Annotated in this window: 163 protein-coding genes and 2 riboswitches (1 of these 165 cut by a window edge); of the genes, 122 read left to right on the top strand and 41 right to left on the bottom strand. The window is 52.9% G+C overall.

Annotated features, from left to right (window positions below; translation table 11 throughout):
• Nucleotides 1-1,248 (bottom strand): S-layer homology domain-containing protein (locus tag AC0YOA_RS25225; protein ID WP_475788979.1); only part of this gene is annotated, 1,248 nt, incomplete at its 3' end.
• Nucleotides 1,249-1,627: 379 nt separating this feature from the next.
• Here AC0YOA_RS25225 and AC0YOA_RS25220 point away from each other — a divergent pair.
• The 7 genes from AC0YOA_RS25220 (at nt 1,628) to AC0YOA_RS25190 (ending at nt 11,704) form a co-directional block, all read left to right on the top strand.
• On the top strand, nt 1,628-2,578 hold the full coding sequence (locus AC0YOA_RS25220; RefSeq protein WP_475788978.1) for an iron-hydroxamate ABC transporter substrate-binding protein: 951 nt from the start codon (nt 1,628-1,630) through the stop codon (nt 2,576-2,578).
• 333 nt (nt 2,579-2,911) lie between these two features.
• Nucleotides 2,912-5,260: a helix-turn-helix domain-containing protein gene (locus AC0YOA_RS25215; RefSeq protein WP_475788977.1), complete on the top strand. Its 2,349-nt coding sequence runs from the start codon at nt 2,912-2,914 to the stop codon at nt 5,258-5,260.
• A 163-nt stretch (nt 5,261-5,423) separates the two neighbouring features.
• Nucleotides 5,424-7,097 (top strand): extracellular solute-binding protein, encoded by a 1,674-nt coding sequence (locus tag AC0YOA_RS25210; protein WP_475788976.1) that lies wholly within the window; start codon nt 5,424-5,426, stop codon nt 7,095-7,097.
• Nucleotides 7,098-7,167: 70 nt separating this feature from the next.
• A complete protein-coding gene (locus tag AC0YOA_RS25205; RefSeq protein WP_475788975.1) occupies nt 7,168-8,085 on the top strand; it encodes an ABC transporter permease in 918 nt (305 codons plus the stop codon).
• A 12-nt stretch (nt 8,086-8,097) separates the two neighbouring features.
• Nucleotides 8,098-8,979: a carbohydrate ABC transporter permease gene (locus AC0YOA_RS25200; protein WP_475788974.1), complete on the top strand. Its 882-nt coding sequence runs from the start codon at nt 8,098-8,100 to the stop codon at nt 8,977-8,979.
• 38 nt (nt 8,980-9,017) lie between these two features.
• Nucleotides 9,018-10,712: a glycoside hydrolase family 2 protein gene (locus AC0YOA_RS25195; RefSeq protein WP_475788973.1), complete on the top strand. Its 1,695-nt coding sequence runs from the start codon at nt 9,018-9,020 to the stop codon at nt 10,710-10,712.
• Nucleotides 10,709-11,704, top strand: a complete 996-nt coding sequence (locus AC0YOA_RS25190; RefSeq protein WP_475788972.1) for a Gfo/Idh/MocA family protein — start codon at nt 10,709-10,711, stop codon at nt 11,702-11,704. Before AC0YOA_RS25195 ends, AC0YOA_RS25190 begins: the two co-directional genes overlap by 4 nt.
• A gap of 71 nt (nt 11,705-11,775) precedes the next feature.
• Here the strand turns inward: AC0YOA_RS25190 and AC0YOA_RS25185 are convergent, their stop codons facing one another.
• Nucleotides 11,776-12,399, bottom strand: coding sequence for a TetR/AcrR family transcriptional regulator (locus tag AC0YOA_RS25185; RefSeq protein WP_475788971.1), 624 nt, complete (start codon nt 12,397-12,399; stop codon nt 11,776-11,778).
• Between the two features lie 230 nt (nt 12,400-12,629).
• On the opposite strand from AC0YOA_RS25185, the gene AC0YOA_RS25180 reads away from it, so the two are divergent.
• From AC0YOA_RS25180 to AC0YOA_RS25095, 18 genes are all read left to right on the top strand, one after another.
• On the top strand, nt 12,630-14,120 hold the full coding sequence (locus AC0YOA_RS25180; RefSeq protein WP_475788970.1) for a DHA2 family efflux MFS transporter permease subunit: 1,491 nt from the start codon (nt 12,630-12,632) through the stop codon (nt 14,118-14,120).
• 426 nt (nt 14,121-14,546) lie between these two features.
• The gene (locus AC0YOA_RS25175) at nt 14,547-16,574 is read left to right on the top strand and encodes an alpha-amylase family protein (protein ID WP_475788969.1); all 2,028 of its coding nucleotides are present in this window, start codon (nt 14,547-14,549) and stop codon (nt 16,572-16,574) included.
• A gap of 212 nt (nt 16,575-16,786) precedes the next feature.
• Nucleotides 16,787-18,055 carry an alpha-L-fucosidase gene (locus AC0YOA_RS25170; protein ID WP_475788968.1) on the top strand — a complete coding sequence of 423 codons (1,269 nt, stop codon included), beginning with the start codon at nt 16,787-16,789 and terminating at the stop codon, nt 18,053-18,055.
• A 518-nt stretch (nt 18,056-18,573) separates the two neighbouring features.
• Nucleotides 18,574-19,629, top strand: coding sequence for an ABC transporter substrate-binding protein (locus AC0YOA_RS25165; RefSeq protein ID WP_475788967.1), 1,056 nt, complete (start codon nt 18,574-18,576; stop codon nt 19,627-19,629).
• 64 nt (nt 19,630-19,693) lie between these two features.
• On the top strand, nt 19,694-20,614 hold the full coding sequence (locus tag AC0YOA_RS25160) for an ABC transporter permease (RefSeq protein WP_475788966.1): 921 nt from the start codon (nt 19,694-19,696) through the stop codon (nt 20,612-20,614).
• On the top strand, nt 20,614-21,408 hold the full coding sequence (locus tag AC0YOA_RS25155) for an ABC transporter ATP-binding protein (RefSeq protein ID WP_475788965.1): 795 nt from the start codon (nt 20,614-20,616) through the stop codon (nt 21,406-21,408). The genes AC0YOA_RS25160 and AC0YOA_RS25155 overlap by 1 nt, the downstream gene beginning before the upstream one ends.
• Nucleotides 21,409-21,443: 35 nt before the next feature.
• Nucleotides 21,444-23,399 carry a GTP-binding protein gene (locus tag AC0YOA_RS25150; RefSeq protein ID WP_475788964.1) on the top strand — a complete coding sequence of 652 codons (1,956 nt, stop codon included), beginning with the start codon at nt 21,444-21,446 and terminating at the stop codon, nt 23,397-23,399.
• A gap of 232 nt (nt 23,400-23,631) precedes the next feature.
• Complete coding sequence (locus AC0YOA_RS25145; RefSeq protein ID WP_475788963.1) at nt 23,632-24,846, top strand: cytochrome P450; 1,215 nt, start codon at nt 23,632-23,634, stop codon at nt 24,844-24,846.
• Nucleotides 24,847-25,007: 161 nt separating this feature from the next.
• A complete protein-coding gene (locus tag AC0YOA_RS25140) occupies nt 25,008-25,286 on the top strand; it encodes a DUF2277 domain-containing protein (RefSeq protein WP_475788962.1) in 279 nt (92 codons plus the stop codon).
• Nucleotides 25,287-25,404: 118 nt separating this feature from the next.
• Complete coding sequence (locus tag AC0YOA_RS25135) at nt 25,405-25,596, top strand: MarR family winged helix-turn-helix transcriptional regulator (RefSeq protein ID WP_475788961.1); 192 nt, start codon at nt 25,405-25,407, stop codon at nt 25,594-25,596.
• A 242-nt stretch (nt 25,597-25,838) separates the two neighbouring features.
• Nucleotides 25,839-26,558 carry a TetR/AcrR family transcriptional regulator C-terminal domain-containing protein gene (locus tag AC0YOA_RS25130; RefSeq protein WP_475788960.1) on the top strand — a complete coding sequence of 240 codons (720 nt, stop codon included), beginning with the start codon at nt 25,839-25,841 and terminating at the stop codon, nt 26,556-26,558.
• A gap of 420 nt (nt 26,559-26,978) precedes the next feature.
• Entirely contained in the window at nt 26,979-27,458 is a 480-nt protein-coding gene (gene greA / locus AC0YOA_RS25125) for a transcription elongation factor GreA (RefSeq protein WP_475788959.1), read from the top strand.
• A 159-nt stretch (nt 27,459-27,617) separates the two neighbouring features.
• Nucleotides 27,618-29,063, top strand: coding sequence for a DEAD/DEAH box helicase (locus tag AC0YOA_RS25120; RefSeq protein WP_475788958.1), 1,446 nt, complete (start codon nt 27,618-27,620; stop codon nt 29,061-29,063).
• 156 nt (nt 29,064-29,219) lie between these two features.
• On the top strand, nt 29,220-30,311 hold the full coding sequence (rlmN, locus tag AC0YOA_RS25115; RefSeq protein ID WP_475788957.1) for a dual-specificity RNA methyltransferase RlmN: 1,092 nt from the start codon (nt 29,220-29,222) through the stop codon (nt 30,309-30,311).
• A gap of 171 nt (nt 30,312-30,482) precedes the next feature.
• Nucleotides 30,483-31,301 (top strand): GDSL-type esterase/lipase family protein, encoded by an 819-nt coding sequence (locus AC0YOA_RS25110; protein WP_475788956.1) that lies wholly within the window; start codon nt 30,483-30,485, stop codon nt 31,299-31,301.
• Entirely contained in the window at nt 31,298-32,209 is a 912-nt protein-coding gene (locus AC0YOA_RS25105; protein WP_475788955.1) for an ABC transporter ATP-binding protein, read from the top strand. Before AC0YOA_RS25110 ends, AC0YOA_RS25105 begins: the two co-directional genes overlap by 4 nt.
• Nucleotides 32,202-33,182 carry an ABC transporter permease gene (locus AC0YOA_RS25100; protein ID WP_475769432.1) on the top strand — a complete coding sequence of 327 codons (981 nt, stop codon included), beginning with the start codon at nt 32,202-32,204 and terminating at the stop codon, nt 33,180-33,182. Before AC0YOA_RS25105 ends, AC0YOA_RS25100 begins: the two co-directional genes overlap by 8 nt.
• Nucleotides 33,183-33,358: 176 nt before the next feature.
• Entirely contained in the window at nt 33,359-36,463 is a 3,105-nt protein-coding gene (locus AC0YOA_RS25095; protein ID WP_475788954.1) for an S-layer homology domain-containing protein, read from the top strand.
• Nucleotides 36,464-36,702: 239 nt separating this feature from the next.
• Here AC0YOA_RS25095 and AC0YOA_RS25090 read toward each other — a convergent pair whose 3' ends face one another.
• A complete protein-coding gene (locus AC0YOA_RS25090; protein WP_475788953.1) occupies nt 36,703-37,689 on the bottom strand; it encodes a formylglycine-generating enzyme family protein in 987 nt (328 codons plus the stop codon).
• Between the two features lie 32 nt (nt 37,690-37,721).
• On the bottom strand, nt 37,722-38,696 hold the full coding sequence (locus AC0YOA_RS25085; protein WP_475788952.1) for a helix-turn-helix domain-containing protein: 975 nt from the start codon (nt 38,694-38,696) through the stop codon (nt 37,722-37,724).
• Between the two features lie 214 nt (nt 38,697-38,910).
• Between AC0YOA_RS25085 and AC0YOA_RS25080 the strand changes: the two genes are divergently transcribed.
• From AC0YOA_RS25080 to AC0YOA_RS25060, 5 genes are all read left to right on the top strand, one after another.
• Entirely contained in the window at nt 38,911-40,218 is a 1,308-nt protein-coding gene (locus AC0YOA_RS25080; RefSeq protein ID WP_475788951.1) for an extracellular solute-binding protein, read from the top strand.
• A gap of 80 nt (nt 40,219-40,298) precedes the next feature.
• Entirely contained in the window at nt 40,299-41,171 is an 873-nt protein-coding gene (locus AC0YOA_RS25075; RefSeq protein ID WP_475788950.1) for a carbohydrate ABC transporter permease, read from the top strand.
• 9 nt (nt 41,172-41,180) lie between these two features.
• A complete protein-coding gene (locus AC0YOA_RS25070; protein WP_475788949.1) occupies nt 41,181-42,047 on the top strand; it encodes a carbohydrate ABC transporter permease in 867 nt (288 codons plus the stop codon).
• Nucleotides 42,048-42,054: 7 nt separating this feature from the next.
• The gene (locus AC0YOA_RS25065; RefSeq protein WP_475788948.1) at nt 42,055-43,533 is read left to right on the top strand and encodes a sulfatase; all 1,479 of its coding nucleotides are present in this window, start codon (nt 42,055-42,057) and stop codon (nt 43,531-43,533) included.
• Between the two features lie 331 nt (nt 43,534-43,864).
• Nucleotides 43,865-44,350, top strand: coding sequence for a glutathione peroxidase (locus tag AC0YOA_RS25060; protein WP_210039230.1), 486 nt, complete (start codon nt 43,865-43,867; stop codon nt 44,348-44,350).
• Between the two features lie 208 nt (nt 44,351-44,558).
• Here AC0YOA_RS25060 and AC0YOA_RS25055 read toward each other — a convergent pair whose 3' ends face one another.
• On the bottom strand, nt 44,559-45,755 hold the full coding sequence (locus tag AC0YOA_RS25055; protein WP_475788947.1) for a helix-turn-helix domain-containing protein: 1,197 nt from the start codon (nt 45,753-45,755) through the stop codon (nt 44,559-44,561).
• 278 nt (nt 45,756-46,033) lie between these two features.
• Between AC0YOA_RS25055 and AC0YOA_RS25050 the strand changes: the two genes are divergently transcribed.
• Genes AC0YOA_RS25050 through AC0YOA_RS25035 form a run of 4 tightly spaced genes read left to right on the top strand, consistent with a single transcriptional unit; the run spans nt 46,034 to nt 49,808 of the window.
• On the top strand, nt 46,034-47,038 hold the full coding sequence (locus AC0YOA_RS25050; protein ID WP_475788946.1) for a sulfonate ABC transporter substrate-binding protein: 1,005 nt from the start codon (nt 46,034-46,036) through the stop codon (nt 47,036-47,038).
• Nucleotides 47,039-47,082: 44 nt separating this feature from the next.
• Nucleotides 47,083-48,225 (top strand): FMNH2-dependent alkanesulfonate monooxygenase, encoded by a 1,143-nt coding sequence (gene ssuD / locus AC0YOA_RS25045; protein WP_475788945.1) that lies wholly within the window; start codon nt 47,083-47,085, stop codon nt 48,223-48,225.
• Between the two features lie 24 nt (nt 48,226-48,249).
• Nucleotides 48,250-49,023, top strand: coding sequence for an aliphatic sulfonate ABC transporter permease SsuC (gene ssuC, locus AC0YOA_RS25040; RefSeq protein WP_475788944.1), 774 nt, complete (start codon nt 48,250-48,252; stop codon nt 49,021-49,023).
• A 17-nt stretch (nt 49,024-49,040) separates the two neighbouring features.
• Nucleotides 49,041-49,808, top strand: a complete 768-nt coding sequence (locus AC0YOA_RS25035) for an ATP-binding cassette domain-containing protein (protein WP_475788943.1) — start codon at nt 49,041-49,043, stop codon at nt 49,806-49,808.
• A 254-nt stretch (nt 49,809-50,062) separates the two neighbouring features.
• Here the strand turns inward: AC0YOA_RS25035 and AC0YOA_RS25030 are convergent, their stop codons facing one another.
• The gene (locus AC0YOA_RS25030) at nt 50,063-51,073 is read right to left on the bottom strand and encodes an LLM class flavin-dependent oxidoreductase (protein WP_475788942.1); all 1,011 of its coding nucleotides are present in this window, start codon (nt 51,071-51,073) and stop codon (nt 50,063-50,065) included.
• Between the two features lie 288 nt (nt 51,074-51,361).
• On the opposite strand from AC0YOA_RS25030, the gene AC0YOA_RS25025 reads away from it, so the two are divergent.
• The 12 genes from AC0YOA_RS25025 to AC0YOA_RS24970 all read left to right on the top strand — a co-directional run bounded on the left by AC0YOA_RS25025 (nt 51,362) and on the right by AC0YOA_RS24970 (nt 63,048).
• Nucleotides 51,362-52,027: a response regulator transcription factor gene (locus tag AC0YOA_RS25025; RefSeq protein WP_475788941.1), complete on the top strand. Its 666-nt coding sequence runs from the start codon at nt 51,362-51,364 to the stop codon at nt 52,025-52,027.
• Nucleotides 52,017-53,573, top strand: a complete 1,557-nt coding sequence (locus AC0YOA_RS25020) for a sensor histidine kinase (protein ID WP_475788940.1) — start codon at nt 52,017-52,019, stop codon at nt 53,571-53,573. The genes AC0YOA_RS25025 and AC0YOA_RS25020 overlap by 11 nt, the downstream gene beginning before the upstream one ends.
• Before the next feature lie 15 nt (nt 53,574-53,588).
• On the top strand, nt 53,589-54,200 hold the full coding sequence (locus AC0YOA_RS25015) for a hypothetical protein (RefSeq protein ID WP_475788939.1): 612 nt from the start codon (nt 53,589-53,591) through the stop codon (nt 54,198-54,200).
• 371 nt (nt 54,201-54,571) lie between these two features.
• Entirely contained in the window at nt 54,572-55,768 is a 1,197-nt protein-coding gene (locus AC0YOA_RS25010; protein ID WP_475788938.1) for a ParM/StbA family protein, read from the top strand.
• 55 nt (nt 55,769-55,823) lie between these two features.
• Nucleotides 55,824-56,198 (top strand): hypothetical protein, encoded by a 375-nt coding sequence (locus AC0YOA_RS25005; protein WP_475788937.1) that lies wholly within the window; start codon nt 55,824-55,826, stop codon nt 56,196-56,198.
• 599 nt (nt 56,199-56,797) lie between these two features.
• Entirely contained in the window at nt 56,798-57,526 is a 729-nt protein-coding gene (locus AC0YOA_RS25000; RefSeq protein ID WP_475788936.1) for an amino acid ABC transporter ATP-binding protein, read from the top strand.
• Between the two features lie 29 nt (nt 57,527-57,555).
• On the top strand, nt 57,556-58,461 hold the full coding sequence (locus AC0YOA_RS24995) for a transporter substrate-binding domain-containing protein (protein ID WP_475788935.1): 906 nt from the start codon (nt 57,556-57,558) through the stop codon (nt 58,459-58,461).
• Between the two features lie 80 nt (nt 58,462-58,541).
• Nucleotides 58,542-59,195, top strand: a complete 654-nt coding sequence (locus AC0YOA_RS24990) for an amino acid ABC transporter permease (RefSeq protein ID WP_475769451.1) — start codon at nt 58,542-58,544, stop codon at nt 59,193-59,195.
• 15 nt (nt 59,196-59,210) lie between these two features.
• Entirely contained in the window at nt 59,211-59,861 is a 651-nt protein-coding gene (locus tag AC0YOA_RS24985; RefSeq protein ID WP_210039215.1) for an amino acid ABC transporter permease, read from the top strand.
• A gap of 22 nt (nt 59,862-59,883) precedes the next feature.
• Nucleotides 59,884-61,176, top strand: a complete 1,293-nt coding sequence (locus tag AC0YOA_RS24980) for an ATP-binding protein (RefSeq protein ID WP_475788934.1) — start codon at nt 59,884-59,886, stop codon at nt 61,174-61,176.
• Nucleotides 61,177-61,185: 9 nt separating this feature from the next.
• Nucleotides 61,186-62,097 carry a response regulator gene (locus AC0YOA_RS24975; RefSeq protein WP_210039214.1) on the top strand — a complete coding sequence of 304 codons (912 nt, stop codon included), beginning with the start codon at nt 61,186-61,188 and terminating at the stop codon, nt 62,095-62,097.
• A gap of 132 nt (nt 62,098-62,229) precedes the next feature.
• Nucleotides 62,230-63,048, top strand: coding sequence for an S-layer homology domain-containing protein (locus tag AC0YOA_RS24970; protein WP_475788933.1), 819 nt, complete (start codon nt 62,230-62,232; stop codon nt 63,046-63,048).
• 167 nt (nt 63,049-63,215) lie between these two features.
• On the opposite strand, the gene AC0YOA_RS24965 is transcribed toward AC0YOA_RS24970, so the two are convergent.
• Entirely contained in the window at nt 63,216-64,379 is a 1,164-nt protein-coding gene (locus AC0YOA_RS24965) for an epoxide hydrolase family protein (protein ID WP_475788932.1), read from the bottom strand.
• 263 nt (nt 64,380-64,642) lie between these two features.
• On the opposite strand from AC0YOA_RS24965, the gene AC0YOA_RS24960 reads away from it, so the two are divergent.
• The 6 genes from AC0YOA_RS24960 (at nt 64,643) to queF (ending at nt 71,081) form a co-directional block, all read left to right on the top strand.
• Nucleotides 64,643-65,242 (top strand): TetR/AcrR family transcriptional regulator, encoded by a 600-nt coding sequence (locus AC0YOA_RS24960; RefSeq protein WP_475788931.1) that lies wholly within the window; start codon nt 64,643-64,645, stop codon nt 65,240-65,242.
• 67 nt (nt 65,243-65,309) lie between these two features.
• Nucleotides 65,310-68,435, top strand: a complete 3,126-nt coding sequence (locus AC0YOA_RS24955) for an MMPL family transporter (protein WP_475788930.1) — start codon at nt 65,310-65,312, stop codon at nt 68,433-68,435.
• Nucleotides 68,436-68,511: 76 nt separating this feature from the next.
• A riboswitch (PreQ1 riboswitch) is annotated at nt 68,512-68,556 on the top strand.
• Between the two features lie 167 nt (nt 68,557-68,723).
• Complete coding sequence (gene queC / locus AC0YOA_RS24950; RefSeq protein WP_475788929.1) at nt 68,724-69,395, top strand: 7-cyano-7-deazaguanine synthase QueC; 672 nt, start codon at nt 68,724-68,726, stop codon at nt 69,393-69,395.
• Nucleotides 69,392-69,838 (top strand): 6-pyruvoyl trahydropterin synthase family protein, encoded by a 447-nt coding sequence (locus tag AC0YOA_RS24945; RefSeq protein WP_475788928.1) that lies wholly within the window; start codon nt 69,392-69,394, stop codon nt 69,836-69,838. Before queC ends, AC0YOA_RS24945 begins: the two co-directional genes overlap by 4 nt.
• Nucleotides 69,828-70,556 (top strand): 7-carboxy-7-deazaguanine synthase QueE, encoded by a 729-nt coding sequence (gene queE / locus AC0YOA_RS24940; protein WP_475788927.1) that lies wholly within the window; start codon nt 69,828-69,830, stop codon nt 70,554-70,556. The genes AC0YOA_RS24945 and queE overlap by 11 nt, the downstream gene beginning before the upstream one ends.
• Nucleotides 70,557-70,580: 24 nt before the next feature.
• Entirely contained in the window at nt 70,581-71,081 is a 501-nt protein-coding gene (gene queF, locus AC0YOA_RS24935) for a preQ(1) synthase (protein ID WP_210039206.1), read from the top strand.
• Nucleotides 71,082-71,424: 343 nt separating this feature from the next.
• On the opposite strand, the gene AC0YOA_RS24930 is transcribed toward queF, so the two are convergent.
• The 3 genes from AC0YOA_RS24930 to AC0YOA_RS24920 are packed head-to-tail and all read right to left on the bottom strand — an operon-like array spanning nt 71,425 to nt 74,781.
• Nucleotides 71,425-72,504 (bottom strand): mannose-1-phosphate guanylyltransferase, encoded by a 1,080-nt coding sequence (locus tag AC0YOA_RS24930; protein ID WP_210039205.1) that lies wholly within the window; start codon nt 72,502-72,504, stop codon nt 71,425-71,427.
• Nucleotides 72,497-73,600, bottom strand: a complete 1,104-nt coding sequence (locus tag AC0YOA_RS24925; RefSeq protein WP_475769461.1) for a glycosyltransferase — start codon at nt 73,598-73,600, stop codon at nt 72,497-72,499. Before AC0YOA_RS24925 ends, AC0YOA_RS24930 begins: the two co-directional genes overlap by 8 nt.
• Nucleotides 73,600-74,781, bottom strand: a complete 1,182-nt coding sequence (locus AC0YOA_RS24920) for a glycosyltransferase family 4 protein (RefSeq protein ID WP_475788926.1) — start codon at nt 74,779-74,781, stop codon at nt 73,600-73,602. Before AC0YOA_RS24920 ends, AC0YOA_RS24925 begins: the two co-directional genes overlap by 1 nt.
• Before the next feature lie 436 nt (nt 74,782-75,217).
• Here AC0YOA_RS24920 and AC0YOA_RS24915 point away from each other — a divergent pair, with 436 nt between their 5' ends.
• The 3 genes from AC0YOA_RS24915 to AC0YOA_RS24905 all read left to right on the top strand — a co-directional run bounded on the left by AC0YOA_RS24915 (nt 75,218) and on the right by AC0YOA_RS24905 (nt 77,128).
• Nucleotides 75,218-75,493, top strand: a complete 276-nt coding sequence (locus AC0YOA_RS24915) for a helix-turn-helix domain-containing protein (RefSeq protein WP_475788925.1) — start codon at nt 75,218-75,220, stop codon at nt 75,491-75,493.
• A gap of 31 nt (nt 75,494-75,524) precedes the next feature.
• The gene (locus AC0YOA_RS24910) at nt 75,525-76,469 is read left to right on the top strand and encodes a DUF1861 family protein (protein WP_475788924.1); all 945 of its coding nucleotides are present in this window, start codon (nt 75,525-75,527) and stop codon (nt 76,467-76,469) included.
• Nucleotides 76,470-76,690: 221 nt separating this feature from the next.
• Complete coding sequence (locus AC0YOA_RS24905; RefSeq protein WP_475788923.1) at nt 76,691-77,128, top strand: DUF6526 family protein; 438 nt, start codon at nt 76,691-76,693, stop codon at nt 77,126-77,128.
• A 459-nt stretch (nt 77,129-77,587) separates the two neighbouring features.
• On the opposite strand, the gene AC0YOA_RS24900 is transcribed toward AC0YOA_RS24905, so the two are convergent.
• Nucleotides 77,588-78,952 (bottom strand): aminotransferase-like domain-containing protein, encoded by a 1,365-nt coding sequence (locus AC0YOA_RS24900; RefSeq protein WP_475788922.1) that lies wholly within the window; start codon nt 78,950-78,952, stop codon nt 77,588-77,590.
• Nucleotides 78,953-79,081: 129 nt separating this feature from the next.
• On the opposite strand from AC0YOA_RS24900, the gene AC0YOA_RS24895 reads away from it, so the two are divergent.
• A complete protein-coding gene (locus AC0YOA_RS24895; RefSeq protein WP_475788921.1) occupies nt 79,082-79,498 on the top strand; it encodes a GNAT family N-acetyltransferase in 417 nt (138 codons plus the stop codon).
• Nucleotides 79,499-79,778: 280 nt separating this feature from the next.
• Here the strand turns inward: AC0YOA_RS24895 and AC0YOA_RS24890 are convergent, their stop codons facing one another.
• Entirely contained in the window at nt 79,779-80,609 is an 831-nt protein-coding gene (locus AC0YOA_RS24890; protein ID WP_475788920.1) for a carbohydrate ABC transporter permease, read from the bottom strand.
• Nucleotides 80,610-81,509 (bottom strand): carbohydrate ABC transporter permease, encoded by a 900-nt coding sequence (locus tag AC0YOA_RS24885; protein WP_379114410.1) that lies wholly within the window; start codon nt 81,507-81,509, stop codon nt 80,610-80,612. It abuts the gene before it with no gap.
• Nucleotides 81,510-81,690: 181 nt separating this feature from the next.
• Here AC0YOA_RS24885 and AC0YOA_RS24880 point away from each other — a divergent pair, with 181 nt between their 5' ends.
• The 6 genes from AC0YOA_RS24880 to AC0YOA_RS24855 all read left to right on the top strand — a co-directional run bounded on the left by AC0YOA_RS24880 (nt 81,691) and on the right by AC0YOA_RS24855 (nt 92,972).
• A complete protein-coding gene (locus tag AC0YOA_RS24880) occupies nt 81,691-83,538 on the top strand; it encodes a sensor histidine kinase (protein ID WP_475788919.1) in 1,848 nt (615 codons plus the stop codon).
• Nucleotides 83,516-85,159 carry a response regulator transcription factor gene (locus AC0YOA_RS24875; RefSeq protein ID WP_475788918.1) on the top strand — a complete coding sequence of 548 codons (1,644 nt, stop codon included), beginning with the start codon at nt 83,516-83,518 and terminating at the stop codon, nt 85,157-85,159. Before AC0YOA_RS24880 ends, AC0YOA_RS24875 begins: the two co-directional genes overlap by 23 nt.
• Nucleotides 85,160-85,280: 121 nt before the next feature.
• Entirely contained in the window at nt 85,281-86,609 is a 1,329-nt protein-coding gene (locus tag AC0YOA_RS24870; RefSeq protein ID WP_475788917.1) for an ABC transporter substrate-binding protein, read from the top strand.
• 134 nt (nt 86,610-86,743) lie between these two features.
• Nucleotides 86,744-88,846, top strand: a complete 2,103-nt coding sequence (locus AC0YOA_RS24865; protein WP_475788916.1) for a glycoside hydrolase family 36 protein — start codon at nt 86,744-86,746, stop codon at nt 88,844-88,846.
• 518 nt (nt 88,847-89,364) lie between these two features.
• Complete coding sequence (locus AC0YOA_RS24860) at nt 89,365-91,107, top strand: ABC transporter ATP-binding protein (RefSeq protein ID WP_475788915.1); 1,743 nt, start codon at nt 89,365-89,367, stop codon at nt 91,105-91,107.
• A 122-nt stretch (nt 91,108-91,229) separates the two neighbouring features.
• Nucleotides 91,230-92,972, top strand: a complete 1,743-nt coding sequence (locus AC0YOA_RS24855) for an ABC transporter ATP-binding protein (RefSeq protein ID WP_475788914.1) — start codon at nt 91,230-91,232, stop codon at nt 92,970-92,972.
• A gap of 46 nt (nt 92,973-93,018) precedes the next feature.
• On the opposite strand, the gene dnaN is transcribed toward AC0YOA_RS24855, so the two are convergent.
• Together dnaN and AC0YOA_RS24845 are read right to left on the bottom strand one after the other, a co-directional pair.
• Nucleotides 93,019-94,137, bottom strand: coding sequence for a DNA polymerase III subunit beta (gene dnaN, locus AC0YOA_RS24850; RefSeq protein WP_475788987.1), 1,119 nt, complete (start codon nt 94,135-94,137; stop codon nt 93,019-93,021).
• Nucleotides 94,138-94,155: 18 nt separating this feature from the next.
• Nucleotides 94,156-94,407, bottom strand: coding sequence for a hypothetical protein (locus tag AC0YOA_RS24845; protein WP_475788913.1), 252 nt, complete (start codon nt 94,405-94,407; stop codon nt 94,156-94,158).
• A 143-nt stretch (nt 94,408-94,550) separates the two neighbouring features.
• On the opposite strand from AC0YOA_RS24845, the gene AC0YOA_RS24840 reads away from it, so the two are divergent.
• The 9 genes from AC0YOA_RS24840 (at nt 94,551) to AC0YOA_RS24800 (ending at nt 103,236) form a co-directional block, all read left to right on the top strand.
• Complete coding sequence (locus AC0YOA_RS24840; protein ID WP_475788912.1) at nt 94,551-94,892, top strand: MGMT family protein; 342 nt, start codon at nt 94,551-94,553, stop codon at nt 94,890-94,892.
• 156 nt (nt 94,893-95,048) lie between these two features.
• Nucleotides 95,049-95,414: a winged helix-turn-helix transcriptional regulator gene (locus AC0YOA_RS24835; RefSeq protein ID WP_475788911.1), complete on the top strand. Its 366-nt coding sequence runs from the start codon at nt 95,049-95,051 to the stop codon at nt 95,412-95,414.
• A 353-nt stretch (nt 95,415-95,767) separates the two neighbouring features.
• Nucleotides 95,768-97,306 carry a GNAT family N-acetyltransferase gene (locus tag AC0YOA_RS24830; protein WP_210039186.1) on the top strand — a complete coding sequence of 513 codons (1,539 nt, stop codon included), beginning with the start codon at nt 95,768-95,770 and terminating at the stop codon, nt 97,304-97,306.
• A gap of 16 nt (nt 97,307-97,322) precedes the next feature.
• A complete protein-coding gene (locus tag AC0YOA_RS24825; RefSeq protein WP_210039185.1) occupies nt 97,323-98,225 on the top strand; it encodes a carbon-nitrogen hydrolase family protein in 903 nt (300 codons plus the stop codon).
• Between the two features lie 202 nt (nt 98,226-98,427).
• Nucleotides 98,428-99,306, top strand: a complete 879-nt coding sequence (locus tag AC0YOA_RS24820; protein WP_210039184.1) for an aldo/keto reductase — start codon at nt 98,428-98,430, stop codon at nt 99,304-99,306.
• A gap of 46 nt (nt 99,307-99,352) precedes the next feature.
• Nucleotides 99,353-100,171, top strand: coding sequence for an ATP-dependent sacrificial sulfur transferase LarE (gene larE, locus AC0YOA_RS24815; RefSeq protein ID WP_210039183.1), 819 nt, complete (start codon nt 99,353-99,355; stop codon nt 100,169-100,171).
• 61 nt (nt 100,172-100,232) lie between these two features.
• Nucleotides 100,233-100,922, top strand: a complete 690-nt coding sequence (larB, locus tag AC0YOA_RS24810; RefSeq protein WP_475788910.1) for a nickel pincer cofactor biosynthesis protein LarB — start codon at nt 100,233-100,235, stop codon at nt 100,920-100,922.
• Entirely contained in the window at nt 100,919-102,547 is a 1,629-nt protein-coding gene (larC, locus tag AC0YOA_RS24805) for a nickel pincer cofactor biosynthesis protein LarC (RefSeq protein ID WP_475788909.1), read from the top strand. The genes larB and larC overlap by 4 nt, the downstream gene beginning before the upstream one ends.
• Before the next feature lie 149 nt (nt 102,548-102,696).
• Nucleotides 102,697-103,236, top strand: coding sequence for an RDD family protein (locus AC0YOA_RS24800; RefSeq protein WP_475788908.1), 540 nt, complete (start codon nt 102,697-102,699; stop codon nt 103,234-103,236).
• 50 nt (nt 103,237-103,286) lie between these two features.
• On the opposite strand, the gene AC0YOA_RS24795 is transcribed toward AC0YOA_RS24800, so the two are convergent.
• Both AC0YOA_RS24795 and AC0YOA_RS24790 read right to left on the bottom strand, forming a co-directional pair.
• Nucleotides 103,287-104,240, bottom strand: coding sequence for a TRM11 family SAM-dependent methyltransferase (locus AC0YOA_RS24795; protein ID WP_475788907.1), 954 nt, complete (start codon nt 104,238-104,240; stop codon nt 103,287-103,289).
• Between the two features lie 50 nt (nt 104,241-104,290).
• The gene (locus tag AC0YOA_RS24790) at nt 104,291-105,307 is read right to left on the bottom strand and encodes a GTPase (protein ID WP_210039179.1); all 1,017 of its coding nucleotides are present in this window, start codon (nt 105,305-105,307) and stop codon (nt 104,291-104,293) included.
• Nucleotides 105,308-105,540: 233 nt separating this feature from the next.
• Here AC0YOA_RS24790 and AC0YOA_RS24785 point away from each other — a divergent pair, with 233 nt between their 5' ends.
• The 12 genes from AC0YOA_RS24785 to AC0YOA_RS24730 all read left to right on the top strand — a co-directional run bounded on the left by AC0YOA_RS24785 (nt 105,541) and on the right by AC0YOA_RS24730 (nt 116,296).
• Nucleotides 105,541-106,440, top strand: coding sequence for a diacylglycerol/lipid kinase family protein (locus tag AC0YOA_RS24785; protein WP_475788906.1), 900 nt, complete (start codon nt 105,541-105,543; stop codon nt 106,438-106,440).
• 55 nt (nt 106,441-106,495) lie between these two features.
• Nucleotides 106,496-106,774: a hypothetical protein gene (locus AC0YOA_RS24780; protein WP_475788905.1), complete on the top strand. Its 279-nt coding sequence runs from the start codon at nt 106,496-106,498 to the stop codon at nt 106,772-106,774.
• A gap of 6 nt (nt 106,775-106,780) precedes the next feature.
• Nucleotides 106,781-107,890, top strand: coding sequence for an MBL fold metallo-hydrolase (locus AC0YOA_RS24775; protein ID WP_475788904.1), 1,110 nt, complete (start codon nt 106,781-106,783; stop codon nt 107,888-107,890).
• 125 nt (nt 107,891-108,015) lie between these two features.
• Complete coding sequence (locus tag AC0YOA_RS24770; protein WP_475788903.1) at nt 108,016-108,768, top strand: hypothetical protein; 753 nt, start codon at nt 108,016-108,018, stop codon at nt 108,766-108,768.
• A gap of 336 nt (nt 108,769-109,104) precedes the next feature.
• A complete protein-coding gene (locus tag AC0YOA_RS24765; protein ID WP_475788902.1) occupies nt 109,105-109,572 on the top strand; it encodes a hypothetical protein in 468 nt (155 codons plus the stop codon).
• A complete protein-coding gene (locus tag AC0YOA_RS24760; RefSeq protein WP_475788901.1) occupies nt 109,569-110,579 on the top strand; it encodes a CehA/McbA family metallohydrolase in 1,011 nt (336 codons plus the stop codon). Before AC0YOA_RS24765 ends, AC0YOA_RS24760 begins: the two co-directional genes overlap by 4 nt.
• On the top strand, nt 110,576-111,322 hold the full coding sequence (locus tag AC0YOA_RS24755; protein ID WP_475788900.1) for a glycerophosphodiester phosphodiesterase: 747 nt from the start codon (nt 110,576-110,578) through the stop codon (nt 111,320-111,322). Before AC0YOA_RS24760 ends, AC0YOA_RS24755 begins: the two co-directional genes overlap by 4 nt.
• On the top strand, nt 111,312-112,316 hold the full coding sequence (locus AC0YOA_RS24750) for a LacI family DNA-binding transcriptional regulator (RefSeq protein WP_475788899.1): 1,005 nt from the start codon (nt 111,312-111,314) through the stop codon (nt 112,314-112,316). Before AC0YOA_RS24755 ends, AC0YOA_RS24750 begins: the two co-directional genes overlap by 11 nt.
• Before the next feature lie 15 nt (nt 112,317-112,331).
• Nucleotides 112,332-113,156 carry an ABC transporter permease gene (locus tag AC0YOA_RS24745; protein WP_210039170.1) on the top strand — a complete coding sequence of 275 codons (825 nt, stop codon included), beginning with the start codon at nt 112,332-112,334 and terminating at the stop codon, nt 113,154-113,156.
• Nucleotides 113,157-113,201: 45 nt separating this feature from the next.
• Nucleotides 113,202-114,242 (top strand): ABC transporter ATP-binding protein, encoded by a 1,041-nt coding sequence (locus tag AC0YOA_RS24740; protein ID WP_475788898.1) that lies wholly within the window; start codon nt 113,202-113,204, stop codon nt 114,240-114,242.
• Nucleotides 114,243-114,266: 24 nt separating this feature from the next.
• On the top strand, nt 114,267-115,460 hold the full coding sequence (locus tag AC0YOA_RS24735) for an extracellular solute-binding protein (protein ID WP_475788897.1): 1,194 nt from the start codon (nt 114,267-114,269) through the stop codon (nt 115,458-115,460).
• Entirely contained in the window at nt 115,457-116,296 is an 840-nt protein-coding gene (locus AC0YOA_RS24730) for an ABC transporter permease (RefSeq protein WP_475769494.1), read from the top strand. The genes AC0YOA_RS24735 and AC0YOA_RS24730 overlap by 4 nt, the downstream gene beginning before the upstream one ends.
• A 187-nt stretch (nt 116,297-116,483) precedes the next feature.
• On the opposite strand, the gene AC0YOA_RS24725 is transcribed toward AC0YOA_RS24730, so the two are convergent.
• From AC0YOA_RS24725 to AC0YOA_RS24715, 3 genes are all read right to left on the bottom strand, one after another.
• Nucleotides 116,484-117,608 carry a stalk domain-containing protein gene (locus tag AC0YOA_RS24725; protein WP_475788896.1) on the bottom strand — a complete coding sequence of 375 codons (1,125 nt, stop codon included), beginning with the start codon at nt 117,606-117,608 and terminating at the stop codon, nt 116,484-116,486.
• A gap of 104 nt (nt 117,609-117,712) precedes the next feature.
• Entirely contained in the window at nt 117,713-118,282 is a 570-nt protein-coding gene (locus AC0YOA_RS24720; protein WP_475788895.1) for a beta-class carbonic anhydrase, read from the bottom strand.
• A gap of 347 nt (nt 118,283-118,629) precedes the next feature.
• Nucleotides 118,630-118,848: a DUF1540 domain-containing protein gene (locus tag AC0YOA_RS24715; protein ID WP_475788894.1), complete on the bottom strand. Its 219-nt coding sequence runs from the start codon at nt 118,846-118,848 to the stop codon at nt 118,630-118,632.
• Between the two features lie 131 nt (nt 118,849-118,979).
• On the opposite strand from AC0YOA_RS24715, the gene AC0YOA_RS24710 reads away from it, so the two are divergent.
• The 5 genes from AC0YOA_RS24710 (at nt 118,980) to AC0YOA_RS24690 (ending at nt 122,665) form a co-directional block, all read left to right on the top strand.
• Complete coding sequence (locus AC0YOA_RS24710) at nt 118,980-119,387, top strand: VOC family protein (RefSeq protein WP_475788893.1); 408 nt, start codon at nt 118,980-118,982, stop codon at nt 119,385-119,387.
• A gap of 379 nt (nt 119,388-119,766) precedes the next feature.
• The gene (locus tag AC0YOA_RS24705) at nt 119,767-120,765 is read left to right on the top strand and encodes a LacI family DNA-binding transcriptional regulator (protein ID WP_475788892.1); all 999 of its coding nucleotides are present in this window, start codon (nt 119,767-119,769) and stop codon (nt 120,763-120,765) included.
• Between the two features lie 385 nt (nt 120,766-121,150).
• Nucleotides 121,151-121,405: a GlsB/YeaQ/YmgE family stress response membrane protein gene (locus tag AC0YOA_RS24700; RefSeq protein WP_210039161.1), complete on the top strand. Its 255-nt coding sequence runs from the start codon at nt 121,151-121,153 to the stop codon at nt 121,403-121,405.
• A gap of 216 nt (nt 121,406-121,621) precedes the next feature.
• On the top strand, nt 121,622-122,320 hold the full coding sequence (locus AC0YOA_RS24695) for a pirin family protein (protein WP_210039160.1): 699 nt from the start codon (nt 121,622-121,624) through the stop codon (nt 122,318-122,320).
• A gap of 15 nt (nt 122,321-122,335) precedes the next feature.
• On the top strand, nt 122,336-122,665 hold the full coding sequence (locus AC0YOA_RS24690; RefSeq protein ID WP_210039159.1) for a hypothetical protein: 330 nt from the start codon (nt 122,336-122,338) through the stop codon (nt 122,663-122,665).
• 263 nt (nt 122,666-122,928) lie between these two features.
• Here the strand turns inward: AC0YOA_RS24690 and AC0YOA_RS24685 are convergent, their stop codons facing one another.
• The 3 genes from AC0YOA_RS24685 to AC0YOA_RS24675 all read right to left on the bottom strand — a co-directional run bounded on the left by AC0YOA_RS24685 (nt 122,929) and on the right by AC0YOA_RS24675 (nt 125,105).
• Nucleotides 122,929-123,918: a Gfo/Idh/MocA family protein gene (locus AC0YOA_RS24685; RefSeq protein ID WP_475769502.1), complete on the bottom strand. Its 990-nt coding sequence runs from the start codon at nt 123,916-123,918 to the stop codon at nt 122,929-122,931.
• Between the two features lie 106 nt (nt 123,919-124,024).
• Entirely contained in the window at nt 124,025-124,534 is a 510-nt protein-coding gene (locus tag AC0YOA_RS24680; RefSeq protein WP_475788891.1) for a cupin domain-containing protein, read from the bottom strand.
• A gap of 58 nt (nt 124,535-124,592) precedes the next feature.
• Nucleotides 124,593-125,105: an acyl-CoA thioesterase gene (locus AC0YOA_RS24675; RefSeq protein WP_475788890.1), complete on the bottom strand. Its 513-nt coding sequence runs from the start codon at nt 125,103-125,105 to the stop codon at nt 124,593-124,595.
• 483 nt (nt 125,106-125,588) lie between these two features.
• Here AC0YOA_RS24675 and fdhA point away from each other — a divergent pair, with 483 nt between their 5' ends.
• From fdhA to AC0YOA_RS24650, 5 genes are all read left to right on the top strand, one after another.
• The gene (fdhA, locus tag AC0YOA_RS24670) at nt 125,589-126,806 is read left to right on the top strand and encodes a formaldehyde dehydrogenase, glutathione-independent (protein ID WP_475769505.1); all 1,218 of its coding nucleotides are present in this window, start codon (nt 125,589-125,591) and stop codon (nt 126,804-126,806) included.
• 163 nt (nt 126,807-126,969) lie between these two features.
• Nucleotides 126,970-127,332: a Na-translocating system protein MpsC family protein gene (locus tag AC0YOA_RS24665; RefSeq protein WP_210039154.1), complete on the top strand. Its 363-nt coding sequence runs from the start codon at nt 126,970-126,972 to the stop codon at nt 127,330-127,332.
• A gap of 403 nt (nt 127,333-127,735) precedes the next feature.
• Nucleotides 127,736-130,090, top strand: coding sequence for an FdhF/YdeP family oxidoreductase (locus tag AC0YOA_RS24660; RefSeq protein WP_475788889.1), 2,355 nt, complete (start codon nt 127,736-127,738; stop codon nt 130,088-130,090).
• Nucleotides 130,091-130,264: 174 nt separating this feature from the next.
• Complete coding sequence (fdhD, locus tag AC0YOA_RS24655; RefSeq protein WP_475788888.1) at nt 130,265-131,053, top strand: formate dehydrogenase accessory sulfurtransferase FdhD; 789 nt, start codon at nt 130,265-130,267, stop codon at nt 131,051-131,053.
• Nucleotides 131,054-131,232: 179 nt separating this feature from the next.
• Entirely contained in the window at nt 131,233-132,195 is a 963-nt protein-coding gene (locus AC0YOA_RS24650) for a phosphotransferase family protein (RefSeq protein WP_475788887.1), read from the top strand.
• Nucleotides 132,196-132,347: 152 nt separating this feature from the next.
• Here the strand turns inward: AC0YOA_RS24650 and AC0YOA_RS24645 are convergent, their stop codons facing one another.
• Both AC0YOA_RS24645 and AC0YOA_RS24640 read right to left on the bottom strand, forming a co-directional pair.
• Nucleotides 132,348-134,588 carry a hypothetical protein gene (locus tag AC0YOA_RS24645; protein WP_475788886.1) on the bottom strand — a complete coding sequence of 747 codons (2,241 nt, stop codon included), beginning with the start codon at nt 134,586-134,588 and terminating at the stop codon, nt 132,348-132,350.
• Nucleotides 134,585-138,790, bottom strand: a complete 4,206-nt coding sequence (locus AC0YOA_RS24640) for a hypothetical protein (protein WP_475788885.1) — start codon at nt 138,788-138,790, stop codon at nt 134,585-134,587. Before AC0YOA_RS24640 ends, AC0YOA_RS24645 begins: the two co-directional genes overlap by 4 nt.
• A 410-nt stretch (nt 138,791-139,200) precedes the next feature.
• On the opposite strand from AC0YOA_RS24640, the gene AC0YOA_RS24635 reads away from it, so the two are divergent.
• A complete protein-coding gene (locus AC0YOA_RS24635; RefSeq protein ID WP_475788884.1) occupies nt 139,201-139,983 on the top strand; it encodes a YheC/YheD family protein in 783 nt (260 codons plus the stop codon).
• A 152-nt stretch (nt 139,984-140,135) separates the two neighbouring features.
• Here AC0YOA_RS24635 and AC0YOA_RS24630 read toward each other — a convergent pair whose 3' ends face one another.
• The gene (locus AC0YOA_RS24630; RefSeq protein WP_475788883.1) at nt 140,136-141,035 is read right to left on the bottom strand and encodes a LysR family transcriptional regulator; all 900 of its coding nucleotides are present in this window, start codon (nt 141,033-141,035) and stop codon (nt 140,136-140,138) included.
• Nucleotides 141,036-141,175: 140 nt separating this feature from the next.
• On the opposite strand from AC0YOA_RS24630, the gene AC0YOA_RS24625 reads away from it, so the two are divergent.
• The 3 genes from AC0YOA_RS24625 to AC0YOA_RS24615 all read left to right on the top strand — a co-directional run bounded on the left by AC0YOA_RS24625 (nt 141,176) and on the right by AC0YOA_RS24615 (nt 144,829).
• Nucleotides 141,176-141,916 carry an SDR family NAD(P)-dependent oxidoreductase gene (locus AC0YOA_RS24625; RefSeq protein WP_475788882.1) on the top strand — a complete coding sequence of 247 codons (741 nt, stop codon included), beginning with the start codon at nt 141,176-141,178 and terminating at the stop codon, nt 141,914-141,916.
• 285 nt (nt 141,917-142,201) lie between these two features.
• Nucleotides 142,202-142,309, top strand: a riboswitch (guanidine-I (ykkC/yxkD leader).
• Nucleotides 142,310-142,389: 80 nt separating this feature from the next.
• Entirely contained in the window at nt 142,390-143,730 is a 1,341-nt protein-coding gene (locus tag AC0YOA_RS24620) for an APC family permease (RefSeq protein WP_475788881.1), read from the top strand.
• Between the two features lie 178 nt (nt 143,731-143,908).
• Entirely contained in the window at nt 143,909-144,829 is a 921-nt protein-coding gene (locus tag AC0YOA_RS24615) for a helix-turn-helix transcriptional regulator (protein WP_475788880.1), read from the top strand.
• Between the two features lie 10 nt (nt 144,830-144,839).
• On the opposite strand, the gene AC0YOA_RS24610 is transcribed toward AC0YOA_RS24615, so the two are convergent.
• A complete protein-coding gene (locus AC0YOA_RS24610) occupies nt 144,840-145,400 on the bottom strand; it encodes an N-acetyltransferase family protein (RefSeq protein ID WP_475788879.1) in 561 nt (186 codons plus the stop codon).
• A gap of 155 nt (nt 145,401-145,555) precedes the next feature.
• Here AC0YOA_RS24610 and AC0YOA_RS24605 point away from each other — a divergent pair, with 155 nt between their 5' ends.
• The 5 genes from AC0YOA_RS24605 (at nt 145,556) to AC0YOA_RS24585 (ending at nt 148,682) form a co-directional block, all read left to right on the top strand.
• Nucleotides 145,556-146,155, top strand: a complete 600-nt coding sequence (locus AC0YOA_RS24605; protein ID WP_475788878.1) for a beta-xylosidase family glycoside hydrolase — start codon at nt 145,556-145,558, stop codon at nt 146,153-146,155.
• 97 nt (nt 146,156-146,252) lie between these two features.
• The gene (locus AC0YOA_RS24600; protein WP_475788877.1) at nt 146,253-146,552 is read left to right on the top strand and encodes a hypothetical protein; all 300 of its coding nucleotides are present in this window, start codon (nt 146,253-146,255) and stop codon (nt 146,550-146,552) included.
• Between the two features lie 208 nt (nt 146,553-146,760).
• Nucleotides 146,761-147,540 (top strand): hypothetical protein, encoded by a 780-nt coding sequence (locus AC0YOA_RS24595; protein WP_475788876.1) that lies wholly within the window; start codon nt 146,761-146,763, stop codon nt 147,538-147,540.
• Between the two features lie 23 nt (nt 147,541-147,563).
• On the top strand, nt 147,564-148,037 hold the full coding sequence (locus tag AC0YOA_RS24590; protein ID WP_210039140.1) for a hypothetical protein: 474 nt from the start codon (nt 147,564-147,566) through the stop codon (nt 148,035-148,037).
• 72 nt (nt 148,038-148,109) lie between these two features.
• Nucleotides 148,110-148,682, top strand: coding sequence for a CBO0543 family protein (locus AC0YOA_RS24585; RefSeq protein ID WP_475788875.1), 573 nt, complete (start codon nt 148,110-148,112; stop codon nt 148,680-148,682).
• Here the strand turns inward: AC0YOA_RS24585 and AC0YOA_RS24580 are convergent.
• Together AC0YOA_RS24580 and AC0YOA_RS24575 are read right to left on the bottom strand one after the other, a co-directional pair.
• Entirely contained in the window at nt 148,679-149,461 is a 783-nt protein-coding gene (locus AC0YOA_RS24580) for an ABC transporter ATP-binding protein (RefSeq protein WP_475788874.1), read from the bottom strand. The two genes, AC0YOA_RS24585 and AC0YOA_RS24580, sit on opposite strands and share 4 nt — an antisense overlap.
• A gap of 33 nt (nt 149,462-149,494) precedes the next feature.
• Nucleotides 149,495-150,718: an MFS transporter gene (locus AC0YOA_RS24575; RefSeq protein WP_475788873.1), complete on the bottom strand. Its 1,224-nt coding sequence runs from the start codon at nt 150,716-150,718 to the stop codon at nt 149,495-149,497.
• Nucleotides 150,719-150,835: 117 nt separating this feature from the next.
• On the opposite strand from AC0YOA_RS24575, the gene AC0YOA_RS24570 reads away from it, so the two are divergent.
• From AC0YOA_RS24570 to AC0YOA_RS24545, 6 genes are all read left to right on the top strand, one after another.
• On the top strand, nt 150,836-151,660 hold the full coding sequence (locus AC0YOA_RS24570; RefSeq protein ID WP_210039137.1) for a helix-turn-helix domain-containing protein: 825 nt from the start codon (nt 150,836-150,838) through the stop codon (nt 151,658-151,660).
• Nucleotides 151,661-151,791: 131 nt separating this feature from the next.
• The gene (locus tag AC0YOA_RS24565) at nt 151,792-152,259 is read left to right on the top strand and encodes a MarR family winged helix-turn-helix transcriptional regulator (protein WP_475788872.1); all 468 of its coding nucleotides are present in this window, start codon (nt 151,792-151,794) and stop codon (nt 152,257-152,259) included.
• Between the two features lie 70 nt (nt 152,260-152,329).
• Nucleotides 152,330-152,779 (top strand): peroxiredoxin, encoded by a 450-nt coding sequence (locus AC0YOA_RS24560; RefSeq protein WP_475788871.1) that lies wholly within the window; start codon nt 152,330-152,332, stop codon nt 152,777-152,779.
• Between the two features lie 332 nt (nt 152,780-153,111).
• Complete coding sequence (locus AC0YOA_RS24555) at nt 153,112-153,312, top strand: cold-shock protein (RefSeq protein ID WP_040951936.1); 201 nt, start codon at nt 153,112-153,114, stop codon at nt 153,310-153,312.
• A 78-nt stretch (nt 153,313-153,390) separates the two neighbouring features.
• The gene (locus tag AC0YOA_RS24550) at nt 153,391-153,618 is read left to right on the top strand and encodes a cold-shock protein (RefSeq protein WP_210039135.1); all 228 of its coding nucleotides are present in this window, start codon (nt 153,391-153,393) and stop codon (nt 153,616-153,618) included.
• Between the two features lie 138 nt (nt 153,619-153,756).
• Nucleotides 153,757-156,132, top strand: coding sequence for an ATP-dependent DNA helicase (locus AC0YOA_RS24545; protein WP_475788870.1), 2,376 nt, complete (start codon nt 153,757-153,759; stop codon nt 156,130-156,132).
• A 66-nt stretch (nt 156,133-156,198) separates the two neighbouring features.
• On the opposite strand, the gene AC0YOA_RS24540 is transcribed toward AC0YOA_RS24545, so the two are convergent.
• The 5 genes from AC0YOA_RS24540 to AC0YOA_RS24520 all read right to left on the bottom strand — a co-directional run bounded on the left by AC0YOA_RS24540 (nt 156,199) and on the right by AC0YOA_RS24520 (nt 161,270).
• Nucleotides 156,199-156,948, bottom strand: a complete 750-nt coding sequence (locus AC0YOA_RS24540) for an anti-sigma factor (protein ID WP_475788869.1) — start codon at nt 156,946-156,948, stop codon at nt 156,199-156,201.
• On the bottom strand, nt 156,945-157,517 hold the full coding sequence (locus AC0YOA_RS24535) for an RNA polymerase sigma factor (RefSeq protein WP_475788868.1): 573 nt from the start codon (nt 157,515-157,517) through the stop codon (nt 156,945-156,947). The genes AC0YOA_RS24540 and AC0YOA_RS24535 overlap by 4 nt, the downstream gene beginning before the upstream one ends.
• Before the next feature lie 140 nt (nt 157,518-157,657).
• The gene (locus AC0YOA_RS24530; protein ID WP_475788867.1) at nt 157,658-158,614 is read right to left on the bottom strand and encodes a cupredoxin domain-containing protein; all 957 of its coding nucleotides are present in this window, start codon (nt 158,612-158,614) and stop codon (nt 157,658-157,660) included.
• Nucleotides 158,615-158,625: 11 nt separating this feature from the next.
• On the bottom strand, nt 158,626-160,221 hold the full coding sequence (locus AC0YOA_RS24525; protein ID WP_475788866.1) for a plastocyanin/azurin family copper-binding protein: 1,596 nt from the start codon (nt 160,219-160,221) through the stop codon (nt 158,626-158,628).
• 185 nt (nt 160,222-160,406) lie between these two features.
• Nucleotides 160,407-161,270: a LysR family transcriptional regulator gene (locus AC0YOA_RS24520; protein ID WP_475788865.1), complete on the bottom strand. Its 864-nt coding sequence runs from the start codon at nt 161,268-161,270 to the stop codon at nt 160,407-160,409.
• Nucleotides 161,271-161,424: 154 nt separating this feature from the next.
• Between AC0YOA_RS24520 and AC0YOA_RS24515 the strand changes: the two genes are divergently transcribed.
• The 11 genes from AC0YOA_RS24515 to AC0YOA_RS24465 all read left to right on the top strand — a co-directional run bounded on the left by AC0YOA_RS24515 (nt 161,425) and on the right by AC0YOA_RS24465 (nt 177,623).
• Nucleotides 161,425-162,315, top strand: coding sequence for a DMT family transporter (locus AC0YOA_RS24515; protein WP_475788864.1), 891 nt, complete (start codon nt 161,425-161,427; stop codon nt 162,313-162,315).
• A 157-nt stretch (nt 162,316-162,472) separates the two neighbouring features.
• Complete coding sequence (locus AC0YOA_RS24510; protein ID WP_475788863.1) at nt 162,473-164,470, top strand: GTP-binding protein; 1,998 nt, start codon at nt 162,473-162,475, stop codon at nt 164,468-164,470.
• 35 nt (nt 164,471-164,505) lie between these two features.
• Nucleotides 164,506-165,615, top strand: a complete 1,110-nt coding sequence (locus AC0YOA_RS24505; RefSeq protein ID WP_475788862.1) for a nitric oxide synthase oxygenase — start codon at nt 164,506-164,508, stop codon at nt 165,613-165,615.
• 176 nt (nt 165,616-165,791) lie between these two features.
• A complete protein-coding gene (locus AC0YOA_RS24500) occupies nt 165,792-168,011 on the top strand; it encodes a methyl-accepting chemotaxis protein (RefSeq protein WP_475788861.1) in 2,220 nt (739 codons plus the stop codon).
• A 195-nt stretch (nt 168,012-168,206) separates the two neighbouring features.
• On the top strand, nt 168,207-169,751 hold the full coding sequence (locus tag AC0YOA_RS24495) for a spore germination protein (protein ID WP_475788860.1): 1,545 nt from the start codon (nt 168,207-168,209) through the stop codon (nt 169,749-169,751).
• A gap of 7 nt (nt 169,752-169,758) precedes the next feature.
• Entirely contained in the window at nt 169,759-170,976 is a 1,218-nt protein-coding gene (locus AC0YOA_RS24490) for a Ger(x)C family spore germination protein (protein ID WP_475788859.1), read from the top strand.
• Between the two features lies 1 nt (nt 170,977).
• Complete coding sequence (locus tag AC0YOA_RS24485) at nt 170,978-171,205, top strand: hypothetical protein (RefSeq protein ID WP_475788858.1); 228 nt, start codon at nt 170,978-170,980, stop codon at nt 171,203-171,205.
• A 13-nt stretch (nt 171,206-171,218) separates the two neighbouring features.
• Nucleotides 171,219-172,301 (top strand): GerAB/ArcD/ProY family transporter, encoded by a 1,083-nt coding sequence (locus tag AC0YOA_RS24480; protein WP_475788857.1) that lies wholly within the window; start codon nt 171,219-171,221, stop codon nt 172,299-172,301.
• A 132-nt stretch (nt 172,302-172,433) separates the two neighbouring features.
• The gene (locus AC0YOA_RS24475) at nt 172,434-174,500 is read left to right on the top strand and encodes a DEAD/DEAH box helicase (RefSeq protein WP_475788856.1); all 2,067 of its coding nucleotides are present in this window, start codon (nt 172,434-172,436) and stop codon (nt 174,498-174,500) included.
• Between the two features lie 185 nt (nt 174,501-174,685).
• Nucleotides 174,686-176,083 (top strand): MBOAT family O-acyltransferase, encoded by a 1,398-nt coding sequence (locus tag AC0YOA_RS24470; RefSeq protein WP_475788855.1) that lies wholly within the window; start codon nt 174,686-174,688, stop codon nt 176,081-176,083.
• A 112-nt stretch (nt 176,084-176,195) separates the two neighbouring features.
• Nucleotides 176,196-177,623, top strand: a complete 1,428-nt coding sequence (locus AC0YOA_RS24465; protein ID WP_475788854.1) for a copper amine oxidase N-terminal domain-containing protein — start codon at nt 176,196-176,198, stop codon at nt 177,621-177,623.
• A gap of 30 nt (nt 177,624-177,653) precedes the next feature.
• Here the strand turns inward: AC0YOA_RS24465 and AC0YOA_RS24460 are convergent, their stop codons facing one another.
• Nucleotides 177,654-178,223, bottom strand: a complete 570-nt coding sequence (locus AC0YOA_RS24460) for a nucleotidyltransferase family protein (RefSeq protein ID WP_475788986.1) — start codon at nt 178,221-178,223, stop codon at nt 177,654-177,656.
• 47 nt (nt 178,224-178,270) lie between these two features.
• Nucleotides 178,271-179,245: a helix-turn-helix transcriptional regulator gene (locus AC0YOA_RS24455; protein ID WP_475788853.1), complete on the bottom strand. Its 975-nt coding sequence runs from the start codon at nt 179,243-179,245 to the stop codon at nt 178,271-178,273.
• 178 nt (nt 179,246-179,423) lie between these two features.
• Between AC0YOA_RS24455 and AC0YOA_RS24450 the strand changes: the two genes are divergently transcribed.
• Nucleotides 179,424-180,560: a GIY-YIG nuclease family protein gene (locus AC0YOA_RS24450; RefSeq protein ID WP_475788852.1), complete on the top strand. Its 1,137-nt coding sequence runs from the start codon at nt 179,424-179,426 to the stop codon at nt 180,558-180,560.
• A 24-nt stretch (nt 180,561-180,584) separates the two neighbouring features.
• On the opposite strand, the gene AC0YOA_RS24445 is transcribed toward AC0YOA_RS24450, so the two are convergent.
• From AC0YOA_RS24445 to AC0YOA_RS24430, 4 genes are all read right to left on the bottom strand, one after another.
• Complete coding sequence (locus AC0YOA_RS24445; protein WP_475788851.1) at nt 180,585-182,246, bottom strand: response regulator; 1,662 nt, start codon at nt 182,244-182,246, stop codon at nt 180,585-180,587.
• Nucleotides 182,247-182,319: 73 nt separating this feature from the next.
• Nucleotides 182,320-183,165, bottom strand: coding sequence for a CheR family methyltransferase (locus AC0YOA_RS24440; RefSeq protein WP_379114485.1), 846 nt, complete (start codon nt 183,163-183,165; stop codon nt 182,320-182,322).
• Nucleotides 183,158-186,883, bottom strand: a complete 3,726-nt coding sequence (locus tag AC0YOA_RS24435; RefSeq protein ID WP_475788850.1) for a response regulator — start codon at nt 186,881-186,883, stop codon at nt 183,158-183,160. Before AC0YOA_RS24435 ends, AC0YOA_RS24440 begins: the two co-directional genes overlap by 8 nt.
• Before the next feature lie 146 nt (nt 186,884-187,029).
• Nucleotides 187,030-187,365, bottom strand: a complete 336-nt coding sequence (locus tag AC0YOA_RS24430) for a YflT domain-containing protein (protein ID WP_210039117.1) — start codon at nt 187,363-187,365, stop codon at nt 187,030-187,032.
• 178 nt (nt 187,366-187,543) lie between these two features.
• On the opposite strand from AC0YOA_RS24430, the gene AC0YOA_RS24425 reads away from it, so the two are divergent.
• Both AC0YOA_RS24425 and AC0YOA_RS24420 read left to right on the top strand, forming a co-directional pair.
• The gene (locus AC0YOA_RS24425; protein ID WP_475788849.1) at nt 187,544-189,310 is read left to right on the top strand and encodes an alpha-glycosidase; all 1,767 of its coding nucleotides are present in this window, start codon (nt 187,544-187,546) and stop codon (nt 189,308-189,310) included.
• A gap of 283 nt (nt 189,311-189,593) precedes the next feature.
• Complete coding sequence (locus AC0YOA_RS24420; protein ID WP_475788848.1) at nt 189,594-190,859, top strand: glucose-1-phosphate adenylyltransferase; 1,266 nt, start codon at nt 189,594-189,596, stop codon at nt 190,857-190,859.
• Nucleotides 190,860-190,930: 71 nt separating this feature from the next.
• Here the strand turns inward: AC0YOA_RS24420 and AC0YOA_RS24415 are convergent, their stop codons facing one another.
• Nucleotides 190,931-191,380, bottom strand: partial view of a ferritin gene (locus AC0YOA_RS24415; protein ID WP_475788985.1) — the 3' portion only. The gene runs 54 nt beyond the window's last position; the window shows 450 of its 504 coding nt (coding positions 55-504); the start codon falls outside the window, past its right edge; it ends in the stop codon at nt 190,931-190,933.

Genomic DNA, 191,380 nt, shown 5'->3' with positions numbered 1-191,380 from the left:
GATGTCCATCTGAGCCTCATCCTTGATCTCCACCGGCTTCAGGTTGAGCATCGGCAGCTGGCCGCTTGTTTGGAGCGTATGAACCAGCAGGTATGTGAACGACTCGCGGGTCACGCTGGCGTTCGGATCGATCTTGATCTGCAGGTCCGCATCGGGACCGGCGGCTTCCTTGATCAATTGAACGGCCTGTTCCGCCGTGAGGGTCGTGCTCTCGTCGCCAGGTGCCGGGTGAGCTTTCAAGTATTCCACGGCTTTGTTGACGATTCCGGTGGCATCGGTACGGGTAATGTTGGCCTTCGGATTAAAGTTGCCGGCCTGATCCAATTTAACGAAGCCAAGGGCAATCGCCGTTTGGATGGCGCCTGAATTCAAGATGTCCATCTGAGCCTCATCCTTGATCTCCACCGGCTTCAGGTTGAGCATCGGCAGCTGGCCGCTTGTTTGGAGCGTATGAACCAGCAGGTATGTGAACGACTCGCGGGTGATGCTGGCGTTCGGATCGATCTTGATCTGCAGGTCCGCATCGGGACCGGCGGCTTCCTTGATCAATTGAACGGCCTGTTCCGCCGTGAGCGTCTCGCTATTGGCGGGCGGCGCCGGGTGAGCCTTCAGGTAAGCCAGCGCGTTGCTAATCTCTATGGCTGCCTCGGCCCGGGTAATTTCTTTCTTGGGGTTAAGCTTGCCGTGCGCATCCAGCTTCACAACACCGTAGTTCAGGGCGCGTTGAATCGAAGCGGAATAATTCAATTTGACTTGATTCTGGTCTTTAAATTCCACAACAACGGGCTTCACCATAGGCAGTTTGCCGCTGGCTTCAATCGCATGTATGAGTTGGTGCGTGAATTCTTCGCGCGTCATCTTGTGGTTCGGCTTCAAATCCGCTGGAAGGTCCAGTCCGTTGACTGCAGCGATAATGAGCGCTTTCGCATACCAGGCGGAATCGTTGGCGTTTGCGAAATAGTCCGAAGCCTTGGGCTCTTTTACGAATCGAACCAGGTCCAGATTCAGTCCCAGCGCGTTGACGATCATCTGAACGCCTTCAACCTCCGAGATAGTATTGTGAGGAGCAAACAGGTAGGCGCTGATTCCCTTGATCAGGCCGCTTTGCTGCAGGGCAATAATCTTTTCTTTGCCTTGAACGTTATTGATATCCTTGAAGGATGCGGCGGAAGCCATTTCTTGTCCGGCAAAGCTGAGAAGCAGGGCAGCGGCGGTGGACAGTGTAATTAACTTGAATGGTTTCTTCATTTCATTCACCTCGTGTAGTAGTGTGTTGTTTGTTGTGTCATCATAGACGTGCCTTCTGCAAAAAAGGTTGCTTCATTGCCCAAAATGAAAATTTTATCATGAAATAGAAAGGCCGGAATCCTCCCGCGAAGGGGATTTCGGCTTTTCTATTAGAAGATAAACCTGCGGAATCACACGCCGGAATCGGTTATAGAAAGGAGATCACTTCTGTCATTTTCATTATCAATATACCTCATAGGACGGGGCACATGGACATATGAAATGATTGAAAATAATCGTTTGACAACCATTGGATGAGAATATATAGTATAGAAGGATGTGATAATGATAATCATTATCGTTATAATATTTCTGTAATCCAACACAAGGAGAATTGAACATGAAAAACAAGCTGTTAATCCCGATGATCCTGCTGTTGCTGGTCATATCCAGCGCATGCGGCAGTCAAGCAAGCAATAATGAGAGCGCACCTTCACAGAATGCCGCTCCCGCACCAGCCGCTGACTCCAACGAGTCTGGAAAGATAACCTATCAATCCGAACGGGGTCCTGTGGAGGTTCCGGCGGAGCCGAAGCGGATTGTAGCCTTGACGAATGCGCCGAATGTGCTCGCGCTCGGCGGATCGCTGGTCGGGGTGGATCAATGGACGAACGCGAATCCTCTATTCACGGAGAAGCTGGAGGGCGTTGAGGTCGTATCGGAAGCGGACTTGGAGAAAATTGCGGCGCAGGACCCGGATCTGATCATCGTGGGCACCGAAATGAAAAATATTGACGAGTTGAGTAAAATTGCGCCTACCGTTGCTTTTACATGGGGCAAGCTGGATTATTTGGCCCAGCAGCTGGAAATCGGAAAGCTGCTTAACAAAGAAAAGGAAGCGCAAGCGTGGGTCGACGATTTCAAGCAGCGTGCGGAAGCGGCAGGCAAGGAAATCAAAGCCAAGGTCGGCGAGAACGTCACCGTGTCGGTATTTGAGACCGATACGAAAAACTTTTATGTATTTGGGGACAAGTGGGCGCGCGGCACAGAGATCCTGTATCAAGCGATGGGGTTACATATGCCTGACAGTGTCAAGAAAGATGCGCTCGGACCCGGCTACTATACGCTTTCTCAAGAGGTTCTGCCGGAATATGCTGGCGATTATATCGTTCTTAGCAGAGATCTGGATAGCGAAAAATCGTTCATGGATTCAGAAGTATGGAAGAGTATCCCGGCCGTCAAGAACAATCATGTCATTGAGATCGATACTAAGGCTTCTTCCTACAGCGATCCGATAACACTTGAGTATTTGCTGGGTATTTTCAAGAAAGGCTTCCTAGGTGAAGAGTAGGCCAATGAAGTACTTCAAATTGTAGTATGCATAAAAACAACAAATGACATTGAATCATTAAAAATGAGCCATTATAGATCTCTCGAGCGGAAGCTCGGGAGATTTTTTTATTGTCTGTAGAGACCAGCTTCATGTTTACGTAATTGGAGACTATTTGAGATGCCGGGTATGCCGGTTGCCTACTGATTGGCCTGGAAATACTGCTTTTTTAGTACAATAAGGCCTGCTTATTGAAAGAGAACAACCAACCTTTAGAAAGGACAATTAGAACTTTTTTGACCTATGTTATAATTTTTCATGATCTGTCGTGTGTTGGAAAGGACGATAACCTCAATGAATGAATCCAGAGTATCATCCGGCAAGTTTATACGGGATAGAAGCGTGTTTGTGACACTGCTTGTCTCATTTCTTTTTGTCTTTATGATTCCCGTTCTGATTGGCAGCATTGTTTATGTCAAGATTGAACAAATCATGATTAATAATGCCTATCGCTCCAATTCCGCCATGTTGGAGCAGGCGAAGCATGTGGCTAATGGTAAAACACAGGAAATCGATTATTTGATGAGACAAATCGCTTACCATCCCAAACAGCAGTTGTTGATGCAAAAAGGAGCGGAGCTGTCATCCCCCAGGGATCAGTATTTATTTATCGACTTTATGAAGGAATTAGTGAGATATAAATCAGACAACACGCTTTTTGATGATGTTTACCTCTATTTCGGCAGTTCAGATACGATTTTGACGCCAACATTAAAGACGGATTCCTCTATGTTCTTTAACCAGATCTACCGGTATAACGATATGAGCTACGACGATTACCGAAAGAACATTCTGCTTGGCAATCACTTCAAATCCTATATGCGCACAAAAATGACAGTCAGCAGCGTTAAAGAAGAGTCCATGATTACATACGTCCAGTCGCTTCCTTTTGGGGAGACCAAACAAATCAGCGGCAGCCTTGTTGTCCTGATCAATGAGTCGCAATTTCGTGATTTGCTCTACGAGGTCGAGGGCCTTCACGATGGCACTCTTTATATCTTGAACAAAGAAAAAGAAATCCTGGTTGGACCGGATAAGGACAACGGATTTGTAACGGATATCAAGCAGCAGCTCACCGGCAAGTCAGGCAAATTTCTGCGCGAGCTAAATGGTGAAGAAATGTTCGTCTCCTATACGACTTCTTCCGAGAACGGCTGGACATTCTTGTCAGTCTTCCCCAAGAAGGTGGTACTGATGCAGGTGAACTATGTGAAGAAATGGAGTTTGGTGACGGTTCTTGCCTGTCTTATTCTGGGTACGGTCTTATGTGTATATTTGACCCGCCGGCATTATACGCCAATCAGGGAATTGGTTCGTATGATTGTTCCCATCCGAATTGGAAACGAGAGTGGTGCAGGCGAACAGAATGAGATGAAACTGATAAGCGATACGATGCGTTCCTTGTTCGGCAAGGAGATTGAGCTTCAAAAGAAGCTTTCCCAGCAGATGCCGATCATCCGCTCCGATTTCCTCTCCAGGCTTGTGCGTGGACAGGTTGATGGGAATGCGGTTACAGAGATGGATTTGCGTTTCCTCGATATCCATTTCGTACATGACTGGTTTACTGTTGTCCTTATTGACATCGATGACAGTACGGGATTTATGAAGGAGGATACGGAACGGGAATGGGTGCTGCTGCGCTTTATTTTGATTAATGTCAGCAATGAAATGCTGGAGGGAAACGGGTATGTTTTTGAACTGGAAAAGAATCGGATTGTTATTCTGATGAATGTGGCAAATGGTTCGGAGCATGCTGCCATGGACATTCATGCTTTTGTTACCCGATTGATGGATGTTATGACGAACCGGTTCAAGACCTCGATTACCGCAGGCGTCAGCGGCAAACACGAGGGGATGGATAAAATTACAGAATGCTTCGACGAGGCGATGATTGCTCTGAGCTATAAGATGATTCAAGGATCGCGCTCTATCCTTCATTATGATGAAGTCAGACACACAGAGAGCGATTCGTTCCGTTTTCCTATGGATCTTGAAGTGCAGCTTGTGAATTATGCGAGGAATGGCGATGCGGTCAATATGGAAAGGCTGCTCGACAGCATGTATCAGATCAATTTCAACCAGAATCGATTGTCTCCTGATATGGGGCGGTGGTTCTTTCTGGATCTGCAAAGCACACTGCTTAAACTGATGGAAACCCTTCGCATGGACTATAAGCAGTTTATGGCGGGAGACCGCGACCCTTTGAAGTTTCTGACAGAGTCGGATACTGCCGATCAGATGTTTAAACGGGTCAAAGCGATGTATATGAAAGTATGCTTGTTAATGAAGGAAGAGCGGACTGATCACAACGATTTGCTGCTTCAAAAGACGATTCGCTTCATTGATGAGCATTATGACAACAACAACCTGGGTCTGACGACAATCTCGGACCATCTCAACCTCAATCCTGTTTATGTGTCAGCCTTTTTCAAAAAACACAGCGGCGAAAATATCACCGATTATATCACGAGGCTTCGCATCCATCATGCCAAAAAATTGCTTGTAGAGGAATATACGGTGCAGGAGATAGCCACCAGAATCGGCTACGCCAATAACATTGTATTAACCAAGGTATTCAAGAAGGTCGAGGGCGTGACCCCGGGGAAATATAGGGAATTGTTGAAGAGATCTGAAGATGGATGAATCTATCTTCAAAATGGTTAACCCATAACCTGAAGGAAAGTGAACGAATCTTGAATACCGGATGTTTCCCCTCCGGTGAATGTCGCGTAGATTTGCCTTAAGGGAATCGTGACACAGGGATTGCATGGTTTCTGAACATCACATATGGAGGAGGGTTAATACATTGAAAAAGCCAAGATGGAAGAAAGGAACACTTGGAGTACTGGCAATGGTACTCCTTGTAAGCCTCGCAGCCGGGTGCTCGGGAGCAGGCTCCAATAATAAAGAAAATGAAGCAGATGCGGCGGATGCTTCAAATAAGCCTGCCGGGCAGACAGCAGACAAAGGAGGAACTGGCGATACCGGCTATCCGCCGTCTTTCTCGTATTGGGTGGAGCTGGATGGAGATTCGTCCGTATCCATAACGAACTTCAATGATAATGCAGCCTACAAGGAATTGCAGAAGTTGACGGGAACCAAGGTGGAGTTCAAGCATCCAAGCGGTGCCGGCACACAAATTCAGGAGCAGTTCAACCTGATGATTGCCTCAAGGAATCTTCCGGATGTCATACAGACCAACTGGCTGACCGTTCCTAAGGGTCCGCAAAATGCGATTGATGACGGAACCATTTTACGGTTAAATGATTTGATCGATCAATATGCGCCCAATTTCAAAGCATATCTGGAAATGCATCCGGATATAGCCGGCATGATCAAATCGGATAAAGGGGATATTTATGCTTTTCCATTCATCCGGGACGATGACAGATTGAAGGTTTTTTATGGTCCGGTTATTCGCAAGGACTGGCTGGACAAGGTAGGCATGCAGCCGCCAACAACGATTGATGAATGGGAGCAGGTACTGACTGCATTCCGCGACAAGGATCCGAACGGGAACGCTAAGAAGGATGAGGTTCCGTTTCTACTGGAAGTCCCGGCGGTCCGCAACGAATTATTGAACTCCTTGATCGGCGCGTGGGGAATCCTGGATAAATTCTACCAAAAGGACGGCAAGGTGTATTACGGGGAGATGCAGCCGGAATTCGAGCAATTCCTCAAGACGATGAGCCGTTGGTATGAAGAAGGCTTGATCGACAAGGATTTTGCAGCGGTGGACGGTAAACTAAAGGATGCCAAAACCTCCGGGAACCAATTGGGTTTATTGTATGGCTACTCCAGCGGAACGATTGGCAAGTTCACGGATCTGATGAAGGACAGCGTACCCGGCTTTAAAATGATCGCGCTTCCGCATCCTGCATTAAAGAAGGGCGATTTCTCGGCAGCAGGGATGATAAGTCCCGCCTATCCGGGCGAACATTCCGCCGCGATTACATCCGCGGCCAAGAACCCGGAGCAAATCGTGAAGTGGCTTGATTTGGCTTACAGTGAACAAGGACATATGCTTTTCAATTTTGGAATTGAAGGTCAAAGCTATAATATGGTGGATGGCAAACCCGTCTACACGGAGATGATCACCAACAATCCCGAGAAACTGACGTTCAAGCAAGCACAGGCGCAATTCATGAGAACACATTACGGAGGGCCTTTTGAACAGGATGTGGAGTCATTCCTGCAGCAGATGAAGTATCCGGAGCAGCTTGAATCGCTGGATATATGGTCAAAAGCGGGGAACAAGCTGCAGCTGCCGCTAATGACGCTAACCTCTGATGAGAGCAGTCAGTTAGCCTCAATCATGAATGACGTCAATACTTACTCTGATGAAATGATTGTCAAGTTTATCATGGGCGTAGAACCGCTCGCCAATTTCCCGCAATATGTGGATAATCTAAAAAACTTCGGGATCGAGCAAGCCATTCAAATCGAACAAGCTGCGCTTGACCGATACGTAAAGCGTTAAATATTGAATGGGGGCCGGATCAAGGTGTCCGGCTCCCATCTTTTGAATGACAAAGGTTAGGAGGATCGTCATGGCTTCTTCTTTTTTATCCAGGCTGTTCAGGGATCTGACAACGAACCGCACGGTTTATTTGATGCTTCTCCCTGTTGTTGTCTATTATCTGATCTTTCATTATGGACCGATGTACGGTCTGCAAATCGCCTTTAAAGATTTCCGGCCTGCCAAAGGCTTTCTAGGCAGCCCGTGGGTGGGATTTGAGCACTTCGAATCTTTTTTTGGAAATGTATATTTCTGGAGAATCCTGCGCAACACACTGCTGTTGAGCTTATACAGTCTCCTCTTTTTCTTCCCGGCAGGCATTCTTTTTGCGCTCCTGCTGAACGAATTACGTAGCGGCAAAATACGAAAAACAGTACAGACTATTTCCTACATGCCGCATTTTATTTCACTTGTCGTTATCGTCGGGATGCTGTTTGACTTTCTGGCGAGGGATGGACTTGTCAATAGTATCACCGCCTATCTGGGCATCGATGCCATAGCGTTCATGCGATCACCCGGTTGGTTCAGAACGATTTACATTTCTTCGGATATATGGCAGAACATCGGCTGGAGCTCGATCGTTTATTTGGCGGCAATCAGCAGCGTGAACCCCACTTTATACGAGGCAGCGAGAATAGACGGGGCTGGCCGTTTGAAGCAAATGTGGCATGTCACGCTGCCCGGTATTATGCCGACAGTAACGATCATGCTCATTCTGTTTATCGGTAAATTTATGACGGTCGGTTTCGAAAAAATCATTCTAATGTATAACCCTGTGATATATGAAACGTCTGATGTTATTCAAACCTATGTTTACCGAAAAGGTATTCTTGAGGCCGACTTCAGTTACAGCGCTGCCGTGGGACTGTTCAATGCAGTCATCAGCTTCATCCTTCTCATAGCGGCCAATATGGCAGCCAAGCGGATGGGAGAAACGAAGTTATGGTAAGGAGGGGCAGCTATGCTTATCAAACGATCCTTTGGTGAGAAACTATTTGATGGGAGCAACACGGTGCTTATGATCGTGATGTCCCTTATTACCTTATATCCTATTGTATACGTGCTATTCTCTTCACTTAGCGATCCGCAGTTTGTCGTGCAGAACCGGGGATTGCTGCTGTATCCTCATGGTTTGCATTTTGAAGCTTATGAGATGGTTTTCAAAAACCCTAATATGCTGACAGCACTCGGCAATACGCTGTTTTATGTTGTGGGAGGAACGCTGCTGAACATCGCGATGACCTCGCTTGGCGCTTATGCGCTGTCGAGAAGGAAGCTGATGCTCAAAAACCCCGTGATGTTCATGATTGTGTTTACGATGTTTTTTGAGGGAGGACTGGTTCCTCTCTACTTGCTGATGCAAAACCTGCATCTTCTCGATACACGGCTCGCTATTATTGTGCCGTCTGCTGTAAGCGCGTTTAACTTGATTATTATGAGAACCGCATTCCAGACCGTACCGGAAAGCTTGGAGGAATCCGCAAGAATGGATGGAGCGGGGGATTGGACAATCCTCCTGCGGGTTGTACTTCCATTATCGATGCCGGTTGTGGCTGTGATGATATTGTTCTATGGCGTGTCCCATTGGAACTCCTGGTTCTACGCCACCATTTTTCTGCAAAGCAGGGAGTTATACCCGCTGCAGGTTATTTTGCGGGAAATACTGATTAGCAATGATACGAACTCGATGTCGGTGGGTGTGGGCACGTCCGACCAGATGGCTGTCGGCGAAACGATCAAATACGCTACAATCATTATTGCGACCGTACCTATTTTGTTCTTATACCCTTTCCTGCAGAAGTACTTTGTCAAAGGGGTTATGGTTGGAGCCATCAAGGAGTAGATAGTCGCTGCATATTCACATAACTGGAGGGGTAGTACATGATGAGATTATTTGAGACCAACCGGATCAGGAAAACCAAGTCGCTGGCGGGTACATGGGCTTTCACCGTCCTGTTGGAAGACGGGACAGAGGACGTAAGCCGCAAGTACCGGCTGCCTGTTCCCGGCTGCTGGGAAACGAATCCGGAACTGGTCAATTATCGCGGAAAGGGCGTATACACCAGAACCGTCCGAACAACGGAGAGAACGACACTTCGCTTTATATTCAAGGGGGTCAGCCACACAGCCGATGTTTTTTTTGACGGTGTGCAGATCGCTCATCACTATAATGCTTATACAGCCTTCACCGCTATTGTGAAGGATGTTGAGCCCGGTGAGCATGAGCTGAAGGTGGAAGTTGATAATGGCTTTCATGAAGGCTCGTCCCTTCACGTGCATAATGATTATTATACCTATGGAGGTCTGATCCGACCGGTGGGCGTAGAGGAAATCGGAGAGGTATATATCGAACGAATTGCCTTTACTCCAGCTAAAGTTGACCGTGTATGGCAGGCTGAAATCAGCGTTTATGTAAGGAATCTTTCCGACAAGGAGCAGGCGGTTGCTCTTACCGGGAATGCAGCCGGAACAGCAATATCTCTCGGTACTGCAGTGATTCCGCCTGAGTCAGAGCAGAGAATATCGGGAACCTTTATGTTTCCGGCTGCGCAGCACTGGAGTCATGAGCAGCCGGCTCTGTATGAGCTTGAGGTTCAGCTTGCCAATGACTGCGGAGAGATCATTCTTGATGATTTGATTGAAAGAGTCGGCTTTCGGACGGTGACCACCCTGAACGGGAAGATACAGGTGAACGGGGAAGATGTAGTTCTGAAGGGCTTTAATCGTCATGAAGACCACGGGAATGTCGGCGCTTCGTTCCCCCTTTCGCTGATGTCGCATGATCTGGACCTGATGGCCGACATGGGCTGCAACAGCGTTCGTACAAGCCATTACCCGAACGACGAATTGTTTCTGGATTTATGCGATGAGCGTGGTTTCTATGTTTGGGAGGAGAACCATGCTCGCGGATTGAACCTGGAGCAAATGCGCAACCCTAATTTCATTCAGCAATGTGAAGATGTGAACAGAGAAATGGTAGAGCAGCATGTGAATCATCCATCCATTATTATCTGGGCGATTCTCAATGAGTGTGCGAGCAATTCCGAAGAGGGAAGGGTGCACTACAAGCGGCAGCTGGAACAGCTGCGCCATATGGATAGCAGCCGTCCGCTTACTTTTGCGTCCCACCACCGGGAACGGGAGTTGTGCTTCGATTTGGCGGATATCGTATCGTTCAATCTGTATCCAGGCTGGTATGGACCAGAGGATGCCGGAGAATTGTGCGACAAGGCAAGAGGCTGGGCTGATCGCGCTGGAGGATTGGGGAAACCGATGATTATGAGTGAATTTGGCGGCGATGCGATGTACGGGTATCGCATGGCTTCCCGTGTCAAGGGAACCGAAGAGCGGCAAGCCGATATTATCAGCGAAAATTTGCAGGCCTATCTGCAAAGAGAATTTATTTCCGGCATGTTTATCTGGCAGTTCTGTGATTGCCGCGTGACGGAGGAGAAAAACGGACCGCTGTGGCGGGTCATGACGCAGAATCTTAAAGGGGTGGTTGATGTATACAGGCGCCCCAAGCTTGCCTATGAAATTGTGAAGCAGCATTTTGAGGGTACGCTAAAGCGATGATTCACCGTATTGTCCTTATCGGCCATGGCGGCATCAGTGAATCTTATATCAAGGTTATTGCAGCTATTCCTAATGCCATTATTTGCGGCGTAATCGGGCGCAGCATTGACAATGTATCACGGTTTGCAAACAAGCACGGGATTGCCGTTTATGGAACTGTGCTTGAGGAAGTCGCCAGACGTGCGGAGGCCACTGCGGCCATTATTTGCACGCCTAATTCCCTTCATGATGAAGGGGTCACGGATGCAGCTGCAATAGGACTGCATTGTCTGTGCGAGAAACCCTTGCATATCTCTCCGGAAATCCAGCAAGCCATGATTGGCAAATGCAAGGAGAATGGAGTGAAGCTAGCGGTCTCCTATATGCGGAGATTCTCTACGCACTTCCAAGCGGTCAAGCAGCTTATGAATTCCGGTGTTCTTGGCCGTATCACGGTGGTTGATGTGATGATCCGGCATTATCGGACAAAGGCATATTATGATGGGTGGCATGGGACAAAGGAAATGGACGGCGGGGGCCCGTTTATGCAGCAGGGCAGCCATATTATCGATCTGGCTCTTTGGCTGTGCGGCGGTTTCCGGGAAGTGCTGCAGGCGAAGCGGTTCCAGGTCCTTCATGAGATTGAAACGGAAGACCACGGGTATGCGGTCATCGCCTATACGAATGGTGCTGTCGGTCTCATTGAAGCTTCCACGGCCTGTGTGGAGGTAAGTGAAGAGAGGATCGTGATCGCGGGGACGAAAGGAACCATTACCGCAAATTATGAGGGAATTATACAATTCAAACTCGAAGAGGGCCAGTCAGACGTACCAATACCATCCCATGACACCGCGAATAACGAGACATTAATGAGCCGACTGGTCTCTGATTTCCTGTTGTCGATCGAGGAGGATCGGCTTCCTTTCGTGGATGGAGAATCAGGAGCTCTTGCAAGCAGGCTGGTGGAGGAGATTTACCGCCAGGCAGGCGAGCCGATTAAAACCTTTATTTAGCTAAGTATTTACCCGGCGACCACATACGAGAGGCGCATGCACAAGCATGCGCCTCTCTTTTCTTTATGCAATCATTCCAGATTGATGGGCTGGTCTGTATTTTGCAGGATGCGAATGAGAGAAAACTGCTTGGCGAGAAACAGCGGCGTATAGGGCATATCATTGCGGAGCCAGAAGACAATTGTACCGATCAAGGCGGAGGAGCCGTACCAGATTGCGATATCCTTCGGAACGCTTACTGCTGAATCCGATAAGGAAGCGTGCCGCTTCTCAAGATTGTTGGTGATCACATCGACAATCAGGTCCAAAAGTCGTTCGGTTAACACCGGTATACGTTTGGAAGCAAGCAGCACCTTGTAGAATTTTGAATTTTCTGCGATATGCTCAAGCATTTTGACCAGGATAGGATGCCCTTGCTTGGGCCAATCCATGCCTCTGGAATCGTTCGGATGCGAAATATCCTTCAAGATAAAATGAAGTTTATTAATCATGTCATCCGCCATTCTCTCCAGCATATCCGGAATATCCCGGTAATGAAGATAGAAGGTGACACGATTAATGGTAGCGCGTTCCGCAATACGATTCACGGTTATTTTCTCCAGCTCCATCTCCTGAAGCAAATCAATAAAGGCATCTTGAATCAATTGGCGTGTGCGAAGAACACGCGGATCCGTACGCGGTGTTTTTGTTGACATGCGCTCTCAAGTTCCTTTCCCATAAGTGCTCTGAGCGACAATTGCAGCACACTTTGTAAATTATTTTTCGCCTGGACGACAGATCCCGTTCGAATGTAAACTAATATACATTTTTCGAAAATGTGTTGCTTGTGAAATGTAAGATAGATGATTATAATTTTCTACATTACGTTTATTATACAACATTGTGTTTATTAGTTTCATGATGATTTTTGAAGGGATTGAGCAGGATGAGTAAAAGTTTAGCCTTTGACAGTTCTTCCATTAAGAAAGGCCCCCTGTTGTTTGTCATGATTCTGGGGGCGTTCATCGCCGTTTTGAATCAAACCATTATGAGCGTCGCGCTGCCGGAGCTGATGGTCGACTTTGACATTGCTGCGTCTACGGCTCAATGGCTGACAACCGGCTATATGCTGGTTAACGGGGTGCTTATTCCGATTACGGCATTTCTCATGCAGCGGTTTACGACCCGTGAGCTGTTCCAGTCAGCCATGATTATTTTTCTTGGAGGAACGATTGTTTCGGCCGTTGCCCCCAATTTCGACGTTTTGCTCGCTGGACGTTTGATTCAGGCAGCTGGCGCCGGCATTATCATGCCGCTGCTGATGACGGTCATCCTGACCGTTTTCCCGGCTGACAAGCGGGGAGCCGCCATGGGAATGGTCGGGTTCGCCATTATTTTTGCCCCTGCTATCGGGCCTACTATTGCCGGGTATATCATGGAGAATTATTCCTGGCGCACGATGTTTTATGGAATGACTCCGTTTGCCGTTATTGTTATTATTGTCGCCTTTATTTATCTGAAAAATGTTGCTGAACGAAGCTATCCCAAACTCGACATTGGCGGTGTCATCCTCTCGACAATCGGGTTTGGCGCACTTCTATATGGCTTCAGCAGTGCTGGAAGCAAGGGTTGGTCAAGCGCAGAGGTGATCGTATCTCTGGCTGTCGGTGTTGTTTCCTTGATTGTGTTCACCTGGCGGCAGCTGGTATCCAAGAGCCCGCTTCTTGATCTCAGGGCGTTCAAGCACAGCATGTTCTCCCTGACGACTATCATTAATATTGCGGTTACGATGGTCATGTATGCGGATATGATGCTGCTCCCCTTGTATTTGCAGAATGCGCGTGGATATACAGCTCTGGAGTCCGGGCTGCTGATGCTCCCCGGCGCACTTCTGATGGGCGTTATGATGCCGGTAACAGGCAGGCTGTTCGACCGGTTCGGAGCGAAGTGGCTGTCTATTATCGGAATGGCAATTACTATTGTGACGACAATCGGCTTCGTTAATCTAACCGATTCCACCAGTTATACGTATTTGGTGCTCATGTCCACAGGACGGCGCTTCGGGATGGCCATGTTCCTGATGCCGATTACAACTGCTGGCCTCAACCAGCTGCCTAAAAGACTGTATGCGCATGGTACGGCCATTTCCAACACCATCAAGCAGGTGGCGGGCGGGATAGGTACTTCTCTGCTTGTCACGATTATGACGACCAGAACCAAGACTCATCTTCAGGATATGGCCGCTGCAGGCGGCGCAGGCACACAGGAGCATATGGTGATGGAAGCCTCTATCCAGGGTATTAATGATGCATACCTTGTTATTATTGGAATCGGAATAGTCGGTCTCCTGCTTTCCTTCTTCATTAAACGTGTAGGACAGGCCGATGAAGAAGAAACCGGAGTCACACTGAAACAAACACGGGCAGTTGAATCATAGGAAGAGGATAGGATGAGACACAATGGACCCGGCGCATACGGATGATCAGGTTCTTGAATGTTAGAAAAATGTTACTAAAGAAGAGCTTCTCCGCTTTGTAAAGCTGGAGAAGCTCTTTTGTATGTTGGGGGGAGTTCTACACCGCCGAAGAGTGAATGGAACAGGAAAAAGCTGAAGCGTTCTTCAAACAGTGGTAAAGCGGCGACTTAAATTTAACGGCTCCGTTTGTTGTTGTCCCTTATGTATAAAGTGGACATAAAATATCCCCGTCGTGGTCATTTGACCGCTGACTCGTCTCCGCATCGCCCAACTATGCGGTTTTCGCTCCCATTTTCCCCTTTTCTCAGGAGATGTCTCCTACCCTGCGGGGGGTGAGGCTGGTATATAATCGAATCAGTCTAAATTCATGAAATGGGAGAGAAAGCGATGACCCAACTATGGTGGAAGCAGCCGACTCGCGTCATTCAGACGAATTTGCAGGTTCGCGATACGGCGATGATCGAACCGCGGAGGCTTGCCAGGCAGATGAAGGAGCTGGGAGCGACCGCGCTTGTCTTTAACGTTGGCGGCATTTACGCATGGTATCGTACGCAGGTGCCTTTTCATTATCAGAACGAATTTTTGCCCCCGGATCGCGATTTGCTGGCGGAAGTCATCGAAGCCTGCCACGACGAGGACATCCGCTTCATTGCGCGCTTCGACTTCAGCAAGGCGGACGACGGCATTTATCAGCGCAGACCCCAGTGGTTTGTGAGAAACCGCAACGGTGAGCCTCATATCTCGGGCAGCCTGCGGCCGGGACCGTGGTCCCTGCTCATGTCCACCTGCATCAATACGCCTTATCGAAATGAAAGCGTCGCCATTCCGGTGCTGGACGAGGTGCTTTCCAACTACGAGATCGACGGCATTTTCTTCAACGCGCCGCAGTATCTGGAATGTTACTGCGATTTCTGCCGCCGCAAGTACCGGGAACGCTATGGCCGCGACCTGCCCGGGTCCTCGGAGCAGTTCGAACCCGACTGGGCTTCCGCAAGCCTGAAGGACAACATGAGCCTCATTTACAGCTTCGTCAAAGAGAAAGCCCCCGATCTGCCGATGATTCTGTACTATTTCTACAAGGATGATCTGCATGCGCGCGCCGCGACAAGCGATATCATGTGCACGGAGGCGCAAAACATCCTGTCTCGTGGCCATAAGGAAGCTCCCGAGTTCTGGGTTCCGGCGGCCAACGTCAAGATTGGCCGGACACTTACCGACAAGCCCGCGGCATTCGGGATCGTGCACTCCAGTCCGGGTATGGATTGGCGGCATACGGGACTGCCGGCCGCGGAGTATTTGTTCTGGATGAGCCAGGTTCCCGCGCACGGCGGCCAAATCTGGCACTCGTTAACCGGGATTCCGGATACCATCACGGACAAACGGATTTTGTCTGCCGTTGCGCAGATGAACGCCATGGTCGCGAAAGTCGAAGCTTATTTGCACGAGGCTGTGCTGCATTCCCAAGTGGCGCTGATGTGGGAATCGGAGAGCGCCAGCGAGGACTGGGCGGACGGACTGCTGAACACGCAAATTCCGTTCGATCTGCTGCTGGAGGAACAAGCGACGGCGGACCGGCTGAGGCCCTATTCGGTGCTCCTTATACCGGACGGCTTCTCGCTGACGCCGCGATTGGTCCGGGAGCTGCTTGCTTACGTCGACAACGGAGGCAGGCTCGTCTTCGAGGGTGCGATCGACGAAGCTTATCCGGAGCTGTCCGATTTGCTCGGGATCGAGCGGGACTCAGCCGCTTCGGGCGAATCGCTGGCCGCCTCGTATCTCCGGTTCGAGGGTGCGGATAATCCGCTGCAGCGGCAGCTGGAGGAGACGGAGCTTATCCCGCACCGCGGACGGGTCGTCTACTGTACGCCATTGCCGGATACGCAGGTGCTGGCGACGCTGGTGCCGCCGTTCTCGCCGATGGAGAGCGTAGGCTCGCCACCGGAGCGGGCGTCGATGGCGGTCGGCCGCACCGATCTGCCGCTGGTCTGCGTCTCCGCTTATGGACAGGGCAAGGCGGTCTATCTGCCTTTCTCACTGAGCGGGTTAATCAGCCAATATAAGCTGCCCGATCATTATATTCTTCTGGCTAATCTGATGGACATGCTGCTTGGCGGGGACAGATGGATTCGCGTCAGCTCCTATCCGGGGCTGCAGGTTGCGGCGTTCCGCAAAGAGGGGCAGTACCTCGTCAATCTGGTCAACGGAACGGGGCGCAGGCCCTTGGCGGTAAATGTGCCGCTGCGCGGCGTACAGCTCGTCATGCATCTGCAGGCGGCCGAGGCCGAACGGCTGCAAGGCGTACGGCTGCTCATTTCGGAGAAGCCGGCGCCATACACGCTGGAGGACGGCAAATTGACCGTTGTACTGGACGAGTTGACCATCTGGGAAAGCGTGCTCGTGGAACTGGGGAGCTGACAACGCAAGAAGAGGCGGCTCCGCCGTCCTCTGGTATGCGCAGCAAGTTTTCAAGCCCGGCGATTATCCGGCGGAGGCAACAGCGATCGCGACAAGTGACAAGCGGCGGTAGACATGCTTGCAGCGCTTGCGAGTATGTATCGGAAGACGTTTGCGCATGCGTGGCCAGATTTTCTCACCGGATTTTTTAGATGGAGAGGGAGGACTAAGATATGAAGCGGTTTGGCGATGACAGGGATGTGTTTTTTGAGCGGCGGTTCGGGATGTTTATTCATTGGGGGTTGTACGCGATTCCCGCGTGGCACGAACAGATTTTATGGCGCGGCAAAGGGATGATGACGCGCAAGGAATACGAGCAGCTCATTCATCAGTTTAATCCGGCGGAGTTTGATCCGGATGCCTGGATCGATATAGCTCAGGCGGCCGGCATGCAGTATATGTGCATCACGACGAAGCATCATGACGGCTTCTGTTTGTGGGATACGAAATTTACGGACTACAATATAATGAACAGCCCGTACGGCAAAGATATATTGGAAATGCTGGCCGAAGCGTGCGCGCGGCGGAATTTTCCGCTTAGTCTCTATTACTCTTGCCCTGACTGGCACCATCCGAATTACCCCAACCTGGGCCGTCATCATGAGATGTTCGGAGCCCGCGCGGGGGACGACCACGACATCCACAAGTATTATGATTTCGTCCGCAAGCAGGTCGAGGAGCTGTGCACGAGGTACGGGAAAATCTATCAATTCTTCTGGGATGTCAACGTGGCTGAGCACTACGATCCGAGCCTGAACGAGATGATCCGCGAGCTGCAGCCGGGCATCCTGATCAATGAACGCGGACCGGGACCGGGCGATTACAACACGCCGGAGCGGGTCGTTCCTGAAGGCAACGAGTTCGACAAGCCGGCGGAGGCGGTTCAGTCGCTTGGACGGGAAAGCTGGGGCTACCGGGAGAATGAGGACTACTACCGCTACAAATATGTCATGCAGAGCGTGGATAAAGTGCTCGCTATGGGCGGCAACTATATGCTGAACGTCGGGCCGAAGGCCGATGGCACATTTCCGGCGGAAAGCGTCGCGGCGCTGAAGGAAATCGGCGGCTGGTACAACCGGATCAAGGAAGCGTTCGACGGGACTTTTCCGGCGTCCTCGCTGGTGTACAAGGATGAGATCGTCACCTCGGCCGGCCACCGGATCGAACGGGATCATGTGCTGGCAACGAAGAGGGGCCACACGCTGTATATTCATTTGTACCGCGACATGCAGACGACGGCGGTTGTGCTCAAGCCGTGGGATTTCGTGCCGAAGCGGGCGGTTCTGCTGAACGACGGCCGCGAGCTTGAGACCAGCGTCGATTTCACGCCGTGGTACTGGAGGGAAAAGCCGTATTTGCGGATTCGGAACGTTCCTGTCAATGAGTTGTCCGATGAGGTGTTGGTGATCCGGCTCGAGTTCGATGAAGCGTTAAGCGAGTAAAGGTTGAGCAGCGTCCGCGCGGTTGCGGAATATTCCTGCATATATAGCAGCCCGGTTGGCTCCTGTAGAGGAGATTGGCCGGGTTTTTGGTTTGTTCGCCGGTTGCGGTCCGATAAGACGGATCGAATGCAGAGAAGCAAGCTTGAGCTGAGGCGGTTAGACGGATCGGGACGCTCCTGGGCGATTTTGAAGAATGGATTCGGAGAGAATCCTCCACAAACAGTGTAAAAGTGGACAGTTTTTCGAACCGGATAGAGGATTTGCTTTCATAATAATGAAATAGTATACAAGAGCAAAGCCTCTTAGCTGGAAGACAACTATATTGAAATCATAGTGATACAATGAATCATAAAACCAATGGCGTGTTCGCGCATACGGAAGCGGGCTTGACACTCTGGATTGGAGGGGAGGAGGCAGAAGCTTTCAATTTCATATGAATTGACGATCGGAGAGGCGGCTATTAAACTAGGATTAATTATTTGTAAACTAAAATAGGACAAAGAAAGAGGGTATTGATAATGAAAAGGAAAATATTGGCGACTCTCGCGCTATCTACTGCCTTATTGCTTACTGCAGCCGGCTGTGGAGCCAAAGAGGAAAACGCCGGTTCATCCAACTCCAATTCATCGAGCACTTCAACATCAGAGAGCCCTGCGGCAACAAACTATTCGATCGGTATCTCCCAATACGCGCCGCATCCTTCCCTGGATGCAACCAAAGAAGGTTTTCTGGCAGCGCTTAAAGATGCGGGCATTGTTGAAGGCGAGAACCTGAAAATCGATGATAACAACGCTCAGGGAGAGTCAAGCAACAACCTGTCAATCGCCCAGAAATTCGGTTCGGAGAAGTTCGATCTGGTTCTGGGAATTGCCACTCCTTCCGCACTGGCTCTTGCTGATAATGTCAAGGATAAGCCTGTCTTATTTGCGGCAGTTACCGATCCGCTTGATGCCCAGATTGTGAGCGATCTGGATAAACCAGGCGGAAACATCACCGGAGCTTCCGACTCGAATCCGGCGGCCATTACGCAATTAATGGATTTCATTGCGGAGAATTTTTCAACTGTTAAATCGGTTGGCGTTGTCATCAACGAAGGGGAATCCAACTCCGTGATTATGGCGAAGCAAGCAGAAACAGCCTTGGCCGCCCATGATATCAAGTTAGTTAAAGCGCCGGTTACCAACACCTCCGAAGTCCAGCAGGCGGCGCAATCCCTGGTTGGCCGGGCGGACGCCATTTACATCACGCTGGATAATACAGTCGTGAGCGCCGTGGATGCCATTATTAAGGTAGCTGCCGATAACAAGCTTCCATTCTTCTCCAGTGACCGGGATACCGTAGAAGCAGGAGCTTTTGCAACGGTGGGATTCAAATACTACGATCACGGATACCAGGTGGGCCAAATGGCTGTCGACATTCTGAAGAACGGCAAAAATCCGGGGGATATGAAGATCACCATACCGGACAAGCTGGATCTGATTCTTAATCTTAAAGCAGCGGAAGCATTCGGAATCACTGTGACGGATGCAATGAAGGAAAAGGTACAGGATAAGGAAAATAATATTATTCAATAATTGCAATCGGGGTGGACGGCTCCTGTCGTTCACCCCTTTTCTCTTTTATTAAGGAGGGCATAACATGATTCTGGCCATACAAGGGGCAAGTGAGCTTGGTCTTTTGTACGCTGTAATGGCACTTGGGGTTTATATTACATACCGCATTCTGGACTTTCCCGATTTGACCGTCGATGGCAGCTTTACGACGGGCGGCGCTATAGCGGCGATTATGATTACACATGGCTACAATTCCTGGATCGCCACCATAGCGGCATTCGCTGCTGGACTGGCCGCCGGAGCGTGTACGGGTCTCCTCCACACGAAAGGGAAAATCAACGGACTCTTATCCGGAATTCTCATGATGATCGCCTTATATTCCATTAATCTGCGGATATTGGGCAAACCTAATATTGGCTTCTCCAGAATCGACACGATGTTCACAACGATTTCGGAGGATAAATACATTTATATGACCGTTCTGATCCTGGCTGCCTTGATTATCAAGCTGCTGCTGGACGCTTTTCTTCATACGGACATCGGACTTGCGCTTAGAGCGACTGGCGACAACGCCAGAATGATCCGCAGCCTGGGTGCGAATACGGATAATACGACGATTGTCGGCGTGAGCCTGTCGAACGGATTGGTTGCTGTTTCCGGAGCGCTGATTGCACAACAATCAAGCTTTGCGGATATCAATATGGGGGTCGGGATGATTGTCCTTGGACTGGCTTCGGTTATCATCGGCGAGGCGATTTTCGGCAATAAAACGGTATTTCGGGCGACGCTTGCCGTTGTTCTCGGAGCCATTCTGTACCGAATCATATACGCCTTGGCCTTGCGTATCGAGTGGTTGGAAACTTCAGATATGAAGCTGATTACGGCTCTTATCGTCATAATCGCGCTCTTGCTGCCTACCATCCAACGTGCGTTGAAGCAAAGAGGTCTTGCCCGCAAACGGGCATCTGAATTGTTGACAGCCTCCAGCAAGGGAGGGAGCGCATAATGCTGCAGCTAACGGATATTACCAAGCTGTTTAACCCTGGCACCTCAGATGAAAAAATCGCGTTAATGAATATCAGCCTGCAATTCAAGCCTGGCGATTTCGTTACAGTCATCGGTAGCAACGGAGCGGGCAAGTCCACTTTGATGAACGTGATATCCGGTGTTATGAAGCCCGATCTCGGCGAGGTGCGAATCGAAGGCAATGCCATTCAGCAGCTTCCGGAATACCGGAGAAGCCGTTGGATTGGAAGGGTATTTCAAGATCCGATGGCGGGTACAGCTCCCCGGATGACGATCGAAGAGAATCTCGCTATGGCTTTCTCGCGGGGAAAGAAACGGGGGCTCGGCCGGGGCGTTACTTTCACGAAGCGCGGGATCTTCCGTGAACAGCTGCAGCGCCTTGGCATCGGTCTGGAGAATCGCCTGAACGCCAAAGTCGGGCTCTTGTCGGGAGGAGAGCGCCAGGCGCTGAGCCTGTTGATGGCTACATTCACGAAGCCGCAAATCCTTCTCCTGGATGAACATACGGCGGCTCTGGATCCCGCAAGGGCCGAGCTGATCACCAGCCTGACGGAGAGCATTGTCCGCGAGATGAAGCTGACAACCTTAATGGTTACCCATAATATGGAGCAGGCAATCAGGCTTGGGAACAGGCTGATCATGATGGACAAAGGACGCGTCATACTGGATGTTCCCCAGGAGCGGAAAAGCAGCCTGACCGTCTCGCAGCTGCTTGGCGAATTCGAACGGATCAGCGGACATCAATTGTCGGATGACCGGATCGTGCTTGGCTAGATGAAACCAGACTATAGTGAAATCAAGGGGATACGATGAATCATAAAACGATTGGCATGTTCGCCCATGTGGATGCGGGCAAGACCACCTTTGCCGAACAGCTGCTTTACCATACAAACAGCATTCGGGAGCGGGGCAGGGTCGATCACAAGGACGCTTACCTCGACAGCCACGACATCGAGCGGGCAAGGGGCATCACCGTATTTGCAGACCAGGCCGTCATGTCGTATAAGGGATCAACCTATTATTTGATCGATACGCCCGGGCATGTCGATTTCTCGCCGGAGATGGAACGGGCTGTCCAGGTCATGGATTATGCAATCCTTATCATCAGTGCGGTGGAGGGTGTCCAGGGTCATACCGAAACGGTCTGGCAGCTGCTTCACAAGCATCGCATTCCGACGTTCTTCTTCATCAACAAAACAGACCGGGTAGGCGCGGATGCAGACAGAGTCGTCGAGGAAATCCGCATGCATCTGACAGAGGATGTGTGCAGGCTGACCGGGAATTTCGCGGATGGCGAGATCGGGGAGGCCCTGCTGGAAAGCATGGCGGAGCGGGATGAACAGTTATTGGAGACGTTTATCGCAGGAACGGGCGACCAGGCATTCTGGCTGAGGATGCTGCAGGTTAAGATCCGCGGCCATCAGCTCTTTCCATGCGCAAGCGGCTCTGCTTTGCAGGATATTGGCGTTGTCGAATTTCTGGATCAGCTGCATCTGCTGACGACAGTGGATTATGACAGGCAGGCTCCGTTCGGGGGACGCGTCTATAAAATCCGCCATGACCACAATGGTGTGCGGCTGACCTTCATCAAGGCGTTAAGCGGGACGCTGAAGGTTCGCGATGAGCTGTGCTATAAGGGCGGAGATGTGCAAATTTGCGAGAAGGTGACACGGCTTCTCATTTTCAACGGAAGCAAGTCGCATACGGTCGACCAGGTCTCGGCGGGCGATCTGTTCGCGGTAACCGGACTCTCAAGTGCCGAAGCCGGACAAGGCCTCGGCATCTATTCGGACAAGCTGGCCTATGAGCTGGTGCCGACGCTCACGTCGAAGGTGATTTTCGCCGATTTCCTGAACGCGAAGGATGTGCTGAAAGCCTTCCGGATCCTGGATGCGGAGGACCCGTCCCTGAATGTCATCTGGGAGGAAAGCCTGCAGGAAATCCACATCCACGTTATGGGTCTTATTCAGCTTGAAGTGCTGGAGCAGCTTGTGGCGGAACGATTCGGAATCGGCGTCTCCTTCGGCAGCCCGGAAATTCTGTATAAGGAAACAATTGGGTCGACCGTGAACGGATACGGCCACTTCGAGCCGCTCAAGCATTATGCGGAGGTGCATCTGCGGCTGGAGCCGGGGGAGCGGGGCAGCGGCATTACTTTCGTGAACGCGTGTCATGTGAGCGATTTGAGCGTGGGCAATCAAAATCTGGTCCGAACCCATCTCTATGAGCGGGAGCACCATGGTTTATTAACGGGTATGCCGCTTACCGATATCCGGATTACGCTGTTGAAGGGCGGCGCGCACAATGAGCATACGCATGGCGGCGATTTTCGCGAAGCGGCCTTCCGCGCGCTAAGACAAGGCCTGGAGAAGGCGGAGAACCTGCTGCTGGAGCCTTACTATGATTTTAAGATTAAAGTGGAAGCGGACGATATGGGCAGGGTCTTATCCGATATTCAGCGGGCCTCCGGACAGTTTGATCCTCCGCAAACCACGACCACCCATGCCGTCATTACGGGCAGAGTCCCTGTTGCCACCTTTATGAATTACAGTACGGAGCTCGCTTCTTTTACGCATGGCAGAGGGAGCGTACATTTCGTCTTCGGGGGCTACGATCGCTGTCATAACGAACAAGAGGTCATCGAGCGAAAAGGCTACCGGAAGGACGCGGATCCGCTGTACAGCTCCTCTTCGATTTTTTGCGCCAAGGGACATGGTTACACGGTGGCTTGGGATGAGGCGGAGGCGAAGATGCATCTGTTGTGACGTACAAGCACCGCGGCACATGGGAATCACTGTGTGCCGCAAATGATAGCGGCAGCCGGATGCAGAGGCATGGTTTCTATCGCGTTTGCCTGAATTTTGTCATTTTGCTGCATTTGACAGAGATATACTTGTATCCATAGAGCTGCCGTCAACAGGATTGTTTCAGGAACAGGTGAATGGTTTATTATTCTTGGGGAAATTTACTATAAAATGAGATGAGGAGACCAGGCCGATGGAATCAAAGAAAACGGAACGATATGCGAATATGATCGCCATGGATGAGCTGGACACAGCGGAGAAGAGACTGAATCCGTTCCCTGTATACAACATGCTGCGTCAAACCACCCCTATTCGTTATGATGAAAGCCGTAATTGCTGGGATATGTTTCGCTACGAGGATGTTCATCGCATCCTCAAGGACCCGTCTGCTTTTTCTTCGAATCGGGGAATATCGGGCAAAGGATCCGAAACTATATTAACGATGGATCCTCCGAGGCATACGCAGCTGCGGGCACTGGTGAACAAAACCTTTACTCCAAGGGTTATAGCTGATTTGGCGCCTCACATCGAATCGATTACCAACGAGCTGATGGATGCCGTTATTGCGAACAATGAAATGGATATCGTACACGATCTTGCTGCCCCGCTGCCCATTATCGTCATAGCCGAGCTTCTTGGTGTTCCTAAGGAGGATCGGAATTTGTTTAAAGAATGGTCCGATATTCTCGTCAAAGGGACAGATGTCAATACAGACGAAGCATTCGGGCAGCTCATGAAAGAGAGAGAACAGGCCGTACAGGAGTTGATTTCTTACTTCTCACAGATTACGGCTCAGCGCCAGGCCCAGCCTGAAAATGATCTGATCTCATTATTATTATCCGCCGAAATTGAAGGCCAGAAGCTGAGTCAACAGGAAATACTCGGATTTTCCATCCTGCTCCTGGCAGCCGGGAATGAAACCACAACCAATCTGATCACGAACGCGGTCCGCATCCTTACCGAAGAGACGGCTATCCAGCAGCAGCTGCGTGAGAAGCCTGATTCCATACCCGGTTTTATTGAGGAGGTGCTTCGGTATTACCCGCCCATACAGGCTATTGGACGGGTTGCAGCCGAAGATATTGAAATCGCCGGCAATCAGATCAAAAAAGGGGATCAGGTGGTTTCATGGATCGCATCGGCCAATCGTGACGAATCAAAATTTGCCGAGCCTGATGTTTTTTTGGCCGATCGGCGGCCCAATGCCCATCTTTCATTTGGCTTTGGCATTCATTTCTGTCTGGGTGCTCCGCTTGCGAGGCTTGAAGGCCAGATTGCTTTACGTGCGATCTCGGAGCGTTTAAATGAGATTCGTTATAAAACGGGTGCTCCGCTTTCCTATATTCAAAGTACGTTTGTATTTGGCGTCAAGCAATATCCGGTTACTTTTCAGAGGGCAACGACATAAGCACACAGATTAGTATACTTTGCCAAGCAGCAGTCGGAGACATTATCGATTCCCGAACTGCCGCTTGTGCTGTAATCTCTATCAAATTACTGCTCAATTTTGCCGGAACCGGCCGTGTATAGTAAGATAAATAAAAAAACCACGTGCAAAGGAGAAAGCCTATGTGCCGGAATATTAAGCCGCTTTTCAACTTTGACCCGCCTGCTACCGAAGATGAGATTCAAGCCGCTGCGCTTCAATTTGTAAGGAAAATCTCGGGCTTCACCAAGCCCTCCAAGGCAAACGAGGAAGCGTTCAATCAGGCCATTATGGAAGTGACGCTGGTAGCCGGCAAACTGTTGGATTCACTGGTGACGAATGCTGAGCCGCGCAACCGCGAAGTTGTAATCCAGCGTGCCCGCGCAGGATATGCGAAAAGGTTCGGGACTGAAAGTTATTGATGGATTTGGGTTATTTCATTTCTGAACGTTCCTTCACCATTAAAGAACCTTACGCAAACCGTATAATCGGTTTGCGTAAGGTTCTTTTTCGATTAAGCTTGTTCAGATGGATGTGAATGTGACTTCGCAGGTACTGGGAACACTTGAGAAAAAAGGCTATATCAAACGAAGTCCCCATTCGATCGACACCCGGGCGAAGGTCATTACGATGACTGCATCCGGCAATGATCTCGCCACCAGGGCTGTACAAGTCGTCGAAGCGGCGGATCGTGCATTTTTCGAGAGCATCGGCGACGATAAGGGCAGCTGATTGACCTCTTGCTGCAGCTGGTGAAGAGGCAGAATTCCTGAGCAAAGATTCTTCTCAAATGAAAGAGGATTTCCCGTCCAGGCGCCCGCACCGCGCGCAGCTCCCGGCGCGCGGTGCGGCGCTGCATGACGGTTGTCCGACCACATACAGACGGACATCTAGATGTAATCCCCATTGCTGCAGGCCAGGTGATCTTTGGGAGCGCTATGCTATACTTCTCATATAAAAGGGGGAGATCCTTTATGGCGAGAAGACGAATTTATCCTCAGAATTTAGCCTCCGGCTCAGAGGGGCAGGAGATAACCCATATCCCGCTGGACCAGGCCCGGATTACGCAGACGGCTCTGCTTTTATTGAATGAGATCGGCCTGAAGGAATTAAGCATGCGCAAAATAGCGGATAAATTGCAGGTCAAAACCGCCTCCCTGTATTACCATGTCAAAGATAAAGACCAGCTGCTTCAGCTGCTGGCTGACAAAATAAGCGAACAAATGGCATGGCCGGATGCCTCCCTGCCCTGGACCGACCAGCTTCTGCAGTGGGGGGAGCAGTTCAGGCGGGCGCTCCATGCCTACCGGGACGCGGTCGATATTTTCAATACCACGATTGCTATGGGGTATCACCGTTTGCTGCAAATCGAGAAGCTGTATAAGCTCCTTGCCACGGCGGGGTTCCCAGATCATCAAATTCCCTGGGCGGCTTCCATGCTGAAAAACCATGTACTTGGGTTTGTCGCGGAAGAGGCCCGCTTGAGGGGATTTGCCGGAGAAGAGGGGGATACGCAGGAGAAGATGAGCGGGAAGTACAATCAATTTTATTCGCAATTACCGGAGGATCAGTTCCCCTATATGATCCGTCTGGCCTCCTATACGACAAATTCCAACTGGGACGAGGAGTTTCAATTCGGTTTGGGTGTTTTCATCGCCGGATTTTCCCTGAAGCTTCCCTCTGCTGAGTCGTAAACCGCTTCCCCCCGGAAACGAAGCCGATGGGCGCTGCCGAAGTACGGCAATGGTTGGCTGGGAGCGGGCGGGATCGGCAGCGGTCCAGGCATTTTCATTGGACAAGCTGCAGCGAATTTTGCCCAAGCCTTCTTGGATGCGATAGCGGCTCGCCGCCACTGGGACAGGCAGCCCGTATAAGGGATAGATCCGGATCAAGGAAACGAAGCCGGGACCGGGCTAGCAAAGAGCCGTGCATCATGTACGGCTCTTTGCTCTCCTACTGCCGAAGCGCCGCTGGCAGCACAAATAGCAATTGTGATTCTTTCGCATGAGGGAAAAAGAGGGCATCCTTTATAACCATCGCTATATTCCTGCATATCGGTTAGAATTAAGCAGAGTATAACAAATAGAGCTTTTAATCGATTGGGAGCTGTGGGAATGTCGAAGGAAGAAGAAATTATATTAACCAAAGAAGGTCTGGCCAAGCTGGAGTTCGAGCTGGATGATCTCAAGACGGTCAAACGCAAGGAGCTTGCCAGCCGTATTAAACTCGCGATCAGCTACGGCGATTTGAAGGAGAACAGTGAGTATCATTCCGCCAAAAACGACCAATCCTTCATGGAAACGAGAATCATGATTCTGGAAAAAATGCTGAATAAAGCCCGTGTCGCGGATGACAGCATGGATATCTCCACTGTTCAGATCGGCCTTATTGCGGTCCTAAATGATGTTGAATTTTCCGAAAAATTAGAATACATGCTTGTCGGCTCCAGCGAGGCCGATGCTTCCGATAATAAAATCTCCTACGAGAGCCCGCTCGGCAAAGCGCTGATGGGAAAATCCGTGGGCAGCATTATCAGCGTGAATGCCCCGATGGGCGTTATCCAATACGAACTGCTTGAAATCAAAGCCATGTAAGAAGAGATACCCGGCGTCAACATTCTTATATTCAATCTGTGCGGCGTTGTGGACTTCTCTCTAATATTCGAACCTGGCGCCGCTTCTTTCATGACGAGAGAGGCGGCGCCGTTTTATATGAACGACCGGCAGTGAAACTATAACGGAAGAGGCAGGCCTATGAGTAAGCAGTCATTCAAAGACTATGCGATAAGTGAAGAGATCATCAGAGCATTGGACAGCCTCGGGTACGAAACGCCGACCAGCGTGCAGCAGGAAGTCCTGCCCGCGGCGCTTGCAAGGCAGGATCTGGTGGTGAAATCGCAAACCGGAAGCGGAAAAACCGCGGCGTTCGGGATTCCGGTCTGTGAGCTGGCGGACTGGAATGAGAACAAGCCGCAGGCGCTGGTTCTGACTCCCACACGGGAGCTTGCGGTCCAGGTGAAAGAGGATTTGACCCATATCGGGCGGTTCAAACGAATTAAGGTCGCGGCTCTTTACGGCAAGCAGCCCTTTGCCATTCAAACCGCTGAATTAAAGCAGAAAACCCATGTGATCGTCGGGACTCCCGGGCGTGTACTGGACCATATTCAGCGAGGCACGCTTGTGCTGGACCGTCTGGCCTGCCTGGTGATTGATGAAGCCGACGAGATGCTGAATATGGGCTTTATCGAGCAGGTCGAGGCGATCATTCAGGAGCTGCCGGGAAGCAGGTTGACGATGCTGTTCTCGGCGACCCTGCCGCAGGATGTGGAGAGCCTGTGCTTGAAATATATGAACAATCCCGTTCATATCGAGATTCAGGCAGCCGGGATCACGACGGACCAGATTCAGCATTCTCTGATCGAGGTGAAGGATGCCGACAAATGGCCCTTGCTTCGGGCGGTCACCATCGTCGAGAATCCGGACAGCTGCATGATTTTCTGCCGGACGAAGGAACAGGTGGACCAGCTGTTCATACGAATGGCCGCGCTGGATTATTCATGCGACAAGATCCATGGAGGTCTGGAGCAGGAGGTCCGGTTCGAGGTCATGAATGCGTTCAGGCGCGGACAGTTCCGCTATCTGATCGCCACCGATGTCGCCGCCAGAGGCATTGATATCGATAATATTTCGCTGGTCATTAATTACGATCTCCCCATGGAGAAGGAAAGCTATGTCCATCGTACGGGAAGAACCGGCCGCGCGGGCAAGCAGGGGAAGGCCATAACGTTCGCAACCCCTCACGAGGGCAAGTTTCTGGCGGACATCGAACGGTATATCGGGTTTGCCCTTCCGGTTATGAAGGCTCCTTCAAGAGAGCAGGTTGCCTTGAGAGAACCCGCCTTCGAAGCGAAGTCGCATGCCCGGACCACGCTCAAGAAAGACAAGAATGAGCAGATTAATGCGGGAATTATGAAGCTGAATTTCAACGGCGGCAAGAAAAAGAAGCTCAGAGCCGTTGATTTTGTCGGCACGATTGCCAGAATTGAAGGGGTAACCGCAGAGGATATCGGTATTATTACGATCCAGGATAATGTGTCCTATGTGGATATTTTGAATGGCAAAGGGCCGCTGGTGCTTGAAGTCATGCAGACGACGAACATCAAGGGCAAGCTGCTGAAGGTCCGCAAGGCTTTGAAATAAAACGGGTCCATGGCGGGGATTCGTCTTATCTTTCATGGATCTCCCCTTGTGTTAGCAAAAAAAATTTGGGACAATAATAAATAGATGGGCGAACTTGTCGCTTCTCTGTCCTAAGAAAAGGCCTACATTTCGAAGTTTTTGAAAAGAGGATATCCAATGAATAAAGCATCTATATATGGAATGACCCTGGATCAGCTGACGGCCTGGCTGTCCGAGCGTGGACATCGGAAGTTCCGCGCCGCGCAGGTATGGGATTGGCTGTACAGGAAGCGGGTAACGGCTTTCACGGACATGACCGACGTCCATCCGGAATGCATCGCCGTACTGGAGGAGCATTTTGTCATCCAGACTCTGACCGAGCATGTGAAGCAGGAATCCGCTGACGGCACGATCAAGTTTCTGTTCAAGCTGGTGGACGGCAATCTGATCGAAACGGTGCTCATGAAGCATAAATTCGGATTGTCGGTGTGCGTGACTACCCAGGTGGGCTGCAACATCGGCTGCAGCTTCTGCGCAAGCGGACTGCTGCCCAAGAGCCGGGATCTGACAAGCGGCGAAATCGTGGAACAGATCATGAACGTTCAGCTTCATCTTGATCATGCCGGCCATGAGGGCAAAGTCAGCCATGTAGTCGTGATGGGTATCGGCGAGCCATTCGATAATTTTGCGAATCTGTCCGATTTCCTGCGGGTGATCAAGGATCACAAGGGGCTTGCTATCGGAGCAAGGCATATTACGGTTTCGACCAGCGGCCTCGCGGAAAAAATCATCGAATTCACCGATTCCGATATGCAGGTGAATCTGGCGGTGTCCCTGCATGCGCCCAATAATGAGCTTCGCACGCGGATTATGAAAATCAACCGTGCGATTCCCATCGAGAAGCTGATGGAGGCGATCCAATATTACTGGGAGAAAACCAACCGCCGGATCACGCTGGAATACATTTTACTGAAGGATGTCAATGATCACAGGGAGCAGGCTCTTGAGCTGGCTGAGCTGATCGGGGACAACAAGCATCTGGCCAATGTGAATCTCATTCCCTATAATCCCGTGGATGAGCACAGTCAATATCAGAGAAGCGAGCAGGAGTCGATACGGGCTTTCTATGATACGCTCAAGAAGCAGGGCGTCAGCTGCAGCGTCCGCCTGGAGCACGGCACCGATATCGATGCCGCGTGCGGACAGCTTAGAAGCAAGCAAATCAAGGAATCCAAACCAGCCGGCCCGGGCAGGATTGCTGCGGGATAAAGGAAGAAAGGCAAGAGTGGAGCGGCTCCCTGTTCTTGCTCATGATTCACATCAAAAACTTCGTCATGAACCTGTTCCAGCGCTTTTTTGGGGCAGGTTTTTTAAGTATGGTTTCAGCTTATTATGTTATATATGTCTGAAGCAGCGCCCAACAGGGGAGGCGAGAGGAAGATGATGAGGGAAAAAGCCATCAATTGGCTGATTGGCATTTCGGCATTATCCTGTCTGATATGGGCGGGGGGCCTAGCCTGGACACTGCAGGATACCTTCAGCGGAGCGCCGGCAGCGGCTCCGCCTATAGAAGGGACCGCTCCCGGCACAGAGGAAGAAGCGCCTGAGCCTGTTGCGGACGACGGTTCGTTCCGGCTGCTGGCGCTTGGGGATTCGTTAACGAAGGGAACCGGCGATACCGAGGGCAAGGGGTATGTCGGTTATTTGCTGGAGGATCTGAAGGAGAAGTCCGGCCAGGATATCGTGCTGGGCAATTATGGCGTAAACGGACAAGTATCCAGCCAGCTGGCCGAGCAGCTTGGGCAGAGCAGGATTAAGGACGAAGTGGTGGCCGCTGATGTCATTGTGGTCAGTACAGGCGGGAACGATTTGTTCCAGGGGGGACAGACTCTGGGCAATCTGGAGCCTGCCCACATACAGAAGATTGAGGATGCTTATCTGCTTCAATTGAAATCCATTCTGAAGCAGCTTCGGGAGAATAACGCCGATGCCCGTATTTTTCTCATTGGCCTCTACAATCCGTTTGGCGCCCTGGAGAATGCGGAAGCGACGACAAAGATTGTCCGGGACTGGAACTACAAAGCTGCCGAGGTTGCGGCAGACTATCCGCAGACTGTGCTTGTTCCAACCTTTGATCTGTTTCAATTGAAGGTTCAGGATTATTTGGCCCGTGACTTATTCCATCCCAACGCAGCCGGATACCGTCTGATCGGGGACCGGGTAGCGTCGCTGATTACATGGCAGGGGGTGAAGGGTTGAGCGAGATCACATTGGCTGTCCAGGGTCTCAGGAAGATTATCGGGAAGCGGGAAATTATCCATAATCTCGATTTTGAGCTGCGGCGAGGAGAGGTATTCGGTTTCCTTGGACCCAACGGAGCGGGAAAAACGACAACGATCCGCATGCTGGTCGGACTGATCAAGCCGACATCAGGCTCTATTCACATCTGCGGCTACGATCTTCATAAGCAGTATTCCGAAGCGATGAGCAATATGGGCTGCATTGTCGAGAATCCGGAGCTGTATACGTATTTGAGCGGCTGGCGGAACCTGGAGTATTTTGCCCGGATGATGGACGGGATCGATGAGGCGAGGATGAATGAAGTCATCCGGCTGGTCGGGCTGGACGCGAGAATTCACGACAAGGTGAAAACCTATTCGCTGGGCATGCGCCAGCGGCTGGGCATCGCCCAGGCGCTGCTGGGAAGGCCGAAGGTGCTCATTCTGGATGAGCCGACCAATGGCCTCGATCCCTCCGGCATTCGGGAGATGCGGGAATTCATCCGCTATCTGGCGGAGGAGGAAGGTCTGAGCGTGCTGGTCTCCAGCCACCTGCTGAGCGAAATTCAGCTGATGTGTGACCGGGTTGCCATTATATCCAAGGGCCGGGTCGTCCGCGTGGATACCGTCCATAACCTGCTGGCCCATCAGGAGCGGGTGCATTGGAAGCTTTCCCCCATGCCGCAGGGCATTCAGGTGCTGCAGCGTCTCACGGATCCGGTGGAGACGGAAGGGGATACCGTGAAGACATCCTATCCGGGGCTGGAGATCGGGCGATGGAATCAGGCACTGGTGGAGGCGGGCGTAACGGTAACGGAGATGAGCCGCAGGCTTCCCTCGCTGGAGGATTTGTTCCTCGAATTGACGGGCGGTGAAGGCATTGAATAATCTGGTCTACAATGAGATGGTGAAGCTGACGGGAAAAAGGAGATTGCTGGTTGTCGCCTTCATTATCGCCATCCTGATTTCCCTGTTCACCTACGCTCAGCTTCGCCAGGCCGAGGAGAACCGCAAGCGGTTCGGAGATGTGGATTGGCGCCTCGCCCTGGAGCAGCAGCTTGCAGGCTGGGAGAACCGGCTGTCCAGCGGGCGGGCGTCCGAGGATGACGGAGAGAATCTGAAGGTACGGATTGAGCAGCAGCGGTACTACCTCGACCATAATATTAACCCCTCGGAGCCGGGCGCGCCGACCTTTGTGCGGGGCTTCGTGGAGAACGGGATCAATTTGCTGCTGCCGCTCATGATGATGATCGTTGCTGCTGATATTGTGTCCTCGGAGTACAGTGCCGGAACGATCAAGGTTCTGCTGACGCGCAAAGTGAAGCGATGGCGGATTTTGCTGAGCAAATATTTGGCGCTTACCCTCTCGGTGTCGCTGATTATCACCCTGTTCGGTTTGCTGTCCACGCTTATATCCGGGGTGGTGTTCGGCTTTCAGGGCTGGACGGCGCCGGTTCTGACCGGCTTCTCCGTGAGCAATGGGCTGCTTGACGCCTCGGGTGTCCATACACTGCCGCAGTGGCAGTTTATTATTATGGAGCTGGGACTGGCCTGGTTCGTATCCCTCATCGTGGCAACCATTACGTTCATGCTCTCGGTTCTGTTCCGCAGCACAGCGGCGGTTATGGGAGTTATGCTCGCCTGCCTCATAGCCGGGACGATCCTGAGCGCGATGGTGGAATCATGGGAATCGGCCAAATATCTGTTCATGGTCAATCTTCAGCTCATTGGATATCTGGAGGAGGCGGCCCCGCCGGTCGAAGGCATGTCCCTGGGCTTCTCGCTGCTCGTGCTGCTCGTCTGGGGCGCTTCGGCGCTGGCGGTAGCTTTTATTACATTTACAAAACGGGATGTTTATTAAAATCGCGATAGAAACAAGCAGCCGCAGGCTTTACCTGCGGCTGTTTGTTTCGTTCCAATATAGTATAAAAATTTCATGATAAGAGTCCGGCAATTAACTAAAGTAAATTATATCGGGCGCAAGTCCCGTGCTATTCTTCCTCTGAGACAGCTACTTCAGGGAAAAGGATGATGGATGTGAGGAAGAAGAATAGAGGCTGGAGAGCGGCTGCAGCCGCGCTGATCTTCTCATTGTTATGGTCGGGGGCCGCTTGGACTGCTGCAGCCGAATCTGGCGATATTCAGAGTCATTGGGCTGCACAAACGCTGCAGAGGTGGGCTGGGAACGGGCTGCTGTCCGGTTATGCCGACGGGTCGTATCATCCTGATCAGCCTGTTACGAGGGCGGAGTTTCTTACGCTTGCGAATCGTGCCTACAAGCTGACCGGAACGTCGGGGAATGCCTATTCCGATGTCGAGGCTGGCAAATGGTATGCTCCGGAAATCGGCAAAGCCGTGGCAGCGGCATATATTTCCGGTTATGAGGACGGGACGATGCGGCCGATGAAGAACGTCACCCGCCAGGAAGCGGCGCTTATGCTCTCCAGGCTGGCGAAGCTGGACGATGCTCAGGCAGACACCGCGGCACTCAGCTTCACGGATGTCTCCCGGATCGGGAGCTGGAGCCGGAATGCGGTGGCTGCGGTGTCAGAGAGGAACTGGCTGTCCGGTTATCCGGACGGCAGCTTCCGGCCTGAACGGGATCTGACCCGTGCAGAAGCCGTTGTTGCGCTGGACCGGTCCAGCGAAGCGCCGGCTCCCGCAGAGCCTGTGGCGGATACGGTGTACAAGGAAGCCGGAACTTATGGCCCTTCCAGCGGAACAGAGGAAGTGACGGGCGATGTCGTCATCGCGGCAGCGGGCGTCACGCTGCAGAATGCGGTAATCCATGGTGATCTGACGCTGGAAAAAGGAATTGGAGAAGGCGATGTGCATCTTAATAAGGTTACCGTGCTGGGAACGACAACCGTACACGGCGGCGGCGCCAACAGCGTTCATCTCGTCGATTCGGTGTTCCATCTGATAATTGTGGACAAGCCGGAGGGTAAGGTGCGCCTGGTTCTGGAGGGAGCAACCACCGTGGAGGCCATGCAGGCTCTGACTCAAATGATCCTTTTTATTGCCGAAACGGGCTCAATTGAGAAGCTGGAGGCGCATGCTTTCCTTACGATGACCGGCCAAGGCGCTATAGTTGAGGCTGTGCTGTTTGTAACAGGTTCCACCTTTGAGCGCGCTCCGCAAAAGGTTGATGGCCGGTACAAGCCAGAGCCCAATCCTGGCTCGGGTTCAAACATTCCCTTCCCGGGAGGAGGAGCCGGCGATCCGGCTCCGGTCATTACCGGGGTGCAGGACGGGCAGACGTATCTTGCCTACGTGACTCCGGCAAGTACCAGTTCCATATCCTCTGCCGTTTTGGAGAAGAATGGCGCAGCAGATGCCTCTTATAAACTTGGAGACATGATCAGGGAAAGCGGCGATTATGTCCTGACTCTAACCGGTGCAGGCGGCAAGAGCGCGGTGAGCTTCAGTCTCCGGGCCGATGCCAGTCTGACAGCGCGGGAGGAGGGAGTCAGCTATAAGGATCACCTGCTGACCATCCCGCTGCAGCTTCGCAACTCGGGAGCGGACCTTGCCAATGTTGTAAACACCCTGAAGCTGAGCGTGAGTGGACTGGCAGATGATGTGCAGTCGCTGCCTGCGTCGGCCAGCTCCCCGGATCATGAAATGGACTTTGAATTGAAGCGCGATGGGGACAGCGATGATTTCATTGCCATGCTTCCACCCTCCCCATATACACTGACGCAAGGCTGGGATCAGGCTGTAACATACACGGTGGATCTGGGGCTTTCGCTGCACGACCGGCCATTAAGCATCGATGCCTGGGTTGGTAGGGCGGCAGAATCCTCACAGCAGGCTGTTGCCCGGCTGCAGACGATCAACATCACGGCCGAAGCCGATCCTGCCGCTCCTATTGCCGATTTGGCGGTCACTGCCAAGGCGGAGACAACCGTGGATGTAAGCTTTACGCAGCCGTTATGGGCTGAGAATGTATCCCTCGAGCAATCCGGGGATGATGGAGAAAGCTGGACAACCGCTGCGACGAGCGAGGGCTTGGGCGCTCAATCGGCTGCGGCTCAGGTCATTGATCTGAGTCCGGGCACCGATTATCTCCTGCGCCTGATCGTTACGGGCGGACTGCATGCTGGCGAATCGAATACAGTCGCCGTCACGACGAATTCGGCGGAGCAGCCGGGCGGAGGCGGGGATGAGCCGGACCCGGACCCTGTGATCGTCGGTGTTCTCGATGGGCAGACCTATGCCTCCTATGTGACGCCTGAACGTGCGGAAGGCAGGACGATCGTCTCCGCGGCTCTGGTGAAGGATGGCGAAGAGGATGGGTTTTACGAGCTGGGTGATGAAATCCGGGAGAGCGGTTCCTACGAGCTGACCATAACAGACGACAGCCAGAGCCGTACAACGATCCAGTTTACGCTTGTGCCGGATGCGCAGTTGACCGTGATCAACGATGAACAGTATCAGGTTGCTTATAATACCAGGGATCATATGCTGTCCATTCCCGTACATGTTGTCAATGCTGGAGCTGACTATGCAGGCGCGGTGAACGGCGTGAAGCTGAACGCCCCGGGCTTGGCCGGGGATGTGGATATGCTGACGGTAGAATACGGGAATTCAGGCTCTGAGCCTTATGCCTATTTCTATCTTTACCGGGAGCCGGGCACCGATCATTTCTCAGGCACGTTCCCTCCTTATCCCTACACGCTGACAGGCGGCTGGGACGAGAACGTGACGTATTCGGTGCAGCTGCTGCCTTCACTGACGGACCGGACGATTCGTGTCGACGCATGGGTGGCTTCCGAGCAGGATTCATCGCAGGAGCATGCCATTGCGAGCATCCAGACCGTTAACCTCATAGCGGAAGCGGATCCGCTGGCGCCGATTAGTGATCTGGAAGTGCTGTATACAACCGATACGACAACCTACGCCAGTTACACGATGCCATTGCTGGCAACCGAAGTGAACCTGGAGATATCGGAGAACGACGGGGAAACCTGGCAGAACGCCCAGACGGATTCGCCTGTAACGCCTGATGCAAGTTTTGTGCAGGTGCTCGGATTGAATCCCGGCACTGCGTACCGCTTGCGGCTGTCTGTAGCGGACGGGGTGAATGCCGGACAATCCAATGAGGTGATTTTTACAACAGAGCCGGAAGATCACACCTAATGAATATCAAAGTTAAACAAGGATATATCCGCCAGCCAATGCCTTTTTAACGGCTGCAGATCCACAGGATCCGGATAATCCACATTCCGTTGAGCTGGAGACGCTCTGTGCAATTCGGCTGCCAGCCTTGCTGTAGGCATGCGCGAGTGCAATCACGAAGATGGAAGCAAGAAGAGCCCCCATGGGAAAAGAACTTTTCCCCGGGGGCTCTTCTTGGTTGGATAAAGGCAGTCTGCTGGCTAGGCGTCTCTCGCACAGCGGAACCCCATATTGCCGGCGGAGCTATCCGGCGTGTTGGAGCTTCGGGCGGCGACCCTGTATCGGTTGCAGTATGAGCGGTGGCACAGATAGGAGCCGCCTCTCATTACTTTGCTTTGGCCTTTGGACGGACCCTTGGGGTTCACACGGCCGGCCTTCAGATGATGATCGGGGCTGAACCAGTCCGAGCAGAATTCCCAGACGTTCCCCGACACATTGTAGAGGCCGTACGCATTGGGCTGATAGGCATTCACGGGAGCCGTCCCGACATATCCGTCGCTTGCATGGTTGACCAGCGGGAATTTGCCCTGCCATATATTGCAGCGGTGCTCCCCGCCGGGCTTCAGCTCGTCCCCCCAGGGATAGCGCTTCTGCTTGAGCCCGCCGCGGGCGGCGTACTCCCATTCCGCTTCCGTAGGAAGCCGCTTGCCTGCCCATTTGCTGTACGCCAGGGCATCATTGTAGGTGACTTGGACGACAGGATGATCCATCCGGTCCACCACGCTTGAATCCGGCCCTTCCGGATGGGCCCAATCCGCGCCGCCCACCACCCACCACCAGGGCGAGCGTTCGACCGAGCGGGTCACGGTGCGGGCGGTGGCTTCGGACACGAGCAGATGGAACACATAGGACCAGCCGAATTTCTCGGATTCGGTGATGTAGCCGGTGGCTTCCACGAATCGGGCGAACTCGGCATTGCTGACAGTGCAGGGGTCGATATAGAAGGGGGCCAGCGTAATTTCGCGGACCGGCCCTTCTCCGTCGGCGGGAAATCCTTCATTATCGTTGGTGCCCATCAGGAATGAACCGCCGGGCAAATGAATCATCTCCTGCTCCTTCCAGGAGGTTGGGGCTTTGGGCTTCTGGCTGTCCTTGCCGGAGATATCCGGCTTCAATGATGCAGGCCCTTCACTTCTCCCTGCGGCACAGCAGGAGCTGGCTGGTTGATTTTCCGTACGATCACTCATTCATATCACGCTTACCCTTCCGTTCCATTTAGTTATGCTGAGGTGAAATATCCGGTTTGTCTGGAGCTGCTTCCCTTCTGTCTGCGGCGGTATTCCATCGGCGACATGCCTTCAATCTGATGAAATGCCCGGGAAAAATGATGCTGGTTCTCAAAACCGACCATCCCGGCGATCTCTTTCATCGGATAGTTGGACAGCAGCAGCAAATCCCGGGCCCGCTGCAGGCGGATTTGCCGGACATATTTCATAGGCGATATCCCCAGTGTCGATTGAAACAATGTGCGGAGCTGCTCCTTGCTGAGGGAGACATACTGCGCCAGTTCATCCAGAGTCGGCGGCTCCTTCAGATGCTTCTCGACATAAGTGCAAACCTCGAATACGCGGTTATCATAAGCGATGGGCCGATCAGGCAGATGCTCCTGCAGAGCCTCGAACAGCTTGAGCGTCCATAGCGTACCGCCGGCCCGAATCCTCAGATGCTGGATGGTCTGGCTGGTATCCAGCATGAAGACGGGATAATCCCCGTCGCCGCCTCTTCCATCCTCATACCTGCGTTCCGTAGCTTTCAAGTCCTTTTTGTCGAATGGCTTCAAAAATTCTGCGTAATCCGCGGCGAGCTCCCGCCAAAGAGTGACCAAGCGGTCAAAATCCTCCTGGCGGATATCCGAGACCACACGGGGAAAGCGGTACAGCCTGATAAAATCAAAATAACCCACTTTGCCCTCGCAGGCAAGCGATAGATAATGGAACGGCTCCTCACCCTCAAGAGATATCCACGATTGATAGGTCTGTGGCGGAATGCTGACGATATCCCCTTGCCTGAGCGTATAACGGACCTGATCCAGCTCGATGACCGCAGCTCCGGAGAGGACGATCCATATCGCGGTATAAGGGAAAATAAACAAGTAAGTATGAGGCGTGGTTACGGTCCATTCCTTCATCCACCTCACATTGATGTTCAACTGATCCAATGAGCTCTGATTGCTGAATTCCATCAAATTGGTCATGTATACCACCCTTGTCTATACAGAAATCTGCATTTTTGAAACATTATTGACCATTTAGGATAAATACGGCGGAGAGGCTCCGTGCTATAATCTTAAACATTGGCAGGCGCAAATACAAGTAATTTAATAGGAATAGTAGACCTGTATTTCAGACCGGATAACCGAATGATGTGCTGCATAACATGAGACCAATAGAATCAGGGGGAAACCGAAGATGAAAAAAGCTTCACTGTTATCGCTCGCTCTACTGCTTATGCTCACCATGCTCGCGACGGCGTGCTCGAGCGGCTCCTCTAATGAACCCAATAATCAGGCAGACGCCGGTTCGGCCAATGAGCCACAAGAGGAGAAGGTTACGCTGAAATTCTGGTATCCGGGGACAGAGGATATCCTTACGACAGCTGTTAAGGACATTATTCAGAAGTTTGAAGACCAGAATCCCAATATTACGGTCGAGCTTACGTCCATTCCATGGGCCGATTATTTCCAGAAGCTGACCGTCTCCTATGCAGGCGGCCTGCAGCCGGATGTGCAGGGACTGGGCTTCGGTCAATTGATCTCTACCGTGAATCAAGGCAAATATCTGGATTTGAGCCCCTATATAGAAGCGGATAACTGGGAGGGAAAGGCGGACTTCTTCCCGGATATTCTGAAGGCGGGCCAATATGAGAACGGACAATACGGGCTGCTGATGCCGGAGATCCGTCCGCTGGCATACCGCAAGGACTTCTTCACCGAGGCGGGGCTTGATCCGAACAATCCGCCCAAGACCTTGGATGAAATCTTCGGGTATGCCGAAAAGCTGAAAAAGGTGGAGAACGGCAAAACGGTGCGCGGCGGAATTGATATCCAGACCAGCAACGGGGAGCAATCGTATCTCTCGCTGCTGCTGCTGCTGAGCGAGGACTTCTATGACGAGAAGGGCAATCCGACCTTCGACTCGCAGACTTCCATCGATCTGGTGCAGAGAATGGTCGATCTGTACAAGTCGGGCGCCATTATCCAGGCAAATCAGCAGCAGGTAACCGGAACGCCCTTCCAGAACAGCCAGGCAGCGCTTGCATTCATCTCCACTTCCGGCGCGGCAGCGCTCAAGCAATCGGTGGGCGCTGACAAAATCGGTTGGGTGCTCCCTCCGGCAGGCAAAGACGGCAAACAGACGGCTCTGATGCTGGGGACCTTTCTGACCGCGTCCCAGAAGTCCAAGCATCCCGAAGAAGCCTGGAAATTCATTAAATTCTGGTTCGACAAGTCGAATATCCTTGATTTCACCACCAAGACAGGTTATATTCCTCCGCTGCAGTCGATTAAGGAGGATTTTGTGAAGCTGGCTCCAGAGAATGAAATCTCCTTCGAAGCGCTTAATGATGCGCGTGGTTACGGAGCATCCGGCAGCTGGGCCATCAATGTGAAATATTTGCGGCTTGCGCTTGAGGAGTCCTACGCAGGAGTCAGACCGGTGGCGGAAGCATTGAAGGACAATGCGGCCAAGGCCAGAGAAGAGCTTGCAAGCGCCCAGTAGAGTGCAGCTCAAGCAAAATGGGGCTTCTCCCGCGGATCGCTCTTGCGGGAGAAGCCTTGATGTTCAAGGAGGAACCAAGGATGCAAAAGGGCTGGAACCGGATCGTTCCTTATTTTCTGATTTTGCCGAATGTGCTCATCTTTACTGTTTTCATCCTGGTGCCGGTCATTTGGGTATTGTATTTGAGCCTGACCGACTATACGATGCTGCAGGCTCCTGATTGGGTCGGGCTGAAGAATTACAGCCGTCTTCTGCATGACTCGATTTTTCACCGTGCGCTGATCAATACGGCCTGGTACTGGGTGGGCACAGTCGTTCCGGGTATGGCGATCGGTATGGTGCTGGCCAGTCTCCTGACGATGAAGCTCCGGGGACTTGCCGTGTTCCGGGCGCTTATTTATCTGCCTGGCGTCATATCTTCCGTCGCTGTCGCCATGACCTGGCTGTGGCTGCTGGATCCCCTTCAGGGACCGGTGAACCGGCTGCTGGATGTTGTCGGTATCGGCGGCCAGAATTGGCTGCAGGACCCGCATACATCACTCGGGTCTGTTATCGTGATCGGCATATGGACAGGGATGGGTTATGCGATGATCGTTTTTCTGGCCGGCATTCAAGGCATTCCCGAGACGCTGTATGAGGCGGCGGGTCTGGACGGCGCTTCGGGAATCAAGAAATTCTGGTTCATCACGCTGCCCTTATTGAAGCCGATGACGCTGTTTCTGTTCATTACGGCTACGATTCGTTCCTTCCAGGTGTTCGATCTCGTTTACATTTTGACCGGCGGGGGTCCGGCCAATTCAAGCACCACCATCGTGACCCAAATCGTCGGAGCCAGCTTCCAGGAATACCGTATGGGATACGCATCGGCCATGGCCGTTTTCCTGCTGGCGGCGACGCTTGCGATCACATTGATTCAATATGGGATCGGCAGCCGGAATCAGGCGGCGGAATAGGAGCGGATCATGAAACATACACGAATCGAACAAAGTCTGGCCTATCTGGTGCTTGTGATCTTCTGCGCCATGACCATACTGCCGCTGCTGATTACATTCTTCACCTCCATGAAGGGAGATGAGGAGTTCTCGCTTGGGGCCATGAAGCTGCTGCCTGCGGCCTGGCATCCGGGCAACTATATCCGCGCCATGCATATGGGAGACTGGATGACCTATTTCAAGAATACGGCGATTGTGACGGCCGTCACCGTAATCGGCAGTCTGATCTTCAATCTGCTGGCGGGCTTCACTTTCGCGCGGATAACATTCAAAGGAAACCAGCTGATCTTCCTGACGCTGCTGGTCGGAATGATGGTGCCTGCACAGGTGACGGTCATCCCCCAGTTCCTGATTATGAAATCGATCCCGTTCTTCGGCGGGAACGATTGGCTCGGCAGCGGCGGCAACGGCTGGCTGGACAGCTACTATGCGCTGATAGTGCCCGAGCTTGCCGGTGCCTTCGGTATTTTCATGGCCCGTCAATATTATCTGCAATTCCCAAGAGCGCTGGACGACGCGGCTTATATGGACGGATCCGGTTATCTGCGGCTGTTCTTCTCCATCTATCTGCCGCAGAGCGGGCCGCTGCTGGCATCGCTGGGGATTTTCAAGTTTGTGGCGGTGTGGAATGATTTCTTCCATCCGCTTATCTATACCAACAGCGAGTCCATGCGGACGATTCAGCTGGGATTGCAGGTGTTCCGCGGTGAGCATCAGGTGCATTATAATTTGCTGATGGCCGCATCACTGCTCGTTTCGCTGCCGATTATCGTCATGTTTTTCATCTTTCAGAAGCAATTTATCCGCAGTATGGTGGCATCAAGCGTGAAAGGATGATAATGAAATGAAAGCCATTATGGTCATGTTCGATACATTGAACCGGCATATGCTCTCTCCATACGGGGGCCCGGAATGGATTCAAACGCCGAATTTCAAGCGGCTGGCCGGGCGCACGGCCGTGTTCGACAACAGCTACGTCGGGAGCATGCCCTGCATGCCTGCGAGAAGGGAGCTGCACACCGGGCGGTATAATTTCCTGCACCGCAGCTGGGGACCGCTGGAGCCATTCGACGACTCTGCTATTGAGAGGCTTGGGGAGGCGGGCGTGTATACGCATTTGGTTACCGACCACCAGCATTATTGGGAGGACGGAGGCGGAACGTACCATTCAAGGTATGAATCCTTCGAGCTGATCCGCGGGCAGGAGGGCGACCCCTGGAAAGGCGAAGTGAAAGCTCCGGAAGGGCTGAACCTGGACAAGCTCCCTCCGCATGCCCGCAAAATGGTCCGGCATGACCGGATCAACCGCACATATATCCAGGAGCCGGAGGAGTTTCCACAAGCCCGGACGTTCGAGAAGGGACTTGCATTCATCCAGCGGAACCATCAGGAAGACCAGTGGTTCCTGCAGCTGGAGACCTTCGACCCGCATGAACCCTTTTACAGCCCGGAAGCGTTCAAAAAGCTCTATCCGCACGAGTATGCGGGCCGTCCCTTCGATTGGCCGCCGTACGGTCCTGTAACCGAATCGCTCGAGGAGGTCCGGCATATGCGTTATGAATACGCCTCGCTGCTGAGCATGTGCGATCATTATTTGGGCAAGGTGCTGGACTTGATGGATCAGCTGGACTTGTGGAAGGATACGCTGCTGATTGTCAATACCGACCATGGCTTCCTGCTCGGGGAGCATGATCAGTGGGCGAAGTGCGTGCAGCCCTTCTACAATGAAGTGGCCCACACTCCGCTGTTCATCTGGGACCCGCGCAGCGGGGTGCAGGGCGAGCGGAGGCAGAGTCTGGTACAGACGATTGATCTGCCCGCAACGCTGCTGGATTTCTTCGGCGCAGGGCTTCCTCCCGACATGCAGGGCAAGCCCCTGCGGCAGGCCATTGCTTCGGACGAGCCGGTCCGCGAAGCGGCATTGTTCGGGATTCACGGGGGGCATGTCAATGTGACAGATGGCCGTTATGTCTATATGCGTGCCGCGGATTCCGTGGAGAACGGGCTGCTCTACGACTATACGCTGATGCCGACCCATATGCGCAGCCGCTTCCATCCGGCAGAGCTGCAGAATTTGGAGCTCGCGGAGCCGTTCTCCTTCACCAAGGGCGTGAAGACCTTGCGCATTCCTGCACGGACCTATGGCAATCTCCATGCCTACGGGACGCTGCTTTATGATGTGCAGGCGGACCCGCAGCAGCGGGAACCGCTGGCGGATGCCGCCGTTGAGGCCAGAATGGTCGGCCTCCTGACGGAGTTGATGCGGGAGAATGAAGCACCTGCAGAGCAGTATGCGCGCCTGGGACTGCCTGCCCGAGGGTAGAGAATAGAGCTGGGATATTCGCATCGTCAACCTGTGATTTGGAATAAATGTAGAGGAAGCCATTTTGAGAAGGCCGTCTATTCAGGCCAGTTCCAAAATGGCTTTTTCTGAATAATGGAACGAAGAAGCCTGATAATTCTGTTCTTCTAATTCCGTTTGGCAGAAAGCCTGCCTCGTTATGTAATAAAGGTCCAGCCGTTCCTTTCTTTTTGGAACAGGGAAGAATATAGAAGGGAACTCTCCAACAGGTTGACAAAAGGGGCAGGGAGAGGTATATTATACGCAATTAAATTGTGAACAATTTAAAATAAGCTTTGTGGAGGGAACCATCATGTCCGTTTATGACTATACCGTTAAAACCGCAGCATCAGGAGAGAAAGCGCTATCGGATTATAAGGGAAAGGTTCTGCTCATTGTGAATACGGCAAGCGCTTGCGGACTTACACCGCAGTATAAAGGCCTTCAGCATATTTATGATACCTTCAAGGATGACGGCGTCGTCGTATTGGGCTTCCCGAGCAACCAGTTCAATGGCCAGGAGCCGGGCACGGACGAGGAAATTCAAAGCTTCTGCGAATTGAATTATCAAGTAACATTCCCTGTTTTCTCCAAGGTTGACGTGAAGGGCGAGAATGCGATTCCGCTGTACAAATATTTGGTGGATAACGCTCCGGCTCCTTATCACACAGGGGATATCGAATGGAACTTTGTGAAGTTTCTGGTGGACGCCGAGGGCAATGTGATCCGGCAGTACTCAGCGCGTACGGAGCCTGAAGCAATTGAAGGCGACATTAAAGAGCTGCTGGAAGCAAAATAATGCGATGAATGCCCAATAACCGTCCCGGCTTGGACAAGCCTGGATTCAGGAAGAACCCTTATATGAAAAGGGTTCTTTTTTGCCTTATAGAATGTATAAGTTTCACGCCCTATTTTTGTCAGACCTAGGGGAAGAAACGGGCTGCGCCGCTAAAGGACGGCGCAGCCGGTTTTTCTTGGTGCCCGTTTTCTGCGAATAGCAGCGGCACTTAATACAGGTCATCGCTCGACCATTCCCCCGGCAGCGGAGAGTCCGGAAGAATGGGCAGCTTCAATGCCTGCACAGCCTCCTGCAAATACTGCTTGGGGAACTCGAAAATGCCGGCATTACTGGCAGGAAGAGACAACGAATCGGGCTGCCCTTCGTCCAGACGCCCCAGTGTCTGCAGATCCCGGCTGTAGAAGGAAGCATCCCAGCGGATTTGCGACAGTACGCCAGCGACGACGGCCAGCGGAAAGCCGCTCGCTTCATGGACGAGCTGAGCGGCGCGCACCGGTTCGCGCCGGATGAACGTATGCGCTCTTAGATGAGCCTTGAGATAAGCGATCACGATATCCTCATTGCCGGCGACCCAGCCCCCATCCGCCATGAGCCCGGTCAAATAATCGCCGCCTATGCCCTCGGAGACGAGGGGAGTACCTGCTCCGATCGACTTGACCCAGCTCAGATAAGGCTCCCACAGCACGCTGGCTCCCACTTTGCCCCCAAGAAAGCCGCTTACGCATTCCTCCATCCCGCGGTGAATCACAGGCTCAGCCTGCAGTCCGAACGTATTCATCCACTCCTTCAGCCGATAGGAGGCGCTGGAGCTGCCAACCGTAGCGATGGGCAGTGATGACAGGTCATCCGGATGATGGATATTGCTTCCTGTCGGAACGACCAGGGAAATTCCGCCTCCGCTTCTGGTTTTGCCGTCAAAGGCCAGCACCTGGGGCTTGAAGCGGGGCAGGATTTGGCTGAGTGTACGGCTGGCAATAATCGGATAGTCGCCTACCGAAGCTATATTGACCCGGCCTGCGATGAGCTCTTCCACAAGCTCCATCCCGTTTGGCGCGTTGATCCAGTTAACCTGGTACGCCATCGACGGGCGGATCCGGCGGAGCTCCTCTTCGAAGAGGCCCAGCTGCTTCATAACCAAAGGGCTCCACAGCAGCGCCGCGCCGCTTTGGTAACCGATTGTAATGACTTGAGGCGAAGATACGCTCTCTGGAACATGCTGCTTCCCGGCAATGGCATGAAGCTTGACCCAGGCTTGCAATTTATCGGGATCGATCCATATTTCTTTGCCGATCTTAATATGAGGCAGCTGTTTGTCTTTACGCCAGCGGTCGATTGTCGCGCGGCTGACGCCCAGGATATCCATGGCTTCCCGGAGGCTCAACAGATTAAAGCGTTCACTTTGCATGCCGGACCGCCCTTTCCCATTCGCAACCCAATAAAACCGACTTTATTTATAGGAATTATAAGTTATATATAATAATAATCGATAAGAGCTTAAACTTCAATTGATAAATGGCTCCCGAGGGGGTCATTTTCCTCATTGCTCCTCATTGTTCATCATGTATCCTCAAGCTATTGACAGTCCGGCGCACAAGGTGATAACTTCGATGTTAATAAAGCTCAGTAATTAACTAGGAATTATGAGTTTTAAATTATCCGGAATCATAAAGGGGCATGAGACAAATGAACAAGAAGAACAGCCGTACAAGGCAAGGTGTGAAATGGATAGGGGCACTCGTCTTATCTTTATTCCTGTTGGCCCTGACCGCTTGCGGCTCCAACAATAACGCAGGCAGCAGCGAAGCCTCCGAGGGCGGGAAGGCGGGGGCCGACAAGGTCGTCCGCATCGGCTATCAGAAATATGCATCGGTCAATATCATGAAGGAGCGGGGCACTCTAGATGAGAAGCTGGGAGCGGTCGGCTACAAAGTCGAATGGACGGAATTCCCCGGCGGACCCCAGCTGCTGGAAGCGATTAATACCGGCAATATCGATGTGGGCCATACCGGGGAAGCGCCTCCTGTGTTTGCCCAGGCTGCGGGCACGCCTCTCGTCTATCTGGCTCATTCGCCGGCAAGTCCGAAAGCGGAGAGCATACTGGTGCCGGAGAATTCCCCCATCAAGACGGGCGCTGATCTGAAAGGCAAGAAAATAGCGCTCAACAAAGGCTCGAATGTGCATTACCTGCTCGTCAAATATCTGGAGAAGGAAGGCCTCTCCTACGATGATGTTGAAGTGGTATTCCTGCCTCCCGCCGATGCGAGGGCGGCATTCGAAAGCGGCAATGTAGACGCCTGGGTGATCTGGGAGCCTTTCTACTCAGCGGCGCAGCTTGCGACCAAAGCGCGTGTGCTCGCAGATGGCGAAGGCCTGGTCAAAAATTACGAGTTCTATCTGGCATCCCGCACCTTCGCGGAATCCAATAAAGAAGCCATCGATACGATACTTGATCAAATAACGGAGACGGACAAATGGGCTGTCGACAATCTCCCTGAGGTTGCGAAGCTGTTATCCCCGGCGCTGGGCGTGGATGTGCCTTCCCTGGAGCAGGCCTTATCGCACCGTACCTTCGGGGTGGAGCTGATGACGGATGAGAACATTGCGGAACAGCAGGCTATCGCGGATGCTTTCCTCAAGCTGGAATTGATCCCGAGCGCCATTGATGTAAGTGAAGCGGTAATCAAGTAAGACGCTACTTCACATACCCTGCAAAGCGGATGGAGGAGAAAGATATGGAAGTATTCTGGTTTATCCCCCTTCACGGGGACGGCCGTTACCTGGGAACCTCGGAGGGTGCGCGTTCGGTTGATTACGATTATATCCGGCAAATCGCGCAGGCTGTGGACCGCCTTGGCTACCATGGCGTTCTGCTGCCTACCGGCAAAGCCTGCGAGGATTCCTGGATCGCCGCATCGTCGCTGTTCCCGGTGACCCGCAGATTGAAATTTCTGGTCGCGATCCGTCCGGGCCTGATGCAGCCGTCGGCCGCGGCAAGAATGGCCTCAACCTTTGACCGGCTGTCGGGCGGCCGGCTGCTGGTCAACGTGGTCACCGGAGGCGATCCCGTTGAATTGGCCGGGGACGGCATTTTCCTTTCCCATGATGAACGTTACGGTCTAACGGATGAATTTATGACAATCTGGCGGGGTTTGATGCAGGGGGATAAGGTAACCTATCAAGGCAAACATTTGCGCGCGGAGACGGGGGAAGTGTTATTCCCGGCGCTTCAGAAGCCGTATCCACCCGTATATTTCGGGGGCTCCTCGCCTGCCGCGCAGCAAATCGCCACCGATCATGTCGATTGCTATTTGACCTGGGGCGAGCCGCCTTCCGAAGTAGCCGACAAGATTGCTCAGGTCCGCAAGCTGGCGGAAGCCAAGGGCAGAAAGATCAAATTCGGCATCAGGCTTCACGTCATTGTGCGGGAGACCGAGGAGGAAGCATGGGCTGCAGCTGATCGTCTGATTCGCCATGTGGATGATGCAACCATAGCCGAGGCGCAGAAGGTGCTGGCGCGTTATGATTCGGTCGGGCAGCAAAGAATGGCCCAGCTGCATAAGGGGGACAGATCCTCCCTGGTGATTTCGCCGAATCTATGGGCAGGCATCGGACTTGTACGGGGAGGAGCGGGGACCGCGCTGGTCGGCGATCCGGCCACCGTTGCCCAGCGGATGAAGGAATACGCGGAGCTCGGCATTGAAACCTTCATTATGTCCGGTTATCCGCATCTGGAGGAGGCTTACCTGACGGCAGAGCTGCTGTTTCCGCTGCTGCCGCTCAGCGGGCACGCCGAAGACAACCAGACAGCGATTCCGGCCCAGGGCGAGCTTGTGGCGTATAACGTTCGCCCTGCCAAATCCGGCAGCGGGTCGTAACCTGGAGGGAGGAGCATCAGGGTCATGTTGAATAAATTACTCCGCAGCCGCGTTACACCTGCTATTGTTCCTGTATTGATTGTTATCGTTTGGCAGCTTCTTGGCGAATTCGGGCTGATCTCCGTCCGGACGCTGCCGACTCCGCTGAAGGTGGCGGAGGCAGGCTGGACGCTCGCGAAGTCCGGCGATCTGCTGCAGTATATCGGCAGCAGCACCCGGCGGGCTTTTATCGGATTTATTATCGGGGGCGGAATCGGTTTCGTGCTGGGCATGCTCAACGGGCTGTCCTGGGTTGCGAACCGGCTGCTGGACAGCAGTATGCAGATGATCCGCAACGTGCCTCATCTGGCGCTCATTCCCCTTGTTATCCTGTGGTTCGGCATTGGCGAGACGGCCAAGATCTTCCTGGTCGTGCTGGGCGTATTCTTCCCGATCTATATGAATACCCTGCATGGCATCCGCTCGGTGGACCCCGGGCTGATTGAGATGGCCAAGGTCTACGGGCTGCGGGGCTTCGCGCTGTACCGGCATGTGATTCTGCCCGGCGCCATTTCCTCCATTCTGGTGGGAGTCCGTTATGCGCTGGGCTTCATGTGGCTTACGCTCATTGTTGCGGAGACGATTTCCGCCAACTCCGGGATCGGTTATATGGCGATGAACGCAAGAGAATTCATGCGGCTTGATATTGTCGTATTGGCGATTATTATCTATGCCCTGCTGGGGAAATTATCCGACACGGCGGCAAGGCTGCTGGAGCAGCAATTATTGAAGTGGCATCCGAACTATGCCAAGCGCTGAGGAAAGGAGTGGAGCTTGTGACGAACGGTAAAGAAACAGAATCCCGGCTCCTCGTGGTCGGCGCCTCCAAGACATTCGGCGAGAAGGAAGTGCTGCGGGGAGTCGATCTGGACATCCCGGCCGGGCAGTTCATCGCGATAGTCGGACGCAGCGGCTGCGGGAAGAGCACGCTGCTGCGGCTGATCGCGGGTCTGGAGCAGGCGACGCAAGGCGAGCTTTCCTTCGACGGAACGGAGATCGCGGGAATCCGCGAAGATACAAGGATGCTTTTCCAGGATGCCCGCCTGCTGCCGTGGAAGCGTGCCGTTGACAACGTCCGGGTTGGCGTCAAGTCGGGCGACAAGGAGAAGGCGCTGGAAGCGCTGGAGCAGGTGGGGCTGAAGGACCGCGCCAATGAGTGGCCCGGCGTGCTGTCGGGCGGCCAGCGCCAGCGTGTGGCGTTAGCCAGAGCCCTGGTGGGGTCGCCCCGGCTGCTGCTTCTGGATGAGCCATTGGGAGCGCTTGATGCTCTTACGCGGATTGATATGCAGCAATTAATCGAGGAGCTGTGGGTGGTTCAGCGGTTTACAGCCGTTCTCGTCACCCATGATGTCAGCGAAGCCGTTGCGATGGCGGACCGCGTCATTCTGATTGAGAATGGACGCATTGCGCTGGATGTTCTTATCACGCTTGACCGGCCGAGGGAGCGGGACAGCGGCTTCGCCCATTTTGAGAAGCTGATCCTGGACCGGATCCTGGAGCGCAGCGAGCTGGAGCTCAGGAAGAAGGAATCCTACTCCATCTGACCCTATATAAAACTCCTGCCGAAGGCGCACATCGGCAGGAGTCCGGTTACCCGATCCATTAGCGAAAACAGGGGATGGCATCGAAAGAGACGGATTGTTTGTTCGTCCTCGGAAAGATTGGTCCTCTAAAACAGGCTGCAGCCTCACAAAAAACCTGCTTACAGCATCCAATCCGGGATTGGATGCTGCAGGCAGGTTTTTTTGTGGAGACATCCGACTGGATGCCCGAACGCACAGGCAGCAGCGCCGCGCTGTTATTTGAGATTAACGGCTCCGGCCAGCAGCTGATAGGATTTCAACCTTGCTTCATGATCATAAATTTGGGAGGCTACGATGCACTCATCAGCGCCGGTTTCCTCCAGATAGGCGGGAAGCCGTTTCCGTATCGTGTCCTGGTCCCCGACAATGGCGTAGCTCAGCTGCTTCTGCACGAGTGCCCGCTCATGCTCATGCCAGAGATCCTCCATGCTGTCCACAGGGGGGCTTAAACGGGCCGTGCGCCCGCGGATGAGGTTAAGAAACTGCTGCTGCTGCGAGGTCGCAAGCCTGTCGGCTTCCTTGACCGTATCCGCGGCAACGACATTCAGGCCGATCATGACGTATGGCTTGTCCAGCGCTTCCGATGGCTGGAAGTTGCTGCGGTACAGCTCAATGGCCGGAAGCAGATATTCCGGCGCAAAATGGCTGGCAAACGCAAATGGCAGACCAAGCTGGCCGGCCAGCTGCGCGCTGAAGCCGCTGGAGCCCAGAAGCCAGATCGGAATATCCAAACCTTCACCGGGAACGGCCCGTACAGACATATTGGCCCCGGCTGGGGGCTTCAGATAAGCCTGCAGCTCACTTAACAGCTCAGGGAAATCCTGTCCGCCGCTGCCCAGACCACGCCGCAGAGCGCGGGCTGCCGCCTGGTCGGAACCCGGCGCTCTGCCAAGACCCAGATCAATACGGCCCGGATACAGGGATTCCAGCGTCCCGAACTGCTCGGCAATGACCAGAGGGGCATGGTTGGGCAGCATGATGCCGCCGGAGCCCACGCGGATGGTCCTTGTTCCGCCGGCAACATGACCAATAATGACAGAGGTAGCGGAGCTTGCAATGCCCGGCATGTTGTGATGCTCGGCAAGCCAGTAGCGGTGGTATCCCCATTCCTCGGCATGGCGGGCCAGATCAAGGGTATTGCGGAAGGAATCTGCCGGTGTGTTGCCTGCGATGACCGGGGCCAGATCCAGTACGGATAGCCGGATATTTATCTTTTGTTCACTCATTTGTTCATATCCTCCTCTAACGGTTTACTTCGGATTCGTCGAGCCGTTTCTTCCTGGACATAAGGACATATGGATCAGCTTGCCCATTGAAACAGTCAGTATGTGCATTTCATGGAAAAAGCCGTATCTATAATTATGAAACAATGCTTCCCTATTAACAAGTAGATCCCTTTTTGTGTTCTACTAACCTTTTGTATACTTATGAATGCCCAGCAAATCCCTGTATATTTTCGGGCAATCTACAAATCAACTTCAGATTGGAGGCGTATAATGGAGGCGGGGTGATCATTGGTGAGTGAACGCATATTGGTAATGGAAGACGACGAGGCGATCCGGCAGCTGCTTGAGCAGTTTCTGTCCTCGCAAGGATATAGCGTGACGTCAGCAGCCGATGGAATCGAAGGGCTGCAGCTGTGGAACAAAGACTCTTATGATCTGATTATAACGGATGTCATGATGCCAAGCCTCTCCGGTTATGATGTTGTCCGGATCCTTCGCCAGCAGTCCAACGTGCCGGTTATTTTGCTGACGGCGCTGAGCGAGGAGGAGCAGCAGATCGAAGGCTTCGACAGCGGAACCGACGATTATATGACGAAGCCGTTCTCCTATAAGCTGTTGATCAAAAGAGTCCAAGCCGTCCTGCGGCGGTCGAAGCCCGCCCAAACGGGCAGCTGGCTGGAATTTGAAGAGCTCAGGCTTGATACCGACTCGTACAACGCTTATGTCGACGGCGTCTCCGTGGGACTGACGACGAAGGAGTTTGAGATTTTACAAGCGCTTGTCGAGCAGGCCGGCAAGATCGTAACCCGCGAGCAGCTTTTGGACAAGCTATGGGGCTATGACTATTACGGGGATACCCGGATTATCGATACCCATTTGAAAAATATACGCAAAAAAACTAATATGCCCTATATCAAAACGGTGAAGGGAGTGGGATATAAAATTGAGCGCTAAATGGCTGAAGCATCGCTTATGGAATACGATCATGTTCAAAGTATTCGGCTTGACCGTGGCCGTTCTCCTCCTTTTCTCCGTCTGCACCTACCTGGTTATTTACACCCTGCTGCCCCATACGTACACCACTTACAAGCAGAATCAAATCGACAACGGCATCGACAGCTTCATCGACAAGAGCGCCACGCTCTCGAACGATGAGGCTGTTAAAGCGCTGACGAAACTGCAGGAGCAGACAAACGCCTTTATCATGATTAAGGGCGAATCCCAGCAGATGCTCTACCCCTACATCCAGACTGCTGTAGCCCAAATAACCAAACCGTCAACCTTAACGCCTGTCACATCCCAGTTTCTGAATTCGCAGACGCTTTCGAATGGAGCGATCCCGATCAAGACGCTTTCGGCCAAGGCGCCTCAAACGGCCAGGACCTTGACGTATAATGGTGAAAAAGCGTATTTGACTGCCTATTTCACGCCGCAGCCGATCGATGAGGCATCCAAAGTGCTGGTGCTGCTGTCCCCTTACGTTGCGCTGTTCATCCTCATCGCCGCTGTCGGGGCTTCCTATTTTTATTCGGTTATCATCACAAGGCCCATCCGCAAAATTACGGTTTCCGCCAGCCGGATGGCCCAATTGCAGCTGGATACGCGGATTCCCGTTCATTCTTCCGATGAAATCGGGGGGCTTGCCGCCAGCCTGAACTCCATGGCCGCCAATTTGCAGGAATCGATCAGCGAGCTGAAGACGAGCAACGAACAGCTTCAACAGGACATGATACGCGAGCGGGAGGTGGAGGCGCGCAGAAGGGAATTGTTCTCCGCCGTTTCCCATGAATTGAAATCGCCGCTTACGATCATGAAGGGACAGCTGGAGGGTATGCTTTACAAAATCGGCATATATGCGGATCGGGATGCCTATCTCGACAAAACGCTGCAGGTGGCGGAGGAAATGGAGACGCTGATCGCCGATATTTTGCGCGTTGCGAGATCGGATGACTGGGCGCTTTCAAAAAGCGACGAGAATGTATCCCTGCGCGGGATGGTTGACGGCCTGATGGCCAAATATAAGGAGCTGGGGCTGCAGCGCGGCGTTGCGCTGCATTCGTCGGTACATGAAGACAGCCGGATACGTACCGACGGGGGAATGCTGGAAAAAGCAATGAGCAATATTGTGCATAACGCCATCATTTATACGAATCCCGGAAACAAGGTCGTAGTAAGCGAGGCGGAGAAAACCGGCTGCCGCATGATCGAGATTGTCAATACGGGAGCACATATCGATGAAATGCAGGTTGGCCGCATATTCGAGCCCTTCTACAGGCTTGAGCAGTCCCGGAGCCGGAATACGGGCGGCAGCGGATTGGGCCTCTATATTACCAAACGGATCTTACAGCAGTTAGCGATCGATATTCAGGTCAGAAACACGGAAGAAGGCGTCGTTTTCTCCCTTATTTTCCTGCAAAACGCATCCAAAGCACATCCGGGCTCCATCCAGACTCCAGATAAGCGGGCTAAACTGATAGATGTAAGACACATTCTATCTTAAAGGAGTTTGGTTCAAATGAAAAAGAAACTTGCTGTACTGGGAGTCGGATTGGCTCTCTCCGTCGTCACGGCTCAGGCCGCATTCGCATCTCCGTCCACCGGGAAGGAAATCCCTGCAAGCACAAGTACGGTCACAGCGGCAGCAACCCGTTTCGATCCGGAGGCTTTCAAGGAACTGCTGAAATCGGCAGAGAAGGGAACGTTCACCGTCGTTGACGGAAAAACGATCATCCCCGCAAGCTCCGGCGAAGCGACCTTAACAGCGGTTCCGCTCGACCCCGAAGCCGTTCAGAAATTGCTGGCATCGGCCAAGAAGGGTAAATTGACAGTCGTTAAAGGCGTTGACGTCAAGAATCTTGTAGCTGCAAAAGGGACAACCAATGGGACGCTGTCCTTCCCCGAGGGAGCAGTCAAGATGACGGGCACCCCTATCGATCCGGCGACTGTCAAGAAGCTGCTGCAAGCGAATGGAAAAGCGGTGGGAACGTTGACTGCAGGAGCAGCTCAAGGAACGCTGACGATCTCTTCAAAACAACTATCGCCGGAATTGATCGCGCAGTTGAAAGCACTGCAGCTCAAAACCTCGAAGGCTGAGAGTACACAATCAACTCCTGCTGAAACCGAATAACGAAAGAACAGTTCCAAGTAAAGCAACCGGGCAGTTACCGCCGGTTGCTTTTTTTTGCATAATAAGAACGTCTGTCTTTCCCCATATTTTTCATACATTTCCGGGGGGAGAAACAGAAACTAACTGCGCCGCCGAAGGACGGCGAAAGCCATTCTTCTTGTATAGGGACGGATGGCCATAGACAGGCTGCATGCCAGAAACGGCCTTCATTATCCAGCATTTGCGCTGTTCATACAAGATTCGACCCCATCGTGAGAGAATTTTAACTTGGCGATTAGGACCATAGCGGGTTGTGCGAACATCACCTTGTATGGCAAAGTAATACTATCAGTATTTTTTACCATTGTTCTATAAATAGGAGGTAGTTTCTTATGAAATTCCATTTCTTTGTGGGTAACGATAACGGGAACAGCGAGCATGATCTGATCATTGACGGTAAACTGATTCAGCAGCCGAATGTGAATTGTACGGTGGACGAGCTTCCATGGAGCGAGGAGCAAGCGCCGGAGAGTTTCATCAAGAATCTGCAGGAGCAGCTGGTTGTCACCATTGATTCCCCGGCTGCGCGCCCCGGCATGTACTATGTCGGCAAATTCGCACTGGAGAGCGGGGAGATTCTGGATAATCTGCAGATCGGGATCGACCTCAAAAGCGACATGGATCTGCCGATCATTAACACGCTCGCGCAAATTGCGGCTCTGGCGGTGCAGAAGGCGTATGAGGACGAGAAGAAGATACCTGCGAATATTGAGGTAGAGGCGGATATGGCTACCGCGCTTCCGGTCACGCAGCATACGGACGAGACTTCGTTGAAATTCGAGAAGCGCTTCACGACCGGCTCCCACAATGTCACGGTGCATCTGGGGATGCAGCGGATCGGCGTGAAAATCGTATTCCCTTTCACCAAGGTCGTTCCGGAGGCGACGCCTGTCATCTTCGCCCTGCAGAAGGATGCCGAGGGCAACTGGCGGGAAGGCGAAATCTTCCAATCGTTCATCGAAACCTACGATATCGAGAAGAAGTTTAACGGCAGTTATTTCAAAGACAAGCGGATCCTCCATGTCGATATCGGCGACGGCTCGACGGAATATCCCATCACCGAAGGTAATAAATTTCTCCGCCAATTTGTTTACGGCAGCCATCACGGAGCGGGTTATGCGATTGAAGAGGCGCTTGACGAGTTCAACCGGCTGATCCATCTGACCGACAGCCCCCGGCAGTTTTTCAGCGACGTGCTGAAGAATCCGAAGCATAAATTCCATGCGCGCGCCATCAAGACGCTCAAGAGGCCGCTGGAGAGCCAGGTCAAGCAGATTGTTCAGAATGTCAAACGGCAGCTGACCAAGACGCGGAATGAGATCGATCTGATCTGCGTGTATGGAGGCGGCAGTATTCTGATGCGCTCGATGCTCCACCCTCTGCTTGAGGAGCTGTGCACGGAGCGGGAAATGAAGCTGCTGTATATTCCTGCCGACTATGCAGTCCAGATGAACGCGCTGGGACTGGATGCATTTGTACGGGGGAAAATTTACGAAGCGCTCAAGAACAAAGCGGTGCAGCCGGTTTAAGAGGGGCACCCCGCTTAAAGAATAATCCAAGGACACGAAGAAGGTGGATCATCCCGTGAAAAAAACGAAACTGCCCGGCGACAATATCAGCTTAAAAACAAAAAAATCGGAGGATCCTGCGGTCATGCAGTGGATTAACGCACAGACCAATTTGATGGACTCTCTCCGTTATTTAATCGAGAACGAGATAAACCAGAGCGGTGTCCGTAATCTTCAAGCCTATATTCCAACCGAACGCAGCACCTTGAATTCCTCCGGATCAGCGCAGCTGCAGAATCTGAACAGTGGCGCATTGAGTGCCAACCGCGAATTGGCGGCAGGCTCTATGAGTCCGGATGACAGTGCAGCGGCCGCAGCGCCGGAGGAGCCGGATTCCTCGAATACTGTCGAAGATGAATTCGACGATGAGGATATAGAGGCGTGGACGTAGGAGAGCAATTGTTGCGGAAAAGAATTTCTTGGAAACATTAAGCAGTATAAAGTATTATTAAGAAATACCTGGTAATACCGAAAAATGCCTGTCTGGCAATGCGAAATCCCATAATTCGGCAGATACAAGCAGGAAATTTCAAATTTCCATAGGGCAGTTTACTGAGCATTCTTTAAATGGTCATAGATTTTATGCCACTTTATAATATTTAGTATTACCAAGTGATTCTGAGTGATTCTAAGAATCACCTGACACCCCATTTGTTGCTTGAATTTCATCATTCAGGCTGATCATTAAAAAGCATAATTTGACTCAGGGTCCGGACGGTTGTCCGGACTTTTTTTGACATGATTTTATAATTTTTCATGGCATCAGAAGACGTCGGAAATTAAGATTTCCCCTGCCTGTGGATAAGATGTGCATAAGATTGGGGGTAAGTGTTTTGCGAATATTTGCGTCGGATTGCATAGGTTTGCGTAGGTTGGGGTTCAAAATGAACTGTACGTCATATTCCCTCACACATAACTAACGGTTTAGGGATAGGGAAAAGGTTTGGCCGCTCTTCAGGCAAGCATCCAGGTTGGAAAGGAGAGGGTCCGGTGATTTCATTTCGCGAGGTTGAAAAGTACTACGGCGATTTCCATGTGCTGAATGACATTAATCTTCAGATTGAACAAGGTGAGGTAGTGGTCGTGGTTGGACCGTCCGGTTCAGGCAAAAGCACGCTGCTTCGATGCATCAATCGTCTGGAAACGCTTAAAAGCGGGGAGTTGACGGTGAATGATTTCCCCGTACATGACAAGAAAACGGACATCAACAAGCTGCGGCGCAATATCGGCATGGTTTTTCAGCATTTCAATTTATATCCCCATAAGAAAGTGATCGACAATATTACATTGGCTCCGATGAAGGTGCTGGGACTCTCCAGACAGGAGGCCGAGAAAACCGCCATGTATTACCTGGAGAAAGTAGGCATCCAGGAAAAGGCGCAGCAGTATCCCTCCCAGCTGTCGGGCGGACAGCAGCAGCGCGTGGCGATTGCCCGGGGGCTTGCGATGAAGCCCGGCATAATGCTGTTCGATGAGCCGACATCGGCGCTCGATCCCGAGATGGTCGGCGAGGTGCTGGATGTCATGAAGGCATTGGCGGACGAGGGGATGACCATGGTGATCGTCACCCATGAGATGGGCTTTGCCCGGGAGGTGGCGGACCGGATCGTATTTATGGATAAGGGTCAGATCATTGAAGTGGCGGAGCCCGAGGAATTCTTCACCCAGCCTCGCGAGGAGAGAGCCCGCTTGTTTCTCAACAGGGTGCTGCGCCACTAGAACAACAACAAGTAAAGGAGAGGGTATAAATGAAAGCAAAACAATGGATGATGGCTGGCCTGATGCTGATGCTGGTTTCCGTATTGGTTCTGTCGGGCTGCGGCAATAACAAAGGAAGCAATAATGGCGGCAATGCGGCGAGTGGCGAAAATGCGGCCGGCGGCGGTGATAATGCGAATACGAGCGGTGCCGGCAGCGAGGCTCCGGCAGCAGGCTCCGCCATGCTGGATGAAATCAAGAGCAGGGGCAAGCTGGTGGTGGGCGTTAAATTTGATACGAAGCTGTTCGGCCTGAAGAATCCGATGAACGACGAGGTGGAAGGCTTTGACGTGGATATCGCCAAAGCGCTGGCCAAAATCATTCTCGGGGACGAAACCAAGATTGAGCTCAAGGAAGTAACCTCCAAAACCCGCATGCCGATGCTCAACAACGGCGAAATCGATATGATCATCGCGACGATGACCATTACGGAGGAACGGAAGAAGGAAGTCGACTTTTCGGACATCTATTTTAAAGCGGGACAGTCGCTTCTGGTGAAGAAGGGAAGTCCGATCAAGAGCCTGGATGATGTGACCAAGGATACGAAGGTGCTGGCGGTGAAGGGTTCGACTTCCGTCGATAACATTAAAGAAAAGGCGCCTGACGCTACCGTGCTGGAGTTTGAAAACTATCAGGATGCCTTCAGCGCGCTCAAGGCGGGACAAGGCGATACGCTGACGACCGATAACGCGATCCTGTACGGAATGGTTGCCCAGGACGGCAATTATGAGGTGGTAGGGGAGCCCTTTACGGATGAGCCCTATGGCATCGCGATCAAGAAGGGTGAAACGGCCCTTGTGGATGCGGTCAACGAAGGGCTGAAAACCCTGAAGTCAAATGGCGAATATGACAAAATCTACGAACAATGGATCGGGGAAGCACCCGCGGCGGAATAAAGCAAACGAAACGATTGGGAAAGGGTGGCTTTAATGCCGCCCTTCTTCTCATTCAGATCATCATGGCAAGGAGGATGCATATGCCGGACTTCTCAATCCTTACCGATAATTTCGATATCTATCTGGAAGGCTTCCTCAATACGATCTATTCCAGTGTTATTGCCCTGATCGGAAGCTTTGTACTGGGAACGGTGATCGCGATCTTCCGGATTTCCTCTGTTAAGCCGCTGCGATGGCTGGGATCGATTTATGTGGAATTTATCCGCAACATACCGCTGCTGCTGGTTGTTTTTGTTTTTTTCTATGGACTGCCATCACTCGGCGTTACGCTGAACGGGTTTGTCTGCGGAACAGTCGGACTCACCGTGTACACGGCTTCCTTCATCGCCGAGGTAATCCGGGCAGGCATCCGCTCTGTCCCCAGAGGCCAGACGGAAGCGGCGCAGGCTACTGGGCTTACCTATGTGCAGGCGATGAGGTATATCGTGCTGCCGCAGGCCGTGAAGATCGTTATACCGCCGCTGAGCAACCAGTTCATCAATCTGGTGAAAAATTCGTCGGTGCTTAGTGTTTTTGCGGGACTTGACCTGATGTATTTTGCAGATTCGGTGGCGAGCAGCACGCTGGCTACCTTCGATACCTATATATTTGTCGCGCTCTTCTACCTGGCGCTGACGCTTCCTCTGAGCTATATGGCACTTCATTTCGAACGCAAATGGGCCCGCAGCGGCTAGAAGGAGGGGGAACAGATGGATTTTGCCAATGCTTTCTCCACAGAGAACCTTATGTTCATCCTGGAAGGCTTCTATGTGACGCTGAAGGTCGCTTTTATCTCTATTGTATTAAGCTTTGTGCTGGGTTGTATTGTCGGCACGATTCGCTATACCAAAATGCCGGTTGTTTCGCCCATTCTCGGCATCATCGTCGAAATTCTCCGCAATCTGCCGCTCCTGCTCATTATTTTCTTCACACGCTTTGCCCTGCCGGATGTCGGCATCAAGCTTGGGGTTGTGAATGCGGCCATCGTGGCGCTGACCTTGTTCGAAGGGGCGATGATTTCGGAGATTGTCCGAAGCGGCCTCAGTTCCATCGATAAAGGACAGATCGAAGCGGCCCGTTCTTCGGGGCTCAGCTATGTTCGCACCCTGTGGCATATTATTCTGCCGCAAGGTCTGCGGCGCATGGTCCCGCCGCTTGTCAGCCAGTTTATTTCCCTGCTGAAGGATACGTCCCTGGCCGTCATTATTTCACTGCCGGAGCTGATGAACCATTCCAAGATCGTCATCGGCCAAAGCTATGATTATGTCTTTCCGGTGCTGCTGGTTGCCGCAATCCTGTATTTTACGGTAAACTATGCCCTATCACTGCTATCGAGAAGATTCGAGTCCAGATTGTTATAGCCTTGTGATAGGGGGAAACGGTTTGCCGGAACGAAAACGCCACTACGCCGAATGGGCGCAGATGCTTCTGGTTGCCATTGTGACCGCGGTTGCCGGAGAGTTCAAAATAACGCCTTTCAGCGGAGAGGTATTCCGGATTGGCCTTGGAAGCAGCGCCTTTCTGCTGTGCCTGCTGTTGATGAGGCAGCTGCCTTATGTGTACACAGGGATTGCAACCGGTATTATGGTGCTTCTCTTCCGTACTCTGAAGGACGCGGTGAACCTCTTAGATTTGTTTTCATTTGAAGCAAGCCTGCATACCCACTTCTCCGCGGCGATCTATTATATGATATTTGCAGTGGGGATGAGCCGGATCAAGCCCAAATTATCCGAGTTTCATCCGCTGCTGCTCGGCGGCTTTATTACCTTGATTGAATTTACGTCGAATGAGCTGGAGCTTCTAATCCGGAGCATCATGTTCGGTTATCGGTACCTGTATTCCTCGCAGTGGCTGCTGCTTGGAGCCACCGCCGTGCTGCGCAGCTACTTTATCGTAGGGCTGTACAGCAGCATTACGATCAGCCAGATGAGAGTGGTCCATAACGAGCAGCAAAAAAGAATGGAGCAGATGCTTAATATCGGCTCCGGCCTGTACGGCGAAGTCTTTTATTTGCGGAAATCAATGGACACGCTTGAGCAGATTACGGCCAAAAGCCATAATTTATACGGCAAGCTGAGCGAATCCGGAGAAAAAGCGAACAGCCGCTCGATGCTGGAAATTACGCAGCAGATCCATGAGGTGAAGAAGGATTCCCAGCGCATACTGGCCGGTCTGCTGAAGCTGTTTGACCGGAAGACGACGACAGAGATGTCCCTCTCGGAAATCGTTGATTTTGTGTTCCGCTCGAATCACGGCTACGGCCAGATGCTCCGGAAGGAAATCCGGATGGAGCGTGAGATCAGAGCCGACTACGTCACCGATCATTATATTCTGCTGCTGACGGTGCTGAATAATCTCGTATCCAATTCGGTAGAGGCGATTGATAAGGACGGCCGGATTCGCATACGAATAGATGAGCGGGGAGCGGAGACGGTGATTGCGGTCTCGGATACGGGGACGGGCATTGCCGAGCAGAACAGGGAAATTATTTTCGAACCGGGTTTCACGACAAAATTCAATCAGGCGGGTTATGCGGCGACAGGCATCGGCCTGTCCCATGTCCGGGATATCGTGCATGCATTTGGCGGGAAGCTGCATCTGCAGCCATCGGAGCAGGCAGATGACACCACTTTTGTTTTGGTCTTTTCGACTGATTCATTGAAAAAAGGAGTGTGAGGAACCAGGATGCTCTCATTTGGCATTGTCGATGATGATTCCGCGAGCCGGTTAATGCTGCAGTTCATTATTGAAAAAAGCGGACTGGGTGAGGTGGTGATATCGGCCGGGAATGGGACCACTGGCGAGAAAGGCATCCTGATCGCAAAGCCGGATGTTGTGCTGATCGATCTATTGATGCCCGATCAGGACGGTATTGAAACCATTTACCACTTGAAGCAGCATGGCTTCGGAGGCAAATACGTGATGATTTCGCAGATCGAAAATAAAGAAATGATCGGCAAGGCCTATCAGGCGGGCATTGAATTTTACATTCAGAAGCCCATTAACCGGGTGGAAGTGGAGGCCGTGCTGTCCCGGGTTCATGAGCAGTGGAAGATCGGCTGTTATCTGGGCGAAATCAAGGCGTCCCTGTCGAAATTGAACAGCCTGAGCCCAGAGCTGGGCAGCAGCCCGAAGAAACGGACGGCCCGTGAAATTATCCAATCGATCCTGATGGACCTGGGTATTATCGGCGAGGGCGGCAGCCGGGATATCGTTGAAATTATGGAGCATCTGGTCCATCGCCAGCACCCGGAGACGCTCCCCCCTTTGAAGGAGCTGTACGAGGTCGCAGCCCAGGCGAATAAAGGCTTTGACAGCGATACGGAGAAAGAAGGCAAAGCCGTGGAGCAGCGGATCCGGCGTACGGTCATGGGGGCTTTGACCAATCTTGCCAGCATCGGACTGACCGACTACAGCAATCCCAAATTCGAGCATTACGCGCCGCTGTATTTTGACTTTCAGGACGTGCGCCTGAAGATGAAGGAAATGGATGAGAATCTAAAAACCGATAAAGGAAAGGTGAACATCAAAAAGTTTATGCAAGTCCTGTATATGGAGGTGCTGGATCGTGTAAGGGATGAGCAGCAGCAAATGTAAATAATACGATGAAAAATTTGGCTGAGCCTGCTTCGTCTGCGTCTTAAAGCAAAACCAGGCTGCAACATCCGGTTGGTTGTGTACGTTATAAGGATAACAAATACAACAAGCTGCCGGATGAGGAGAATGAATATGAAGAAGATAGTATTAACTTCAGCGCTCTCAGTCGCCCTGATTATGCCTGTGGCTGGTCAGGCCTTTGCTGCAAGCACTTTCACGGATATCGACAACAGCACGGCCAAGACTCAAATTGAAGCCCTGCAGGATAAAGGGATGGTCAGCGGTATAACGGCGACCGAATTCCGCCCAGCCGCCGAGCTGACTGCGGCACAAGGAATCGCCATGGTTGTCAAAGGCATGCAGCTGAGCCTGGCGGCAATCGACTTCAATAAGGCGCCTACAGCAGAAGGCTACTACACTACGGTCACCAGCGACGCCTGGTATGCGGACAACTTCGTAGTCGCACGGGCCAACCAGCTCGATATTCCCGGGGATATCGATCCCAGGGCCCCGATGACCAAGGAAGCCTTCGTTCATTATCTCGTGCAGGGTCTGGAGAAAACCGGGCAGTATCCAACGGTCAAAATGTTTATCCCGATCGAAGATGAGAAGGATATTACGGTTGATTTCCAGGGCACAATTCAGCGCGCATTGCTCTACAAGCTGACAGCGCTGGATGATAAAGGCGAGTTTCATCCGCAGGCAGTAATCACACGCGAGGAAGCGGCGGTTATGCTGTTCAATGCCGCTGAATTTGTGGAGAGCCACAAGGACATGGATAACGGAGCAGGCGCCGGCAGTGTTGAAGGCACGGATGACGTTGACGGAGCCGGCCTGACAGACGGTTCCCGGCCAGCGGACGGTTCCGATGCGGCGGGTGGAACGGACGGAGCCGCCGGGACGGATGCGGCGAACGGGACCGATGCGGGCGTAGGCGGAACGGAAGGTTAAGCCAAACAGCTGCAAATAGCTGGCGGAGTTAGAAGCAGCTGCTTCCATATACGCGATCATTATTTACCGGCTTTCTTACAAAAAAGGATAGAGCGATCAGATTAACATCTGATTCTCTATCCTTTTTGTTTTAGTCGCCCATTTGGAATCTTCCCGCAAGCTCCCTCTTATCTGAAGCGGCGGAAGAAGGCCTGAATGTCGGGAGCCAGAAGATCCGGCGCATCCATGGCGGCAAAGTGGGTGCCGCGGTCGAATTCCGACCAGTGCGCAATGTTGGTATTGTCGCGCTCCGCGAAGCGCCGGATGGATTTGAAGTCATGGCCGCAGACAGCCAAGCCGGTCACAGCCGTATTCGGCCCTTCCCCGCCCTGCTGATTATGCGCATTCTCGTAATACAGGCGGGCGGAGGATTCGGCTGTATTGGTCAGCCAATAGATCATAACATTCGTCAACAAAGCGTCGCGGTCAATGAAATCGATGTGGTCGCCGAAGCCATTGAACAGCTCGGCAATCCAGGCGAGCTGACCGGCTGGTGAATCCGCTTGCCCATAGGCAAGCGTCTGCGGGCGGGTCGACTGAATGGCGTTGAAGCCTGCCCGCTCATGGAAATTGGCCAGAAATTGCAGGCGCTTCTGATCGTCTTCGGTCAGCCCGGCCATCTCTGCGGGATCGCCGGAAGGGAAGGAGAACAGCTGCAGCACATGGATGCCGATAAGACCATCCGGCTTCTGGATACCCAGCTCACGGGATACAAGCGAGCCCAGGTCGCTGCCATGAGAACCGTATTGCTCATAACCCAGACGTTTCATGAGTTCTGCCCAGGCTCTGGCGATACGGGAGATGTTCCAGCCCGGTTCAAGGTCAGACCCGGAGAAGCCAAAGCCGGGCACGGAGGGAATCACGAGATGGAAGGCATCCGCCGGATTGCCGCCGTAGGCCCGGGGATTGGCAAGCGGTCCGATCAGGTCGAGGAACTCGACAATAGAGCTCGGCCAGCCATGCGTAAGCAAGAGCGGAATCGCGTCAGGCTCAGGCGAACGGACATGCATGAAATGGATACGGGCGCCGTCGATTGTCGTCGTGAATTGGGGGAATTCATTCAGACGCGCTTCGTGCTTGCACCAGTCGTACTTATTCTGCCAGTACTCTGCCAGTTCTTTCACATACGCGAGCGACACGCCGTACTTCCAGCCTGCTCCCGGCAGCGCATCAGGCCAGCGGGTATGGGACAAGCGGTACTGCAGGTCATCAAGGTCAGCCTGCGGAATATCGATCTGGAAAGGACGGATTTCAGTGTCTGCGGCTTGTGATGTTGGTTGAGTCATTGTCATTGGTAGTACCTCCTCGGGTTTGGGTTATCTTGTTCGTTGCTATATTTCTATCTTAAGCCATGCACCCTGACAGCTGTATGTCAGGGTGCAAAGGGGCTGAAAAACAACTCGACGCCATTATTAGTTGAACATTTGATGAACATTCCCAAAATGGCGGGCTTGGCAGAGGGAAGAAGGCTTGCGCCCGGACTTGGCAGCCCTATATAATAATCATAAATTCAAAAGTAAACGGGTGTTTATTTATGCAGGTCCTCAAGGATGAAATGAAAAAGAATATTCTGCGCTCTGCCCTGCTGGAATTCAAGCAGCATGGCTACAGGGACGCTTCCATGCGTCAAATCGCGCATACAGCAGGCATCACGCCAGGGAATATTTATCGGTATTTTTCCAGCAAGGAAACGATTCTCCATGAGCTCATCCAGCCCACCTACGAGAGATTCGTCGGATATGTGCTGGAGATCAGGCAGGATATGGACAATACCCACACCAAGGAAGCGGACAGTTCCCTGATTTATCTCCACAAGATACAGGGCACAATCGTGAAGCTGTTCAACCAGTCGAGTCCCGAGCTGTCCATTCTGCTGAACAGGAGCGAAGGCTCCAAGTATGAGAATGTGAAGCAGGAGCTGACGACGGTCATTTTCTCGATTCTGGAAAAGGCCTTTCACACGTTCCAGAATAGCGGAAGCGCACGGCGTCAGGAGGAAGAGAATCAGGCAGCGCGGATGATAGCGGCGACCATTGTCGAGGGCATGTGCATTATTTTGCGGGATTATGAGGATGGGGATACGATTGAACGGCTGGTGGATGAGCTGATCCGCATCTACTTCGCGGGTATCGGCGACAAAATAAACAGAAGCTAGAATCAAATTTTTTTGCTTCAATAATGAACGGCTGTTTACTATGGGTATTCGGGAGGAATTGCTGCTTATGCAAAAAATCATCAAATGGCGCTGGATTCTATTAATAGTCTGGCTCGCGGCCACTGTGCTGCTGACGGTATTTCAACCGGATGTAAATGCGATTTTGCAGGAAAGAGGGCAGGATCCGCTTGCGGACAACAGTCCCTCCAAGATGGCGGCTTCGATTCTGAAGGATATGACGGGTGCGACAGGCACGAGCAATATTGTCGTTTTTCATAACGAGAATAAACTTTCCGACGAGGATATGAAGGGCATTGAAGCGGGCATTGCCAACCTGAAGGCCCACCAGAAGGAGCTTGGATTCGATGAGCTACTGGACCCCTTCTCGCTTCCGGAGGCGAAATCCTCGCTGATCTCCGGAGACGGGACGACGCTGATGGCCAGCTTCAGCCTGAACAAGGACGGCCGCGGGGTGGACTTGATCCAGGAGCAGTTCGATGCGGTGCTGAAGGACGTGAAGGTCCCGTATTATTTGAGCGGAGAGGACTTTATCCAGAACGATTATATTAAAGCCTCAACATCCGGAGTGGAGAAAAGCGCCATTCTGACGGTTATTTTCATTCTGGCCGTGCTCATTATTATGTTTCGCTCCATTATTATTCCGTTTGTATCGCTGGCGGCGGTCGGCTTCTCCTATCTATGCTCCATGGGGATCGCCGCACAGGTCATTGATAAGCTGAATTTCCCCGTGACGAGCGTCACGCAGATGCTGCTTGTGCTCATTCTGTTCGGTATCGGAACGGATTACAATATTCTGCTGTTCAACAGGTTCAAGGAAGAGTTATCGCATGGCCGGACCATTGACGATGCCATTATCCATACGTACCGGACAGCAGGCAAGACGATTTTGTACAGCATTCTGACGGTGTTCATCGCTTTCGCGGCGCTGAGCTTCTCAAATTTTGGCATATACAAGTCTGCGAATGTGGTCGCCATCGGCACAGTCATCCTGCTGCTGGAAATTGTCACGCTGACTCCATTCCTGATGAAGACGCTGGGCACCAAATTGTTCTGGCCGTCGAAGAATGTGGCCGCAGGCCACAAGGAAAGCAAGTTCTGGGCGGGCCTGACGGCTATCTCCGTCAAGCACCCCATTGTGGTTACGGCTGTTATCCTTATCGCAATGGTCCCAGCGGTGATGTTCAGCTCGCAGAAGCTGTCCTTTGACCAGCTGGGGGAGCTTGGAGACGGTTATCCGTCGACCAAGGGCTTCAGCATTGTAGCCGAGCATTTCAGCAGGGGGCAGGCGCTGCCGACAACGGTCGTGATCAAGGACGACAATGCGCTGAATACGAACGAATCGCTTGGCGTCATTGACAAGCTGACCGACAGGCTCAAGGGCATCGAGGGGATCAAGCAGGTGTCCAGCATCACGCAGCCGCAGGGCGAGGCGGTTGATGATTTCTATATCAGCACCCAGACGGAAAGCGTGACAGAGGGTATTGCGGCGTCCAAGGATGGTGTCGATCAGATCCAGGGCGGCCTGCAGCAAATGAACGACGGGCTGCAGAGTCCCGATTTTGCCAACGTCCAGCAGCTGGTATCGGGTACCGGGGAAGTGCAGCAGGGTTACACGCAAATTACCGATGCGCTGAGCCAGGTATCCTCCGGCATCAGCCAGGGCGCGGATGGGGCGGGGGATCTCAAGGACGGGATTACCTCCTTGAAGGCAGGGCTGAAGACCGTCGCAGCGAACACCTCCAAGCTGTCCGATGGGATGTCCGCACTTCAAACCGGTTACTCTTCTCTGGCAGGCGGGTACAAGAAGCTGGAAGGACAGCTTCCCGGCATCCAGCAGGGACTTGGCGGAATGAACGGGCTGATCGGCAGCCTTGGAACCAAATACAGCGAGCTGAGCGGGGATCAGGATTATATTACGCTGAAGAAGACGGGAACTGATCTGGAGACAGGCATCGCCCAGCTTAGCGGCGGTCTTCAGGAGCTGAACAGGAATGTTGTGAAATTGAACGCCTCCTTTGCCCAATCGGCGGGCGGGCTGAAGCAGATTGCTTCTGCGCAGTCGCAGATGGTGACGGGGCTGTCGGCTCTGGAGAGCGGCGCGGGCAAGCTGACAACGGGTCTCCAGGCAGGCAGCTCGGGAAGCAAGGAAATCGCCGCTAATATGAAGAAGCTGAACGCGGCTCTTGCAAGCATCAAGGACGGTCAGCAGCAGCTCAATACGGGACTGTCCCAGCTCTCAGGGGGCATGGCGCAGCTGAAGGACGGCCTCGGCCAAAGCGGCAGCGGTCTTGGCGATATCTCGGACGGCCTCGGCAAGACGGGCGAATTCCTGACGCAGCTGAAGTCGTCCAGGACATTCTTCATTCCGCGCGAAGCGCTGGAGAGCGCGGATTTCAATAAAGCGGAGGACAGCTTTATGTCCAAGGACCGTAAAACAACCAAGCTCATTGTCGTGCTGGACAATGATCCTTATTCTCCGGCAGCCATGGACACCATTGAGCAGATCAACAAAGAACTGGCCGGGAGCCTGAGCGGAACGGCGCTTGCCGATGCCGAGTACGGGGCTGCCGGACCAAGCTCAACCACCTATGATACGAATAAGGTGCAGATCGAGAGCTTTAACGGCACAGCCATCATCGTCATTATCGGGGTGTTCCTCGTGCTGCTGCTGGTTATTCGCGCGATTCTGCCAACCATTTATATTATTTTGTCTCTGGTCGCTTCCTATTATGTTGCGATGACGGCGACCAATATTGTGACGCATTATATCATTGGCGCCGATGGCGTATCGTCCTTCGTCCCTTTCTTCTCCTTCATCATCATCATTGCGGTAGGTGTGGATTATAGCATCTTCCTGATGATGCGCTACAAGGAGGAGGGCGTGATGGAGCCAAGAACGGCTATCGTGCAGGCAGCCAAGCATATTGGCGGAGTTATCATCTCGGCCATGGTAATTCTTGGCGGAACCTTCGCAACGCTCATTCCATCGGGGCTTGTCCTGCTGGTGGAGCTGGCCAGCGCCGTCATTGTCGGTCTGATCGTGCTCTGTTATATATTTCTCCCTATGCTTCTGCCCGCGCTGCTTGTCCTCCCGGATGCCAGAAGCAGGAAAAGGGCCGCAAGCGAAGCCAGTCCGCTGCATGCCGTAAGAGCGAAAACTGGAAATGGGTAGTATTGTCCCCTGCCCCCAGTTAGTGCTACAATAAGCAGCAACAGCATACAAATCCACAGCATGCGTCGAGGCAGCTGTGGGAGAGGTTCTAGCAACACCCTCTATAAAAAACTAAGGAAACGGTACCTCCTTAGGTGCCGTTTTTTTATGCCGAAAATATTGATTCCCATTATATGCGATTCGAAGGAAGAAGCTGTATCGCTGGAAAAGACCGGCCGGGAAAGGAGTAGATGCGGTACATGCGTCTCTATAAGCTTTTGCTCGGTAATGGCAGAATAGGAGAGGAAGATGATAATGAATGAGCAGAAAGCAGTTGTTGTTTTCAGCGGCGGGCAGGACAGCACGACCTGTCTGTATGACGCCATGAGGCGTTTCCGCGAGGTGGAGGTCGTGACCTTCAATTATGGGCAGCGCCATAAGCTTGAACTGGAAAGCGCAGCGCGTATTGCGTCTGATCTGGGCATCCGCCAGCATGTGCTGGACATGTCCTTGATCAATCAGCTGGCGCCGAATGCGTTGACAAGAGATGATATTGCCATTGACCAGAAGGAAGGAGAGCTTCCTTCGACCTTTGTGGACGGGCGTAATTTGCTGTTCCTGTCCTTCGCCGCGGTACTGGCCAAGCAGCAGGGTGCGCGCCATATTATAACCGGCGTCAGCCAGTCCGATTTCAGCGGTTATCCGGATTGCAGGGATGTGTTCATCAAATCGCTGAATGTAACCTTGAATCTCTCCATGAATTACGAATTCGTCATTGAAACGCCGCTCATGTGGCTGACCAAAGCGCAGACATGGCAGCTCGCGGATGACCTGGGCGTATTCGAGCAGGTGCGGAATCATACGTTAACCTGCTATAACGGCATCATCGCGGATGGCTGCGGAGAATGTCCGGCGTGCCTGCTGCGCGCCAATGGACTGCGGGAATATGAAGCGGCCAAAAGCGAGGGACGGCGCTTATGATTCAACAAATCTATCCGTCCACCCCGCATCCCTATCAGTACGAGCTTAACAAGGATTTGCAGTTCGCCGCCGCCCATTATGTTCCGGGTCCGGGCGCGGGGCACTGCGGCAATATGCATGGCCATACGTATTTCGCCAATGTGACCATTGCCGGGAATGAGCTGGACGAGAACGGGTTTCTCGTCAACTTCTCGGATATCAAGAAGCTGATCCATGACCGTTTCGATCATTCTCTGCTCAATGAGCACACCGCGTTATTCAGCGATCAGGACCCAGACCGGTATCCGACTACGGAGATCGTCGCCCGTACGATGTTTGAGCTTATTAAGGAATTTCTGGACCGTATGTCGTCGAAGCCGCGCTGCGTGCAGATTTTTTTGCGGGAGACGCCGACCAGCTACGTGGTGTTCCGTCCTGCAGCGGGAGGTTCCTATGGCTCCTAGCAAATTTCCCGTCATTGAAATATTCGGTCCAACCGTACAGGGAGAGGGAATGGTCATTGGCCAGAAAACGATGTTCGTGCGCATGGCCGGCTGCGACTACCGGTGCTCGTGGTGCGATTCCGCCTTTACCTGGGACGGCTCGGGCAAGGCGGAGATCCGCATGCTGAGCGTAGCGGAAATCGCCGCCGAGCTCGACAGCATTGCGGGCGACACCTACTCGCATGTAACGGTATCCGGAGGCAATCCGGCGCTGCTGCCCCATCTGAACGAGCTGATCGAGCTTCTGCACGGCAGCGGAATCGGAGTGGCGCTGGAGACCCAGGGAAGCATCTGGCAGGACTGGTTTCTGCACATTGACGAGCTGACGCTGTCGCCCAAACCGCCAAGCTCCGGCATGAAGACGGACTGGGACGTGCTGGATACGATTGTCGGCAAGCTCAGCGCCCAAGAGCGGAATTTCAGCTTGAAGGTCGTTGTGTTTGATGAAACGGATCTGCAGTATGCGATTTCCACCCATCAGCGTTACGACGGGGTGCCTTTCTATGTGCAGGCTGGCAACGAGGATGTGAAGGAGCAGGATGCTTCACTCCTGCTGCAGGCGCTCCTGTCCAAGTATATGTGGCTGGTGGAGCAGGTTATGGCATCGGCGGAATTGACCAGGATTCGGGTGCTGCCGCAGCTGCATGCCTGGCTTTGGGGCAACAAGCGGGGATTTTAACCAAGAGAGGGGAGAAATGAACGGATGACAAGAAGCAGCGAGGAATTGAAACGCGAGGGGATCAGCCTTCTTGGCAACCAGGGGACGCAGTATCCGTCCACTTATACGCCATCGATATTGGAGACCTTCGAGAACAAGCATCCCTACCGGGATTACAGGGTGAAATTCAACTGTCCGGAGTTCACGAGCCTGTGCCCGATAACGGGACAGCCTGACTTTGCAACCATCTATATCGCCTACATTCCCGATTTGAAAATGGTAGAGAGCAAGTCGCTCAAGCTGTACCTGTTCAGCTTCCGCAACCATGGCGATTTCCATGAGGACTGCATCAATATTATTATGAATGATCTCATCGAGCTGATGCAGCCGCGCTATATCGAGGTGTGGGGCAAATTTACGCCACGGGGCGGAATTTCAATCGATCCTTACTGCAACTATGGCCGCCCGGGTACAAAATATGAAGGGATGGCGGAGCATCGCCTGCTCCAGCATGATCTGTATCCCGAGAAGGTGGACAACCGCTAGAAGCGGCATTCCGGCAGTCTGGGTATGCTCTGACTTCTGATGCCGCAGCGCTTCGGCGGCAGATGCGCATGTTGTGAATCCTCTTATCCGCAAACGTCAAACAGCCCGCATCCTGTTATCAGGATGCGGGCTGTTTGTGATGCGTTTGTTCAGCTGAAAAATGATCCATGTAGCGAAATATAGCCGGTCAGCCAACCTGTCACGGGGAGCGATGAACCGGCATGATTCATGTATGACCCCCGCGAGATGCGGTTGCCAACCGCACGCGTGCCCGAGCAGACCAAAACCCCCGAAAGCAGCCGCTTCGAGGGGTTTTGATCTGCAACGTTCAGCAGCGGGAAGCTTACATATACTCCGTCATGCCTTTTTCCCTCAGCATATCGACAATCTCTTTGACGGACTGGGCTCTATCCTTGGGGCAGATCAGCAGGGCATCGCCCGTGTCCGCTATGATCAGTCCGTCGATCCCGATCGTTGTTATCAGCCGGCCATTGCCGTAAATAATGGAGTTGCGGGTATCGATGCCCAGGTAATTTGCCTTGACAATATTGCCATCGTCATCGGGAGGGAAGATGGCGCCCAGCGTATCCCAGCTGCCGATGTCATTCCAGCCGAAATTGCCTGATATCACAACCACGTCAGCGCTGCGCTCGAGGATGCCGTAATCGATTGAAATATTTTGCAGCGTCGGATAAATTTCATTGAGCAATGCCGTTAACTCTTCGCCGCCCGGATGATTGCGGAGCGGCAGCATGGACTTGAACAGCCGGGGCAGAAAACGTTGAAAATGATCGATGATAACCGATGTTTTCCAGATAAACATGCCGCTGTTCCATAAATAATTGCCGGAAGCGAGATACGTCTGCGCTTTTTTGAAATTGGGCTTCTCCACAAATTCGCTGACCTCATGCACGGCGGCGGGGACGGTCATAAAAGGCTTGCTCTCGTAGCAGATATAACCGTATCCGGTGGAGGCGAAGGAAGGCTTGATGCCGATCGTAACGATCTTGTCTGTCTCCATGGCTACCGTGCAGGCTTCGTCCAGCGTCTGTCTGAACTGCGCATCATTGGTAATGTGATGATCGGACGGCAGGACAACCATGAGAGAATCGCCATGCTGCTTCTCCAGGAACAGGGCGGCATAGAGAATGCTCGCGGAGGTGTTTCGGGCAACGGGCTCAATGAGAATATTGCTCTTCAGCACACTGCTGTGCATAATGCTCTCCAATAATACCGACTGGGAGCGGTTCGTGACGATGACCGTATTTTCCTGGGGAATAATGCCCTTGAAGCGTTCAATGGTCTCATTCAGCATAATATCGTTGCCGCTGATGTTCAAAAATTGCTTGGGTGTCTCCTGTCTGGACAGCGGCCAGAATCTCGTGCCGCCTCCGCCTGCAAGTATCGTGACGAACTTATCCATAATGAGTCACCAGATGGGCGATCGAGTAGGAGATAATACTTTCTGAGCCCTGGTTAAGATTCAGGCCGCTCTCGTGAATGCCGTCATAGCAGCCTCCGGTTTGCGGGTCGATCAGGGAGACATTCAGAGAATTGTGACCGAGGTACCATTCATAGCACAAGGCCGCTTTTTTCGAATAGGAGGAATCCTCCAGGACCCCAGCCGCCTCCTTGCAGGCCAGCAGCATCTCGCAGGCTTCAATGGGCTGTTCGTCATAGGGAGCGGCTTCTCCCTCGCGGAGCTGCCAGCCGTGACTGCCGATTGGCTTAAAATACCCTTCCGGCGAGAAGGTGCGGGAGGACAGGAAGTCCAGGCTCTCCTTGGCCGTCTGCTTGAAATCGGCTCTGCCGCTGATACGGGCGGCTTTGAGCAGAGACCAAGGCAGCATGGCATTGCCATAAGTCAGGCTGTCCTCGAACCAGTTCCAGCCGCCGCCTTTATTTTGCCGGAATTGGTCCTGCAGCCGCTCCGCCATTTCCTCAATAAGCTGGGCGATATCCGAGCTTGGCAGGAACGCCTTGGCTTCGCTGCTGTTCTCCGCATAAGGATAAGGAAAGGAATAGGCACAGGCGCGCGGGGTCTCCAGCAGGAAGCTGAGTCCCACCATGGCATAGGCGCCGGCGCGGGGCGATCCGAGGGTGTGCACATGCGGCAGCGCCTGGTTGATCATGTAGCGGCAGGTGTTTTGCAGATTATCCGGTACGCAGGAATGCGATAGCGTGAAGCCAAGCGCCCACAAGGTTCTTCCCTGACAGTCCTCCGATCCCCTGTCCTCCATGAAGAAGCGGTTATAATCCATGAAGTTGCGGAAGTTGCCGTCGGGATTCTGAGCGTGGTGGATGAAGGAAATATAGGTCTGGATCAAAGCCAGAGTTTGCGGATCCTTGTGTATGCTGTACATGAGAACAGCAGCAATCAGAGCTCTGGCATTGTCGTCCGTGGTGTAGCCTTTGGAGCGGTCAGGGACGCCGAATTTGGTATGCTGGAAGATGCCCGTATCGTCGGTCAATCTGTTCATATACTGGGATTGCACTTGCGGTACGGTCTGTATATTCATCAAATCACACTCCTGTTGGATAGGGTTGCGGCGCTGGAAATGCTTTCTTCGAACAGCGCGGCATAACGTTTGGCGATTTCGCTCCACATCATCGTTGTCCCCAATTCAAGGGTGCGGGCTTCCATTTCGGTAATCAGATCAGGGTTTCCCAACAGCTGAAGGATGCAATCCTCCAGGGAGGCGGAGTCGTGGAAGCCGGCCAGGAGCCCTCTTCCGCCCGCAAGCATCTCCATGGCGTAGCGGTAAGGCGTGGAGACAATAACTCGTCCGTAACCGACTCCGTATGCCAATGTGCCGCTGACAGCCTGATCCTTCCCCAAATACGGCGTCATATAGATATCCGACATGACCAGGGATTGAATCACTTCCTCCTGTGTCAGCAATCTGTCGACGAATAGCACATTATTATTCAGCCCCAGCAATTCAACCAGTGCTGTCAGCTTCTGCCGGTATACTTCCCCGACTTCACGTTTCACCACGGGATGCGTCTTGCCCCAGATGATGTACAGGGATTCGGGATGCTTGGCGATTACACCCTGCATCGCTTCAATTCCATATTCAATCCCTTTCCCCGGACTGAGGAACCCGAAGGTAGAGAGAATTTTCCGGTCTGTGAATCCATACTGCGCTTTAAGCTCCAGTCTGGATTTCGTCTCGACATAAGGGACGCCATGATGAACAAATGCGATCTTATCCTTATCGATGCCATATATCGTATGCAAATCATGTACGGTGGATTGGGCCATCGTGACGACCCTTACACTGGTCTCAGCGAGCTTTTTCATGATGAGGCGCTGTTTGCGGCTGGGCTCGGTAAGCACGGTATGAAAAACAACCAAATAGGGAATATTTAATCTCTCAACGAATGGGAGGAGGTATTCGCCGCTTTCCCCTCCGTATATGCCAAATTCATGCTGGATGACAAGCAGATTGGTATCGGAAAGGTTGAGGAGGTCGGCAGCCTCCAGATAATCCGGCAGGCTGTGCTGATCGATTTGATGAATGACTTGTTCGCCGTATGAATAAGACTCATTGTCGTTGACCGCAATGATGCGCGGACGGTTAAAGCCCTGGATTGCTGCGAATTGGTCCAGTAAGTCCTGTGTAAATGTGGCGATGCCGCATTCCCGCGGCAAGCTGGTGCCCAGAAATACCACATTTTTACTGTTGTTTTTGTTCATACAAGAGCCTCCCCTATTTTGTGATGCATTGAAATTGGAATAAAAAAAGAAAATAAAAAGGTTCTTTATTTTCTGAAAAAGGCAGAGGTTATTTTGTTTAAATATTCGGAAAATTAAAGCGCCCATAGCTTTGGCCTATATTCAGAAGGGAAGAAAATCTTTTGCACCGAACCCGGTGATAGCCGTTTCTTCTTGAATAATTCTGAATATAAGGAAGTATAGGTTCCTTCATTATTTGCGCGAATATTTATTTAGCAAAGGGAGCAGGTGCTTAAATCGCTTCAACAAGCTGTAAAGCCGTCAAAGCAAGCCGTTTAATGCAAAATGACCGCCGTAGAGTCAGTTTCCCTTCCTATAGCCTAACATGACCATTTTTTCTTGTCAAATTATTGACGGGCCTGTGCATTCCATATATATTGTTGTAGGAGGTGCTGGAATGCCAGCCATACACAGCAATTTGAAGAGCGTCATGGAGAAACATGACCCTGATTTATCGATTCGCAAGCTTGCCAAGGATGTTAATTATCACTTTGATTCCATTCGCCGGATGTACAAGGATGAAATGGTTCAGTATCCCCGTGATCTGCTGCTGAGGCTATGTACGTATTTCAATGTCCCGCCAGGGCAGCTTATCGTCATCGAGGATTATGATCAAGGTAATGATCTTAGATATGACGGCGCTTCACATCAGGAGAAATTGAATGATCATTAACAAGATATGAATGATCACCGGGAGAATATGAATGATTATTAAAAAAACCAAGCCGGAAACCGCCAATCAGCTGTTAAAACAATTCTATGCCGTCCCGCGCGCCACCAAGGTCGAGAAGCTTATATTCTCGGGAGTCGGCGGGCGCGACGTGTATAATATTACAGCCCCGTTCCATTATGACGGGGAAGAAGTCATCATGGGCCGGGTCGAGGAGCGGGACAGCGAGTTCTCACAGGTTTTTTTCTTCACGCAGAGCGCGGATCATGTGTGGAGCCCAAGGGCACATACCCACACGTACAACTTGCAGGATCCCTGTGTGGCTCTCATCAAGAGTGAGCTGGTTTTCGGCGGCGTTGAATTGGTGACCGCCGCAGACAATCCGCGCCGGATCATCTCCTGGTGCACGCAATTTTACCGGGGCACCCATATCGATTCCCTCTGCCACTTCTCGTCCGGTCCGGCCAATATGAAGGATATCCGGCTGATTGAGCTGCTCGATGGCCGAGTCGGCGTATTCACCAGACCTCAAGGAGCCAGAGGTGGAAGAGGGCAGATCGGCTTTACCATTATCGATTCTCTGGATGAGCTCAATGAGCAAACCTTCCACAATGCGGAGATTCTCCAGGATCAATTTGTCCCTGAGGAATGGGGAGGGGCGAATGAGGCCCATTTGCTCAAGAATGGGCTGGTAGGGGTGCTGGGGCATATTGCCTGTTTCGACGAGCAAAGCCATAAGCATTACTATTCCTGTGTGTTTGCCATGAATCCCCTTACCTTGGAGAAAACGCCTTTGAAAATAATTGCCGCAAGAGGCGATTTCCCCACCGGTCCGGGAAAACGTCCGGACCTGGAGGATGTGATCTTCAGCGGAGGGCTTGTAAGGCTGGGCAATGGCCGTGCCATGCTGTCCGTAGGCGTCAGCGATGCCGAAGCCTACCGGATCGAGATACCGGATCCCTTTGCCGAATACGAATAAGAGACCGGATGTCGACCGGTCTTGGATACATAAACCAGCAAAGAAGCGAGCCGCAAACCGGGAGCCCGGGGCGGCTCGTTTTTGTGCGGGGTGACATAATTTGGACAAGTAAAAGCATATTTTTCTCCATAAGCAGGACGTTTGCCGAGGACCAGGTGGTATGATGTAGATAATGGCAATTTGTTAGTGGAATCATACATACTTTGAGGAGGATGTTTATTATGAGCGAACAGAACAAAGGAAAGTCGCTGCGCTTTGACTGGGCTTATCATTATGTCACGGTACCGCTCGCCTTGATTGTATTCATCTGGTCCATCGTTTATCTGGTGCAGGCTTTTGTTCAGGAGGATGGGCAAATCTCGCTCGCACTTTTGCTGTTCCTGTTCGCTCTCTGTCTGCTGTTTGTGGTCTCGCGGATCAGACCGTATGCGACCAGGACGCAGGACCGGATCGTGCGCATGGAGGAGCAGTTCCGTCATTACCGTCTGACCGGACGGACGCTGGACGCCAGGATTAAGCTCGCCCAGATTATCGCGCTGCGCAATGCGGGCGATGATGAATTTCCAGCGCTGTGCGAACGGGCGGCATCCGAAGGTCTGAAGGCGGCCGATATACACGCGGCGATCAGGAATTGGCGCGCGGATACGATGAGAATATAAAACACATAACAATGTCCGCATCGCTTATAAATGGCGTATTCTAGGCCTCCCTTTTCAGGAAGGCCTTTTTAGATTGTTTTCCGAAAATCTGCTAACAGACTCCTCCTGCTTGTTTATCAATTGAGTAGTAAAGTGATGATAATATTATGGATGGGGAAAAGCGAAATACGTAATCATACATTAGGGTCATTAAACTGGGGACGTTTGACGCGTTTTACGAACCAAAGCAATGGCTTGATGTATTTTCTGTCGGTGAAAGTCACCAGGCACTTTTTACGACACATGCGCACACGGTGCTTCTGGCAGCAATTGCCCAAGCAACGAAAAGAATCAAAACGGTCTTGAGTACGTCCGATCCTGCCCGAGTTTATGCTACCGATTGGCAGCCTTTGTTGGTGTTAACGAAATATTTACCTGTGAGATTTTCCAGCATAGCAGTTTCTTCTTTAGTGACGACTTCTATATCCAAGTAATGGCTGATCGGCTGAATTTGTTTGTACTTCTTTGGCTCATTATCTCGTCGGCCGTCTGGCGGATGATCTGGATGCCGTCCTCAATCTCTTTTTCATTCGTGCGAATAATGCTGAGGCGCAAGTTGTTCGCGCTTTCCACACTAGGAAGATAACAATGCATAGTAGGAAAAACATACACGTCCTTCTGACGAAGGGTCGCGGCCAGCTCCTCTGCCGCCAGATGATGGGGTAGCTCGAGTTGGGCAAATATACCGCCGGCCGATTTGCTTAGACGGAAACCCTCTTTCAAATATCGGCTACATGCCTCCTGCAGAGCCTTCATTCGAATTCCATAGCGTTCTCTCATCATGGCGGCGTGGCGCTGAAACAATCCGCTGACCAGATGAATCTCCAAAGCGGCTTGTGAAAGGGCGGCTGTGCTTAAATCGCTCGACGATTTGTACATTCGGAACAAAGTGATTAATGCTTCGGGAAGTACAGCGGCACCGAGTCGCAGGCCTGGTAGCATTATTTTGGAAAAGCTTCGGATGTAGATGACGCGGCCTGAATAATCATAGCTACAGATTGGATCAGATTTGCTGTCAGTTTCCAAGTCTGCGAGATAGTCGTCCTCCACGATATAGACATCATATTTCTCCGCCATTGATGCGATTGCTTCTTTCTCCCGACGTGACAAGCTGGTTCCGAGCGGATTGTGGTATCGGGGAACCGTATAAAAAAACTTAATGGAATTGTTTCGAAAATGCCGTTCCAGTTCATCAAGGTCAAGGCCTGATTCCGTTCGAGCAATTCCGATTGCGGTTACCCCGAGGAGGCTTATTAATTTCAACATTCCGGCATAGCAGGGCTGTTCGACCAAGATCGCCGACTTCCCATTCGGGAACGGCATGGAGGCAAGCAAGTGAAGAGCTTGTTGGGAGCCGGAGACGATGCAGATCCGTTCGGGTTCGGTAAAAATTTGAGAGGCTGCCAGGTGCTGGGATATAGCCTCGCGTAGAGATGGAAATCCGAGCGGATCACCGTATGTAAAAAGCCGATCCCCGTATAGCTGTATCGCCCGGTTCAACCCGTGCTGAATTTCTCCATAGGGGATAATACCGGGATCCGGAGCAGCCATGGCAAAATCAATCAGCCTTTCCGGCTGATCCTCGGACTTAGAGGAACGATCAATCACGTAGTGGCCGCTCTTCGGTACCGAGTATATCAGGTGTTCTTTTTCCAATTCATCGATGGCTCGGATTACGGTGTTTTTGCTGCACTCCCATTGTATACTAAGCTCTCGGATGGACGGTAATTTGTCGCCCGGCTTGATCGATCCCCTATTAATCTGTTGTTTCAGATCGTTCTTCACATTCTCGTATTTAATGATCTTTCCACTCCAATCTGTATGGGTATAGTCGCATAATAATTCATTTTTCTCTTCTGATTGTCACCACTATACTAAACATATTACGTATTGTGAACTATGGGAGGTATACAGATGGAGTGGATTCATGATTGTCTGCCTTACAGAATCAGTGACAGTATGAAAGAGCTGCAGCCGGATGTGATCTTTGCACTATTAAAGAGCAGTTATTGGGCTGCGGAACGGTCGAAAGAAACCCTTGTGAATAGCTGGAAGGAATCGCTTTGTTTCGGAGTTTACAGAGCGGATGGACTTCAAGTCGGTTTCATGCGGGTGGTAACGGATGGAGCAACTTTTTCCTGGCTGTGCGACGTGATCGTCGACACTGAACATCGCGGAAAAGGACTCGGCAAATGGATGATGGCTGTTTTGGTCGACCATCCTCGCATTCGCTATACGAATATTTATCTCAATACACAAGACGCGCATGGACTCTATGAGAAGTATGGCTTCGTACGATGGGAAACGATGGTCCGCCGTGCTGCCCGATAACCCCGAGGAATGTTTCTTTTGTACAACAAACAACAGGCAGCCCAGCTAAAAACCTTTTATTTCGAAAAAGTTGTTCCCAACGATTTTATCGGACCTTCGCCGGCTAGAATAACGGGATTTGCCATATTCTTTAATTTCACCTCAAATTCTTGTGATGGAATGATTTTTAAATACCTGAATATTAAACACACTTAATATTAAACACACAAAAACGCCAGAGGCAGCGGTCATGCACCGTCTGCTCCGGCGTTTTGTTTGCGTGCATTTCAAGCCTCGGGAATCAGCCCTTGACGGCTCCGGCTACGACGCCTTTGACAATATATTTCTGCAGGAAAATGAAGACGATGATGGACGGCAGCACGGCCATTACCATGGCGGTCATGGCATACTGCCAGTCGGACGTATACTGGCCGACGAAGGTATAGGCGGCCAGCGTCAACGTCTTGGTGGACGGCGAGCCGTTAACCATGAGCAGCGGCAGCAGGAAATCGTTCCAGATCCACATTACGTCAATAATGATGATCGTCGTCGTCACCGATTTCAGCAGCGGGAAGATCACGAGAAAGAATAATCGCAAGCCCGATGCCCCGTCAATCGTGGCGCTCTCGTCGATTTCCTTGGGAATTCCTTTGACGAAGCCATGATAAATGAACAGCGCAAGCGGAGCTCCGAAGCCCCAATACAGGATGCCGAGTCCCCATGTGCTGTCGGAAAGTTGAATCTTCCGGGCAAGCTGCAGGACGGTCAGCATAATGGACTGAAACGGAATGAGCATCGGCATAATACAGAGAAAATAAACAATGCCGCTTAATCTTGATTTTGTCCGGGCCAGCTTGTAGGAGGCGACGGAGGCAAACAGAATAATTCCGGCCAGTCCAATCACGGTAATGACCATATTGTTGAGAAATAACCGCGGGTAATTGATGAACTGCCAGACGTAAGAGTAATTGTCGAACGCCAGATGCTTCGGAAGGGCAATGACATCGGTCATGACCTCGGAGAAGCTCTTCAGGGAGTTATTGATGGCCAGGAACAAGGGATAAAGGAACAAGAGGGACAGGATGATCATTCCGATCTCCAGCGTCCAGCGGCCGGCTTTGTTGGTTTTCATTTATGCCTCAACCTCCCTGCGTTTGAAAATAGCCAATTGGATAATCGTCACAATCAGGACCGCTACGAACAGGATCAGCGCTTTGGCCGTTCCATAGCCGTACAGATTGTTCTGGAAGGTATCCCGGTAAATATCGTACGCGATACTGTAGGTCGTGCCGCCCGGTCCTCCTCCGGTCAAGGAAAGAATGACGTCGAATACCTTGATGGAGTTGGTCAACGCCATGAACACGGAAATGGTAATGGATGGCGCGAGCAGGGGCAGCGTAATGCTGAAGAACCTGCGTACGGGACCCGCTCCGTCGACGGTCGCAGCCTCCTTGAGATCGTCCGGTACGGACTGCAGCCCGGCAATATAGATAACCAGATAGAAGCCGATGGACTGCCAGATGGACACGAACAGCACGGAGATGAAGGCAAGCCCGGGCTCCCCGAGCCAGCTGAGATTAAAGATGCCCCAGCCTGTGCTTGCGCCCAGCGATTCGAAGCCCTGCATGAAAATAAATTTCCATATGAAGCCGACAATAACCAGACTCAGAATATAAGGCACGAAGAAAGCGGCTCTGAGCCAGGATGTGCTTCTCAGCTTCATGTCCAGCAGAACGGCGAGCAGAATCGCCAGCACATTCACCAGAATAATGTACAGGACCGCATATTTTACCGTGAACCAGGCGGCGCTGGTAAAGTTGGAATCCCCCATGAAGATTTGTTTGAAGTTGTCCAAGCCGATAAACGTCGGATGCTTGGAGATTCCGTTCCATTTGGTCAGGGAATAACGGATCGTCATGGCAAACGGAATATAGAATGCAACTGCGATGCATATAAGCACCGGAACTGTGAATATCCCGAATTCCAGCCGCTGGGACCACTTTTTCCCTAATCTCATTTTTTCTGATTTCATTCTTGTGCACCTCTTTTTTATACTGCTGTTCTATTTGGAAGGGGCGCTTGCCCTTGGCCTACCCGGGAACTGCGAATGAGCTATAATAATTATAAACAGCTGGTCTTGGGCAAAAGAATGGATTTAAGAAAACAGTTAGGGGTAAAAAGGTGAACTGTACTCCGCCAAAGGGGATTGCTATATGGGTAGTATTGCAAGAAAAATGGCTTATTCCATAAGCATGCTGTTCGACAAGATTTCGCGAAGGCTGGTGAATAAGCTGATCCTGCTGTTTACCTCCATCATTATCCTTGTCGTAGTGTCGCTTACGGTCATTTCGTATCAGATGCTCCAGCGGGAATCCGTTAAGAGCAGCATCGAGAGCACCTCCAACAACCTGATGCTCGTCAATCAGAATCTGGAGGATTACCTGGCCGGGATCGAGCAGCTGTCCCTGCCCCAAATCCGCTATGATGAAATAAACGGCGCGATTGTGAACGAAGCCCATGATTATGCTTCCAAGATGTATTTGGAGGATTATTTGAGAAGCTTGTATTATTCCCGCAATGATCTGGAAGCGATCTACCTGTATTTGATCGACCAGCATAAGTATTATTCCATCTCGCGGGAAAACTATAACATTATGGTCCGTGTGGGCGAGGATGCCGCTATTCCCGATCAGACATGGTACAAGCAGGCTGTGGCAAGTCCGAAGAATGAGGTTTTTCAATCGCTTGCTCTGCCTGAAACCCAAACAGGCTATGCCGTAAATCGGGAAGCCAGCTTCATGGCGTATCACCGGGTGCTTCGGTCGATTGCCACGCGGCAGCCCCAGGCGGTGCTTTCCTTTTATTTCAAATCCACCGGAATGGATGAAATTATGAAGGATATTCCGTTTAATGAGGGCGAGCATTTGTTGTTTCTGGACCCGGATAATCATGCCTTCCATGTGGATAATCCCGCCTTTTATCAAGAGGTGCAGCGCTCCAGCTGGCTTGGCCGGATCGGGGAGAGCAAGGCGGGCCAGCTGACATGGTCGGACGGAGACAGACGTTATCTGGTTGTTTATAATGTGGGCGAGCAGCAAAATTGGAGGCTGATAAAACCGATACCTTATGAGGAGATCTATGCCGCTGCGACAACCACGCGTAATCTGGGTTACGGGATCGGTCTGCTTTTTCTGCTGGTGTCGATCATTCTGGTCACGTTTCTCTCCAATGCCATCACCAAGCCGCTCAAGAAGCTTTCCCGCCAGATGAGCCTGTTCAGCAGCGGCAGCTTCGATGTGGAGGCCCAGGTGAAGGGGAGGGACGAAATTGCTTTCCTCACCCGGCATTTCAACGAAATGGTGAAGAATACCAACGATCTGATCAATGAACGGTACAAAATGAAGCTGGTGGAGAAGAACGCCATACTAAAGGCGCTGGAAGCGGAAATCAACCCGCATTTTCTCTATAATGCGCTGCAGGCGATCTCAACCAGGGCTCTGAAAAGCAGTGAATTCGAGATTGCCGATATGGTGGATGCGCTGGCTTTGACCCTGCGGTACTGCATCAGCGGCAAGGATATCGTCTATGCGAGGGAAGAGCTGAAGCATATCGAACGTTATCTGGTTTTGCAGAAGGCCAGATTCGGCACCAGACTTCATGTCGAGATCCGGTGGGATCAATCCTTGATGGAGCTGCAAATTCCGAAGCTCTCCATCCAGACGCTGGTGGAGAACTCGATCAAGCATGCGGTTGAGCGGGTTTCGGGGACCGTGACCATCATCATCCAGGCGGAGCTGACACCGACCCAGACCATTATTTCCGTGATGGATAATGGTCCGGGTATTCCGCCCGGGCGGCTGAAGCAGGTGCTGGGGTCATTCCAGAGCAGCTGGGAGGAGAGGGAGAACGACAATATCGGCCTTACGAATTTGAATACCCGCCTGAAGCTGCTGTATGGGGAAACGGCAGGTCTGGAGATCAGGACGAATAAAACCGGAACGGAAATGAGAATGGTAATAGAGGGAGGTGGCGGCAGCCGTGTACAGGGTGTTGATTATTGACGATGAGGAGCCGCTGCGCGAGGCTATCCGCATTTTGGGGGACTGGAAGAATTTTGGGGTCGAAGAAATACTGGAGGCCACGAATGGGAAGGACGGGCTTGCTCTCTTGGAGCAGCACCGGATTGACCTGGTTATGGTGGATATGAAAATGCCGGAAATGGACGGAGTCCGCTTTCTGCAAATTATTGAACGGGATTACCCGGATTTATTCGCCATTGTCATCAGCGGCTATAATGATTTTGAATATACGAGGCAGGCGATCCACGCCAAGGTCGTCGACTATTTGCTGAAGCCGGTTAACCGGACGGATTTGAATGAGGCGCTTGGCAAGGCGATCGGCGTGCTTGCGGCCAAGCGGAAAACGCAAAGCGAATTTATTACGAAGAACATTACACTCAACATGTCGCTGCCCAAGCTGAAGGAGAAGATCTATCTCTCGATCATTGAGCGCAGCTTCAAGAAGCATACGAATGAAGCCTTCCTGCCTCTGATCGGAGCGGATGATGCCGGCGGCCGGTTCGGAGCGGTTGTACTGCGGATTCTGAATCTGGAGCAAGTTCTGGCAGGAAGATTCAATGGCGATATCGGGCTGCTTCATTTTGCCGTGGCCAATGTCATCGGCGATGTGGCGGGCGATTCCGTGCAGTGCTTCAGCTTCGCAAGCCCCAAGCAGGAGCGGGAAATGATCGCTGTCTATACGATGAAGGGCGGATATCCGGAGGATGCCAGCTTCCGCAGCGCCCATCTGGCGAAGAAAACGGCAACGGCGCTGCAGCAGCTGTTCGGCATGAGCGTGGCTGCAGCCATCGGCCCGGATGGCAGCGATGTGATGCATATCGCAGACTCATATGAATCCGCCAAGGCATCCATCAATGGCGTTGATCTTCTAAAGATGAATGGGACCGTTGTAGCGGGAGCGGCAGGCAAAACGGGGGGCGGCGAGAGCCATTCCATTATGAGCCGAATGCCTCTTATCCGGGGTGCGCTGGATGCAGGGAATTTCAACCATGCCCGCAATATGCTGAGCGACTTTACGAAGCAGATGCAGGCTTCCGGCGGGTTCACCTTAGGCGAGGCGGATCGTATCCTGCATGAATTCGTCCTACTGTTGAGCGATTTGGCACTTGAGCGGGGAGCTGCTGCCAAACGCCGTCAGCCAGAAGGAGAGAATCCGCTCAGAAGTGCCGGAATCGGGACGGATTTCGTTAATTTCAGCGAGTATGAAGCGGTGCTGAACCGAATTTTGTCCTATTACAGCGATGACATCCGCCATTCCATGGCCGCCGACCGGCCATTCGATATTGCCGAGATCAAGGCGTACATCGACCATTTTTATTTTGAGGATATCAAGATCTCGATGTTTACGGAGAAATATTTCTTAAGCCGGGAGTATCTGATGAAGCTGTTCAAGCAGCAGTTCGGATACGGCATTCATGAATATGTGCAGAAGATCAGAATGGATAAAGCCAAGGAGCTGCTGAGTGATCCGGGCCTGAAAATCCAGGAGATTTCCGAGATGCTGGGCTATAAGGACAAAAATTATTTCAGCAAGGCCTTCCGGAATTATTATCAATTTTCCCCGTCGGAGTATCGTTCGAACGAAGAAGCGGATAAAAAGTAAACAGCGGCAGGACTCCACTTTTTTACCCTCAATTCATCACTTATCTGCATTCTTATCTCATTTTGAATTCTTTAGAATAAGCGGTGAAAGACGATAACACATCGAAAACGGGGGCTAAACCATGTCTAAGAAATTACTAGCGCTGTCCATCAGTATGGTGCTGCTGATCAGCGTGCTGGCGGCTTGCGGCAGCAATAATACGGCCAACAATGGCGGAGCGGCCAATAACGGCACGGAAGCCGGAGGCGGCAACGCTGCAGACGACTCCAAGCCGGTGACGATCAATATGTTCACGGCATCGCCGGAATATACCGACGCTTTTAACGCCTATATTGCGGAGTACAAGAAGGTCAAACCGAACGTCAAAATCAATCTGGAAATTATGCAGGCGGATTACAACACGGTTCTGAAATCCAAAATCGCCTCAGGCAGCACGCCGGATGTATTCCAGACGACGGCTGGCGGCGATATCGATACCTATGCGGAGTACAGCGCCGATCTGACCAATGAGCCATTGGCTGCTGCGATGACCGATGCGGTGCGCGCAAACATGTCATCTACGGACGGCAAAGTGCTGGGGCTGCCGGTGAAGGGCAATTTGTTCACCTTGGTTTACAACAAGAAGCTTCTGGCTGATGCCGGTATTACGGAAGTGCCAAAAACAACTGCCGAGATGCAGGATGCGGTTACCAAGCTGGAAGCCAAAGGCATTACGCCGTTCGCTAACGCTTATAAAGAGTGGTGGGTCTGGAAGCATGTTTTCCAGCACTATGTGGATGCTGCGGCAATGGATGCAGGTACGGATGCCAAGCAGCTTGTAGCTGACTTTATCGCGGGTAAAACAACGTTCAAAGACCATCCGGTGCTTTACAGCAACTTCTTCGATTTCATCGATCTGACGGTCAAGCATGGAACCAACAAGCCGCTTGAGCGCGACAGCAATGCCGAAGTCAGCGACTTCGCCGCAGGCAAAGCCGCATTCATGACCGGTAAAGGCGCATGGGATGAGGAAGCGATCAAGAAGATCACCCCGGATATTCAAATCGGGATCATGGGTTACCCGGTCAGCGACAAACCTGAACAATCGTTCATCATTACCGGTGCCGACCAGGCTCTGCGGATCAATAAAGATTCGCCTGTCGCAAAAGAAACAGTGGAATTCTTCAACTGGCTTTACACATCGGATTACGGGAAAAAATGGTTCTCCGACGTAGCGAAGGTTATACCTCCGATCAAGGATGCTCCAATACCGGATCTGGATATGCCGAAGCAAATGAATGAAATCTTGAAAACCGAAAAATCCGGCGATCTGTCGATCAACTACTCCCTGGATACATTCCATCAGAAATTCGGGGAAATCATGCAAGCCTACATCGGCGGCAGCAAAACCAAGGATCAAGCCGTTGATGAAATCCAAAAAGCATGGATTCAATTGGGCTCAGCCCAGTAAACGTCTGCCTGGACCGGGCACGAATGCCAGCCGGGTAAGCGTATAACGATTCTACACTTCGTAGCTCAGCGCCTTTTATCAGGTGCTGGGCTACGTTTGATAAACGGCAGATTTACATGGGGAGGCCATACTTGATGATTACCAATATTGAAGTGATGGAAAATGGACTATACCTGGTGCTTGAGGTGACGGAGCAGCTGGACGTGCGTCTGCTGCATTTTGGAAGCAGCCCTTATGATGCATCCTCCATTGATGAATCGCAAAAGCCGGGTTTCCGGCTGATGGAGCTGCAGCTGACCGGCGAGGACCGGGCTGAATATCACGGCCGTACACATCGTGCCTCTTATCCCGGGCTACGCATGCTGTATGAGACACACCGCGATTACATTGGCGGACCGGGACGGAAGCTGGAGATTGTGCTGAGAGACCCCGTAACTGCGTTGAAGGCTGAAGCGCATTTCCAGTTCTATAACGGCGTCTCTACTGTCCGGACATGGACGGTCCTGGTCAACAAGGGCAGCGGGCCTGTTGCTGTGGAGTATGTTTCATCCTTTGCGCTGACTGGTCTTGATAAGGAGGGAATTCAGGACCGGGATGAGAAAATGCGGCTTACTGTGGCCCACAACGGCTGGCAGAGCGAGCTGCAGTGGCGTACTTACACGCTTCCGGAGCTTGGCATGTCGCATCTGATCGACCGCGGCACGAAGCGGCTGGCTTACAGTAATACCGGTTCATGGTCGGCGGCTGAGCATATCCCGATGGCTGTGCTGGAGAACAGGGAAGCGGGGACGAGCCTGTTCTGGCAGATTGAGCACAACGGCTCCTGGCACTGGGAAATCGTGGACCAGTTCGACAGACTGACGGTTCTGGTCAGCGGTCCGACGGAGCATGACAACCATTGGTGGATCAAGCTTCAGCCAGGGCAGGAGTTTGTCTCGGTTCCGGTTGCCGTCGGCTCCGTACAGGGCGGATTTGAACAGGCGATCGGACAGCTGACTGCCTACAGGCGGAGAATACGCCGTCCCAATGACGATAACCGGCAGCTGCAGGTGATTTTCAATGATTATATGAACTGCTTATGGGGAAATCCGACGACAGCCAGGCTGCTTCCGCTTATTGACGCTGCCGCCGAAGTCGGCTGCGAATATTTCTGTATCGACGCGGGCTGGTATGCGGCGGGCGAGTGGTGGGACGGCGTCGGGGAATGGATGCCCTCGCCGGAACGGTTCCCCGAAGGCATCAAGTATGTGCTTGATTATATCCGGGGCAAGGGCATGATTCCCGGCTTGTGGCTGGAGCTGGAGGTTATGGGCATCAACAGTCCGAAGCTGGCCGATGCCAATGACGGCTGGTTCTTCATGCGTCATGGCAAGCGGGTCAAGGACCGCAGCCGGTATCAGCTGGATTACCGGAATCCGGAGGTGATCGCGCATGCCAATGAAGTGGTCCGGCGGCTTGTCGAGGATTACGGAGTCGGCTACATCAAGATGGACTACAATATCAATGCCGGAATCGGAACGGAGACCGGAGCGGACAGCTTCGGCGACGGTCTGCTGCAGCATAACCGGGCTTATCTTGCCTGGCTGGACAGTATATTCGCCCGTTATCCCGAGCTCGTGATCGAGAACTGCTCCAGCGGCGGCATGCGGATGGATTATGCGATGCTCAGCCGGTACAGTATTCAATCCACCAGCGATCAGGAGGACTTCAGGAAATATGCGGCCATCGCAGCAGGATCGCCGGCGGCGCTGACGCCCGAGCAGTCGGCCATCTGGTCCTATCCGCTGCGGGAAGGCGATGATGAAGAGGTTATTTTCAACATGGTCAATGCGCTGCTGCTCCGCATCCATCAAAGCGGCCATCTGGCCGAATTAAGCCCAAGGCGGAGGGAACTGGTCAAGGAGGCGCTTGATTACTACAAGACGATCCGTCAGGATATTCCGGAAGCCTTGCCATTCTGGCCTCTGGGACTACCCGGGCACAAGGACGATTGGGTCAGCTTCGGACTCAAGGCGGATAGCCGGATTTATCTGGCAGTCTGGCGTCTTGGCGGCGATTCGACGCAGGTGCTGCTCCCCCTTCCCGGGCTTCAGGGCCAAGAGCTTGAGGTGCGCTGCGCGTACCCGGCCGGGCATGATTGCAGCTGGAAATGGAGCGCCCGTGAAGCCCTGCTTAATGTCCGGATGCCGGGTGCGAATACGGCGAGGCTGTTTGAAATTCATATCAAGACCCCGTAATGGGCGGCAAAGGAATTGCTGACTTACGTGGTGGCTGAGAGCCAAAATTTTTAATTGCACCCGAAGGGTGTCTCCAGTAAGGAAATTCCTTCCTCCAGTTATTCCAACCATAGGAGTTGACTCTGCAAGCAGGAAAAACCTTGCTGCATTACTGATTTGACTCCTGCCAAGCCCAAACAGAGCCTCTAATAAGGAAATTCCTTTTTACAGCCATTCCTGCATGGCGAGCAGGTCTGCAAGCAGGAAAAACCTTGCTGGAGAGTTGAGCTTGATCGTCATGTTCAAACAGAACCTCCAGCCCTGAACGCAAGGGCAGCTTAACGGCTGCCTTTTTTGCTGTTTCAAAAAAGATTTGTAATGGGAACATGTGTTTGGTATTATGATATAGGGCACTTGAGGGGAGAGTCTGTATCGGAGCTGCGCGATGGCTTTCTTTTTCCAATACATAGACTTGTATGAAACTAACCTGTAAACTTACTGTGTATGTCTATTGTTATTTCCGAAAAGGGGTGAACGCCTTGTCTTTTGTGACACGGCTGCAGTGGTTTTTTAAAACAAGATGGACCAGCTATGCGATTGCTATCGGCCTGATGACAGCTGTCAGCCTGCTGACAACCATACCGCCCAAGATGATTGGGAATACCATCGATCATATCCGTCAGGAGAATCTGACCTCGGCAGGCCTTAACCAGACGGTTTTGCTGCTTGTCGGACTCGCCTTGCTCTTATACGGCATGGTATACATATGGATTACTACCTTGTTCGGCAATTCGGCGCTTATCGAGAAGCTGCTGCGCGGGCGGCTTCTGGCCCATTTGACGAAAATGACGCCGGCCTTCTTCCAGCGCAACAGCACCGGGCAGCTGATGGCGCTTGCGACCAATGACATTCTCGCGATCGGACAAACATCGGGTTACGGTGTCATGACGCTTGTGAACACCTTGGTAGGCGCTTCTGTCGTTATCGTGACCATGATCTCCTTTATCAGCTTCAAATTAATGCTTGCGGCGCTCATTCCGCTGCCTTTTCTTGTGATCGTGATCAGCTCGCTCGGGAAGAAGGTAAGAACCCGGTTTCTTGAGGCGCAGGCCTCCTTCGGCAAAATGAACGAGCATGCGCTGGAGTCCATCTCCGGCATTCGCGTCATCCGCTCCTATGTGCAGGAAGACCACGATCTGAATGCCTTCGATACGATGACCTCCGAGGTCAGGGACAAGAACAAGCGGGTATCCATCCTTAATGCGCTCTTTCAGCCTCTGATTTCGCTGATTGTCGGCGTCAGCTATTCCATTGGCATCGGTTACGGCTCCTATCTTGTTTTTGAAGGCGAAATTTCATTGGGCCAATTGATTTCATTCAATATTTATCTGGGCATGCTCATCTGGCCGATGATCTCATTCGGAGAATTTATTAACGTCCTGCAGCGCGGCAGCGCTTCGGCGGACCGCGTGGAAACCGCGCTGGCGCAGAAAGCGGATTTGCAGGATCCGGAAGCTCCGGTGGCTCTGGCTATCCCGTCCCGGATCGAAATGAGAGGTCTCAGCTTCACCTATCCAACAGCCAACCATGCAAGTCTCAGCAATATTTCCTTCCGGCTGGAACGGGGGGAGACGCTGGGGATTGTAGGGAAGACCGGCAGCGGGAAAAGTACGCTGCTCAAGCAGCTGCTCCGTCAATATCCCGTGGATGACGCCCGGCTGTTCATCTCGGATATTCCCGTCGAACAGATCGCCCTGGAACAAATGAAGTCCTGGGTTGCCTACGTACCGCAGGAGCATCTGCTGCTGTCCAAGTCCATCCAGGAGAACATCGCCCTGGGCAAACCGGATGCGACGCTTGCGGAAGTGGAGAGAGCGGTTGAAATGGCCTCCTTCACCTCCGATATCGCCCAGATGCCGGAGGGTCTCGGCACCATAGTCGGGGAGAATGGCGTGATGCTTTCCGGCGGCCAGAAGCAGCGGCTTGCAATTGCCCGGGCGCTGCTCGTCGATTCGGAGATTCTGCTGCTTGATGATTCATTATCGGCGGTGGATGCCCGGACGGAGAACCGCATTCTTCATCATATCCGCAAGGCGCGCGCAGGCCGGACCACGATCATTACGACTCACCGGCTGTCTGCCGTCAGTCATGCCAACTGGATTCTGGTACTGGAGGACGGAAGGATACTGGAGGAAGGCACGCATCAGGAATTGATGCTGCTTGGCGGCTGGTACAAAGAGCAGTGGGAACGTCAGCAGATGGAAGCCAGCCTTGAAGAGTAAGATAAACGATAAGCAGCGTATCAGGCTGAGATTGGAGATATGCTTCACGGCTGGACGATTTATAACCTTGCGGTCAGGCGTCCAGGGAAGCTTGCACAAAAAAGCTCAGGAGGGCTATTTGAATGTCCAAACCATCTACAACGAGACGACTATTCGCGTATGCGCTCGTTTATAAATTCAGAATTATCGGCGCTTTGCTCATTTTATGCTGTTCCGTAGGCGCTGAGCTCGGCGGACCTTTCATTACGAAGACTATTATTGATAAATATCTCACCCCCGGCACAGAAGATCTGAGATCCGTCCTTCTGCTCCTTGGGGGTTATATGGGACTGCTGCTCATCGCCAGCGTCGGCAATTTCTCGCAGGCTTATATCCTGCAGGCGACGGCGCTGCAAATTATCAAAAATATGCGCATGGATCTGATGCGGCATATCCAGCGGATTCCCTTGCGCTATTACGATAATACGCCCATCGGGCAGGTTGTATCGAGAATAGCCAATGACACGGAGGCTATCCGCGATTTGTTCATGAGCTTCATGGCGACCTTTGTCGTAAGCATGGTGCAGCTGACGGGGATTTTCGTAGCCTTGTTCATACTGGATGCGCGCCTGGCGCTGTACTGCCTGCTGCTGCCGCCGATCTTTGTGGTCATCATGATTGTCCATTTGAAATACTCCAAAATTTTTATCACGATTATGCGGGCCCGTCTCAGCGATATGAATGCCATGATTAACGAATCCATCGTCGTTATGCCGATTATCCAGGCTTTTCGCCGCGAGAAAGTGACCCTTGAGGAATTCGAGGAACTTAATGAAGACCGCTATGTGAACCAGATCAAGCAGTTCCGGATTTTTTCCCTGTCTTCACGGAATATCGTGGGCACGATCGGCAGTCTGGTAACCGCGCTGGTGATTTATTACTTTGGCCGCGATGCCCTGCAGGCTACAATTGCCTTTGGGGTGTTCTATGCATTTATCGATTATTTGGGACGGATTTTTCAGCCGATCATCGGGATTTTCGATCAATTGACGAATGCGCAGCGGGCCTTTGTTTCCGCCGATAAAGTATTTGCGATTATGGATCTGGAGGGCATGGAGGTAGAGAAGACCGCTGACGTAAGCCGTCCGGAGGGCGTGGTGAAGTTCGATAACGTAACCTTTGCCTACAAAGAAGGGGAGGATGTGCTGAAGCAAATTTCCTTCGAGGCCCGAAAAGGAGAGACAGTGGCGCTTGTCGGCCATACCGGCTCAGGTAAGAGCTCCATTATCAACCTGCTTCTGGGATTCTATGAACCCGGCCATGGCCTTATTACCGTCGATGGACGCGATATCACGACGTTCTCCAAGCAGGCGCTGCGCAAGCATATGGGGATTGTTCTGCAGGATCCATACTTGTTCGCAGGGGATATCAAATTCAATGTCAGTCTCTATAATGATGAAATTTCACTTGACCAGGTGAAGAGCGCGCTGCGTGATGTAGGGGCGGCGCCCTTTATCGAGCAGCTGCCTCACGGTTATGACGAGCAGGTGGTAGAGCGGGGAAGCACGCTGTCCTCCGGACAGCGTCAGCTGATCTCTTTTGCCAGGGCGCTCGCATTCGATCCTGCCATTCTGATTCTGGATGAAGCGACAGCCAGTATTGACAGCGAGACCGAGGGTCTTATCCAGCGGGCGTTGAAGGTAGTCAGTGAAGGGCGGACAACCTTAATCATTGCCCACAGGCTGTCAACGATTCGCGAGGCCGATCAAATTCTGGTGCTGCACCGCGGCGAAATCGTCGAGAGGGGCAACCACGATGAGCTGATGGCCCTCGGAGGCCGCTATTTCAAAATGTATCAGCTGCAAAAAGGGGAGAAGGCCTCTTAGCCCGGTCAGGATGCAGAGTCTTACGGCGGGTGACCGCTTGTCCGCTTTAGCTATTTGATTTGATCGGAGTAAGAATGTATAAGGTCTCCGGGCTATTATCAGGCTGAATGATTATAGGGTTCCACTTCCCGGAGAACTTTACGATTACCTGACGGCTGCCCATCGACCGCAGAATATCCATCATATACTTGCCATTAAAAAATATGGTGATCTCGTCGCCATTCAGCGCATTCACAATAAGCTCTTCACTGACATCCCCGATTTCCGTCGTTTTGGAGAAGAGCAGTATTGTGTTTTGTCTTATAATGGACAATCTGACGACATGGCTTTTATCTGCGAGCAGACAAACACGCTCCAAGGCCTGCAGAAACATGGCGGAATTCACCATCAAAACCGTAGTGACTGCCTTGCTGGTCAGATTAGCCGGTATGGGATATTTCCCTTCGAGGAGAGAAGACTGCATTTGAAGGTTATGGGTTCTGAAGAGAATGCTTCGATCTCCAACGCTGATATCCGTCCTTGACTGCTCATCCTGCAGCATTTTCGAATAATCCAGCAAATGTTTCCCGGGGATTACGATGGATACAGAATCCTTGATCAGGGATGCTGAAGCCGCATTCGTCACCTGCGAAGCAAGCCGTACGCCATCAGTAGCCAGCAGCCGCAGCTGCTCCCCTTCGACTGTAAAAGACACGCCTGTCAGGATAGGCCTGAATTCCGAAACGGAGACAGCGAAGGCAACCTGCTTAATAAGCCTCGTCAGAACAGAACTTTGCAAACTGATTTTATTGGACCGGCTGTCACCTGCCATACGCGGATATTCCTCGGCGTTCATGCCGGACAAATGATAGACCGAAGTATCCGAGCGGATACTGACGATCAGGCTGTTATCGCACTCCAATGTGACCATGGAAGATGGGCAATGCCGGATAATATCTATAAAATAAAGTGCGGGTATGACGACGCTTCCGCCCAACTCAACGATAATCCGATTGTCATCCGATGGCAGCTCATATTGCAGCATCATGCTGGTATTGCTGGCACTGAGCCGTAATCTCTGCGAATCGGCTTGCAGCAGAATTCCGGACAGTAAGGGTATTATGCTCCTGGACGATATTGCAGGAGCAACATGATGCAATGCATGAATTAATAATTTCTGACTCACCTTAACCAGCAAGCGGAATCACTCCCTCACTTCTTTCTCATGAAAATGAGCTTCCAGGATTTCACGAAGCAGTTCAGATCTCGACTTATCCAGCTCGCTGCATTGGTTTTCAATCTCCTGCCATGCTTCTTTAGATAGGGTAAGGGAGATTTTTTTGGTTTCGCCGATTGCCTTTCTTCCGGCACCTTCCCTGGGACCGCCTCTGGGAAACATCATGGATAATTGGCCTTCTTGACGGGGAACGCCCAGCTTCACTTTCTTTGTTGTCATCAGCAATACATCCTCTAATTGAAATAGGTTACCTTAATCAATATTGGTATAAATTAACCTTACCATATATTCTCTTCCATTGACAATAGGGTAGCCTCCATCTGTAATATAAGGACAGATATCCTTTCTAGGGAGGTACAGACTTGGAGCTATTCACGCAGCGCGTCATTGAGATAATTAAAAGCATCCCGGCAGGATACGTCATGAGCTACGGGCAAATCGCGGAAGCAGCCGGAAGCCCGAGAGGCGCCAGGCAGGTCGTGCGAATTCTGCATTCTATGAGCAAAGCACATGAGCTTCCATGGCACAGAGTTGTCAATAGACTGGGGGAAATTGCTGTACAGCAGGATGAATCCCGTTTTCTGCAAAAGCTGTATTTGCAGGAAGAAGGCGTTCCCTTCGATGGCGAGGGACGGGTTCGGCTGGAGATCTGCCGGCATTATCCTACTGAGGGTCATGAAGAACAGGAGTCGCCATCAGATTAACAATCAAAGAATCAGCGTCTGCTCAGCCTTTGAGAAATACATGGTACACGAATCATACCAAGTATGGAAATCAGTAGTGCTATATAAAATATGCTCATTTTGATAACATGGCTGATAGTGGGGGAACAAGCGGTTCGATTGAAGGGAGTGGACAATATGCGCATGAAGGAAGACAGTATGGGTGCGACGGACGGAATTGCGGCAACCCTGCATGCGATCGGCGGCAAGTGGAAGCCGCTGATTTTGTTTATTTTGCTGAATCAGGGGACCAAGCGGTTTGGAGAACTGAGACGTCTGCTTCCTAAGGTTACACAGGGGATGCTGACCAGCCAGCTGCGGGAATTGGAGGCAGATGGGCTTATCGAACGTCAGATTTATCCGGAAATTCCTCCAAAGGTCGAATACTCCCTCTCCGCGCATGGACGAACCCTTGGCTCAGTTCTGACGGATATGTGCGGTTGGGGCTATGATCATCTGGATTTCATACAATCCAATCCGCCAGCGAAAGACAATAAATCGTAATTATTTTCAATAAGAATCTTTCGTCCGCTTTTTGCTCAAATCAGGATCGAGTCCAATAAGAACCTTTTGTCCCCTCACCTGGAAAGAGGAACAAGAGGTTATTTGTTTTTCATCCGTATCAGCGGGAAGTACGGCGCACGAAAGGACAATCTTGAACGCTGGCTGGGCTTGCGAAAGGAAATCGTTCAGCATGCCTAATGACTTAAGTATTCCTGGCATATAATAACGGTAGAACCATACGCGATGATTACAAATCCCTGAAAAAGTTTACAAAGCAATGATAGTCCATTAATACGGCTATGAATATGGCGGTGTATCATTAATGATTAATGACTTGGATGAGGGGTTTATATATGACAGGTGACCAAATTTCACAATTCGAGAAGAAAATTATTATTCGGACGATTGAGCGCGAGGATTTTGGGAAAATCATTGAGCTGCAAAATATTTGTTTTCCAGGTATGTCTCCATGGAAGCTTGACCAGCTGGAAAGCCACAAGAAAATATTCCCTGAGGGCCAGCTGTGCGTGGAACTGGATGGCGAAATTATCGGATCCTGCTCAAGCCTGATCGTCAATTTCGATGACTATCTGGAGCAGCACACCTACTCTGAAATTACCGATAACGGCTATATTCGCAACCATAACCCGCGCGGCGAAAGCTTGTACGGGATGGAGGTTATGGTCCATCCGAGTTTCCGCCGCATGAAGATTGGCCGCCGTCTCTACGAAGCCCGAAAGCAGCTTGCAGAGCAGCTGAATCTGAAAAGTATTATTGTCGGCGGACGCATTCCCGGTTATCATAATTATAGTGATCAAATGTCGCCAAGAGCCTATGCGGAAGAAGTGCTGCAGCAAAATATTTATGATCCGGTGCTGACCTTCCAAATGATGAACGGCTTTACGCTGAAGCGGATTATTACGAATTATCTATCGGATGACGAGGATTCGATGAATTACGCCGCTTTGCTGGAATGGAATAATATTGATTACAAACCGAGCGCCAACAAAATCCACTACAAGCTGTCGTTTCCCGTCCGTATCTGCGTCATTCAATATATGATGAAGAAGATCGACTCTTTCGACGAGTTCGCTACGCAGTGCGAGCATTATGTGGACGTCGCTTCCGACTACAAGTCGGATTTTGCCGTATTTCCGGAAAATTTCACCATGCAACTGCTATCCTTTCTTGAAGAGCGGTCCCCGAGCCTGGCTATCCGCAAGCTCAGCACCTACACGGAGCAGTATGTGGAGCTGTTCTCGGAGCTTGCCGTGAAATATAATGTGAATATTATAGGCGGCTCGCACTTCATCGAACAGAATAACCGGATTTATACGGTTGCCCATTTGTTCCGCCGGGATGGAACGATCGCCCAGCAGTATAAGCTTCATATATCGCCCAATGAGCGCAGATGGTGGGGCATCAACGGCGGTTCCGTTCTGGAAGTGTTCGATACGGACTGCGGGAAAATATCGATCCAGCTGAGCAGCGATATTGAGTACCCGGAAATATCGCGCATCGTCGCCGAAGAAGGGGCGCAGATTATTTTTGTTCCCTTCTGCGCGGAAGACCGGCAAACCTTTCTGCGGGTCAAATACTGTGCCCAGGCGCGCGCGATTGAGAATCAGGTCTTCACTGTCACCTCAGGCACGGTGGGCAACCTGACCCATGTCGATAATGTCGATATTCAGTATGCGCAGTCCGGTGTATATACGCCGGCAGATTTCTCATTCCCGCCGGATGGCATTGCGGGTGAATGCAGCGAAAACACGGAAACGGTCATTATGGCCGAGGTAGATATGGAAACATTGCAGCGTTTTCGCAAATCCAAGGATGTACTGACGTTCAGGGACCGCCGTACAGATATTTATTCCTTGCAGATTCGTTCCTGAAGCTACGGAGGTGGACATGGAGAACCTGACAATCGCAGCCGTTCAGTATGATCTGACAGATATCCAATCTGAGGAACAATTCTGGACGGGACTGCAAGCAAAAATTACACATGCCGCCCTGCAAGGCGCCGACATGATTATTTTTCCCGAGTATGTAACCGCCCATCTGCTGGGCATTGTACCGGAACTTACGCATCTGGAAGCATGCGAATATCTGGACTCCTTCACCGAGAAATATGTGGAGTTTTTTCAAGGTTTAAGCCGGGAGCAGCAAATCGTCATTCTCGGAGGCACGCATATATGCCGGGAGGAGGAAGGGTTCGTCAATAAGGCGTTCATCTTCTTCCCGGATGGTCGGATTGAAATGCAGGATAAGCTGCATCTGACCCCGGAGGAGCAGAATCGCTGGCCGCTGCTCAAAGGCGAGGAGCTGGTAGTGTTCGAGACCGATTGGGGCAAGGCGGCTATTCTGATTTGCTACGATATTGAATTTCCCGAGCTGTCCCGGATTGCAGCCGAAAGAGGTGCGGATTTGATCCTTTGCCCATCCTACACAGACAATGCCTTCGGCTACTACCGCGTTCGTCACTGCTGCCAGGCGCGGGCGGTTGAGAATCAGCTCTTCGTTGCGTTAAGCGGCATCGTGGGTGTGCTCACGGAGGGACGCCCCCAGATTGATACGGGATTTTCCCAGGCGGGTTTGTTCACGCCCTGTGATTTTCCCTTCACGGAAGAAGGCGTTGCTGCGATCGGGGAAATGAATCAGGATTCCGTCGTGCTGGCCAATGCCGATTTTGCCAAGCTGCGCGATAACCGGATTCGCGGTGCGGTCGCTCCTTATCAGGACCGCAGGCCGGAGCTTTATGCGGAGCTCAGAAAGGGACATGCGGTAAGCACGATACCACTGACCTCAGGTTGAAAATAGAACCTCTATAACAAAAAGAAACGGCCCTTCCGACCGTTTCTTTTTGTTTCCTTACAGGGTAACCGGGATATGCGAATCGCCAACTGTGAGAATTATCGATCGTTTTGTTGAAGCCAAAACGGAAATACAGGTTTATAATAGGAATAGATAGGCGATTGATCCAAAGTACGATTCTAATTCTGGGAGGCGTTCACGCATGTTGAAGCGAAGGATAGGCCGTTTGGGTTATGAAGGATCTGTGGTCATGTTTGGTGCCGCGAGCTTGGGGAATGTCACACAGGAAGAGGCGGATGAGTCGATTTCGTTTGCACGGGCGCATGGCGTCAATCATTTTGACACGGCGGCAAGCTATGGCGATGCGGAGCTAAGGATGGGACCAATCATCAGCGGCATCCGCAGCGATATTTTCCTTGCCACGAAAACCGGCGAGCGCACGAAGGCCAAAGCGAAGGAAGAGATCTATCGTTCAATGGAGCGTATGAAGGTGGATTCCGTCGATCTGCTTCAGCTGCATGCTGTCGGCACGATTGAGGAGCTGGACCGCTGCACGGAAAAGGGAGGCGCACTTGAAGCCGCTCTGGAAGCCAAGGATGAAGGCATTGTAAAAAATATCGGAATTACAGGTCACGGACATCAGGCGCCTGCTACTCATTTGGAAGCGCTTAGAAGGTTCCCGTTCGCAACGGTTCTGCTTCCGCTTAATTATTATATGTATTCTTTGCCGGAGTACCGCGCAGATTTTGACGCTCTGATGGAAGAGGCGGGCAAACAGGATGCAGCCGTCCGTGTGATCAAAGCTGTTGCGAAGGCTCCTTGGGGCGAAAATCAGAAGCGCAATTATGCGACCTGGTATGAGCCTTTCGACCAGCAGGAGGTTATCGATGCCTGCGTGCATTTTGTGCTCTCTTTTCCCGGTATTGCGGGATTTGCCAGTGCAGGTGACATTCATCTGTTCCCCAAAATCGTTGATGCCGTAGAGCGCTTTGGCTCCATGAACGATGAAGAGGCAGCACGGATTCTTAGTGCCATCAGCGGTTATACCTCTGTGTTCGAGTCGCCGACATCAATTGCTTAAAGCGTAGAACATGGGGATGAGAATGGAAGACGAGAGGAGAAAGAGCATGCCGCAGCAGAAATTGGAGGCCTTGAAGGCCAAGCTTCGCGAGATGGAAAGTGTCGTGGTCGCTTTCTCCGGCGGAGTGGACAGTACGTTCCTGCTCAAGGTAGCACTGGATGAGCTGGGTGCGGACAACGTTCTGGCGGTTACGGCCGATTCGGAGACATACCCTTCCTCGGAGCTGCTTGAAGCGAAGAAGCTCGCCGAGCAGATGGGTGCTCCGCATCAGGTGATCGAGACCTCGGAGCTTGAAATACCCGGATACAGCGAGAATACTGCGAACCGCTGTTATTTTTGCAAGAAGAGTTTATTTGAGCACTTAATGCCGATTCTGGCTGAGAAGGGTTATAAAAATATGGTGTTCGGCCTGATTGCGGATGATATGAGCGAACACCGGCCCGGCGTCAAAGCAGCACAGGAGCATGGGGTCAGAGGACCGCTTGCCGAAGTGAATCTCTATAAAGAAGAGATCAGAGCCCTGTCCAAGGATCTTGACCTGGATACCTGGGATAAGCCATCCTTTGCCTGCCTGTCCTCCCGGATTGCATACGGGGAAATGATTACGCAGGCGAAGCTGACGAAGATCGACAAAGCGGAGGCTTTTATCAAATCGCTGGGCATTCGTCAGGTCCGGGTGCGGACGCATGGGGAAATCGCCAGAATTGAAGTGGAGACGGCGCAAATGCCGATTGTGGTCAGCCACTTCGAGCAGATCGCAACAACGCTGAAATCATATGGTTACGGCTATGTCACACTGGATCTGGTCGGCTACCGCAGCGGAAGCATGAATCAGGCGCTGAAGGTAGGAGCAGGGGCGGAGTAACCGCACGGGTAACTGGTTTTGGATCAAATTGGGGCCGGGATCATCCTGGCAGGAGGATAAAATGGACAGCAAGAATCAATTCGAAGACCTTGGTTTCAGCAAGGTGGATTACGCCAGAGAAGAAAGAACGGGCTTTCCCGAGGTGATATTCGGCAAAGGCAAAACCGTCGACCAGGTGCGCCAAATCGTGGAGCGTTTGATGAATGCCCACGGCAAGGCGCTGGTAACCTTGGCTACGGAAGAAATGGCGCTTGCCGTGCAGGAAGATTTTCCGGAGGCCGTATATAATCCGACATCCCGCCTGATTGCATTGGGGGAGCCTTCTGTGCGTTTCGCAGGGAAGGTTCTTGTACTCTGTGCAGGCACGTCCGATCTGCCTGTGGCCGAGGAGGCGGCAGGCACAGCCCGGTGGATGGGCTGCGAGGTGGAGAAAATTTATGACGTGGGCGTTGCCGGCATTGACCGTCTGCTTGCCTATCGCGACAAGCTTCAGGAAGCCAATGTGCTGATTGTGGTGGCAGGCATGGAGGGCGCCCTTGCAAGCGTCGTTGGCGGTATGGTCCGTCGACCGGTCGTCGCCGTTCCAACCTCCGTGGGGTACGGGGCTCATTTTCAGGGGCTAACCCCGCTGTTGTCGATGCTGACCTCCTGCGCGGCGGGAGTCACCGTGGTCAATATTGATAACGGCTTCGGAGCAGGCTATCAGGCTGCTATTATTCAGCAATTGGTGACGGAGGCGGGAGCACGGTGAAGGTACTTTACTTGGATTGCATCTCCGGTATTGCTGGAGATATGGCGCTGGCGGCATTAATTGACCTGGGTGCGGATCTCTCCTATATTGAAAGCCATCTAAAGGCGCTTCCGATTGATCCGTTCAGCATCGCCGTCGATCCCGTTATTAAAAAGGGGATTTCGGCGAAAAAGCTGCGTCTGCATATTGGCGGGTACAGCCATGACGAGGGCCACAGTCACATACATAGGCACGATGACGGGCACAGCCATAGTCATGCACACAGCCATGATGATGGCCACACTCATAGTCACGCGCATATTCATGATGACAACCACAGCCACAGCCACGCGCATACGCACGATGACGGCCACAGCCACAGCCACGCGCATACGCACGATGACGGCCACAGCCATGCCCATACGCACGATGACAGCTACAGTCATGCCCATACACACGATGACGGCCATAGCCATAGTCATGCCCATACGCACGATGACGGCCATAGCCACAGCCACGCGCATACGCACGATGACGGCCATAGCCATAGTCACGCGCATACGCACGATGACGGCCACAGCCATACACATAGCCATGAGCATACTCACGATGACGGCCACAGCCATACACATAGCCATGAGCATACTCATGGCGGGGACCATGAACACCATCACCGCAAAGCGTCCGATATTCTGCGGATGATCGCGGAGAGCGGACTGCCCGGGCGGGTGAAGCAGCGCAGTACGGCCATTTTTCAAACCATAGCCAAGGCAGAAGGAAAGATCCATGGGATGAGCCCGGAAGAGGTGCATTTTCATGAGGTGGGGGCCATGGACTCCATTATCGATACGATCGGCGTATGTCTGGCGATGGAGAATTTGGGAATCGAAGAAATCTATGCGTCCCCTGTTCCAACAGGTCATGGAAAACTCAAAATGGCGCATGGGCTGTATCCGATACCTGCCCCGGCCACAGCGGAAATACTGATCGGGATTCCGATCGCCAAGCTGGATGCGGCCGGCGAACTGACAACGCCAACCGGCGCAGGAATTCTGAAGGCGCTTGCCAAGGGCTTCGGCGATATACCGGCACTGACCATTGAGAGGATCGGCTACGGCGCAGGCACCAAAGAATTTGCCCATCCCAATGTGATCCGGGCGCTGCTGATGGAGCAGGCAGGCACGGATGAAGAGGATTCGGTCATGGTGATGGAAGCCCAATTGGATGATATGACCGGCGAAGCGCTTGGTTACACGATGGAGAGGCTGTTCGAGGCCGGAGCGGTTGACGTATTTTTTACCCCGGTATATATGAAGAAGAACCGTCCGGCCACTTTGGTTACTGTACTGGCACCGGATGCCGCTGTGCCGCGCTGTGAGGATGTGCTGCTGCTCGAGACCACTACGCTTGGCGTACGGAGAACGAAGTGGACGAGACGGATTCTGAAGCGGGAGATGGCTTTGGTCGCCACCGCCTATGGTCCTGTAAGGATCAAGCTGGCTATACGGGAGGGCCGCGTATTCCGCTTTTCTCCCGAGTATGAGGATGTTGCAAAAGCGGCACGCGAGAATGGGCTGCCATTTCAGGACATGTACAAGCTGGCCGTATCAGCAGGAGATGAATATGTCTCCAACCATTCAGTCTGACAGATAGAGAAACATCGCAGCCGTCCCGAAACGGCTGCGATGTTTTTTGAACGTATAGCTTTAATATTATCCCGCGGCTATCATTTCCCAGAGGGACTCAGTGTGGAACCAGCTTTGCTGCCAGAGGATGATAGAGAGGAGTTGAAGCAGTGAAGAATCAGATTCAGGAAAATCCCGGGCGTGTCTCGTTTGGAACACGCATCATCGCATTTTTATGGGATTATGTCCTCATTCTGGGATATATCGTCCTGCTTGTCGGATTATCTTTTCCTGCAAAACCGCTGCTGGCTCCGCTTTTTCAGACCAGCGCTGCGACGGCGGAGCTCACCGGATTTCTATTGATTACACTGCCTGTCTATCTTTATTTCGCCCTATGCGAAGGCTCCAAATCGCATGCGACATGGGGAAAACGCAAAATGGGGATCGTGGTGGCAGGCATGCGCGGTCAACCCGTCGGCTATGGGCACTCGTTCCGCCGTTCCGCCATTAAATTCATCCCGTGGGAGCTGGCTCACTTTACGATTTGGCATATGATTATACCTTCGGGGTATCCCGACATCTTAATTTATTGCTTATTGGCAGTGGTCTACGGATTGGTGTTCCTTTACCTGCTAAGCCCTTTATGGAGCAAACAAAATCAAACGCTGTATGACGCCATCTCCGGAACCGTAATCAGGTACAAGGGATAGGATTTTATCGGATCTGCTCCAGCCGGCCTCTTTGGAATGTCAAAGACTGCTTACTCGCAAACAAGCAGATGCCTGGAAAATAAACCCTTTCTGGCGATGCAGCGGTCTGTAATGGTAAAGCCGGCGTTCCCGATCATTTCGTCGATGGCTTCGATGGAGACGACGACGACTCTTTTTGCAATGCGCCTGGCATGAAGGAGAAGCGAGAACTGCTCCTCCGGTGTGATTTTCGAGTAAAGATTATAGGGCATATCAACAATGGCGGCATCGTAGGTTTCGGAAATATCGGCAATATCCCCCCGTGTAACCACGCCCTCCAGTCCAAAAAAAGCGAGATTCTCCCGTGCACCGCGGGCGATAAAATGATTGATATCCCTGCCAACCATGTCGATTCCCATAGACAGAGCCTCGACAAGAACCGTTCCGATCCCGCAGCAGGGGTCGATGGCCCTGATTCCTTCAGGGCGGGGAACGGCAATATTAACAGCCGCCCGCGCCACCCGGGTGCTCAGTGCAATGGAATAGCTGCGCGGCTTCTTCATATGATGCAGCCAGAGAGCCGTATTCTTGTGATAGCTGCCAAAATACCACCGCCCGCCGAAGGCAACGATGCCGTATAGAAGATCTGGCCTGTTTATATCCGCTTCCCCTTCGATATGCATGCCGATCTCCCGCTCAATGACGCGCCGATCGGCATACTCCACCTTGTCCCCGGGAGCCAGATCATTGGTTTTGACGAATATCGCCTTGAAGGTTGCACTCCCCAGATCGAGTTGCTCGACCTGCTCATAAATATCGGCAAGCTTGTCCCCTTCATACATGACATCGATGCGTTCTTTAATAAAAGGGCTGCGGCTGACATCGACAAGAATATCTGTTTTGAAAAGATTCGCCTGCGTCTCCATACCAAACAAGGAGCGCAGTTCCAATTGACATAAAGAAATTTCATCCTCGCGGCAGGCATACGTATAGATATACGCAGGCATCCGGTTCGTGTTATCCAATCTGTTCCCATCCTCTGTCGCATGAATATCCGGTTTGTACGGTTCATCGATTATTGTTTTTCGGCTCTCTCGCGATAGCGCGTATAAATCTCTTTAATATTTTTGCCGGTAATTTCGATATTGTGCTCATAGGCATATTTCATGGCATAACCAAGCGCGAGCGTCATCGCTCCGGCAACACTTGCGCCAGCGATGGAGCCGGCGCCCGGAAACAGCTTAAGCACCTGGCGGAAAATGCTTTTGCCGATATTGCCGACAATGGTCGTCAGCACGATTTCCTTGGCGGTTTCCTTGGACAGGGGTTTGTTATAAAGGGCGGCAAGCTTGGTCAACAGGCCAATCTGGATTGCGGTAATCGGGATGATATCCGAGCCGGGAACCGGCAGCGCGCCTGCGGCGCCGGCTGATGTTGCCGCACCGATAATCCAGGTATGGGCGGTTGCAGCCTTTTCTTTAATGCTTTTGGCGAACAGAATATCCTTGCTCTTTTTTTTTAGAATCTCCAGAATCTTGTTCCGCAGGAGATCGATGTTTTCACCCGTACGGGATGATATCGGCACGACCTCATATTTCTCGCCGGTTTCCTTGCGCACCCGCTTGACAAGCCGGTCGATTTCGTCGGCAGCATCAATTTTATTGAGAACCACCAGTATATTTTTGTTGATTTTCTCTATCTGGAGGAAGGACTCCTTCTCCGATTCGGAGAAGACGGTGCCGGCGGCATTCAGGAAGAATAACACGACATCGGCGTTTTTGAAATATTTCAGCGTTTCCTCGGAATTTTTGTGATTGATATCGTTCAAGCCGGGCGTATCGACAAAATAAATCTTGTCCGTGTATGCGTGAGGCTTGATTTCCGTGGTTTCGCCAGGCTCTGCGCCGACTCCCGCCACTTCCTCGCCGATCAGTTTGTTGATCGTGGAAGACTTGCCCGCATTGACATCGCCAATCAAGGCAAAAAGAATCTCCTGCTCCAGCTGCTTGTTGATCGCTGCGATTTCCTTATCGTAGGCCTCTGCTGCCGCCTTTTTGATTTCATCTTCCCACTGCTTGCTGGTGATATCCATTAGGGGCCGCCCCTTTCGTCTATTCGTATGTAGTAAGTATAACCTATTTACACGTCGAGCGGGCTATGCCAAACAGGGTGGTAAGTCGCTGCTCCCACGGGTTATCCGCATGTCATGGAACTTTATCCCTCCACGCGTTTTGCGTCAGCTCAGTCAGGTCCGGCTTTCTCTGCCGCCGCAGCTTGTATATAATGGAAGTATATCTTCCAAACGGCTGGTAAAGGAGAATGAGCATGCAAAGAGCAGTTATTATTCTCAACCCCGCTGCAGGCAAATCCACGATGGTGAATCAAATCGGCATTATTTCAGATAAGCTTAAGCAGCGCTATGAAGAGGTTGTCGTTTATACAACGGAGGCTGCGGGTGACGGCGCTGCATATATCGGGAAGCATGCCAGCGAATTTGATCTGATAATTGGCGCGGGGGGAGACGGGACGGTCCATGAGCTCATCAATGCGCTGTGTCCCCTGGAGCGGCGGCCATTGTTTGCTATTTTGCCCGGGGGCACATGCAATGATTTCTCCAGGGCGATTGGAATGAATCAGGACCCTCTGCTCGCGGTGGAGCAGATTCTGGCCAATCAGGTGAAGCAGGTGGATGTGGGCAAATCCGGCAGCCGCTATTTCCTCAACTTTTGGGGAATCGGACTGATTACGCTGGTATCGAACAACGTGGACTCGGACAAGAAGGAACGGTTCGGCAAGCTTTCCTATTATATTTCCGCGGCGCAGTCAATCACGGGGTTCGAGCCCTTCTCCCTGAAAATCAAAAGTGCGGATTTCGATTATGACGCTACGGCCTGCTTGCTCGTCATCGGCAACGGCGCTTTCACCGGGGGAATGCGGACCTTCTTTCCGGAAACTGATCTGGAGGATGGAAAGTTCGATGTTCTGATCATCAAGGAAACCTCTATGGAGCTGGCCTGGAAGGCCATTGCGCTGAAGCTGACCAATGAAATGCCCGAGGGCGGCGCCATCCGTTACTTCAAGACCGGCAAGCTTTCCATCGAGGCATCCCCCGGACAGGAAATCGATTGCGACGGCGAGATTGGCGATCGGACACCAGACGAGCTGGAGAATTTGAAGCAGTATTTGTCCGTGCTGGTGGGTGACTTCCCGGGGCTTAGAAATTAAGTCTGCGCTGTGTTACAATGGCAGCATTCAAGACAACTAAGGAGATGACAATGCGATGAGCGAAGAAGTCAATGAGCAGGAGCTTGTACAGTACATAGCCGATCAGGTAAAAGTCAATGCAGCCAGCATTAAGCTGGTATTGAAGCATGAACAGACCTTCATCAACGGTTCCAAGGAAAACGCCAAAGGCGAAGTCGAGGTCGACAGCGACGAGCTTGTGGATTATGTGCTCAGCCGTCCTGATATCAAGCTGGACGAGCCGACCGTGGAATCCATTCTGGAGGCCGAAATGGATTTTCTGATGGAGAAGGGGATCGCGGGCTACGAGGATTAGAGGAGAATGATGATCATCCTGACTGTACTTATTATCATTATCGGACTGATTCTGCTGGGTTATCTGTTTCTGAAGCTTAATCCGGCCTTTGGCGGACGGGCGTCGGGTGAAACTCTGGAGATGTACAAGCAATCGGGCAATTACGCCAAAGGCAGGTTCATGAATGCCACGCCGACCTCGATGGCGATGGATCCCAAGACTTTAATCAGTATATTGAGAGATTATATGCGGACCAATACGAACCGGAAGCCTGCCAGACCGATTGGGACCGTGACGTCGGCTGTGCCGTACGCAGAGCTCCCTGATCAGACCGTTGTCAGATGGTTCGGCCATTCCGCGCTCATGCTGGAGCTGGAAGGGAAGACGCTGCTGATTGACCCCATGTTCGGCAAAGCCCCTATGCCGGTGCAGATATTCGGAAACAGACGCTTTAGCAGGAGCGTTCCGCTTGAGCTTGCGCAGCTGCCCTTCATCGACGCGGTGCTGATTTCCCACGATCATTACGATCACCTGGATTACGGCTCGATCAAGAGAATCAAGGACCGTGTGAAGCAGTTCATTGTCCCCTTGGGCGTGGGGCCGCATCTGGAGAGGTGGGGCGTGGACAAAGCGAAGATCCAGGAGCATGACTGGTGGAGCGAATTTCAATATGAAGGGCTTCAGCTGGCATGCACGCCGGCCAGGCATTTCTCCGGCAGGGGGCTTGGCGACCGTGAGGCCACATTATGGTGCTCCTGGGTCATTAAAGGCCGGAATGTCAGCGTCTTTTTTAGCGGAGACAGCGGGTATGGGGATCATTTTCAAGCGATTGGACAGAAATACGGCCCCTTCGACTTAACCTTCATGGAGTGCGGGCAATACGATCGGCGATGGGCAGGCATCCATATGCTGCCGGAGGAGTCCGTGCAAGCCCATCTGGATGTAAGGGGCAATCTGATGATCCCGATCCATTGGGGAGCATTCACCTTGGCCATGCATGAATGGACCGATCCCATCGAGAGGGTGTCCAAAGCCGCCAGAGAAAACAAAGTAGCGCTGGCTGCCCCGCAGATCGGACAGACGCTGGTTCTCGGAGCACCCGACTATCCGACTTCTCCCTGGTGGAGGTCGGTATAAAGTAAATTCCCCTATTTGGTCAAGCAAAACCGAATGGGGATTTTTGTCATATTTGTATCGTTTGATCAACTCTCAAAAATGACAAGCCATATACCACAGATGGAAGAAAAAGTAGGGGATGTTTTATGTACAGCAGATGGCCGAAATGGGGTATATGCGCGCTCGTGATCGCGCTGCTTGCGGGATGCGCGAATGGTTCAGCCCATGTCTCGCTCCGGAAGGACGGCAGTGCGGATCTGGACATGAAGGTCACCTTGAAGGAGAGCACGCAGAAGCTCGTGGGCGGCAAGCTGGGGGAGATGCTGCAGGCCAAGGCTGAGGAGCTGGGCATCGACTATGAGACCCGGGAACAGGGCACCGGGACTGATTATTTGCTTCACAAAAGCTTCGGTTCCCTGCAGGAGGGCATCAAGCAGTGGAACTTCGCGGATCAACAAAATATCGTCAAAACGACGAAGCACTTCTTTTACACCCGGGTTGAAATCCGCCTGACGGTCGATATCGGAAAATATCTTGATCCGCTGATCCGGAATCAGGACTGGCTGAAGGTGCCGGATACCCTCATCAAGCTAGCGCTTTCGCAGCTCAATCTTGATTTTCTGCTCACGCTGCCAATCTCCACCTTCGGAAATAATAACGCTGATCAAGTTGATGGCCATACGATGAAATGGGACCTCTCGATGACGAAGCCGACAGAGATCCAGTTCGCGTTCCTGATCCCCCATATCAAGCATATCCTGATTGGTGCAGGGATTCTGCTGGTAGTGGCCGTGCTGCTGGTTATTCTGCTCATAAGAAGAATCACAAGCAGAAAACGCCGGAAAAAGGCTATGATTGTGCCTCCACCTGAAGAGAAACGCGACGAGGATGAAGATTGATCAGGATCTGAACCTAGGCGGATGATAGAGAACCGTACGATCACTTCTTGTGATCGGTACGGTTTTTTTCTTGAAAACGAAAAATATAAATAATTACCATATCATCCTTATATTATATTGCGAAAACGCATGACTTCGCCCATCAGCGGACGAAAGACCGCCGTTTCTTCCCGTTTTTCGGGTATGACGGGTCGCTTGGATGGATTCATACATAGTTGTCGCTCCCGCGCATCTTTACAAACTGTTATTGTCCAGAAGACATTGCTCTAATAAATGAGGGTTAAATTATAGCCATGGGACCGTTCCCACAATAATGACATCAGGGGGGATACTCTCATGCTGATTGATATAAAAACCACTGTTAAACCGGGAGATTCCCGGACACATATCCGTTATCCGTTTACACTGGACCAGCCTGCTGATGCTCTGCGCATTCGTTTTGAATATTCGCCCAAGCTGCTGGAGGACGATAGCAAGGCGCGCAGATTGCTGGAACAAAGCATGGAGCTGTATGTCCTGCCGGAGCAAAGAGAGCTGGCGATAGCCGGGATCGACCGCTACTTGCCGCTGAGCAATCTCATCACCTTATCGGTGGACGATCCGGACGGCTATCGCGGAGCTTGCCACCGGCACGATCCGAAGCAGCAATTCCTGCTTTCGCATAGCGAGGCTTCCCCGGGACTTGCGAAGGGAAGAATTGGAGCGGGGGAATGGACTATAACGCTAAGCTTCCATTCCATCGTTACGGAGGAGTGCACCTATCATTTGGAAGCATGGATTCCGGAGGAGGAAGAGAAGTCATGAAATGGTTAGCCTGCGAGCTTCATACCCACACCCTTCACAGCGACGGAAAGCAGACACTGCATGAATTGGCAGCCGGAGCGGCCAAGCTCGGCTTCGATGGCCTTGCGCTCACCGATCATAACACGATGTCCGGTCTGGCGGACAAGGAAGCGGTGGAGCAGGCCACGGGACTGGTCATTCTTCCGGGCATGGAATGGACGACATTCTATGGGCATATGGTCACCGTCGGGCTGTCGGCATTCGCGGACTGGCGCGAGGCGAACCAGGGCAATATCCACAGCGGCGTATCCGCCGTTCATCACCACGGGGGAGCTGCGGGGCTTGCTCATCCGTTCCGGATAGGAAGTCCGGCTTGTACAGGCTGCTACTGGGAATACGAGGTGGATGATTGGAATAGCTTCGATTATATCGAGGTGTGGTCGGGAACCTTCGCTCCGATCAAGACGGATAATTCACGCGCATTCTCGCTGTGGACGGATAAGCTGAATGAGGGCTATCGTCTGGCGGCAACCTCGGGACGCGATTGGCACGAACAGTCAGAGACGGATGAGCCGGTCTCCGTCACGTATTTGGGACTGGAAGACGAAGCGGGACAGGTAAGCGAAGAAGCGGTGAAGGCGCTCCGTCAGGGACGGGTATCGGTCACGATCGGCCCTCTCGTTACATTGGAGCTGGGGGCGACCGAGGGCGGACCGGCTTACAGGCTTGGGAGCATCGTACCGGCTGATGAGGCCAGTACTTCGGCGCGCATCACGATAGATTTCGCTGTCCGCAGCGGATTGTGGGACCTGCCAAATCCGGATTACCGCATCCTCCTGACGAGCAATAACGGAGTCTTGGAGGAGCGTCCGCTTGAAGCATCCGATGGAACGCAGGATCTGCATTTCGCCGTGCCGCGGGAAGGGCTGCTGTGGATCCGGGCCGAATTGCGGGGAATCGTCCGGGGCGTCAGGACGATGGTCGCTTTTACGAACGCTATTTACTTTGAACAGGAGCTGGTGACATGATCGAATTTCCGCTTGTGACGGCCCATACCGGATGTATGGGAATGCCGGACAACTCTGCTGCATCCGCCCGTGAAGGACTTTCGCTGGGGGCCGATATTATCGAGGATGACATCCGGGTTACCCGCGACGGAATTCCCGTACTGAGCCACGATGACCGGGTACGGTTGGCCGATGGGCGTGAGGGAAGCGTATCGGGTCTGACGCTTCAGGAATTGAACGAAGGATTGGCGGCGCCGATTGTTCTTCTGGAGACGGTGCTGAAGCTGCTGGATAACTATCCGGGCGCGCGAATGAATCTCGACCTCAAGACGGATGACAGCATCGGGCCGGTTGCCGCTCTGGTCCGGAAGCTGGATATTGTCGACCGGGTGTTTCTGACCGGCTGCGAATATGACAGAGCCCTCCAGGCGAGCAGCCATGATCACGGAATCGCGAAGCTGTTGAACGTAGATATCAACAGCTTCAGGAACAACGAATTTATGGACGCGGTCGGGCAGGCTTGCCGGGAAGCGGCAGACTCCGGCTGCTTCGGCCTCAATGTACCCTATCAGATTGTTCGTCCCGAACTCATGGACTTTGCTGCCGATAAAGGGCTGTCCGTCTTTATCTGGACGGTCAACGAAGCGCAGGAAATGAAAAAGTACGCCGCGATGGGCGTAGGTTCCATAACTACCAGAGACGTAGCGGCATTGCTGCTTGTCAAACAACAGTGGCGAAAAGAGAGTGCGGCGGATGAGCTATAACATCAAAGAAATCGCTTCGATGGCCGGCGTGTCCAAATCGACCGCATCGAGAGTCATCTCAGGCAAAGGCTATGCCAGTCAGGAAGTGCGGGACCGCGTCCTCGGGGTTGTGGAGCAGCTGCAATACAAGCCGAACGCGGTGGCTAGAGCGATGGTCGCCAAACGGACGAACAACATCGGAGTGATCGTCTTCCGCGAGAAACAGCCGATCGTCTCCCATCCGCTGTATGGCAAGCTGATCGATTCCATCCTGATGGCTGCCGAACGGCGGGGCTACTCGGTATTTCTCAAGACCGATCAGGAGATGTCGGTGCGTTCGACCGATTACATGCTGGAGCAGCGCGTCGACGGTCTCATTCTGATCAGCAGGTTGCAGAAGAACGTCATCGACCACGTCAAAAAATTCAATGTGCCCTATCTGATGGTGAACGGCTCGACCGACGATCCGGACGTGATTCATCTCGTCAGCAATGACGAGGTGGGCGGAGGACGGGCGGCAGCCTACCTGCATGGGCTCGGACACCGGAAGTTTTTCGTCATCGCCGGTCCGCAGGAGCATCGAAGCCATAATTTGCGGCTAAAGGGCTTTCGGCTGGGTCTGGAGCAGCTGGGCATCGACGAATCGGATGTGTCCGTCATCCCTTCTATGGAATCGGACTTTGCGCATGGCTGCCGTCTCCTGAACGAGCATTGGGAAACATTCAATCGCGGCGGATATACTGTCCTCTTCACCACGAACGATATGCTGGCGCTTGGCGCCATGAAGGTTCTGCTGGAAAAATCCGTCCAGATCCCCAGGCAGGTGGCGGTTATGGGCTTTGACGATATTGATTTTGCAGCCGCATATACGCCATCGCTCACAACGGTAAAGGTGGACACGGACCAGATGGGTCATGACGCCGTCGATCTGCTTGATCGACTGATTCACCAGGATCAGGACCTGCCCAAGCTGTATGAATACGCAAGTGAAATCATGCTTCGCCAATCGACCTAAAAAGGAGGGAATTTCTTGGGATGGTATTTTAAAGCCGTCGGCAAACGAAGGATCATTGAGTTTATTCTCCTGACGGTGTTCGCCGTGTTTTTCGCCGGTCCGCTGCTGAATCTGGTCGTACTGGCTTTCAGCGATCAGTGGAACTACCCCAATATGCTGCCGCAGCAGTGGTCTTTCCGATGGTGGGACTTCGTGCTGAAGCAGGATGATATTGCCCAATCGATCGGGCTGTCTTTTATGATCGCGGCAATAGTGACGGCGCTGTCCATCGTTCTGTGCGTTCCCGCAGCTTATGCGTTCGCCCGCATCCGCTTTCCGTTTAAAAGAGTGTTTCTATTCTCGTTCCTGCTGACGCACGCGTTTCCGAAGATGGGGCTTTATGTGTCGATAGCAGTGCTCTTCTATAAGGTGGGGCTGATGAACACGCTGCTGGGAGTCGTACTCATTCATATGATCAATGTGCTGATGTTCATGACCTGGATCCCGACGGCCGCCTTCCGCAATGTGCAGGCTCCGCAGGAGGAATCCGCCCGGGATGTCGGAGCAACTCCCTTCCGGGTATTCCGGAGTATTACGCTGCCGATGGCCATGCCCGGCATTATCGTGGCGTCCGTGTTTACCTTTTTGAATTCGCTTGATGAAGCACAGGGCACGTTCCTCGTCGGGATTCCCGATTACAAGACGATGCCGGTTATCATGTATTCGATTATTTCGGACTTTCCGAGCAGCGCCGGCGCAGTATTCTCGATTATTTTGACGGCGCCGACCATCATTCTGCTGCTGGCTGCACAGCGTCTTGTGAGCGCGGACGTGCTCGCCAGCGGATTTCAAGTGAAGTAACGGTTTTGGGCAGCATCCGGTTTCGTTAGAGGAGGATTGGAATAGATGAGCATTCAATTAGCCGTCCGCGGCATGACCAAACGGTACAAAACGGGCGAGGGCGTCTCCGGCATCAACCTTGAAGTGAACAAAGGCGAGCTGGTGACGCTGCTCGGACCATCCGGCTGCGGAAAAACAACCGTGCTCCGCAGTATTGGAGGCTTTCTCGAGCCCGATTCGGGAGATATCCTGATCGAAGGCCAAAGCGTGATCAAGCTGCCGCCAGAGAAACGCCCGACTTCGATGGTGTTCCAAAGCTACAATCTATGGCCGCATATGTCTGTATTCGACAATCTGGCCTTCGGCCTGAAGATTCGCCGTATGCCAAAAGCGGATATCAAGAGCGCGGTGGCGGATGTGCTTCGGCTTGTGCGTCTGCCCGGGGCGGAGAAGAAGTTTCCGGGCCAGCTGTCGGGAGGCCAGCAGCAGCGGGTAGCGTTGGCGCGGTCGCTGCTGCTCAAGCCGGCTGTGCTGCTGCTGGACGAGCCCTTCTCCGCACTCGATGCGAAGCTGAGGCATGAGATGCGGGAAGAGCTGAGGGAGATTCAGACGCAGACCGGCCTTACGATGGTGTTCGTCACCCATGATCAGGAAGAGGCGCTGTCCTTGTCGGACCGGATCGTTGTCATGAATCATGGCCATATTGAACAAATTGCGCAGCCGCAGCACATTTACAACGAGCCGGAGACGTTATACGTCGCCGAGTTTATTGGCAAAATGAATTTTCTGGAGGGGGTGGTGGACGAAGAACGGATTCGGGTAGGGCCGCTTGCATGGCCGAACACGAAACGTCTTTCGGGACAAGTCAAGGTGGCCGTGAGGCCGGAGGACGTCAGTCTGGGCAAGGAACCTTTTCAAGGGCAGGGTCTGACCGGGACAATAAAGCAAATTATGATTCTCGGGCATTATGCCGAAGTATCGGTCGAATTGGACAAGCACGGAGTAATTCGGAGTTTTCAATCCAAGGAAGCTGTCCAGCTGCTTAAGGCGGGACAGAAGGTTCATGTTGGCTTTGCTGCTATGATCGCTTATCCAAATAACCTATAAGCAAACTTTAGGAGGATGATTGGGATGATACGCTTGAAAAAGACATTGACGACGTTGTGCGCACTGACGTTGACCGTAATGGTAATGGCCGGCTGCGGCAGCAAGGATAACTCAAATGCAGAGGGGACTCCCGCTGCGGCCAACAACACATCTTCCAACGCCGCTTCGCCTGCTGAGAACGCAGAACCGGTGGAATTCCAGTTTTATTTTACGGGCTCCCAGAACGTGAAGGATCTGTGGGATACGCTGATCCCGATGTTCGAGAAGCAGAACGATAAAGTCAAAGTAAAAGAGGTCTATATTCCTTCCGGAACGGGCTCCGAATCGACCTACGACCGGATTTTGGCTGCCAAGCAGGCAGGCAAGGGCTCAGGCGATATCGATCTCTACGAGGACGGCATCAACGTAGTTACCCAGGGCGGCAAAGACGATGTCTGGTCCGCGCTTGACACTACCGGCATTCCTAATCTCGCCAATATCGATGCAGAGACGATGAGCGACGTTTCCAATCTGGCTGTTCCGTACCGTTCTTCCGCTGTCCTGCTTGCCTATGACAGCTCGAAGGTAACCAACCCTCCGACCACCCTGGATGAATTGCTGGAGTGGATCAAACAAAATCCGGAGAAATTCGCCTATAACGATCCGTCCACCGGCGGTGCCGGAAGCTCTTTTGTCACCACTGTGCTTTACAAGGATTTGCCCGAGGAAGATATTCATAACAGCGATCCTGCCATTATGGCGAAGTGGGACAGCGGCTTCAATACGTTGAAGGAGCTTGGCAAATATGTGTACGGCAAAGGGATTTATCCGAAGAAGAATCAGGGTACGCTTGATCTGCTGACCAGCGGAGAAGTGGAAATGATTCCGGCCTGGTCGGATATGGTGCTCCAGCAGCTGAATGAGAAGCTGCTTCCGGACACGGTGAAAATGCAGCAAATTACGCCGGGCTTCAACGGCGGGCCGACTTATCTGATGGTGAACAAGCTTTCCGAGAAGAAAGACGCTGTCAACCAGTTTCTGAATTTCGTTCTGTCTCCGGAAGCGCAAGCGGTTATCGTGGACAAAATGAACGGTTTCCCGGGCATTCAGCTCACGCAAATGTCACAGGAGATGCAGGATAAATTCAAAGGCGTTTCCGAAGGATTCCGCACATTCAATATCGGGGACCTCGGCACCGAAATCAACAAACGCTGGCAGAGCGACGTAGCTGCGCAATGAGGAAGGAAGTCAAGCAAGCGATAGCGGGGCTGATTATGGTCAGCCCTTCTTTTCTTCTGCTGCTGATCATTGTCGTCATTCCGATCGTACAGTCTCTCATCTCCAGTCTGGGCAACGATTCGGGCGGTTACGATCTGAGCCGCTACCAGTTCCTGTTCACGGATAAAGGGATGCGCTCGAACATCATTTTCACGATTAAGGTTACTCTCCTGTCCTGTGCATTGGTGCTGCTGGTCAGCTACTCGATGGCGCTTTATATGCGGTTCAGCTCGGGAAAGCTGGTCGATTGGATCCGCAAAACGTATATGATTCCCTTGTTCATTCCGGGCGTAATCGCCACATACGGGCTGATGAATCTTCTGGGCAATCACGGCTGGCTGGCCCGGCTGCTGATGCCGCTCGGGATCGTCCTGCCGCGAATTATTTTCGATGAGAAGGGCATCATTATAGCGAACTTATGGTTTAATATTCCGTTCGCAACGATGCTGCTGAGCTCTGCGTTGGCAGGTATTCCGGCTTCCATCATCGAGAGCGCGCGCGACATGGGCGCAGGCAAGCTGCGGATTTTTCTGCGCTTCATCTTTCCCTTGTCCTATAAGACCTTTCTTGTTGCGCTGACTTTTGTGTTCATGGGCGTTATCGGCTCCTTTACCGCGCCATTTCTATTGGGCGCCAACTCGCCTCAAATGCTCGGCGTGTCCATGCAGCAGGTATTCGGCGTGTTCCAGGAACGCGAGCAGGCCGCTGCGATGGCATTCTTCACCTTCCTGCTGTGCTCGGTGCTGGGATTCTTCTACATTCGTTCGATGGCAAAAGAAGAGGCAGCCAATGGTTGACGGCTGCCAAACAAGAAGAAACGGCTGCCGCCGTCCCGTTGCGGCGCCGTTAGTTTCTTCCCTTCGACCTTATAGAAATGTACAGGCGTGAAACTTATACATTCTATAAGATCGATAAAGGACGGTCTCCAGGCTCGATTTGACCCTGAAGACCGTCCTTTTGCTGCTCGTTATGGCGCTGAATAGGCTAAGCTCCTCCAAGCGTGTAGGTATACTCCGGCTTGGAAGGGGCATCGGCATTGTTCACGAAATATAGCGTGCCGCTTTCGCGCTTCACGTACTTCAGCTGATCGCCGTAATAAGGAACATCGTTATTCTCCGCATAATCCTGCTCCTCAGCCGTCAGCAGCTTCTTGTAGAGGAGAGTGCTCGTTCCTGTCGCACGGTCAATGAGCGTGAGCAGCCCTTTCTGGTTGGGGCGGATCAGCAGGAAATCCTTGTCGAAGGCTTCGATGAAATAGCTGTCGTCCTCACCGCCCATCTTCACCAGGTCAATCGTCTGTGTAACGGCTCCCGTTCCATCTTGAATGAGGCGGAGCGTCCTGCCGTCGGTAAGCAGCAGTTGATCCCCGAATTGCGTGACATTCTGTTCCCAGCGCATCCAGTACTTGACGTCCGACTGCCGGATGAGGCTCCCGTTCTTGATCACCAATGTAAGCGTCTGATGATTGATATGCGGTTCACCATAACTGTTATTGACGGTCAGGACGAGCAGCCCGCCCTTCGTCTTGGCAAACTGCATACTGAGAAGATCGGCATAGGGACCAAGGGAAGCAAGTCTGCGCGGCTCTCCTGTGCCTTTTGTGACAAAAAGCTCGCCGTTTTCTACGTTGACCGAGTAAGTGGACCCTTCGAAGGTCTGGGAGTATTGTTTGAAGAAATGCAGTCCATTGGCCATGATCAGGTTGTTCTTGGCATCCCAGCTAACCGTTCCGCCTTCCAGAGCATGGACAAGAAACCGTGCTGGAACATACACATGTTCTCCCTGCTTAATGACGACGGCTCCAAGGTCGGTCAGCTTGCCGTCAAGCATGCCCGTCCTTGAGCCGATGCGAATGGCAAAATGCTTGTCCCAGCCGTCGAACTGAATCCGGCTTCCCGAAGCGTCCGCTTGAACCGTAAGCCCTGCCGAGCCGCCGATTCCCATGGCATCAAGATAGGTTACGCCGTTCTTGATCATGGCAGATCCGCCCGATTCTAGGCCTCCGCCGGACCAGCCCAGTCTGTAATTGGCCGGAGCGCCGGCATGAACAGCCGCAGGTAAAAGCAGCATGGACGATAGGGCAAGCGCAAGCCATCTCTTTTTTTTCATAAGGCTGTCCCTCCTGGAATGAGTTTGTCAGTATTACCCACTCCTAAGACGGGAAGGCCGGATCAAATGTTGCGAATGCCTATATGATCCATCCGGGCACTGGATCAGGGTGATTCCCTGTAATTCTCCATTAAGAGCTCCAGCGCGCCTGTCTCGGGATGGATCAGAAGACCATGAACAAGTACGGACTGGGGCACCAGCGGATGATTTCGGATGAGCGAAACGCTGTGTTTCACACCCTCCTCGGGGCTTGAGAAGCCCTTCAGGAACCGGTCCATCCTGATTCCTGCGTTCTCCAGGGTAGAGATAGTCAGGTCAGGAATTCCCTGCTGCCGAAATTTCTCGACCATTGCAGCGGAATCCAGATTGGTCATCCCGCAGCCGTGATGCCCGATGACCAGCACCTCGCGCGCATCCATCTCATAGATCGCGACCAGAATACTGCGCATGGCGCTGCCGAAAGGCTGCGTGAGGATAGCGCCGGCATTCTTAATGATTTTGGCATCGCCGTTCCGCAGGTTGAGCGCTCTTGGCAGCAGCTCGCTCAATCGGGTATCCATGCAGGAGAGGATGGCTATTTTTTTCTCGGGGAACCTGTCGGTCAAATAGGCTTCATACTGCTTCTGTTCCACGAATTGTTTGTTGAATTCCATAAGTGTGGGTAACAATGACATTGAGATTCCTCCCCTTCCTGTTATTAATTATTCTCCCAAAAAGCAGCCGAGTATATGAAGAATTTGTTGATAATGGATAAATGCGAGCACCATCTCCACAAAAAAGGCGGCAGGGTTCAAACGTATCAAAATGGCGCGGGGCAGAGCCAGAAGAACCGGCTGTCGCCGTCCTCGGGCTGCTTAGCCCAGTTTCTTCCCCCCGGAAATAGAAGCAGCATATAGCCAATTATAATCCTGCTTATCGTGTAAATAAAAAAGCAAACTCACCGCTTACATGAGTTTGCTTAGCCTGGCATATATCCGTTTGTGGTAACCAGCGCACTGTAAGCCACCCGCTTGATTTCCGCTTAATGAGTACGCTCCTGAAACGTGTGACAGCAGGTATCGGTTGCGCCACCAGCAGAATCCTGATGCTTTGTGTCGTATTTCTCGCTTCCTGAGCCTTGCGGAAGCGGGCTGTCTGCATGCGCATTGATCTCGATCATAATCGTCTCCGCCACACAGTTGTTGCCGGATTCCCAATGCTGACAATTTGCAACGCTGCATTTCACCATAGGATGTTCCATTATAGGTTCACCTCTCCTTAAGTGTCGTGTATGTGTACATACCACGGATATGGACAGATTAAACACGGAGCGTATATGATTCATTATATTAGCACTCGCAGAAATACAAATAAACGAAGGGAGCAAATATCATGTCCGATTCGTATAAACCGCGTAATTACAGCACAGTAACGTCTTATTTCATTGCAAAGGATGCCGCAGGCCTGATGGACTTTCTTAAGCAGGTTTTTCATGCGGAGGAGCTCAGCCGCAATTCGGATAACGAAGGTAGAATTACACATGCCGAGGTTCGCATTGGCGATTCAATTATTGAGCTGTCGGAGGCCAGTGATCAATTTCCGGCAAGAACCAGTACGCTTCATATTTTTGTCGCCGATACAGATGAATGCTACACACGCGCTCTGGCAGCGGGTGCAGCCTCACTCTATGCGCCGGCAAACATGCCATACGGAGAACGAAGCGGAGGAATCGAGGACCCCTTCGGCAACCACTGGTACCTCGCTACGTTCACGGGCGGGGAAGGAAATGGATACGATTGAGCGTTTAAACATAGAGTTGTTCTTCACCATGATTGAAACCATATCCGCAGAAGAAGCAAGAAAAGTGGCTATCCATCAGTGCAGCCTCTTTTCTTGCTTCTCTTTTTGTATATAGATTTCAATGTGCGGACGCATGCCCTTCAACAGCTTATTTGGCTTTTTCGCAGCTCTTTCCTCTTTTTTTTCACAGATCTACTCGCTTCATCAGCTGCATTCATAATCGGCAATAGCGGTCCTGTCAAGCATAAATGTAACTCTTACATTTATTATTTCATCAATAATTCTTCCCTTCCTCATTTACTGGGTGGATGGATTGCATATGTTGTAAGTCTTACATATATAGTGTTATAATGAAAGAAAAATGATCAGGGAGAATGAAATGAACATCTACGATATCGCCAAACAAGCAGGAGTTTCCATTGCAACCGTCTCCAGAGTCATGAATAATCCGGCAGCCGTGAGCGTCAAGACACGCGAGAAAGTGCTGGAAATCATACACAGCGCGAATTTCATGCCCAAACTGGGTGCGAATTTGAATAAATCCAAAGATCTGGCCTTCTTCACGACGGCGCAATCCCTGCAGCTGGAGAACAGCATTTTGGCTGGGATCAGCGAGGCGGCTTTTGCCGAGAAGCTGAGCATCAAGCTGTGCCCGGTGGACGAGCTGCCCAAGAAGCGCAATGATTTGGCCGGCTACTTTGCAGAGAAAGGAATTGGCGGGGCAATCTTTACGTCAATTCCGTATAACGAGGAGCATTACAACGATATTGCCAGAGCGGTCCCGAGTGTTCTGCTGTTCAATCAGCTCAAGGATTACAAGATCCACTATATCCGTGCCGACCATCGCAAAGGCGGATTTATTGCGCTGCAGCATCTCGCGCATATGAATCATAAGCATATTGCCGTTGTGGACGAAATCCATTCGGCGGATCATCACGAGAGGCTGGCCGGAGTCAGAGAAGCCACGGAGACTCTTGGTCTCCAGGATTTTACGGAAAATCATTTGATCAATGTGTCCAACCTCGACGAGATGGACATATGCGCCCAAATCGACCATTATCTGCTGCGGTATCCCCAAACGACGGCCCTTTATGTGACCAACGATCAGTTCATTCCGGCTTTATACCGCCATTTCCGTTCCAAGGGCATCCGTATTCCGGAGGATATCTCCGTCGTAGGGGCGAATGACGTCCCGGGAAGCTCTGATCTGTATCCGCCACTGACGACTGTGAGGCAGCCGGTCAAGCAGATGGGCATGAAAGCTGCCCAGACGCTGATAGATATCATCCACGGCCTTAATGCCCCGGAGGAAGCGCTGCAGGAGGTTTTTGATGTCCAATTGGTAGTCAGAGCTTCCACGAGCAGAGTTCCAGAATAATAATGCAGCATTATAGTCAGTGACGCACAGAACCGGCTTGGAATCAAGAATCTTACTTTAAGTGCCTGAAAACACTTACCGTAAGGTTTTTTTTCATTTTCTGTTATTGTTACATTATAAGAGCATTTTCGTCATAAATTGCGCTTATTCGTGAAAGAAATTGCTGATTCATTCTTTTTCGCAATGTAAGCCATATTATGTATGGCATTTCGTGTCGGGACTTTCTGCATAACAGACGGACAATAGGCATGATTCATACCTTAAGCTTATAGAATAGGGAAAGGCTCGGTTGAACAGCATGGTTGATCCATTGCCTCACAGGGTATTAACCTTATACTCAGTTGTGAATACTGATAATTGATGAACACAAAAGGGGGATATGCACATGCATTTGTTATGGACATTGATTATTGGCGGCATTATCGGTTGGCTAGGGGGATTGATTGCTGGCAGGGACGTACCGGGCGGCATTATCGGGAATATAGTAGCCGGCTTCGTCGGCGCTTGGCTGGGTACGCTTATATTGGGTGACTGGGGTCCGAATATAGCGGATTTCGCTCTTATTCCTGCCATTATCGGCGCCATCATCGTCGTTCTGATTTTGAGCGCCATCATGCGCGGCGGCAGCAGAAGAACATAGTACGGGAAGCGCGGAATACAACAGTTTTCTTGGAATCGTGAACAGTAATAAAGCCGCCGGCAGGGCCGTTGGAATTTCCAACTCCCGCTGACGGCTTTTATTGAGCTAAGAAGGGAAGGAGTTTCCGGAGGAAACGGAGAAATGGTTGAATTACATAGGGCGAATAACTATACTTTGGTTGGAATCTATCAAAAATATAGACAGGAGGAGACCGGTATGATCCAGGTGTTTCCCGCAGACGAAAGATATTCGGTCGATAATGGATGGCTGCGCGGACGTCCCAGCTTTTCCTTCGGTGAATATGCTGATCCGGCCAATACGGGCTTTGGTGTGATGCGCGTGTGCAATGACGATTTTCTCGATCCGGGGAAGGGCTTTGGCGCTCATCCGCACAGCGATATGGAAATTGTCAGTATTGTGCTGAAGGGCCAAATTCGTCATGAAGACAGTTTGGGCAACGTGGAGACGGCATCGGCCGGCGAGCTTCAGCGCATGTCCGCTGGCACCGGAATTGTGCATGCCGAATATAATCCCTCGGAGACGGAAGAGCTGAACCTGCTGCAGCTGTGGTTCATGCCCAGAGAGCGGGGGCTCGCTCCCTCTTACGAAACTGGCCGATACGATGCGGAGCAGCTGATCAATACGCTGGTTCCGGTTGTGACGCCGGATGGGGCAGGACAGACTGCGAGCATTCAGCAGGATATGACGATTTATCTGGGCAGGCCGGAGGCCGGCAGGGAGCTGATCTTCAAGCAGGAAGAGGGCAGGCGGATGTTCCTTTTTAACATCGAAGGCTCTTTGTCTGTGAACGGAACGCCAATGGCTGCAAGAGATACAGCGCGGATTGAATCCGTATCCCGGTTGACATTATCGGCTGATGAGGCTTCATTCGTCATGCTGATCGATCTGCCATAAGGAGGGCATTAGTCCATGAAAGAAACCTTTATCGTCAAGCATGCGGTCGGAGGGCCGATCTTTATTGACACGAAGAAAGAAGCTGTTCCTTATACGGTGGAGCCCTTTGGCGAGGGATGGAAATTCACGGTATCGGTGCCTTTGAACGAGAAGATCCGTGAGCTTCTGCAGTTCAGCCATGAGCTTAACATGTTTCTCTTTCACGAATTCGAGGATGCGCCAACAGTCAAGACCTGGTACTACATCAAGGAGGGTCCGGTCGAATACGATGCGGCTTCGGAGCAGCTGACTATCGTGGCGGATTCGCGAATCGAATATGTGCCGGATACCTTCATGAAGCAATAGAGCTGTTGCGGAAGTTTAATGACAAAGCAAACCCTATCTCCGGAACCGGAAAGAGCAGATTGTTGTCCTGATGTAAAATTCATCCCAAGGCGCATGATGTGGTGAGCTTCATACATACGCAGCGGCTCATGCCATTAACAGCACTGCAAAACAACCCCCCAATACCACTGCTTGCAGCGGAGCTGGAGGGTTGTTCTTAGTTATGGAAGAAAGCAGTCGCCGCTTCCTGTTAGAACAGAAATTTAGTCCGGGCGGTTACGAGATTATTCACCCGCATAGGTCAGGTTCCACTGGGCTCTGACAGCATCCATTGTTTCCATCAGCTGAACCGTCTCGGACACCGGCATGATGGAGCTCTCCGTGCGTCCTTCACGCACGCATTCCATGGCTTCCAGCGCCTGGAACATATGCCCGGTAATTGTGCGGTCGTCGGTTACGGTTTCTTCTTCTTGGCCATTTACATATAATGTAGCCTTTCTGGCAGACAGAAACTCGGGAATATGGATTTTTCCTTTCGTCCCGTAGATCCATGCATCGTTATTCATCCATAAGCGGATCGCTCCATGCAGTGAAGCCGTAGCGGCGCCATTGTAATCGAAAATCAATGAATACTGCTCGTCCACGCCCGTTTCTCCGATGAAGGCGGAGCTCAGAATTTTCGTAGGCTGCGAGCCGAATACCATCGAAGCAAAGGAAATCGGATAAATACCGGCATCCAGCAGGGTGCCGCCGCCCTTATTCTTATTCAGCAGCCGGCCTTCGGGATTCCAGCCGGCGTCAAAGCCGAATTCAGCCTTGAGCAGCTTGACCTCGCCGATTGCGCCGCTCGCCAGCCATTCTCTGACTTTCTTGATGACTGGAAGATAACGTGTCCACATTGCCTCCATGACGAATACGCCCTGTTCCTTGGCATAGTCGGCGATCTCCCTGGCCTCGGCTGCGTTCATCGTGAAAGGCTTCTCACAGAGAACAGGTTTGCCCGCCCTCAGACAGGTCATCACATTCTCCTTATGAATCGTATGGAGCGTACCGACGTAGATAATATCCACTGCGGGATCGTTTGCCAGCTCCTCAAAGCTTGAATAAACCTGCGGGATGCCGAATTTAGCTGCAAAAGCTTCCGTTTTCTCGAGGGTGCGGCCGGCTACGGCTGCGATCTTGGCATCCGGGGCATGAGCAACCTCGGAAGCGAAAGTGCCTGAGATACCGCCTGGGCCCATAATGCCCCATTGGATGACGCGTTTATCAGTCATATACAGTCTCCTTTAGTTGGTTGATTGAATAAACAAACTTATAACCCTTATGTTATCACTTCAGCGGTCACGATTAAACTTTTTTTAAAAGCAGGGCGGTTTCCTTCTAGAACAAACCCTTCCAAAGCCTGAGCAGCGGCCCCGACTCGCCGAATACAGGATCGCAATCAGGCAGGGGAACCCGCTCAATTTCCTGCAGAACCTGCGGCCGTTCCCCTTCTTTTCCTGTACGCAGATTATAGTCCATCCCGTCCGGGTAAGCGCCTGCGACCTGAAAGTCAGCGGATGCCGACAGCCGCTTATGCCCGGTTCCCGCCGGCAGCACGACAACATCGCCGGCGCTCAGCTCCACATGTTCCCCTTGCTCTCCGCCAAGCTGCAGCGCTATCGATCCGCGAATGACGCCAAGCACTTCATGGGCATTGCTGTGGTAATGGTGGTAAGGAAAAACGCCATTGGTCCAGCTGTTTAGCCAATGATGGCGGTTGAACAGGTTCTCCGTTTGTGCCGCTTGATCCTTCAGAGCGCCAGGATAGAGAATAACAGGCAGAACCCGGTTGTTCGGTATCGTCCCGTCGTCCTGAAATAGATAGGTCCTGATCTCCGGCAGTTTCATCCTTCAACCCTCTTTCTTCCATGATCCGGCAGCTGTCGCCTTGCTGTTTAAGCCGGTATTATTCCCAAGGAAATCTCATTTGCAGGAAGTCGGCGAATTTCTTGCTCTCTTCTCTTCGGTAACGCCGCATTTCGGCGCGCTGTGTGGCCGTTTCGTGCAGCCGCTTCTCCTCCGCCGTCTCCGGTACGATATCCGGAACCATTACCGGTTTGCGGTTCTCGTCCAGGGCTACGAAGGTGAGGAAAGCCGTTGCCGCAATTGCCCGGATTCCCGTCCGCAAGTCCTCCGTGATCACCTTGACGAACACTTCCATCGAGCTTCTGCCCGTCCAGGTCACGATCGATTCGAGGCAGACGGAATCCGTCGGACGTATGGGCAGCAGGAAATCCACGGAATCCGTGGAGGCCGTGACGACGGATTTGCGGCAGTGCTTCGATGCCGTGATGGAAGCAATATCATCGATATAGGCCATCAGCTTGCCCCCGAACAGCGTATTGTGGTTATTCACATCGGTCGGGAAAATTCTGGCGGTTTTGTAGCAGCGGGATTCCTTGACGAAGCGTTGTTCCATAAGCGGGATGCCCTCCATCGTTTTTCTTCCAAGTTTACCTTATTTGCAGCAGGCTGCAAACTTGGAATTGCCCGGGGTGGGAACCAGGAACGTCAACCCAAGCCCACAGCCCTGTACTTTACAGGAGGCCGGTATTTAACCGGCTCCGTTGTTGAAGCTATTTTTTTCACTGGATCTCAGGGAGCAGGAAGTAATTCTTAAATAGGGATGTGAAACATCTCCACCACCGCCGCCGAGAGGCCGGAGAAAGCGATGATATTTCCCGATATATAGCGGAAATTATCGGTTCAGCCAAAGGAGAGGCCCTCTCCCGAACCTTCTGCCAGACTGTCCCCGATTCTCTTTCTGCCGGTGTGGTGAAATGAGAGGCAATATGGTATACTTTTACACAGATTGCTAGTGATAACGCTTACAATAATAGGGCCATTTTAATTCGAATGAACCTGTTAATTCAAACCTATCATCACAAAGGGAGTGACGTGAATGGCTGGAAATCGTGCGGTGGCTTATGTGAAACCTATGGAAGTTGAGGTGCAGGATATTTCCTTTCCGGATTTGATTCTTCGCGACGGACCGGGAGTGAACCCGCTAAATGTGGGGCGCAAATGTGAGCATGGCGTTATTTTGAAGGTCGTGACCACCAACATTTGCGGCAGCGACCAGCATATGGTCAGAGGACGCACGACAGCTCCCAGCGGTTTGGTACTGGGTCATGAAATAACGGGAGAGGTCATCGAAGTCGGCCGGGATGTGGAATTCATCCGGAAAGGGGACCTGGTCTCCGTTCCGTTTAATATCGCTTGCGGAAGATGCCGCAGCTGCAAGGAGCGCAACACGCATGTATGTCTCAACGTGAATCCGGATCGTCCCGGCTCAGCCTATGGTTATGTCGATATGGGCGGCTGGGTAGGCGGACAATCGGAATACGTCATGGTCCCTTACGCCGATTTTCAGCTTCTGAAATTCCCGGACAAGGACCAGGCCATGGAGAAAATTATGGATCTGACGATGCTCTCGGATATTTTCCCGACGGGTTATCACGGGGCGGTTAGCGCAGGTGTCAAGCCCGGCTCGACGGTCTATGTGGCCGGAGCGGGTCCGGTCGGTCTGGCAGCCGCGCATTCGGCCCAGCTGCTGGGAGCGGCGGTCGTTATCGTGGGCGACCTGAACAGCGAACGATTGGCGCAAGCCAGAAGCTTCGGCTGCGAGACCGTCAATCTGCGGGAGCATGCGAACTTGTCCGAGCAAATCGAGCAGATTCTGGGCGTGCCCGAAGTGGACTGCGCGGTTGACTGCGTAGGCTTCGAGGCGCATGGTCATGGCCATTCCCACGGCGAAGCGCCGGCGACGGTGCTCAACTCTATTATGGAAGTTACGAGAGCCGGCGGACGCCTCGGTATTCCGGGCCTATATGTAACGGGTGATCCGGGCGCGATTGATGCGGATGCCAAGCATGGCACGCTCAAAATCCGCTTCGGCCTGGGATGGGCGAAATCCCATACCTTCGTAACCGGACAAACTCCGGTTATGCAGTACCATCGGGATCTGATGATGTCTATCTTAAGCGGCAGAGCCCAAATCGCCAAAGCGGTCAACGCAACGAAAATTTCGCTGGATCAGGCTCCTGCGGCTTACGCCGAGTTTGACAAAGGCGCTTCCAAGAAATTTGTTATCGATCCGCATGGACTGGTTAAAGCCTGAACGATTGGGCAGGAGTTTGCAGCCCGGCTGTAAATTCTTATAGCCGGATATGGGTTGCGGCTTTGTCATAAATGCGATAAGTTGGTCATATAATGAGAAATTAAGGCCGTTCGATAAGGAGCAGCGAACCTGCCGCCTGTCCACCGGCATGCGAGGATCAACCATGAATCGTTATGAAGCGGAGTTCAGCAATTTGGTCAAGGCTTACCGGAAGCGGCATATGGGCAAAGGGCCAAGCCGGATCACAACGACCTTCTGCAAGCAGTGGGCGATTTGCGAGATGGAAGGCAATCTGTCGCCGGTGGAGAAGTTTATGGCCGCAGCAGAGGAAGGAAAGCATATTCTGCGCGAAGCCCGCACGCAGTGGGTGAAGGATATGTACCGCAAGGAGCCTCCCGTCGAGATGGAAGAGCTGCTGGGGGCGAAGCTGATGGATTTGTTTGTTGATATTGATATTGATAAGGATTTCGGGATGTCCATCTTCGTATTCGATCAGGACATTCAGCAGAAGTTCGGTTCCCTATAATGGAGAGGATTGGCGCTTGGCAGCGTTCCTGCCCAGGACCAGCCGCATGATGATGATTTCGTGATGAAATCATTTTCCTGCGGCTTTTTATTTTTAAACGATAGAAAGTTACACGTTTCTTCGAGGCTCTATGATTCGTATCCAGAAGGAAGAAAATCTCGGCCGGCTTTGAGGTTGTTTCGGGCATTCGCGAGGAATCGCGGCGCAGCTGCAGTAAGGTTTTACCGTGCTGGAGCATCCGTACAGAGGTGGAGGCATGCTCTAAGCAGGATCAAACCTGCTTAGAGGGTGTTTCGGGCAGCGGGGTTTCGTGGATCCAATTATCTGAGGGGGCCAACTTCGCCACCGAGGATGGCGAATGCTGGTTTTGTATTATTTCATGAAGCAAGAGGAGATGAATCATATGGGAAAGTCACTGCATTCGGGCCGCATCAAGCTGCCGAGCAAGCCGGACCCGAAGCTGTGGGTGGGCAAGGCGCCGTTCGGCCTGGGCAAATTGAAGCCGCATCACATTCGGGATACGGTGAAGGTGGTATGGGACAATCGGGATAATCTTCCGTATGCCTACCGCATCTTGACGCAGGGTGTCTGCGACGGCTGCGCGCTTGGTGTATCCGGTCTTTACGACCAGACGCTGACCGGCCCGCATCTGTGTACGACGCGGCTGAATGTGCTGCGCCTGAACACGATGCCGGCGATCAGGCCGGAGCTGCTTCATGCGGACATCGATGAGCTGCGGAAGTTGGACAGCACCGCGCTCCGCAAGCTGGGAAGGCTGCCGTATCCGCTTCTAAGGCGCAAAGGGGAGCGCTCGTTCCGCCGCATCTCCTGGGATGAAGCGCTTGATCGGATCGCCGCTAAAATCCGCAGCATAGATCCCAAGCAGCTCGCTTTCTATCTGACTGCGCGGGGCATTACGAATGAAGTGTATTATGCCGCCGCCAAGGCGGCTCGTTTCATCGGTACGAATAATATCGACAACGCTTCGCGCATCTGCCATTCGCCATCCAAGACGGCACTGAAACGCTCCGTAGGCATCGGAGCATCCAGCTGCAATTACAAGGATTGGATTGGGACGGATGTGCTGGTCTTCTGGGGCAGCGTGGCGGCGAATAACCAGCCGGTCTCGACCAAATATATGTATGCGGCCAAGCGGCGCGGGACCAAAATCATCGTGATCAACCCTTACCGGGAGCCTGCGATGGAGGGCTATTGGATTCCCTCTATTGCCGAATCGGCGCTGTTTGGAACGAAGCTCGCGGATGATTTTTATCAGGTCAATATCGGCGGGGACATTGCGTTCATGCACGGCGTGATGAAGCATTGGTTTGAAATGGAGGAAGAGCAGCCGGGCTCGGCAATCGACCATGATTTTGTACGGGAGCATGCGAACGGATTTCAGGAGCTGCGGACCCATGTGATGGGCCAGCAATGGGGGCTGCTGGAGAAGTCGTCGGGACTAACCAAGGAGCGGATGCGCGAATTTGCGCAGCTTCTGGCAGGGGCGAAGTCCGGGGTATTCGTATGGAGCATGGGGCTGACCCAGCACCGTTTTGGCACGGACAACATCTCGCAGGTAGCCAATCTGGCTCTCCTGCGCGGGTTTCTTGGGCGTGAGCATTGCGGTCTGATGCCCATCCGCGGACACAGCGGCGTGCAGGGCTCCGGCGAGATGGGAGCCGATCCCTTCAGTCTGCCGGGCGGTGAATTCAAGGGGGACGATATCGGGCGGATCGAGCAGGTGTGGGGCTTCGAGCTCCCCCGCTGGCAGGGGGATATCGTGGGGGTATCGCTGGAGAATACGCAGCTTCCTGACGATCATGAACGCAGACTGAAGGTGTTCTATACGTCCGGCGGCAATTTTCTTGAGACCATGCCCGACCCGGAGTTTGTGCGAGAATGTCTGGAGGCTGTGGACCTTCGCGTCCATCAGGACATCGTCCTGAACACATCGACGCTTGCGGACGCGCAGGAGGAAGTGATTGTGCTGCCGGCGATGACCCGGTACGAGCAGCCGGGGGGAGGGACCTCCACATCGACGGAGCGGATGGTTTATTTCTCGCCGGAGATTGCCGGCCCAAGGGTGGAGGAGGCGCGCGCGGAGTGGCAGATCTATGCGGAGCTTGCGGCCAAAGTGAAGCCCGGACAGCATAATCGGGCGGCATTTGCGAGCGCGGCTGCCATTCGCGAGGAGATTGCCAAGGCGGCCCCCGCGTATAACGGCATCCAGAAGCTGCAGGGGAAGGGCGATGTTTTTCAATACGGGGGTGCATGGCTGTGTGAGGATGGACTCTGTCCAACGCCAGACGGCAAGGGCAATCTCATTGCGATCGAGCTGCCGGAGCTGCGTAAGCCCGAGGGGAATTTCTATGCGACCACCCGCCGCGGCAAGCAGTTCAATTCCATGGTGTACAGCGATACCGATGCTTTCAACGGGGCGGACCGGTATGATGTCCTGATGAATGCCGTCGACTGCGCAGCGCTCGGGATCGTCGAAGGCAGCGCTGTCGTGATCTATAACCGCAGCGGATTGATGCATGCCCGGGCGAAGAAAGCGGACATCGCCGCGGGCAATATTGAACTGTTCTGGCCGGAGGGAAATGTGCTGTTCCACAAGGGCGTCTATGAGCCGAAAGCGGGTATTCCCGAATATAATACCTCGGTTATCATCGAGAAGGCCGAGACCTTCCATGCGCTGAAGGATACCAAATATGTCGAGAAGCGGATTGATGAGCTGGAGATGGATATACCGTCTTGATCGTACAGCTGGCATTTTGCCAGGAAACCGGCAGGTACACAAGGCTTGATATGAGCTGTTCCCAAACGCCCGGCCGGCCCAATAGACTGGCTGTGCATGTGAATACGTTCTCCACTTGTTCCGGCAGTGAATCATCGGCCTTATAAAGGCGTTGGCAGAAAGGAGGTGCAGCGCGTGGATAACAAGGTAACTACCGGATGGCGCGTCATCCGGTTCAACGGCGGTCAGCATGAGGAGCAGGATGACGAAATCGCGACGGAGATGCCGCTGACTGTCCGTCTGGACGGCGAGGAATTTGCCACAATCGTATGCACGCCAAGCGATTTGCAGGATATGATTGTCGGGTTTCTCGCCTCCGAGGGCGTAATCCGGACATTCGATGAATTGAAATCCTTAACGCTGGACGAGGATCGGGGTTATGCTTATGCCGAGCTTCATATCAAGCAATCGACGGGCAAGGAGTTCCATTCCAAACGGTTTATCGGGTCCTGCTGCGGCAAGAGCAGGCAGTTTTATTTTCACAATGACGCAAGGACGGCGAAAACGATTATGAGCCGTCATCCAATTGCGGCGGAGCAGTGTCTGGAGCTGATGCGGCTGCTGCAGGAGAGCTCGACGGATTTTCATCAGACCGGGGGCGTCCATAATGCGGCGCTCTGCACGTCGGATGGGATTATCGCTGTACGAACCGATATCGGACGTCATAATGCACTGGACAAAATATATGGCCACTGCCTGCAGAACCGCATACCGGCAGGGGACAAAATCATTGCGTTCAGCGGACGCCTCTCCTCCGAGGTTGTGCTGAAGGTGGCGAAGATCGGCTGCGGCATTCTTTTGTCCAAGTCCGCTCCCACCGATCTGGCCCTGAAGCTTGCCGAGGATCTCGGCATCACCTGTGCGGGGTTCATACGCCGCGGCAGCATGAATGTGTATACCCATCCTGAGCGGATACGCACTTAGCGGCCCCGGCGATCCGGTTGTTTAAAAGCAACCCCTACACTCGAATATTCAGCACTGCCGAGGCATGGCTTCATGCTCCCCGATTTCCCGGATTAAGGATTGGCAAATTCAAATTTGGCCGTCCGCGTGGTAGACTAAGAAAATAGAGTTTAACCATGAGAAACGAAAGGTGTCATGACATGGAAGCAGAACCCAAACTGCCTGAGGGTGTGATGCTGCCGGACGGAACGCTGAACAGCGAGCTGATCAGCAGGCGGGAAATCATATACCGGGGAATGAACGGGCAGGCGGTTGAACGGATCTACATCTTGCCCGGGCAGAGCTATATCTATAAGCCGTTAACGAATGATGACCAGTGGGGAAAAGAAAAATGGGTCTACGATCACATCCTGCCGTCGCTTCCTCCCATTTACCCCAGAATGCTGCTCAGCTCCTTCAATCTTCAAACCGGACGGCACACCATCATTTTCGAAGACCTCGGCCATCTGGAGCACGGATTTCGGGAACCGGTGGCCATAGAGCTGGCCCGACAGGTTGCAGGCTTGCATTCGCTTAGTACGGACCATCTGTTCCATGCGCCGCTTAGGGGGCCCAAGCCCCCCATTGAAGCGATCGTCGGCGAGCTTCTTCGTGATCAAGCCGAAACGATTGAGGCTTTATCGGATGTGTCTATTCCGCGAGTGCGGCTGGAGACCCTGTACGAAGCTATGGCGCAGACCGTTTTCCGGGATCTTCGGGTTGTTTCCCATGGCGATTTGCATTCAGGCAACTATGCCCTTGCAGCGGGCCGGCTGGTCGTGCTGGATTGGGAGCACACCCACCTGAGCTCCCCGTTATGGGATCTGTATCATATGATCGATATGTCTCATCCCTTGTTTCCGAAGAGAATGACAGCGGACAGCCGCAATGCAATTCTGCAAGCGTATCTGGAGGCGGCTGAAAGCAGGGGTTATTTATCCGGAACGAATGCGGCGGCTTTTATGAGGGAGTACATGCTGTTTGCCTCCATCTTCTCCATCTGGATGCTCCGCCTAATCCAGGGCGACCTTGCACGGGATGACGACAGATGGCCGCGTGCTCAGCTTGAGCAGCAGCTGAAGGAGACTACAGCAAGTCTGGAGCAATGTGCAGACTGGTTATAACCCGTCTGGACCATACAAAGAAGCTGTAATGAATTGGACGCCATTACAGCTTCTTTGTGCTGTTTCGAGGGATAATGAACATGAGCAGGAATAATTTGTATGGATCCAGCAGCGCTGGCAGCTGCCGCAATGATCGGTTTGCGGGTGGAACGCTAAGCCTGCAGCGCCGGCAGCGGGAATGGAATGACGGCAAATCCGCTGACGGCGCCCTCGCTCACCTGCTGGACGCCAATTGTGATGAGGCGGTCCATATGCTGCGGAATAGGCAGGGCCAGCGTCTCGTACAGATGAAGGCCGTTCTGCGCTTCCTGCGCCTGATGGGTGCCTGGCGAGCCGCGGCGCACCAGCTCCTCGGGTGACGCAGCGCCGTCGCACCACCAAACGGTATAGCGGCCGGAAGCAGCCGGCGTGGTGAAGCGGATTTTCAGCAGTGTCCGTTGAAAGAAATCGATGCCAAGCAGCTCTGCTGTGAATGGCGGCGGAATGTCGGGAATTGCCGGCAGCCTTACCGCCCTCACGACTCCGCCTGGCGGGCCGGTACGGCCATAATAGGCCAGCCTGGCCATATAGGTAACGACAGCAGTTGCTGCTGCCGGAGGAAGCGGGTCGCTGAAGATCAGCTCCTTCGGCAGATTGTCGGCCGGGAAATCCGCCGCCTGCACCCATAGGGAAGGATGCTTGAGGTCCTGCACCAATCTGCCGGACCCGGAGCCGAAAGCCATGCTGCCCGAGCCGGCATTCCCGGAAACACGGAAGACAATGTCGGTTCCGCTAACGGCAACAATGTTCTCGGTCACACCGCCGGTAGAGAATATGCCCCCGATAAAATCATTGAGCGCATTCACGCCCGTTACGGCTGCGCAGTATAAGCCGTCGCCGGCTGGAACAGCGCTGCCAAACCCGGCGTCCGTCGTCCGCGGAGCGGCGTTCTGCCTGTAAATAACCAGCCTCCCTCCCGTGCGCCGGACGAGTGAATCCGGCTTCCAGTCCGCTTCGCCGGGGATATCGGTCCGCCGCATAATGCGGGCTATCCCCGATTCATAAGCGGCCGATTCCAGAGGCGGCGGAGGCGGATCATGCCGCAGCGTCAACGGCGTTGGCGGCGTCCAGGCGGAATACCCGCTGACGCGGTCCCAGCCGTCGATGGCCCGTGCTCTGGACTGCAGCAGCACGTCGGGGAAGCTGACGTCGAAGGAGCGGGCGGATGAGTAGACAAGCGGCGGGTCCTCCGGCAGCCGGGAGCGGTTGAAGAAGGTCCGGTTAAGCTCACGCTCTCCTGTCACAGGGCTGGCAGTGACGATCTCCTCCAGCTCCACGCCATGAGCCCTAATGTCGGACTGCCTGGTCAGATGGGTTAACCGCACTTCGAAGCGGTCCTCCAGAAAAGGCAGAGGCTTGAAGGCTGCCAGTGTCCGGCTGATCGAAACAGGCACGGCGGGCTGCGGGGATACGGCTTCCGGCAGGCGCACTTCCGCGGAGATATACTGGGGCATGTCTGGAATTCCCAGTTCTGCGGCCGTTGTCGGCATCACAACCGTCACATTGCTGGTTTCCCCGCTGTCCGCATCGCGAATCCGGTAGGCAAACCCAAAGTGATCCGGAGATTCCAGTGGCGCTGCGAGCTGATTGTCCAGATCGCTGCCGGCTGTGTCCGGTCCATCATGGTAAGCAAAGCCGCAGAGCAGCGCAATCTCCCAGCGCAGTCCAAGCAGCAGCTCGAACAATTCCCAATCCGTGGGTTCCCCGGCGATGGCATCCGCGGGAACGGAGGCTCGTGCCTTTTGCCCGGTGCGGACGATATCGGCCCATTGTTCCTCCGTCAGCGTGACGGGCTGGCCATAACGTTTGCCTGCTGTATTCAAGTCGGCATCAAGACTTTTCTCCACGGCAATTTCAGCGATGCGTTCCCAGTTCAGCTGGCGGTCGCGGAATAAATCAAGCATGCGCAAATCCTCAAGCATCCCTCCCGTGCCGAGCATCGCAACCGTATCCATGGCTTGTCCTTCGACATAGACAACTGTGCCGTCCGACACCGAACGCATAGCCTCGAGCTCACCGGTCTGCGAATTTTGAAACTCGATCCGGGCAGGCGCCCCTCTCCAAACGAAGGTGACTGCCTGCGCCGGCCCGGGGAGCTTGAACTCATCTGCCAGCAGCAGTCCGCCCACCGACTGGCTTCCCAGCAAGTCCCACCAGCCCAGCGGATAAATCGACAGGGATACCCGGGACGGCACCATCCGCAGGTTCAGGGGGGCCCTTTCAATAATGACCGCCTTCGGCAAACCGCGGTATCCGCCCCCGTCCGCAAGCTTCCTAAGCGGAAAATGCCAGCGCAGCCGGTTGCCTGCCGGTGTTTCGCCCAACCAGCCAATCGATGACAAATAAATCGTCATGGCTTATCGCCTCCTGATTCGATTATGGATGTCAAATCAACCCTTGGAAACTCCCCGGGCAGCGGGAGATGAATAAAAGCTTTCCTGTCGGCATCAACCGGCGGAGGTGCTCCATCAGAACCGGAATCCTCCGTATCCCCTGTATTTCCTCCGCTGCTCCCCGCTTCGATATTCCCGATTGCATATACTGTCAGGTTCTGCAGGGTATGAACATTGTGCACCAGGTCATCTGCCTGCCGGAGGCTGGCATCGTTTAACGGTTCGGCCATCCGGCCCGGATTGACTACTGGAAACGGAACAGGACCAGGTATTGGAAAAGGACCGGGTTCCGGAAAAGGTATCGGTCCGGGGATTGGACCAGGGACCGGTATTGGGATGTCCGGCAGATCCCATGGGAACGGAGGCCGGGCGGAAGGCAGCGGCCAGGTGAGACCAAGCGGCTGCACGAACCGTAATACAGCCGTTTCCGGCAGCGGCCCAGCGGAGTCCCCGGGGTAAAGCCGGGGCAGTCCGGCTCTAAAAGGATCAAAGGTCAGCTTAAGCGTGTAGTCGCCCCGCGGCAGCCGTGTCGGAATGCCGCCTAACGATCCGGTTAGAAAAGCGGAGCTCCCGTCGAATCCGGGCAGCACGGAAGTCTCCAGCTCCAAGGCACGCCGGTGCGTATAGCCGGTCGGGCATCCGGCAGCCGGCTCGACATGCCGGATAGCGAGGGTGAGCGTCACCCGCCGCCAATCGACAGGTTCAGGCGTGCGCAGCCATATGGCGTACGGTCTCCCCTGGGCATCGCAGACCGCTTCGACCGTGGTCGCCGGGACCGTATCGTTAATATCGGCCAGCGCGGTGCCGCCGAGGCCGAACAGTGCTCCGCTCTCTGCTGCGAACCTCGTGAAGCGCAGGGCGGAGGTTTCGTTCAGCGGACCGATCTGGGAAGCAAGCGGGGCTGGCAGTCTCCACTGGCTTGGCGGCGCCTCCAGTTCATCGGGGAAGGGAGTGAGCGGAGTGGTGACGATTGGAAAGTCCGCAATCGGCGTGAGATCATCGATAGAAAGCAGCGGGTTCGCGGGCAGGCGCTTGTTCAGCACAATATTGCCGATGCCGCTGGCCCCGCGGTAATGACGGACAGGGTCGATTTTACCGTATTTGACAGGCCTGCCTGATTGGGGCAGAGGGCACTCGGCGACGCTGTGCCTGCCTGAACTGTCATAATAGGTGGACAAGCCCGTATGCGGCCAGGCCAGATGAGCCTTGAAGCCCATGAAAGCAGACACGCAGCCGGACCATTCATCGATGCGGACCTCTCCGTTTTGAGGATGCTCGAACAGAATGGTCAGCTTGGCCGGTCCGGATTCTCCAGGCAGCGAATTCATCACGATTTCCTGATCGGGAGCAGCGGTTCCTCCGTGAGCGGCAAGCCAGCTGCGGCTCTCCGGGGGAAGCGAGCTGGCGCCGTCGGCGGCGGGCAGGGGCGTGAGGGTTTCTGTTAACTCGCCTCCGCTCTCATAGGTGATGCGAAGTTTAAGCGGCGTCTCCGCAAAGATGCCGCTGACATACGGCACCATGAAACGGACGGCAGTCTTATAGCCTTTGTACAGCAGAAATCCGAAGCCGAATTGGGTCGGATCCCACGTATTCAGCGTCCATTGCGTCCAGGGATGCTGAGCCTTGGCGAAGATTTTCATATCGCCGAAGGTGGAATAATAAATATAAGGACGCAGTGTTTCGGGATACGCAACCTCGAACTCTTTGTCATAAAACCATTCCACGGGGCTCGAAGGCGGGAAGGGCGAGGAAGCGCCGCCGCCGGACGGATGGACCGCTTTTGACGCGCCCTTGATATGAAGGCGGTACCGGCCGGGCATGAGCAGCTTCTTGCTTAAGATGCCTGTCGAGGATTTGGCGGCCTCCAGATAACGGATCGCATAAATGTAAAGGGGCTGACGCCCGGATGCCGCCCGCAGGCGGAATTGATCGACAGGAGCCGGGAAATCGAACCGGGCTGAGACAAGCCGCAGGTTCTGAAAGACGGCGCCGTGGTCCTGGAAAACCGCCGCTGCCCCGTCTTCAGACACAAGCGAAGGATAATTCACGAAGCGTGTGGACCGGGCGAGAATAAGGAACAGCACGATCTTCGAGACCTGAAGGGATTCGCCGCCATTTGCCGCAAATTGGAGGGTAAAGCCGCTTGTTTGCAGTATCCGCGTCGGAATGTCCGGTTTGAACGCCGTCAGCAGACGGTCCCCCTCAGCCGCAGGCGTCAGCTCAAGCGACGCGAAGCGCCGTGGCTGCACAGGCAGGAGCTGGGGCGGCCCGTATCCGAAGAAGGTATCGACAGTCCTTGCGGGAGAATCAAGCGGGAAGGTTGAGCTGTCAAGCTTCGAGGTCATCCACGCATAGGGGTCGCAGCCAAGCACATGAAGCTGCGCCATGCCGCCGCCCGGCCCATCCGCCCAAACCGCCCGCACATCCGGTACCGGAATGGCGTGGACCAGGTCGGTCAGCTCGAGCTCCAGCAGCTCGTCCGTCACCGTATAGCCGCCTTGAACAGACGGGCTGACCGCCTGGCTGGCTTCCACTTTGCCCGTCCGGTCGGTTACCCGCCTGCTGAAGGGCACGACCAGTTCCAAATCCGGCCAAGGCTTGTCCGTGTCCAGATTCCACTGCAGGTCGCTGATGACGTGAATGGCATCAACCGGCTGCTTCTGAACCGTCGGCGTTCCGCCAATGATATAGGTTCCGGCGGCAAGCGGCGAGGATATGGAGGGGGGGTTCACGATATCGTCCCCGAAGGACTTGCTGAAGGGAACATCGGGAATCGGCCATGGGAGGTTCAGCTTGCCTGCGATCTCGAACCGGAACAGAGTCGGGCTTGGAAAATATACCTCCGCTTCGGCATCTCCGCTGAGAATAAATTCGAATTTCCACACTTTTATGCCAATTTCGCCATGTACCTTGATACGGGCGTTCACCAGCAGCGGGTCCCAGCCCATATAGGCATGCAGCGAGACGGCAAGCTTGGAGATGAGCTTCAGAATATCCCCGATTTCAAACGTTCCGCCGATAGCAAGCGTCGCGCCGAAGGCAATGCGATGATGATTGATGCGAAGATACGCTTCCGCCTTCTGCGAGAAAAGCAGGCTGATCACAGGAATCTTCTGCAGCACCTCCAGCTTCACCGGCTTGCTCTCCGTACCCAGATCCAGATACCAGGCAGTGGGGTCGGAGAACGAGAAGAAGATATCCAGCTGGCCGCTGCCTTTCAGCAGCTCCAGATCGATATTGACGCCTACTCCAAGGGCGAGCGAGGCGCTCTCTGCGTCAAACACAAAGTATCCTTCGGCGCCAAAACCCTTCTGCTTCAGCAGGACGCCCTTCCCTCCAAAAATAAACGTGCCGCCGGGGAGCAGGAAGGCGAAGCCGACGGGATTCAGCTCAATGGCGTAGCCTTCGTCGGCCTTGGTGCATATCACCGTTCGGATTCCCACACCTACCGAGGTTTGATCAATCGGGCCGGCCATCCAGCGGTCGATGTTGCTGGTTTCCCGCGCCCATTTGACATAATCGGCAGCTGTCGGCTCAGCGATCGGCAGTCCCTCCTTCTCCAGGCGGGCCACAAAATTGTATGCAAAATCGCCGCCGATTCCCCGCAGCCCAAGCCCGGTCGGCCCAAGCGGAATCGAGACGCCCTTGGGCAGCTCCCCGTCCAGTCCCAGCACCAGCCCGCGATCACTGAATCCCCCATAGATGGCCGCGCCTATGCTGAGCGGAATCAGCTTCAGCGAGCCTTGGCCCATCCAGCTGTTTTGCTGCGCGTCAAAGCCGAAGCCGAGGCTTCCCTTGTATTTGTCTTTTGACCCGATAGTCAGGTCCCCAAGTACCGTCTGCCAATGCGTGATCCGGATTGGCGGATCCTCGCCTGTTATGCGGATGTCCCCGCGTGCCCGCGAGACAATCACTTCCACCCGCATGAACGCCGTTAGCCCGGAGAACGTGAATGGCCCCCGCAGAAGCAGGGTGATCGTCTCTTCCAGATCGTTGACGGCGATGATTTTGATCAGCGGCGAAGGAGAGATGATTTCCCCTGCCTTAAGACCTCTCAGAAACTCATACAGCTTGTCCTCCGCCATTCCTGGAAGAGCTTCCACAAAATCGGCGATCGCTTTCCAGATCATATCCCGGATCAGCTTCTCGAACCATTCGAACATAATAAGTCTCCTCTCGCGCTTGCGCCTTATATTGGACGAAGAGGGGTCATCGGGCAGCGGCATGATGAGCGAAGCCGTCGGGTATGAACAAGGGAGGGGGAGAAAGAAGGGAAGCGGGAGATAGAAATCAAGGGAATTTAACATTTTCCAGTTCAATATAACATATCGCCACGAAGGAGAAATATAGTCGTCCAGACTCGTAGCGGGTCCAACTTTCAGCCTATTTCTCATGTGCATTCCGACCCCTTCTTCGCCTGCTTGTCGAATGAAGCTGGATTATACAAGCGGCAGCCTCGGGGGATTCGCCCTGTCCCTGCCGGTGATGACCGGATCAGATATCCGCGCCGGATCTGTACGGTTGCACAATTGCCCCTGATACGAGCGGCATATAGTATCAGGAGGTGAAACCATTGAATCGAAAGAATTATAAAAGCAATACGATCTGGGGCAAGCTGCGCGTCTGCAAATACCTGTCGGCAAGCAGGTCGCTCAGGGAATATGTTCCGTACACTGTCCGCTTGACCTTGCCCCAATTGTGCTCCATGTCCGCGCGGTATTCATCGCTTTACATCAAGCCGGATATCGGTTCGCTTGGCATTGGCGTCTATAAATTGAATCGGATGTCCAAAGGCTATGAGCTGCTATCTTCCCGCAATAAAAGGCAGACCAGAAAAATTTTCCGGAATCTTTCTTCCGTCTTCCGCCATATTCAAGCCGGGCAGAGAGGCCAGAAAATGATCATTCAACAGGCTGTAAAACTGGGCCGGCTTGCCGAACGGCCGTATGATATCCGCAGCATGGTCCAGCGCAAGCCGGGAGGCTCCTGGGTATGCACGGGAATAGTGGCCAGGGTTGGAGCGCCCAAGCGGATTGTTACCAACCTCTATCAAGGCGCCAATATGCAACCCCTCCATTCACTGCTGCGCAAAAAGGGAATGTCATCCGCAGAGCGGAGCACTTGCCTGAAGCGGATAACGGCCAAATCCCTGAATATCGCAAGGGTACTGAGTGCCAGGCGCTCAGGCATGCATGAGCTGGGTATTGATTTGGCCCTGGACCCCAGGCATCGGCTGTGGATTCTGGAGGTCAATTCCCATAGCCCGCAGTTCCATGCGCTGAAGGCTGTCTACCCGTCCGCTTACCGTCGTATGATGTCGTTTGCCAGAAGCTATGGCAGGCGCAGCGCGAATTGAAACAGCGTCATGCAAAGGGTGATCGTTCGGAACGCCGGCAGCAGCTGCAGTACGCGGCGGAATATCCGGATTAAGCAGAATGGCTCTGTCATGGGCAAGCGGGCATGAGCCGTTTTTGTTGTTCGGGTACTCAACAGGAAACGGGACGCTCCTCAGGTCAAGCTGCCGCTTGGTTCCTGCAGCTCTGTCTTAAGAAAATGGAAGACTCTCGCCCCAGCCTGCTTCAGCGGATAATCCGGGGCTCTGCAGACGATGCCGCAGGTCATGTCTGTAATCGGGCTGTCCAGCAAACGTATAGTGGTTCCGGCCGGGGCGGGATTCAAGGCAATCCGGGGGATAAGGGCGATTCCAAGCCCTTGTTCGACATAATATTTCAGAGCGGCCATGCTCCCGATCTCCATCGTGTCGATAGCGGTCGTGCCTGATTCCTGGAGCGCTATCTCGAGTTTCCGGCGGTAAGGGCAGCCTATGGAAGTAATGAGCAGACGATGCCCACGGAAATTCTCCGGTCTGATGACGGATTGCCTGGCAAGCGGGTGTCCCTCGGGCATCAATACGACGAACGACTCCGTATATAAAGGTTCGAAATACAGCCCGGAAGCAAGCTCGGGAGCTGAGCAAAGCGCAAGGTCGAGAGTTCCGTGGAGAAGCTGCTCGCATAAAGCCGGTGTGCTGGCGATATCAACGGAGATACGGATATTGGGGAACCGGTTCATGAATTTCCCGAGCAGGGCGGGCAGCCGGCAGCTGGCGCCAGGCTCAGTTGCTCCGAGGCGGATCATTCCGGCCTCCCCAAGCTGCAAATCGGCCAGACGATTCTGCAGCTGCTGCAGATCCTTGACGATGGGCAGGCTTTGTTCATACAGCAGTCTTCCTGCCTCCGTCAGCCGGATTCTTTTCCCGCGTTCGATTAATTGTACGCCCAGATCGGTTTCCAGCTTCTGTATTTGCATTGTTACGGTGGATTGGGCGTAATTCATTTCTTCGGCGGCGCTGTGGAAGCTTCCGCAGGCCACGATCCTGTGAAAGGTATTCAAAGCTTTCATATCCATCCTTGTAACCTCCGTTGCGAGTTCAAGTATTTTGAACAAAGTCTTCAATTTATTCAATTATACAAAATCGGGATAACCCTTTAAAATAAAGCCAAGATTTAATACTGACCAAGCCTACACTTAGACAAGGAGGGAATGCAGTGGATTTGAACAGCAAAGTGGCTCTTGTTACAGGCGGAGGCACCGGAATCGGCCGGGCGGTAAGCCTGCTGCTGGCTGCGAGGGGAGCAGCAGTAGCCGTCAACTATTCCCGCTCGAAGGCCGAGGCGGATGAGACGGTACAGCTGATTGCCGAAGGCGGCGGGCGCGCAATCGCGATTCGGGCGGATGTCTCCAGGGACGGAGAAGTGCGGGAGATGGTGGACGTCATTATCCGGCATTTTGGTTCTGTCGATCTGCTCGTCAACAATGCAAGCATTACCCGGCATATTCCTCTTGATGACCTGGAGGCGGCAGTGGATGATGTTTGGGATGAGCTGTATGACGTCAATGTCAAAGGCATGTTCTACTGTGCCCGCGCCGTCGCCCCCTGGATGAAGAAAAATAAGCAGGGTGCGATTGTGAATCTGGGCAGTATAGCGGGACTAACCGGCTCAGGCTCGTCCCTGCCCTATGCGGTATCCAAAGCGGCGGTGCACGGCCTTACGAAATCATTGGCCCGCGCGTTGGCGCCGGAGATCCGGGTCAGCAGCGTAGCTCCGGGAGCAGTCGCGACAAGATGGTGGACAGGCCGGGAGGAACAGATGCACAAACTGGGCGGAAAGCTGCTTCTGCAGCGCATTACGACGCCAGAGGATATCGCCGCCATCATCTGCGCCGCTCTGGAGCAGGAATCGATGACCGGACAAATCATTACGGTGGACGGCGGGCAGACGTTGTAGCGGATATTTGAGACAAGCAAGCCATTTACGGCGGAACTCAGCCGTAAATGGCTTGCTTTTTTTCATCTGCACCCGCAGCGGATTAACCGGAAATACCGGATTTCTTAGTGGGTTACCCAGGTCATATATAACATATTATGTTAGGTAAATAAAAATAATAAAACAAAAAGGTTTTCAAAACCTTGTTTACTATGTTATATTATCTTACATAAAATATGAATGCATGGCGATGCTTATCCAACTCAGACAAGAATGTATGTTAATCTGCCATCAAATATGAATAATTCACAAGTTTTCTAGGGTTCCGCGGTTGGCATGCCACCGGTCCGGTCCAAGAGAAGACGCACAGCAGGGCCTTTGCTGTGTACACGGAGGGACAAAAGCCCGGGAGGATATCAGATGATGATATCACCCGGGCATTTTTATTTTCGGTGCCTGAAGGGCCTGTCAGTCCTTGACGAAGGGTGAGAGAGATGATGAAAGAAGAAGTAAAGCTTCGCCAGACCTTAACCTTGTTTCAGGTTGTTTTCCTGGGGCTTGCCTGGATGACGCCGATGATTTATTTTACCGTCTACGGCATTGCCTATGATACCTCGCGGGGGATGCTGACGATGGCGTACCTGATTGCGGTTATCGCTATCTTCTTTACCGCCCGCAGCTACGGCGTTATGGCCAGGACCTATCCCGCATCAGGCTCGGCTTACACCTACGCCGGAAAGTCGCTCCATCCTTATGTGGGCTTCCTCGTCGGCTGGGCGCTCCTGCTGGATTATCTATTCTCGCCCATTATCGCTTGTCTGACCTTCGGCATCTATCTGCACGCGCAATTCCCTTCCATCCCGACCTTTGTCTGGATCGTTCTGCTCAACGTGGCACTTGCTATCGTCAATATCATCGGCATTAACTTCTCTGCGATTATCAGCAAGCTGTTCGTCCTGCTTCAGCTGACATTCATCGCCGTATTCTGCTTCTTCCTGATCAAAGGGCTGACCGGGGCGGAAGCTATTCATCCGCTGCAGCCGTTTGTCCATGCGGGGATCCCGTTCTCCACTATACTGGCTGGCGCTTCTATTATCTGTTTCTCGTTTCTGGGCTTCGACACTATCACCACGATGGCGGAAGAGACCGTCGATGCCAGGAAGACGATTCCAAGGGCCATCCTCATTATCATTATTGCCGCAGGAATCATGTACCTGATTCCTTCTTATTTGACGCAGCTGGCGTATCCGCAGCTTTCCTTTGTCAATTTGGATTCAGCCGGCTTCGAACTGGTGAGAATGGTCGGCGGAGCCGGGCTGAGCGCGTTGTTCATCACGATTCTGATCCTGGCGATCTTCACCCAGGGACTGACGTCGATTACAAGTGTTTCGAGACTGCTGTATGTGATGGGCCGGGATTCGATTCTGCCCAAGCGGATATTCGGTTACCTGCACCCGCGCTTCAAAACACCGACACGCAATATTATCATTACAAGCGTCATATCGCTGCTGGCTCTGACGATCAGTCTGGACGCCGCGGTTAAATTCGTCAGCTTCGGCGCGCTGACCGCCTTCGTTTTCGTCAACCTGTCCGTTATCGCAAAACGTTATCTGAAAGACAACCAGCGCTCGTTGAAGCAAACGCTGCTTTATCTGGTGTCACCGCTCCTTGGGGCCGGCTTTATCATTTACCTGCTGTTCCAGCTGGACCGGAATGCGCTTCTTGCAGGCTCCTTATGGATGCTGCTTGGTATTGTCTATCATCTATACCGGACAAGAACTTCCCAGGCAGCCGGGGAAAGACTCAAGCCAAGACCCGTGGAGCCTCAAATCTAGATCAAAACGCAGCTATCTCAAAGGGTCGGGCAGGCTTCATCTGTTCGACCCTTTCTTCCTCCAGACGGGCTTTCTCGACAAATTCGTTGAGAAGAAGGTCATTTCATCGGCTTTGTAGAAGAAAATAATTGTGATCTAAATTATAAAATTATATATAAAGGTGAGGGAGGTGCTTAGCTTGAAGCTGGATCGACTGCTCGCCATCACCATGACGCTGCTGAATCAGACCCGGGTCAGCGCAACGGAGCTGGCTGCACGGTTCGAGGTCTCTCTGCGGACGATTTACCGGGATATGGATTCGATTAATCTGGCTGGCATTCCGATCGTTTCTTTTCCCGGCTCGGATGGGGGCTACGAGATATTGCCCGGCTACCGCCTGGATAAGCAGATTCTGTCGCTTGAAGACTTTTCATCGATCTGCAGCGCGCTGCGCGGAGCCCGTTCCGCAACGGACAACCCGGACATCGACGGACTGCTCACGAGAATAGGAGCTCTGATGCCAGGTAAAGCAAAGTCTGCCGATACCTATAAAGTCGATCTTGATTTTACCCCGACCCCCAACGATAAGGACAAGCTTGCTCCTATCCATCAGGCGATTAAACTGCAGCAGCTGGTCAGGTTCGACTATCTGGATAACCAAGGGACAGAAACGCAGCGAACGGTTGAGCCCATGGGGATCTTTCTGAAGGGCTACGTCTGGTATATGTACGGTTATTGCCTCGCCAGATCGGATTATCGCGTATTCCGAATCAGCCGCATCAACAAGCTTGCCAATTTGCCGGATACGTTCATCCGCCGCAATTACACCCTGCAGGATGTCGAGCGGCGGTTTATGAGTCAGGCCAATTTCGCAAAGGTGAGCGCTGTTTTGCGTTTTGATCCCGCTGTCAAGACCAGGGTGAGAGATGAATTCGGCTTTGATGTCGTTACCGAGAATCCGGATGGCACGCTGTCGGTCAATGCCCATTATTCTTCACTGGAACGGGCCATTCAGAATATTCTCAGCTACAGCTCATATGTGACGGTAGCCGATTCGCCCGAATTAATTGCCGAGCTGCGGAGGCAGGTGGAGAACATGATGCTGCATTATCAATCATGATTCCAAACCCCTACAGGCGCTTGACCATATGATCGTAGTCAGCGCCCGCAATATCGATTTGCCCGTCCGAAACATAGCCCTGGCTCATATACAGTTTCCTGGCCCGGGGATTGTCTGAGCTGACAATAAGGGCGACCCGGTCATATTGCTGCCGGGCGGCCGCGGCTTCGAACGCCTGCATCAGCCGGCTGCCAATTCCTTGTCCCCGGCAAGCGGGATTCACTGCGAGCGAGTCCAGATAAAATTCGTTCTCCCGCGACTCCGCCGGGAAGCTGCCAAGAACAATGCCTTTCCTGACGGCCAGCCGCTCCAGCAGAGGCTGGTCCAGTTCCGCGATCCGGCTGCCATGATAGAACAAGGCTGCTCCGACCGCTTCACCGTCCTTCTCGGCAACCAGCACATTTTCATAGCTCAGCCGATTGTTGCGCTGTTTGTACCACTCGCTCATAGCGTGGATAGCAGATGCAGGATTATCGGTTCCGGTCAGTACATAAGCAATACTGCCGATCGCATCATAAAGCAGCGGAATGACCTGCCCGGCATCTTCCGGTGCAGCTGGACGAATAATCATACGGTAACCTCCCATTGGATATGCGGCTCCTGCGCTCTGGAAGAATGCAAGGCAGTGGAATGTTTTTATAATATAATAGTTGAAGCTGCGAGATTAGGAACGGGTCATCTGCGGTTATTGTTTATGATTCTATACTATGAAATGGAGTGAAAGGGATGGCAGCTCAGCACAAAGCGGCAAACGAAGTCCATTTTTCCCGTTTATCAGAAGAAGGTTACCGGTGGCTGAGAGAGGACAAGGCTGGATGGAGGTCAGAGGGGGAAGCGCTGCATATTGCGGCTCTTCCGGGAAGTCTCTGGGAAGACAGCAATAACGCGCGTAATATTCTCATACGCAGCGAGGGCCTTACGGGGGCTGTCCGACTGGAAGTTGAAGTAACGCTGGCGCCGGGGCGGAACTCGGAGCAGGCGGGACTGCTGCTGTATGCGGATGATGATAATTATATCAAGCTGGTCAAGGAGCTTGTAAACGATGAGCATGTGGTCGTGCTGGCCGTCGAGGTTCAAGGGGCAACCCGGGTTCTCAGCCTTGTCAAGATGGCAACGGATACCAGAACAATCCGGCTTCAGCTGGACTGGAGCGGGAATGAGGCGGCGGCGCGTTTTCTGGAGAGCAAAGACGGCATCTGGACGGAGATGGGGCGGTATGCCGGGCTTGAACCGGGAGCATTCAAGCCCGGTCTGTGCTCGCATGGCGGCGGGGAGACTCCGGCGCGCTGGGCGGCGTTTACGGGCTTACAGCTAATGGATTTGTAACCAACGCGGCAAGAAAATCCATGGCTGGCGTTCAAGATCTGGACAATCGGGGTAATATATACCCGATAGCCTATAAATTATCAAGGAGGCCGCCCGAATGGATAAGAAAATCAGCGAAGATCAAGATTTGGTCACACAGCGTGATATTGATAAGCATGCCGGCTTGTTTGCCGATGAAATTCCGGAGGATGAGGTTCAGGGCGATGTGGACGAGCTGCTGGAGGTTTATCCCTACGATGCGGTCCTGAAGGCGGATGAAGATAGAGTTGCCGAGGCGGAAGCCGATGTCGACAGCACTCCTGTTGACCCGGCTGCGCCGCAGGAGGAATTCCATGGTACAGACCTGCTCAATGGGGTCGGCAATGAACCGGAGGAAGAAGAGCTGGACGAGCATTAGGACATCTTGTACAACTTTTTTCTTTCTGAAATGGAAGAAGCGGTCCTGGGAGGCACAGGGCGCTTCTTTTTTTTGGATAACAACTCCGTCAGCATATCCCGCCTTGCGTGAATCCGCGAGAGCGGGATTTTGGCTGATCCGGAATATTTGCACGGGATGTGGCAAAGATAACCTTATTCCAATACAACCAACAGGAGTCCACCCGATCATGCCCTCCAAAAACAATGGCATCAAGTCGTCCCAACGATACGTTTCCGCCTATATCAGTTCCTATAATATTAATCTTATGCATGTCCGGAATCCCTGGGTCGTCGCCTGGTGGTCTGCTGCTTATCCCGGACTGGGCCATATGATGCTGAGCAAGAATATCACTGCATTTATTTTGATTCTCTGGGAATCCGTCGTGAATTATGCGGCAGGAATTAATATGGCTATTTTCTACTCCATGACCGGTCAATTTGAGCTGGCTGTCCAGGCATTGGATACGGAGTGGTTTTTGTTTTACATAACGGCGTATCTCTTCTCTATATGGGACGTCTACAAGAAAACGGTCCAGTACAACCATGATTATGTGCTGAGCAGCGCGGAAGGCTTCAACGTCTTATCAGAAAATATATCCTTTCTGGAGAGGAACAATCTGGCAAAGAGAAAGCCATTGATGTCGCTCCTGTGGTCCATCCTGGCTCCCGGTCTCGGGCATATCTATCTCAACTGCCTTCCATCAGCCTGCATCTTCATCGGCTGGTTCATGGGCGTAGTTTATCTCTCCGGCATTCTTCCCGCCATCCATGACAGCATGGAATTTCACTTTGCTGCTGCCAAAGCGGATTTGAACATTCAATGGTTTCTTAATCTTCCTTCTCTTTATACCTTTGTGGCCTACGATGCCTACGTAATTACCGTGGAGTACAACCGGCTGTTCAAGAAGGAGCAGGCCGCTTATTTCAAGCAGGACTATCAGGATCAGCTGTATGACATGCCAATTTGAAGGAATGGAGTGAGAGTTCAATCATGTATGTCGTCGCCTCGTTTGAACATTCCGGAAGGCTCGAGCTTGCGATTGCGGAAATCCAGAAAATCGGCGTTTCGAAACAGTCCATCCTGGTTCTGCCTCTTGATAAAAGGACGGAACCCAATCACACCCTGGATACCATTCATTATACAGACGGGAAGAGCTTTGTGGACTTATCGGCCATTATCGGAGCGGTTCTGATGCTGCTGGGGGGCATATACGGTTTTTTACTGAAATGGGGACCTGTACTGTGGGCATTAATCGGACTTGTAGCCGGAATTCTCATCGGATTCGTCGTGGATTACTGGCATACCAATAAAGGCAAGAAGAAGACCTTCAAGAGCGATAATCGGATCGATGTTTTCGTCATGGTCAAATGCAAGGAGTATCAGACAGAGAAGGTAAAGGATCTGCTGTGGAACCAATTGGCTCTAGGCATCACCGTCTTCAACAAGGAGGAGCCGACTGCATGAGGCGGGAAACGGCAGCAAAAGGCACTGAAAGTGATCGGACGCATTCAGGCATCGTAAAAAGGGTGATTGAAGATGGCGGTTAAGGAAAGTCCTGCCTTTGAGGAAATAAAGCAGAAAAGCGAGGAATGGAAGGAACTCAGGAACGGCTACTGGCTGCATCACGACTTATTTACGCCACAGTGGTGGTTTTTGCTGGCTGCGCTGATCATACCATGGGTGATCTGGTGGAAGCTGGTCGACCGTTCGCGGTTAAAGCAAATTGTTATTCTGGGCTTGATTACGATTATTGTGGTCGATTGTCTGGATGATATCGGCTCGATGAATATGTACTGGTCATACCCCTATCAGCTGCTTCGTATATCTCCACGGCTGGTTTCCGTCGATTATGGCATGCTGCCTGTCATTCACATGCTCACCTATCAATATTTCAGAAGCTGGAAGCCCTTCATGATCGTCCACCTGATTCTGTCTGCGGTGTTTGCTTTTGTATTTGAACCGATTATGGAAGGGCTGGGCATCTATGAACCGCATCTTTGGAAGCATATCTATTCATTTCCTATTTATTTTGCTCTGGCAATAGCGGTCCGCTGGGTGACGGAAAGAGTTATGTACAGTTCCGCCGCCCGACGGCGCCAGCTGCCCTAAGAATGCGGGCGGAGATAAATCCGATTATCATGGTTTTCCACGGCAACGCGATTCTCGAAGAAGGCGCTGAGAATATCAGCATTCATGACCGACTCCCTCTCGCCGGCTTGAACGACCTGCCCGCGCCGCAGCAGCAGTATATGGCTGAAGAGAGGCAGAATTTCCTCGGTATGGTGAGTGACATAGATCAAGGTCGGCGTGTCCGTACGGGACGCCAGGGCTGTAATCGCCGATAGCAGGCTTTCGCGGGAAAATAAGTCCAGCCCATTGCAGGGCTCGTCAAGGATAAGCAGCTGCGGATTCGCCATCAAGGCGCGGGCGATAAGCAGCTTCTGCTTCTCTCCCTGCGAGCAGGTGCGGTATTCACGGCTCCACAGCTTCGTGCACTGCAAGGCCTCCATGCAGGCATAGGCGTAGCTGATATCTTCCTCAGAGGGACGGTCATACAGCCCGATCGTGGCGTACTTGCCGCTTAGCACAATACGCTCCCCGGAATCGGTGCCGTACAGCTTATCCTGAAGGGAAGAGCTGACCCAGCCGATCGACTGGCGCAATTGGCGGACATCCGTTTCGCCGAGTGTACGGTCCAGCACCTTGATGCTGCCTTTTGTCGGCCAGAGATAGCCGTTAATCATGTTCAGCAGCGTCGTCTTGCCTGATCCGTTGAGGCCAAGCAGCGCCCAGTGCTGCCGGGGCAATACCCTCCAGCTGACCTCATTCAGCAAAAGCCGGTCCTCTCTCTGCCAGCTTACTCCCTGCATATCAATAATCGTTTCCATATTATGAAGGTCCTCATTTCCATTGCAAAGTTTTTAAATCCGCCGGTCCTTGGGCAGAAGGAATGCACATACACCGAGCAGAGGCAGATAAGCGCATAGATGAATGACAAGTGAAACGCTGGTCACATCCATCAGCCAGCCCAGCACAATCGAGCCAAGACCGCCGAGTCCGAAGGCGAGCCCGAAGAACAAGCCGGATACCGTCCCGACCTTGCCGGGAAGCAGTTCCTGCGCATAGACGATGATAACCGAGAAGCCGGACATCAGGATGGCGCCGATAAACAGGCAGAGTACAACGGACCAGAAGGCGTCGGCATAGGGAAGCAGCATGGAGAAGGGCGCAGTGCCGGCAATGGAGAACCAGATCATCCGCTGCCTGCCGAAGCGGTCAGCCAAGGGTCCGCCGAGCAGCGTGCCGACCATGCCAGCGAACTGCAGGGCAAACAAGCATATTTGGGCCTGCTCCAAGGGGAGCTGATAGCGGTCCATGAAATAAAAAGCATAATAACCCGTCATGCTGGCGATATAAACAAACTTGGAGAAAAGCAGCAGGATAAGGATGCCAATGGCGAAGTTAACCGTTCTTCTGCCGAGCTGCTGTGTATTTGGAGCAGCCGTCCTGGGAGCCGCAGTCTTGACGGACCGGGACTGCCTGCCGTACCATCTGCTGACCGCAAGCTGCACGGCAATGCCGATTACGGCGAGAGCGGTAAACCAGAGGAAGCCGGGCTGTCCTTGAGGCGTTATGACAAAAGCGACCATCAAAGGCGCCAGAGCCTGTCCGGTATTGCCGCCAACCTGGAAGACCGACTGCGCTAGTCCTTTGCCCTGGCCTGCCGCCATATGGGCAACTCTGGAGGACTCCGGATGCAGCACGGAGGAGCCGACTCCAATCAGCGCCGAAGAAGCCAGAAGCATCCACAGTTCAGTAGAAAACGCCAGCCCGATCATGCCGAGCAGCGTGAACGCCATGCCTGCGGGCAGAAGGACAGGCATTGGCTTCTTATCTGTATAATAACCGATCAGAGGCTGCAAAATCGATGCCGTGATGCTTAAGCAGAACGCAACCCAGCCGATCTGGGCGAAGCTTAGCTGCATGGATTTCTGAAACAGGGGAAATACGGCCGAGACGACAGATTGCATGGCGTCGTTAAGCAGATGGGCAAGGCTGACGCCGAGCAGGATGTAGAAGGCTGTGCGATTGGGCTTGTTCAGGGAAACGGCTTGCGATACTGTTTGTCCTTTCAATTGCGGCATTGGTTATCATCCCCCTTTTTAATTTCCTTATTTTACAGGAGGGAAGCGGCGGAAGTCGCCGCGAAAAGTGCTATTCGCGGGAGCAATAATTGCTATAATAAGCACAGGTGAAGACAGATGAAAATCATAATTGAAACGCCGCAGCTTGAGCTGTGGCGGATAGAAGAGGCTTTTTCCAATCTGCCGCATGTCCATGAGGACCGGCTCCAGCTGACGATTCCAACCAAGGGAATCTGCTACCTCACACAGGAGAACAAGGATTACGGTATCAGGGACGGCCATGGCCTGCTCCAGTACTCCGCGCAGGAACACAGCTTCCGCATCGGGGAGGATTCCAGCGTGATCGTCATTCAAATACGTAACGACCGGCCCAGTGATTTCTTCCGCGAGCCGGAGGTTGATTTTGCCATGCAGCAGACATTCGATCCTTCTCTTATTATGAAGCAGTTCCAGAGCTGGTCATCGGAGCTGTTCAGGGGCGATCCGGCCGATCCGCTCGCTGTGGACGAGACGGAATCGCGGGTGCTCTCCTTCCTCTATTACAGCTTGAAGGGCAGTCATGCCATTAATGGAGGGAACCCGGTACCCTTCAGCGCGCCGGGGGATGGGCTGACCTCTTCAGACAGGCATATGACCAGAGTGCTGGATTATATACACGCGAGCTATACGGATCGGATCAATATCGACACATTGGCGGCCATCGCGCTCCAGAGCCGGTTTCATTTTATAAGGACATTCAAGGCCTATACCCATAAAACTCCATACCAGTATGTGCTGGGGCTGAGAATGGAGGAGGCCAAGAAGCAGCTTCGCCAAGGGGGCTGCACCATAACCCAGATGAGCGTAAAACTTGGCTTCTCCAGCACCAGCCAGTTTTACCGGGCTTTCCTGAAGGCGGTTGGCGTTACACCGGAGGAATTCCGGACAAGCAGCAGCCGCTGACAGCGGCCGGACAGCAGTTCAGGATGGGTGCATGCTGCGAAGTTGACATCCCGCTCCGGATTGAGCTATGATTAGTCTATCAAATTTAATTGTGCACAAATGAATTTGACAACAAGAGAGGGCAAAGTAAAATGATGAGCCAAAATGAACATGAATATTTGAAGCTGGATAATCAACTATGCTTCTCCCTATACGCTGCCTCCAGAGCGATTTCCCGGATGTACCGCCCGCTGCTTGACGAGCTTGGACTGACCTATCCGCAGTATCTGGTCCTGCTTGTACTGTGGGAACGCAGCCAAAGCACCGTGAAGGAGCTCAGCGAGACGCTTGATCTTGATTCGGGAACGCTGACGCCGATGCTCAAGCGCATGGAAGCTGCGAATCTGGTCGAGCGAAAACGTTCGACGGAGGATGAACGGATCGTTATTGTGCGGATTACCGGGAGCGGGCTTGCCCTGAAGGAGCGGGCGGTGTGTATACCGCAATCACTGTTTGCTTCCAGCAACCTGCCCCTGGAGGAATTGACGGCGCTGAACGGCCAGATCAAGAAATTGATGGCGCAGATTAATGCAGCTATGCCGCAGTCCGGCACAAGATGATTGACGGATAGGCGGGAACAATCAGGCCAGCCAGGCGGAGAAAGGCTATACAATACGGGGGGAGTTCACAATGCTGCATGTTGGAGATCAGGCGCCTGTATTCGAAGCGGAGAGCTCGAAAGGAAAGGTAGCTTTGCAAAACCATTTGGGCAAACAGCCGATCGTACTGATTTTTTACCCGCAGGATGAAACCCCGTTATGCACCAAGCAGCTGTGCGCGGTCCGCGATTCCAGCAAACAGTACGAAGCTGCCAATGCGCTCGTTCTGGGGGTTAATCCTGGATCGCTGGAGCATCACAAGCGTTTTGCGATGAAGAACAATTATGATTTTCCGCTGGTTACGGACACGGACAGCCGGATCAAGGACAGCTATGACGTCAAGAAAGGGATTCTCGGGATCATCGGACAGCCGCAGCAGCGCGTTGTATATGTGATCGGGAAGTCCGGCAGGATCATTTATGCCAGGAAAGGCAACCGTCCGACGGAAGAAATTCTGGCAGCCATCGGCTCCGCTGAATGATATGTAGGAATGAGAGATTGTCATGATGCGCAGCAGGTGACCGTTTCTCCGCCGCGGAGAAGCGGTTTTTATTTCCGGTCAGGGGAGAGAAAATGGCGGCTTTTCCTTGATTCAACATGATTGGAAAAATAAATTGGGCAATAATGTGTCTAAACATTTGCTTTATAGAAATGGCTGTGCTATTATAAGGTTACTCGTAAACAAAGAACCTGCATTCACTCATTGAAAAGGGTTGGCATTTGTGAGAATGATTCCTTTTTCAATGTGTGAATTTTTTATTTGCTTCTCTGAATAAAAAGGTACATGTTAATTTATTTTTGGAGGTTTTACCTATGCAAACAGGAACAGTTAAATGGTTTAACGCAGAAAAAGGCTTTGGTTTTATCGAGGTTGAAGGCGGCAACGACGTATTCGTACACTTTAGTGCAATCGTTGGCGACGGTTTCAAATCCCTTGACGAAGGCCAACGCGTTGAGTTCAACGTTGTTCAAGGCAACCGTGGACCACAAGCCGAAAACGTTGTAAAACTGTAGTCTTAACAAGCTGCAAGGTAAAGACTGCCCTTAACATGAGTTGAGGGCGGTTTTTTTCTATCAAAGGAGGGAATCATCTTGTACAACAGGAAAAAACCGTTAGAGGATATCCCTGAAGAAAATACAGTCATCTGGTCCTGCCCGAAAGACGATTGCAAAAGCTGGATGCGTGATAATTTCGCTTTCGAGTATGTACCGACCTGTCATGTCTGTCATACCCCTATGGTAAAAAGCATGAGAATGCTGCCGGCGCTGAACAATTCGAATGGCGATCTCAAAGCCTTGAAAAAGGGTGTACAAATATAAGAACCGCCCCTGAGCACTGCGGGGCGTTTTTTTTATTGTGCATTTAAGCTTGTCGAAGCTTCGCAAGTAGCGCATGATCCGTCGTTCATGTTAAGATGAAGGAACAAATGTTCCTATGACGGACAATGAGGAGTCGCTATGACGGACATCGTCCAACTATCGGTCAGATCACTCGTAGAGTATGTATTTTGCAGCGGAAGTATTGAGTCCGGTTTTCGTTCGGTCAGCTCGCTTACGGATGGGACGAAGGCCCATCAGAAGGTTCAGAAGCAGTATGGGGAGCTTGACCGGAAGGAAGTCTATCTATCAACGGAGATCGCCTATAGGGATCTTCTGTTTGTCATTGACGGAAGATGCGACGGGCTGCTTGCCGGAACTGCGGATACGGTTGCTGGCAGCCAAGGACTTACGATCGACGAGATCAAGTCGACTGCGGGGGATCTGGACTCTATTGATGAGCAGTCCTACCCCGTTCACTGGGCACAGGCCAAATGCTACGCCTATATGGTTGCGAAGGAGCAGGAGCTGGGCAGCATCGGGGTTCAGCTTACCTATGTACAGATAGCTTCGGAAGAGCAGAAGCGTTTTGCGGCGGAGCTGTCTTTTCAGGAGCTTGAGCTGTTCATGCTTGAGCTGGTGCAGGGCTATTATCCCTTTGCGGAGCAGAAGCGGAGGCATAGCGGGCTGCGGGATACCAGCATTAAAGCGCTGCAATTTCCGTTCCCGGTGTACCGGGCGGGTCAGCGGAAGCTTGCGGGTTCGGTCTATCAGAGCATTGCGGATGGACGGAAGCTGTTTGCCAAGGCTCCAACGGGGATCGGGAAGACGATCTCCACGATATTTCCTGCTGTGAAAGCGATCGGGGAAGGGCTGCTGCAGCGGATGATGTATCTGACTGCCAAGACGATTACCCGTACTGCGGCGGAAGAGGCTTATGCCATGCTGGAAGCCAGAGGGCTCCATATGCATGTGGTGACGCTTACCGCCAAGGATAAGGTCTGCTTCCAGGATGAAATGAACTGCACCAGGGAGCATTGTCCGTATGCAGTCGGATATTATGACCGGGTGAACGAGGCGATGATCGATATGCTCTCTCAGGAGACGCTGCTGACGCGCAGTACGATTGAACAGTACGCCCGCAAGCATACGGTGTGCCCGTTCGAGTTCTCGCTGGATGCGGCTTACGCGGCAGATGCCGTCATCTGCGATTATAATTATGTATTCGATCCGCGCGTCCAGCTGAAGCGTCTGATGGAAGAGCATAAACGTTCGACCGTCCTGCTCATTGACGAAGCGCATAATCTGGTGGACCGGGCCCGCGAGATGTACTCCAGCGAGTTGAAGAAGTCGGACTTTCTGGCGATTCAGCGGGAATATAAAGGCAGGCATGCCGAGCTTCAGCGTGCCGCCAAAGCGGTCAATGATTTTTTTATCGCGCTTCGTAAAGAGGTCGGCGACAGCGGGGTAGAAGTGAATTCGGAGCTGCCGGGACAGCTGCTGGAGCTGCTGGAGATTTTTGTGGAGCATGCGCAGAGGGAGCTGCTTGCAGCCGGCGGCCGCGAAGCGGGGCAGCTGCTGAATCTTTATTATGCGGCACAAGGCTTTATCCGCATTGGCAAGCTGTATGATGAACGATATGTGACTTATGTGGAAAGCGTGCGCAATGAATTGCAAATCAAGCTGTTTTGCCTGGACCCGTCCTATCTGTTGAAACAGAATGGGAAGGGCTTCCGCTGCCATATTCTCTTCTCTGCCACGCTGTCGCCGCTCAGTTATTATATCGACATGCTCGGCGGCGATGCGGAAACGGATTATTCCGTCGTTGTGCCCACTCCCTTCTCCAGCGAGCAGCTTGAGGTGTATATGGAGCCGCTGTCGACCCGTTACCGGGACCGCGGGCATACGAGGGAATCCATTGCGGTGCTGATCGGTAAGCTTACGGCCAAACGGACGGGCAATTATCTCGTTTTCTTCCCGTCTTACGCTTACATGAATGATATTTATGAGCTGTTCAAGACGCAGTTTACATCGACAACGATGATACAGGGAGCCGGCATGACGGAGAATGAACGGGAAGCCTTTCTTGCGGCCTTCGATGCGGATAACCCGGAATCCCTTATTGCTTTTGCAGTCATGGGCGGTATATTCTCTGAAGGCATCGATCTGGTAGGCGACCGGCTGACGGGGGTTGTGGTGGTGGGGGTCGGGCTTCCGCAGGTGGGCCTGGAGCGCAATATTATCAAGGATTATTTTGATGGGCAGGGCAAGGACGGCTTCGAGTATGCCTATGTCTTTCCGGGTATGAACAAGGTTCTGCAGGCCGGCGGACGCTTGATCCGGTCGGAGCAGGACAGAGGCACGCTGCTGTTGATTGATGACCGTTATTTTCAGCCCCGATACCAGCGTTTGCTGCCCCAGGAATGGAAGACCGCGGATGGCGGCGCTCCAATGATTTCCGATCAATACGGCGATAGGGATGACAGCGGCAGGGAGAGCTTCACGAGGCAAGAATAGAATCAGCCAAGGAGGTTATCCTTTAACCGGATGCCTCCTTGGCTGATTAGAAGGGCTGGCATGAAATTATGCCGAACCGAATATTTTGACGCCGCGCGGCTCGTCGCCGCGGTCATCGGGCTCCAGCGTAATGCCAATCGTATCGAATGCGAGGGTATTGGATGCAATGGGCATGGAGAGTACGCCCATTCCCTGGTCGGCGACCCGGAATGTCCCTGCGCTGCGGCGCTGCCCGTCCTTAACCAGCCATACCTGGTACGCTTCCTTGCTGTCCGTTTGCGGCGCGCCGAATACATAGACAACAAACTGCCTGGTCTTTCCGTTATCCACGATGCAAGCAACCCCGAACGAATCGGCAGCTTCTGCGGTTGGCTGCAGCGGTATGATCTGCTTGATTTGAGCGGCAGAAACCGACAAGGCTTGCTCGATAGAGGGAATCGCCTCCGTTCTGTCACGATACAGCTGCACATTCCAGATCGTGCCGATAATGACAAGGGCAGCCAGTGCAGAAGCAGCAATCGTATAGAAGGGCCGTCTGCTTCTTACCCGTCTTCCGGGAGTGGAACGCTGCTCCTGCATATCCGCCGCCCTTGCGGCATCCATGACCTGCTGCTTTAAATCTTCGGGTGGTTCCATATGCTCCATATCGGCAGGAAGCGCCTCCCATACGAATCGTAGTTCTTCAAGCTCGATCTGACAGGCTTCGCAGTCGGGAAGATGACGCTCGAAGGCTGATTTCTCATCGCCGGACAGCAGGCCGGAGATATAGTCCAGACATAAATCGCAATGCTGCGGCGGCCGCTCATCCCGCATCATATTCCCTCCCTTCCCGCAAGCAGATGTCTGCGTAATATTTTTAACGTCTGATGAAGCCTGTTTTTGACCGTGCCAAGCGGCTGATTGTAGAGGAGAGCCAGCTCGTTCAAGCTGTAGCCCTGCCAGTAGAAATGCTCCAGCAGCATAATTTGCTGCTTGGACAAGTGGCAGTAGGCATCGCGTATTTCCTCTTTCAACGATTCCCGCTCCACGCGGTCTTCAGGCGAAGCTGTATAGGTATCGGGAATTTGCTCCAGCTCCTCCGGCAGAAAAGAGGCAAGCCCCGCATTCTCCCGGCGCTTCCGGCGCAGCCAATCTGTCGTAATGTTGCGCGTTATGGTGAGCAGCCAGCTGGTAAAGCGGCCTTTGCCCGGATCATATTCCGATTCGGTGGTCCACAGCCGCATAAAGACGGATTGGACAATATCTCTGGCCGCCGGCTCATCCCGCAGGGCTTTCCAGGCAAAGGAATAGATCAATGCCGAATAGCGGTCATACAGGACAGAAAGTGCCGAATGCCGTTTGTGCTTGATCAGCAGCATCAGTTCGTAATCGGAAAGATTCTGCATTACGGAAGTCCTCCGGGACAAGGAATAATGTTGATGCCGACAAATGTAAGAAGAAACGGCTGCGCCCTTAAAAGCGGCGAGCGCGTTTCTTCTCTTTGGACCTTATCGCTATCAATGCGTTACAGGTTAAAAGCAAGCTGCTACTCCGTTACAACGATTGTACCCTTCATGGCCGGATGTGGCGAGCAGTAATAAGAAAATTCACCTTTCTCGTCGAAAGTGACCTCTTTGCCTTCATCCTGACCCAGCAGATCGGTATCGAAGGAATCGTCATCGGCTACTGCGCTGTGCCGGATTTCATCCCTGTTGACGAACTTGACGATGTCTCCGGCTTTGATCTCCAGCTTGCTTGGAGTAAAAGCGAAGTTTACGATTTCCACTACATGAACAGTGCCAGCCTTGTCATCCGCGCTTGCAGGACTGCCTGCGCTTTCCATGTCGGTTTTGGTTGGTGCAGCCGGTTTGTTCTCTTCCGGCTTGGCGGCTTTGTTCCCGGCCGACGCGTCCTCCTGTTTCGGTGACTCCGCTTTTGGCGTCTCCGGTTTGGGGGAATTGGCTTTCGGTGTCTCCGGCTTTACGGTCTCCTGTTTCGGGGATTCCGTTTTGGCGGGATCCGGTTTCGTTGTCTCAGAGCTGCCGGCATCGCTGCCTTTAACCACCTGCTGCGATTCGGCGTCCCCGCTTGCGGAATCACCCTGAGCCGTATTCTTCGGGCTGTTATCGCCTTCCGCCGGACCATTGTCATCATCGGCAGCAGGCTCACCTTGGACAGCGGAGCCGCTGCTGCCCGGGCTGCCTGCCCCCGCGCCAGCGTCCGCCTGTCCGCCGGAATCATCGGCGGGCTGCGCATCGGTCTGGTTTTCATCTGCTGGCGGCGCAGAGTCGTTCTGATTCGTTGACTCTGCCGAATTCCCTGCAGCATTTCCCGTGTTGCCTGCCATCTCGCCGTTCATTCCGCCTGCCATCTCGTCAGCTGTCATATTGGAATGGTTCTCTGCAGGTTCACCATTCCCGTTTCCGCTGCTGCATGCTGCCAGCAGCAGCACGCACAGCAGAGCACAGAGGGACAAGGCGGTTCGAAAATGAAGAATTTTCATTGGCTGTCCACTCATTTCACGATGATCTGGCCGGTCATGAATGCTTTATGCGGCTCACAGAAGTAATCATAGGTTCCCGGCTTATCCAGATTAATCGTGTAGGTGTCTCCTTTGGCAAGCAAAGGCGTGGCAAAGCTGCCGTCAACGGCAACCGCGTTATGCTTCATGTCGTCGAAGTTGGTGAAGATGATGGAGGAGCCGGCTTCCACGGTAAGCGGTCCGGTGCCGAATGAATACTCCTTGATATCGACATGATAGGTTTTGGCCTGAGCAGCTGGAGTCGTATCAGGCGTCGTTGTTCCCGCGAATTTGGCCGGGTCAATCACGAACCATACATTGCTGACATTCTGCCCCTTGGTATCGCCATGAGCCTTATCCTGAATGAAATAATAGAGCGGATAGCCCTTGTAAGTGGACTGCTTGCTGCCGTCCGTACGGGTTATTGTGCCAAGCTCGGCACTCGAGACGCCGGTAGGAGCGCTTTTTCCGGAAGCGTTGTAAGCCGGCCAATTGGCCAGGCAGGTTCCTTCGCAGGCGCTTTTTCCCTTCGTATCCTTGTCAAAATAATACAGGGTGCGGCCTTGATCGTCCGTCAGGTAATTACCGAGCGCGGAGGAGGTGCCGAGCATAACCGAGTAGTCCGCTTTGGCAGTGAACCATACGCCGCCGACGCCTTCGCCAAGCACATCGCCCGGGGCTGCATCTTTGGCAAAATAATAGAGCGGCCAGCCTTTGTAAGCGGTTTGTTTGGTGCCGTCCTCGCGTGTGAGCGTTGTGAAATCAGCTGCGTTCAGCGAAGCGGGAATCTGTAGCTGGTCCGCATAGTAAATGGGCCATGACTTCAGGCAATCGCCCTGGCAGGAGTTGACGTTCTCGGCATCCTTGGTGAAGAAATACAGCGTCATGCCTGCTTTGTCGGTGAGATACGCACCCAGTTTGTCATTCTGCCCAAGACCGATTTGCGTGCCCTGCGGAAGCGTCGCGGATGCCGGGAGAACGCCAGCCTCTTTCAGCATATCGAATAAGGAGTGGCCATGTGCGGTAGGCGCACCCAAAGCTTCAACGAGCGCTGTTGCGATATGTGCATTCGTGAGCGAAGCCATGCCGGCAATTTGCTGAAGTCCCTTGGACTTGGCGAAGGTTTCAGTTTCGGCATAAGTATAGTCAGTCCCGGATGGATAGCCCATCACTTCAAGCAGTACCTTGTACAGCTGCTGGGAGCTGATGATGGCCGAAGGATCAAACAAGCCTCCTCCTGTGCCGGACCAGCCCAGCTCGGGATGATTTTTCAGATACGCCAGTACGGGCTTATTGGCTTTGCCCACCAGATTCGCATCGGTAAAGCTGCTCGTGCCGGTGTAGGAAAGGGCCTCTTCCAGCTTTCCTTGCAGACGGAGCGAAATAATGGCGGCTTGCAGACGTGTCGATGTTTTGCCCAAATAAGCTGCGCTCACGCCATCTCCATCGCCAAGCAGCAGACCCAGCTGTGCGGCTGTGTCCGCATCAGAGGCTGCGCCTCCGGCCGCTGAAGCGCCGAGTGCAGGCAGCAGCAGTGCTGCAAATAATGATAATACAATAAATAATGACCCAAACCTGGCTTTCCCCATTAGAATGCCTCCTCTTATTATCACTTTCATAAGAAGCTAACGAACGGCAGAGACAAACGGTTTGAGTTTTTTTGCCATTCTTGCGAAAAAATATTTCGGGCAATAGGAGAAACGGCGCTGCCGTTCATCGGCAGCGCAGCAAGTTTCTACATCTCAGAAATATCGGAGAAGGGTCAAGGCAAATTTTATATTTCTTGAGCGGCGGGAAGGCTGTCGATGAAAGCCCGCAGTGCGCTGCTGATAAAGGAGTCCCTGCGTGTGATGAAGGTTGTTTCGGATTGGCGCAGGGAGACCGGAAATTCATGTATGCGGACGGTGCCTTCCGCCTCATGCTTCTGAACGACGCTCCGCGGCATCAGGGATATGCCGAGTCCGGCGGAGACGCCGCCAATAATCGCCTCAAGCGTGCCGAATTCCATAATAACGGACCGATGAAGACCGCTTGTCCGCATCCACTGCTCCAATACATCCCTGTAGGAGCAGCCCGTGCTGAATACAAGTATGGGCTTCTTCGCCGCCTCTGACAGGTCGGGCACCGCAGCAGCGGATACGATAACAAGCTCCTCGGTGAAGGCGGGAGCGCCCTGGAGCTCGGGATGATCGCACGGGCAGCCGATGAAGGCTCCGTCCAGCTCATAATGGAGTACTTTGTCCATCAGAAACTGCGAATTTCCGGTTGTGAGCGACAAGAGAACTTTGGGGTAATGGCTGTAATAAGAAGCAAGCAGCGCGGGCATCCGGACTGCCGCTGCTGTCTGGGTTGATCCGATCATAAGCGGACCGTTCGGCTCATCGGAAGAGGAGAAGACCATGGCGGCCTCATCCAGGAGGCCGACGACTCTGTCTGCATAGCCAAGCAGCGTTCTGCCGCCGGATGTAAGGCTCATCCCCCTGTTGTGACGGAAGAACAGCACGGTGCCAAGCTCGGATTCCAGCTGCTGGACGCGTGCGGTGACATTCGATTGAACATAGCCAAGCCGGGCGGCCGCTTTCGTAATCGACCCTTCCCGGGCAACCATTTGAAATACGCGCAAATCGGAACTCTCCATGAATCCACACCTCCATCTATTTGAAGTATTAACACATGTACAGTTCTGGTATCTCTAATAATGATAATTAATATCTTATATAATCATTTTACATGAAACCATGCCTCCCCTACAATATAAACATTCTCATCATAGATTAAGGGAGAGCTGTCCTATGAATAAATATCTCTATATTAGCCTGGTGCTGCTGACAACAATATTAATGGGGCTGGCATTTCCAATCAGTAAAATCGGACTTACTTATGCGCCCCCGTTCTTTCTCATGGGGGCCCGCTTCATCATTGCCGGGAGCCTGTTGGCGGTTATCGTTGCCCGGAGGCCCCGCCCCCGGGGCAGCCAATGGTGGAAAGCCGCAGTACTCGGACTTTTTCAATCTGCGGGAGTTATGGGCTGCGCATCCTACAGCATGCACTGGATCACATCCGGTGAATCCTCCATCATAACCTGTACCAATCCGCTGCTTGTTATCGTACTCGGCACCCTGTTCACCGGGGCCGTCTACCGCGGCCGCCAATGGCTGGGAGTAGCGGTTGGCTTCGTCGGCGTTGCCTTTACTTTCGGCTTTCATATCGGCCTTCAGCCCGGTACTCTGATCAGCTTTGCGGGAGCCGTCTTTTTTGCCGTATCGACCCTGCTCATCAAACGGTGGGGGCCGGCGTTCGATATGACAGTGCTTGCCGCCTATCAAATGCTTGCCGGCGGAGTCATACTTCTCCTGCTCAGTGTCATTACGGGTCATCCTTATTTCATCATTAACAGCACCTCTGTCACCGTACTAATGATACTGGCGATCCTGTGCTCGATTATTCAGTTCTCGGTATGGTTCTATCTGCTGCGCAGCGGCGATCCTGCCAAGACGAGCGCCTTTCTTTTTCTTGTGCCGCTCTTTGGCGTAATCTTCAGCTGGCTGATGCTGGACGAAAGGGTGCAGTGGTATGTCGGAGTGGGGGGAGCGTTCATATGCTTAGGAATTTTTCTGGTGAATTGGGACAGCAGGAAACGCGCTGAAATCGTTATTCCGAAGGAGCTGCCGCAGCAAGGCTGAGGCGCAGAATCCGCTGATGTTTTGCCTGGAGAAAGCCTGTTTCAGACGCCGGGAAGCGGCGCAGTCGGCACTGCTTGCCCGCTGCGCCGCTTCTCGCTTCTTCTTTGCAACTTGCGCTATAATAGGAGCAGCAGTTATAAGGGGATGAGCGAGAAGAATGGGGCACCAGCAGCAAGCCATGCGGAATGTTGGCATATTCGCCCATGTTGATGCGGGGAAAACAACAACAACGGAACAAATGCTGTTTCTGAGCGGACATATGCGCTCGCTGGGCAGCGTCGATTCGGGAACCTCCCAGACGGATTGGCTCGACGTTGAGCGGGAGCGGGGCATATCGGTAAGAGCGGCGGTAACCCGCATGATGTGGAATGAGACGCCGGTCAATCTGGTGGATACGCCGGGACATGTCGATTTTCTCTCCGAGGTGGAGCGCTCCCTGCGCGTCATGGATGGAGCCGTGCTTATAATTTCGGCGGTTGAAGGCGTTCAGGCCCAGACCGAGGTGATCTGGCAGGCACTCCGCGAGCTGTCGATTCCAACCTTGATCTATATAAACAAAATGGACCGTGTCGGGGCTGATGCTCTGGCTGTATTGAAGCAGATCGGCAGACTGCTCTCACATGGCGTTGTTCCCGTTCAGGCGCCGGAGGGTGCGGAAGGGGATTTTGCAGGTTCACTGGATTTGCTGGCAGAGGACGGATCTGTTCAGGCCGATTGGATATCGCCCTATCGGGATATGATGGTGGAGGCGATTGTGGAACAGGATGAGGAGCTGACGTTCAGCTATCTGGAGGACGGCGATCTGCCTGCTGCCAGGCTGCTGCCAGTCCTGGAGGAAGGGATTCGCCGTTCGGAGCTGTTTCCTGTCTTGTTCGGGGCGTCGAACAGGGGAATCGGCGTGAAGGAGCTGATGGATGCGGTGGTTCGGTTTCTGCCGCCCCCGGAAGGTTCCGAGGATGCTCCTGTGTCCGGTGTTGTGTTCAAAATGGAGAAGGACCCGGCGATGGGCAAGATTGCGTATGTCAGACTTTATGACGGTACCATCCGCAATCGCGACACGCTGTCCAACTTTACCCGCGATATCCAGGATAAAGTGACGCAAATCCGCCGGGTGCACGGACAGAAAACAGAGGATATCGGCCTGCTTAAGGCCGGCGATATTGCGGCGGTATACGGCCTGAACCGGGCCCGGATCGGAGATATTCTGGGATCGCCGGACCGCGTGCCGGGAGAGAAGCGGCTTGCCGTCCCGCTGCTCACTGTGCAGGTGCAGTGGCGCAACGAGGCGGAATATCCCGCCATCGTTGCCGCATTCGGTGAGCTGGCAGATGAGGACCCGCTGCTGGATCTCCAGTGGCTGCAGGATGAGCGGGAGCTGCACCTGAAGGTTATGGGGCCTATTCAGATGGAGGTGCTGTCGCATTTGATGCAAAGCCGCTTCGGGCTCAATGTGACCTTCGGAGCTCCTTCCGTTATCTATAAGGAAACTCCCGCAGCTTCAGGAGAAGGATTCATTGCCTATTTGTCGCCAAAGCCCTGCTGGGCGATTCTGCGGTTTCTTATTGAACCTGCGGAGCGGGGCAGCGGCCTTGCGTATTCTTCCCTGGTAAGGGGGGAGCAGCTGCTGGACAGCTACCAGAATGAAGTGGCGCGGCGCGTGCCGGAGGCGCTCTCCCAAGGCATGCTCGGCTGGGAAGTAACGGATCTTCGCGTGACTCTGCTGGAAGGGGAGCATCATGTCTGGCATACGCATCCGCTTGATTTTGTTATTGCCACGCCTATGGGAATTATGAATGGACTGGCGAATGTCGGCACGAAGCTGCTGGAGCCGATGCTGAAGTTCCGCTTGTCCATACCGGAGGAATACGGCGGCAAGCTGCTCGGCGAGCTGGTTGTCATGCGGGGCGAATTCGACGCGCCGGTGGTCCGTCAGGAGCGCATGGAGATCGAAGGCCTGCTGCCGGTGGCGACCACGCTGGATTTCCCCGCGAGGCTCGGTTCGCTCACAAGAGGCAGAGGAACGCTGTCAACCTTCTTCCACGGCTATCGGGACTGTCCGCCGGACGTTCATGTGGAACGGGTGCGCAGAGGAGTCAACCCGCTGGATCAGCCCAAATATATATTGGCGGCACGTAATGCATTAACTCAAAATTAATTAAAACGATCTCACACAGATGGGCAGGACTCTATATGCAGGAATTAAGCATCATCGACAATAAACAGCGCATGGAAGAGGCTGCTTCCTTTATTCGCACCTGCTACAGCGAGCTTGGCAAATCCGGGCAGGAAGCGGAGCAGCGGCTCGCAGAGATCGAGCAATCAATCAAGGACAGCGGAAGCTACGAGCATACGGAGGAAGAACTTTGCCACGGGGCTAAAATGGCCTGGCGCAACAGCAACCGCTGCATTGGCCGTTTCTTCTGGGATTCGCTGGCCATTCAGGACGCCCGCAAAGCGCAGACGGAAGAGGATGCCGCAGCGGCCTTGCTGGATCATATCGAACATGCCACCAATGGAGGCAAAATACGTCCGGTTATTACAGTATTCGCACCCGAGACGGCAGAGAACGGCTCGGGAATCCGGATTCACAACCACCAGTTGATCCGCTACGCGGGATATGAAACGAGCACCGGCATTGTTGGCGATCCGGCATCTGTATCCTTCACGTCCATGTGTAAGGAGCTGGGCTGGCGGGGGGCGGGCACGCCGTTTGATGTGCTGCCGCTTGTCATTCAAATCGGCGGACAGGCTCCCCGATGGTTCGCCATTCCGGAACATCTGGTCATGCAGGTGCCAATCGTGCATCCGGATCTGGAGGCTGTGGCGGAGCTTGGGCTGCAGTGGTATGCAGTGCCGATCGTTTCGGACATGGTGCTGGAAATCGGCGGGATCAGATATATGGCGGCTCCCTTCAATGGCTGGTATATGGGAACGGAGATTGGCGCGCGCAATCTGGCTGATGATTTCCGCTATAACATGCTGCCGAAGGTTGCAGCCAAGATGGGGCTGGACACAAGCAGGGATTCTACGCTGTGGAAGGACCGGGCGCTTGTAGAGCTCAATGTGGCCGTCCTGCATTCGTTCAAGCTCAAAAGGGTAACCATTGTGGACCATCATACGGCGAGCAAGCAGTTCGGGCTCTTCGTCGAGAAGGAGACGCGCAGCGGGCGGGCAGTCACCGGCAGATGGTCCTGGCTGATTCCGCCGCTTTCCCCGGCCACGACTGCCATCTTCCACAACCGTTATGACGATGCGGTAGTAAAGCCGAATTTCTTCTATCGGGAAGACAGGGCAACGTAAGCGGGGCTGCTAGCCGATTTGGACAAATCCTATGAAAAATGCGCCGAAAGGCGCATTTTTTTGCCAATTAAAGCTAAAATTCTACATCAATTGTTAAGATATTAAGTATTTTGTCCCATTTTTTATGTTATAATTACTGACATAAAAAATAGATATGCAGAGGGTTGGGGATGCCTATGTTCGACTGGCTTGGATGGCGCAAGGGACTTCCTTTATGGTGGTCTTATCGGTTGAATGCCGATCTGAAAGAGGATGTGGAGGACAGCTTTGAGGGCATTGCGGACACCAGGATGAACCTGCTGCAGGCATGGACGGCAGAGTATTGGGATCATCTGGACCGCTTGTCCGGCCAGCTGTCCGCATTAAGACAGGGGGCTTCCATTCTCAGCGCAGACAATCAGACAATATGGGAGCGTTTATTCACAGGCACTCATACCCGGGCATCGGATTTCTCGGAAATTTATCTATTGAATGCGGCAGGCAAAGTGGTGTTCTCAACCTGCGAGAGTCACATTGGCCAGCAATACGGCAAAGAAGATCCCATCGCGGACGGAATCAGCTATTCACGTGAAACGAAGGAAGGCCGCAAATGCCTGTTCGGACCTTATGCAGATCCGTGGACGTTGAAAATCGGCCCCAGTTCCTCATCCTTTCACGACAAAATGACGCTGCTCTTCATTACGCCGATTATGGAAGAGGGAGTCTGGTGCGGTGCCGTGTGCGGCCGTGTCCCCAACGATGTCATCGGCGATCTTATTCAACGGGAATCCGGCCACGTGTATCCGGATTCCGGCGATAATTATATCTTTATGGCGAAGCCCGGGTTAAGCAGCCATATCGCCCCCGGCACAGCGCTCTCCCGCAGCCGGTTCGAAGACCGGACCTTCACGCACGGGGAGAATCTGAAGGACGGGGTGACTACAGACTGGGGCATCGTATCGGTTAAGGAGCATACGGAGCTGGAGATCATGTTTACCGACCCGGCCACCGGTCAGCTTCATCCGGGTGTAGCGAATACGATCCGCAACGGCAGCAATCTATTCGTTGCGTTTCCCGGATATTCCGATTACCGCCACATTTCCGTTATTGGAAAAGGGGTTACCTTCCAGCTGCCGCATTGTCCCGATCTGTGGGGCATGATGTGCGAGGGCGACCTGGAGGAGGTATACCGCATCCGCAGTATCAAATGGACGCAGTTCAAGCATCTGCTGGGCTGGATAACGCTGCTGGGCGTGTTTGGCGCGCTGCTGGCCTATCTGCTGGCCGGTCATGTCGGAAGATTGGCAGAGGCGCTGCTGATCGGGGTCTTCAACCTGCTGCTGGGTCTTGTAATGATGGTTTCGCTGAACCGCAAGGTCAGCAACCGGGTTGTCCGCCAGATGCGGAGACTGAACCGTTTTATCCGGGTTAATGCGGAGGGCAAGGGAGATCTTACCCAGCGGCTGGACACCGGCTCATTCGATAATAATGAAATGCGCGAGCTGTCCAAGTGGGTTAATAATATGATCGATTCCCTGGAGGGCATCATGCTGCAGGTGAAGCTGGCTTCAACCGATGTGCTGACAAGCCAGCGGCTGCTGAGTGATTCTACAGTTGTGACGGCGGGAACAACAGAGCGGGTAAGCGGCAAAGTCAGCGACATGATCAAGAGCATCCGCAGCCAGTTGAAGGATATCGATATTGCCAAGAGCGTGGCTGACGAGATGCGTGTAACCTTGCGGGTGCTGGAGAACAAAGCTTCCGAGCAGATTGGCGTCGCCCAGGGAGAGCTGGTGCGGATCGGAGACAAGATGGTGCAAATCTCCGATAAGGTGGCGCACACCAATCTTACGATCGAAGCGTTCATGCAGACGACGGATGAAATCCGCAACGTGCTGAATGTCATCGAGGAAATCTCGGCGCAGACGCATCTGCTCGCACTTAACGCCTCGATCGAGGCGGCGCGCGTTGGCGAGCAGGGCCGCGGATTTGCAGTTGTAGCCGCGGAAATCAAGAAGCTGGCCGATCTGACCCGGAAATCCACCGAGGAAGTCCATGAAATCGTGCATAACATCTATCGCAACGCGCAGGAAGCAACGACAACCATGGCGGAAGGAACGCGGGTGGTCAGTGAAGGCAACGAGCTTGTTGCGGCGGCTTCGGAAATCCTGAGAAACGCGGGCGCGGATGAGTCGTTGAAGACGCAAATTATTGATGAGGTCGTAGTCCTGATGGAGAAAATCGCCACGGTCAGCAAAGATAACCGCCTCATCTCCAAGGAAGTGGAAAGCAATGTCCAGGAGCTTCAAACGGACTTCATGAATGTCCGCCATACTTCCAGTCACGTGGAGGCGATAACCGCCTTTCTGCAGCAGCTGGTCGGGCAGTTCCAGCTAACCGAGAAGCGCAGAAGATAGAGATGCTGCCGTCGGACTGACGGCACTCACAACACCCTTCAAGAATCACAAGCGGCATAACTGGTGCCGCCAGTGATTCGGGAGGGTGTTTTTTTTGCTTTCCGGTGAATTTCTTCATTGAATGTCGCTTTGCCCGGTTGCTGCCAGTATCTGATTATTCGGTCCTGATTATGGCAACTATAAAGGCAGGACAACATGATGACAGATCTGAGGACGGAAGATATGAACAAGGCCTGGAACGAATCCAATGACAAACTCACGGCGAGTCTTGAAGAGAACCGGACCCGACTGGTGCACATGTATCAGGATTGCTGCGATATTATTTTTCTGGAGTGTCCGTTCACCCCGGAATACAGGGGATTTTTTGTTTATTTTGACGGCCTTGCCAATGAAGAACGGCTGAATGAAATTCGGGATACGTTAACCGTGCCGAGAATCGGGGAAGCCGGCGCCGCTGAGGTGGAGCTTGTGGTCCGGGAAAAGCTGGATTACCTGCCCTGCCACAAGATTCATACGTTCAAGCAGCTGGCCGACGAGATCACGGTTGGAAATGTCATACTGCTTGTGGACGGCTTGGCACAAGGCCATACATTCATGCTGGCCGACTGGAGAAAAAGAGCGATTGACGAACCGATTGCCGAATCCGTTGTCAGAGGACCACGGGAAGGCTTTACGGAGGCCATTAATGATAATATGGCCATGCTCCGGCGTAAAGTCAGATCGCCAGAGTTGAAAATGAAGCTGCGTGAGCTGGGGCTTTATACCAAAACGAGGGTGGCCCTGGCCTATGTCGATGGCCTGGTCGAACCCGGATTAATTGAGGAAGTGGAGAAACGCCTTACTCGAATTGAAGTGGACGGCATATTCGAGAGCGGCAACATTGAAGAATATATTGAAGATCAGCCATACTCGCCCTTTCCGCAAATTATCTCGACCGAACGGCCGGACACGGCTGCCGCCGGTTTATTGGAGGGCCGTTTTGTCATTCTGACCGATGGCACACCCTTCGCGCTCATGGCTCCCATTGGCTTAATCTCCATGCTGCAGTCGCCGGAGGACTACTATCAGCGGTATATGATTTCCACGGCGATCCGCTGGCTGCGTTATATATTTATGTTCGTGGCGATGCTGGCTCCATCGGTTTATGTGGCTATTCTCACCTATCATCAGGAAATGATTCCAACCTCCCTGATGCTGAACGTGGCAGAATCCAGAGAGGAGATTCCTTTTCCGGCACTTGTTGAAGCCTTTATTATGGAAATTATGTTCGAGGCGCTTCGCGAGGCCGGCGTCCGACTGCCGAAACAGGTAGGTTCGGCTGTCAGTATCGTTGGCGCGCTCGTCATCGGACAGGCGGCAACATCTGCGGGACTTGTCTCTTCACCCATGGTCATGGTCGTTGCCATAACCGGTATTGCCTCCTTTATGCTGCCCCAGTACACCCTGGGTATCACCGTACGCATGCTGCGGTTTCCGATTATGCTGTTAGCGGGCTTCCTGGGGCTGCTTGGCGTCTTGCTGGGATTGATCGCAATCGCCATACATTTGTGCTCTCTGCGTTCCTTCGGCGTTCCGTATCTCTCTCCGATTGCCCCCCTAATGGAAGGGGAATTGAAAGATATTCTGGCAAGAGCCCCTGCCTGGAGCCCTTCCCGAAGGCCGCGGTTGACCGGATTTGGCGGCGGCATCCGCCGGCCAAGCGGTCTTCGTCCCACTGCTCCCAGGAAAGAGGGGGAGTGAGAGGCCGATGAAGAGAAGAACGATCCGGCAGATTGCACGAATCCTCGTTCTGTCCTTCTTCGTTCCTCTGCTGTCCGGCTGCTGGGACCGAAGGGAAATCAATGATTTGGCTATCGTGCTGGCCGCAGGTGTTGATGAAGGGGAGAAAGGGGAGGTTGAACTTACGGTGCAGATTTATGTTCCTTCGGGCAAGGAAGGCACCAGCTCCTCAGATGGTACAGTAGATGTGAACAGGACGAAGGGGCAAACAACGGTCAGTACGGCCAAAGGCAGTTCGCTTGCCGATGCAATGTCCCATACTCAGGAGCGGCTCTCCCGTAAACTGTTCTGGGGGCATAGCGATGTGTTTGTTTTCGGGAGAAAACGGGCGCAGACCGGCATTAAGGATGATCTGGATTTCATTCTCCGGTTTGGCCAAATGCGCGAGAGGGCCGACGTATATGTAACAGGGGGAAAAGCGATCGACATTATGAAGATACTTCCACGGCTTGAGCGAAGCTCCATGGAGGCGCTTCGCGAGCTGTCTAAATTGGAGGTAAGCACGGAGATTGATCTCAAAACCATCATCCAGAACATGATAGAAAACCCGGAACAAACGTTTTTTCTTCCCTACGTGCAAGCAGGAAGTAAAATATCGGATGAGCATCATCTGCATAAGACAGACACGTCCTATTTTAATGGCGTTGGTATTTTCAAGCAGGGGGTGATGGTAGGTCATGTGGATGATGACCTTACCCGCGGGGTATTCTGGATGACCGACCGCATTAAATCTTCAGTCATCACCCTGACTCCGGAGGACTCGGAAGGAACAGTATCGGTTAATTTGATAAGCACCTCAACGACCTTCCATCCCCATATTGACCGCAACGGCAAATGGCAGATGGTCGTGTCCATCGTAGGGATGGCGGATGTTGTAGAAAATACGACAAAGCTTGACCTGATGAAGCCTGGCAACATTAAGCTGATCAATCAGGGGGCAAATGACCTCATCCGGGACAGAATTGAGCGGGCGCTCAAACAGATCCAGATGAACATGAAGGCAGACATATTCGGCATCGGAGAATCCTTCAGGAGGCATTATCCCAAGCAGTGGAAGCAGGCCAAGATGAAGTGGGATGAGCTTTTTCCACAGGTGGACATTAATGCGAATGTAAAGATCCGTATTATTCACATGGGAATTGTTAGTCCCAATATCAGCACGCTTAATCCCGGGGAGGAGAAATGATATGTTTGTCGTCATGGTCTTGATATATTGGATTATCTGCGGGTTCATCTATGGCCTGGACCGAAAATCGCTGTTGGCGGGAAAACGCGAGACCATCGTTTATTGTGTGATTGGAGCTCTGGGGCTGCTGCTGTCGATCGGCCTTCTGATTAATAGCAGGCTGCCCGGGCCTACCCAGTGGATAACGGCCATTTACAAACCGGTCTCCAGGCTGCTGGAGCCCCGATAAATGGAGGGGACATATGGACCGAGGTAAAATTTCTGCCCTGCAGGCAGCCATACTGTTGTATCAGGCGGTGGCAGCCTCAAGTGTATTGTTGATGCCGGCCATCACAACGCGGCTAACCGGCCGGGATATGTGGATCACTCCGATCATAAGCTCGCTGGTAGGTTATTTAATGATCTGGATTGCGGTTCGCCTTTACCGCCTATCGCCCGACGGGTCCTTCGCCGGCTTGATAGAGTGGGTGCTGGGCAAGACGCTGGGCAAAGTCTGCGGCATTCTGTTTGTTTGTTTTCAGATGCATATCTTGTCCATCGTTATCCGCGATTACGGGGACTTTATTGTCAGTAATTTTTTTGTGAAAACACCGCTGATTGTGGTTAGTGGAAGCATGATCATCCTTTGCATATGGGTGCTCAAAGCGGGAGTTGAAGTGTTGGCCAGATGCACACAGCTGTTTGCTCCGTTCATCTTATTCTTCCTGCTGCTGGCGCTTCTTCTCTCCATCCCGGGCTTCGAGGCCTACAATATCCTTCCTGTATTTGAGAATGGCCTGACGCCGATTTTGAAAAGCTCTCTTGTGGTGGATGGCTGGTACTGCCAGTTCCTGTTGATTTTATATTTCCTGCCTCAGGTCAAGGATGACAAGAAAGTCATGAAATGGGGATTTCTGTCCGTAACGGCAATGGGGCTGACCATGTGCGTCACGAATCTCGCGGTTCTGATGCTCCAAGGAGACTCCACCGCCATCTACAACTATTCTGTTTTTGTAGCAGCTCGTTACATCAGCTTGTCGGATTTTCTCGAGCATGTGGAAGTCATGGTGCTGCTGGTATGGGTATTCGGAGCCTTTATTAAAATCAGCGTCTTTTTTTATGCCGCCACCCTCAGTATGGCAGAGACGCTTGGGTTGAAAAACCACGGGGTTATTGCGGCTCCTATGGGCCTGCTCGCGCTGATCATGTCTTTCTGGTCCTTGCCGGATTTCCAGACACTGGCGCGATTCGTTTCTACTGCGGGCACTTTTTATATTTTAACAGGCTTTCTTGTTTTTCCTGTCCTGATCTATTTGGCGGCGCTGCTACGGAAACGGATCAATTGAAGAGAGCGGCGGTGCCCGGAGCATCAGGCAGGGCACGGCAAGTTTCGGTACATGCGGGCAGTGGTAATGTGGTACGATAGGGGAAGCCGGTTTCCGAACGAATCGTAACGGAAGGTTTAATGATAAAATGAGGTGGATGTATTGGCAGGTTTTGAGGAGTTAGGTATTGCGAAGGAGCGGGCTGCCGCTCTGCACATGGGTGGCATTCAGGAAGCAACCCCGATTCAGGAAGGGGCGATTCCCGTTATTTTGAGCGGGAGCGATGTCATTTGCCAGGCGCAGACGGGAACAGGCAAGACGCTTGCTTTTTTGCTGCCTATGCTGGAGAAGATCAAACCGGATAAGGACGAGCTGCAGGGGCTGATTTTGACACCGACCCGCGAGCTTGCGCTGCAAATTACGAACGAGCTCAAGCGGTGGCTCGCTTCCAAGGCGGAGTTCAGCGTGCTGGCTGTTTACGGCGGGCAGGATGTGGAAGCACAGATGCGGAAGCTCAAGCGTGCCGTCCACATGATCGTGGCGACGCCGGGCAGACTGCTTGATCATATACGCCGCGGGACGATTTCGCTGTCTTCGGTCAAAATGTTCGTGCTCGATGAAGCGGATCAAATGCTGCATTTGGGCTTTCTGAACGAGGTTGAGGAAATTATGACCAAGCTGCCTTACCGGAAGCAGACGATGCTGTTCTCGGCTACGATGCCGGGCAGTGTGCGGACCTTGGCTGCCCGGATCATGCTGGATCCCAAGGATATTACCGTCAAGGCCCCGAAGGTGACGGTCAAAGGGATTCGCCAGCTGGTGGTTGAGACCTCCGACCGCGGCAAACAGGCGGCGCTGGTGCGTCTGATCGAGGAGCAGCGCCCGTATCTGGGCGTGATTTTCTGCCGGACGAAGCGCCGGGCGAAAGCGCTCAACGAAGCGCTGCAGGAGCTTGGCTATGTCAGTGACGAGCTGCATGGAGACCTGTCTCAGGCCAAGCGCGAGCAGGTCATGAAGCGTTTTCGCGATGCGAAGCTCCAGCTTCTGGTGGCGACGGATGTGGCTGCCCGCGGGCTTGATGTGGAAGGGGTAACGCATGTATTCAATTATGATGTTCCCCAGGACGTAGACAGTTATATTCACCGGATTGGCAGAACGGCGAGGGCGGGCGGCGAAGGCCTGGCCATTACGCTTGTGGTGCCGAGCGAAAGGCCGGAGATGGCAGCGATCGAGCAGGGCATCAATCAAAAGCTGGAGCGCGAGCGGGGAAGCGCAAGCGGCGTATCGCTGCATGGGGACTCCGCCGAAGTGCGTCCTGACCGCCAAGGCGCGGGCAGATCCGGCGTGCGCCGCAATGACCGGGATAGCAGAGAGCGCAAGCCGGTCTCAAGAGGCCGTTCCGGCGGCAGGCAGACCGCACCAGTCCGTGCGGATTCACGCGGACGCGGGCGCTCGGGCGGACGCGGCGCGGACTCTGCTGGCGAGACATTCGAGTGGGGCGCAGGACGCGCCGCTGGAGCAGGGCGCAGTGCCGGGAGGCCGGCTGCAGCGGGACGCAGCGCAGGCGGCAGCCGGGCGGGCGTGGTACGCAGCGGCGAAGGCCGCGAAGCGTACGGGTCTGGCGCAGCGCGCGGGAGCGAAGCGCGGGCGGCTGGCGGCCGGCGCAGCGGCGAAGGCCGCGAAGCGTACGGGTCTGGCGCGGCGCGCGGGAGCGAAACGCGGGCGGCTGGCGGCCGGCGCAGCGGCGAAGGCCGCGAAGCGTACGGGTCTGACGCGGCGCGCGGGAGCGAAGCGCGGGCGGCTGGTGGCCGGCGCAGCGGCGGAGGCCGCGAAGCGTACGGGTCTGGCGCGGCACGCGGGAGCGAAGCGCGGGCGGCTGGTGGCCGGCGCAGCGGCGAAGGCCGCGAAGCGTATGGGTCTGACGCGGCGCGCGGAAGCGAAGCGCGGGCGGCTGGTGGCCGGCGCAGCGGCGAAGGCCGCGAAGCGGGCGGGGCTGAAGCCGCACGCAGCAGCGAGTTTACTCCGCGCGCGGGGGCTCCCCAGTTTCCGCGCCTGCGGCAGCAGCCGGAGGCTGCGCAGCGAAGCGATTCAAGGGGCCGCTCCAAAGCGGGCGGGCCTTCCGGCCGCGGCGGAAAATCCTCGCCGTCCGGAGGCAATCGCCGAAGTGGCAATGCCAATGCACCTGGCTCGGGGAAGCCGAACCGCAACAAGTCACGATAACGATAAAGGGAAACAAGGCAGCGGATCTTCCGCTGCCTTGTTTCCAATGTGAGCTCTATATGGAAATTAAACCCTTGACAATAAATGGAATGTAATATATATAGATAAAAGTTGAATATTATATGCAATGAACGCCTGCATCCATTTATTTGAAGCTTATTTTTCGTCCGGGGGTTAAAATCAGCATGCTTTTTAATACCTATTTTTTTATTTATTTGTTTTTGCCTCTAACCCTCCTCGTTTATTTTACGCTGAACCGCTTCCGGATGATTACTTCCGCCAAGCTCTGGCTGACCGCTTCCTCCCTGTTTTTCTACGGCTGGTGGAACATCAAATACATTCCCCTTATTCTCGCATCGATTGGATTCAACTATGCGATAGGCAGGCTGCTTTCTGAAACCTCCCCCGCCAGACATAAATTACGGCTGTCCCGCCGGAAGGTTCTTATCGGGGGAATAGCCGCTGATTTGCTGCTGCTCGGCTATTACAAATATGCGGATTTCTTCCTTGCCAACTTGAATGCCCTTACAGGACAGGGCATTTCGCCGCTTGCGATTATTTTGCCGCTGGGCATCAGCTTTTTTACCTTTACGCAAGTCGCGTATCTTGTCGATGCCTACCGGGGAAAAGCAAAAGAATACAACATCCTCAGCTATATGCTGTTCGTCACCTTTTATCCCCATCTGATTGCCGGTCCCATTCTGCATCACAGCGAGATGATGCCTCAATTTGACCGTCTCCGCAGCAAGCTGTGGGGCTGGCCCAATGCCTCCAGGGGCGTGTACATCTTCTGCATCGGTCTATTCAAGAAAGTGGTCATTGCTGATACGTTTGCCATCTATGCCAACAACGGCTTCGAGCACGCCGATCGTTTTCTCCAATCCTGGGTCGCCGCGCTTTCTTATACGCTCCAGCTGTATTTCGATTTCAGCGGATATACGGATATGGCGATCGGAGCTGCTTTATTATTCAATATCAAGCTGCCGCAAAACTTCAACTCTCCCTACAAGGCGCTCAGCATTCAGGATTTCTGGCGAAGATGGCATATGACGCTGAGCCGTTTCCTGCGTGATTATATCTATATTCCGCTGGGGGGCAGCCGCAGTGGAGAGTACATGACCATCCGCAACGTGATGATCACCTTCCTGCTCGGCGGCTTATGGCATGGCGCGGGATGGACCTTCATCGCCTGGGGGTTTCTCCATGGTGCGGGACAAGCCGTGCATCGCCTCTGGTCGAAATCCGGACGTTCCCTGCCCAAGTGGCTGGCATGGACAGTGACATTTGTTTTTATCACGATAACCTGGGTGTTCTTCCGGGCGGAGAACTGGCAGCAGGCCGTGCGTATTCTGAAAGGCATGACCGGCCTCTACGGAACCGGCATCACCATATGGCAAAGCTCGTTTGTACCCCTTGTGCTCATCCTGATTGCCATGCCGATTGTGCTGTTTGCTCCCAATTCATCCGAGCGGATTCAGTCTTTTCGCCCCAATTGGAAAACCGCGTTATGGCTGGCGATCGGTTTCATTATTTCTATGGTGTATATGAACCATGTCAGCGAGTTTTTATACTTTAACTTTTAAGGACTACCGCGGACATGGGTGTTTGTATTTCTAACGAAAGAAGGATGGCAATGTGGCGGTGAAAACAACGGCAGGCCGGGTTCCGGGGCAGTCAGGGGGATATTCAGCCCGTATGAAATCAAAACGGATGCTTGCGGCGTTTGCCGTCTTCGCGGTGCTGGGAGCGGCTTTATTGTCCGCGCTGACTGTCTTGATCGATCCCCTGCAGTTTTATCATCAGGCGATTGGGTACACGCCGGTGCTGTACCATGAGGAGCGTTACCAGAATCCGGGGCTGGCTAAAAATTACACCTACGATATGATTATTATCGGCACCTCGATGACGGAGAACTTCCTGCCCTCCGAGGTGGGCCGGGAGCTCAAGGGCAAGGCGCTCAAGCTCTCGCTTGAAGGCTCAACGGCAGATGAGCATTATAAGATGGCGAGTCTGGCCTTGCAGACCGGTCAGGTCCAAAAAGTGCTCTGGGGACTTGATTATTTCTCGCTCAAGCAGAATACGGAAGAGTCGGCAAGCCTGTTCCCCGGCTATATGTACGATAATCATCTGTGGAATGATTACCCGTACTGGTTCAGTTATTCCGCGTACCAGCAGTTTATCACCAGCATGAAGGCGAACTTGAAGGGAACGGCCTCCGATGATTTGGAATATCAGAACAATTGGGGACAGCGGGCGGAATTCGACAGGCAGCTGGTTGTCCAGGCCTATAAGGATGCGCAGTCGGAAGAGCTTTATTTTGGTTTGGGCGAGGACAGTGTAGAGGAGATCAAGCAAAGCTTTAATACCCATGTGCTTTCTCTGGTTGCAGACAATCCGGACGTGGATTTTTATTTCTTCTATCCTCCGTACAGCGTGCTGCGTCAGGTTGCCTGGCTGAACCTGAATCCCGGGCGGTTCCATAATCAGCTGCTGATGAGAAAATGGATTTTCGAGCAGTTCAGCAAGCTCCCGAACGTGAAGCTGTATGATTTTCAATCAGAAAGGCAGTGGACCTACGATCTGGATCAGTACAAGGATCTCTCGCATCACAGCCCGCAGATTAATTCTCTGATCGCTCAATCGATAGGAAGCAATGACGCCCGCTATCTGGTTACGGCAGACAATGTGGAGGAGCTGAACCGTGAGCTTGAAGCGGATAGCAGTGAGGCCATACTGCTTGGCAATGGTCTTGTCCGCAATATCGAGGTGAAGATTGGAGGCAAGCAGGCGGCATTCAGCCACCGGAGCTGGTCCGGCAGTGAAACAGGGGATATGCTCATACCCGCCAAGGAAGCTGCTGCCGCTCTAGGCGCTGCGATAGCCTGGGATCAGACAACGAAGTCGATGGTGCTGTCCAGGCAGAAGCACAGGCTGGAGGCCGCTGTCGGATCCGTAAAAGCGACTGGCGATGGAGCGGATGCAACTTTGACAGCCGCACCGCAAATCATCAACGGCACAGCGATGGTGCCCATCCGCTCCATAGCCCGTCATCTTGGCTGGACGGATCAGATTAATCAGCCGAACAGCTGGACCATCGCCATAGAGCTTGATGAGAAAAAGTGACTCGAATACGCCTAATTGTATAGAGGGAGTCTAGCCATCAAGGATGGTTAACCGCTCCCAGTGCTGCTTCCAGTTCTTCTTTAGGAGACGGTTTCTGTATATGCGCAGCCTATCCGGATCCTCCCGGAAAAATGGGGTCGGCCTGATCACACCGTTCACGGCATCTTCAACCCCCCAAGGGGCATAAAGCACAAGCCCGTTCTCATCTGACAGGGTGAGGCCCAGGGCGGTGGCGGTCTCCGGGAATTTGGACATGGCATCCCGAGCCGAAGTATACGGGGGATTATGGTTGATATGGTGCATCCGGACCTGGTTTTTGACGGACCAGGGGACTCCGGAATGGAGTCCTGTTAATAGGCCCTCCAGTTCTTTTTCCCTTCCCTCGCTGTCATCGCCGGGATCAAAATAAATCACATCGACATCCGGCAAAGCCGTTCTCTCCTCATAACCATGCCTGATGTCCCAGATCTTGGCCCGGACAAACCCGGCGCATACCCACCAGTCCGGCAGGTTCAGCGTCTGAACCGTTCTCAGAATGCCCGTCATCCAAACATCCTCCCGAACCAGACGAAGGATATCTTCTTCTTTTAAGGCTGAAATAGACGCCCACTCCTTGTTCCAGATCATCCGGACATGAACAGCCTCTGTCAGGAAAGCTGGCTTTGATAATAATGGGCAAGCTCGGCAGCGCGGGCGGCCAGCTTCTCCTTCAATGCGGGCGGCTCCAATACTTTGATGGATGTTCCATAGGAGAACAGAATGCCGGGCAAATAAATCAATGCCGCCTCCAGATCCATTTTAAACATAGCCTGGTCTGGCGTTTGCTCCGCGAGGAAGACCTGCATATTCCCATTGCCGCATAATTGTCTGATGGCATCGGGCGTTCCTTCCACCCGAACCGGCGTCAGATTGTCCACAGGGACACGCGGCATCAGCTGTCTGGCAAAATAATCGCCCGCCGAGAACGGATGGGGACGCTCGAAAATCTCCTCCGTGACCTTCATATCGAGAATGCGGTCAACGCGGAAGCTGCGGATATCGCCGCGGAGCCGGCAGTGGGCGACGATATACCATTTGCCGGTCCAGTGGACAAGGCCATAAGGGTCAATCGGGCGACCCGGGGTCGAGCTTCCGTTCTCCTTCCGGTAATCAATCAGGACGGTCGTGCTCTGCGCGACGGCGAGCTCCAGCTCGCGAAGAAGCGGCTCATCTGCGGCGGGCGGGCCGCCAAACGCAGGAAGCACATCAAAGCCCCTTGTATGGCGCTTAAGCGCATCCAGCTGATCTTTATTGGTGTACAATTTGATCTTCGAAAGCGCGCGCTCAAGCGCCTCCTTGTGGGGATACCCCGCGTGCTCGGCGAACAGGGCGGCATGAACCATGGATTTGCGCTCATCCTCATCGAAGAACAGAGGAGCATCCATGAAGGGTTTGAGCAGGCTGTAGCCGCCTTCATGCCCGGGCTCGGCTACAACGGGCACGCCAGTTGCGCATAGGGCGTCTATGTAGCGGTAGACGGTGCGGACGCTGCATTCAAGCTCCTCCGCCAGCTGGGCGGCGGTCATTCTTTTGCGCGAGGTTAATAGCCATAGGACGGCCAGCAAATTATCGGATTTGGACATGCGTGTTTGTACTCCTTTATTCATTCTTCCCTGCAATTGTAGCACATGCGGCTTTGCCCGATTAAGGAGCAGATTGCAGCCCCCTCTGGAAAATTACAGTGAAACAGGTTAAAATAAACGGCGAACGGGCGTTCCTCTCCAACTATATACTACCGCTTTGTTTGTGAGGAGGGTAGGATTGAATTCTTTTAACTTTCAGGCGCATGATTACCCGGAGCGTCCAGGCTGCTATCTGATGAAGGACAGCGATGGGAATATTCTCTATGTCGGCAAATCCAAAAGCCTGCGGAGCCGGCTGCGGTCGTATTTTCAGGGAAAGCCTTCCCATAAACGGCTGGTTCAGCTTGTCGGAAGCATCGCTGCGATCGAGGTCATTCTGGTCAATAATGAATCCGAAAGCCTCATACTCGAAAATAATCTGATCAAAATTCATAAGCCGCCCTATAACCGCGCTTTAAAGAAGGACAACAGCGGATATGCCTATCTGCAGCTGACGGAGGAAAGACTGCCCCGGCTGGATGTCTTCTACCGCGACAGGCGCCCGAAATCGGTCCGCGCGGCCGCCAATCCGCAGTCTGTACCGGATAAGGAAGCTGGCAGCCGCCGGTTCGGCCCTTATTACAGCAGCCGTTTTCGCAATGCGGTGCTTGAATTCGTGACGGATCACTTCAAGCTGCGAACCTGTGATCCAATGCCCAGGCGTGCCTGCCTGCTGTTTCATATTCACAGGTGCAGCGGCGTCTGCGAAGGATTTATCACGGAAGAGGATTACCGGCAAAGCGCAGATCAGGCGGCAGAGCTGCTGGAAAGCGGAGGAGAGAAGCTGATTGCGGCGATGTACGGGAGAATGGAGCAGTATGCCGAAGCGCTTGCGTTCGAGAAGGCGGATAATATGCTCCGGCATATCCGTATTCTGGAGAAGCTGCCCGAGAAGCAGATTGTTGACAGGGAAGGAGCGGCCGATCAGGATGTCATCTACTTCGGGAGGAGCCGTGTACTGATCGCCAAGGTGCAGGAGGGGATGCTGCGGGATTTCCGCATGCTGGATCTCAAGCAGGGCTTCGGGGATCAGGCTTGCGATTTGTTTCTGCTGCGGCATTACCGGGAGGAGCGCCCGCATGAGCTGATTGTGAACCGGATCAGCGATCTGAAGACGGTTCAGGCCCAGCTGCGGTCAGGGGGAAACAGCCCGCTTCGCATTACGCTCCCCAAGAGGGGACTGAAGTACGATTTGCTGAAGCTTTGCGAGCAGAACTATGAATACCGGATAGGAATGGAAGAGGCGGCTGCAGGCAGCGGTCCGATGCAGGAATGACGGCACGCAAAGAAGCCGGTCCCTTCATGGGGCCGACTGTTTGGTTTGCGTGTCAAATCCGTATCGTTTGAGGATTTCACGGACAGCGCCGGCTTGAATAGGCTTGGTCAGAAAATCGGCCATTCCCGCATTCAGACAGCGTTCCCTGTCGCTGCTTTGGCCATTGGCTGTCATGGCGATGACCACTGGAGCATGATCCTCTCCGGAATCGGCCAGCAGCAGCTCCGTTGCCTCCAGACCGTCCATGACGGGCATGCGCAGATCCATCAGGATCAAATCGTACCGCTTCTGCGCTGCCCGGCTAACGGCCTCCCGGCCGTTGCTGACCACGTCGGCGTCAATTCCCATTTTATCCAGCAGCCTCAAAGTCAGCTTCTGATTAATCTCGTTATCATCCGCGACCAATACGCTGGCAGGCTCCAGACTTTCCCGGGCTGCCGCGGTCTCGTTCCCGGAGGAGAAAGGATGCGCAAGCTCCGAGTGACGGTCGGCCTCGAGCCTCAATGTAACCGTGAAGCGGAAGACAGAACCGACATCCACGACAGATTCCACACGGATCGAGCCGCCCATGAGCTCCACCAGGTTCTTGCATATGGCAAGTCCCAATCCCGTCCCGCTGTACTGCCTGGTCAGCGAGGTATCCACCTGAGAGAAGGGCTGGAACAGCAAGGGCTGTTTATTCTCGGGGATACCCACGCCGGTGTCTTGAACGGAAAATTCGATATCGATCGATCGCTCCCGTTCGCGAAGCAGCTTGACTGTAATGAGGATGGACCCTTGGGGCGTAAACTTGACGGCGTTTCCCACCAGGTTAATCAGGATCTGACGCAGCTTGGAGCCGTCGCCGACCACCTGTGAAGGCAGATTGGGATCGATGCTTGCGGCCAGCTCCAGATTGAACTGCTTGGACTTGGCCGTAAACAGCTCGAATGTTTCGGCGATGATCAGGTCCAGGCGGAAAGGGGCTTCCTCCAGCTCCAGTTTGCCGGATTCAATCTTGGCATAGTCCAGAATATCATTGATAATCAGCAGTAGCGCGTCGCCGCTGCGGTGAATAATTTCGGCGTATTCCCGCTGCTCGGCATCCAGCTCCGTGTCCAGCAGCAGCCCGGTCATGCCAAGCACGCCGTTCATGGGCGTGCGGATCTCATGGCTGACCATGGCCAGAAAGTTCGTCTTGGCCTTGGCGGCGATTTCCGCCGTCTCCTTGGCCTCGATGAGCTCCCGGTTCATTTGCTCCAGTTGCCGGGTCTTCTCATGCAATAGCTCACTCTGCAGCTGCAGGGTCTTATGATTGAGATACATGCGGACAAAGCCCTCGATCTTCGTCCGCAAAATTTGCGGCACGAACGGCTTCAGCATATAATCGATCGCTCCGGCTTCGTAGCCGCTGAAGAAATGCTCACTCTCCTTGCTGGTGGCGGATATGAAGATGATGGGCACCTCTTGCGTTTTTTTACGCGATTTGATCAGCTTGGCGGTTTCAAAGCCGTCCATCTCCGGCATCTGCACATCCAGCAGAATAACGGCGAACTCATCCTTGAGCAGGCAGCGCAGCGCTTCCTCGCCCGACAAGCATTTGACAAGATTATAGCGGTCATTCCCGAGAACGGCTTCAAGCGCCAGCAGATTGTCGGGATGATCATCCACAAGCAAAATATTAATCGGTCCTTCATAAGCAATCATGCGATAGAGTTCACCTGCCCATACTATATTTCAAGATCAACATCGGTACTCGAAGGAGATAGGCGGACGCTTCTTATTTTGTTTTGCGGTACAAACGGGTCTGGGGATCCATCTCCTCATAGGCGTCGGCATGGAGCGTAAAATTAATCGATTCCTTGGTGCCGAGCGCCAATATGCCAAATGTGCTCAGGCTGTCGTAAAGCAGGCCGTGCACATGATTTTGCAGCTCTTTGTTAAAATAAATCATCACATTGCGGCAGAATATGACATTGAACTCATTGAAGGACCGGTCCGTAACCAGATTATGCTGCGCAAACACAATATTGGACTTCAGCTCGGAATGAAACAGCACGGAATCATATTTGGCCGTGTAATATTTGCTGAAGGCTTCCTTGCCGCCGGCATCCATGTAATTGCGGGTAAAGCTCTGCATGCGGTCAATGGAGAAAACACCCTGTTTGGCCGAGTCGAGCACACGCTCGCTCATATCCGTGGCATAGATTCGCGACTTCTCATACAGCCCTTCCTCTTTCAACAAGATGGCCATGGAATAGACCTCCTCGCCCGTCGAGCAGCCCGCATGCCAGATCCGGATGAACGGATAGGTGCGCAGCATCGGTACGACATGCTCGCGGAATGAGCGGAATACAGCAGGGTCGCGGAACATCTCCGTCACATGGATCGTCAGATCAGATAAGAGACGGGTCATGACTTCCCTGTCATGCAGCATCTTGTTCGTGAGCGCGGTTATGGTGGCAAGGCGTTCCGAATTCACCCGATGCCAGATTCTCCGGCGGACGGAGGAGAAGGAATAATTGCGAAAATCATAGCCGTACAATTGATACAGTCCTTCAAGCAGAAGCTCGATTTCGATCCGCTCCCGCTCAGACGCTTCGTTGACAATCTTCTCGTTATTTATACAACCACACCCTCATTAATGACAGCAGCTGATCAATATTTACCGGTTTGGCGATGTAGTCGGAAGCGCCCGCCTCGATGCATTTATCGCGGTCCTCCTTCATCGCCTTGGCCGTAATGGCGATAATGGGCAGCTGCTCGTATTCCGGCATAAGCCGGATATGCCGCATTGTTTCGTAGCCGTCCATTTCCGGCATCATCATGTCCATGAGGATCAGCTTGATATCCGGATGCTTATCCAGCATCTCCAGGGCTTCACGGCCATTCTCGGCGAAATGGATATCCATATTATAGCTCTCCAGCGCGCTGGATAAGGCAAACACATTGCGAATATCATCGTCCACAATCAGAATCGGCTTGCCCTCGAAGATAGTCTCCACACTGTGCAGCCTGTGCAGAACGCTGCGCTTATCCTCCGGCAAATCAGCCACGACCCGATGCAGGAACAACGTCGTTTCGTCAAGCAGCCTCTCCGGCGACTTGACATCCTTGATAATGATGGTCTCCGCATATTTCTTGAGCTGCATTTCTTCCTTCTTGTCCAGCTCGCGTCCCGTGTAAATAATGATCGGCATTTCTCTAAGAATATCATCCTTGCGGATATTATCCAACAAATCGAACCCGTTAATATCAGGCAATCCCAGGTCCAGCACCATGCAGTCGTAATGCTGCGCGGCTAATTCCGCTATCGCTTCCCTGCCTGTGGATACCGCTTTGATAACGACATCATCATGTCCGATCAGCTCCACAATGCTGATGCGCTGCGCGGCATCATCCTCGACAACGAGCAGATGCTTCAGATCCCGCTCCAGGAAGGATTCGATCTGCAGGAACAGAGTCTCCAGCCGCTCCTTGTTCGCCGGCTTGGTCAGATAGGCGATGGCTCCCATCGACAATCCCTGCTGGATATCATCCATGACGGAGATGACGTGAACCGGAATGTGGCGGGTATCGGCGTCATGCTTGAGATGATGCAGCACCGACCAGCCATCCATGACCGGCAGCATGATGTCCAGCAGAATGGCATCCGGGCTATAATTTTTGGCGCATGCGAGGCCGATATCTCCCTGCAGCGCTACGATGCCTTTAAATCCGCGCGACCTTGCGATATCGAGCAGTACCCGGGCAAAGTGAATATCGTCCTCAATGATAAGGACAACCCGGTCCTGGGGCGCGATATCGTCACGGTCGTCCTCCACCGTCAGATTGGCCGGCATAACCTGGGCTGTGGAGGCGGCAAGCGCCGCTTCACCCGAGGCGAAAGCGGAGGCTGTCTGATCAGCCGACGGAAAAGACATGCTTTCCTGCTCCAGGCTGTGCTCCGGGTGACCCGCAAGCCAGGAATCTTCTTCCGCTCCGGCCGGACTCTCCACGCTTGCCGCCACATGGAATTCCGGCAGGTACAAGGTGAAGGTGCTGCCTTGGCCTTCTTCGCTGTGCAGCGTGATTTCTCCGCCGAGCAGCTTGGCCAGATCCCGGCTGATGGCAAGGCCGAGGCCGGTCCCGCCATAGGTGCGGCTTGTCGTGCCGTCCGCCTGCTGGAAGGCCTCGAATATCATCTGCTGCTTCTCAAGAGGAATGCCGATACCGGTATCGCGCACCTCGAAGGCCAGGACCGATCCCTTCCCCTCGGCAAAATCAAGGTCATCCGGCTGGGAGGAGCGGATGCTTAAACTGACCGAACCCTCCTGCGTAAATTTGAAAGCGTTGGACAAGAGGTTCTTGAGTATTTGCTTGATCCGCTGGTTGTCTGTATACAAGCTGGCCGGGGTTCCGGGCTCGATGCGGATCTGGAGATTGATGTCCTTCTGCTGGCTGACGGGCTTGAAGCTGCTCCGCACCATTTCGGTCAAGTCCCGGATCGGCACCTCCTCGGTGACAATATTCATTTTGCCTGCCCCGATTTTGGACAAGTCCAGGATTTCATCAATCAATTTAAGCAAATCTCCGCCCGAGGAATGGATGGTCGTGGCAAAATCAACCTGTTTGGCGGTTAAATTGCCTTCTTTATTATCTTTGAGCATCTGGGACAGGATGAGCAGGCTGTTAAGCGGCGTGCGCAGCTCATGCGACATATTGGCCAAGAATTCGGATTTATATTTGGAAGAAAGCGCAAGCTGTACGGTTTGCTTCTCCAGAGCCGTCTTCGTTTTCTCGATTTGCTCGTTCTTCTGCTCAGTCTGGCGCATCTGCTGCTCAAGCTCATGGGTTTTCTTCACCAGTTCATCATTATTGTGCTCGAGCTGCTCCTGCTGACTCTGCAGCTGTTCCTCCGACCTCTTGAGCGCCTCGGTTTGTTCCTCCAGGTTCTCATTGGACCTGCGGAGCTCTTCCTGCTGCGACATGAGCTCCTCAGATTGGACCTGCAGCTCTTCGGCCATGGTCTGCGATTCATGAAGCAGCTCCTGTACGCGGATGCGTCCGAACAGATTGTTCAGGGCAATGCCGCAGTTCTCTGCCAATTCATGAACCAGCTTGCGCTGCCTTTCATCGAAGGCTTGCAGGCTGGCAAGCTCAATAACGGCAAGCAGCTGCTTCTGATAGGTAACCGGAACAAGCAGCAGCGTACGGGGGACGGTCTCGCCGATACCGGATTTGAGCTTGATATAGGATTCGGGCAGCTCGCTCAGCTCGAGCTCCTCTTGACTGCGCGCACATTGACCCACAAGCCCCTCGCCGAAGGCAAAGGATTGGCCGAACAGCGCTTCTTCGTGAAGGGCATAAGAGCCTTCAAGCTTCAGCCGGTTCGCAGAGCCCAATTCTTCGCTTACATACATTCCGCCGTAAGAAGCCCCGACAAGCGGCACAAGCTGCTCGATGAAGAGCTGGCCGACCATGGCAATTTCCTGCTCGCTTTGCAGCACAACGGCAACGGCGGCCAGATTCGTTTTTACCCAGGTCTCATCTTCCATCTGCTTGTTGTAGGCTTGCTCTATGGTAGTTTTCCGTTCCAGATCATCCGCCAGGGAGTAGAATGCCTTGGCCACTTCTCCAAACTCATCCTGTGTTTCCGTATATTTTCGGGAGCGGGGATCGAGCATGCCCCGGGCATAAGCGCCGATTAAGGAAGAAAGACTATTCAGACCGCGGTTCATGCTGGTCAGATTCCACAGCATAATGCCAAGACCGAGCAATAAGCCGAGTATAGTAGTCGAGATCATGATGATCTGCGTGGTCTGATTCATGCTCTTGGCTTCGGCTACCGCCTGATCCATAGCCTGGCGGTGAAAGCTGCTTAAATCGTCAATCAGATTAACGGCTGCTTCCTGGTACCCCAGCCCTTCCTTCTCACGGAGCGCAATCGCCTCCGTGCCCTTGCCCTGCTGCACCAGCTGAATAACCCGGGCGGTATAGACATTATACTGATCCAGGTTTCGTTCAAGCTCGCGCAGGATGCTGTTCTCCGTGTCCGAGGATGCGATTTGCTTCAAGCTTTCGAGGGCCTGCTCAGCTTGTACCGGCGACTCCTTGAGCAGAGCTTCGTTCTTCTGCAGGGTTTCTTCCGTCGGCACCGTCAGGACATTGACGAGTCCCTTGGCCGTATTATTGACATAGCCGCGCAGATCGTAAGCAACCATGAGCTTCTGATACCGGTTGGAATAAACCTCATCCAGTTTGCCGTTCATCTTGGTGAAATTATTCAGCCCCGCCAGGGATATGATAAGCAATAAACCAATCATGACGAAAAAACTGATCATTAGTTTAGCCTTGATTTTCATGTAAGCTGACTCCCATTTTTGTTTTTTTCTCTTTCTTCTTGACCTGCATTCGTATCGTATATTCGTAAATATACGAACGATTAGGCCGCAAGCCTAAACGGCTGCGACCTAATTTATCCAGTTGCTTATGCGATTGTTCAAGCCCATTAGTGAATGTTGGTGATAACAAGTACACGACCACGGTCGAGCTCCTCTTCATAACGCTCGGATTCACTGTCGGTAAAGCCGATAGACTGCAGCTTCGCACGTATTTCATCACCCCGTGAGCGGAATACATTGGCCATCGTCGTAAAGACGCCTTCTTCCGCCATCCCGATGGAATTCGTGTCCGTAGCATCAGCCAGCGATTTGGTCTGATCGCTGTCATGGGCAAGCACGAAAATATTGTCCTGTTTATAACCCTGTCGGTTCAGCTCCCGCACGGTGTGCAGAGCATCCATGGCTGTCGTCACAATTTGAACGGTCGGTTTAGTTTCATACATAGAAATCCCTCCATAATTCAATTTGGTCTTGGCCAGGTTAGCCTAAGTCAGACTTACCCCGGTGTGTATCCAGTTGAAACAATACTCCGGATAGGATAAGGCGGTTCACAGCGGAAATTTCCCGTTTAAACAAGTAGTAAATACCGCCTGACAAGCGTGTGACATAAGGGGGATCAGGATGTTCAGGGAATGCTTTCATCACAAACCGCGGAGCAACTGGGCTTATGCCTATGACAAAGAGACGATTCATCTGCTGGTCCAGACGAAGAAGGACGATGTGGACGAGGTCGCTGCCATGACCGGCGACAAATACGATTGGGAACATTTGCAGGAGGATATCCCGATGGAGAAGGTGGCAGCCGATCGCTACTTCGATTACTGGATGGCAGCGGTCAAGCCGGCATTCAAACGTTTCTCCTATGGATTTCGCATGAGAAGCGGCGGTGAGCTTGCTTATCTGACGGAAGCGGGTGTTTCTTCCGAGCTGCCGGCGCCCACACGGGGTTATTACGAGTATCCGTACATTCATGAGGTGGATTTATTCTCCGCCCCGCAGTGGGCCAAGGATGCGGTGTTCTATCAAATCATGCCGGACCGGTTTGAGAAAGGCAAAAGCGGGAGCAAGCGGGAGGGACTGGCGGATTGGGGTTCTGAGCCGACCAAAGAAAATTTTTTCGGCGGGGATTTGCAGGGCATTCTCGGCCGTCTCGACCATTTGAGCGAGCTTGGGATTACCGCTGTTTATTTGACGCCGATCTTCGAGTCGCCCTCCAATCATAAATACGACATCATCGATTATCGCAGGATCGATCCTTATTTTGGAGATATTCAGGATCTGAAGCAGCTTGTGGAGGCTTGCCATGAACGGGGAATCCGTGTTGTGCTGGATGCGGTGTTCAATCATGCGAGCGAGCATTTTCCTCCATTCCGCGACGTGGTGGAGAAGGGGGAACAATCCCGCTACAAGGATTGGTTCCATATCCGGTCTTTTCCGCTGCAGGTGAAGGATGGCAGGGCCACCTATGAGACATTCGGTTTTTTTGAACATATGCCCAAGCTCAATACGGCTAACCAAGATGTGAAGCGTTATTTGCTGGACGTGGCGGAATATTGGATCAGGGAGACGGATATTGACGGCTGGCGCCTTGATGTCGCCAATGAGGTGGATCATCATTTTTGGCGTGAATTCAGGCAGCGGGTAAAAGCGGTCAAGCCGGATGCCTATCTGATTGGCGAGGTTTGGAGCGATTCCATGATGTGGCTGCTTGGCGATCAATTTGATTCGGTGATGAACTATCCCTTCGCAGATACCGTTATGGACTTCATTGCGGAGGAAAATGTGGACGGGCTTACGTTCGCGGAGCGTATAAATGCGTTCTTGATCCGCTACCCCCAGCAGACCAGCGAGGTGATTTTCAATCTGCTGTCCAGCCATGATACCGCTCGCGTATTGACCCGGGTCGGGGAGAACAAGGAGCGGCTGAAGCTTGCGGTTGTTTTCCTGATGACCTATATCGGAACCCCTTGTATCTTTTACGGCGATGAAATTGGCCTCAAGGGCGGAGATGATCCGGACAACCGCCGCTGCATGATATGGGGCAGGCAGGAGCAGGACCGGGAGCTGTTTGACTTTTATAAGCTGCTGATTGACCTTCGCAAAGCCCATACGGCTTTGCGGAGCGGACGCTTTCGCTTCCTGAAGGCGGACTCTGGCGACCAGAGGATCATCTATGAACGAATGGATGCCGGTGAACATTTTACCATCTGGATGAACAACACGGATGATCGTACCGTTCTGGAGCATCACATTCCGGGCGGAGACTGGGTTGATGCGTTGTCCGGGGAGGAGGTCCCTTTGATCGATGGCATGCAGAAGGTGGAACTGGAGCCATTCGGATACCGGATATTGTCCCGCAGCCTGCAGGACATACTAGTTAAGAAATAACATAACAGCGACCTGCTCCATACCCGAAAAATATGATCTTGAAGCTGCTTGTTTGCGTCCAAAGCATGAAATTTTTTGATGCGTTTCATAAACCTGTGCTGCGTGGTATTAAAGAAACACACAGCAAACAAGCCGGTTTTCTTGAACTTATAGAATTTATAACGCTGCACATCGATAAATTTCTATATGTTCTAAAGGGAAGAAACTTACCTTTGCCGCCAATGGACGGCGAAGCCGGTTCTTCTTGCCGGAACTTGTTGCATCACCGGGAGGTAATGAGGAAATGAATGCCAATTCTTGTCTTGCTATGCTGCTTGCCGGAGGTGAGGGCCGCAGATTGGGACCTCTCACAGCGAAGCTCGCCAAACCGGCCGTGCCTTTCGGCGGCCACAGCCGAATTATTGATTTCACGTTAAGCAACTGTGTCCATTCCCACATAGAAACGATCGGCGTACTCACCCAGTATCAGGCCGAATCGCTACATAAACACATTGGCGATGGCAGAGCCTGGCGCAACAGAAAAAGCGGGAGAAGGACAGATATCGCCCTTCTTCCATCCAGCAGAATCGGCGAAAGCGGTTATGCCGGAACCGCGGATGCGGTTTATCAGAATATCGATTATGTGGATCAGCAGAATCCCGAGCATGTATTGATTTTATCGGGCGATCATATTTATAAGATGGATTATGGCGCACTGATGGAGAAGCATATCAAAAGCGGCGCTGCTGCGACGATTGCCGTCAAACGCGTTCCGTGGAAGGACGCAAGCCGCTTCGGAATTATGAATACGGATGAATCGGAGCGGATCGTGGAATTCGCCGAGAAACCGGCCGAGCCTGTCAGCAATCTGGCCTCCATGGGGATCTATATGTTCCGCTGGGCCGATCTGCGCAGCCTGCTGATCGAAGATGCCGACAACGCCGCTTCCAGCCATGATTTCGGCAAGGATGTCATCCCGCAAATGCTGCGCTCCAGGATGCATCTGCAGGCTCATTCATTTGACGGATACTGGCGCGATGTAGGCACAATCGACAGCTTGTGGGAAGCGCATATGGATTTGATTGACGGACAAATTGCTGCAGGCGCGGCGGCTGCGGGCAAAGCCGATGCCGATGCCTGGCCAATCCTGTCGAAGGAAAAGCTTTATACGCTGTCTTCCTACATGAGTCCGGCTGTCGACGTGCAGAACTCGATTGTACATCCCGGCAGCTCGATCGAAGGGGATATTGACCGCTCCGTTGTTTTCGGTGATGTCGCCATTGGCGAAGGGTCCGATGTCCGCGAAAGTGTAGTCATGCCCGGGGCCCGCATTGGACGCAATGTATGGCTGTATCGTGCCATCGTAGGCGAAGGGGCTGTCATTGAGGATGGAGCGGTGATCGGGAATATGAATGGGGAAATTACGGTGATCGTCGCTAATGACCGCGTAGCCGTTCATCCGCGGTTCATGGTTACGCCGTCCCGCCTTCCGCACAACTTCTTCGAGGAGCGGGATGTGTATATGCCGTTTTCTTCCAGGGAAAGTAAAGTGCTGAGCGACAACGCGTAAGCATGTAGGATCAATAAAATAAATCAAGCCCGGAGCCAACCGCTCCGGGCTTGATTCTGTGCGCAGGGAATCTATACGGCAGGTGCCGTAAATTTGCGCTGTGCGAATTCATTCTCAAGCATGAAGAAAGCATTGCTGTCCGTATCGATCCGTTTGAGCTTCTGGATGATGGTATCGAACATCGATTCTTCTTCAACTTGCTCATCAATAAACCATTTCAAAAACTGGATTGTTGCATGCTCGCGGTCATTCAATGCCAGATCGGACAGATGATAGATCCGTTTGGTCACTTCCCGCTCATGCTGATAAGCTTGCTCGAAGGCATCAAGAATGGAGCTATAGTCATTGTTTGGAGTTTCCATACCGGTTAAAGTGACGCGGCTGCCGCGGTCATTCAGGTATTTGTAAATCTTCATCGCGTGGAACCGTTCCTCTTCCGCTTGAACAATAAAGAAATTAGCGAAGCCGTCCAGACTTTCGCCCGAGCAGTATGCGCCAATGGCCAAATAGACATGAGCGGA

It is taken from the genome of Paenibacillus sp. JT22N12 (assembly GCF_056269365.1).
This window is presented reverse-complemented; position numbering and strand designations above follow the sequence as displayed.

What these genes read in the sequence shown, in the direction of transcription:
- AC0YOA_RS25205 (WP_475788975.1), top strand. Translation starts at nt 7,168, where the DNA reads ATGGCTTCTTCTTTTTTATCCAGGCTGTTCAGGGATCTGACAACGAAC.
- AC0YOA_RS24960 (WP_475788931.1), top strand. Translation starts at nt 64,643, where the DNA reads ATGAAAAAGAATATTCTGCGCTCTGCCCTGCTGGAATTCAAGCAGCAT.
- AC0YOA_RS25200 (WP_475788974.1), top strand. Translation starts at nt 8,098, where the DNA reads ATGCTTATCAAACGATCCTTTGGTGAGAAACTATTTGATGGGAGCAAC.
- AC0YOA_RS24470 (WP_475788855.1), top strand. Translation starts at nt 174,686, where the DNA reads ATGCTTTTTAATACCTATTTTTTTATTTATTTGTTTTTGCCTCTAACC.
- AC0YOA_RS25015 (WP_475788939.1), top strand. Translation starts at nt 53,589, where the DNA reads ATGAAAAAGAAACTTGCTGTACTGGGAGTCGGATTGGCTCTCTCCGTC.
- AC0YOA_RS25140 (WP_475788962.1), top strand. Translation starts at nt 25,008, where the DNA reads ATGTGCCGGAATATTAAGCCGCTTTTCAACTTTGACCCGCCTGCTACC.
- AC0YOA_RS24505 (WP_475788862.1), top strand. Translation starts at nt 164,506, where the DNA reads ATGCAGGAATTAAGCATCATCGACAATAAACAGCGCATGGAAGAGGCT.
- AC0YOA_RS25085 (WP_475788952.1), bottom strand. Translation starts at nt 38,696, where the DNA reads ATGACCAATTTGATGGAATTCAGCAATCAGAGCTCATTGGATCAGTTG.
- AC0YOA_RS24750 (WP_475788899.1), top strand. Translation starts at nt 111,312, where the DNA reads ATGAGCTATAACATCAAAGAAATCGCTTCGATGGCCGGCGTGTCCAAA.
- AC0YOA_RS25055 (WP_475788947.1), bottom strand. Translation starts at nt 45,755, where the DNA reads ATGCAAAGTGAACGCTTTAATCTGTTGAGCCTCCGGGAAGCCATGGAT.
- queF (WP_210039206.1), top strand. Translation starts at nt 70,581, where the DNA reads ATGACAAGAAGCAGCGAGGAATTGAAACGCGAGGGGATCAGCCTTCTT.
- AC0YOA_RS24790 (WP_210039179.1), bottom strand. Translation starts at nt 105,307, where the DNA reads ATGGATATCACCAGCAAGCAGTGGGAAGATGAAATCAAAAAGGCGGCA.
- AC0YOA_RS24660 (WP_475788889.1), top strand. Translation starts at nt 127,736, where the DNA reads ATGGGAAAGTCACTGCATTCGGGCCGCATCAAGCTGCCGAGCAAGCCG.
- AC0YOA_RS24835 (WP_475788911.1), top strand. Translation starts at nt 95,049, where the DNA reads ATGCGCATGAAGGAAGACAGTATGGGTGCGACGGACGGAATTGCGGCA.
- AC0YOA_RS24565 (WP_475788872.1), top strand. Translation starts at nt 151,792, where the DNA reads ATGATGAGCCAAAATGAACATGAATATTTGAAGCTGGATAATCAACTA.
- AC0YOA_RS24495 (WP_475788860.1), top strand. Translation starts at nt 168,207, where the DNA reads ATGATGACAGATCTGAGGACGGAAGATATGAACAAGGCCTGGAACGAA.
- AC0YOA_RS24885 (WP_379114410.1), bottom strand. Translation starts at nt 81,509, where the DNA reads ATGAAATCAGAAAAAATGAGATTAGGGAAAAAGTGGTCCCAGCGGCTG.
- AC0YOA_RS25010 (WP_475788938.1), top strand. Translation starts at nt 54,572, where the DNA reads ATGAAATTCCATTTCTTTGTGGGTAACGATAACGGGAACAGCGAGCAT.
- AC0YOA_RS25145 (WP_475788963.1), top strand. Translation starts at nt 23,632, where the DNA reads ATGGAATCAAAGAAAACGGAACGATATGCGAATATGATCGCCATGGAT.
- AC0YOA_RS24430 (WP_210039117.1), bottom strand. Translation starts at nt 187,365, where the DNA reads ATGTATGAAACTAAACCGACCGTTCAAATTGTGACGACAGCCATGGAT.
- AC0YOA_RS24520 (WP_475788865.1), bottom strand. Translation starts at nt 161,270, where the DNA reads ATGGAGAGTTCCGATTTGCGCGTATTTCAAATGGTTGCCCGGGAAGGG.
- AC0YOA_RS25060 (WP_210039230.1), top strand. Translation starts at nt 43,865, where the DNA reads ATGTCCGTTTATGACTATACCGTTAAAACCGCAGCATCAGGAGAGAAA.
- AC0YOA_RS25050 (WP_475788946.1), top strand. Translation starts at nt 46,034, where the DNA reads ATGAACAAGAAGAACAGCCGTACAAGGCAAGGTGTGAAATGGATAGGG.
- AC0YOA_RS24830 (WP_210039186.1), top strand. Translation starts at nt 95,768, where the DNA reads ATGACAGGTGACCAAATTTCACAATTCGAGAAGAAAATTATTATTCGG.
- AC0YOA_RS24585 (WP_475788875.1), top strand. Translation starts at nt 148,110, where the DNA reads ATGGCGGTTAAGGAAAGTCCTGCCTTTGAGGAAATAAAGCAGAAAAGC.
- AC0YOA_RS24945 (WP_475788928.1), top strand. Translation starts at nt 69,392, where the DNA reads ATGATTCAACAAATCTATCCGTCCACCCCGCATCCCTATCAGTACGAG.
- AC0YOA_RS25165 (WP_475788967.1), top strand. Translation starts at nt 18,574, where the DNA reads ATGAAAAGGAAAATATTGGCGACTCTCGCGCTATCTACTGCCTTATTG.
- AC0YOA_RS25120 (WP_475788958.1), top strand. Translation starts at nt 27,618, where the DNA reads ATGAGTAAGCAGTCATTCAAAGACTATGCGATAAGTGAAGAGATCATC.
- AC0YOA_RS24915 (WP_475788925.1), top strand. Translation starts at nt 75,218, where the DNA reads ATGCCAGCCATACACAGCAATTTGAAGAGCGTCATGGAGAAACATGAC.
- AC0YOA_RS24540 (WP_475788869.1), bottom strand. Translation starts at nt 156,948, where the DNA reads ATGATGCGGGATGAGCGGCCGCCGCAGCATTGCGATTTATGTCTGGAC.
- AC0YOA_RS24720 (WP_475788895.1), bottom strand. Translation starts at nt 118,282, where the DNA reads ATGTCATTGTTACCCACACTTATGGAATTCAACAAACAATTCGTGGAA.
- AC0YOA_RS24880 (WP_475788919.1), top strand. Translation starts at nt 81,691, where the DNA reads ATGGGTAGTATTGCAAGAAAAATGGCTTATTCCATAAGCATGCTGTTC.
- AC0YOA_RS24725 (WP_475788896.1), bottom strand. Translation starts at nt 117,608, where the DNA reads ATGAAAAAAAAGAGATGGCTTGCGCTTGCCCTATCGTCCATGCTGCTT.
- AC0YOA_RS24775 (WP_475788904.1), top strand. Translation starts at nt 106,781, where the DNA reads ATGATGATCATCCTGACTGTACTTATTATCATTATCGGACTGATTCTG.
- queC (WP_475788929.1), top strand. Translation starts at nt 68,724, where the DNA reads ATGATAATGAATGAGCAGAAAGCAGTTGTTGTTTTCAGCGGCGGGCAG.
- AC0YOA_RS24525 (WP_475788866.1), bottom strand. Translation starts at nt 160,221, where the DNA reads ATGGGGAAAGCCAGGTTTGGGTCATTATTTATTGTATTATCATTATTT.
- AC0YOA_RS24990 (WP_475769451.1), top strand. Translation starts at nt 58,542, where the DNA reads ATGCCGGACTTCTCAATCCTTACCGATAATTTCGATATCTATCTGGAA.
- AC0YOA_RS24695 (WP_210039160.1), top strand. Translation starts at nt 121,622, where the DNA reads ATGATCCAGGTGTTTCCCGCAGACGAAAGATATTCGGTCGATAATGGA.
- AC0YOA_RS25215 (WP_475788977.1), top strand. Translation starts at nt 2,912, where the DNA reads ATGAATGAATCCAGAGTATCATCCGGCAAGTTTATACGGGATAGAAGC.
- AC0YOA_RS24920 (WP_475788926.1), bottom strand. Translation starts at nt 74,781, where the DNA reads ATGAACAAAAACAACAGTAAAAATGTGGTATTTCTGGGCACCAGCTTG.
- AC0YOA_RS24710 (WP_475788893.1), top strand. Translation starts at nt 118,980, where the DNA reads ATGTCCGATTCGTATAAACCGCGTAATTACAGCACAGTAACGTCTTAT.
- AC0YOA_RS24705 (WP_475788892.1), top strand. Translation starts at nt 119,767, where the DNA reads ATGAACATCTACGATATCGCCAAACAAGCAGGAGTTTCCATTGCAACC.
- AC0YOA_RS24675 (WP_475788890.1), bottom strand. Translation starts at nt 125,105, where the DNA reads ATGGAACAACGCTTCGTCAAGGAATCCCGCTGCTACAAAACCGCCAGA.
- AC0YOA_RS24905 (WP_475788923.1), top strand. Translation starts at nt 76,691, where the DNA reads ATGAGCGAACAGAACAAAGGAAAGTCGCTGCGCTTTGACTGGGCTTAT.
- AC0YOA_RS24765 (WP_475788902.1), top strand. Translation starts at nt 109,105, where the DNA reads ATGCTGATTGATATAAAAACCACTGTTAAACCGGGAGATTCCCGGACA.
- AC0YOA_RS24910 (WP_475788924.1), top strand. Translation starts at nt 75,525, where the DNA reads ATGATTATTAAAAAAACCAAGCCGGAAACCGCCAATCAGCTGTTAAAA.
- AC0YOA_RS24975 (WP_210039214.1), top strand. Translation starts at nt 61,186, where the DNA reads ATGCTCTCATTTGGCATTGTCGATGATGATTCCGCGAGCCGGTTAATG.
- AC0YOA_RS24760 (WP_475788901.1), top strand. Translation starts at nt 109,569, where the DNA reads ATGAAATGGTTAGCCTGCGAGCTTCATACCCACACCCTTCACAGCGAC.
- AC0YOA_RS24535 (WP_475788868.1), bottom strand. Translation starts at nt 157,517, where the DNA reads ATGCAGAATCTTTCCGATTACGAACTGATGCTGCTGATCAAGCACAAA.
- AC0YOA_RS24730 (WP_475769494.1), top strand. Translation starts at nt 115,457, where the DNA reads ATGAGGAAGGAAGTCAAGCAAGCGATAGCGGGGCTGATTATGGTCAGC.
- AC0YOA_RS25220 (WP_475788978.1), top strand. Translation starts at nt 1,628, where the DNA reads ATGAAAAACAAGCTGTTAATCCCGATGATCCTGCTGTTGCTGGTCATA.
- AC0YOA_RS24955 (WP_475788930.1), top strand. Translation starts at nt 65,310, where the DNA reads ATGCAAAAAATCATCAAATGGCGCTGGATTCTATTAATAGTCTGGCTC.
- AC0YOA_RS24770 (WP_475788903.1), top strand. Translation starts at nt 108,016, where the DNA reads ATGTACAGCAGATGGCCGAAATGGGGTATATGCGCGCTCGTGATCGCG.
- AC0YOA_RS24995 (WP_475788935.1), top strand. Translation starts at nt 57,556, where the DNA reads ATGAAAGCAAAACAATGGATGATGGCTGGCCTGATGCTGATGCTGGTT.
- AC0YOA_RS24485 (WP_475788858.1), top strand. Translation starts at nt 170,978, where the DNA reads ATGTTTGTCGTCATGGTCTTGATATATTGGATTATCTGCGGGTTCATC.
- AC0YOA_RS24965 (WP_475788932.1), bottom strand. Translation starts at nt 64,379, where the DNA reads ATGACAATGACTCAACCAACATCACAAGCCGCAGACACTGAAATCCGT.
- AC0YOA_RS25065 (WP_475788948.1), top strand. Translation starts at nt 42,055, where the DNA reads ATGAAAGCCATTATGGTCATGTTCGATACATTGAACCGGCATATGCTC.
- AC0YOA_RS25070 (WP_475788949.1), top strand. Translation starts at nt 41,181, where the DNA reads ATGAAACATACACGAATCGAACAAAGTCTGGCCTATCTGGTGCTTGTG.
- AC0YOA_RS24570 (WP_210039137.1), top strand. Translation starts at nt 150,836, where the DNA reads ATGAAAATCATAATTGAAACGCCGCAGCTTGAGCTGTGGCGGATAGAA.
- AC0YOA_RS24515 (WP_475788864.1), top strand. Translation starts at nt 161,425, where the DNA reads ATGAATAAATATCTCTATATTAGCCTGGTGCTGCTGACAACAATATTA.
- AC0YOA_RS24590 (WP_210039140.1), top strand. Translation starts at nt 147,564, where the DNA reads ATGTATGTCGTCGCCTCGTTTGAACATTCCGGAAGGCTCGAGCTTGCG.
- AC0YOA_RS24895 (WP_475788921.1), top strand. Translation starts at nt 79,082, where the DNA reads ATGGAGTGGATTCATGATTGTCTGCCTTACAGAATCAGTGACAGTATG.
- AC0YOA_RS24870 (WP_475788917.1), top strand. Translation starts at nt 85,281, where the DNA reads ATGTCTAAGAAATTACTAGCGCTGTCCATCAGTATGGTGCTGCTGATC.
- AC0YOA_RS24780 (WP_475788905.1), top strand. Translation starts at nt 106,496, where the DNA reads ATGAGCGAAGAAGTCAATGAGCAGGAGCTTGTACAGTACATAGCCGAT.
- AC0YOA_RS24845 (WP_475788913.1), bottom strand. Translation starts at nt 94,407, where the DNA reads ATGACAACAAAGAAAGTGAAGCTGGGCGTTCCCCGTCAAGAAGGCCAA.
- AC0YOA_RS25075 (WP_475788950.1), top strand. Translation starts at nt 40,299, where the DNA reads ATGCAAAAGGGCTGGAACCGGATCGTTCCTTATTTTCTGATTTTGCCG.
- larE (WP_210039183.1), top strand. Translation starts at nt 99,353, where the DNA reads ATGCCGCAGCAGAAATTGGAGGCCTTGAAGGCCAAGCTTCGCGAGATG.
- AC0YOA_RS24740 (WP_475788898.1), top strand. Translation starts at nt 113,202, where the DNA reads ATGAGCATTCAATTAGCCGTCCGCGGCATGACCAAACGGTACAAAACG.
- AC0YOA_RS25080 (WP_475788951.1), top strand. Translation starts at nt 38,911, where the DNA reads ATGAAAAAAGCTTCACTGTTATCGCTCGCTCTACTGCTTATGCTCACC.
- queE (WP_475788927.1), top strand. Translation starts at nt 69,828, where the DNA reads ATGGCTCCTAGCAAATTTCCCGTCATTGAAATATTCGGTCCAACCGTA.
- AC0YOA_RS24620 (WP_475788881.1), top strand. Translation starts at nt 142,390, where the DNA reads ATGATGAAAGAAGAAGTAAAGCTTCGCCAGACCTTAACCTTGTTTCAG.
- AC0YOA_RS25110 (WP_475788956.1), top strand. Translation starts at nt 30,483, where the DNA reads ATGATGAGGGAAAAAGCCATCAATTGGCTGATTGGCATTTCGGCATTA.
- AC0YOA_RS25155 (WP_475788965.1), top strand. Translation starts at nt 20,614, where the DNA reads ATGCTGCAGCTAACGGATATTACCAAGCTGTTTAACCCTGGCACCTCA.
- AC0YOA_RS24855 (WP_475788914.1), top strand. Translation starts at nt 91,230, where the DNA reads ATGTCCAAACCATCTACAACGAGACGACTATTCGCGTATGCGCTCGTT.
- AC0YOA_RS24665 (WP_210039154.1), top strand. Translation starts at nt 126,970, where the DNA reads ATGAATCGTTATGAAGCGGAGTTCAGCAATTTGGTCAAGGCTTACCGG.
- AC0YOA_RS24925 (WP_475769461.1), bottom strand. Translation starts at nt 73,600, where the DNA reads ATGAATATACAGACCGTACCGCAAGTGCAATCCCAGTATATGAACAGA.
- AC0YOA_RS25190 (WP_475788972.1), top strand. Translation starts at nt 10,709, where the DNA reads ATGATTCACCGTATTGTCCTTATCGGCCATGGCGGCATCAGTGAATCT.
- AC0YOA_RS25195 (WP_475788973.1), top strand. Translation starts at nt 9,018, where the DNA reads ATGATGAGATTATTTGAGACCAACCGGATCAGGAAAACCAAGTCGCTG.
- larB (WP_475788910.1), top strand. Translation starts at nt 100,233, where the DNA reads ATGGACAGCAAGAATCAATTCGAAGACCTTGGTTTCAGCAAGGTGGAT.
- AC0YOA_RS25160 (WP_475788966.1), top strand. Translation starts at nt 19,694, where the DNA reads ATGATTCTGGCCATACAAGGGGCAAGTGAGCTTGGTCTTTTGTACGCT.
- AC0YOA_RS24605 (WP_475788878.1), top strand. Translation starts at nt 145,556, where the DNA reads ATGGCAGCTCAGCACAAAGCGGCAAACGAAGTCCATTTTTCCCGTTTA.
- AC0YOA_RS24820 (WP_210039184.1), top strand. Translation starts at nt 98,428, where the DNA reads ATGTTGAAGCGAAGGATAGGCCGTTTGGGTTATGAAGGATCTGTGGTC.
- AC0YOA_RS24825 (WP_210039185.1), top strand. Translation starts at nt 97,323, where the DNA reads ATGGAGAACCTGACAATCGCAGCCGTTCAGTATGATCTGACAGATATC.
- AC0YOA_RS24580 (WP_475788874.1), bottom strand. Translation starts at nt 149,461, where the DNA reads ATGGAAACGATTATTGATATGCAGGGAGTAAGCTGGCAGAGAGAGGAC.
- AC0YOA_RS24645 (WP_475788886.1), bottom strand. Translation starts at nt 134,588, where the DNA reads ATGACGATTTATTTGTCATCGATTGGCTGGTTGGGCGAAACACCGGCA.
- AC0YOA_RS25090 (WP_475788953.1), bottom strand. Translation starts at nt 37,689, where the DNA reads ATGAGTGATCGTACGGAAAATCAACCAGCCAGCTCCTGCTGTGCCGCA.
- AC0YOA_RS24575 (WP_475788873.1), bottom strand. Translation starts at nt 150,718, where the DNA reads ATGCCGCAATTGAAAGGACAAACAGTATCGCAAGCCGTTTCCCTGAAC.
- AC0YOA_RS25150 (WP_475788964.1), top strand. Translation starts at nt 21,444, where the DNA reads ATGAATCATAAAACGATTGGCATGTTCGCCCATGTGGATGCGGGCAAG.
- AC0YOA_RS24715 (WP_475788894.1), bottom strand. Translation starts at nt 118,848, where the DNA reads ATGGAACATCCTATGGTGAAATGCAGCGTTGCAAATTGTCAGCATTGG.
- AC0YOA_RS25180 (WP_475788970.1), top strand. Translation starts at nt 12,630, where the DNA reads ATGAGTAAAAGTTTAGCCTTTGACAGTTCTTCCATTAAGAAAGGCCCC.
- AC0YOA_RS24650 (WP_475788887.1), top strand. Translation starts at nt 131,233, where the DNA reads ATGGAAGCAGAACCCAAACTGCCTGAGGGTGTGATGCTGCCGGACGGA.
- ssuC (WP_475788944.1), top strand. Translation starts at nt 48,250, where the DNA reads ATGTTGAATAAATTACTCCGCAGCCGCGTTACACCTGCTATTGTTCCT.
- AC0YOA_RS24600 (WP_475788877.1), top strand. Translation starts at nt 146,253, where the DNA reads ATGGATAAGAAAATCAGCGAAGATCAAGATTTGGTCACACAGCGTGAT.
- AC0YOA_RS24455 (WP_475788853.1), bottom strand. Translation starts at nt 179,245, where the DNA reads ATGTCCAAATCCGATAATTTGCTGGCCGTCCTATGGCTATTAACCTCG.
- AC0YOA_RS24545 (WP_475788870.1), top strand. Translation starts at nt 153,757, where the DNA reads ATGACGGACATCGTCCAACTATCGGTCAGATCACTCGTAGAGTATGTA.
- AC0YOA_RS24595 (WP_475788876.1), top strand. Translation starts at nt 146,761, where the DNA reads ATGCCCTCCAAAAACAATGGCATCAAGTCGTCCCAACGATACGTTTCC.
- AC0YOA_RS24500 (WP_475788861.1), top strand. Translation starts at nt 165,792, where the DNA reads ATGTTCGACTGGCTTGGATGGCGCAAGGGACTTCCTTTATGGTGGTCT.
- AC0YOA_RS24420 (WP_475788848.1), top strand. Translation starts at nt 189,594, where the DNA reads ATGAATGCCAATTCTTGTCTTGCTATGCTGCTTGCCGGAGGTGAGGGC.
- AC0YOA_RS24480 (WP_475788857.1), top strand. Translation starts at nt 171,219, where the DNA reads ATGGACCGAGGTAAAATTTCTGCCCTGCAGGCAGCCATACTGTTGTAT.
- AC0YOA_RS24785 (WP_475788906.1), top strand. Translation starts at nt 105,541, where the DNA reads ATGCAAAGAGCAGTTATTATTCTCAACCCCGCTGCAGGCAAATCCACG.
- AC0YOA_RS25185 (WP_475788971.1), bottom strand. Translation starts at nt 12,399, where the DNA reads ATGTCAACAAAAACACCGCGTACGGATCCGCGTGTTCTTCGCACACGC.
- AC0YOA_RS24985 (WP_210039215.1), top strand. Translation starts at nt 59,211, where the DNA reads ATGGATTTTGCCAATGCTTTCTCCACAGAGAACCTTATGTTCATCCTG.
- AC0YOA_RS24970 (WP_475788933.1), top strand. Translation starts at nt 62,230, where the DNA reads ATGAAGAAGATAGTATTAACTTCAGCGCTCTCAGTCGCCCTGATTATG.
- AC0YOA_RS24735 (WP_475788897.1), top strand. Translation starts at nt 114,267, where the DNA reads ATGATACGCTTGAAAAAGACATTGACGACGTTGTGCGCACTGACGTTG.
- ssuD (WP_475788945.1), top strand. Translation starts at nt 47,083, where the DNA reads ATGGAAGTATTCTGGTTTATCCCCCTTCACGGGGACGGCCGTTACCTG.
- AC0YOA_RS24630 (WP_475788883.1), bottom strand. Translation starts at nt 141,035, where the DNA reads ATGGATATGAAAGCTTTGAATACCTTTCACAGGATCGTGGCCTGCGGA.
- AC0YOA_RS24865 (WP_475788916.1), top strand. Translation starts at nt 86,744, where the DNA reads ATGATTACCAATATTGAAGTGATGGAAAATGGACTATACCTGGTGCTT.
- AC0YOA_RS24930 (WP_210039205.1), bottom strand. Translation starts at nt 72,504, where the DNA reads ATGGATAAGTTCGTCACGATACTTGCAGGCGGAGGCGGCACGAGATTC.
- AC0YOA_RS24685 (WP_475769502.1), bottom strand. Translation starts at nt 123,918, where the DNA reads ATGACTGATAAACGCGTCATCCAATGGGGCATTATGGGCCCAGGCGGT.
- AC0YOA_RS24700 (WP_210039161.1), top strand. Translation starts at nt 121,151, where the DNA reads ATGCATTTGTTATGGACATTGATTATTGGCGGCATTATCGGTTGGCTA.
- AC0YOA_RS24890 (WP_475788920.1), bottom strand. Translation starts at nt 80,609, where the DNA reads ATGAAAACCAACAAAGCCGGCCGCTGGACGCTGGAGATCGGAATGATC.
- fdhA (WP_475769505.1), top strand. Translation starts at nt 125,589, where the DNA reads ATGGCTGGAAATCGTGCGGTGGCTTATGTGAAACCTATGGAAGTTGAG.
- AC0YOA_RS24510 (WP_475788863.1), top strand. Translation starts at nt 162,473, where the DNA reads ATGGGGCACCAGCAGCAAGCCATGCGGAATGTTGGCATATTCGCCCAT.
- AC0YOA_RS24555 (WP_040951936.1), top strand. Translation starts at nt 153,112, where the DNA reads ATGCAAACAGGAACAGTTAAATGGTTTAACGCAGAAAAAGGCTTTGGT.
- AC0YOA_RS24680 (WP_475788891.1), bottom strand. Translation starts at nt 124,534, where the DNA reads ATGAAACTGCCGGAGATCAGGACCTATCTATTTCAGGACGACGGGACG.
- AC0YOA_RS24435 (WP_475788850.1), bottom strand. Translation starts at nt 186,883, where the DNA reads ATGAAAATCAAGGCTAAACTAATGATCAGTTTTTTCGTCATGATTGGT.
- greA (WP_475788959.1), top strand. Translation starts at nt 26,979, where the DNA reads ATGTCGAAGGAAGAAGAAATTATATTAACCAAAGAAGGTCTGGCCAAG.
- AC0YOA_RS24640 (WP_475788885.1), bottom strand. Translation starts at nt 138,790, where the DNA reads ATGTTCGAATGGTTCGAGAAGCTGATCCGGGATATGATCTGGAAAGCG.
- AC0YOA_RS24465 (WP_475788854.1), top strand. Translation starts at nt 176,196, where the DNA reads ATGAAATCAAAACGGATGCTTGCGGCGTTTGCCGTCTTCGCGGTGCTG.
- AC0YOA_RS24755 (WP_475788900.1), top strand. Translation starts at nt 110,576, where the DNA reads ATGATCGAATTTCCGCTTGTGACGGCCCATACCGGATGTATGGGAATG.
- AC0YOA_RS25170 (WP_475788968.1), top strand. Translation starts at nt 16,787, where the DNA reads ATGAAGCGGTTTGGCGATGACAGGGATGTGTTTTTTGAGCGGCGGTTC.
- AC0YOA_RS24530 (WP_475788867.1), bottom strand. Translation starts at nt 158,614, where the DNA reads ATGAAAATTCTTCATTTTCGAACCGCCTTGTCCCTCTGTGCTCTGCTG.
- AC0YOA_RS25175 (WP_475788969.1), top strand. Translation starts at nt 14,547, where the DNA reads ATGACCCAACTATGGTGGAAGCAGCCGACTCGCGTCATTCAGACGAAT.
- AC0YOA_RS24445 (WP_475788851.1), bottom strand. Translation starts at nt 182,246, where the DNA reads ATGATTGCTTATGAAGGACCGATTAATATTTTGCTTGTGGATGATCAT.
- AC0YOA_RS24425 (WP_475788849.1), top strand. Translation starts at nt 187,544, where the DNA reads ATGTTCAGGGAATGCTTTCATCACAAACCGCGGAGCAACTGGGCTTAT.
- AC0YOA_RS24690 (WP_210039159.1), top strand. Translation starts at nt 122,336, where the DNA reads ATGAAAGAAACCTTTATCGTCAAGCATGCGGTCGGAGGGCCGATCTTT.
- AC0YOA_RS25130 (WP_475788960.1), top strand. Translation starts at nt 25,839, where the DNA reads ATGGCGAGAAGACGAATTTATCCTCAGAATTTAGCCTCCGGCTCAGAG.
- AC0YOA_RS25030 (WP_475788942.1), bottom strand. Translation starts at nt 51,073, where the DNA reads ATGAGTGAACAAAAGATAAATATCCGGCTATCCGTACTGGATCTGGCC.
- AC0YOA_RS24610 (WP_475788879.1), bottom strand. Translation starts at nt 145,400, where the DNA reads ATGATTATTCGTCCAGCTGCACCGGAAGATGCCGGGCAGGTCATTCCG.
- AC0YOA_RS24560 (WP_475788871.1), top strand. Translation starts at nt 152,330, where the DNA reads ATGCTGCATGTTGGAGATCAGGCGCCTGTATTCGAAGCGGAGAGCTCG.
- AC0YOA_RS24490 (WP_475788859.1), top strand. Translation starts at nt 169,759, where the DNA reads ATGAAGAGAAGAACGATCCGGCAGATTGCACGAATCCTCGTTCTGTCC.
- rlmN (WP_475788957.1), top strand. Translation starts at nt 29,220, where the DNA reads ATGAATAAAGCATCTATATATGGAATGACCCTGGATCAGCTGACGGCC.